152 protein-coding genes and 1 pseudogene are annotated in these 181764 nt (G+C 55.6%); 96 read left to right on the plus strand and 57 right to left on the minus strand.

The window, feature by feature from the left end; genetic code table 11:
- The 3 genes from AC2LB6_RS09970 to AC2LB6_RS09980 form a co-directional block, all read right to left on the minus strand.
- On the minus strand, positions 1-1091 hold a 1091-nt coding region (locus AC2LB6_RS09970), incomplete at its 3' end, for a L,D-transpeptidase family protein (RefSeq protein WP_490093375.1).
- A gap of 214 nt (positions 1092-1305) precedes the next feature.
- The gene (locus AC2LB6_RS09975; protein WP_490093376.1) at positions 1306-3120 is read right to left on the minus strand and encodes a glycoside hydrolase family 15 protein; all 1815 of its coding nucleotides are present in this window, start codon (positions 3118-3120) and stop codon (positions 1306-1308) included.
- 211 nt (positions 3121-3331) lie between these two features.
- Positions 3332-3913, minus strand: a complete 582-nt coding sequence (locus AC2LB6_RS09980) for a DedA family protein (RefSeq protein WP_490093377.1) — start codon at positions 3911-3913, stop codon at positions 3332-3334.
- A gap of 202 nt (positions 3914-4115) precedes the next feature.
- Between AC2LB6_RS09980 and AC2LB6_RS09985 the strand changes: the two genes are divergently transcribed.
- The 3 genes from AC2LB6_RS09985 to AC2LB6_RS09995 all read left to right on the plus strand — a co-directional run bounded on the left by AC2LB6_RS09985 (position 4116) and on the right by AC2LB6_RS09995 (position 8500).
- Positions 4116-4703 (plus strand): Yip1 family protein, encoded by a 588-nt coding sequence (locus tag AC2LB6_RS09985; protein WP_490093378.1) that lies wholly within the window; start codon positions 4116-4118, stop codon positions 4701-4703.
- 178 nt (positions 4704-4881) lie between these two features.
- Entirely contained in the window at positions 4882-5829 is a 948-nt protein-coding gene (gene pbpG / locus AC2LB6_RS09990; protein WP_136198296.1) for a D-alanyl-D-alanine endopeptidase, read from the plus strand.
- Between the two features lie 226 nt (positions 5830-6055).
- On the plus strand, positions 6056-8500 hold the full coding sequence (locus AC2LB6_RS09995; RefSeq protein ID WP_490093379.1) for a DUF3772 domain-containing protein: 2445 nt from the start codon (positions 6056-6058) through the stop codon (positions 8498-8500).
- A 78-nt stretch (positions 8501-8578) separates the two neighbouring features.
- Here AC2LB6_RS09995 and AC2LB6_RS10000 read toward each other — a convergent pair whose 3' ends face one another.
- From AC2LB6_RS10000 to dld, 3 genes are all read right to left on the minus strand, one after another.
- Positions 8579-11230, minus strand: coding sequence for a beta-N-acetylhexosaminidase (locus AC2LB6_RS10000; RefSeq protein ID WP_490093380.1), 2652 nt, complete (start codon positions 11228-11230; stop codon positions 8579-8581).
- A 48-nt stretch (positions 11231-11278) separates the two neighbouring features.
- Positions 11279-12676: a chitoporin ChiP gene (gene chiP, locus AC2LB6_RS10005; protein WP_490093381.1), complete on the minus strand. Its 1398-nt coding sequence runs from the start codon at positions 12674-12676 to the stop codon at positions 11279-11281.
- Positions 12677-12955: 279 nt separating this feature from the next.
- A complete protein-coding gene (gene dld / locus AC2LB6_RS10010; RefSeq protein ID WP_490093382.1) occupies positions 12956-14659 on the minus strand; it encodes a D-lactate dehydrogenase in 1704 nt (567 codons plus the stop codon).
- A 155-nt stretch (positions 14660-14814) separates the two neighbouring features.
- On the opposite strand from dld, the gene bglX reads away from it, so the two are divergent.
- The 8 genes and pseudogenes from bglX to idi all read left to right on the plus strand — a co-directional run bounded on the left by bglX (position 14815) and on the right by idi (position 24101).
- On the plus strand, positions 14815-17112 hold the full coding sequence (bglX, locus tag AC2LB6_RS10015) for a beta-glucosidase BglX (protein WP_490093383.1): 2298 nt from the start codon (positions 14815-14817) through the stop codon (positions 17110-17112).
- A gap of 96 nt (positions 17113-17208) precedes the next feature.
- Positions 17209-18081, plus strand: coding sequence for an oxygenase MpaB family protein (locus AC2LB6_RS10020; protein WP_490093384.1), 873 nt, complete (start codon positions 17209-17211; stop codon positions 18079-18081).
- A 145-nt stretch (positions 18082-18226) separates the two neighbouring features.
- Positions 18227-19072: a YPO3983 family protein gene (locus tag AC2LB6_RS10025; RefSeq protein WP_490093385.1), complete on the plus strand. Its 846-nt coding sequence runs from the start codon at positions 18227-18229 to the stop codon at positions 19070-19072.
- The gene (locus AC2LB6_RS10030; RefSeq protein ID WP_490093386.1) at positions 19062-19526 is read left to right on the plus strand and encodes a DUF943 family protein; all 465 of its coding nucleotides are present in this window, start codon (positions 19062-19064) and stop codon (positions 19524-19526) included. Before AC2LB6_RS10025 ends, AC2LB6_RS10030 begins: the two co-directional genes overlap by 11 nt.
- A 372-nt stretch (positions 19527-19898) precedes the next feature.
- Positions 19899-19991, plus strand: a pseudogene (locus AC2LB6_RS10035) (glutathione peroxidase); the annotation flags it as partial.
- Between the two features lie 224 nt (positions 19992-20215).
- The gene (locus tag AC2LB6_RS10040; protein WP_490093387.1) at positions 20216-21325 is read left to right on the plus strand and encodes a suppressor of fused domain protein; all 1110 of its coding nucleotides are present in this window, start codon (positions 20216-20218) and stop codon (positions 21323-21325) included.
- 191 nt (positions 21326-21516) lie between these two features.
- Positions 21517-23412 (plus strand): methyl-accepting chemotaxis protein, encoded by a 1896-nt coding sequence (locus AC2LB6_RS10045; RefSeq protein WP_490093388.1) that lies wholly within the window; start codon positions 21517-21519, stop codon positions 23410-23412.
- Between the two features lie 146 nt (positions 23413-23558).
- Positions 23559-24101: an isopentenyl-diphosphate Delta-isomerase gene (gene idi, locus AC2LB6_RS10050; RefSeq protein ID WP_490093389.1), complete on the plus strand. Its 543-nt coding sequence runs from the start codon at positions 23559-23561 to the stop codon at positions 24099-24101.
- Between the two features lie 65 nt (positions 24102-24166).
- Here the strand turns inward: idi and AC2LB6_RS10055 are convergent, their stop codons facing one another.
- On the minus strand, positions 24167-25642 hold the full coding sequence (locus tag AC2LB6_RS10055; protein ID WP_490093390.1) for an MFS transporter: 1476 nt from the start codon (positions 25640-25642) through the stop codon (positions 24167-24169).
- A gap of 300 nt (positions 25643-25942) precedes the next feature.
- Between AC2LB6_RS10055 and osmF the strand changes: the two genes are divergently transcribed.
- Genes osmF through AC2LB6_RS10075 form a run of 4 tightly spaced genes read left to right on the plus strand, consistent with a single transcriptional unit; the run spans position 25943 to position 29692 of the window.
- Positions 25943-26854 carry a glycine betaine ABC transporter substrate-binding protein OsmF gene (gene osmF, locus AC2LB6_RS10060; RefSeq protein ID WP_490093391.1) on the plus strand — a complete coding sequence of 304 codons (912 nt, stop codon included), beginning with the start codon at positions 25943-25945 and terminating at the stop codon, positions 26852-26854.
- Positions 26855-26857: 3 nt separating this feature from the next.
- Positions 26858-28033 carry an ABC transporter permease gene (locus tag AC2LB6_RS10065; protein WP_490093392.1) on the plus strand — a complete coding sequence of 392 codons (1176 nt, stop codon included), beginning with the start codon at positions 26858-26860 and terminating at the stop codon, positions 28031-28033.
- The gene (locus AC2LB6_RS10070; protein ID WP_490093393.1) at positions 28026-28973 is read left to right on the plus strand and encodes an ABC transporter ATP-binding protein; all 948 of its coding nucleotides are present in this window, start codon (positions 28026-28028) and stop codon (positions 28971-28973) included. The genes AC2LB6_RS10065 and AC2LB6_RS10070 overlap by 8 nt, the downstream gene beginning before the upstream one ends.
- Positions 28961-29692 (plus strand): ABC transporter permease, encoded by a 732-nt coding sequence (locus tag AC2LB6_RS10075; protein ID WP_490093394.1) that lies wholly within the window; start codon positions 28961-28963, stop codon positions 29690-29692. The genes AC2LB6_RS10070 and AC2LB6_RS10075 overlap by 13 nt, the downstream gene beginning before the upstream one ends.
- Here AC2LB6_RS10075 and AC2LB6_RS10080 read toward each other — a convergent pair.
- Together AC2LB6_RS10080 and AC2LB6_RS10085 are read right to left on the minus strand one after the other, a co-directional pair.
- On the minus strand, positions 29673-29780 hold the full coding sequence (locus AC2LB6_RS10080) for a hypothetical protein (protein WP_242634131.1): 108 nt from the start codon (positions 29778-29780) through the stop codon (positions 29673-29675). The genes AC2LB6_RS10075 and AC2LB6_RS10080 overlap by 20 nt on opposite strands.
- A gap of 87 nt (positions 29781-29867) precedes the next feature.
- Positions 29868-30602, minus strand: a complete 735-nt coding sequence (locus AC2LB6_RS10085; RefSeq protein WP_490093395.1) for a MerR family transcriptional regulator — start codon at positions 30600-30602, stop codon at positions 29868-29870.
- 149 nt (positions 30603-30751) lie between these two features.
- Here AC2LB6_RS10085 and AC2LB6_RS10090 point away from each other — a divergent pair, with 149 nt between their 5' ends.
- The 4 genes from AC2LB6_RS10090 (at position 30752) to ybiB (ending at position 35117) form a co-directional block, all read left to right on the plus strand.
- Complete coding sequence (locus AC2LB6_RS10090; RefSeq protein WP_490093396.1) at positions 30752-31315, plus strand: helix-turn-helix domain-containing protein; 564 nt, start codon at positions 30752-30754, stop codon at positions 31313-31315.
- Entirely contained in the window at positions 31312-31830 is a 519-nt protein-coding gene (locus AC2LB6_RS10095; RefSeq protein ID WP_490093397.1) for a GNAT family N-acetyltransferase, read from the plus strand. Before AC2LB6_RS10090 ends, AC2LB6_RS10095 begins: the two co-directional genes overlap by 4 nt.
- A gap of 123 nt (positions 31831-31953) precedes the next feature.
- Positions 31954-34122 carry an ATP-dependent DNA helicase DinG gene (gene dinG / locus AC2LB6_RS10100; RefSeq protein ID WP_490093398.1) on the plus strand — a complete coding sequence of 723 codons (2169 nt, stop codon included), beginning with the start codon at positions 31954-31956 and terminating at the stop codon, positions 34120-34122.
- A 26-nt stretch (positions 34123-34148) separates the two neighbouring features.
- A complete protein-coding gene (gene ybiB / locus AC2LB6_RS10105; protein ID WP_490093399.1) occupies positions 34149-35117 on the plus strand; it encodes a DNA-binding protein YbiB in 969 nt (322 codons plus the stop codon).
- Position 35118: 1 nt separating this feature from the next.
- Here ybiB and AC2LB6_RS10110 read toward each other — a convergent pair whose 3' ends face one another.
- The 3 genes from AC2LB6_RS10110 to hutH all read right to left on the minus strand — a co-directional run bounded on the left by AC2LB6_RS10110 (position 35119) and on the right by hutH (position 39728).
- Complete coding sequence (locus tag AC2LB6_RS10110; protein WP_490093400.1) at positions 35119-36276, minus strand: M20 aminoacylase family protein; 1158 nt, start codon at positions 36274-36276, stop codon at positions 35119-35121.
- A 200-nt stretch (positions 36277-36476) separates the two neighbouring features.
- Positions 36477-38162 (minus strand): urocanate hydratase, encoded by a 1686-nt coding sequence (gene hutU, locus AC2LB6_RS10115; RefSeq protein WP_490093401.1) that lies wholly within the window; start codon positions 38160-38162, stop codon positions 36477-36479.
- A 15-nt stretch (positions 38163-38177) separates the two neighbouring features.
- The gene (gene hutH, locus AC2LB6_RS10120; RefSeq protein WP_490093402.1) at positions 38178-39728 is read right to left on the minus strand and encodes a histidine ammonia-lyase; all 1551 of its coding nucleotides are present in this window, start codon (positions 39726-39728) and stop codon (positions 38178-38180) included.
- Positions 39729-40054: 326 nt separating this feature from the next.
- On the opposite strand from hutH, the gene hutC reads away from it, so the two are divergent.
- On the plus strand, positions 40055-40810 hold the full coding sequence (gene hutC, locus AC2LB6_RS10125) for a histidine utilization transcriptional repressor HutC (protein WP_490093403.1): 756 nt from the start codon (positions 40055-40057) through the stop codon (positions 40808-40810).
- Here the strand turns inward: hutC and AC2LB6_RS10130 are convergent.
- On the minus strand, positions 40794-41336 hold the full coding sequence (locus AC2LB6_RS10130; RefSeq protein ID WP_490093404.1) for a HutD/Ves family protein: 543 nt from the start codon (positions 41334-41336) through the stop codon (positions 40794-40796). The genes hutC and AC2LB6_RS10130 overlap by 17 nt on opposite strands.
- The gene (locus tag AC2LB6_RS10135; RefSeq protein WP_490093405.1) at positions 41333-42688 is read right to left on the minus strand and encodes a formimidoylglutamate deiminase; all 1356 of its coding nucleotides are present in this window, start codon (positions 42686-42688) and stop codon (positions 41333-41335) included. Before AC2LB6_RS10135 ends, AC2LB6_RS10130 begins: the two co-directional genes overlap by 4 nt.
- Before the next feature lie 81 nt (positions 42689-42769).
- On the opposite strand from AC2LB6_RS10135, the gene hutI reads away from it, so the two are divergent.
- From hutI to AC2LB6_RS10170, 7 genes are all read left to right on the plus strand, one after another.
- The gene (hutI, locus tag AC2LB6_RS10140) at positions 42770-43987 is read left to right on the plus strand and encodes an imidazolonepropionase (protein WP_490093406.1); all 1218 of its coding nucleotides are present in this window, start codon (positions 42770-42772) and stop codon (positions 43985-43987) included.
- The gene (gene hutG / locus AC2LB6_RS10145; RefSeq protein WP_490093407.1) at positions 43984-44775 is read left to right on the plus strand and encodes an N-formylglutamate deformylase; all 792 of its coding nucleotides are present in this window, start codon (positions 43984-43986) and stop codon (positions 44773-44775) included. Before hutI ends, hutG begins: the two co-directional genes overlap by 4 nt.
- 306 nt (positions 44776-45081) lie before the next feature.
- Positions 45082-45930 carry a transporter substrate-binding domain-containing protein gene (locus AC2LB6_RS10150; RefSeq protein WP_490093408.1) on the plus strand — a complete coding sequence of 283 codons (849 nt, stop codon included), beginning with the start codon at positions 45082-45084 and terminating at the stop codon, positions 45928-45930.
- 12 nt (positions 45931-45942) lie between these two features.
- Positions 45943-46662 (plus strand): ABC transporter permease, encoded by a 720-nt coding sequence (locus AC2LB6_RS10155; protein WP_013357242.1) that lies wholly within the window; start codon positions 45943-45945, stop codon positions 46660-46662.
- An 8-nt stretch (positions 46663-46670) separates the two neighbouring features.
- On the plus strand, positions 46671-47411 hold the full coding sequence (locus AC2LB6_RS10160; RefSeq protein ID WP_490093409.1) for an ABC transporter permease: 741 nt from the start codon (positions 46671-46673) through the stop codon (positions 47409-47411).
- Positions 47404-48198, plus strand: coding sequence for an ABC transporter ATP-binding protein (locus AC2LB6_RS10165; RefSeq protein ID WP_003851746.1), 795 nt, complete (start codon positions 47404-47406; stop codon positions 48196-48198). Before AC2LB6_RS10160 ends, AC2LB6_RS10165 begins: the two co-directional genes overlap by 8 nt.
- Positions 48199-48206: 8 nt before the next feature.
- Positions 48207-49712, plus strand: coding sequence for an HAL/PAL/TAL family ammonia-lyase (locus tag AC2LB6_RS10170; RefSeq protein ID WP_490093486.1), 1506 nt, complete (start codon positions 48207-48209; stop codon positions 49710-49712).
- 3 nt (positions 49713-49715) lie between these two features.
- On the opposite strand, the gene AC2LB6_RS10175 is transcribed toward AC2LB6_RS10170, so the two are convergent.
- The gene (locus AC2LB6_RS10175; protein ID WP_490093410.1) at positions 49716-50348 is read right to left on the minus strand and encodes a flavin reductase family protein; all 633 of its coding nucleotides are present in this window, start codon (positions 50346-50348) and stop codon (positions 49716-49718) included.
- A gap of 141 nt (positions 50349-50489) precedes the next feature.
- On the opposite strand from AC2LB6_RS10175, the gene rlmF reads away from it, so the two are divergent.
- Positions 50490-51422, plus strand: coding sequence for a 23S rRNA (adenine(1618)-N(6))-methyltransferase RlmF (rlmF, locus tag AC2LB6_RS10180; RefSeq protein ID WP_490093411.1), 933 nt, complete (start codon positions 50490-50492; stop codon positions 51420-51422).
- 77 nt (positions 51423-51499) lie between these two features.
- Here the strand turns inward: rlmF and glnQ are convergent, their stop codons facing one another.
- The 5 genes from glnQ to rhtA form a co-directional block, all read right to left on the minus strand.
- Complete coding sequence (glnQ, locus tag AC2LB6_RS10185) at positions 51500-52222, minus strand: glutamine ABC transporter ATP-binding protein GlnQ (protein WP_010254327.1); 723 nt, start codon at positions 52220-52222, stop codon at positions 51500-51502.
- Complete coding sequence (glnP, locus tag AC2LB6_RS10190) at positions 52219-52878, minus strand: glutamine ABC transporter permease GlnP (protein ID WP_490093412.1); 660 nt, start codon at positions 52876-52878, stop codon at positions 52219-52221. The genes glnQ and glnP overlap by 4 nt, the downstream gene beginning before the upstream one ends.
- Before the next feature lie 78 nt (positions 52879-52956).
- Positions 52957-53703 (minus strand): glutamine ABC transporter substrate-binding protein GlnH, encoded by a 747-nt coding sequence (glnH, locus tag AC2LB6_RS10195; RefSeq protein ID WP_490093413.1) that lies wholly within the window; start codon positions 53701-53703, stop codon positions 52957-52959.
- A gap of 319 nt (positions 53704-54022) precedes the next feature.
- On the minus strand, positions 54023-54526 hold the full coding sequence (gene dps / locus AC2LB6_RS10200) for a DNA starvation/stationary phase protection protein Dps (protein WP_490093414.1): 504 nt from the start codon (positions 54524-54526) through the stop codon (positions 54023-54025).
- A 325-nt stretch (positions 54527-54851) separates the two neighbouring features.
- Positions 54852-55766, minus strand: a complete 915-nt coding sequence (rhtA, locus tag AC2LB6_RS10205; RefSeq protein WP_136197139.1) for a threonine/homoserine exporter RhtA — start codon at positions 55764-55766, stop codon at positions 54852-54854.
- Between the two features lie 369 nt (positions 55767-56135).
- On the opposite strand from rhtA, the gene ompX reads away from it, so the two are divergent.
- Complete coding sequence (ompX, locus tag AC2LB6_RS10210) at positions 56136-56648, plus strand: outer membrane protein OmpX (RefSeq protein ID WP_490093415.1); 513 nt, start codon at positions 56136-56138, stop codon at positions 56646-56648.
- 241 nt (positions 56649-56889) lie between these two features.
- On the opposite strand, the gene AC2LB6_RS10215 is transcribed toward ompX, so the two are convergent.
- Positions 56890-57081, minus strand: a complete 192-nt coding sequence (locus AC2LB6_RS10215; RefSeq protein ID WP_033782439.1) for a hypothetical protein — start codon at positions 57079-57081, stop codon at positions 56890-56892.
- A 253-nt stretch (positions 57082-57334) separates the two neighbouring features.
- Between AC2LB6_RS10215 and mntR the strand changes: the two genes are divergently transcribed.
- From mntR to AC2LB6_RS10250, 7 genes are all read left to right on the plus strand, one after another.
- A complete protein-coding gene (gene mntR / locus AC2LB6_RS10220; protein ID WP_003850512.1) occupies positions 57335-57793 on the plus strand; it encodes a manganese-binding transcriptional regulator MntR in 459 nt (152 codons plus the stop codon).
- 20 nt (positions 57794-57813) lie between these two features.
- Positions 57814-58923: an SLC13 family permease gene (locus tag AC2LB6_RS10225; protein WP_490093416.1), complete on the plus strand. Its 1110-nt coding sequence runs from the start codon at positions 57814-57816 to the stop codon at positions 58921-58923.
- Between the two features lie 149 nt (positions 58924-59072).
- Positions 59073-60218 (plus strand): HlyD family secretion protein, encoded by a 1146-nt coding sequence (locus AC2LB6_RS10230; protein WP_490093417.1) that lies wholly within the window; start codon positions 59073-59075, stop codon positions 60216-60218.
- A complete protein-coding gene (locus AC2LB6_RS10235; protein WP_136197143.1) occupies positions 60215-61783 on the plus strand; it encodes a DHA2 family efflux MFS transporter permease subunit in 1569 nt (522 codons plus the stop codon). Before AC2LB6_RS10230 ends, AC2LB6_RS10235 begins: the two co-directional genes overlap by 4 nt.
- Position 61784: 1 nt before the next feature.
- Positions 61785-63314 carry an efflux transporter outer membrane subunit gene (locus tag AC2LB6_RS10240; RefSeq protein WP_490093418.1) on the plus strand — a complete coding sequence of 510 codons (1530 nt, stop codon included), beginning with the start codon at positions 61785-61787 and terminating at the stop codon, positions 63312-63314.
- An 832-nt stretch (positions 63315-64146) separates the two neighbouring features.
- Positions 64147-64548 carry an H-NS family histone-like protein gene (locus AC2LB6_RS10245; protein ID WP_003850507.1) on the plus strand — a complete coding sequence of 134 codons (402 nt, stop codon included), beginning with the start codon at positions 64147-64149 and terminating at the stop codon, positions 64546-64548.
- Between the two features lie 178 nt (positions 64549-64726).
- Positions 64727-66319, plus strand: coding sequence for an ABC-F family ATPase (locus AC2LB6_RS10250; protein WP_490093419.1), 1593 nt, complete (start codon positions 64727-64729; stop codon positions 66317-66319).
- A gap of 376 nt (positions 66320-66695) precedes the next feature.
- Here the strand turns inward: AC2LB6_RS10250 and moeB are convergent, their stop codons facing one another.
- Together moeB and moeA are read right to left on the minus strand one after the other, a co-directional pair.
- A complete protein-coding gene (moeB, locus tag AC2LB6_RS10255) occupies positions 66696-67454 on the minus strand; it encodes a molybdopterin-synthase adenylyltransferase MoeB (RefSeq protein ID WP_490093420.1) in 759 nt (252 codons plus the stop codon).
- The gene (gene moeA, locus AC2LB6_RS10260; protein WP_490093421.1) at positions 67455-68690 is read right to left on the minus strand and encodes a molybdopterin molybdotransferase MoeA; all 1236 of its coding nucleotides are present in this window, start codon (positions 68688-68690) and stop codon (positions 67455-67457) included.
- Between the two features lie 256 nt (positions 68691-68946).
- Here moeA and AC2LB6_RS10265 point away from each other — a divergent pair, with 256 nt between their 5' ends.
- From AC2LB6_RS10265 to AC2LB6_RS10305, 9 genes are all read left to right on the plus strand, one after another.
- Positions 68947-69906 (plus strand): isoaspartyl peptidase/L-asparaginase family protein, encoded by a 960-nt coding sequence (locus AC2LB6_RS10265; RefSeq protein ID WP_490093422.1) that lies wholly within the window; start codon positions 68947-68949, stop codon positions 69904-69906.
- A gap of 9 nt (positions 69907-69915) precedes the next feature.
- Positions 69916-71772, plus strand: a complete 1857-nt coding sequence (locus tag AC2LB6_RS10270) for a dipeptide ABC transporter ATP-binding protein (protein WP_490093423.1) — start codon at positions 69916-69918, stop codon at positions 71770-71772.
- 54 nt (positions 71773-71826) lie between these two features.
- Positions 71827-73362 carry a glutathione ABC transporter substrate-binding protein GsiB gene (gsiB, locus tag AC2LB6_RS10275; protein WP_490093424.1) on the plus strand — a complete coding sequence of 512 codons (1536 nt, stop codon included), beginning with the start codon at positions 71827-71829 and terminating at the stop codon, positions 73360-73362.
- 46 nt (positions 73363-73408) lie between these two features.
- Positions 73409-74338 (plus strand): glutathione ABC transporter permease GsiC, encoded by a 930-nt coding sequence (gene gsiC, locus AC2LB6_RS10280; RefSeq protein ID WP_090962694.1) that lies wholly within the window; start codon positions 73409-73411, stop codon positions 74336-74338.
- Positions 74335-75240, plus strand: coding sequence for a glutathione ABC transporter permease GsiD (gene gsiD / locus AC2LB6_RS10285; RefSeq protein ID WP_490093425.1), 906 nt, complete (start codon positions 74335-74337; stop codon positions 75238-75240). Before gsiC ends, gsiD begins: the two co-directional genes overlap by 4 nt.
- Positions 75237-75686, plus strand: a complete 450-nt coding sequence (locus tag AC2LB6_RS10290; protein WP_490093426.1) for a DUF4385 domain-containing protein — start codon at positions 75237-75239, stop codon at positions 75684-75686. Before gsiD ends, AC2LB6_RS10290 begins: the two co-directional genes overlap by 4 nt.
- Positions 75687-76138: 452 nt before the next feature.
- The gene (locus AC2LB6_RS10295) at positions 76139-76774 is read left to right on the plus strand and encodes a carbonic anhydrase (protein ID WP_010254395.1); all 636 of its coding nucleotides are present in this window, start codon (positions 76139-76141) and stop codon (positions 76772-76774) included.
- 139 nt (positions 76775-76913) lie between these two features.
- A complete protein-coding gene (locus AC2LB6_RS10300; protein ID WP_490093487.1) occupies positions 76914-77573 on the plus strand; it encodes a DUF3313 domain-containing protein in 660 nt (219 codons plus the stop codon).
- A 112-nt stretch (positions 77574-77685) separates the two neighbouring features.
- Positions 77686-78822: a PQQ-dependent sugar dehydrogenase gene (locus AC2LB6_RS10305; protein WP_490093427.1), complete on the plus strand. Its 1137-nt coding sequence runs from the start codon at positions 77686-77688 to the stop codon at positions 78820-78822.
- A gap of 206 nt (positions 78823-79028) precedes the next feature.
- Here the strand turns inward: AC2LB6_RS10305 and AC2LB6_RS10310 are convergent, their stop codons facing one another.
- Entirely contained in the window at positions 79029-79685 is a 657-nt protein-coding gene (locus tag AC2LB6_RS10310; protein WP_490093428.1) for an HAD family hydrolase, read from the minus strand.
- Positions 79686-79957: 272 nt separating this feature from the next.
- On the opposite strand from AC2LB6_RS10310, the gene AC2LB6_RS10315 reads away from it, so the two are divergent.
- Positions 79958-81160, plus strand: coding sequence for a serine hydrolase (locus tag AC2LB6_RS10315; protein WP_490093429.1), 1203 nt, complete (start codon positions 79958-79960; stop codon positions 81158-81160).
- A 29-nt stretch (positions 81161-81189) separates the two neighbouring features.
- On the opposite strand, the gene ybjG is transcribed toward AC2LB6_RS10315, so the two are convergent.
- Positions 81190-81795 carry an undecaprenyl-diphosphate phosphatase gene (gene ybjG / locus AC2LB6_RS10320; protein ID WP_490093430.1) on the minus strand — a complete coding sequence of 202 codons (606 nt, stop codon included), beginning with the start codon at positions 81793-81795 and terminating at the stop codon, positions 81190-81192.
- Between the two features lie 303 nt (positions 81796-82098).
- On the minus strand, positions 82099-83787 hold the full coding sequence (locus AC2LB6_RS10325; protein ID WP_490093431.1) for an aspartate:alanine antiporter: 1689 nt from the start codon (positions 83785-83787) through the stop codon (positions 82099-82101).
- A gap of 258 nt (positions 83788-84045) precedes the next feature.
- Here AC2LB6_RS10325 and ybjM point away from each other — a divergent pair, with 258 nt between their 5' ends.
- Positions 84046-84411 carry an inner membrane protein YbjM gene (gene ybjM, locus AC2LB6_RS10330; RefSeq protein WP_090962675.1) on the plus strand — a complete coding sequence of 122 codons (366 nt, stop codon included), beginning with the start codon at positions 84046-84048 and terminating at the stop codon, positions 84409-84411.
- Between the two features lie 88 nt (positions 84412-84499).
- Here ybjM and AC2LB6_RS10335 read toward each other — a convergent pair whose 3' ends face one another.
- The gene (locus AC2LB6_RS10335; protein ID WP_003849263.1) at positions 84500-84763 is read right to left on the minus strand and encodes a GrxA family glutaredoxin; all 264 of its coding nucleotides are present in this window, start codon (positions 84761-84763) and stop codon (positions 84500-84502) included.
- A 255-nt stretch (positions 84764-85018) separates the two neighbouring features.
- Between AC2LB6_RS10335 and AC2LB6_RS10340 the strand changes: the two genes are divergently transcribed.
- The 10 genes from AC2LB6_RS10340 (at position 85019) to rlmC (ending at position 93781) form a co-directional block, all read left to right on the plus strand.
- Complete coding sequence (locus AC2LB6_RS10340; RefSeq protein WP_490093432.1) at positions 85019-85270, plus strand: DUF1418 family protein; 252 nt, start codon at positions 85019-85021, stop codon at positions 85268-85270.
- A 16-nt stretch (positions 85271-85286) separates the two neighbouring features.
- Positions 85287-86009 (plus strand): oxygen-insensitive NADPH nitroreductase, encoded by a 723-nt coding sequence (gene nfsA / locus AC2LB6_RS10345; protein WP_090962671.1) that lies wholly within the window; start codon positions 85287-85289, stop codon positions 86007-86009.
- Positions 86010-86029: 20 nt separating this feature from the next.
- Positions 86030-86932 carry a 30S ribosomal protein S6--L-glutamate ligase gene (rimK, locus tag AC2LB6_RS10350; RefSeq protein WP_490093433.1) on the plus strand — a complete coding sequence of 301 codons (903 nt, stop codon included), beginning with the start codon at positions 86030-86032 and terminating at the stop codon, positions 86930-86932.
- Between the two features lie 87 nt (positions 86933-87019).
- Complete coding sequence (locus AC2LB6_RS10355) at positions 87020-87499, plus strand: YbjN domain-containing protein (RefSeq protein ID WP_022625960.1); 480 nt, start codon at positions 87020-87022, stop codon at positions 87497-87499.
- A 386-nt stretch (positions 87500-87885) separates the two neighbouring features.
- A complete protein-coding gene (gene potF, locus AC2LB6_RS10360) occupies positions 87886-88995 on the plus strand; it encodes a spermidine/putrescine ABC transporter substrate-binding protein PotF (protein WP_010669743.1) in 1110 nt (369 codons plus the stop codon).
- A 123-nt stretch (positions 88996-89118) separates the two neighbouring features.
- Entirely contained in the window at positions 89119-90252 is a 1134-nt protein-coding gene (potG, locus tag AC2LB6_RS10365) for a putrescine ABC transporter ATP-binding subunit PotG (RefSeq protein WP_490093434.1), read from the plus strand.
- Between the two features lie 9 nt (positions 90253-90261).
- On the plus strand, positions 90262-91224 hold the full coding sequence (gene potH, locus AC2LB6_RS10370; protein WP_003849283.1) for a putrescine ABC transporter permease PotH: 963 nt from the start codon (positions 90262-90264) through the stop codon (positions 91222-91224).
- Positions 91221-92066: a putrescine ABC transporter permease PotI gene (potI, locus tag AC2LB6_RS10375; RefSeq protein ID WP_490093435.1), complete on the plus strand. Its 846-nt coding sequence runs from the start codon at positions 91221-91223 to the stop codon at positions 92064-92066. Before potH ends, potI begins: the two co-directional genes overlap by 4 nt.
- 75 nt (positions 92067-92141) lie before the next feature.
- Entirely contained in the window at positions 92142-92609 is a 468-nt protein-coding gene (locus AC2LB6_RS10380) for a YbjO family protein (RefSeq protein WP_490093436.1), read from the plus strand.
- Between the two features lie 41 nt (positions 92610-92650).
- Complete coding sequence (gene rlmC / locus AC2LB6_RS10385) at positions 92651-93781, plus strand: 23S rRNA (uracil(747)-C(5))-methyltransferase RlmC (protein ID WP_490093437.1); 1131 nt, start codon at positions 92651-92653, stop codon at positions 93779-93781.
- Between the two features lie 20 nt (positions 93782-93801).
- Here the strand turns inward: rlmC and AC2LB6_RS10390 are convergent, their stop codons facing one another.
- The 6 genes from AC2LB6_RS10390 to AC2LB6_RS10415 form a co-directional block, all read right to left on the minus strand.
- Entirely contained in the window at positions 93802-94533 is a 732-nt protein-coding gene (locus tag AC2LB6_RS10390) for an arginine ABC transporter substrate-binding protein (RefSeq protein ID WP_490093438.1), read from the minus strand.
- A 115-nt stretch (positions 94534-94648) separates the two neighbouring features.
- Entirely contained in the window at positions 94649-95317 is a 669-nt protein-coding gene (artM, locus tag AC2LB6_RS10395) for an arginine ABC transporter permease ArtM (protein WP_179896261.1), read from the minus strand.
- Positions 95317-96033 (minus strand): arginine ABC transporter permease ArtQ, encoded by a 717-nt coding sequence (artQ, locus tag AC2LB6_RS10400; RefSeq protein ID WP_003849293.1) that lies wholly within the window; start codon positions 96031-96033, stop codon positions 95317-95319. Before artQ ends, artM begins: the two co-directional genes overlap by 1 nt.
- Before the next feature lie 6 nt (positions 96034-96039).
- On the minus strand, positions 96040-96771 hold the full coding sequence (gene artJ, locus AC2LB6_RS10405) for an arginine ABC transporter substrate-binding protein (protein ID WP_490093439.1): 732 nt from the start codon (positions 96769-96771) through the stop codon (positions 96040-96042).
- Between the two features lie 15 nt (positions 96772-96786).
- Positions 96787-97515: an arginine ABC transporter ATP-binding protein ArtP gene (gene artP / locus AC2LB6_RS10410; RefSeq protein ID WP_490093440.1), complete on the minus strand. Its 729-nt coding sequence runs from the start codon at positions 97513-97515 to the stop codon at positions 96787-96789.
- A gap of 225 nt (positions 97516-97740) precedes the next feature.
- Positions 97741-98280 carry a lipoprotein gene (locus AC2LB6_RS10415; protein WP_136197196.1) on the minus strand — a complete coding sequence of 180 codons (540 nt, stop codon included), beginning with the start codon at positions 98278-98280 and terminating at the stop codon, positions 97741-97743.
- A gap of 106 nt (positions 98281-98386) precedes the next feature.
- Between AC2LB6_RS10415 and AC2LB6_RS10420 the strand changes: the two genes are divergently transcribed.
- A complete protein-coding gene (locus tag AC2LB6_RS10420; RefSeq protein WP_003849304.1) occupies positions 98387-98707 on the plus strand; it encodes a heavy metal-binding domain-containing protein in 321 nt (106 codons plus the stop codon).
- On the plus strand, positions 98704-99528 hold the full coding sequence (locus AC2LB6_RS10425) for an N-acetylmuramoyl-L-alanine amidase (protein ID WP_490093441.1): 825 nt from the start codon (positions 98704-98706) through the stop codon (positions 99526-99528). Before AC2LB6_RS10420 ends, AC2LB6_RS10425 begins: the two co-directional genes overlap by 4 nt.
- A gap of 4 nt (positions 99529-99532) precedes the next feature.
- On the opposite strand, the gene ltaE is transcribed toward AC2LB6_RS10425, so the two are convergent.
- From ltaE to AC2LB6_RS10440, 3 genes are all read right to left on the minus strand, one after another.
- Entirely contained in the window at positions 99533-100534 is a 1002-nt protein-coding gene (gene ltaE, locus AC2LB6_RS10430; RefSeq protein WP_490093442.1) for a low-specificity L-threonine aldolase, read from the minus strand.
- Positions 100535-100605: 71 nt separating this feature from the next.
- Complete coding sequence (poxB, locus tag AC2LB6_RS10435) at positions 100606-102327, minus strand: ubiquinone-dependent pyruvate dehydrogenase (RefSeq protein ID WP_490093443.1); 1722 nt, start codon at positions 102325-102327, stop codon at positions 100606-100608.
- A gap of 130 nt (positions 102328-102457) precedes the next feature.
- Positions 102458-103357: a LysO family transporter gene (locus AC2LB6_RS10440; RefSeq protein WP_490093444.1), complete on the minus strand. Its 900-nt coding sequence runs from the start codon at positions 103355-103357 to the stop codon at positions 102458-102460.
- A 129-nt stretch (positions 103358-103486) separates the two neighbouring features.
- On the opposite strand from AC2LB6_RS10440, the gene AC2LB6_RS10445 reads away from it, so the two are divergent.
- A complete protein-coding gene (locus tag AC2LB6_RS10445) occupies positions 103487-105124 on the plus strand; it encodes a DUF2813 domain-containing protein (protein ID WP_490093445.1) in 1638 nt (545 codons plus the stop codon).
- Positions 105125-105197: 73 nt separating this feature from the next.
- On the opposite strand, the gene cspD is transcribed toward AC2LB6_RS10445, so the two are convergent.
- Entirely contained in the window at positions 105198-105422 is a 225-nt protein-coding gene (cspD, locus tag AC2LB6_RS10450) for a cold shock-like protein CspD (RefSeq protein ID WP_003849316.1), read from the minus strand.
- Positions 105423-105738: 316 nt separating this feature from the next.
- Between cspD and clpS the strand changes: the two genes are divergently transcribed.
- Positions 105739-106059 (plus strand): ATP-dependent Clp protease adapter ClpS, encoded by a 321-nt coding sequence (clpS, locus tag AC2LB6_RS10455; protein WP_003849318.1) that lies wholly within the window; start codon positions 105739-105741, stop codon positions 106057-106059.
- Between the two features lie 52 nt (positions 106060-106111).
- Positions 106112-108388, plus strand: a complete 2277-nt coding sequence (clpA, locus tag AC2LB6_RS10460; RefSeq protein ID WP_490093446.1) for an ATP-dependent Clp protease ATP-binding subunit ClpA — start codon at positions 106112-106114, stop codon at positions 108386-108388.
- An 85-nt stretch (positions 108389-108473) separates the two neighbouring features.
- On the opposite strand, the gene infA is transcribed toward clpA, so the two are convergent.
- From infA to trxB, 5 genes are all read right to left on the minus strand, one after another.
- Positions 108474-108692, minus strand: coding sequence for a translation initiation factor IF-1 (gene infA / locus AC2LB6_RS10465; protein WP_002211347.1), 219 nt, complete (start codon positions 108690-108692; stop codon positions 108474-108476).
- Between the two features lie 345 nt (positions 108693-109037).
- A complete protein-coding gene (aat, locus tag AC2LB6_RS10470; protein ID WP_490093447.1) occupies positions 109038-109730 on the minus strand; it encodes a leucyl/phenylalanyl-tRNA--protein transferase in 693 nt (230 codons plus the stop codon).
- Between the two features lie 33 nt (positions 109731-109763).
- Positions 109764-111494: a heme ABC transporter ATP-binding protein/permease CydC gene (gene cydC / locus AC2LB6_RS10475; RefSeq protein ID WP_490093448.1), complete on the minus strand. Its 1731-nt coding sequence runs from the start codon at positions 111492-111494 to the stop codon at positions 109764-109766.
- Positions 111494-113263 carry a heme ABC transporter permease/ATP-binding protein CydD gene (gene cydD / locus AC2LB6_RS10480; protein WP_490093449.1) on the minus strand — a complete coding sequence of 590 codons (1770 nt, stop codon included), beginning with the start codon at positions 113261-113263 and terminating at the stop codon, positions 111494-111496. The genes cydC and cydD overlap by 1 nt, the downstream gene beginning before the upstream one ends.
- A 143-nt stretch (positions 113264-113406) precedes the next feature.
- A complete protein-coding gene (trxB, locus tag AC2LB6_RS10485) occupies positions 113407-114375 on the minus strand; it encodes a thioredoxin-disulfide reductase (protein ID WP_490093450.1) in 969 nt (322 codons plus the stop codon).
- Between the two features lie 520 nt (positions 114376-114895).
- Here trxB and lrp point away from each other — a divergent pair.
- The 6 genes from lrp to AC2LB6_RS10515 all read left to right on the plus strand — a co-directional run bounded on the left by lrp (position 114896) and on the right by AC2LB6_RS10515 (position 123988).
- Positions 114896-115390 (plus strand): leucine-responsive transcriptional regulator Lrp, encoded by a 495-nt coding sequence (lrp, locus tag AC2LB6_RS10490; RefSeq protein ID WP_006118610.1) that lies wholly within the window; start codon positions 114896-114898, stop codon positions 115388-115390.
- Between the two features lie 118 nt (positions 115391-115508).
- Positions 115509-118991: a DNA translocase FtsK 4TM domain-containing protein gene (locus tag AC2LB6_RS10495; RefSeq protein WP_490093451.1), complete on the plus strand. Its 3483-nt coding sequence runs from the start codon at positions 115509-115511 to the stop codon at positions 118989-118991.
- 178 nt (positions 118992-119169) lie between these two features.
- Complete coding sequence (gene lolA / locus AC2LB6_RS10500) at positions 119170-119781, plus strand: outer membrane lipoprotein periplasmic chaperone LolA (protein WP_003849334.1); 612 nt, start codon at positions 119170-119172, stop codon at positions 119779-119781.
- A 7-nt stretch (positions 119782-119788) separates the two neighbouring features.
- On the plus strand, positions 119789-121132 hold the full coding sequence (locus AC2LB6_RS10505; RefSeq protein ID WP_490093452.1) for a replication-associated recombination protein A: 1344 nt from the start codon (positions 119789-119791) through the stop codon (positions 121130-121132).
- A 92-nt stretch (positions 121133-121224) separates the two neighbouring features.
- Positions 121225-122517 carry a serine--tRNA ligase gene (gene serS, locus AC2LB6_RS10510; RefSeq protein WP_490093453.1) on the plus strand — a complete coding sequence of 431 codons (1293 nt, stop codon included), beginning with the start codon at positions 121225-121227 and terminating at the stop codon, positions 122515-122517.
- Positions 122518-122836: 319 nt separating this feature from the next.
- Positions 122837-123988 (plus strand): MFS transporter, encoded by a 1152-nt coding sequence (locus AC2LB6_RS10515; RefSeq protein ID WP_490093454.1) that lies wholly within the window; start codon positions 122837-122839, stop codon positions 123986-123988.
- Between the two features lie 54 nt (positions 123989-124042).
- Here the strand turns inward: AC2LB6_RS10515 and pflA are convergent, their stop codons facing one another.
- The 4 genes from pflA to ycaO all read right to left on the minus strand — a co-directional run bounded on the left by pflA (position 124043) and on the right by ycaO (position 130300).
- A complete protein-coding gene (gene pflA / locus AC2LB6_RS10520; RefSeq protein ID WP_090962597.1) occupies positions 124043-124783 on the minus strand; it encodes a pyruvate formate lyase 1-activating protein in 741 nt (246 codons plus the stop codon).
- 165 nt (positions 124784-124948) lie between these two features.
- Positions 124949-127231: a formate C-acetyltransferase gene (gene pflB, locus AC2LB6_RS10525; RefSeq protein ID WP_179896225.1), complete on the minus strand. Its 2283-nt coding sequence runs from the start codon at positions 127229-127231 to the stop codon at positions 124949-124951.
- 71 nt (positions 127232-127302) lie between these two features.
- Positions 127303-128163, minus strand: coding sequence for a formate transporter FocA (gene focA, locus AC2LB6_RS10530; protein WP_490093455.1), 861 nt, complete (start codon positions 128161-128163; stop codon positions 127303-127305).
- Between the two features lie 373 nt (positions 128164-128536).
- Positions 128537-130300, minus strand: coding sequence for a 30S ribosomal protein S12 methylthiotransferase accessory factor YcaO (ycaO, locus tag AC2LB6_RS10535; RefSeq protein WP_490093456.1), 1764 nt, complete (start codon positions 130298-130300; stop codon positions 128537-128539).
- 313 nt (positions 130301-130613) lie between these two features.
- On the opposite strand from ycaO, the gene serC reads away from it, so the two are divergent.
- The 12 genes from serC (at position 130614) to AC2LB6_RS10595 (ending at position 144621) form a co-directional block, all read left to right on the plus strand.
- A complete protein-coding gene (serC, locus tag AC2LB6_RS10540; RefSeq protein WP_490093457.1) occupies positions 130614-131699 on the plus strand; it encodes a 3-phosphoserine/phosphohydroxythreonine transaminase in 1086 nt (361 codons plus the stop codon).
- Positions 131700-131781: 82 nt separating this feature from the next.
- Complete coding sequence (gene aroA / locus AC2LB6_RS10545) at positions 131782-133068, plus strand: 3-phosphoshikimate 1-carboxyvinyltransferase (protein WP_490093458.1); 1287 nt, start codon at positions 131782-131784, stop codon at positions 133066-133068.
- A 198-nt stretch (positions 133069-133266) separates the two neighbouring features.
- Positions 133267-133953 (plus strand): (d)CMP kinase, encoded by a 687-nt coding sequence (gene cmk / locus AC2LB6_RS10550; protein ID WP_490093459.1) that lies wholly within the window; start codon positions 133267-133269, stop codon positions 133951-133953.
- A gap of 108 nt (positions 133954-134061) precedes the next feature.
- Complete coding sequence (gene rpsA, locus AC2LB6_RS10555) at positions 134062-135735, plus strand: 30S ribosomal protein S1 (protein ID WP_003849352.1); 1674 nt, start codon at positions 134062-134064, stop codon at positions 135733-135735.
- A gap of 82 nt (positions 135736-135817) precedes the next feature.
- On the plus strand, positions 135818-136102 hold the full coding sequence (gene ihfB / locus AC2LB6_RS10560) for an integration host factor subunit beta (protein WP_003849360.1): 285 nt from the start codon (positions 135818-135820) through the stop codon (positions 136100-136102).
- A 204-nt stretch (positions 136103-136306) separates the two neighbouring features.
- Positions 136307-138562 (plus strand): DNA internalization-related competence protein ComEC/Rec2, encoded by a 2256-nt coding sequence (locus AC2LB6_RS10565; RefSeq protein ID WP_490093460.1) that lies wholly within the window; start codon positions 136307-136309, stop codon positions 138560-138562.
- Positions 138563-138596: 34 nt separating this feature from the next.
- Positions 138597-140345 (plus strand): lipid A ABC transporter ATP-binding protein/permease MsbA, encoded by a 1749-nt coding sequence (gene msbA / locus AC2LB6_RS10570; RefSeq protein ID WP_490093461.1) that lies wholly within the window; start codon positions 138597-138599, stop codon positions 140343-140345.
- Complete coding sequence (lpxK, locus tag AC2LB6_RS10575) at positions 140342-141328, plus strand: tetraacyldisaccharide 4'-kinase (RefSeq protein ID WP_490093462.1); 987 nt, start codon at positions 140342-140344, stop codon at positions 141326-141328. Before msbA ends, lpxK begins: the two co-directional genes overlap by 4 nt.
- A 39-nt stretch (positions 141329-141367) precedes the next feature.
- On the plus strand, positions 141368-142582 hold the full coding sequence (locus tag AC2LB6_RS10580; RefSeq protein ID WP_490093463.1) for a winged helix-turn-helix domain-containing protein: 1215 nt from the start codon (positions 141368-141370) through the stop codon (positions 142580-142582).
- A gap of 105 nt (positions 142583-142687) precedes the next feature.
- Positions 142688-142870 carry a Trm112 family protein gene (locus tag AC2LB6_RS10585; RefSeq protein ID WP_090962560.1) on the plus strand — a complete coding sequence of 61 codons (183 nt, stop codon included), beginning with the start codon at positions 142688-142690 and terminating at the stop codon, positions 142868-142870.
- Positions 142867-143616, plus strand: a complete 750-nt coding sequence (kdsB, locus tag AC2LB6_RS10590; RefSeq protein ID WP_490093464.1) for a 3-deoxy-manno-octulosonate cytidylyltransferase — start codon at positions 142867-142869, stop codon at positions 143614-143616. The genes AC2LB6_RS10585 and kdsB overlap by 4 nt, the downstream gene beginning before the upstream one ends.
- A 111-nt stretch (positions 143617-143727) precedes the next feature.
- Entirely contained in the window at positions 143728-144621 is an 894-nt protein-coding gene (locus AC2LB6_RS10595) for a phosphotransferase (RefSeq protein WP_490093465.1), read from the plus strand.
- Here AC2LB6_RS10595 and elyC read toward each other — a convergent pair.
- Positions 144601-145383 carry an envelope biogenesis factor ElyC gene (elyC, locus tag AC2LB6_RS10600; RefSeq protein ID WP_490093466.1) on the minus strand — a complete coding sequence of 261 codons (783 nt, stop codon included), beginning with the start codon at positions 145381-145383 and terminating at the stop codon, positions 144601-144603. The genes AC2LB6_RS10595 and elyC overlap by 21 nt on opposite strands.
- A gap of 125 nt (positions 145384-145508) precedes the next feature.
- On the opposite strand from elyC, the gene cmoM reads away from it, so the two are divergent.
- The 7 genes from cmoM (at position 145509) to AC2LB6_RS10635 (ending at position 156165) form a co-directional block, all read left to right on the plus strand.
- The gene (gene cmoM / locus AC2LB6_RS10605; RefSeq protein WP_490093467.1) at positions 145509-146294 is read left to right on the plus strand and encodes a tRNA uridine 5-oxyacetic acid(34) methyltransferase CmoM; all 786 of its coding nucleotides are present in this window, start codon (positions 145509-145511) and stop codon (positions 146292-146294) included.
- Entirely contained in the window at positions 146291-147613 is a 1323-nt protein-coding gene (mukF, locus tag AC2LB6_RS10610) for a chromosome partition protein MukF (protein ID WP_003849384.1), read from the plus strand. The genes cmoM and mukF overlap by 4 nt, the downstream gene beginning before the upstream one ends.
- Positions 147594-148319, plus strand: a complete 726-nt coding sequence (mukE, locus tag AC2LB6_RS10615; RefSeq protein ID WP_490093468.1) for a chromosome partition protein MukE — start codon at positions 147594-147596, stop codon at positions 148317-148319. Before mukF ends, mukE begins: the two co-directional genes overlap by 20 nt.
- Positions 148316-152803, plus strand: a complete 4488-nt coding sequence (gene mukB, locus AC2LB6_RS10620; RefSeq protein ID WP_490093469.1) for a chromosome partition protein MukB — start codon at positions 148316-148318, stop codon at positions 152801-152803. The genes mukE and mukB overlap by 4 nt, the downstream gene beginning before the upstream one ends.
- A 147-nt stretch (positions 152804-152950) precedes the next feature.
- Positions 152951-154762, plus strand: a complete 1812-nt coding sequence (gene ldtD / locus AC2LB6_RS10625) for a L,D-transpeptidase (RefSeq protein WP_490093470.1) — start codon at positions 152951-152953, stop codon at positions 154760-154762.
- Positions 154763-154947: 185 nt separating this feature from the next.
- A complete protein-coding gene (mepK, locus tag AC2LB6_RS10630; RefSeq protein ID WP_090962535.1) occupies positions 154948-155496 on the plus strand; it encodes a peptidoglycan L,D-endopeptidase MepK in 549 nt (182 codons plus the stop codon).
- A 39-nt stretch (positions 155497-155535) separates the two neighbouring features.
- A complete protein-coding gene (locus tag AC2LB6_RS10635) occupies positions 155536-156165 on the plus strand; it encodes an MBL fold metallo-hydrolase (RefSeq protein WP_490093471.1) in 630 nt (209 codons plus the stop codon).
- 40 nt (positions 156166-156205) lie between these two features.
- Here the strand turns inward: AC2LB6_RS10635 and AC2LB6_RS10640 are convergent, their stop codons facing one another.
- The 4 genes from AC2LB6_RS10640 to pncB form a co-directional block, all read right to left on the minus strand.
- The gene (locus AC2LB6_RS10640) at positions 156206-157396 is read right to left on the minus strand and encodes an amino acid aminotransferase (protein WP_490093472.1); all 1191 of its coding nucleotides are present in this window, start codon (positions 157394-157396) and stop codon (positions 156206-156208) included.
- Between the two features lie 234 nt (positions 157397-157630).
- Positions 157631-158749, minus strand: coding sequence for a porin OmpF (gene ompF / locus AC2LB6_RS10645; protein WP_490093473.1), 1119 nt, complete (start codon positions 158747-158749; stop codon positions 157631-157633).
- 301 nt (positions 158750-159050) lie between these two features.
- Positions 159051-160451, minus strand: coding sequence for an asparagine--tRNA ligase (gene asnS, locus AC2LB6_RS10650; RefSeq protein ID WP_434151494.1), 1401 nt, complete (start codon positions 160449-160451; stop codon positions 159051-159053).
- Between the two features lie 156 nt (positions 160452-160607).
- Positions 160608-161813 (minus strand): nicotinate phosphoribosyltransferase, encoded by a 1206-nt coding sequence (gene pncB, locus AC2LB6_RS10655; protein WP_490093474.1) that lies wholly within the window; start codon positions 161811-161813, stop codon positions 160608-160610.
- A 243-nt stretch (positions 161814-162056) separates the two neighbouring features.
- Here pncB and pepN point away from each other — a divergent pair, with 243 nt between their 5' ends.
- A complete protein-coding gene (pepN, locus tag AC2LB6_RS10660) occupies positions 162057-164672 on the plus strand; it encodes an aminopeptidase N (protein WP_490093475.1) in 2616 nt (871 codons plus the stop codon).
- Between the two features lie 36 nt (positions 164673-164708).
- Here the strand turns inward: pepN and ssuB are convergent, their stop codons facing one another.
- The 5 genes from ssuB to ssuE are packed head-to-tail and all read right to left on the minus strand — an operon-like array spanning position 164709 to position 168970.
- Positions 164709-165497 (minus strand): aliphatic sulfonates ABC transporter ATP-binding protein, encoded by a 789-nt coding sequence (gene ssuB, locus AC2LB6_RS10665; RefSeq protein ID WP_490093476.1) that lies wholly within the window; start codon positions 165495-165497, stop codon positions 164709-164711.
- Positions 165494-166285, minus strand: coding sequence for an aliphatic sulfonate ABC transporter permease SsuC (ssuC, locus tag AC2LB6_RS10670; protein ID WP_490093488.1), 792 nt, complete (start codon positions 166283-166285; stop codon positions 165494-165496). The genes ssuB and ssuC overlap by 4 nt, the downstream gene beginning before the upstream one ends.
- Before the next feature lie 10 nt (positions 166286-166295).
- A complete protein-coding gene (gene ssuD / locus AC2LB6_RS10675) occupies positions 166296-167444 on the minus strand; it encodes an FMNH2-dependent alkanesulfonate monooxygenase (RefSeq protein WP_136198866.1) in 1149 nt (382 codons plus the stop codon).
- A gap of 9 nt (positions 167445-167453) precedes the next feature.
- On the minus strand, positions 167454-168407 hold the full coding sequence (locus tag AC2LB6_RS10680; protein ID WP_490093477.1) for a sulfonate ABC transporter substrate-binding protein: 954 nt from the start codon (positions 168405-168407) through the stop codon (positions 167454-167456).
- Between the two features lie 11 nt (positions 168408-168418).
- Positions 168419-168970: an NADPH-dependent FMN reductase gene (gene ssuE / locus AC2LB6_RS10685; protein WP_490093489.1), complete on the minus strand. Its 552-nt coding sequence runs from the start codon at positions 168968-168970 to the stop codon at positions 168419-168421.
- Between the two features lie 749 nt (positions 168971-169719).
- Between ssuE and AC2LB6_RS10690 the strand changes: the two genes are divergently transcribed.
- The 4 genes from AC2LB6_RS10690 (at position 169720) to AC2LB6_RS10705 (ending at position 173944) form a co-directional block, all read left to right on the plus strand.
- Positions 169720-170700: a glycosyltransferase family 2 protein gene (locus tag AC2LB6_RS10690; RefSeq protein WP_490093478.1), complete on the plus strand. Its 981-nt coding sequence runs from the start codon at positions 169720-169722 to the stop codon at positions 170698-170700.
- Between the two features lie 101 nt (positions 170701-170801).
- The gene (locus AC2LB6_RS10695; RefSeq protein ID WP_490093479.1) at positions 170802-172103 is read left to right on the plus strand and encodes a flippase; all 1302 of its coding nucleotides are present in this window, start codon (positions 170802-170804) and stop codon (positions 172101-172103) included.
- Between the two features lie 134 nt (positions 172104-172237).
- Complete coding sequence (gene pyrD / locus AC2LB6_RS10700; protein WP_490093480.1) at positions 172238-173248, plus strand: quinone-dependent dihydroorotate dehydrogenase; 1011 nt, start codon at positions 172238-172240, stop codon at positions 173246-173248.
- 153 nt (positions 173249-173401) lie between these two features.
- Positions 173402-173944, plus strand: a complete 543-nt coding sequence (locus tag AC2LB6_RS10705) for a cell division protein ZapC (protein ID WP_490093481.1) — start codon at positions 173402-173404, stop codon at positions 173942-173944.
- On the opposite strand, the gene AC2LB6_RS10710 is transcribed toward AC2LB6_RS10705, so the two are convergent.
- Positions 173945-175054 carry a YcbX family protein gene (locus AC2LB6_RS10710; protein ID WP_490093482.1) on the minus strand — a complete coding sequence of 370 codons (1110 nt, stop codon included), beginning with the start codon at positions 175052-175054 and terminating at the stop codon, positions 173945-173947. It lies immediately after the preceding gene.
- Positions 175055-175164: 110 nt separating this feature from the next.
- Between AC2LB6_RS10710 and rlmKL the strand changes: the two genes are divergently transcribed.
- The 4 genes from rlmKL to pqiB all read left to right on the plus strand — a co-directional run.
- Entirely contained in the window at positions 175165-177279 is a 2115-nt protein-coding gene (gene rlmKL / locus AC2LB6_RS10715) for a bifunctional 23S rRNA (guanine(2069)-N(7))-methyltransferase RlmK/23S rRNA (guanine(2445)-N(2))-methyltransferase RlmL (protein WP_033785545.1), read from the plus strand.
- 6 nt (positions 177280-177285) lie between these two features.
- Positions 177286-179202 carry an ABC transporter ATP-binding protein gene (locus AC2LB6_RS10720; protein WP_490093483.1) on the plus strand — a complete coding sequence of 639 codons (1917 nt, stop codon included), beginning with the start codon at positions 177286-177288 and terminating at the stop codon, positions 179200-179202.
- Between the two features lie 14 nt (positions 179203-179216).
- Positions 179217-180485, plus strand: coding sequence for a membrane integrity-associated transporter subunit PqiA (gene pqiA / locus AC2LB6_RS10725; protein WP_490093484.1), 1269 nt, complete (start codon positions 179217-179219; stop codon positions 180483-180485).
- A partial coding sequence (gene pqiB, locus AC2LB6_RS10730; protein ID WP_490093485.1) for an intermembrane transport protein PqiB occupies positions 180472-181764 on the plus strand: 1293 nt, incomplete at its 3' end. The genes pqiA and pqiB, both read left to right, overlap by 14 nt.

Below are 181764 nucleotides of genomic sequence, written 5' to 3' on the forward strand. Positions count from 1 at the left end.
GCTGCTGGCGTTACCGGAGCGGCCGGAGCAGCTGGTTCAGTAGCCGGCTGCTGTGGCTGTGCGGCATCACTGCTTGCACCCTGTGGTGTTACCGGCGTCATTGGCTCTTCCTGAGGAGCAGCCTGGGAGTTTTCCGGCACCGGAACGGGCGCGGTCTGGATGTTATTTTCCACACCGTTCACTTTTACTGGCATACCGGTACGGCTCTGAATCGCGGCGTTAACCTGATCCTGATTCACGCTGGCATCAACCACAATTTTGCTCACGGCCTGAGTCAGTGTAATCGGCACCAGCTCACGTGAGTTGAACTGCTCTTCGGTGGTCGACAGTGGGTTATGCACTTCTACATAACGTGAACCGTCTGGTTCTACGGTCGCTTTCACTGGCTGATCAACGAACTGTACGCGCGTACCAACCGGCACGTTCTGATACAGCCATTTGATATCGTCAGCACGCAGACGCACACAACCGTGGCTCACGCGCAGGCCGATACCAAAGTTGGCGTTGGTGCCATGAATCGCATAGAGGCGACCGATGTAGAGCGCGTAGAGGCCCATCGGGTTATCCGGACCCGCCGGGAACACTGCTGGCAGCGTTTCGCCGCGTGCCGCGTAATCCGCATGCATGCCTTTGGTTGGTGTCCAGGTCGGACCATCTTTTTTACGTTCTACCGCGGTGGTCCAGCTGATCGGGGTGTCTTTACCCAGTTCACCGATACCAATTGGCAGAACCACGACGGTTTTGCTGCCTTTCGGGTAGTAATAAAGACGCATCTCCGCGCTGTTAATCACAATGCCTTCACGCGGTGCGTCAGGCAGGATCAGCTGCTGTGGGATGATCATTTTGCTGCCAGCTTTAGGCAGATAAACGTCAACGCCCGGATTGGCTTCCAGCATGTTGCTGAGGCCCATCTGGTACTGCGCCGCAAAAGCTTCCAGCGGCAGTTTGCTGTCTTCAGGAACAGTAATTTCGATATTTTCCCCGATCAGACGGCTGTTAGCCGGCGGTAACGGGTAAACCACAGCAAAGGCTGACTGGCTGAAGGCCGCCAGAGCCAGTGCGATTGAAGCGAAAGCGCGAATGATTTTCATATTTTACAATTCTTTATCGCCATATTTCAGGCTGTTCAGTGTGTCGAATTCATGCTGGCCAATGTGACCTGCTGCGCATTATATGTTCATTAAACTGACGTTGTGAATCGGGATTTTAACCTGCCTGCAATACTTTACGTAAATTCACCGCGGATGTTAGCGTATTTCCGGAAAGCAGGAGCGTAAAAATGGGGCTTTCCGGGGTTGCCACTGACTAAGGCTGCCACTGCGTCTGTTCGCCGCTGAGTTTACGATTCAGGAAAAAGGCGGCACTGATCAGCGCCAGATGCGTCAGCGCCTGGGGCGTATTGCCCAGCGCATGGCCGTGGCTGTCGAACTCCTCGGCATAGAGACCCAGTGGATTGGCGTAGCTCAGCAGTTTCTCAAATTCAAAATGCGCTTCCTGAATCCGGCCTGCGCGCGCCAGACATTCGACATACCAGAAGGAGCAGGCGCCAAAAGAGCCTTCCGATCCCTTCAGGCCATCGGCGGGCGTTTCATGCGTATTGTAGCGCCGCACCATACCGTCGCTGACGAGGTTGGTTTTGATCGCATCCAGCGTGGCAATCCAGTCCGGGTCGGTGGCGCCGACGAAGCGCACCAGCGGCATCAGCAGCATGGAGGCGTCCAGATGTTCGCCATGCCGTGTTGCAGAGAAATGGCCGCGCTCGCTGTTCCAGAAGTTAGCCCAGATATCTTCGCGGATCTCCCGGCGCGCCCGATCCCAGCGCTCATAAGGCATCGGCAGGGATCGCTTCATGCCAAGACGCAGCGCACGATCCATCGCCACCCAGCACATCAGACGTGAATGCAGGAAATGCTCCGGTTCGCCGCGCATCTCCCAGATACCGGCATCGGGCTGATCCCAGTTCTCACTCAGCCAGTCGATCATTTTGACAACATGTTCCCAGCCGCGCTGGGAGATCGCCTCGCCATATTTATTCGCCAGATAGATCGCATCCATCAGCTCGCCATAGATATCGAGCTGGGTCTGCTCCCAGGCGCCATTGCCGATACGCACCGGGCGGGAGTCGGCGTAGCCGGAGAGATTCAGCAGCTCCATCTCATGCAGCTCAGTGCCGCTGTCGATCCGGTACATCACCTGCAGGCGCATCTCTTCGTGATGGCTGTTTTCAACGCAGCGACCGACCCAGTGGGTAAAGTGTTTGGCTTCATCGATGTAGCCCAGCCGCATCAGGGCATACATGCTGAACGAGGCGTCGCGGATCCAGGAGGCGCGATAGTCCCAGTTGCGCTCGCCGCCCAGCTCTTCAGGCAGGCCAAAGGTTGCCGCCGCCGCAATGGAGCCGTGCTGATGTGAGGTCAGCAGCTTCAGCACCAGCGCAGAGCGCTGAACCATCTCGCGCCAGCGTCCCTGATAGGTACTGTGGGCGCTCCAGCGTCGCCAGTAGTTCACCGTCTCTTCAAAGCAGTGTTCGGTGGCCAGCGCTTCGATATGCGCATCATCCACGCTGCCAAATTCAAACTGCGCATGTTCGCCGGGTTGTAACGTGAAGCGGGCAGTCGCGCTCTCATCCTCCAGCGTCATGACCACGGAAGCGGCGAGGCGCAGCGACGGCTGGCCCTCAGCATGAAAATCGATACAGCCTTTATGCGCTTCGGCATGGGTCTGCGCGCGGGCATAGTCGTGGCGGGGTGAGCAGCGCAGCTGGAAGGTTGCACTGCCACGGACCATTTTGACCCGCCGGATCAGGCGCGGCAGCTTGGTTTTATCATCACAAATCGGCATGTAGTCGGTGATTTCCGCCACGCCTTCATCATCCAGCCAGCGGGTCTGGAGGATGTTGGTATCGGGCAGGTAAAGCTGCTGACGTCGCGCATTGGGCCAGTCGGGGGCCAGGGAGAAAAGGCCCGCTTCATCGCTGTCGAGCAGGGCGGCAAAGACCGACGGGCTGTCGAGTTCGGGCCAGCAGAGATAATCAATGGTGCCGTCATTAGCGACCAGCGCACAGGTACGCAAGTCGCCGATGACGCCGTGGTCTTCAATTTTACGTTTTACCTTACTCATTCTCATCTCCCTGTCAGTGTCCTTGCTAACTATAGCTGAGCTATCTGATACGGCTTCGCTTGGGCACAGATGGTTAACGCACGGTTTAATGAGAAAGAAAAGGGGAGAGCAGCAGGCGGGGCGGGTGAGACTCACCGAATCGTCAGCAGAGTCGCCAGGCTCTGATCAGAGTCTGGCGACCTGCGCGTCAACTGACGAATAGGCTGTTCATTTATTGCTGATCGGCACGACGGTTGTGCCAGCGGCGGATTACCCAGCGCAGCGCAAAGGCAAAGACGACTGCGCCGACCAGCCACAGCAGGTGCTTCAGGTGCTGGTCGAGTTTGTGCAGCCACGGTGCGATGATGCCGCCCGCGAAATAACCCAGCGTCACAAAGATCACCGACCAGATAGCCGCGCCGATGACGTTAAGGATAAAAAACTTCATCGGGTTGAGGCGGCTGGAACCAATGATGATCGGACCAATCAGCCGAAAGCCATACATAAAGCGCACGCCAATAACAAACAGGCTGGGACGGCGTTTAATCAGGCGGTTCGCCTTGACCACTTTATCCTGATGCTTTTTAAAGCGGCGCAGGATCCGCGTGCCCCAGCGGCGGCCGACCCAATAGAGCAGTTGATCGCCGACAATACCGCCGCACATCGCGGCCAGTACTACTCCCACGTAATGCAGCAGTCCCTCATGCGCCGCGACGCCGCCCAGTAACGTAAATGTCTCCCCCTCGGCAATACAGCCAATAAAAAGTGCCAGATAACCGTACTGCGTAATTAATGCGTTGATATCCAGATGCAAAATGACTCTCCCTGTTCGGTGATGGTTCCACAAGTCTATACGCGAATTGGCTTCGCTTCCGCCCGCACATCATGTCTGTTTATTTATGCTGTTTTTTTGTCCGGTCACCACGAAATTTTTACTGCCGCTTATACTTGAAGAGACGCTGCCCCCAAAGACGCATGCAGCACCGGGCGGCCCATCGCATCAGAGGAGTGACTGTATGAACCATGTCTGGGGACTTCTGGCGCATCCGAATCAGGAAATGCGTCATATCAAGCAAGAGAATGAGAGCGTCTCGCACCATTACACCCACCATGTTCTGCTGATGGCGGCGATCCCGGTGATCTGCGCCTTTATCGGTACAACTCAGCTGGGCTGGAATCTGGGCGAGGGGCAATATGTGCAACTTAACCTGGCGACCGGGATCGGGCTGGGCATTGTGTTCTATCTGATTATTCTGGGTGGCGTCGCAGTGATGGGACGCGTGATTCACTGGATGGCACGTGATTATCCGCAACGCCCCGGCGTTCAGCGCTGTACAGTGTTTGCGGGTTATGTGGCCACGCCGCTGTTTCTCAGCGGACTGGTGGCGCTCTATCCGCTGGTTTGGTTCTGCGTGCTGGCAGGCGCGCTGGCGCTGCTCTATACCGGCTATCTGCTCTATATTGGCATTCCACTGTTTCTGAATATTGACCGCGAAGAGAGCCTGCGCTTTTCCGGTTCTACGCTTGCCATCGGCGTGCTGGTTTTTGAAGTGTTACTGGCATTAACTGTGGTGCTGTGGGGATATGGACCGCATCTGTTTTGATCGACCACTGCCGCCGTTCTGGCGGCAGTTCTCTTTTTACGCCCGGAAACAATCTCACCAGGAAATCTCTTAACCTTACGGGTATGATACCGCTGCCAGCCCGCGCTCCGACGTCACTGAAGCGGGCGGCCTGTGTCGGTCTGACACAGTACACCTTCATAACCGGGTTTTTTCTACGATGCCTGCAAAAATTCGTTCCACCCTGCTTTCGCTGGCGCTGCTCGTTTCAGGGCAGATTGTTTCACTTCCGGCGCAGGCGACGACAACGCTGTCGCAACTTGCGCCTATTGCTCAGCCGCAGATTGCCTCTGGCAGTGCGATGATTGTCGATCTCACGACCAATAAAGTGCTCTTTTCCAGCCACCCGGATCGGGTCAGGCCCATTGCGTCGATCACTAAGCTGATGACCGCGATGGTGGTGCTGGATGCGCATCAGCCAATGAATGAGATGATCACCGTCGATGTCAGCCAGACGCCGGAAATGCGTGGCGTCTTCTCGCGCGTGAAGCTCAACAGCCAGATCAGCCGTCGTAATATGATGCTGCTGGCGCTGATGTCCTCAGAAAACCGTGCCGCGGCCAGTCTGGCTCACGCCTATCCGGGCGGTTACAACGCCTTTATCCGGGCGATGAACGCCAAAGCGCGCTCACTCGGTATGAAACAGACCCGCTATGTCGAGCCAACCGGTCTGTCGACGCAAAACGTCTCCAGCGCGCAGGACCTGATTAAGTTGCTCAAAGCGACGCGGGAATATCCGATGCTTGGCGCGCTAAGCACCACGAAAGAAGAAACGGCAGTTTTTGCCCATCCGAGCTATGCGCTGCCGTTCCGCAACACCAATCATCTGGTCTATAAAAATGACTGGCATATTCAGCTAACCAAAACCGGTTACACCGACGAGGCAGGCCACTGCCTGGTGATGCGCACCATGATTAACAATCGTCCGGTGGCGCTGGTGGTGCTGGATGCGTTTGGCAAATATACCCACTTCGCCGACGCCAACCGTCTGCGCAGCTGGATTGAGACCGGCAAAGCGGCTCCGGTGCCTGCCGCCGCGCTGGCTTATAAGAAACAGAAGTCGGGTCAGGTCGCCAGCAATGGTGCCGGCAGTGCCGACGTCGAGTAGAAATTAGCCGGTGTCGCGTGATGCGCGCACGGGTGTTGCCTGCAGGCTGAGCAGGTAGCCGGGAGTACTGGGTCAGAGGCTTAAAATCCTTTTTACGTCTCTGACCCTCCGGAATCAGCCCGAAAAATGCCCGTTATTCCTATATTGCCCTCCCTTGCAAAGCCCTACACTACGCGCGACTGGCGAGGGAAGATCGCCTGATTTAAGCTGCCGGAATCTTACTCATATGTTTATACGATCCTTTTATGCATTGTTTATGCTGGCGCTGGTGGCGTTTGCCCCGACGCTGACTCTGGCCGCGGATAATACGGCCACGCCTGCTCAGGAACAGGATGCGCCACCGAAGCTGAATGCTGCGGTGGAACTGCCGAAAATGCAGAAGATCCTCGATAAAATCAAAAGTCAGGTCTCCGTCGATGCTGGCGAAAACAAGCTGACGCAGCTGAATGAAATGGCGCTGGAACTCTCTGGCAATGCCGATACGCTCGGGCAGGCGCTGGTGCCCGATCGCCAGCAGGTCGATGCACAGCTGGGTGTGCTTGGCCCGGCCCCGAAAGCCGACAGTGGGGTGAAAGAAACCCCGGAAGTGACACGCAAGCGTAACGCGCTTGAGAGCCAGAAAGGAAAACTCGACGACCAGATCAAACAGGCCGAAGGAATTAAAAATGGCGCGCTGATGCTCTCCTCGCAGATTGTTAACCTGCGTCGTGATCAGCTGAAAAGCCAGCTGGCGTTGAACTCCGGCAGCATCCTTGGTGCACGCTTCTGGTCACCGCTGCTCAATAGCCAGGATCTGGATGGTGAGAAGATTGGTGAGTTCCTGCAGGAGTTGCAGGATACCGCGGCACTCTCATGGGAGCCGGGCTGGCGCGTGGGCAGTGTCTTCTGGCTGCTGGCGGCGCTGCTGGTGATGACGGTCGGTCGTCGCTACAGTGAAGAGTTTCTGGCCTGGGTCAGCATTAATAAACTGCCGGAAGGAAAACTGCGCCGCAGTTTTCTTGCGGCAGCGATAGCGCTGACCACGCTGGTGGCAGTCGTCCTCACCTTTAACTTTATCTCCCTGGCCTTTACCCGCCGTGATGAGGTTTCTGAAAACGTTCAGGACTTTGTTGACCGTCTGGTGCAGCTCAGCGTCTTTTGTGGCCTGATTGCCGGACTGGGACGCGCGTTCCTCTCTACCCGCAGACCCAGCTGGCGCTTACCGACTATCTCCAATGAAGTGGCGATGGCACTTAAGCCGTTTCCGCCGATTACCGCTGTGCTGGTGTTTATCTTCCAGACGGTCGAGGCGTTCAACTACAGCGTCGGCACCAGCCTGAATACCACCATTTTTGCCAATGGACTGACAGCACTGCTGATTGGCTGTACCGCGCTGGCCATCAGCATGCGCACCAACCGCGTGCGTCGTCGCATGACTCAGGCGGGTACGCCACCGGAAGCCCGCTCGACACTGGTCGGGCTGATCCAGATGGGCCTGACGCTGACCGCGATTGCCATCCTTGTGTCGCTGCTGATCGGCTACGTTACGCTGGCGCGCTTCCTGAGTTATGAGGTGATCTGGTGCGGCCTGCTGTTCGGTTCGTTCTACTTCCTCAGTCATCTGCTCAAAGATGGTTGTGAGAGTCTCTTCTCAACCAATAACGCAACCGGTCGCCGCATTCAGAGTTCGCTTAACATCAATGAGCGTCACCTGCAGCAAACCGCCACGCTGCTGACGGCCATCGGTAAAACCTTCCTGGTGCTGGTTGTGGCACTGGCGCTGCTCAACGGCACCTTTGCCTCCTCAACGCCGATTGAGCTGCTGCAAAAAGTCATTGAGTTCTGGGGCGGTAAAGGCCTTGAGTCCCTGAACATTGTGCCAGCGCACATGGTGAATGCGATCATCTGCCTGATTGTCGGTATCTATGTGCTGCGCTCGGTGCGACGCTGGCTTGACACAGATTTTCTGCCGAAGACCACCATGGATGTGGGGATGCGGGTGTCGCTGGTAACGCTTTTCAGTAACATCGGTTATGTACTGATCATCCTGCTGACTCTGTCGATTATGGGTCTGCAGTGGAACAAGCTGGCCTGGATCGTCAGTGCGTTGTCGGTCGGTATCGGTTTTGGCTTACAGGAGATAGTGAAGAACTTTATCTCCGGTCTGATTCTGTTGACTGAGCGGCCAGTCAAAGTCGGCGATCTGGTGAGCATCAGCGGCATCGAAGGGGATATTCGCCGGATTAATGTGCGTGCCACGGAGATTCAGCTGGGCGACAAATCCACAGTGATTGTGCCGAACTCGCAGTTTATCTCGCAGAACGTGCGCAACGCTACCATGGGTAATGCGCAGGGTGTGGTCACCATTACGCTGACCTTCCCGCTGGATATCGATCCGGTGAAGGTGCGCGATATTCTGCTGGAGGTCTACAACGAAAACGAACGTATTCTGGAAACGCCGGAGCCGTCGGTGTCGTTTAAAGATCTGACTCAGCAGGGAATTATACTGAGCGTCACCGGTAACGTGGCAGGTCAGCGACAGATCGCGGGTGCGAAAAGCGACCTGCTGTTCGATATTCTGACGCGTCTGCGCAAAGAGGGCATCCTGCTCTCAACACCGCAAACCATGATTATTGAGCGCCGTCAGCAGATGGCAGGTGTGGAGCCTGTACCAGAAGAGAAGCTGGTTTAGGTGTGAAAGGGCCGACTTCTGTCGGCCTTTTTTATGTTCAAACGTTGGCTTCTCAGCCTGTTTTCTCACTCCCACTTACTACAACGTTTCCACGCGGCTGGTGCGCTGGCCGTCGCGGCTGACTGAGCGGATTGCCACGGCACCGCTGACCTCCGGAGGTCTGTTAGCATCGAAGCGCTGCCAGTTCGCGCCCTTGTCCAGACTGTACTCCAGCGTTACGCCAGGCAAGGCCACGTTCATCGATAGGATGCCATCAACGATTTTTGCTCCCGGCACAGGCAGGCGATAATCGATACCCGCCTTATCCAGTTTCGCCAGTTCCCGTTGTCCCAGCAGGTTGGCAAATCGCTGCCAGTCATTCAGTTGTGACTGCTGATCAACCAGATGCGTCTTGCCGCCTGCATACTCCTGACCGGCCTGGTAATCCCGCTCCCAGCTGGCACGGTGCCAGCTTCGTTCTGCGACCGCAAACAGGCGCGGATAGATCATGTGTTCCATCTGGGCATCAGTGCGGACGGTTTCGCTCCACAGTTGGGCCGAAATGCCATGAGCACCACTCCACGGCTTCTCAGATTTAGCGCTGAAAAAGTTGCCGTCGCGATCCACCGAGGTCTCCGCATTCTGCGGCAGGTTGTCAGGTGCGAAGCCGAAGATTTTTCGCTCGTCGTTAAAGCGTGTTCCCCAGTAATAGCCGCGTTCCAGCGGGTTCACTTCATACGGGAAATCCAGATAGAGGTAATCAGGGCTGGAGATCACCACGTCGTAACCTTTCTGTGACCAGTCACTGGCACTGTCAAAACCGCCCCAGTAGAGGGTGTCCCAGAAGTTGACCGCAACGCGCGGGGTGGCGAAGGCTCCGGCATTTTTGGCATGTTTCAGGCCATCCTGCCACGCCTGCATTTTGCCAATGCCGTGCCGGTTAACCATCTCACTGACGGACAGGGCGAAATAGCTCGGCAGGTGCGCCAGATCTTCCACTTTGCCGCTCTTCACCAGCGCCTGACAGACCTGCGATTTTGCCCACGGCAGATCTTCTTTACGCCAGTCGCGCAGACCGGTACCCGGTTCAGGACTGTTTTTGTCAGAGTAGCCTGCACCCAGCCGGATGTTCTTCGCTTCGTCACCGCCAAAATGCCAGATGCTGAGCGGCTGTCCCGCTTCCTTGTGCATCGCCTGAATCTCACCGATCACTTTGTCCACAAAACGCTGTGAACCCTCAATGCAGGGATTGAGATAGCTGGTGCGGTCATAGAGTTGTACGGACGTGGTATTGGAATCATCGGTGGGATCAATCAGGCGATACGCGCTGGCCTGCTCAGATTCTCCCTCCTTCATCAGCCGCTGATAGCGCGCCTCCATTGAGATGACCGCCGCACGGGCATGGGCGGGCATATCGATTTCCGGTATTACCTGGATGTGGCGGGCCTGCGCATATTGCACAATCTCAATGTAATCGGCACGACTAAAATAGCCGCTGCCGTTGTTATCGCTGAAAGGACCGGAACCGAGCTGCGGCAGCAGGCAGCGCTGTTCGGTCAGGTCATGGCAGCGTTTAGCCCCCACGTCAGTCAGTTCCGGTAAGCCGGGAATCTCTATCCGCCAGCCCTCATCGTCACTGAGGTGGAAGTGGAAGCGGTTCATCTTCCAGGCTGCCATCTGATCAAGCAGCCGCATCACCGCCTGCTTACTGTGAAAGTTACGGGCAACGTCAAGAAACGCACCGCGATAGGCAAAGCGCGGCGCATCATGGGCTTCCAGCGAGGCAATACGCGGCGCGCCTTCACCCGGCACCAGCGAGAGAATCGACATCATGCCGTAGAAAGCCCCGGCGGCATCGTAACCCACCACGATGGCGCGGCGGGGAGAAATATCCAGATCGTAAGCGCCCGATTTAGTCATTTTGCCGCTGAAATGCCCCGGTTTGATCTGCGTCGTGATAGCAAATCCATCAGGCGCTTCTTTCAGGCCAGTCTGGATGAGATGCTGTTTCACTGCCTCACCGGTTTCACGGCTTAGTCCGGTCAGCGTCAGCCTGACGCCCCGGCTGAGATCGGCATCGTGCGGGCGGAGCTTCACGTCAAGGGGCGTGGGGGTAATCTGACCCCGCAGCGCAGAGGCGGGCAGGGTGGCAACATCGCGGTTTTTCTCAAACCTGCTGGCGGGCTGCATCAGGAGATTATGGTCATCAGCACTGCGACGCCATTGATCACCCAGCGGCAACACAAACTGAGTGAGATCTTCATGGTCGGTGCTGGCAATAATTTTGGGGGCTGCCTGCCCGGCCGTAACATACCAGCGCGGCATCACATCCGTAATAAACAGCTGCCAGTATTCGTTAATGATGGGAATCTGCACCGATTCACCCGCGGCAATGCCGGTGAACTTCTCTGTGGGCTCCAGCCGGGTTAAATCGCCAATCAGATGCGTCATTTTAAACTGGTCGTTTTCGACCCGCAGCGTCTGGTGGACATTGCTCATGTAGATTGCCCAGTGCTTGTCGGTCAGGGCAGGGCCGTTGTTGGTCAGGGTAATGGTGGCACGATTGCAGGCAGCATAGTCGGCACCCAGCGCGGCGCAGTTGATCCCATTCAGGGCGGCCTGATTATCGTTCACCTGATAAGTGACGCCGAACTGGCTGATTTGATTCACTACCTGCTGCTCTGACGAGCTGGCGTGGCCTGTGGCTGCAACGCCCAGCAGAGTGAGCGCGATAAGGCTTAACTTAAACATATTGATTCATCCTTGCTGCTGAAGAAATATCCGGAAGTCCGCAGGGCGTCATAACAGCGTAAACGGCACGATAACCATAAATTTGATGTCCTTCTCGTCCTGAAAAATGTTGCCGTAGCCGCCGCTATAACTGGGCAGATCGCTATGATTGTCGTAGCGGGTGTAGTGCAATTTGAACAGGGTATCTTTGGCGCGGCCCTGCTGGATTTGATAGATCAGATCAAGGTTCCAGGCGGACTCTTTCAGTCGCTGGCTCTGGTCAACGGTGGGCAGGCTGGCGGGCCTGGCATCCCAGCCCCAGACATAGGAAGCGCCCACTTTCCATCCCGCCAGCTGCCACGGCGTTAAGTCGAGCATCGCACCGGCAAAGACCGCTTTTTCGCCATTGGCGTTCCAGTCGGAACGGGCATCCCACCAGATATCCAGTCGTCCATTGGAACTTGCGTAGCCGGGCGTCATGCGCTGCAGGAAGAAGCCCTGGTTGCCTTCTGCTTTGACCCAGCTGCCTTCAAGGCGCAGATCCACCGGGCCGACGTTATAGCCGACCGTAATCGCCTGAAGCCAGGCCAGGCCATCATAGACATCACGGGGATTAGCGGCACCGCCCTGCACTTTGTCGTGCGCGCCGTAAAACTTATAGCTGGTGGAGAGTGCATTGCCGTAAGGCGTGGCCGACCAGGAGGCTTTGGCAAAATACTGGTCCATATAATCCGCCGCCTGACCAAATGCCGCTTCCAGTACCAGTTTATTTTTGAAGTCATATTTCATGCCGAACGAATGCAGGTAGCTGATATGCGTTTTGCCATCAGCCTGCCGGAAATCATATAAATCACGATACCAGGGTGCCTTATATTTATCACTCCACATCCAGGAGAGCGATAATGCACCCGCGTCCTGAAAATCATACAGTGCACCGACTTCGGCACCGCGATAGGTGCCGGGTAAAAAACTCCAGTGCGGCGCCATGATTGTCTGGCCGGTGGGCTGAATATATCCGGCGCGTAACCAGTAATCGTTATATTTAAATTTCAGCGCGGCTTTATAAACCGAAGCACCGCCGCTGTCGCCATTCCACTTTTCATCCCAGCGGGTGCGTGCCTTACTGAAGCCAATTTCATTGGGGGCGGCGGGGCCGCTGTTGGAGAGTTCGGCTGCGCCAAAAACGGCGAGATCCAGACCAATCCACTCTCCGGCATACCCTGACTGGAAGTCGAGATTACTGTTGAGCGAGGTATGATGTAAATTAGCCTGATACTGCCCCTGATATTCACTGGCGGGATCGGTGTCTCTGCGATCCCGCTGACGCTGCCAGTAAAATACATTGCCTTTTAGCGATGAGTCCTCAATAAATCCACTGGCATAAACTGGCGCTGTACTCATTGCTGATAACATAATGGTTAAAGTGGCTGTTTCTATTAACGCTAACGCATAATTAATATTTCGCATCACTCATCCTCCCTGAATGAAATCCAATTTAATTAAAATATTATTTTTGTAGCGACAATATATTTTTCGCGACGCGAATTATCAATTAGCAGGATGATGATTTGTGAGACGTTGCGCAGAATCCACTGAGAGAAAATAAAGAAGGTGTAATCTGGGAAGGGGAATTAATTTTTTTGATGAAGTTGTTAGTAATAAAATGGGCCGCAACGTGGAGTGCGCGGGTCAACCAGAAGTATGACGGTCAGCCTGCTCAGACAGGCTGGCTGACCGGTAACGTCATTAAACCTGTTTCACTGCCCAGCCTTTTTGCTTGCTGGTTTTGCCAATGCCGGGATTAAAGCTGTTAGTGGGATCGAGCTGGCGATAGAACGCCGCCAGTTGCGGTTTCGCCTGATAGAGATGACCGACGTTATGCTCAGCAGGATATTCTGCGCCGCGCGCCTGAAGGATCTCCAGCATCTGCGCTTTCAGTGCATGCACATCGACGCCTTTTTTGACGATGTAATCCTGATGGAAAACATGACAGAAGAAGTGACCATAGTAGAGGCGATGGCTCAGCGAGGCACGGATCTCCTCGGGCAGGGTTTCGAACCAGTCCGTATCGTTACGACGCAGGGCGATATCCAGCGCCAGAATATCCTCGACCTCATCCGCATGCACCGCGTGATAGCGCACGGCCGCACCTGCCGCCGCGAAGCGATGCAGAAAGGCGTGGGCACCTTCTTTGCCTTCGCACTCGAAGAACTCGCCGCCGCCTTCGCGGAAATAATCGCGCAGATAATTACGCGCTTCCGCCACACCATCGCTCGACATCTTCAGCATCAGATGATGTTCATATTTGTTACGATACTGCTTCATGCGTTCAGGCAGATGCGCCGGGAACAATTTACTCAGGCGCTGCAACAGCCGATCGCTGAAGTGCGGTTTAACGAAGGAGAGTTTGCTCAGCCAGGCATCAACCCGTCCCTTGATCGTGAAAAACAGCGGCATCTTGTCCGTGCCCAGCTTGTCGATCATCAGGAAGGTATCTTTGCCGTAGATTTCCGCAATGTCATAGATGTCGCGGTGCATATATTCACCCGCCACCGGCAGATGAGTGAAATGCGCCAGCATGTGACGACGGATATCGTTGAGCACACCGGGTTCGTTAGTGCCGATGTAAAACACCTGCTGCTGCGGTTCGCTGGGGAAGGTATCGAGTCGCACTGCGAAGACCGCCAGTTTCCCGGCACAGCCGGACGCCTCAAACAGGCGACGCGCATCAGCGTTGTAACGCGCTGGCGTATCCGCATCGACTTCACGGACCCGGTCGGCATATTCATGATCGGAGGCGTGACGGCCATCGTGCTGCACATCTCTGGACTGCCAGCGATCGTCATCCAGCCGCCCCAGAATCTCTTCAGGCGACGTCCCCAGATCGATGCCGAGATGGTTCACCAGCCTCAGTCTTCCCTGCGCATCAATCTGGGCAAACAGGGCCATTTCGCTGTAGGCCGGACCGCGCTTGATCAGCGATCCGCCGGAGTTATTACAGATGCCGCCCAGTACTGAGGCACCAATACAGGAGGAGCCAATCACCGAGTGAGGCTCCCGTCCCAGCGGCTTCAGCGCTTTTTCCAGCTGATAGAGTGTGCTGCCGGGGAACGCCAGCACCTGCTGGCCTTCATCGATCAGCTGAAGCTTATCGAGTCGCAGCGTACTGACGATCACCAGCGGACGATCGTAATCATCGCCATGCGGCGTTGAACCTTCAGTCAGGCCGGTATTCGCCGCCTGCATCAGGATGATGACATCCGCATTCACCAGCGTCTGCAAAACCCGCCACAACTCCAGCAGCGTGCCGGGAAACGCCACGGCCAGCGCCTCACCTTCGCCGGAGCGAAAGCCTTTGCGATAGCGGGCGGTCTGTTCAGGTTCAGTCAGCAGATGGGAGGGGCCGACCAGGCGGCGCAGGTCAGAAAGCAGGGCAGAGGTTTGTGTCATGAGCAATTCCCTTGTCTTATCATTGCGTCCTAACTGTAGCACGTCCACTGACCTCAACGCAGTGTGAGCCTGGCCGCTACCTGCTATTCTCATCTTGTGGCACACTGCCGCCTGTTAATTCGATATTGCGCAGTTACTTAAGAGAACCCAACCTGATGAAATGGATTTACTCTGTTAGTCTCGCTGTCTCCCTCGCGATGCAACCTGCATTGGCTGAGACAGTGCAAGGTAACCACCCGATGACCGAACAGGCGCGGGATGCCTTCGTTAACCAACTGCTTAAAAAAATGACGCTGGACGAGAAAATCGGCCAGCTGCGTTTAATCAGCGTCGGACCTGATAATCCGAAAGAAGTGATTCGCGACATGATTCAGAAGAGTCAGGTTGGCGCGATCTTTAATACCGTGACCCGTCAGGATATCCGCGCGATGCAGGATCAGGCGATGCAGCTCAGCCGCCTGAAGATCCCGCTGTTTTTCGCCTACGACGTTATTCATGGTCAACGCACCATTTTCCCGATTCCTTTAGCCCTGGCGTCGAGCTGGGATCTGGATGCGGTGAAAGAGGTGGGGCGCGTTTCTGCCTATGAAGCGGCCGACGATGGCCTGAACATGACCTGGGCGCCGATGGTGGATGTCAGCCGTGAACCGCGCTGGGGCCGTGGCTCCGAAGGTTTCGGTGAGGATACGTATCTCACCAGCGAAATGGGTCGCAGCATGGTGCAGTCGATGCAGGGCAAAAGCGCGGCCGATCGCTACAGCGTGATGACCAGCGTGAAGCACTTCGCACTTTATGGCGCAGTGGAAGGTGGACGTGATTACAACACCGTGGACATGAGTCCGCAGCGCATGTTCCAGGACTATCTGCCGCCTTATAAAGCCTCACTGGATGCGGGCAGCGGCGGCGTGATGGTCGCGCTGAACTCGATCAATGGCGTGCCCGCTACGGCGGACAGCTGGCTGCTGAAAGATCTGCTGCGCGATAAGTGGAAATTTAAAGGCATCACCATCAGCGATCACGGTGCCATTAAAGAACTGATCAAACATGGCGTCGCCAGCGATCCGCAGGAAGCGGTGCGTATCGCCCTGAAGTCGGGCGTCGATATGAGCATGAGTGACGAATATTACAGCAAGTATCTGCCGGCGCTGGTGAAAAGCGGCGACGTCACCATGGCTGAGATTGATGATGCAGCGCGCCATGTGCTCAACGTCAAATATGACATGGGCTTGTTTAACGATCCCTACAGCCATTTAGGTCCGAAAGAAGGCGACCCGCAGGATACCAATGCGGAAAGCCGTCTGCACCGGGCTGAAGCGCGCGACGTCGCGCGTAAAAGTATCGTATTGCTGAAAAACCGCCTTGAAACACTGCCGCTGAAAAAATCGGGCACCATTGCCCTGATCGGTCCGCTGGCAGACAGTCAGCGTGACATTATGGGCAGCTGGTCCGCGGCAGGCGTGGCGAAGCAATCCGTTTCGCTGCTGCAGGGCATGCGCAATGCTACCGAAGGCAAAGCGACGCTGCTGTATGAGAAGGGGGCGAACGTTACCGACAACAAAGGGATTCAGGACTTCCTGAACCTCTATGAGCAGGCGGTTTCTGTTGATACGCGTTCAGCAGAGCAGATGATTGATGATGCAGTCGCCAAAGCGAAGCAGGCGGATGTGGTGGTTGCCGCCGTGGGCGAAGCGCAGGGTATGGCGCATGAAGCCTCCAGCCGCAGCGACCTGGTGATCCCGCCAAGCCAGCAGAAGCTGTTAGCGGCACTGAAAGCCATCGGTAAGCCGCTGGTAATCGTGTTGATGAATGGACGCCCGCTGTCGGTGGTGAATGAAGATCGGATGGCTGATGCGATGCTGGAGACCTGGTTCAGCGGCACCGAAGGTGGCAACGCCATCGCCGATGTGCTGTTCGGCGACTACAACCCGTCGGGCAAATTGCCGGTTTCCTTCCCGCGTTCAGTGGGTCAGATTCCGATTTACTACAACCATCTGCCAACCGGCCGTCCTTACAACTTTGCTAAGCCGAACAAGTACACCTCGCACTACTACGATGCGGCTAACGGCCCGCTCTATCCGTTTGGTTACGGCCTGAGCTACACCAGTTTCACCGTGTCACCGGTCAAAATGTCGTCGCCGACCATGCCGCGTAACGGCAGCATCGAAGCCAGCGTCACAGTGACTAACAGCGGTAAGCGCGATGGCGCGACGGTGGTGCAGATGTACCTCAATGATCCGGTGGCTTCCATCAGCCGTCCGGTACAGGAACTGCGTGGCTTCAAGCGCATCATGCTGAAAGCCGGCGAGTCGCAAACCGTCACGTTTAAGATCGACGTCGATGCGCTGAAGTTCTGGAACCAACAGATGCAGCACGTTGCAGAGCCCGGCAAATTCAACGTGATGATTGGACTCGATTCCGTGCGTACTCAGGATGCGCAGTTCAACTATCAATAACCGTCAGCCTTTCCCCTGAATGCAGGGGAAGGTGATGCGGCGCGTTGTTAGCGTCCTGCTAGCGCGCGCCGCGTCATATCCACTATCAGAGCCGTTATGATTAATCTGCGTGACCGCATCCAGCAACAGGTCTTCCGCCTTAATGGCCTGTCGATGAATGAATTTGACCTCTCTCAACCGTCTGGCGATCCCGGCCTGTTTGGCCCGGACAGCGTGATCTGGCGCGTCCACGGTGACTTCACCTCTATGATGTGCGGCGGGATCAGCGCGCTGCTGTTGCAGATGCTGCATCCGGCGGCGCTGGCAGGCGTCTGGGATCACTCCAATTTCCGCGAAGATATGATGGGCCGCCTGCGGCGCACCAGTCAGTTTATCGCCGTGACCACCTACGGGAATTCGCAGGATGCACAGACGCTGATCGACCGCGTAAAACGCATTCACCTTAAAGTCAGCGGCGTCGATAGCGAGGGCAAACCCTATGCCGCCAGCGATCCGCATCTTCTGACCTGGGTGCATGTGGCGGAGACCAGCCGTTTTCTGGCGGCTCATCTGCGCTACAAAAATCCACAGCTCAGCCGCGCCGAACAGGATCAGTACTATCAGGAAGCGGCGCAGATCGCCGAAGCGCTGGGGGCGGAGAAAGTGCCGAAAAGCGTTGTTGATGTTGCCGATTACCTGCAACAGATGCGTTCAGAGCTGCGCTTTGATCAGCGTACCGCCGAAGTGACACGATTGCTGATGAATGCCCCCGCACCCAGCTGGCAGGCGAAACCGGTGATGAAGGTGATGCTGAAGTCGGGATTCGGGCTGATGCCCGCGTGGGCGCAGGCAATGTCTGGCCGTGAGATTGGCCGCTTTCAACAGGCGATCATTGACCAGAAGATTAATACGATTGCGGTGGGGTTAAGGTGGTCGATTCAGCGCGGTGCCTGGTATCGGGCAATGGTGCGGATGGGGAGGCTGGGGTGAGGAGTTCAGGTACGTCGATTCGCGCCCTGCACCAGCCAGAACCCGCGTTCCCGGAATTTACAAAAAAATAGGGGTAGGGCGGACGCAAAACCGATACTCTTTCCTGTGAATACAATCAAGGAAATAATACAAGGAATGTATCACAATGGTTGCACTAAAGTTTCCCAGTACGATATTCAAGACCCAAAAAAGGATGGACGATTATAGCAGCGGTGATATGCGCTACGGTGACCTGTCTGAAACAGAGTTAAAATCTAAATACCAGCTGGTGGATGTTTCCACCCGGGCCAATCCGTACACGCTGACGAAAATCACCCCTTTTAATCAACCACATTCTATGTTTTACGGTGCCCGTATCGAAGGTGAGAACATTACCCGCCAGCAGTGCGCGACTATCCTGTTCGACGAATTTCGACATCTTTCACAATTTTTTACCCTGTACAGCCCTTACAAATATATTATTGAGAGAATGATTACCCATATGCAGTGCGGGAAGGGCAAACCCTTCCGGGACATGTCTCTGGATAATGCCTTGAAAGAGCAGGTGCTTAGAGATAATTCTAAGGATAGTAGCACGCGGCTATTCTTGAAAGAAGCGTTCAGGGATAATATAGATTGGGAAAACGGATTTTTTCCGGAAGATAAAAAGGATGAGTTACGTGCGGCTATCCTTAAAGGAAAACTGCCAAAGTTCGATAGATTTCAGGATAATTTTAATGGCATGGGTATTACCATTCATGATATCTGGTCGGCGCATATTACAATTAAATCATTACGGGTAGATAATGAGCGTTATCATGCAGTAGTCCACTATAAAGTACAGGACCACTTTGGACTCGACAGCGGTGATATTTCAGCGTTTAAATTCAGCCAGTTTCGGTTTTTTCGCATCTGGTTTGTGCTCCAGCGATACAATCAGTTTGGTTTCAGACCCTTCATGACGGATATGGAAGCCACAATTGAAATCGCAGGAGAACGGCATGAAATTTAAAAAAAGGGAGATGCTTTTCGCTTTCCTTCTGGCTGCGCCTGGTCTGCTGGTTTATGTTATCTGGATGGAATTACGTCCGGTCGACATCATTGCGGTACATGAAGATCGTCATTTTAGTGATGTTTTAGTTAAAAACTTCCCTTTTAGCGATAAAGGAAAAATAAACTGGTGGCTAAAGAATAAGAATATGCTCAAAGAAAAATATGGCATTCCAAAACCAGAATCTGATGGTTCCTATACTATCGTTTTCTGGTTGTTCGGCGATGGATATAAAGAAACTGATGGTTATGATCGTCTCTGTTTTAACGATATTAAAACAGATATTAATTGTATTGATAAAAATAGAGTTTTTTCTGTTAGTAAAAGCAAAAATAGAGGTATTTCATTTATTGCTCATAATGGAATATATCGTATGCGTGAAGGCGGGACCATAGTAAAAGATAAAAGTGATTAGGTTTACGCTTCTTGCATAGGGGTAGTAACAAAGTCATCAACCTTCCCAACCTGTTATTAGTTAAATTTTATTCATCATCATGGAACATTCGGGTGAGTGAGATTTTTTACCGCTTTTTTAAGTTGTTTTTTTCAATAACGGCGTTGTGAGTGTAGTCCACAAAATATACGCGGAAATGTTAATTGTTGTGTGTTAATAATGTGTTAATAAATAGGGGGAAGAATTGCTTTATCAATAAAGAGCATCACTCTTACAGACCTGCCACGCAATTATGAACAGGCCTTCTCGTCAGGACCAACACTGTGTGCCTCCGCAGCATCGCGCTACGCGGCAATATCGACGTCGAACGGGTTCTGCTTTGAGGATGCCAATATCATCACTTTTCATGAGCTTACCACCACCATTCTGAGTGGCAAGCTTATCTCCAGGGCCGACTACGCCAGCAAGCTGGTTCTGGTGGTGAATAAGTGGGTCCTGAAGCGCTCTACAACAAGATGTACAGTGCAGGGCTAGGGACCTGTTTCCCTGCAACTTCACCGGAAAGGCGTCTTTATGCTCTTCCCCAGACCCGCCTGATTACCCCTCAACTCCCGCACTTTGAGACTATTACCCTTGTCTCAGATCGCCGCAGCCAGGATCCTGCTCTATTCTCGGGGAAAATGGATTCCTCCAGGCTTTGTCGAGGCACTATGACGTACAAATCCCTGATTGCTGAAGTCCACAATCAGCAGCGCACCCTGACCGCCATTGTTGAACAGGATGAGCGCACCGCTTATTTTTACATCTGGCCAACCGATCTGTTCCGCAGCCAGTATGCGGTGCGCGGCTGCTGGCTACGAAACCTGCTGCCGGCACCGGCGCAGGAAGATCGCGAGGCGATGGAGCAGGGCATAGCGCCGCTGCTCAGCGCCGAGTATTGCCGTAATCTGGAAGCGGAACCCGCGCTGGATCCGGCTGGTCTGCAGATCCTGTGGGAGCCGAGTGATGATGGCGCAGCGCTGTGGTACTACGGTCAGCTGCTGGCCGTAATACCCGGCTGGAGCCTCTATCAGGAGAAGCAGGTGAGCTTCTCTGCGGGCTGCATCAAAAAGAACCGGCTGACGGCACCGCTGGGGTCGGCATCGACCAATGACTACTATGCCCGTGCGGAGCATCAGCGTCAGTTCTGGCGCGAATGGCACGACGGTAGCGAGTGGGATAAGGTGCAGAACGATCTGATGGCCTGCTATCAGGCGCGCTTTGGCGAGTCAGTGAAATACTACGCCATCGATCAGGGCAGCTGGCCGCCGATGGCGATCTCCCAGCACTGGCATCAGGGCGTCTGGGTTTTCCTGACGATCGGCATGAGTATCCGGCCGATGCCGCAGGTCGATTATCTGTTTGATGAGCTGGCGCCGCAGTATCGTCGTATCGAACTGGGGATGGCAGTTGACGGTGAGGTCATGACCGAAGGCAACGCCGTGCAGATGGCCAGCGCGCTGGCGGAGTTCGTCCATCTGCCGTGGGCGCGTCTGACCTGGCTGGGCGAAGGCCATACGCTGGCGTCGGAAGTGGCTCCGGTCGGCTTTGAAAGCTTCCTGCTCGCCAATGAGCTGGCAACCGAACAGGCGCAGTTCAAACTGCCAAAACGCGACGGCGATCGTCCGACTCTGCTCTGGACCACGCCGATCACCGAAGCGGAGCGGCAGTTCGCGCAGGCGGATGAACATGGCGGCCAGAAGTTACGGGAATTGTTAACAGCAGAGGGAAACGATCACGTTTTCCGTCCGCGTCAGCAGGTGGTCAGTTCAGAAGAGTAGGCCAGCAATAATGCGCCTGCTCACCCGTTCCCCGGCACCCGCCGGGGATGTGATAGTCACCCTATGAAATTAAATTTTTACAAAAATCAAACATTTCTCAAAAATGTGATCCCGCCCATCTCAAGTTCCTCTGTGCCGCGCCGTTAAACCGGATCAGGCAATCGCGCCGCACCAGGTTCAGGGGAACAAAGATGTTTAAAACAACACAATCCCGCTTCACCGCAACAATGATCGCGTTCTTTGTTGCGCTTTTACTCGTTACAGTTTGGGTTATTAATCAGTTTGTCGCGCCACAGCTGGTCGACAGCGAAAGCCGTCTGGTTCGCTATCAGGTGGATTCGCTGGCTTCCGGTATCGTTGAACAGATGAACCGCGTTCAGGCTCAGCAGCGCGCCATTACCGAAGCCGCATCCGTCATGGACAGCGCCACTATCGATACCCTGTTACCGACGCTGGTTAACCAGTATCAGGACAGCAATGTGTTTGGTGGCGGTATCTGGCCACTGCCTAACCGTCGTGACCCGGCCAAAGAGAAGGACAGCAGCTTCTTTGCCCGTAATGCCAGCAATGAACTGCAGGTGAACACCTACTGGAACTCCGACGCGGCTGACAAATACTGGGAGCAACCCTGGTACAAAGATGGCATGGCCGCTCCGAAAGGCCAGTGTGCCTGGGCAAAAGCCTATCAGGATGCCGCCAGCCCGCAGCCGCGCACCAACTGTGCTATGGCCATCTACAAAAACGGCACCGCCTGGGGTGTCGCCACCATCGACGTGACGCTGGGGTTCTTTAACCAGCTGGCGAAACAGATGGGTGAAACCATTCAGGGCAACGTGCTGATCGTCGAAGCCGACGGTAAAGTCGTGGGCAATGGCGCGCTGGTGAATGCCGCACCGAAGCTTGAGAACCTGGCTGACGTGCAGATACCGATGGCAGGACCGCTGAAAACGCTGCTGAACGGTGTTGGCAATCAGCCGCTGGAAACCACCTACGACAGCAGTGAAGGCGAGCAGACGCTGTTTGTGCAGGCCATTCCTGGCAGCCCGTGGTATCTCGCCAGCAGCCTGCCAACCAGCCTGCTGAAAGCGCAGTCACACAACATGCTGACCCGCCTGGGTCTGGTGCAGATTCCTTTGGCGGTGATCCTGCTGCTGGTGTCGCTGGGCTTTGTCCGCGCCATGATGAAACGTCTTAACGTGCTGAACAGCAATATCGAAGCGCTGTCGACCGGGGGCGCCGATTTGACTCAGCGTCTGCCAGCCAGCAACAGCCCAGAGTTCAACGCCGTTGCACAGAGCTTTAACCAGTTCATCATCTATCTGCAGGGCCTGCTCCAGCAGGTGGGTGACAGCGCACTGGCGATCACCGCCGCGTCGCGGGAAATTGCCAGCGGCAACGCCAATCTCTCGTCCCGTACTGAAGATCAGGCCAGCTCGATTGTCGAAACGGCTGCATCGATGGAACAGCTGACCGGCACCGTCCGTCAGAACGCCGACAACGCGACGCACGCTAACCAGCTGGCGGGCGATGCCTCACAGGTAGCCGCACGTGGCACTGAAGTGGTTCGTCAGGTGGTCACTACGATGGGCGAGATTCATCACTCATCCCGTAAAGTGGTCGATATCATCAGCGTGATCGACAGCATCGCATTCCAGACCAATATCCTGGCACTTAACGCCGCAGTAGAAGCGGCACGTGCCGGTGAACAGGGGCGCGGTTTTGCGGTGGTGGCATCGGAAGTGCGCAACCTGGCGCAGCGTTCAGCTAACTCGGCGCGTGAGATTAAAAAGTTAATTGAAGAGTCAGTGGCGAATATCGATACCGGTAGTGCGCTGGTTGAGCAGGCGGGTCAGACCATGGATGAGCTGATGAAGGGCGTGAGCAGTGTCACCACACTGATGAGTGAAATCATGTCAGCCAGCCGCGAACAGAGTCTGGGTATTGAACAGGTTAACGTGGCTATTACCCAGCTTGATGGCACCACGCAGCAGAACGCCGTGCTGGTGGAGCAGGTTTCTGCTGCCGCACAGGCGATGGAATCGCAGAGCACCCAGCTTGAGCGGGTGGTTCAGAGTTTCCGACTGTAATTCCTCTCCGGGCCAGCGTTGCTGGCCTGATTTCCTCTCTGCTTCATCTGCTTATCGCCGCCTGACTCGGGTAAAAAATCCTCGATGATCCGCCCAAACTGCTCATTCTGTGCCAGAATAGTTGGGAATAATCTCAAGGAAACGCCATGTCTGCTATTGAAGTTATCCTCGTTGACCACCTCGATCGTCCCACCGGCAAAATGGAAAAGCTGGAAGTGCATGAAAAAGGATTACTGCACCGCGCGGTGACGGTCTACGTCTTCAATTCCCGGCAGGAACTGTTACTGCAGCGGCGTGCCAGCGATAAATATCACTGTGGTGGCTTGTGGAGTAATACCTGCTGTGGTCATCCTTACCCCCATGAGTCGACCCGCGACGCCGCCGAGCGCCGTCTGCGTGAAGAGATGGGGATGGTCGTAACGCTGACGCCGGTATTTGAACTGAGCTACAACCTGAAGCTGAGCAATGGCCTGACTGAGCATGAATATGGTCACGTCTTCTTTGCCGTCTGCGACAGTCTGCCGCAGCTGAATCCGCAGGAAGCAGATGCCTTTGATTATCGCCCGATGGCGCTGATTGAGGAGCAGATGCAGCAGCAGCCACAGCAGTTCACACCGTGGTTTTTGCACACTTTCCCGCGCATCCCGGACTATCTCAAAGAATTTCCTTTCCCGGCAGTCACCGCATAAAAAAAACCGCACTGAGGTGCGGTTTGCTCCCTGAGCCGGCGTGCTATCCACGCCCTGACCGTTGTTTATCGCTGCAATTCAAAATCTTCCGCATCCACATCATAACCCGACGGTTCCCAGCGGATCGCCAGCAGCGCCAGCAGGCCGGCCAGCGGGGCCAGGAAGATGACCCAGAACACGCCGGTGCCCAGCGCCGCGACCAGCACTGGAAACAGAAACAGCGAAACGGTCGAACTGCCGCGCATCAGCGTCTGGTTAAAGCCGACCCCCACGCCGCGCAGCGAAGTCGGGTAACTCAGCGACGCAAAAGTCATGGTGTGCGAGCCCGGTCCGAATCCCTGACCAAACAGGAACAGCGCCAGCATGCCGATCGCCAGCGCGGCTTCCTGGCCGCCTTCCGGGCGACCAATCAGCGCCAGCCCGAGCAGCGCCACACACTGACAGCCATAACCCGCCACCGACATCTTCCACGCACCCAGAAGCGGCACCAGTCGCACCGCCAGAATGCCGCCAACAAAGGCGAACAGCAGATTCAGCGCCAGCGACACCAGAATGGTGGTGAGCATTGACTGAGCAAAGAAGCTGGAGATAATCACCGGCAGACCAAACGCCACCGCGTTATAGGCAAACGACGAGGCGATAGAGGTAATGGTCGCCAGCAGCGTACGGCGGCGATATACGCCCTGCAGCAGCGCACCATAGTTTCGCCAGCTCGCCTTGCGCACCGGCGTGGCAGCGGTCAGCCCCGCGTCGGGAGCCACCTGGGCATTGATATTCCACGCACTGCGCAAAATCGCCGCAGCCCCTTTCAGGTCGCCCTGATTGGCTGCCCACACCGGGGATTCACTCATGTAACGGCTGCGGATAGCGATGATGACAATCGCCGGAACGGCGCCAAAACCGAGGATTAGCCGCCATAGCCAGTCGGTATGACTTTCGGGCAACACCGCATAGAGCAGCAGCACCAGCAGATAGGAGATGCTGATCGCCGCGTACCAGGTCGGACACCACATCGCCACGCTGGCCGCTTTATTCCCCTTGCCGCGCAGCTTTGAAAACTCCGCCAGAAACGCCATCGCCACCGGCAGATCGATCCCGACGCCCAGCCCCATCACGAAGCGCGCGCCAGCAAGCACATATTCATTGGGAGCAAATGCACAGGCGATAGCCGCCACCACGAAAAAAAACATATCGGCCATGAAGACCCGATAACGGCCAATTTTGTCGGTGAGATAGCCGCCAATCAGCGCGCCAATAATCGCTCCGAAGGTAATTGCCGAGGCGACCATGCCGGTGCCGGTCGGGGTGAGACTAAACTCGCGCGTGATTTCTTTGATGCCAAAGGCCAGCGCACCCAGGTCATAGGCGTCGAGGAACACGCCTCCCAGCGCAATCGCCACCACGATGCGGGCATTGTTACGGGTGCTGTCGCCGCTGTTCACTAAGCGGGATACGTCAGCTGCGCTGCGAATCCACTGTGTTTCGCCACCGGGCGAACTCCCTGCTGATGCCACATGGGCGGAAGAGATCAGGTCGGACATGATGTTATGCATCTTTTATTATAAAAACAGATTTTCGAGAATAGCCGTTTAGACGCCCAGACGTAAATTCATTTCAGTTATAAATAATAATTTTCTAATCTCAAATCGTTATCATTTTGCGATAAAGTCAACTGCATCACCGCCGCGCCAGGCTACGCTTTTAAGGCAGATTATTTCCGCTGCCCATCCTGCCAGTCTCCCTCTCAGCGGCAGGATCGCAGCCTGAATTACGCCACGCGAAGACATCACGCACTAACGAAACGCAAAAACATCACGCGATAACGCGATAAGGAAAAGGCCATGGTCACAATTCGGGGTTGGATGGGAGTCAGCGCGTTGCTGCTCAGTATGGGGATGGCACAGGCGGCCGATCCGGTGCGGGTCGGCTCAAAAATTGATACCGAAGGATCGCTGCTGGGCAACGTGATCCTTCAGGTGCTGGAAAAGCATGGGGTAAAAACCGTCAATAAAATCCAGCTCGGTACGACCCAGGTGGTGCGTGGTGCCATTACGGCGGGCGAACTCGATATCTACCCGGAATACACCGGCAACGGCGCATTCTTCTTCAACGATGAAAAAGACAGCGCATGGAAGAATGCCGCCGCAGGCTACGAAAAGGTGAAGAAGCTGGATGCGGAGAAAAACCATCTGGTGTGGCTGACGCCTGCTCCGGCCAACAACACCTGGACCATCGCAGTGCGTAAAGATCTGGCTGACAAGGACCAGCTCACTTCGCTGGCCGATCTCAGCGCCTTTCTGAAAAAAGGTGGCACCTTCAAGCTGGCGGCGTCAGCCGAATTTATTGAACGCAGCGATGCTTTACCGGCCTTTGAAAAAGCGTATGGCTTTGACCTCAAGCAGGATCAGCTGCTGTCGCTGGCGGGCGGCGATACCGCTGTCACCATCAGCGCGGCAGCTCAGCAGACCTCTGGCGTGAACGCGGCGATGGCTTACGGCACTGATGGTCCGGTGGCGGCATTGGGTCTGCAGACGCTCAGCGATCCCAAAGGGGTTCAGCCAATTTATGCGCCGGCGCCGGTGATCCGCGAATCGGTACTGAAAGCCTATCCACAAATTGCAGACTGGCTGAAGCCGGTGTTCAGCGCACTTGATGAGAAGACGCTGCAACAGCTCAACGCAAAAATCGCTGTCGACGGTCAGGATGCCAGCAGCGTAGCAACCGAGTGGCTGCAGCAGAAAAAGCTGCTGTAACCGATGCAGATATCGCGGGAAGCGATACGCCGTCCGGCTCAGCAGCCGGTGGCTTTGCTGCTGCTGACGCTGCTGAGTCTGGCGCTGGTGGCGTTGCCATTTCTTAACTTCGCCCCGAACCGGTTGGTGGCGGGCGAAGCGCTGATGGGCTGGCAGATAAGCTACTTCGGGCTATTAATGCTGCCGCTGGCAACGCTGTGGCTGCTGCTGTGGCGTCTGCCTGGACGCAGCACGCTGATTGTGGCTCTGCTGGCGGCCGAACTGCTGCTGGCTGTGATCATCTGGCTCAGCGGTCATCAGGCCACTTTGCTCAGCCAGCAGGGCAGCCGTCTGGCGCGTACCAGCTTTGCCAGCGGTCTGTGGTGCAGCGGTGCGCTGATCCTGCTGCTGATCACCGATCAGGTGCGGCAACTGACTTCCCATCGGCTGGGCCAGCTGCTGCTCAATCTGCAGGTCTGGCTACTGCCGCTGTTGCTGCTGTTCAGCGGCCAGCTCAGCGATCTCTCCCTCCTGAAAGAGTATGCCAACCGCCACGCGGTGTTTGATGCCGCGCTGAGCCGTCATCTGACCTTGCTGGCGGGCACCGTGCTGCCTGCGCTGATCATTGCGCTGCCGCTGGGCGTCACGCTGTTCCGGCGGCCAGGCTGGCAGGGTGGGGTGTTCGGCGTGCTGAATGTGATTCAGACGGTGCCGTCGGTGGCGCTATTTGGACTGCTGATTGCGCCGCTGGCCGGTCTGGCTCTGCAGTTTCCGTGGCTCGGCGACTGGGGTATTAGTGGCATTGGCATGGCGCCAGCGCTGATAGCCCTGGTGCTTTACGCCCTGCTGCCGCTGGTGCGCAGCGTGGTGGTGGGGCTGCAACAGGTGCCGCAGGAGGTGCGCGAAAGCGCGCGCGGCATGGGCATGAGCGGCTGGCAGCAGTTTATTGCGGTGGATGTGCCGCTGGCGCTGCCGGTCTGGCTGACGGGTCTGCGCGTGGTTGTGGTGCAGACGCTGGGCATGGCGGTGGTCGCGGCGCTGATTGGCGCGGGCGGCTTTGGCGCGATTATTTTCCAGGGACTGTTGAGCAGTGCGCTGGATTTGGTGTTGCTGGGGGTGATCCCGGTGATTGCACTGGCAGTTGTCATTGATGCGCTGTTCCGCCTGCTAATCTCACTGCTGGAGAGAAAAGATGATTGAATTTGATGGCGTTTCCCGCGCCTTTAACGGCAAAGCCGCAGTGAAAGATCTCTCCCTGCAGGTGGCAAAAGGGGAGTTCTGCGTGCTGCTCGGCACCTCCGGTTCCGGTAAATCGACCACCCTTAAGATGATCAACCGGCTGGTGGAGTTTGATAGTGGTGAGATTCGCTTTGCCGGTGAGTCGATCCGCCAGCTTGATGCCCGCACGCTGCGGCGGCGCATGGGCTATGCCATTCAGTCGATTGGCCTGTTCCCGCACTGGACGGTGCGGAAGAACATCGCCACGGTACCGGTCCTGCTGGGCTGGCCCAGAGCACAGGTCGATGAGCGCATCGCGGCGCTGCTGGCGCTGCTCAATCTCGACGAGCAACTGCTGAATCGCTATCCGCATCAGCTCTCCGGCGGGCAGCAGCAGCGGGTGGGTGTGGCGCGGGCGCTGGCGGCCGATCCGGAAGTGTTGCTGATGGATGAGCCATTCGGCGCGCTCGACCCAGTGACGCGCGGTGTGCTGCAGCAGGAGATGCTGCGCATTCATCGGCTGTCGGGCCGCACCATCGTGCTGGTGACCCATGATATCGATGAAGCGCTGACACTGGCGGACCGTATCGTGCTGATGGATAACGGTGAGATTGTTCAGCAGGGCAGGCCGGTAGAGCTGCTGACCCAGCCAAAAAACGATTTTGTGCGTGACTTCTTTGGTCGCAGTGAAATGGGCGTGCGGCTGCTGTCGCTGGAACAGGTGGGAAATGCGGTGCGGCGTGGCGAGTGGCTGGCGGGCGAACCGATCGCCGCAGCCCTGACGCTGCGTGACGCCCTGTCGCAGTTTATCGCCCGGCGCACCGATAAACTGCCGGTCATCGACAATCAACAACAGCCGCTGGGCGTGCTCCACTTTGGCGACCTGCTGCAACTGCGCGAGGCGTCAACATGCGCAGGCTAAAGGATCCACTGCTGTGGCTGGTGCTGTTCTACGGCGCGCTGCTGACTCTGATGCCTTACAGCGGGCCGCTGTTTCACCGCTGGTTTCCGGAACTGGCGCGGCCACTCTATCAGCAGGAAAGCTTCTGGCAGCTGACACTGGCGCATCTGTTTCTGGTAGTCACCGCCAGCTTGCTGGCGATTGTGGTGGGTATAGGCAGTGGCGTGCTGGTGACGCGGCGTGCGGGCCGTGCGTTCCGGCCGTTGATGGAGACCATTGTGGCGGCGGGGCAAACTATCCCGCCGGTGGCGGTGCTGGCAATTGCGGTGCCGGTGATGGGATTTGGCGCCTGGCCCGCAGTCGTGGCGCTGCTGCTCTACGGATTGCTGCCAATTTTACAGGGGACGCTGGCGGGTATTGATAGCGTACCGGCCAGCAGCCGGGAGATCGCCATCGGCGTCGGCATGAGCAGCTGGCAACGATTATGGCAGATCGAGCTAGCACTGGCTGCGCCGGTAATTATCGCCGGGATACGCACCTCGGTGATCATCAACATCGGCACAGCGACTATCGCCTCAACGGTGGGCGCGAAAAGTCTGGGATCGCCGGTGATTATCGGCTTAAGCGGATTTAATATAGCCTATGTGATTCAGGGGGCACTGCTGGTGGCGCTGCTGGCGATAGTCAGCGATCGTCTGTTTGAGCGCCTTCAGCGCGGGTTTAGCGTGAGTGAACGATGAGAGAGTATCCGACCAGCATCAGACCGCTGGTGCCACCGGCCGCCATAATAAAAAACAGCGTGGCGAAAAAGGCTTTTTTGACATTCATGGTTAAAACCTGAGCTCGTTAACAGTGAGGCGGGGATAATAGCGCGCGCAAGGCAGAAGGCAAAGTGCCCGGCGTGCGTTTTTGTTATCAGCCGGGTTCATGCAACCGCACGGCATAACCCTGTTCCTGCCAGTGTGACAGCTGTTCCTGCTGGCGACGGGTTAGTTTTTTACCGGTAAAGACAAACATATTCATGCCAGGAAAGAGTTCAGGACGCGGCAGATCCAGCGGTTCAGCCAGCACATCAATGCGCCAGCCATGCTGCGACAGACGCCAGCCCTCCAGCCAGATGCGGGTACGATCGTCGATACCCCAGCCAATAATCAGCGCATCTTTTCCTGATTTTTTCCGGCTGCCAGTCAGGCAGAACGCGACATAGTCGATCAGCAAACCATCAAGCAGACTGCACATCGTGCGGGCGGTGTTCTGGTCCAGACTCAGCTTCTGGCGTACCGGCATGAACACGTGATCGATCAGCGCATCAATCGGATGTTCGCGACCAATCGCGGTAATTTTGTTACGAAGTTTAGCGGGTCTGACGTGACGCAGTACGCTGATCAGCTCATCCTGCAGTGTCGTCCAGCCGTCATGGGCATCAACATCGCCACCTTCAAGCAATGCTTTAACTTTGCCGACCGGCACGCCGCTTTCAATCCAGCGCATGATCTCTTCGATGCGATGAACATCTTCTTCGTCAAACTGACGATGTCCGCCTTCGGTACGTTGCGGCTTCAGTAAGCCATAACGACGCTGCCAGGCGCGCAGAGTGACTGGGTTTATGCCACAGCGCTCGGCAACGTCACCGATACTGTATAAGGTCATAAATTCCTCTTTCGATTGGTCTGAGTGTAATTACCATAACGAAGCCGACTAAGTTGTACAATACATTTCTCGATGTACAACTTGACTGATACGCCGTTTCTCCGTTATATCTCACATAAGAGAATTTTTCCCAAATGTGAGAAATTACTATGTCAGAGCTGAATACGGAGCAACGACTGGCGGTGAGGCTGGCAGAATTACGCCTGCAACGCGGTTGGTCGCTGGATGAACTTTCTGTCGCTACGGGCATCAGTCGTGCGTCATTATCGCGCATTGAGCGAAGCGAGACCAGCCCTACTGCTGCGCTGCTTAACCGTCTGTGTGTTGCCTACGGATTAACGATGTCGCGCCTGCTCAGTGAAGTGGAGGAGGAGTCCAGTCTGCTGATCAGAGATGACCAGCAGCCCGTGTGGCAGGATGAATCCAGCGGATTTATTCGCCGGAATGTTTCACCTCCTGCACTTCATTTTCGATGCGAACTGGTTGAGGGCAAACTACGGCCCGGTGCACGTATAGATTACGATGCGCCACCTATACAGGGGCTGGAGCAGCATATCTGGCTACACGAGGGCGGCCTCACCGTCACGATGGGGGCGCAGCAGTGGGCGCTGAAGCCCGGTGACTGCCTACGTTTTCATCTGGTCGGGAAATCGGCTTTTGAGGCGCACCCGACTGCTGGCGCGCGCTATTTACTGGTGGTGGCGAAACCATGATTAATTACGCAATACTTCGCGCCGACGAAGCGCAACAGCAGTTGGGTGAACTGACGGAGGTGCTGCAGGCTTGTGTGGCAGACGGCGCCAGTGTCGGCTTTATTGATGCCGAAGACGAAGAAGTGATAACGCGATTCTGGCAGCAGCGGATCGCCGGTCTGGCAGACGGCGACAGCGAATTATTCGTCGCGCGGCAGCACGATAGCATCGTGGGCACTGTCATTCTCAGTGGCAGCGCCATGCCAAATGGCCGACACCGGGCAGAGATCAGCAAACTGCTGGTGCATCCCAGGGCGCGCCGTCAGGGTATCGCCCGTGAGCTGATGGAGCTCGCCGGACAGCGGGCGCGTACGCAGGGTAAAACCCTGCTGGTGCTGGATACGCGCAGCGGCGATGTTGCCAGCGAGCTTTATCGTTCACTTGGCTGGCAGGTGGCGGGATCGATTCCGTTTTATGCCGAATCCACTGAAGGTGTGCTGGATGCCACCACCTATATGTACAAAGTACTGGAGTAGAGAGCCGCCGCCGGGCACTCACTGAAATTTACGACGGCGCACGAAAAATTCCGCGCGAAAGCTGACGTCGCCGGGATACTGTGTAAAAATACAGGCCATATTTTCAGTGTGGTAAAGCAAATCATGGCCCTGACAGCCGCAGTAAAAAGCCAGATAGCGCAATGGTATAAAGCGCTTCAGGAGCAGGTGCCTGATTTCATCCCGCGTGCGCCGCAGCGCCAGATGATTGCCGAAGTGGCAAAATGTCTGGCGGGCGACGATTCGCGCCATCTGGCGGTTGAAGCGCCGACCGGCGTGGGCAAAACACTCTCTTATCTGATTCCGGGCATTGCGGCCAGCCGCGCCCAGGAAAAGCAGTTGGTGATCAGCACCGCCAACGTGGCGCTACAGGATCAAATTTTCACCAAAGATTTGCCGCTGCTGAAGAAAATCATCCCCGACCTCACCTTTACTGCTGCCTTTGGCCGCGGGCGCTATGTCTGTCCGCGCAATCTGGCGGCGATGGCGGCCGACGCCGATCAGCAGGGCGATCTGCTGCTCTATCTGGATGATGACGCGGTCAGCAGCACCAAAGAAGAACAGACGCAGTGCGGCCGCTTACAGAAATCGCTGGATCGCTACCAGTGGGATGGCCTGCGCGATCACAGCGAAGAGAACGTCAGCGACAGCCTGTGGCAGCGCCTCTCTACCGACAAAGCAAGCTGCCTCGGTTCGCACTGTCACTGGTATCGTGAATGCCCGTTCTTTGTGGCGCGACGCGAAATAGAGCAGGTAGATGTGGTGGTGGCGAACCATGCGCTGGTGATGGCGGCGATGGAAAACGAGTCGGTGCTGCCACCGGCCAAAAACCTGATGCTGGTGCTGGATGAAGGGCATCATCTGCCGGAAGTGGCCCGCGATGCGCTGGAGATGAGCGCCGACATCACGCCGGGCTGGAGCAGCCTGCAGCTCGACCTCTTTATCAAGCTGGTAGAGAGCATTATGACGCAGATGCGGCCAAAATCGCCGCCGCCGCTGGCTAACCCGGAGCGGCTGAAAGCGCACTGCGATGAGCTGCGCGAACTGCTGACCGTGACCGCGCAGGCGCTGAATCCGCTGCTGCCGCCGCATAACCAGCCGGGCGAATTTCGCTTTGTGCTGGGCGAACTGCCGCAGGAACTGCTGGAACTCTGTGCCCGGCTGTTCAAACTCAGCGACGCCCTGCGCGGCCTGAGTGAAGGCCTGATTAATGCGCTTAGCGAGCAGACCGGCAAAGTCGATCTGGTACGTCTGCATCGCAATCTGCTACAGCTCAATCGCCAGTTTGGCTGGTTTGAATCGGTCAGCAAACTGTGGCGGCTGGCGGCAATGGAAAAAGCCTCTGGTGCGCCAGTGTCGAAGTGGATCACCCGCGAGCTGCGCGAAGGTCAGGCGCATCTGCTGTTTCACTGTGCCGGGATCCGCGTCAGCGATCAGTTGGAGAAAATGCTGTGGCGCAAAATCCCGCATGTGGTGGTCACCTCCGCCACGCTGCGATCGCTCAACAGCTTCAATCGCCTGCAGGAGATGTCGGGACTCAGCGAGAAAGCGGGCGACCGTTTTGTGGCGCTCGACTCGCCGTTTAACCACGTGGAGCAGGGCAAGCTGGTGATCCCGCAGATGCGCTTTGAGCCGCTGATGACACATGAAGCGGAGCACATCGCCGAGATGGCAGGTTTCTTCCGTCAGCAGATGGCTCAGAAAAAGCACAAAGGGGTGCTGGTGCTGTTTGCCAGCAATCGGGCGATGCAGCAGTTTGTCGCCTGTCTTCCCGACCTGCGGCTCTCGATGCTGGTGCAGGGTGATCAGCCGCGCAGCCGCCTGGTGGACCTGCACCGTCAGCGCGTCACCAAAGGGGAAACCAGTGTTCTGATTGGCCTGCAGTCGTTTGCTGAAGGGCTGGATCTGAAAGGCGATCTGCTGAGTCAGGTGCATATTCATAAAATCGCTTTTCCCCCGGTAGACAGTCCGGTAATTTTGACCGAAGGCGAGTGGCTGAAAAGCCTGAAGCGCTATCCGTTTGAGGTGCAGAGTTTACCCAGTGCCTCATTTACCCTGATTCAACAGGTCGGACGCCTGATTCGCAGCCATCAATGTTATGGCGAAATCGTGATTTATGACCGCCGTCTGCTGAGCAAATCCTACGGCAGCCGGTTATTAGCCGCGTTGCCGATCTTCCCGATTGAACAGCCGGAAACGCCAGAGCCGGAAGCGATACCGGCCACCGTGGTGCCCAAAAACACGGTGCGTAAACGACGTCCCACGCGGCGCTGAGCCGCGCACTTAACCGGAAGCGAGTGATGGAACTGAATAAAATTATTAAAGAGATTGGTCGCGGTAAAAATCATGCCCGCGACATCGATTTTGATACTGCGGTGGCGCTCTATGGCGCGATGCTGGCGGGCGAGGTGCCTGACCTTGAGCTGGGTGGCATTCTGATTGCGCTGCGAATTAAAGGCGAAGGCGAAGAAGAGATGCGCGGCTTTTATCAGGCGATGCAGGCGCAGATGATGCAACTGCGTGCGCCAGAAAACCGGCCGATGCCCGTGGTGATCCCCAGCTACAACGGTGCGCGCCGCCAGGGTAATCTGACGCCGTTGCTGGCGTTGCTGCTGGTGAAACTCGGCTTCCCGGTGCTGGTGCATGGCGTCAGCGACGACGCGACGCGCATCACCAGTGAAGCCGTGTTTGCCGCGCTGGGCATTGCTCCTGTCACTACCGCTGAGGCGGCGCAGGCGAGAATCGATCAGGGCGAGCTGGCCTTTATCACCATCGATCACCTCTGTCCGCCAATGGCGAAACAGCTGTCGTTGCGCTGGCGAATGGGCGTGCGTAACAGTGCGCATACGCTGGCAAAACTGGCGACCCCGTTTGCGGAGCGTGCGGCACTGCGTCTGTCGAGCGTGTCGCATCCGGAGTATGTACCGCGCGTGGCGAAATTCTTCAGCGACATCGATGCGCCTGCGATACTCCTCAATGGCACCGAAGGGGAAGTCTATGCCAATCCACAGCGCTGTCCGGCGATCAGCATGATTCAGGGCGCAGACGCGGAAGCGGAAGTGTGGGTTGAGCGTCAGCCCGAAGTCGCCGTTGAACTGCCGGCCGATAAGACGGCAGAGGTAACCGCGCGCTGGATCGAAGAAGTGCTGAATCAGCAGCGTCCGGTGCCTGCGTCACTGCGGTTGCAGCTCGCCTGCTGCCTGCGCGCCAGCGGCCAGTGCGACTCGCTGGCGGCGGCAGAGCAGCAGATCCTCGCCGCCGGTTACTGACTCAGGCGGCTGGCAGCGCCTGTTCAACCAGGTTCTGCCAGAAAGTAATACCGATCGGCAGCAGCGCGTCGTTGAAGTCATAGCGGGCGTTGTGCAGCGGAGCGGAAGGTGTTTCACCGTCCGCGCCCAGCCAGAAGTAAGCGCCGGGGCAGGCTTCCATCATGCAGGCAAAATCTTCTGACGCCATTGACGGATTGACCTGCCAGTGAACCTGTTCAGCCCCCAGCGTCGCCAGCGCGATGTCGCGCACCTGCTCAGCCGGGGCCGCATGGTTGGCGGTCACCGGATAGCCCGGCAGCCAGTCAATCTCACCGCTGACGCCAAACGGACGCGGCAGGGTCGCCACAAACTCATCAATCAGCCCGCGCACTTTTTCACGCACGCTGGTCTGCAGGCAGCGCACCGTGCCGCGCAGCACAATCTGTTCCGGGATTACGTTGATCGCTTCGCCACCGTGGATCTGCGTCACGCTGACCACCGCCGAGGCGAGCGGGGAGAGGCGACGTGACGGAATGGTCTGCAGCGCCAGAATCAGCTCGGCGGCCACCACCATCGGGTCGGCACCGCTTTCCGGCATCGCAGCGTGGCAGCTTTTGCCGTGCAGCGTAATTTCAAACGAATCCAGCGACGCCATCATCGCGCCGGGGTTAACCGCCAGCGAGCCCAGCGGCAGCCCTGGCCAGTTGTGCATGGCGTAAATCGCATCCATCGGAAAGCGCTGGAACAGTCCCTCTTCCACCATTTTGCGCGCACCGCCCAGATTCTCTTCGGCAGGCTGAAAGATGAAATGCACCGTGCCGCTAAACTGGCGCGTGGCGGCCAGCTGTCGGGCAGCGGCCAGCAGAATGGCGCTGTGACCATCGTGTCCGCAGGCATGCATCACCCCAGGCGTCGCCGATCGCCACTCGGCGTCGCCTTTCTCCGTAATCGGCAGCGCATCCATATCCGCACGCAGGCCGATAACCGGGCCGGGACCGTTTTCCAGCGTGCCGATCACGCCGGTGCCCGCCAGACCACGAAACACCTGCAATCCCACCCGCTCTAACTCATCAGCGATAAACTGGCTGGTTTGCTGTTCCTGGTAACCTAATTCGGGGTGGCGATGAAAATCACGGCGCCAGCGCAGGGCATCTTCAAGCAGGGCAGGGGAAAGGGACATGCAGAGTCGCGCTCCATACAGAATGAGAAGATTTCACTTTAGAGGTCGGATGGCGCGGCGTCTATCGCCGACAGGACGAAAGCTGGCTATAGGCTAAATCAAAATGGAATAAGTAATAAGGAAGTGATGTCCGGGCAGAGCTTCAGAATGGAAAAATGCGAAGAAAACGGGGCAAGCCGCTGCTCGCCCCGTTCAACGTATTACTTCTGCATCGGCAGGTTCAGGTCATGCCCTGCCGCGCAGCTTTGTGCCAGCTCATAACCCGCGTCGGCATGACGCATCACCCCGGTGGCCGGGTCATTCCACAAAACCCGACTCAGACGTGCATCGGCCTCTTTGGTGCCGTCACAGACAATCACCATACCGGCGTGCTGCGAGAAGCCCATGCCAACACCGCCGCCATGATGCAGGCTGACCCAGGTCGCGCCGCCTGCAGTATTCAGCAGCGCGTTAAGCAGCGGCCAGTCAGAGACGGCATCCGAACCATCTTTCATCGCTTCGGTCTCACGGTTTGGTGAGGCTACTGAACCGCAGTCGAGATGGTCGCGGCCAATTACCACCGGCGCTTTCAGCTCGCCGTTGCGCACCATTTCGTTGAATGCCAGACCGGCAAGATGTCGCTCACCCAGTCCCAGCCAGCAGATACGTGCCGGCAGGCCCTGGAAGGCAATGCGCTCCTGCGCCATATCAAGCCAGCGATGCAACGTTTTGTGGTGCGGGAAGAGCTCTTTAAGTTTGGCGTCGGTCTTGTAGATATCTTCCGGGTCGCCAGACAGCGCCACCCAGCGGAACGGGCCTTTGCCTTCGCAGAACAGCGGACGGATATAGGCCGGTACAAAGCCAGGGAAGTCGAAGGCGTTGCTGACACCCTCATCCAGCGCCACCTGACGGATGTTGTTGCCGTAATCCACGGTCGGGATGCCCATATGACAGAAATCGAGCATCGCCTGGACGTGAATCGCCATAGAAGCACGCGCTGCTTTCTCAACCGCTTTCGGCTGTGAAACGCGCTCCTGCTGCCAGCGCGCCAGATCCCAGCCAATCGGCAGATAACCATTTATTGGGTCGTGTGCCGAAGTCTGATCGGTCACGATGTCCGGCTTCGGCCCGCCCGCCTGGGCGCGTTTCACCAGCTCCGGCAGGATCTCAGCGGCATTGCCCAGCAGCCCGACCGAAATCGCTTTTTTCGCGGCGGTCGCTTCGCTAATGATAGCCAGCGCTTCGTCCAGCGTGGTGGCTTTGTAGTCTACGTAGCGGGTACGCAGACGGAAATCGATGCGCGACTCCTGGCACTCAATCGCCAGCACACAGGCCCCGGCCAGCACACCTGCCAGCGGTTGCGCGCCGCCCATGCCGCCCAGCCCGGCGGTGAGGATCCAGCGTCCGCTGAGGTCGTTGTTGTAGTGCTGACGTCCTGCTTCAACGAAGGTTTCGTAGGTGCCCTGAACGATGCCCTGCGCGCCGATGTAAATCCACGAACCGGCGGTCATCTGGCCGTACATCATCAGACCCGCTTTATCCAGCTCATGGAAGTGATCCCAGGTCGCCCAGTGCGGCACCAGGTTGGAGTTTGCCAGCAGGACGCGCGGTGCATCCGCGTGGGTGCGGAAAATGCCGACCGGCTTGCCGCTCTGGATCAGCAGCGTTTCATCCGGCTGCAGCGCCCGCAGCGAACGCAGGATCTGCTCAAAGCACTCCCAGTTACGCGCCGCTTTACCAATGCCGCCATAAACCACCAGATCCTCCGGTCGCTCGGCCACATCGGGATCGAGGTTGTTCTGAATCATGCGGTAAGCCGCTTCAATCAGCCAGTTGGCGCAGTGCAGCGTGGTGCCATGCGGTGCACGAATTTCACGTGCCACAGCCTGAGAAAGAGTTTCGCTCATGAAAGATTCCTTAATTCAAGAAGTTGGGCGCATGCTCGGCAGCAGCGCAGTCAATGCCTGAGGCCAGTCAGCGCGACTTGCCCACTGACGCATTGCCTCGATATCGGGTGCCAGCAGGCGATCCTCCTCAAGGAAGGCGACCTGCTCACGAATGGTGTCGATGGCCTGCTCAATCAGCGCGGAGCTTTTCAGCGGCCGGTTGAATTCAATTCCCTGCGCGGCGGCCATCGCTTCGATGCCCACCACGGCGGCGCTGTTGAAGCACATGCTGCCGAGACGGCGGGCGGCGTAGGTCGCCATCGAAACGTGATCCTCCTGGTTAGCAGAGGTCGGCAGACTGTCTACGCTGCCCGGATGAGCCAGCGATTTGTTCTCAGAGGCCAGCGCGGCGGCGGTGACCTGAGCAATCATAAAGCCGGAGTTCACGCCGCCGTCGCGCACCAGGAAGGGCGGCAGACCGGACAGACCGCTATCCAGCAGCAGCGCCATTCGCCGCTCAGAGATGGCCCCGACTTCGGCAATCGCCAGCGCCAGAATGTCAGCGGCAAAGGCCACCGGCTCGGCGTGGAAGTTGCCGCCGGAGATCACATCGCCGCTGTCGCTGAACACCAGCGGGTTGTCCGAGGCTGCGTTCGCTTCGATTTCCAGAATCCGCGCCGCGTGGCTGAAGTTGTCCAGGCAGGCACCCATCACCTGCGGAACGCAGCGGATGGAGTAGGGGTCCTGAACGCGGCCGCAATGCGTATGCGACTGCAGAATTTCACTGCCCTCAATCAGGGTGGTAACGGCGGCGGCAACCGCAATCTGGCCCTGCTGGCCACGCGCTTTATGGATACGGGCGTCGAACGGTTTCAGCGAGCCTTTGATCGCTTCCAGCGACAGCGCACCGGCCATCAGACCGGCGGCAAACAGGTTCTCACCTTCAAACAGGCCACGCAGCGCCAGCGCCGTCGAAACCTGAGTGCCGTTGAGCAGCGCCAGTCCCTCTTTCGGGCCGAGCACAAACGGCGACAGGCCGACGCTTGCCAGTCCTTCTGTTGCCGGGATCAATTCGCCGTTGAGCCGGACCTGACCTTCGCCCAGCAGCATCAGCGACATGTGCGCCAGCGGCGCGAGATCGCCGGAAGCCCCGACCGAGCCTTTTTCCGGAATGCAGGGCATCACGCCCGCGTTGAACAGCGTCAGCAGCGCCTCAACCAGTTCGATACGCACGCCAGAGTGACCGCGCGCCAGGCTGATGATTTTTGTCGCGACCACCAGACGGGTGACATTGTCGGGCAGCAGATCGCCCAACCCGACGCTGTGTGATAGCACCAGATTACGCTGCAGATCCGCCAGCCGGCTGGCCGGGATTTGTGTCTGCGCCAGCTTACCGAAACCGGTATTAATGCCATACACCACGTTGCCGGAGGCGACAATCGCATCCACGGTCTTCTGGGCTGCCGCAATCGCCTGATGCGCACTCTCATCAAGGCTCAGCGTGACGTTACCCTGATAGATAGCGCGTAATGTGGCGAGGTCCACCTCGCCTGGCACCAGGCGCAATGCCTGAAACGAACCTGACATAATCTACTCCTGTCTATACAAGTGTGCTGGCGTGGCTTAACTGCTTTCCTTACCCTGAACCAGCGGAATAATTCGAGTGAAACATAAGCGTTAATTCTTGTCTATTCTTGTCTATACAATCAATGATGAGAAGCAAGCGTCGTGCCAGACCGATCACAAAAATCATATCTCCGCCCGCTGCGGGTTGTGTGCTAAAAGCGACGGACAGGCTGCACCATCAGGATGCGCAGACTGCACCAGTGGGGCACCGCGCGCGCTACTGGATGTATATACATTCTCGCGGCGAGACAGTAAACTTGGGGAACTTTCAGCATAAGGAACAGCAAATGGTCGAGCATACGGCACTGGCACAACTGACGGCGGCAATGAGCGATGAACCTGCCCCGATTTATCAGCGGGTGAAGCAGGCCATCGTCAGCCAGATCCGTGAAGGGTTGTGGAAAGCGAATCAGCGTGTGCCATCAGAAAGTGAACTGGTGAATGAACTGGGCGTCAGCCGCATGACCATTAACCGGGCGCTGCGCGAACTCACCAGCGAAGGCTTCCTGGTGCGGATGCAGGGCGTCGGAACCTTTGTGGCGGAGATGAAAGGCTACACTGCCATGCTGGAGGTGCATAACATCGCCGATGAGATCGCCCAGCGCGGTCATCAGCACAGCAGCAAAATTCTCGCTATTGGCCAGAATAAAGCCGATCCCGAGCAGGCTGCGGTGCTGGGGCTCACCACCGGGCAGACGCTCTTCCATTCGCTGATTGTGCACTACGAAAATGATCTGCCGGTACAGCTCGAGGACCGTCTGGTCAATCCGTTGGTGGCACCTGATTACCTGACGCAGGATTATGAAAAGATGACGCCGTACACCTATCTGATGCGGGTTGCGCCGCTGACGGCGGGCGAGCACATCGTTGAAGCGGTGCTGCCTGATGCACGTCAGCGTAAACATCTGTCGCTGGATGAACACGAACCCTGCCTGCTGATTCGTCGTCAGACCTGGAGCGACACTAAAATCGTGACGTATGCGCGCCTGCTCTATCCCGGCTCACGTTACAAACTGCTGGGCCGCTTCAGGGGACACGGTTAAGCCGGGTAAACAGCAGCCTGGCATTAAAATCGCACGGGCTGAGTTGTACCTCTTCATCGACCCACCATGCGCCCTGCTGCGCGCTCAGCCTTTCTCCGTCAGCCGTCTGCCACGCGCCAGCCAGAACCCAGGCGACGCCATGCAGTGCGCTGACGGGCATCGTAACCACCTCCACCGTTGCCTGCCATTCACCGCGCCGCGTCATGATATTAAAATCTTCGCTGACGCTGCCCTGCAACTGTGCCGTTAAGGCGAGTTCTCCGGCAAACGCCCACGGCTTTTGCAGCGTCAGCCGATGCTGCACATCAGGCGCGGTTAATAATACTGGGTCGCCATGCAGCAGGGTGATCACCCGATCGATGTCCGGAAAGGCAGAGAAGGGACCATCCTGCGCCAGGGTCGCGATACTGGCGCGCCAGCCGAAGCGATCCCCGCCGGGCGGGAAGCTGATGATTTCGCGGGTCTCGCCACCGCCGTTGCGCCAGCGGCTGACCGCCAGATCTGCGTACTCGAACCGGGCGATCATCGCAGCGCCGCCATCGCCTGAGCAAAGCGCACGGCACACGCCGCCTGCTGGGGATGCACGCCATCTTCCACCACGGCCTTACCTGCGACATAAACGTCGCGAATCTGATCGCGCTGCCCGGCAAACAGCCAGCGGTTCAGCACGGCGTGGGACTCAACGCTGCCGAGCCACGCCTCATCGCGCAGCACCAGCCAGTCGGCACGTTGTCCCACCGCCAGTGCGCCCTGCTGAATGCCGCACGCCTGCGCACCACCCGCTGCTGCCTGTTGCCACAGCAGGTCGCCCACCGATGGCTGGCCGGGCAGGGTGATCCGGTTGCGACGCTGGTCGCGCAGCCGCTGCGCATACTCCAGCCAGCGCAGCTCTTCCTGGGCACTCAGCGAGACGTGACTGTCGGAGCCAATGCCCCAGCGTCCGCCCTGCGCGATATACTCCACCGCCGGAAAGATGCCGTCACCGAGGTTGGCCTCGGTGGTCGGACAGAGGCCCGCCACCGCCCTACTGCGGACAAGGCGTGACAGTTCACTCTCATCCAGATGGGTGGCGTGGATCAGGCACCAGCGCGCATCCACCGCAAAGCGGTTCAGCAGCCAGGCCACCGGACGCTCGCCGCTCCACGCCAGCGAGTCATTAACCTCTTTCTGCTGTTCAGCCACATGGATATGCACCGGCAGCGCCGGATCGCTGGCCGCCAGCACGTCGTGCATCTGGCTTTCACTCACCGCCCGCAGCGAATGGAAACAGAGGCCACGGTTCAGCAGTGGCCGCTGCTGCTGCCACGCATCCAGCCGCGCCTGCTGTTGCAGATAGCGATCGGTCTGCTGGATAAAACGTTTCTGACCGGCCGCCGCGGGCTGATTGCCAAAGCCGCTGTAGCTGTAGAGCACCGGCAGCAGCGTCTGGCCGATACCGGCAATCTCCGCCGCTTCAATCAGTTGTTGCAGCATCGCGTCATCACCGTAGGGCGTGCCGCTGGGGTCGTGATGCAGATAGTGAAACTCCGCCACCTGGGTGTAGCCGCCTTTCAGCATCTCGATGTAGAGCAGGGCGGCAATATCGCCCACCTGCTGCGGCGTCAGGCGCTGCACCATGCGGTACATCAGATCCCGCCAGGTCCAGAAGCTGTCCTGAGGATCGCCCGCTACTTCTGCCAGACCCGCCATGGCGCGCTGAAAGGCGTGCGAGTGTAGGTTGGCGACCGCCGGGATCACCTCGCCGTTGAGCCTTATAGCCTCCTCAGCGTGACTGTCCGGGGTAATGGAGTCGATAAAACCGGCCTGATTGACCGTGATACGCACCTGCTGCTGCCAGCCCTCCGCCAGCAGTGCGCGCGGGGCAAAAAACGTTGCCATGGTTGATCCTCATCGGATGTGGTTGTATATACATATACATACTTTGAGGCACAGTGTAAACGGCGGAGGCATGAGGCAGCGATGGCAGAAGAGATGCGCGTAGAGACGGTGTGGACGGGGGCCGACCTGGTCACCATGCGGGACGGAAAGTACCATCTGATACCTGAGGGCGCGCTGATGGTGCGGGCGGGCAAGCTGGTGTGGGTCGGACCGCAGGCGGAGATGCCCGAGTTCATTGCCGATCAGCATCATCATCTGCCAGGCGGCATCGTGACGCCGGGACTGGTGGATTGTCATACTCATCTGGTGTTTGGCGGTGATCGCAGTCAGGAGTTTGAACAGCGCCTGAATGGCGTCAGCTACGCAGAGATTGCCGCGCAGGGCGGAGGCATTCTCTCCACCGTGCGCGCCACCCGCGCGGCCACTGAAGAGGAGCTGGTGGCGTCGGCTCGCTGGCGGCTCAATCGCCTGCTGGCCGAGGGCGTCACCACCGTGGAGATCAAGTCCGGCTATGGCCTGGATGAAGAGAGCGAACTGCGGATGCTGCGGGCGATTCGCCAGCTGGGAGAGAGCGTGGCCGCCGATGTCCGCGCCACCTGTCTGGCGGCCCATGCCTTTCCGCCGGAGTTTAAGCACGATCCGGATGGCTGGGTCGATATCATCTGCGACCGTCTGCTGCCGCAGGTGCAGGCACTGGGGCTGGCGGATGCGGTGGATGCGTTCTGCGAGCATCTTGCCTTTTCCCCTGAGCAGGTGGCGCGGGTGTTTGACCGGGCGGTGGCGTTGGGTATGCCGGTGAAACTGCATGCGGAACAGCTCTCGGCGCTGGGGGGCGCAGCCCTGGCGGCGCGCTACGGCGCACTCTCTGCTGATCATCTTGAATACGCCACCGAAGAGGATGCCAGAGCGATGGCAGAGCATGGCACCGTGGCGGTGCTGCTGCCTGGTGCGTTTTACCTGTTACGTGAGACACAGCGTCCGCCGGTGGAACTCTTCCGGCAACATGGCGTGCCGATGGCGCTGGCCAGCGATGCCAATCCCGGTACGTCGCCTGCGCTGTCGCTGCGTCTGATGCTTAATATGGGCTGCACCCTGTTTGGCATGACGCCGGAAGAGGCGCTGGCAGGCGTTACGCTGTGGGGGGCAAAAGCGCTGGGGCTGGCTGACAGTCACGGCTCGCTGGAGGCGGGAAAAGTAGCGAACTTCGTGCACTGGCCGCTAGCCCGTCCGGCGGAACTGGTTTACTGGCTGGGTGGTGAACTGCCCTGTACCGTTATCTATCGTGGAGAACCGCAATGAACCCTTTCCATTTTACCCAGGGCAGCCTGCCGCTGCTTGTCAGCATTCCTCACGCCGGTACGGAGCTGACGCCTGGCGTGGAAGCCGGATTGAGTGAGGCCGCGCGCGGCCTGCCTGACACTGACTGGCATATTCCGCTGCTGTATGATTTTGTGCGTGATCTCGGGGCCAGCGTGTTAATCGGTCGCTATTCCCGCTTTGTGGTCGATCTTAACCGTCCGCCCGATAACCAGCCACTCTACACGACCGCCACCACCGGCCTGTTCCCGGAAACCCTGTTCGACGGCACCCCGACCTTTGCGCCAGGTAAAACGCCCGATGCTACGGAGCGCCAGGGCTACATCGATCAGATCTGGCAGCCTTATCATCAGAAGATTCAGCAGGAGCTGACGCGGCTTAAAGCGCAGCACGGCTATGCGCTGCTGTTTGATGCACACTCCATCGCCAGTGAAATTCCCCGCCTGTTTAACGGCCGTCTGCCCGATATCAACATCGGCACCAACGACGGCGCAAGCTGCACGCCTGCCATGAGCGCGGTGATTGAGGCGGTGTGCGCGGCCCAGAACGACTACAGCTGGGTGATCAACGGACGCTTCAAAGGCGGCTACATCACCCGCGCTTACGGTCAGCCGCAGCAGCAGATTGAGGCGGTCCAGCTGGAGCTGGCGCAGCTCAACTACATGGATGAAACCCCGCCGTATGCCTGGCAGCAGGCGCGTGCAGCCCAGTTACAAAATGTGCTGAAGGCGATGATTCACGCCATGCTGGCGCAGGCAAAACCGCAATAAATCAGCGCTGCGCCACCCCGGTGCAACGTTGCGCTAATTGGGTGCGGGAGAGGGTGTATTGCCTGCCTGCTCCCTTCCTCCCGCCCCTTTTTCCGTCTCTGCAGAGCTGGCATAACCTTTGCTTGGTTGTATGTACAAGTTCAGCAGCGAACCCCTATACGTCATAAATTCTGCCTGGCTCACCAAGAGAAAAAGCTGGCGATGAACTGCGCAACGTTAACTTGTATATACATGACATATCATCCTGCGAAATTTATGTTAAATCTCGTCAGGGCAATCACCAGGCCGCTACTTCAGGAGAACCGTATGACACACCCTCTGACTCTTCGTCGTTTATGTCTCACTACGCTGGTTTCCAGTCTGCTGCTCTGTGGCGTCAGCGCCCAGGCCAAAGAGTGGAAGTCGATCACCATCGCCACCGAAGGTAGTTATGAACCCTGGAACCTCACGCTGCCGGGCGGCAAGCTGGGCGGTTTCGAACCGGAACTGATGGCGGATCTCTGCCAGCGCATGGCGATCCAGTGCAAGCTGGTGGTGCAGAACTGGGATGGAATGATCGCCGGTCTGAATGCCGGAAAATATGACGTCATCATGGATGCGATTGTGATTACGCCCGACCGCAAAAAAGTGGTGAATTTCACCGTGCCTTACGCCTCAACGCCCGCCACCTTTATCACGGTGAAAGGGTCACTGCTGCCCGCTGACAGCAAGATCATCAAACTCACCGACGATGAGAAAACCATCGAGCCTGCCATCTCCCCCCTGAAAGCGGCGCTGAAGGGCAAATCGATCGGTATCGCCTCCGGTACGGTCTACACGCCGTTTATCGACAAGTACTTCAAAGGGGTGGCAGATGTGCGTGAATATACCAGCTCAGCCGATGCGATCCTCGATCTGCAGGCAGGGCGTATTGACGCGGTGTTTGACGACGTGACCTTTGCCCAGTCGATGCTGGCGCGGCCGGATAACCGTAACCTCAGTTTCAGCGGTCCACAGCTGGGCGGCCCAATCTGGGGTGAGGGCGAGGCGATGGGCGTGCGCATGGCAGACAATGATCTCAAAGCGCGGCTGGATCAGGCGATCGAAGCCGCGCTGGCCGATGGCACAGTGAAAAAGCTGAGCGAGAAGTGGTTCAAAACTGACGTCGCACCCTGAGTGAGGTAACTGATGATAAGCCTGCTGAGTTTTGGCCCGGACGGCTGGGGACGGTTGATTCTGAGTGCCACGCTGACCACGTTGCTGCTGTCATTTGCCGCGCTGCTGGTCGGTGCGGTGGTGGGATCGGGCGTTGCCGCCGCAAAGTTATCTCCACACCGCGCGGTACGCTGGCTGGGGGAAGGCTATTCGGTGATCTTTCGGGGTATCCCTGAGTTGCTGGTGATCTACCTGTTCTACTTCGGCGGCTCGGGACTGATCACACAGATCGGACAACTGTTTGGCGCGGACGGCTTTATCGAAGCGCCGCCGTTTCTGATCGGGGCCCTGGCGATCGGGCTTATTTCTGGCTCTTACCAGGCGGAGGTCTATCGCGCCGCACGGCTGGCACTGGCGAAAGGGGAGATCGAAGCCGCCGTCGCCATTGGTATGCCGCGCTGGCGCATCCGGCAACGCATCCTGCTGCCGCAGGTGGCGCGCTATGCGCTGCCCGGCCTGTCAAACGTCTGGCAGATGAGCCTGAAAGATTCGGCGCTGGTGTCGGTGACCGGCATTGTTGAGCTGATGCGGGCCAGCCAGATTGCGGCCGGTTCAACCCGGGACTACTTCTCCTTTTACCTGGTGGGCGGAGCCTGTTATCTGTTGCTGACGCTGCTGTCGAATCGCGCCTTTCTGCGGGCCGAATCCCGTCTGGGCCGCGCCTGGCAAAGCCGCACCGCTGCACAGCATTAAGGAGATTTATGATCGATTTCGCGTTCCTCTCTGACACCTTTCTGAAACTCAGCGCGGCGCTGCCGGTCACGCTCGGCCTGTTTATCAGCGCCTTTCTCTGCGGTGGCGTGCTGGCGGTGGGCATTCTGGCGCTGCGCATGAGCCGCTGGCGACTGCTGAGTGCATTTGCCCGTGGCTTCATTCTGGTGTTTCGCGGCTCGCCGCTGATGATTCAACTGTTCCTGATCTACTACGGTCTGGGGCAGTTCGGGGTGATCCGGCACAGTATGTTCTGGCCGTTTCTGCGTGAGCCTTTTACCTGCGCAGTACTGGCGCTGTCGCTCTGTACTGCCGCCTACACGGCGGAGATCCTGCGTGGCGCACTGCTGGCCGTCCCGCCCGGTCAGGTGGAAGCGGGGATGGCGTGCGGCATGTCGCGCGGGCTGCTGCTGCGGCGCATTATCGCGCCGGTGATGCTGCGTTACGCGCTGCCCGCGTACTCCACCGAAGCGATTCTGCTGGTGAAATCGACCGCGCTGGCCAGTCTGGTGACGGTGTGGGATGTCACCGGGGTGGCGCAGCAAATTATCCAGCGTACTTACCGCACCATGGAGGTGTTCCTGTGTGCGGCGGCGATCTACCTGATCCTCAACTTCATCATTGTTCAACTGTATGCCCTGCTGGAGCGGCGTCTGACACCGGTTCATAAACCGGAAAAAAAGCCGTTACCGGCCGCTAAGCCGATCCCCGGAGGAGAAAAAAATGTCTGAACTGCCACCCGTCACGCTATCGGCCAGCGATATCCATAAATCCTTTGGCGCCATGGAGGTGCTGAAAGGCATCTCGCTGCAGGCGCACCAGGGCGATGTCATCTCTATTCTCGGTGCCAGCGGCTCGGGCAAAAGTACGCTGCTGCGCTGTATTAATTTGCTGGAGACGCCCGATTCTGGCGTGGTTAGCGTCGGCGGTGAAACCATTGAGATGAAGCGTCATGCGCGCGGGCACCAGCTGGCGGCTAACCCGCGTCAGATTGAGCGGCTGCGTTCCCGGCTCGGGATGGTGTTTCAGAGCTTTAATCTCTGGTCGCATCTCACCGTCCTGCAAAACGTCATTGAAGGGCCGCACTACGTCCTGAAGCGCGATAAAAAAGCCTGCATCGCCCAAGCGGAACAGCTGCTGGATCGGGTCGGCCTGCTGAATCGCAAAGATTTTTATCCCGCCCAGCTTTCGGGCGGTCAGCAGCAGCGGGTGGCGATCGCCCGCGCGCTGGCGATGGACCCGGAGGTGATGTTGTTTGATGAACCAACGTCGGCACTGGACCCGGAACTGGTGGGCGAGGTGCTGAAGGTGATGCGCAGCCTGGCGGAAGAGGGGCGCACCATGCTGGTGGTGACTCACGAGATGGGCTTTGCCCGCAACGTCTCCAACCGGGTGGTGTTTATGCATCAGGGCACAATTGATTGTCAGGGCACGCCAGAGGCGATGTTTGGCGAGGCCGGTTCGGCGCGCTTTAAGCAGTTTATCTCCAGTCATCATCAGGTGGAGCCGGTGGTATGAGCGACGTGATGAGTCAGACGCGGGTCTGGGGCGATGGCCCGCTGACGTGGCAGGCGCTGGTACAGGTCGCCCGGCACGGTGCCACACTGACGCTGAGCGACAGCGGCTGGCAGCGCATCGCGCAGAGCCGTGAAATCGTCGGCAATATCGTGGCGGCGGGGCAGGTGGCCTACGGCATTAATACCGGATTAGGGGCGTTGTGTAACATCATCCTTTCCGAAGATGAACTGAGCCAGCTGTCGCGCAATACCCTGCTGAGTCATGCCTGTGGCGTCGGGCCGGTGCTGAAAAAAGCGGAGGTGCGCGCCATTCTGTGCGCCGCGATCGCCAACTACAGCCACGGTAAATCGGGTGTGTCAGTCGCGCTGGTGCAGCAGTTGCTGGCGCTGCTGAATCTGCAGATCACGCCACAGGTGCCGTCGCAGGGATCGGTGGGCTATCTGACCCACATGGCGCATATCGGTCTGGCGCTGATCGGCATCGGCGATGTGGAGTGGCAGGGCGAAATCATGCCGGCGCAGCAGGCGCTGGCCCAGGCGGGCGTAGCCCCTTATCGGCCAGGAGCCAAAGAGGGGCTGAGTCTGGTCAACGGTACGCCCTGTATGACCGGCTTAGCCTGTCTGGCGCTGGACGATGCCGCGCGTCTGCTGGACTGGGCGGATGTGACGGGCGCAATGAGTTTTGAGGCGCTGCGCGGTCAGCTGGTGGCGTTTGATCCGGAGGTGCTGGCGCTCAAGGCCAGCCCGGGAATACAGCGCAGTGGCGAACGCCTGCGCCAGTTGCTGAGTGACAGCCCGCTGCTGAAAGCGAGCGTCGGCATCCGGACTCAGGATGCGATGAGCCTGCGGTCAATGCCACAGGTACACGGTGCCTGCCGCGATCAGTTTGATCACGCCGCCCGTCAGGTGGAGACTGAACTCAATGCCTGTACCGATAATCCGCTGATTCTGGGAACGCCGCAGGGATGGCGCGTGGTGTCACAGTCACATCCGCATGGCGAATCGGTGGCTATGGCCTGTGACCTTCTGGCAATTGCGCTGGCGGAGCTGGGGAGTATTGCCGAACGACGGCTGGATCGGTTGGTGAACCCGCTGGTCAGCGGTCTGCCGCCGTTTCTGGTGGCTGAGCCGGGCGTCAATTCCGGCATGATGATTGCGCAGTACGTGGCGGCATCGCTCTGTGCAGAAAACCGTCAGCTGGCGCAGCCTGCGGTACTGGACAACTATGTCACGTCAGGATTACAGGAGGATCATCTGAGTCTGGGTACCGGGTCGGCGCTGAAACTGCTGAAGCTGGTCAGCAACGTCGATCACATCATCGCGATTGAATATCTGCTGGCGGCGCAGGCGCTGGAGTTTCACGGTGAATCACTGCTGGCAGCCGGCACGCGGCGCGCCTGGCAGCATCTGCGGCAGGTTGTTGAGTGCTGGCAGCAGGATCGCTGGCTGGCTCCCGACATTGCCCGCGCGGTGGCTCAGATAAAAGCGCACCGGGCCGATGCGCTTATGGGGTGAGGATTAATCGCGGCGTGCGTCCGGACGGACTAAATCAAAGCGCTGCGCTTCACTGATGCCGTAATAGGCGCTCGGACCACCTGCGCGCAGAATCGGTTCGGCTTTCGCGGTCTGATAAATGCCCTCTTCCAGCAGCGACTCATCGATGTGAATCGCCACCGCTTCTCCCATCACCAGCCAGCTGTCGAGCAGGTTGCCGCTGGCATCCTGCAGCTGAATCAGTTGCGTCAGGCGGCACTCGAAGTTGACCGGGCTTTCCGCCACCAGGCTGGCGCTGACCTGGGAAGCCGCCAGCGGGGTTAACCCGGCAAAGGCGAACTCATCCTGATCGGCAGGCAGCGAGGCGGAACTTTCATTCATCGCTTCCGCCAGCGGGCGGGTCGCCAGGTTCCAGACAAACTCTTTGGTCTCTGCAATATTCCGGACGCTGTCTTTCCAGCCGCTGCTGGCAAAACCGATAATCGGCGGATGATAGTTGAAGCAGTTAAAGAAGCTGTAAGGAGCCAGATTGCGCTGGCCGCTCGCGCTGACAGAGCTTATCCAGCCAATCGGGCGCGGCCCGATAATGGCGTTCAGCGGATCGTGCGGCAGACCGTGACCAGCACGGGGTTGATAGGAATAGCGTTTATGGCTCATAACTTCTCCAGCAGGGGATTTTATTTATCTTAGCCCGACAGCATCACCCGACGGAAACGGAAAGAGGTAAGCGGATGGTGCGGGTTTATTTTCCGCCGTCTACAGCGTATTGTACGCGCGCCTGAATAATTGAGAGAACGTATGAAAAAGTCAGCCAGCACGTCGCCCTTTCACGCCCGCAATCGCCATCAGGGCGAATACGATTTTGCCGCGTTAACCGCTGCCCATCCGCCGCTGAAGGCCAAAGTCCGGCCCAATGGTTATGGCGTGAAGTCCGTGGATTTTGCGGACCCGGAGGCGGTGATGCTGCTGAACCAGGCGCTGATCAAACTGTTTTACGACATCGACTGGCAACTGGCTCCCGGCTCACTCTGCCCGCCAGTACCAGGACGCGCCGATTACCTGCACTATCTTGCCGATCTGCTGGCGCTGGATAACAACGGCGTCATCCCGATGGCGGACGTACTCGATGTTGGCTGCGGCGCAAACTGCATCTATCCACTGATTGGTGCGGCAGAATATGGCTGGCGCTTTACCGGCACCGAGATTGATGAAGCCGCCATCAAAGCAGCTAACCGCATCGTCGCGGCCAATCCACGCCTGACGCGTCAGATCCGTCTGCGTCGTCAGAAAAACAACGATGCGGTGCTGGCGGGTGTGGTCAGCAAAACCGAATTCTTCAGCGCGGTAATGTGTAATCCGCCGTTCCACGCATCGCCAGATGAAGCGGTCGCAGGTTCGCAGCGTAAAGTCCGTAATCTTGGACTGGATAAGAGTGCGCCGCTTAACTTTGGCGGGCAGCACAATGAGCTGTGGTATCCCGGTGGCGAGAAAGGCTTTATCGGCAAGATGATCGCCGAGAGCGTGGCGCTGGGTCGTCAGATCGGCTGGTTTACCTCGCTGGTGTCGCGCAAAGAGAACTTACCGGCGCTGGAAAAACAGCTGCAGGCGCTCGACGTCGCTGAGGTGAGGGTGGTCAATATGGCGCAGGGTCAGAAGCAGAGCCGCTTCCTGGCGTGGAGTTTTATGGCTGCCGCCCAGCGCAGCAAACTGCTGAGTCGCCTGGGGAACTAGGATGCTCTTTACGCGGGTAACACGTTTATCTGCGGGATAAGAGAAAAAAGAACGGGCCGCTTAGCGGCCCGTTTTGATCAGGAGACGTGCTGCAGGAATTCGCGCAGACGTTCGCTGGGTGGATTGCTGATCAGGCTGTCGGGATCGCCATCTTCCGCAATCCGGCCTTTGTCGATAAAGATCAGACGCGATGCGACCTTCTGTGCGAAGCCCACTTCATGCGTCACAATCACCATCGTCATGCCTTCTTCCGCCAGATCCTGCATTACTTTCAGTACTTCGTGACGTAACTCCGGGTCCAGCGCTGAAGTGGGTTCATCAAACAGCATCATCTTCGGCTTAACCGCCAGCGCACGGGCAATGGCCACGCGCTGCTGCTGGCCGCCGGACAGCTCAGACGGGAAATGATGCGCCCGCTCGGCAAGGCCCACTTTGCCCAGCAGCTCACGCGCCAGCTGGCGTGCCGCCTCTTTGCTGGCACCACGCACCCGGATCGGACCAAAGGCGACGTTGTCCAGCGCACTCATCTGTGGGAACAGATGAAACTGCTGAAACACCATGCCCGCTTCCTGACGAATCAGGCGGTCGTCGACTTTCGGGTCATTCACGCGCAAGCCATCAACAATCAGCTCGCCGCTGGTGATCTCTTCCAGCTTGTTAATGCAACGCAGCAGGGTCGACTTACCGGAACCAGATGGGCCGATAATCACTACCACTTCGCCCTGGTTAATCTTCAGATCAATATTGTGCAGCACCTGGGTCTGGCCAAAATGCTTGGAGACATCTTTAAATTCAATCACAGGATTTTCACCCTTTTCTCAATGCGGCGCAGCACAAAGCTCAACACCAGCGTAATCACCAGATAGATGATCGCGACTGCGCTCCAGATTTCCAGAGCGCGGAAGTTACCGGCAATAATCTCCTGACCCTGACGTGTCAGTTCAGCCACACCGATAACGATAAACAGCGAAGTATCTTTGATGCTGACAATCCACTGGTTACCCAGCGGTGGCAGCATACGGCGCAGCGCCAGCGGCATAATCACGTAGCGCAGCGTCTCGCGGCTTGACAGACCAAGCGCCAGTCCGGCTTCGCGGAAGCCCTTGTTGATCGACAGCACCGCACCACGGGTAATCTCGGCAATATAAGCGCCAGAGTTAATCATGATGGTCACTACCGCCGCGCTGAAGGGATCAATGCGCAGGTCGGGGAACGCCATCGGCAGAGCAAAGTAGATAAACATCACCTGCACCACGATAGGGGTGCCACGGATGATTTCGATAAACACCAGTGCGATGTTATTAGTGATCCAGCCGCCGTAAGCGCGGGCAAAACCGGCTATCAGCCCGATGAACAGGCCGCCAACCAGTCCAATAATAGAGATAATCAAGGTCAGTTTAGCGCCTTCAAACAGCGCTGGCATGGCGGGCCAGATGACGCTCCAGTCAAAATCCATGGTGTCACTCCAGATATGTTGCGATGGAAAAAAGCAGGGAAAAAGTTTCCCTGCTGAAATCAGATAACGGGCAAATTATTATTTAGGTTCGGTGCCGAACCATTTTTTATAGAGCGTATTGTAGGTGCCGTTCTCTTTCAGGGTTTTCAGTGCGCCGTTTACCTTTTCACGCAAATCGTCGCTGCCTTTCGGGAAGGCGATACCATACTGCTGCGCTTCAATCGAATCGCCTACCGCTTTAAAGCGGCCTTTACCTGCGGTGTGGATGAAGTAAAGGATGTTAGGCGTGTCATGCAGCACGGCGTCCGCACGGTTGGTGCCCAGCTCCATGTAAGCGCTATCGATGTTCGGGAACTGACGCAGATCTTTAGATTTGATGTTGGCTTTTGCATATTCCACAGAGCCGGTGCCGCTTTTCACTGCGACGACTTTACCGTTCAGATCGCTGATACCTTTGATGTCGTTTTCATTGTTACGCACCATCACCTGCAGACCGCTTTTGTAATAGCCATCAGAAAATTCGATCGCTTTTTTACGTTCTTCGGTGATGGTGATACCCGCCAATGCCAGATCAACATTGCGCGTTTGCAGTGCAGGGATAATGCCGCTGAAGTCCATTGGCTTCAGGGTGTAATCGAGTTTCAGCTCTTTCGCAATGGCATCCCACAGATCCACATCAAAGCCGACATACTTGTCACCCTTTTTGAATTCAAACGGAACAAAGGCGGTATCGGTAGCGACGACCAGCTTCTTTTCTGCTGCAGTGGAGGAGAGGGAGAAGGCCAGCGCCAGCGCGGCCACAGAAACTTTTAACAGTGACTTCATCGTTTTTCCTTTTTTTACTACCAGGCGGCAGGGCCTGCGTTTGCGGCTTGTCATATGAAAGAATTATGCCAACATTGCAAAATCTGCGAAATCAGAGAGTTAAATAACATAGCTGACACGATTTTGCAGTTAATTCTGCCTTTGCACCATTTTTGTGCTCAGTTTTGGTGCAGGTGGCTGTTTTGGTGCAAGCGGTAGTGTGCCTCAGATGTTAAGGCTGTGAAGCGAAGGAAGGAAGAATTGTTAACAGGGTCATAAAAATGCGGTAACACAGACGTAAAAAAGGCGGGTTTCCCCGCCTGATTGACTGCATTGAGTCTTATTCAATGTTGGCTTCAATGAACCACAGGAATTTATCCAGATCGCGTGATGCCGCAGTAAAGATGTCAGCGGTATCTTCGTCTTTCACTTCAGAAATGGCTTTACGGGTATCGTTAGCAACAACGCTGTAGCGGTCTGCCAGTGCTTTCAGGTGATCCTGAACGCTATGGATATTCAGCGGATAGCTTTTCAGCGGCGTGGTGTCGTTAACAACCTGAGTAGTACCCAGCGCTACGCCACCCAATTGAACAATACGCTCAGCAATGGTGTCCTGATGATCGGTAATTGCAGTACGGAAGCCGTCCAGCATCTCATGCACACCGATAAAGTTGGCACCGCGCATGTTCCAGTGCGCCTGCTTAGTAATCAATGACAGGTCAATAAACTCGACTACCAGACGGTTCAACACCGCGATGGTGGCTTTCTTTTCATCTTCGGCCACGTCATTGCGGGTATAAATCAGGTCAGAAGATTTAGTTTTAACCAATTTAGCGGTACTCATCGTTTCAGTCCTCTCTTTGATGGTTGTCCTAATCAAGTACCGGATAAGTATAGCAGCGCTTTTCAAGTTTGCAGAAACGACTTTGACGATGGATGAAATAGTGTAGGTCTTAATTAAAAGCGGAACTGCGAGAAGAAGGTTAATACCATGTTAAAATATAAAATTCTTATTATATAGATTAAAATCATAAAGTTATGTGATTTTGTCAATAAGAGGTAAGCGCCTGTTTCAAAATAGTCAGAGCATGAAAGGGCGATGGTTAAGAATAATTCTCATGATGAGCATGATTATTATTTAACACGCCAGCAGCACCGGCTTAACGCGTTTATTTCTGACTATCGTCTGATAATTCAACACTGTTTAACTGACTCTTTTTCGGCCGCATGGTCAGCGTGGACCCGGCTGAGGCAATGATGATTGCCAGCAGCGCCAGCCACTGAAGCCCGGTCAGGGTTTCTCCCAGAAACAGCATGCCGGAAAAGGCGGCCATAGCCGGTTCCAGACTCATCAGCGTACCAAAGATGCGCGCTGGTAAGCGGGTGAGGGCGATCATCTCCAGAGAGTAGGGAATGGCGCTGGAGAGGAGGGCAACCAGCAACGCGATTGGCATCACGGCCCAGGTCCAGATGCCACTCTCTGCGAACGTCAGCCCCAGCGGCACAAAAATTACCGAAGCAATGAGCGAACCGATGGCAACTGTTGCAGGGCCATGCTCTGCGCCTGCCCGCTGTCCCGCCAGAATATAGATCGCCCAGCAGGCACCCGCGCCCACGGCCAGCGCTGCGCCCAGCGGATCAATCGCGGTCATGCCAGTGCCAAAAGGCAGCAGGAACCACAGACCAATCACCGCCAGCAGCACCCAGACAAAATCAAGCGGCCGGCGCGATCCAAACAGTGCCAGTGCAAGCGGGCCGGTGAATTCCAGTCCCACCGCCACGCCCAGCGGTACGGTACGAATCGCCAGATAGAACGTGAAATTCATGGTGCCCAATGCCAGACCGTACATCAGCAGAGGCAGACGTTGCTCCCGACTGAATCGTAAACGCCAGGGTTTGAAGATGACACAGAGGATCAGGGTGCCGAAGCCCAGGCGCAGCGCGGTGATACCGGTGGCACCCACGGCAGGAAACAGGCTTTTTGCCAGTGAAGCACCGCCCTGCAGCGACAGCATCGCAATCAGCAGTACGGCAATCGGCAATACGATCGGGGCAAGGTTTTTAGAAGCGGGAGAGGCAGACATCCTGTGTAATTTTCCTGGTCATCGACGTAATGAGTGAGCCAGTGTAAAGGAAATGGCGGGCAATAAATCAGGGAAATGCGTTTTTTAATTTGCCTTAGCTGAGCAAAATATGGCCAGAATCAGTGCCATTTTGGTAAAGAAATGTCAGGTTTTTTTAGGATTTAACTTAAAGACCGAAATGAGCACAAAATGATTATTGCAGAGAGATGACGGTTTTTATAAGAAAAATGAATGACATAGTATGTCGCATTAACTTCCTGTTACACCAAACTTTCTGTTAGACAACAAAATCCGGGCAGAGTTTCTCGCTATTTTTTGTTATATTTTCAGCGTTGTCAGGAGAGAAGTATTTTCACATTTGAGGTGGTTATGAAAAAAATTGCATGTCTTTCAGCATTAGCCTGTGTACTGGCAGTATCTGCAGGTTCAGCAATGGCACAGAGCACCGTAACTGGTGGCTATGCTCAGAGCGATTATCAGGGCGTTGCTAACAAAGCTAACGGCTTCAACCTGAAATACCGCTACGAAGACGGTTCTAACCCACTGGGTTGGATCGGTTCATTCACCTACACTGAAAAAGATCGTACCGAAGATGGCGTTTACAATAAAGGCCAGTACTACGGTGTGACCGGTGGTCCAGCTTTCCGTCTGAACGACTGGGCTAGCATCTATGGTGTTGTAGGTATCGGCTACGGTAAATTCCAGGGCAACGATACTTCATCACGTGATAAAACTGACACCAGCGACGTAGGTTTCTCTTACGGTGCAGGTCTGCAGTTTAACCCAATGCAGGACATCGCACTTGACGTTGGTTACGAGCAGAGCCGTATCCGTAACGTTGACGTCGGTACCTGGATTGCTGGCGTAGGTTACAGCTTCTAAGTTTAGCTTAGCTGACCTGCCAAAAAACGGCCCCTTGTGGGCCGTTTTTTATTGCGCTGATTTTACCCGCCACTTTCCCGGCTCTACCCGTTTTTCGCCTCTTCCTTAAATCTGAAGCCGATCAACAGCCATGCGACGTTATGCCGCAGGGCATCATGTTCTTTTGGGAATTTTAGAAAAAAGAGATGAGAAGGGGAGAAGTGCGCCTCTCAGCCGCTGGCTGAAAGGCACTAAATCAGGATTAGCCGCGCCAGATTAGATTCTGACAGCGACGATCGGCAGGCTTATGGCCCAGCAGTTTTTCAATCAACATCAGACGCAGTGTGAACGGGGAACGCGTCAGCAGGCACAGCCAGGATTTCATCTCCGTGGTTGTTTTCTTTTCAGCCTGGAAGCATTTGCTGCAATCTAAGCAACATTTCAGGGTGCTCATAGAATCACCTCCCAATCATTGTCGACGCGGTAGTCAGCAACCTGCGGTGAGAAGCGTCATCATCACCGGAGCAGCAAAGGATCAATAAAGATCTTACTTTTGCTGCTTACATTATCATCGAATATAGCACTGGCTATATCGTTTAGCCAAGGCTAATGACGAAAAATTTGAGCTTCTTTGCGGCTGGTTTACAATGAGCGCAGCTAAATCCGTACAGCAGCGTCAGTACGGGCAATAATAATGAGGAAGCTGAATGAGTCGTCGTGCTAAAAGCGTGGTTTCTGCGCCAAAAGGACCACTGAAAGATATTGAAGAGCATGTCGAAGGTTTTCGGCAGGTGCGTGAAGCGCATCGTCGGGAATTAATTGATGACTACGTTGAGTTAATCTCTGATTTGATTGGTGAATTTGGCGAAGCGCGTCAGGTCGATATGGCGGCCCGCCTGGGCGTTTCGCAACCGACAGTGGCTAAAATGCTGAAGCGGCTTGGCAGTGCCGGGCTGGTTGAGCAGGTGCCTTATCGCGGTGTCTTCCTGACCAGTGAGGGTGAGAAGCTGGCAGAGGAGAGTCGCGCCCGTCATCATATAGTTGAAAGTTTTCTGCTGGCATTAGGCATCAGTCCCGAAACGGCCCGACGCGATTCAGAAGGTATTGAGCATCACGTCAGTGATGAAACTCTGGCTGTATTTAAGAAGTTCTCCGAAACCCGTTAACGCTAAGGCGTACTCTCACCATGCCTCAACTGCTTCGATCTTTTTTGCATGACTCTATTTTGCATTTATTAATCGTGATTGGTGTAGTTCTGGCATGTCTGGCGGATTTCCGCTGGGCAGATCTGCCCGGTGCCGTAGACTGGCATACGATTATCACACTCACCGGGTTGTTGATTCTGACCAAAGGGCTGGAAACCAGCGGCTACTTTGACGTGCTGGGGGGACGACTGATTGCCCGTTTCCGGCACGAACGTGCGCTGGCACTGTTTATGGTGCTGGCTGCTGCGTTGCTCTCGACCTTTCTCACCAACGATGTGGCGCTGTTTATTCTGGTGCCGCTGACCTTAACGCTTCGGAAGTTCTCACATTTACCTATCTCGCGCCTGATCATTTTCGAGGCGCTGGCGGTTAATGCCGGATCGCTGCTGACGCCGGTCGGCAACCCGCAAAACATACTGCTGTGGAGTCACGGCAAGCTCAGCGTTATTGGATTCATTGTGCAGATGCTGCCGCTGGCCGCCTGGCTGCTGCTGAGCCTGGTGGTACTAACCTGGTTCAGCTTCTCAAAGCGGTCAATTGATAAGCATGACAATCCGGAACAGCCGGAGTGGCAGAAGCCGCTGTTTATCGTCAGCGTGGTGTTATACCTGCTGTTTATCGCCGGTCTTGAGCTGGAGATCACCGGCTGGATACTGCTGCTGATCCTCGCCACCTTCATGGTGATGGCGCGCCCGGTATTGCAGCGCATCGACTGGAGCCTGCTGGCGGTGTTTATCGCCATGTTTGTTGACGTCTTCCTGCTGACGCGTCTGCCGGTGATGCAGGCTCACTTTGATGCGGTGGCGCATTTCGGTCAGGGGCAGCTTTATCTGCTGGCGATTGGTCTGTCACAGGTGATCAGTAACGTCCCGGCCACGATTCTGCTGCTGCAGAAAGTCCCGCCGACCGATGTGCTTGCCTGGGCGGTTAATATTGGCGGTTTTGGTCTGCTGCCGGGTTCACTGGCTAACCTGATTGCCCTGCGAATGGCAAAAGATCGCGCCGTCTGGTGGCAATTCCATCTCTTTTCCATTCCTTTGCTGGCCTGGTCAATGGCCAGCGGCTGGCTGCTTCTGCGGTTGCTCAATTAGGCCCGACGCATCCTGCTGCCTCTCAGAGGTGGCAGGATGTGCGCCATTCCTCAAGTTTCGTAAAGTTGCACTGGATTTTGTCAGTTTCCGATATAAGGTTAACAGGACCTTTATGCCCGGAATCAGGGCCTTAGCCAGTGATGGGAACTATGAGCGAGAATAATCAACGCGATCCACACCAGCAGGACGCAGAAAACGCGACGGATAAAAACCGTCAGCCAGAGGAAAATCAGGACAACGACAAGCAGCCTGAGCGCAAACGCCCCGGTAAAAAGCCGCTGATTATTCTGGCGGTGGTGGTGGTGATTATGCTGATTGTCGGTCTGTGGTTCTGGTTATCTACCCGCAATATTGAAACCACCGACGACGCCTTTACCGAAGGCGATGCCGTTACCATTGCGCCTAAAGCCTCCGGCTATGTCGTGAAGCTGCTGGTGAAAGATAACCAGCGGGTTAAGAAGGGCGATCTGCTGGTGGAGATCGATCCCAGCGACAACCGTGCCCAGCGCGAGCAGGCTAATGCGCAGCTCGGCTTAGCGGTGGCTCAGCTGCATCAGGCGCAGGCGCAGCTGGCGCTGTCAAAGGTACAGTATCCGGCACAGCGCGATCAGGCTCTGGCCGATCAGGCTAAAGCAGAAGCGAATATGCTGAATGCGCAGGCGGATTATCGTCGCCAGCGTGGCGTTGACCCGCGCGCGACCAGTCAGCGTAATATCGACAGCGCCTCCGCGCAGTTACGTTCGGCGCAGGCGCAGTTACAGAGTGCGAAAGCCCAGGTTGAAGTCGCGTCACAGGTTGCCCTGCAGATTCGCCAGCAGGAAACCAATGTTGAAGCGCGTCAGCAACAGGTTGAGCAGGCGAAAGCGCAGTTAAGCACGGCCGATCTTAATCTCTCTTATACCCAGGTCCGCGCACCTTATGACGGGTTTATCACCAAGCGTAATGTTCAGCTGGGCACACTGGTACAGGCCGGTTCATCGCTGTTCTCGTTGGTCTCGCCTGAAATCTGGGTCACCGCGAACTTTAAAGAGTCTCAGCTGCAACGCATGAATCCGGGCGACAAAGTTGAGATCAGCATCGATGCCTGGCCTGATATGAAGCTGGAAGGGCATGTCGACAGCGTCCAGATGGGCTCTGGCTCGCGCTTCTCGACCTTCCCGTCAGAAAACGCCACCGGTAACTACGTGAAAATCGTTCAGCGCGTGCCGGTGAAAATCGTGATCGACAAGGGCCTGGATCCGAATCATCCACTGCCTCTGGGTCTCTCAGTTGAACCGAAGGTAACGGTGGAATGAGTACGGCGCAGAGCTGGAAACCGGCCAGTAATCCGTGGTTAGTCGCGATCACGGTGACGCTGGCGGTGTTTATGGAGATCCTCGACACCACCATCGTCAACGTGGCGCTGCCGCACATCGCCGGTTCGCTCTCCTCCAGTTACGATGAGTCAACGTGGGTGCTGACCTCCTATCTGGTGGCGAACGGCATTGTGCTGCCTATCTCTGCGTTCTTCAGCCGTCTGTTTGGGCGTAAACAGTTTTTCCTGATCTGCATTGTGATGTTCACCATCTGCTCGTTCCTGTGCGGCATCGCAACGGAACTGTGGCAGATCATTCTGTTCCGCGTGCTGCAGGGCTTTTTTGGCGGCGGATTGCAGCCCGTTCAGCAGTCCGTGCTGCTGGACTACTTCAAGCCGGAAGATCGCGGCAAGGCCTTTGGTCTCTCCTCTATCGCCATTATTGTGGCCCCGGTCATTGGCCCGACATTAGGGGGCTGGATCACCGACAACTACAGCTGGCGCTGGGTGTTCTTTATCAACATTCCGGTGGGCGTCCTGACCGTGCTGGCGATCTATCAGCTGCTGGAAGATCCACCGTGGGAGCGTAAGTGGGCTAAAGGTAAGCTGAAGATCGATTACATCGGTATCAGCCTGATTACCTTAGGGCTGGGTTGTCTGCAGGTGATGCTGGATCGTGGAGAAGATGAGGACTGGTTCGCCTCGCACTTCATCGTGCTGTTCGCCATTCTGGCGCTGATCGGCATTGTCGGGGCCATTTACTGGCTGATGTATGCCCGTAAGCCGGTGGTCGATATTCTGGTGATGAAAGACCGCAACTTCTGGGTGGCCGGGCTGCTAATGGCGGGCATGGCGATGATTCTGTATGGCAGTTCCGTGGTGCTGCCACAACTGGCACAGCAGGATCTGGGTTACACCGCCACCTGGTCAGGGCTGGTTTTATCGCCCGGCGCGGTACTAATCGTGCTAACGATTCCGCTGGTGCTGAAACTGATGCCGATTGTGCAGACGCGATACATCATCGCCTTTGGCTTCAGCTGTCTGGCTGTGGCGTTTTTCTACTCCGCCACCTTAACGCCAAATGTCGATTTCAAAACGCTGGTGATGATGCGCAGCGCGCAGTCAATTGGCCTGGGTTTCCTGTTTGTCCCACTGACGACGATCGCCTTTGTCACCATTCCGCAGCGGCTTAATGCGGACGCTTCGGCACTCTTTACCATGTTCCGTAACGTGGCCGGATCGATTGGCATCTCGCTCTCGACCGCAGCCATCACCGAGCGCGCACAGGCGCGGTCGGCGCACATGGTGCATAACATGACGCCGCTGAACGAGCCGTTCAACATTACGCTTCAGCACTGGGCGCAGGCGATCCGCGACTTTACCTCGGCGGTAGGCGATCCCGTCACGCTGGCAACCGGACAGCTCTATCAGGAGATGATTGCGCAGTCGCGTATTCTCGCTTACATCGATGTCTTCTCAGGCCTGAGTATTGTCGCCCTGATTTTGATCCCATTTTGTTGGCTGCTGTCGCCGATTAAGAGCGAAGGCAGTGCAGGAGCACACTAACATGAAGGTTTTTTACTCTCATCGCCTGAAACCCCTGAGTTTACTGCTGGCCCTTGGGCTGGCGGGCTGCGCCGTCGGGCCTGACTATCAGGCACCGAAACCTGTCATGCCGGGTAGCTATAACACCCTGGATTCGCAGGAGGCGTCGAAGCCGCAAAACGCCGCGATTAATTCCCGCTGGTGGCGCAGCTTTAACGATCCGCAGCTCGACAGCCTGATTGAGCGGGCCATCGCGGGCAACCTGAGCCTGCAGCAGACCGTGCTGCGCATTGCCGGTGCGCGTGAACAGCTGACGCAGGCGCAGGGCAGTCTGTTCCCCAGCCTGAGCGGTTCGGCCAAAGTGACGCGTCAGCAGCTCGGACTTAAAGGCTTGCTGGAATCCAATGGCGCAACCGATCAGCTCGATAGCAATGTGTCCAGCCAGCTTAACGGGCTGACCCAGCCGGTTAACCTCTATCAGGGCAGCTTTGACGCCAGCTGGGAGCTGGACCTGTGGGGCAAAGTGCGCCGTCAGGTTGAGGCCGCCAATGCCCAGCAGCAGGCCGCAATAGAACAACGCAATGATGCGCTGGTTTCGCTGGAAGCCGAAGTGGCGCGAGCCTGGCTGCAGCTGCGAGGCGCGCAGAGCACCATCCAGACGCTACAACAGCAGATTGAGATTGCGCAGCAGACGACTGAGCTGACCCAGAGCCAGCAGCGTAATGGTCTGGCTCCACTGACCGATGTTGAAAATGCCCGTGCCCAGCTCAGCACGCTGCAGGCGCAACTGCCGCAGTATCAGGCGCAGGCGCGGCAGGCGATGAATGGGCTGGCGGTGCTACTCGGTAAGACGCCGGGCGCGCTGGATGCTGAACTCAGTACGCCAAAAACGTTGCCGCCGCTGCCGCAGTTTGTTCAGGTGGGCATTCCTTCCACGCTGGCACGCCGTCGTCCTGATATTCGTCAGGCTGAAGCGACACTGCATGCACAAACCGCTGAGATCGGGGTTTCTGTGGCCCAGCTTTTCCCGAGTCTGTCTCTGACCGGCCAGCTTGGCGTCCGCAACACCGACGTCAGCTATCTGGATAACTGGAGCAGCCATTTCTACAGCTACGGCCCGTCTTTATCGATTCCGATTTTCCAGGGTGGACAGCTGGTGTCAAGCGTGAAGTTAGCAAGGGCGCAGCAGGCCAGCGCCGCGCTGGATTATCGTCAGACGGTGCTGACGGCGTTGCAGGATGTAGAGAATGCGCTGGTCAGCTACCGCGCCGATCAGCAGCGCGTTACCGCACTGGATGAGACGACCGGCGCCCTGCAGCGCGCCTTTGATCTCGCCAGCGACAGTTATCGTCAAGGGCTTTCGACCTTCCTGGAGGTGCTGGATGCGCAGCGTCAGCTGGCGCAGGCACAGGAGCAGGCGACTCAGGCGCGGATGCAGAGCGCACTCGATTTAGTGGCACTTTATAAAGCACTGGGCGGAGGCTGGGAAACGTACCAGAACGTTGATATGCCGGATTACCCGGTATTTGGCCCGGCCACGCAGGCTAATTAGTCCCCAGGCGGTCACTGCCTCTGCGAAGTGACCGCCTTATCTCCCTTCCATCCGCGTTAACACAGAAAGTTTCAACCTCTCAATGTCGTTCACGATGATCTAACCCGTTGAATAAGTGGGTGTCTCAGCAACACCCTGTCCGGTACAGTCAGCAGAAAATAAACCACGGGTAACAGCAGGGATATTATCGGCGCTTCTGGCTGGCGGTTATTTTTATGCTGCTGGTACATCCCGGATCCCGGTTTTTGAGCTGCATCACTTTTCTGAGTTTATTTGTTTGATGCTTTTTTAAAGCACCTTACACCAGGCTGAGCCAGGCAGAGCTGTTATTGCGCAGCGGAGCACTCTGCGATTAATCCGACTCTGCTGCAAATCGCAGCAGTAAAAAAGGATTAACAGGCGGCAAGGGGCATAATAAAAAACCACATAGGGTAATTGTTTTGCGCTATTTAACGGTGTTGCAGGCGGATTTTTAAGCATAATCTGTAAGCTGGTGTGACAGGGATCGCGATTGGAGCACTGTTTTAATCTGTTATTGTCGGGACACTGAGTGTAAATAATAATGCTGTGCACCCCGCTTTCAGCGGAGGGCGTTAACTGCCCGCTACCGGTATAATCTGGTTGAAATCGTTTTCATGAGCTGGGTAAAAGTGCGATTTGTTGTTAATTCAGCGTTAATAAAACGTCAGGTGCTGCCGTTTTTAATAGTGCTATTTTGGCTGAATTAATACTTAAGAATTATCTGTAGCGTAAAAATAATTTATTTTTTTATTTGAATTAGGTAGTCTTGGCGCTACAGTTTTATTAACCCCCCTTAATCAAGGACATTGTGATGAGTGACGCATTTAAGGTACTGAACAATATTCGCACATTACGTGCCCAGGCTCGTGAACTGCCACTGACCGATCTTGAAGAGATCCTGGAAAAATTAACCGTTGTTGTTACTGAGCGCCGCGAAGAAGCAGAAGCGGAAGAGACGCAGAATCGCGAAAAAGAAGAAAAGCTGTCTAAATATCGCGAAATGCTGCTGGCTGACGGCATCGATCCTAATGAATTATTAGGTGCGCTGGAAAGCGGGAAAAAACGTACCAAGCGTGCGCCGCGTCCGGCTAAATATTCTTACACCGACGAGAATGGTGAGCAGAAATCCTGGACTGGCCAGGGCCGTACTCCGGCAGCGATTAAAAAAGCGCTGGATTCCGGTAAAAGCCTGGACAGTTTCCTGATCGATTGATCAACACAATCCTTGTAAGTGGGAGCCGGGGGGCCATTATGGCCCTCCGGCTTTTTTATTTCTGCCGGGATATCAATCACCCCGCCAGGAATCCACGCCTGACGCTGGCGTGCGCTGCGTCACATCTGGCATAATAGCCGCCGTTTTTTCATCCATTCTCTTCACAAAGGTCAATGCCGTGTTAGTTAGCAGCAATATCACCATGCAGTTTGGCAGCAAGCCACTGTTCGAAAATATCTCCGTTAAATTTGGCGGCGGTAATCGTTACGGTTTAATCGGTGCGAACGGCAGCGGAAAATCCACCTTCATGAAGATTTTGGGTGGCGATCTGGTGCCTTCAGGCGGCAACGTCTCTTACGATCCTAATGAGCGCATCGGTAAGCTGCGTCAGGATCAGTTCGCCTTTGAACAATTCAGCGTACTGGACACCGTAATCATGGGTCACCATGAATTATGGGAAGTGAAGCAGGAGCGCGACCGTATTTATTCTTTGCCAGAGATGAGCGAAGAAGAGGGGTATAAGGTCGGCGATCTTGAGGCGCTTTACGGTGAGATGGACGGCTACAGCGCTGAGTCGCGTGCCGGTGAGTTATTACTCGGCGTGGGTATTCCGGTTGAGCAGCATTACGGCCCGATGAGCGAAATTGCGCCGGGCTTTAAATTGCGTGTGTTGCTGGCGCAGGCGCTTTTTTCAAATCCCGATATTTTGTTACTCGACGAACCGACGAACAACCTGGACATCGATACTATTCGCTGGCTGGAGCAGGTGCTGAACGAGCGTGACAGCACCATGATTATCATTTCGCATGACCGTCATTTCCTTAATATGGTCTGCACCCACATGGCCGATTTGGATTATGGCGAGCTGCGGGTTTATTCCGGTAATTATGACGAATATATGACCGCTGCAACGCAGGCACGTGAACGTCTGTTATCGGATAATGCGAAGAAGAAGGCGCAGATTGCTGACTTACAATCGTTCGTCAGTCGTTTTAGTGCCAACGCCTCTAAATCGCGTCAGGCGACATCACGCGCAAAGCAGATGGATAAAATTAAACTGGATGAAGTGAAAGCTTCCAGTCGTCAGAACCCGTTTATCCGCTTTGAGCAGGACAAGAAGTTGTTCCGTAATGCGCTGGAAGTGGAAGGTTTAACAAAAGGCTTTGATAACGGTCCGCTGTTTAAGAATTTAAATCTGCTGCTGGAAGTGGGTGAGAAGCTTGCGGTGATCGGTGCCAACGGTATTGGTAAGTCGACGCTGCTGAAATCGCTGGTGGGTCAGCTTACGCCAGATAATGGCACCGTTAAATGGTCAGAGAACGCGCGTATTGGTTATTACGCTCAGGATCACGCCGATGATTTTGCCAATGACCTGACAGTATTTGACTGGATGAGTCAGTGGAAACAGCCTGGCGATGATGAGCAGACCATTCGCGGTATTCTGGGTCGCCTGCTGTTTTCACAGGATGATATTAAGAAGCCGGCCAAAGTGCTTTCCGGTGGAGAGAAGGGTCGTATGCTGTTCGGTAAGCTGATGATGGAAAAACCGAACATTCTGATTATGGATGAGCCGACCAACCACCTCGATATGGAGTCGATTGAATCGCTCAATATGGCGCTGGAGATGTATGAAGGGACGCTGGTATTTGTTTCACACGACCGTGAATTTGTCAGCTCGCTGGCAACCCGCGTGATAGAGCTGAAAGCAGACCGTGTGGTGGACTTCACCGGTAATTACGAAGATTACCTGCGGAGTCAGGGTATCGTCTGATAAAACCGGGGTGGCTTAGGCCACCCCGGTTTTTATGCCGATAAGTGGGTTATATGCTTTTAGCTTGTTAGCTAGCATGGGCTGAGCAGCATGCCAGGCTCAGGGATTATCTGGCAGCAACGCATGTGCTTAAAGCGCAGGGAACACGGTCAGAGGAGGAAAGCGTCCCGCGCCAGGGACAAAAACGCCGGGAGCGTTTTTGAACAACGCAAAGCGTTGGCGCGGTACGGGCGCACCTCAGGGATGAGGTGCGTAATCGCGCGGGCAGAGCGCCCAGGGATGGTTTAAGCGACGTTCCGATCTGACCGTGTTCACTAAAGCAGGCAAAGCTTCAAAACAGCGCTGGCTTCATGGCGCAGATGTTTTGCTTCTATCGTTAAGCCCCACAGCCACACACTTCACAATGCGCGTCCTGCGCGACCTTCATGCTGCGAAACTCCGCGCTCATCGCATCGTACATCAGCAACCGGCTGGTAGCGGGTGTGCCGAATGCGGTCAGCACTTTAATCGCTTCCATCGCCTGCATCGCACCAATGACGCCAACCAGCGGGGCCATGACGCCCGCTTCCACGCAACTCAGGGTCTGTTCACCAAACAGGCGGCTGATGCAGCGATAACAGGGTGTACCGGGCTGCCAGTTGAATACGCTGATCTGGCCTTCCATCCGAATCGCGGCGCCTGAAACCAGTGGTACCCGCTGCTGCCGACAGAGGCGGTTGAGTTGCTCACGCACTACAACGTTGTCGGTGCAGTCCAGCACCACCTGCTGCCGGGCAATCAGCGCCAGCAGCGCCGCATCATCCAGTTGTCCGTTGACCGGATGCACGTGGCAGTGCGGATTGATGGCGGCCAGGCTTTGCGCGGCGGAGTCCACTTTGGCGCGGCCAATATCCGCGTCATGATGCAGGATCTGCCGTTGCAGGTTGGAGTGCGACACGGTATCGAAGTCGAGCAAAGTCAGATTGCCAACACCCGCCGACGCCAGGTAGGGCGCGGCAGCGCAGCCGAGTCCGCCTAGCCCGACAACCAGCGCATGACTCGCTTTCAGACGTTCCTGACCGTCGAAATCAAAGCCGCGCAGGACAATCTGCCGGTTGTAGCGCAGCATCTCCTCATCGCTTAATTCAGGCAGCATTTACGCCTCCAGCAGGGCGTTGAATGGCTCTACCTCAACCCATTCGCCCGGCTCAACGTTGCCGCGATCCCGTTCCAGCACAATGAAGCAGTTTGCCTGGGCGAAAGAACTGAAGACGTGCGAACCCTGCATTCCGGTGGTCTCCACCTCCAGTTCACCCTGTGCATTCTGGCGCAGGATGCCGCGCTGGAAGTCCAGGCGGCCCGGTGACTTTTTCAGTCGCGAGGTGCAGCGCACTTTCTGACGAGGTGGCAAGGCGGATTTTTGCTGGCCGGTGAGGGTGGCAAGAAGCGGCTGGACGAGCTGATAAAAGGTCACGGCGGCGGAGACCGGATTGCCCGGCAGACCGCAGAACCAGCTGCTGTTGAGGCGGCCAAAGGCAAACGGTTTGCCGGGCTTGATCGCCAGTTTCCAGAAGCTGATAGCGCCCAGCTCTTCCAGCATATTTTTGGTGAAGTCCGCTTCGCCCACCGAGACGCCGCCGGTGCTGATCACCACATCGGCCTGCCGATCGGCTTCCTCAAATGCTGCGCGAAGGGCGGTGGGATCATCTTTGATGATGCCAATGTCAATAACTTCGCAGCCGAGCTTATGCAGCATCAGTGAGACTGCAAAACGGTTGGTGTCGTAAATCTGGCCTTCTGCCAGCGGCTCACCGACCGGCTGGAGTTCATCGCCAGTGGAGAAGATAGCGACCCGCAGTTTTCGCAGCACGCTGACTTGTGCGATACCCAGCGAGGCGAGCAGCGGCAGCTCGGCGGCACCCAGACGGGTTCCTGCTTCCAGCACCACATGGCCTGGCTGAATATCGTCACCGGTCAGACGGATATTTTGTCCCTGGCGCACCGGTGCGGTGATCACAATCGCATCGCCCTGGGTTTCTGTCTGCTCCTGCATCACTACCGCTTCACAGCCTGCGGGCACCGGCGCACCGGTCATGATACGGATCACGCTGCCCTGCGGCCACTCACCGCTGAATGGCGCGCCCGCAAAAGCTTTACCTGCCACGGGGAGCGGCTGTCCGCTGCTGACATCCGCCAGCCTGACGGCGTAGCCATCCATCGCGGAGTTATCAAAGGGCGGCACGGCAATCGGGGAGGTGACTGCTTTTGCCGTAATGCGGCCGACCGCTTCAGCCAGCGACACGCTAAGTGAGTCGGTGACGGGCGTCAGCTGTGACAGCATTTTTTGTTGCGCCTCCTCAAGGGAGATTAAACCTGCAGTAAAACTTTCCATGAACAGTCCAGCCTGGTTAACTCAGATGCTGCCTATTATGGGTCGGATTGGCCGCTGAGTCACATCGGTGTCGGCCTGGCGCGCCGGTTGTTATGGCAAAAAGGAAATAGGGTGGTAAGAAAAGGTTATAACCACAGGAACAGTTTCCGCTTTACAACACTTAGCAGGCTTTCTATAGTCAAAAATCACTCAAATTGGGTGAAAACCATTTTAAATCAGTGTTTTTCGTCCCGATGCAACCACAGGGTAGAGCGTTATGGTCAATGCAGTGATCGCCATTCACGGCGGCGCAGGTGCTATTTCGCGCGCAGCAATGAGCGCCGAAAAGGAACAAGGCTATCGTCAGGCGCTCCACGATATTGTCACTCAGGGTCAGCAGATACTGGCTCAGGGTGGCAGCGCCCTCGATGCGGTGACCGAGGCGGTGCGACTTCTGGAAGAGTGTCCGCTGTTCAACGCCGGTAAAGGTGCAGTGTTCACCCATCAGGGCACCCATGAACTCGATGCCTGCATTATGGATGGCCGTACGCTGGATGCGGGCGCGGTCGCGGGCGTAATGCAGGTTCGCAATCCGGTGCTGGCGGCACGTGCCGTGCTGGAAAAAAGCGAGCATGTGCTCTTTATCGGCGAGGGCGCAGAGCAGTTTGCAGTGGCGAACGGACTGGAAACGGTTGCACCTGATTACTTCTCAACGCCGGAACGCTGGGAGCAGTTGCAGCGCGCACTGAACAGCAATACGGCGGTACTGGACCATGATGGCGCTGCGCACAGCGACGATCCGCTGGACCCGGACCGTAAGTTCGGCACGGTAGGCGCTGTCGCGCTGGATCTGGCGGGCAACCTCGCTGCTGCGACGTCTACGGGCGGTATGACCAACAAACAGGCCGGGCGGGTCGGCGACTCGCCGCTGCCGGGTGCAGGCTGCTACGCCAGCAACGACAGCGTGGCGGTCTCCTGTACCGGCACCGGTGAAGTCTTTATGCGCACGCTGGCGGCTTACGATGTGGCTGCGCAGATGCGCTACGCCGGGCGCTCGCTGCAGCAGGCTTCAGTTAACGTCATCCATGACAGCGTGCTGGAACTGGGCGGCAGCGGCGGGCTGATTGCGGTCGATCGCGCGGGCAACGTGGCGCTGCCGTTTAACAGCGAAGGCATGTACCGGGGCGTTGCGCGTGTCGGCGAAGCGGCGGAAGTCGCTATTTATCGCGAAAGTTAAGGAGCAGTGATGAGCGACAGGCAAATGTTACCGCCGCTGGCCCCTGAGCAAGTACTGGCGGTGCGCGATCTCACTGTGCGTTTTCAGCATGAAGACACCGTCACCGACGCGGTGCGTCATTTGTCTCTCGATCTGTTTCGCGGCGAAACGCTGGCGCTGGTGGGAGAGTCAGGTTCCGGGAAATCGGTCACCTCGCTGGCACTGATGCGGCTGATTGAGCAGGCGGGCGGAATTGTAAGCGGCGAGGTGCAGTTGCGCCGTCGTAATGGTGACGTGATGGATCTGATGCGTGCCTCAAAAGGTCAGATGCGTCGGGTGCGCGGCGCGGATATGGCGATGATCTTTCAGGAGCCGATGACCTCGCTGAATCCGGTCTTCCCGGTGGGCGAGCAGATCGCCGAGTCAATCCGCCTGCATCAGGGCATGAGCCACGCCGGTGCGCTGGCCGAGGCACGCCGGATGCTGGATCTGGTGCGCATCCCCGATGCGCACAATGTCTTGTCCCGCTTTCCGCACCAGTTGTCGGGCGGGATGCGTCAGCGCGTGATGATCGCGATGGCGCTCTGCTGCAAACCCGCGTTACTGATTGCCGATGAGCCGACCACCGCGCTCGACGTCACTATTCAGGCGCAGATTCTGCAGCTCATCCGCGTGCTGCAAAAAGAGATGCAGATGGGGGTAATTTTTATCACTCACGATATGGGCGTGGTCGCCGAAATGGCCGACCGGGTTCAGGTGATGTATCGCGGCGAAGTGGTGGAAAATGCCCCGGTCGCCGAACTGTTCAGCGCACCACAGCAGCCCTATACCCAGGCGCTGCTGGCGGCGGTGCCAAAGCTCGGCTCGATGCAGGGCCAGCCTTTGCCTGCCAAATTCCCCTTGCTGCACAGTGATGCCGTTGATGATGTGCCGCAGGATACGGTACGCCGCCTGCAGCCTCCGATTTTGCAGGTGCGCGACCTGGTCACCCGCTTTGACATTCGCGGCGGCCTGCTGAATCGCGTTAAAAGCCGCGTTCACGCTGTCGAAAAAGTCAGTTTTGATCTCTATGCCGGTGAGACGCTGGCACTGGTGGGGGAGTCTGGCTGTGGTAAATCGACCACCGGGCGCTCGCTGCTGAAGCTGGTGGCCAGTCAGGGCGGCACGCTGACGTTTGACGGACAGCGGATAGACCATCTTTCAGGTGCCGCACTGGCGCATCTGCGCCGCGACATTCAGTTTATTTTTCAGGATCCCTATGCCTCGCTGGATCCCCGGCTGACCGTCGGCTTCTCAATTATGGAGCCGCTGCTGGTCCACAAAGCGATGCCGCGTCGCGAGGCCGAGCAGCGCGTTGCCTGGTTGCTGGATAAAGTGGGACTGCTGCCGGAACATGCTCAGCGTTATCCGCACGAGTTTTCCGGCGGGCAGCGTCAGCGCATCTGTATAGCCCGCGCGCTGGCGCTGAATCCCAAAGTGGTGATTGCCGACGAGTCCGTCTCGGCGCTGGATGTGTCGATTCAGGCGCAGATTATTAATCTGATGCTCGACCTGCAGCGCGAGTTTGGCATCGCTTTCCTGTTTATTTCTCACGATATGGCGGTGGTGGAGCGGATTAGCCACCGCGTGGCGGTGATGTATCTCGGTCAGATTGTCGAGATGGGGCCGCGTCAGGCGGTGTTCGAACAGCCCCAGCATCCCTACACCCGAAAACTCATGGCAGCGGTGCCGGTCGCCGATCCGGCTCACCGGCGTCGCGAACGAGCCTTACTGGTCGATGAGATCCCCAGCCCGATCCATGCGTTAGGGGATGAACCTGAAGTGGCGCCGCTGATGGAGGTGGCTCCGGGCCATTTCGTCGCTCGCCACGTTATCAGCGCGACCTGAACAGTGAAGATGTCGCCCCGGCGACCAACCCGACAGGGATTACAGGAGAACAAGATGCAGATGACGATGCGTAAAGGGTTACTGGCGGCTGGCGTGTTAAGCAGCGCAATAACATTGCCCGCGTGGGCAGCACAGGATGCGGTGATTGCCGTCGCGTCCAACTTCACCACGCTCGATCCCTATGATGCCAACGACACGCTGTCGCAGGCAGTCGCAAAATCTTTTTATCAGGGCCTGTTTGGCTTCGATAAGGATATGAAACTCACCAACGTGCTGGCGGAGAGCTATCAGGCCAGCGCCGACGGTCTGACCTACACCATCAAGCTGCGTCCCGGCGTTAAATTCCAGGATGGCACGGACTTCAATGCGGAAGCGGTCAAGGTCAACCTCGATCGCGCCAGCAACCCGGATAACCATCTCAAGCGCTACAACCTGTTTAAACGCATCGCCAGCACCGAAGTGGTGGATCCAACTACGGTGAAAGTGACGCTGAAAGAGCCGTTCTCTGCCTTTATCAACAACCTGGCCCATCCGGCGGCGGCGATGATTTCGCCCGCCGCGCTGAAAAAATATGGCAAAGAGATCGGTTTCCATCCGGTGGGAACCGGCCCGTTTATCTTTGAAACCTGGAACCAGACCGATTTTGTGAAGGTGAAGAAGTGGGACGGCTACTGGAAGCCGGGCTATCCGAAGCTGGACAGCATCACATGGCGCCCGGTGGTGGACAACAACACCCGAGCGGCGATGCTGCAGACCGGTGAAGCGAACTTTGCATTTCCGGTGCCTTATGAGCAGGTGAAGCTGCTGGAGAAGAACAGCAAGCTGGATGTGGTGACCTCGCCTTCCATTATGCAGCGTTACATCAGCCTCAACGTCACGCAGAAGCCGTTCGACAACCCGAAGGTACGTGAAGCGCTGGAATATGCCATCAACCGTCAGGCGCTGGCAAAAGTGGCCTTCTCCGGTTACGCCACACCCGCTACTGGCATTGTGCCGCCCGCTGTCGACTTTGCGCAGACTTATCCGGCCATTAGCTACGATCCGGCGAAGGCCAGGGCGCTGCTGAAAGAGGCAGGCTACCCGAATGGATTTGAAACTACGCTCTGGTCGTCACATAACCACAGCACCGCACAGAAAGTGTTGCAGTTTACCCAGCAGCAGCTGGCGCAGGTTGGCGTGAAGGTAAAAGTCACGGCAATGGATGCGGGCCAGCGTGCCGCTGAAGTGGAAGGCAAAGGCCAGAAGGAGAGCGGTGTGCGGATGTTCTACACCGGTTGGTCCGCCTCAACGGGTGAAGCAGACTGGGCGCTGACGCCACTGTTTGCTACCGCAGCCTGGCCACCGGCGATCTTCAATACGGCGTTCTACAGCAATCCTAAGGTCGATAAAGATCTGGCCGATGCGCTGAAAACCACTGACCGTGCAGAGAAAGCGCGTCTCTATAAAGATGCACAGGACACCATCTGGCAGGACCATCCGTGGATCCCGCTGGTGGTTGAGCAGCTGGTTTCTGCCAACAGCAAAAACCTCAGCGGTTTTTATGTGATGCCCGATACCTCATTCAATTTTGATGAGGCCACTCTGAAGTAACGGAGCCGGCCAACCCGCGTGGCTGGCCGCAGCTGCAGGATGTTGCATGTTTAACTATTTTCTCAAACGACTCTTTGGGCTGATCCCGACGCTGCTGATTGTGGCGGTGCTGGTGTTCCTGTTTGTTCACCTGCTGCCGGGTGATCCGGCACGCCTGATCGCCGGGCCGGAAGCCGATGCTTCGGTGGTGGCGCTGGTGCGTCAGGAGCTGGGACTGGATCAGCCGCTGCCGCAGCAGTTCTGGCACTTTATACTGAATGCGCTGCAGGGCGATTTCGGCCAGTCGATGGTCTCGAAGCGGCCGGTTGCGGATGAGATCGCCTCGCGCTTTATGCCGACCCTGTGGCTGACGCTGGCCAGCATGATCTGGGCGGTGATTTTTGGCATGACCATCGGCATCGTTTCGGCTGTCTGGCGTAACCGCTGGCCCGATCGGCTGGGCATGACGCTGGCGGTGTCGGGCATTTCGTTTCCCGCCTTTGCGCTGGGTATGCTGCTGATGCAGGTCTTCTCGGTGGAGCTGGGCTGGCTGCCAACCGTCGGTGCCGACAGCTGGAAACATTACATTCTGCCCTCGATCACCTTAGGTGCGGCGGTGGCGGCGGTGATGGCGCGCTTTACCCGCGCCTCATTCGTGGAGGTGATGCAGGAAGATTACATGCGGACCGCCCGGGCTAAAGGGGTGCGCGAGTCGCTGGTGGTGGTGAAACATGGCCTGCGCAACGCGATGATCCCGGTGGTCACGATGATGGGACTGCAGTTTGGTTTTCTGCTGGGGGGATCGATCGTCGTCGAGGTGGTGTTTAACTGGCCGGGGTTAGGTCGTCTGCTGGTCGACTCCGTGGCGATGCGCGACTATCCGGTTATTCAGGCAGAAGTGCTGCTGTTTTCACTGGAGTTTATTCTGATCAATCTGTTTGTCGATATGCTCTATGCGGTGATTAATCCCGCTATTCGCTTTAAGGAGTCGCGATGAAAAACTGGCGACGTGAGGCGGCACTGAAAACAATGCCGCTGATGACGGAAAATCGGGTGCGCACGCCGTGGCGAGAGTTCTGGCGGCGTTTCCGGCTTCAGCCGGTGGCGTTGGTGGCCGGGGCTTTTGTGCTGCTGTTGATTGTACTGGCGGTTATCGCTCCGTGGATTGCGCCGTTCGACGCAGAGAACTACTTCGATTATGAACGGCTCAACGAAGGTCCGTCGCTTCTGCACCTCTTTGGCGTCGATTCGCTGGGGCGCGACATCTTCAGCCGGGTGCTGGTCGGCACGCGTATTTCCCTGATTGCCGGTTTCTTCTCGGTGGTGATCGGCGCACTGATTGGCACCTTCTTTGGTTTGTTAGCCGGTTACTACGAAGGCTGGTGGGATCGCATCACCATGCGCATCTGCGATGTGCTTTTTGCCTTCCCCGGCATTCTGCTGGCGATTGCGGTGGTGGCGATTATGGGCAGCGGCATGAGCAACGTGATTGTGGCGGTCGCTATCTTCAGTATTCCGGCCTTTGCCCGCCTGGTGCGAGGTAATACGCTGGTGCTGAAGCATCAGACCTATATTGAGTCGGCACGCAGCATCGGTGCATCTGACTGGACGATCCTGATGCGGCATATCCTGCCCGGCACAGTTTCGCCGATTGTGGTCTATTTCACTATGCGGGTCGGTACCTCTATCATCACTGCCGCCAGCCTGTCGTTTCTGGGGCTGGGCGCACAGCCGCCAACGCCAGAGTGGGGCGCGATGCTGAATGAAGCCCGGGCCGACATGGTGATTGCCCCTCACGTGGCCCTTTTCCCCAGTCTGGCCATCTTCCTCACGGTTCTGGCATTTAATTTGCTCGGCGACGGACTACGTGACGCGCTTGATCCTAAACTAAAGAGATGAAACCTTTCGATTATGATCAGGACTTCAGCACTATCGACTTCCGCCAGCATCCCGAACTTTATCAGGTCGGGCGAGGCGAGCAGGGTGTGCTGATGGTCGAGCCCTATAAGAGCGAAATTCTGCCGCACTGGCGTTTTCGTACCGTCCCGATTGCTGAAGAGTCCGCTGAGAAAATCATGGCGCTGTTTGAGGATTACCGGCGTCAGGACGATTTTGTCGGCATGGATATGGCGCGCAAATTTATCCAGATGGGATATACCCGCGCGCGCCGTTACAGCAACCACAAAGGCGGACGAAAGTATGACGCGGACGGCAAAGAGCTGCCGCGCGGCGTCAACGAGGAAAAGGCCGCTGCGGCGGCCATTTTCAAAGGTTACTGGGACAAACTGCGTGCAGATGAGGACTATCTGAAACGTAAAAAAGCGCATCAGCAGCAGTATGGTTAAAGGCTTAATCCTTTTCTCCCGGCAGCAGATAAGCCTGCTGCCGTTGATAGGTTGACCCGTCTCTCCTGGCATCTCTCCGGTTCCATTCACAGATTGCAAGACTCGCAACGTTGATCAGCCAACGTCGGACACCCGCAGAAAAGAAAACTTTTCTGCTATCGGGCAGGCGGCGTAAAGTAATGAAAAAACGCGTAAAAGACATTTCAGGCCACCGGCGAAAAAACGGGCTGTTTAAAGCCTGCATTTTCCAGTAACTGACCGTCCTGTAAAAAGAAATGATTTTTCCAGCAAGCGGTCAGTGGATAAGCGAAACGCTGACAGTGGCCGCTGTTTACAGCATCCGGTAAAACGCGGGTTGATATTCACTTGTTTTCATTAATAATAAACGGGCAAACCCCACTGAGGGGGCTATGCCCCTCAGGTAATGAAATGGATAATGTGAGAGCTAAATAATGAAAGAGATCATCAACGGATTTCTGAATTTCCAGCAGAATGTGTTTCCTGAAAGGAAGGATCTTTTCAAAAGCCTGGCATCAAATCAAAATCCGAAAGCGCTGTTCATCTCCTGTTCAGACAGCCGTCTGGTGCCTGAACTGGTGACGCAGCAGGAGCCAGGAGAGCTGTTCGTTATCCGCAATGCGGGCAACATCGTTCCCTCATTCGGCCCGGAGCCAGGCGGTGTCTCCGCCACTATCGAATATGCGGTAGTCGCGCTGGGCGTCTCCGATATCATCATCTGTGGTCACTCTAACTGTGGTGCCATGAACGCCATCGCCTCCTGCGCCTGCATGGATACCATGCCTGCGGTTGAGCACTGGCTGCGCTATGCCGATGCGGCAAAAGCGGTGGTCGAGCAGCGTGAGTATGACTCGCCAGAGAAGAAGCTGAACGAGATGGTCAAAGAGAACGTCATCGCCCAGCTGAACAACATGAAAACCCATCCTTCTGTGTCCGTCGCGCTGCGTAACGGTAAGCTGCGTCTGCACGGCTGGGTTTACGATATCGAAAGCGGCACCATTATGGCGCTGACTCAGGGTGGCAAACAGTTCATCACCCTGTCTGAGAATCCTGATACCTGCTTTGAGTAATATTTTCGCCCGCTGTGCTCTGCAGCGGGTTTCCTGCTACTCACCCTACATAACAGCGTTAAACCGCCACTGTTATTCTGCATTTCCCGTCTGACTTATCTATGCTTGCTTAAACCTTTCTGATACAAGCGAGTTGATGATGCGTAAAACTTCCGTTGCTGCTCTTCTGGCGTTCTCTGCAGTGCTGCTCAGTGGTTGTACTTCTCATGTTGCTGATAAGCACCAGTATTCAGGTTTTCTAAGCGATTACAGCCAGTTGCAACCGACCACGTCAGCCAGTGGTGAACCGACTCTGCGCTGGATTTCACCCGACTATCAAAGCAGCCATTATAAAGATGTGCTTTATACATCGCTGGTCTACTACCCGGCGGCGCGCCCCACGCCACGCGTCACTCAGCAAACGCTGGATCAGGTGCTCAGTTACACAGACATCCAGTTAAAAGGCGCGTTAGCGACCCGCCTGCCGCTGGTGAATCAGGCTACGCCGCATACCCTGAAGGTACGGGCCGCCATTACCGCCGTGTCAGCAGAAAATCAGGGCGTGCAGTTTTATGAAGTGGTACCGGTTGCCGCGGTCGTTGCCAGCACCATGGCGGCGTCAGGGCATCGTACTCAGAACAGCGAACTGTTTCTGGAGATAGAAGCCAGCGATGCGGTGACGGGCAAACCGCTGATCCGGGTGGTTCGCAAGGCCTTTGGCAAAACGGTCAGCAACAGCAATACGCCGATCACCTTTGCCGAGCTGAAGCCTGGTATTGATGCGATGGTGCGTGACACGGTAAGTTTTAACGCGCCCTGACTCTGACGGGCGACAGAGCGGTGTCGCCCTGATTAATCTTTTGTAAATCCTCAACATCATTGCAGAGGGGCTGACTACGCTTAAGGGCATTCTATCCCGTCAGGAGATCGTTATGGCCCGTTTCTCAACAACCTTGTTGCTAAGTGGCGCACTGTTCTGTACCGCCCCCCTGTTTGCCGCTGACGTAAAGGTCGAGGTATTACAGGATAAGTTACAACATCCATGGTCCGTCGCCTTCCTGCCCGACAACAAAACGCTGCTGATTACCGAACGTAGCGGACAACTACGCAGCTGGAGCCCGGAGAAGGGCCTTTCGCAGCCGATCCAGGGGGTGCCAAAGGTCTGGGCAGAACGGCAGAGTGGCCTGCTGGATGTGGTGCTGGCACCCGATTTTGCCACCAGTCGTCGCGTCTGGCTTAGCTATACCGAAGCGAACAGCAGTGGCAAAGCGGGCGCGGTGGTAGGCGTGGGCACACTGAGCAAGGATAACCGGCAACTCAGCGATTTCCGCGAGGTGATTCGGCAGACGCCGATGCTCTCCAGCGGCAACAACATCGGTACCCGGCTGGCGTTTGATACCCAGGGCTATCTCTGGATCGCCTTCGGCGATAACTTTGCCAGCAGCGCTGCGCAGGATCTCGATAAGCTGCAGGGCAAACTGCTGCGGCTCAACGCTGATGGCAGCGTGCCGGACGATAACCCGTTTGCGAAACAGCGCGGCGCACGGCCAGAGATCTGGGCCTATGGTTTGCGTAATCCGCAGGGGCTGGCGCTTAACCCCTGGACCGGTAAGATATGGGAAAATGAGCATGGCCCGCGCGGCGGCGATGAAGTAAATATCATGGAGCAGGGCAAGAATTACGGCTGGCCGCTGGCAACCTACGGCATTGACTATAGCGGTGACAAAGTGCCGGAGTCACAAGGCACACAGGTTGCGGGTACTGAACCGCCGCTTTATCACTGGAAGGATTCTCCGGCCATCAGCGGCATGGCGTTCTACAATAGCGCCCGTTTTCCGCAGTGGAAAAACTCGCTGTTTATCGGCGCTCTGAAAGAGAAAAACCTGATTCGTCTGAGTATCAACGGCGAGAAAGTGGTGGAAGAGCAGCGTCTGCTGGACGATCAGAAGGCGCGCATTCGCGATGTGCGTCAGGGGCCGGATGGCTGGCTCTATGTGCTGACCGATGAGGCCAATGGCAAGCTGCTGAAAGTGGGATTAGCGCAGGACGCTGGCGCGTCCCGCGGTTAAAAGCCTGTCCCAGACTATTTTATTTGTCAGTCTGGACCTGGGCAGTGCTCACACAGGCTGCTTTAGCAACCTGAACGCCCGTCAGGGCAGCCCTGAAGGGGCGAGCGCAGCGAGTAATCCTCACGGACTACGTATACTACGGATTGTTCCGCGCTGTCCGTGTCCAGGCTGCCAGCAACAATACGCCTGATGGACCAGGCGCTGAGTCAGCGCGCCCAGTGATAAACCTGCCAGCCGCGGTTTAACGCTTCCTGGTGCAGCCGTTCGTCAGGGTTGATGACATGGGCATGATCGGCCTGTTCCAGTAGCGGCAGGTCGTTCATCGAATCGCTGTAGGCCCAGGTGCGGTCAAAGCTCTCCGCCTGCTGCAGCGCTTTCCAGTCGCCCAGTCGGGTCACTTTGCCCTCTTTGTAAGTCATGGTGCCGTAAGTGTTGCCGCTGTAGCGCTCGTCCACGATTTCAACGCCAATCGCCAGCGCGCCGCAGGCCCCCAGCTTCTCGGCAATCGGGACGACCAGATGCTCGCCGCTGGCAGATATGATCATGACTCTGTCGCCGCGCGCCCGATGCCACTCAATCCGCTCGCGGGCGGCGGGATAAACGCGTGGCAGGATGTCGCGATGAATGAAGCGGCGCACCCAGCCTTCAACGGTCAGCGTGGCCATGCCTGCCAGCGGGGAGAGCGTTTTATTCATATATTCTTCAATCGACAGCGTACCGGCATAGTACTGATTCATTAATGCCTGTTCCTGATCAATCAGTTCGCTGGGAGCGAATCCCTGTGATACCAGCCAGCGCAGCCACAGGCTGGTGCTGTCTTCACAAATGAGTGTTTCATCAAGATCAAAAAGGGCTAAGTCCATGGTCGGTCTCCTCGGCTGACTGGCGTTCAGGTTAACTGATATTTGTGACGGGCTTAACTCTTCTGCGAAAAATCGGAATTTCACGCAGTTTTAGAGGCGACAGAATCGGGGAAATGCGGCACGCGCGCGGCGCTTATACCAGGGTTACTCTACTAAACTCTATAAAACTTTACGATTCGACGGTTTTTTTCGCTGCCGCCAGGGGTTAGCGTTTGAGTGAGAATTTTCTGCCTCTGGAATTTCGATTTAACAAGGACAATCCGGCCAAGCCCATGACAAACACTCGCTTCTCATCTCGCCTGCGGCACCTTGCTGCCACCTCATTACTGATTCTTGCCCCTATCAGCGTTTTTGCTGAGCAGGCTCCCGCCGCGCCAGGCATCGATGCTAAAGCGTGGATCCTGATCGACTACGCCAGCGGGAAAGTGTTAACCGAATCCAGTGCCGATCAGCGTCTCGATCCTGCCAGTCTGACCAAAATGATGACCAGCTACGTGGTCGGGCAGGCGATCAAAGCGGGCAAAATCAAACCGGATGATCTGGTCACCGTCGGACAGGATGCCTGGGCAACCGGCAATCCTAAGCTGCGCGGCTCTTCGCTGATGTTCCTTAAACCGGGCGATCGCATTCCGGTGCATGAGCTGAATAAAGGTATCGTGATCCAGTCCGGTAATGACGCCTGTATTGCGCTGGCAGATTATGTGGCGGGCAGTCAGGATTCGTTTATCGGCCTGATGAATAACTATGTGAAGGCGCTGGGACTGCAGAACACCCACTTTATGACGGTGCATGGTCTGGATGCAGAAGGGCAGTACAGCACCGCGCGGGATATGGCGCTGATTGCTCAGGCACTGATCCGCGATGTGCCCGAAGAATACGCGCTGAATAAAGAGAAAGAGTTCACCTTCAACAATATCCGCCAGATCAACCGCAACCGTCTGCTGTGGAGCACCAACCTCAAAGTGGATGGCGTTAAAACCGGCCATACCTCAGGCGCGGGCAATAACCTGGTGGCTTCCGCGACGGAAGGCGATATGCGTCTGATCTCGGTGGTACTTGGCACCGCCAGCGATGCGATTCGTTTCCGGGAAAGTGAAAAGCTGCTGACGTGGGGCTTCCGATTCTATGAAACAGTGACGCCAATTAAAGCGGAGGCACCGTTTGCGCAGCAGCGGGTCTGGTTCGGTGACAAGAGTCAGGTGAATCTGGGCGTGGCGAAAGATGCCGCGCTGACCATCCCGAAAGGGCAGATGAAGAACCTGAAGGCGAGTTTTAAACTCAATTCGCCGCAGCTTGAAGCGCCGCTGAAGAAGAATCAGGTGGTCGGCACCATCGACTTCCAGCTGGATGGCAAAACGATTGAGCAGCGTCCGCTGGTGGTGCTGCAGGATGTGCCGGAAGGCGGCTTCTTCAGCCGGATGATTGATTTCGTGATGATAAAGTTCAACGGCTGGTTCGGGAAGTGGTTTTCATAATTGAGCAGGGACGCTAACGCGTCCCTTTTTTAATCCTGCGTCCAGCCCTTACGAATCGGCACGGCAAACAGTGCCCGATAGAGCGGGTTGATCACCGCCAGCATCCGCTCGCCATAGAACTGCCACGCCAGATGAGACGCCAGACAACTCAGCAGACCCACCAGGAACCCACCCAGCATATCCATTGGCCAGTGAACGCCCAGGTAGATCCGCGACCAGGCGATAGCGCAACCCGCCACCATCAGCACCACACCCGACCAGAGGCGATGCCAGAAGATAAAGGCAAGAGCAAAGGTGAAAATCGTGGTGCCGTGATCGCTGGGATAAGAGTCATCGGCAGCGTGATGCAGGAACTGATAGCCGTAATCAATGGCGAAAGGGCGAGGATGCGGTAACAGATGGCCGACACACCAGGAGATTGCCAGCGCATAAATCAATGCCATGCCGGTTTTCAGTACCAGCGCCCGCTGTGAAGAAACCTGATCGCGCGGTCCCCAGAGCCACATCGCCACAATTAACAGCGGCACAATGGCAATCAGGTCTTTGGCAATAAAGGTCGCCAGGTGTATTAACCAGGTGGGGGAAGCCGGTGTGGCATTGATGGCAGTAAACAGTGAGTGGTTCAGCTCTTCCATTTCGGGATAAATTCCTCAGCACAAATAGCTAACTTAACAGTCATCTATCCTGCTTTTTAACGGGCAATTCGTCTACGGAAAGGCTCTGAATCTGATAATGAGTTGCACAACTGTTTAAGTTTTATGACCGTTTCGCGTCTGATTGTGGCGCGGGTGAGTGGCGCAGGGATGAAAAAAAAGCATAAAAAAACCCGCCGGGAAAAAGACCAGCGGGCTCCACAATTTGGGGATTTCAAAGAAAAGCAGTGGCACTTATTATGACTATCACTTAACTATAAAGTTCTGGACGCAGGCAAAAAAATTTTATAAGGGCAATATCGGCCAGATAATGACTATCAGCGTCCCCGCCAGCGTCAGCAAAACGTTGGCGATGGCATAGGTCCCGGCATAGCCCAGCGCCGGAATATTGCTGCGTGCCGTATCACTGATAATCTCCATGGCCGGTGCGCAGGTACGCGCGCCCATGATGGCTCCAAACAGCAGGGCGCGGTTCATCCTCAACACATAGGCCCCAAACAGATAGCAGATGATCACGGGAATCAGGCTCACAAGCAGGCCGCACAGCAGCATCAGCGCGCCGTCACTGCTCAGACCGTGATTAATGCCGCTACCAGCACTCAATCCCACCCCCGCCATAAATACCATCAGCCCGAACTCTTTCACCATGGTCAGCGCGCCCTGCGGAATATAACCAAAGGTCGGGTGGTTGGCACGGAGGAAGCCGAGCATGATACCGGCGAACAGCAGGCCAGCCGCGTTGCCAATACCAAAACTGAAATTACTGAACTGAAAGGTGATCAGACCAATCATCAGACCCACGATAAAGAAGGCGCAGAAGGCTAAGAGATCGGTCATCTGACTGTGAATCGCGATAAAACCAATGCGATCCGCCACGCTTTTGACCCTTCGTGCTTCGCCGCTGACCTGCAGCACATCGCCTTTGTTCAGTATGATGCTGTCGTCAATCGGCATCTCAATCTGACTACGTATCACCCGGTTCAGGAAGCAGCCGTGATCGGTGAGGTTTAACTTGCTCAGGCGTTTATTCACCGCGTTGTGGTTCTTCACCACGATCTCTTCAGTGACGATGCGCATATCCAGCAGGTCGCGGTCAAACACCTCTTTGCCGTTGCGGAAGCTCGGATCGAGTCGGGCGTGTGCGTCGGGATAGCCGACCAGCGAGATATCATCACCGAGTTGGAGTACCGCATCCCCATCGGGACTGGCGAGAATACCGTTGCGGCGAATACGCTCAATGTAGCAGCCGGTCTGACGATAGATACCCAGTTCACGCAGGTTTTTGCCACCGCTCCATGCCACCAGTTCCGCACCCACGCGATAGGCGCGGATCACCGGCAGGAAGACTTTGCGCTGGCTGTCGGCATCCAGACCGCGTTCCCGTGCGATCTGCTGGGCGCAGGTGGGCAGATCCTGATGTTGCAGACGAGGCAGGTAGCGCGCGCCAAAAATCAGACTCACCAGGCCAATCAGATAGGTCACGGCATAGCCGAGACTCAGCTGATCCTGCATCAGTGCGAGCTGCTTTGGATCGGTGATGCTTTGCCGCAGGGTATCGCCTGCGCCGACCAGCACCGGCGTGGAGGTCATCGACCCGGCCAGCATGCCAGCGGTAAGACCAATATCCCAGCCAAAGAGTTTGCCCAGCCCCAGCGCCAGTAACAGCGCACTGACCACCATGACGATGGCGAGCATGAAATAGTTTTTGCCGTCGCGGAAGAAAATGGAAAAAAAGTTGGGACCGGCTTCGACGCCGACACAAAAAATAAACAGCATAAAGCCCAGGCTCAATGCATCGGTATTAATCGTGAAGTGTTGCTGGCCTAATAAGAGCGAAATGACTAATACGCCAATCGAATTTCCCAGCTGAACTGAGCCAAGACGCAACTTACCCAGACAGAGGCCGAGCGCTAAAACGACAAATAATAACAAAATGTCGTTTCCGCTTAACAATCCTGCGACGTTAATATTCACTGTTTAACTTCTTGTTTACATGTAAGCTATTGAAGAGTGGCCTGTTTTTCGCTATCGTGAGCAAGCCGTTGAGGTTCTGTTGTATCAACACTGCAAATGGAACCTTTACTGCGGCGCTATTCTAATCACAAAAATCTTTCACAGCCATTGGCTGTTTTCATTCGTTGCCACAGCGAACTGTTTCTTTTTATTTCCATCTGAACGCATCAGGGATATCAGCAGGTTATTGTCGGGGTTACTTTTAATCAGTGGGGTGGTATGCCGCAGCGTTCTTATCTCTGGACTACCCGCCTGTGCGGCGTGGTGTTGTATAGTCTGGTGTTTGTTTTTACCTGTCATTTCTGGCAGGTCGGTCCCGGCCCGCTTCGGGGTCAGCCCGAATTACTGCTCTTTATGTTGCCCGGTATTGTGATGGCGTTGATGCAGGTGGAAAGCCCGTTAAAAAGCACGCTGCTGATGGGACTCTGGGGAACGTTACTGGCAGCACTACTGTTAAATAACAGCCTGTTTATTCACAGCAGCGGATTCTTTTTAGTCGCCTGGAGCCTTAGTGCGCTGTTCTGGGCAGGTTGCGGGGCGTTGCTGGTGCGGTTGATGCAGATTGTGATGGCATCAATCAACTAAACGGTGCCGGATGATTTGCCTCAGGCAGAAAGCTAAAAAGGCGAGACAGGAAATCCTGGCTCGCCTTTTTTATTCCGGCTATCAGCGCTTACGCGACAAATCCCAGATTCTCTTTGGTCCAGGCAGCAAACTCGGTGTAGCCACCGATGTGTTTTTCGTCCACGAAAATCTGTGGCACGGTGCTGACCGGTTTACCGGCGCTTGCTTCCAGATCGGCTTTAGTAATGCCTTCTGCATTAATATCGACATACTGATAGCTAAAATCATCGCGCTCAGCGGTCAGTTTGTCGGCCAGTTCGTGGGCACGGACACAGTAGGGACAGCCCGGACGACCAAAAATAACAGCAATCATTGAGAACTCCTTGCAGCGACTATTATGTGATGTATATCACATAACTAAACAGAGAATGGCAACCATGATGCCCGCTCGTATCGCTTAAGGAAAGCAGGATTTGCCTGTTAGTCTGATGCCCGCACGCTATTGTCGCCCGTTCAGGAACCCTCTGAAATAAGAGCTTTTTCGCGACGGCAGCCCGTGTATCCCGCGCAATTTTTGGGTTGTTGACCATAATTGACGCTCAGTAAGCTGCTAAGGCAGGAGGATGTGATGCAGAGTGTGGCCAGATTACCCCGGTTTGTAGTGGTGCTGGAGGCGGCAGGTGGCCTGTTGATCCTTGGCGCGCTGCTGCTGATTAACCAGTGGCTTCCGCTGCCCGGTCTGGCTGATGTAAAGAGCCTTGCTACTGTGCTCTTCATCGCTGGCGTAGTGCTGATGCTGCCTGCTGCCTGGCTGTTAATGTGGCGCACCGCGAAAGCGATCGCGCCACAGCTGTTCAATCAGATTGATAAAAAAAGATAATGTTGCTGGAGACTTTATGACACCGACCATTGATTTACTGTGCAGCCACCGTTCGATCCGCGCCTTTACTGACCAGCCGGTCAGCGAAGCCCAGCGTGAAGCGATTATTAATTCGGCCCAATCGGCGTCCACATCCAGCTTTTTACAGTGTTCTTCTATTATCCGTATTACCGACAAAGCGCTGCGTGACAAGCTGGTAACGCTGACGGGCGGACAGACGTGGGTCGCAGATGCGCCCGAGTTCTGGGTTTTCTGCGCTGACTTTAATCGCCACCTGCAGATTTGCCCGGATGCGCAGCTGGGCCGTGCCGAGCAGTTGCTGCTGGGCTGCGTCGACACCGCGCTGATGGGACAGAATGCCATGGTCGCAGCGGAATCGCTGGATCTGGGCGGCGTCTTTATCGGCGGGATTCGTAACAGCATCGCGGAAGTGACTGAACTGCTGGGCCTGCCGAAATTTGTGCTGCCGCTGTTTGGTTTCTGTCTGGGACATCCGGAATCAAAGCCGGACGTCAAACCGCGTATGCCGCATGCGATGCTGGTGCATGAGAATCGCTATCAGCCACTGGATCCGGCGGTGCTGGCAGAATACGATAGCCGCACAGAACTCTATTATCAGCAGCGCGATAGCAACCAGCGTAGCGAAACCTGGAGCGAGCTGATCCAGCGGCTGATCATTAAAGAGACGCGTCCGTTTATGCTCGACTATCTGCATCAGCAGGGCTGGGCCACGCGTTAATTCAGAAAGCGAGAGCAGCGATGAAGATAGCTATCCTGTCACGTGATGAGACGCTCTACTCCAGTTGGCGACTGCGTGACGAGGCCGCAGCACGCGGTCATGTGGTACAAATCATCGATCCGCTCTCCTGCTATATGAATATCAATCCTGCCTCACCGGCGGTTCACTATTGTGGTGAGCCGCTGGGCCATTTCGATGCAGTCATCCCGCGCATCGGCAACGCCATTACCTTCTATGGCACGGCAGTGCTGCGACAGTTTGAGATGTGCGGCAGCTATCCGCTGAATGAGTCTGCCGCCATTACCCGCACCCGTGACAAATTGCGCTCGCTGCAGCTACTGGCACGCGAAGGCATCGACATGCCGGTCACCGGTTTTGCCTCCTCGCCCGATGACACTGACGATCTGATCGCTATGGTGGGCGGCGCGCCGCTGGTGGTTAAGCTGGTAGAAGGCACCCAGGGTATTGGTGTGGTACTGGCGGAAACGCGTCAGGCGGCGGAGAGCGTTATTGATGCTTTTCGTGGCCTGAATGCCCATATTCTGGCGCAGGAGTTTATTAAAGAAGCGCAGGGGCGTGATGTTCGCTGTCTGGTGATCGGTAATCAGGTGGTGGCAGCGATTGAGCGTGTAGCGAAAGAGGGCGATTTCCGTTCCAACCTGCATCGCGGCGGCAAAGCTTATCCGGTAGAGATCACGCCACAGGAGCGGCAGATGGCCGTGAAAGCGGCAGCCACGCTGGGGCTGGAAGTGGCGGGTGTCGATATTCTGCGCGCCCATCGCGGCCCGCTGGTGATGGAAGTGAACGCCTCGCCGGGTCTGGAAGGCATTGAAACCAGCAGTGACCTTAACATCGCCGCGTTAATGATTCAGCGGATTGAGCAGCAGGCCATCCCCGGGCTCCGTCCTAAAACCGCTGGCTGACACGCGCTTTTCAGCAGTTTTCATGGCATCCCCGCCCATTTTTCCGTAAGCTAAGTCGCCTGTTTATCACCCCACTGGGATTTTACGATGGATTCTCTTGTCGTTCCGGATATCGACCTGCTGCGTCGCTGGCTGGATCAGCAAAATATCACCTGGTTCGAATGCGATGCCTGTCAGGCACTTCATCTGCCGCACATGCAAAACTTCGATGGGGTGTTTGACGCCAAAATCGATCTGGTCGACAACGTCATTCTGTTTTCGGCGCTGGCTGAAGTGAAGCCGACGGCGCTGATTCCGCTGGTTGGCGATTTGTCGCAAATCAATGCCAGCTCACTGACGGTGAAAGCATTTATCGACATTCAGGATGATAATCTGCCAAAGCTCATTGTCTGTCAGTCAATGATCACTACCGCCGGATTAACCTTTGGTCAGTTCTCGCACTTTATGAAACAGAGTGAAGAGCAGATCTCGATGGTGATCCTGGAAGCCTTTGCCAACAATCTGTTGATTGTGGGCGAAGAAGAAGAGCACGTTCCGGTGACCAGCGTTCATTCTGTGCTGCACTAGCCAGACATGGTCACACACTAAGCCGTCCCTGAGACGGCTTTTTTATGCCCGCCATCCACTGCCGCGATAATTTTTTATTCTGCATTTTGCCCTTTAACGCCAGATATTTGTCGTGGTTTATGCCATCAAAGCCGAACCTCATAGCTTAAACATGCATAAAATATCGGTTTCAGGCGTTTTTTACGCTGGGGTCTGGTGCAGCCTGACCGGGGGGGCTATGCTTGCGGGGCTGTAACAGGCGCGTAACTGCGCTTCAGCTATAGGTTTTTGCTATTAAACTCCCGCTGAATAATGATTCATTGTGTCACTGACGTTTTGTCCGGAACGCAATGCAGGGATCTCTGGTTTGCAGCGTTGTAATGACCCGCTCAGGAGGATGGAAAAATATGTTCAACTCACGTCAGAAATGGCTGTCAGCTGTTGTAGCTGCTGCGCTGATGGCCGCGTCGGCCAGCAGCATGGCGGAAGATAAAACGCTGCACGTCTACAACTGGTCCGATTATATTTCGCCAGATACCGTGCCGAACTTTGAAAAGCAGTCCGGTATCAAAGTGGTCTACGATGTGTTTGACTCCAATGAAGTGCTGGAAGGCAAATTGATGGCGGGCAGCACCGGCTATGATGTCGTCGTACCCTCTTCCAGCTTCCTGGCGCGTCAGCTGCAATCCGGGGTATTCCAGCCGCTGGATAAGAGCAAACTGCCAAACTACAAAAACCTTGATCCGGCGCTGATGGAGAAAGTGGCGCAGCACGATCCGGGTAACAAATATGCCATTCCGTATCTGTGGGGCACTACCGGTATCGGCTACAACATCGACAAGGTTAAAGCCGCACTGGGCGCTGATGCACCGGTCAACAGCTGGGATCTGGTGCTGAAGCCAGAAAACCTGGAGAAGCTGAAAAGCTGTGGCGTCTCTTTCCTGGATGCACCTGAAGAGATTTTTGCCACGGTCCTCAACTATCTGGGCAAGGATCCGAATACCTCTGATGCCAAAGAGTACTCCGGCGCGGCCACTGACCTGCTGCTGAAACTGCGTCCGAATATCCGCTACTTCCATTCGTCGCAGTACATTAACGATCTGGCTAACGGCAACATCTGCGTCGCCATCGGCTGGTCGGGCGATATTCTGCAGGCAAAAAACCGTGCCGATGCAGCGAAAAACGGCGTGCATCTGGGCTACAGCGTACCGAAAGAGGGCGCACTGGCCTTCTTCGATATGATGGCGATTCCGAAAGATGCGAAAAACCTCGATGGCGCATACGCCTGGCTGAACTACATCATGGATCCGAAAGTGATCGCCGATGTCTCCAACAAAATGAACTACGCCAACGGCAACAAAGCATCGCTGCCGTTGATCAATGCCGACGTCCGCAACAATCCGGGTATCTTCCCGACGCCTGAAGCGATGTCGAAATTGTTCGTGCTGAAAGTCCAGGATCCGAAACTGGATCGTGTGCGTACGCGCGCATGGACTAAAGTAAAAAGTGGTAAGTAGTTCGTCCTTAACAGATTGACCTGTCACGCATCAGCAACAGAGGCGCAACCCCGGCCTCTGTTGTGCCATTTTTAGCGGCAAACTTTGCCGCCATGTTCCGCCTGGCTCCGGAGAGAACCCTTTGTGAACGATGCCATTCCCCGTCCTCAAAATAAAACCGCAAAGGCGTTAACGCCGCTGCTGGAAATTCGCAATCTGACCAAATCTTTTGACGGGCAGCACGCCGTGGATGATGTCAGTCTGACTATTTATAAAGGTGAAATATTTGCCCTGCTGGGCGCATCGGGCTGTGGTAAATCCACGCTGCTGCGCATGCTGGCCGGTTTTGAGCCGCCTACCAGCGGTCAGATTGTGCTGGATGGTCAGGATTTGTCGCACGTTGCTCCCTATCAGCGCCCGATTAACATGATGTTCCAGTCCTACGCGCTGTTTCCGCACATGACGGTGGAGCAGAATATCGCCTTTGGTCTGAAGCAGGATCGGCTGCCAAAAGGGGAGATCAACAGCCGGGTCGCCGAAATGCTGGCACTGGTTCACATGCAGGAGTTTGCGAAACGTAAACCGCATCAGCTCTCCGGTGGTCAGCGTCAGCGCGTGGCGCTGGCTCGCAGCCTGGCGAAACGACCAAAATTACTGCTTCTCGATGAGCCGATGGGCGCACTGGACAAGAAACTGCGCGACAGGATGCAGTTGGAAGTGGTCGATATTCTGGAGCGCGTTGGCGCGACCTGCGTGATGGTGACGCACGACCAGGAAGAGGCGATGACCATGGCAGGCCGTATCGCGATTATGAATCGCGGCAAGTTTGTGCAGATTGGCGAGCCGGAGGAGATTTACGAGCATCCGACCAGCCGCTACAGCGCGGAGTTTATCGGGTCGGTTAACGTCTTTGAAGGCTTACTGCGTGAACGTCAGACAGATGGCCTGGTGATCGACAGTCCTGGTCTGATGCATCCGCTGAAAGTCGACACTGATGTTTCGGTGGTGGATAACGTTCCGGTGCATGTCGCGCTGCGCCCGGAAAAAGTGATGCTGTGTGATGAAGTGCCCGCCGATGGGTATAACTTTGCGGTGGGAGAAGTGGTTCACATCGCCTATCTCGGCGACCTCTCTATTTTCCATGTCCGTCTGCACAGCGGACAGATGATCAGCGCACAGTTACAAAACGCGCATCGCTACCGCAAAGGGTTGCCGACCTGGGGTGATGAAGTCCGCCTCTGCTGGGAAAGCGACAGCTGCGTGGTGTTGACGGTTTAAGGAGCGGTTATGAGCCAGATTTTCCAACGCGCCAAAGCGCCCGCCCGACTGGTAGGCACGCCGCTGCAACGCTGGGCCACGCGGGTAAAAATGCAGCATGGCCGCAAGCTGGTGATCGCACTGCCTTATGTCTGGCTGGTGCTGCTATTCCTGCTGCCGTTTCTGACGGTGCTGAAGATCAGCTTTGCGGACATTGCGCGGGCGATTCCCCCTTACACCGAGCTGGTGAGCTGGGCGGATGACCAGTTCAGTATTGTGCTCAATTTCGGCAATTACCTGACGCTGACCGACGATCCGCTCTACATCGACGCCTATCTGCAGTCGCTGAAAGTGGCGGCGATCTCCACGGTAATCTGTCTGCTGATTGGCTATCCGCTCGCCTGGGCCGTGGCACACAGCAAGCCGTCGATGCGCACCATTCTGCTGCTGCTGGTGATCCTGCCGTCGTGGACCTCGTTTCTGGTGCGCGTCTACGCCTGGATGGGACTGCTGAACAACAACGGCATTCTGAACCGCTTCCTGCTATGGCTGGGCGTGATCGATCATCCGCTGGTAATCCTTTATACCAACACCGCGGTGTATATCGGTATCGTCTACTGCTATCTGCCGTTTATGGTGCTGCCGATCTACACCGCGCTTACCCGTATCGACTACTCGCTGGTGGAAGCCTCACTGGATCTGGGTGCGCGTCCACTGAAGACCTTTTTCAGCGTGATTGTGCCGCTCACCAAAGGCGGCATTATCGCTGGGTCGATGCTGGTGTTTATCCCGGCGGTAGGGGAGTACGTGATTCCTGAACTGCTGGGGGGGCCGGACAGCATCATGATTGGTCGTATCCTGTGGCAGGAGTTCTTTAACAACCGTGACTGGCCGGTGGCCTCCGCGCTGGCGGTGATTATTCTGCTGATCCTGATTCTGCCGATCATCTGGTTCCATAAGCATCAAAACCGTGAAATGGGAGAGAAGGCATGAATAATCTGCCAACCATCCGCTCGCCCTGGCGTACCGGCATTCTGGTCTGCTGCTTCCTGTTCCTCTATGCGCCGATGCTGCTGCTGGTGGTTTACTCCTTCAACAGCTCCCCGCTGGTGACGGTATGGGAGAGCTTCTCGTTCCACTGGTACAGGGTGCTGTTCCAGGACAGCGCGATGATCGACGCGGTGCTCCTGAGCCTGAGCATTGCCGGGCTGTCGGCCACCATGGCGGTGGTGCTGGGCACGCTGGCGGCGGTGATCGTCGTGCGCTTTGGTCGCTTCCGTGGGCACAACGGTTTTGCTTTTATGCTGACCGCGCCGCTGGTGATGCCCGATGTCATCACCGGGCTGTCACTGCTGCTGCTGTTCGTCGCGATGGGCAACGCCTTTGGCTGGCCGAGCGAACGCGGCATGCTGACCATCTGGCTGGCACACGTCACCTTCTGTACCGCCTATGTGGCGGTGGTGATTAACTCGCGTCTGCGTGAGCTGGACCGCTCAATTGAAGAGGCCGCGATGGATTTAGGCGCTACGCCGCTGAAGGTCTTCTTCGTGATTACCGTGCCAATGATTGCGCCGGCTATTGTCACCGGCTGGCTGCTGGCGTTTACCCTGTCGCTAGACGATCTGGTGATCGCCAGCTTTGTGACCGGGCCTGGCGCTACCACGTTGCCGATGGCGATCTTCGCCACCGTGCGACGCGGCGTAAACCCGGAAATCAATGCGCTGGCTTCATTGATCCTGTTTGTGGTCGGTTTAGTCGGTTTTATCGCCTGGCGATTCATGGCGCACGAAGAAAAACAGCGTTTAAGCGATATTCAGAAAGCTAAACGTGGCTGAAATCCTTAACCTTTGCCACTATATGAACGGGCCGGTTTAACCGGCCCGTTTTTCGATCAGGTGGAGTCACGGACTATGTCAGAAATCTTCAAAAGCAGCGCTATGCTCTCAGGCGTTCCGGTTCCGGTGACGGTGGCGGGCATTGCTATTATCGCGACCCGCTGCCTGAGCGTTCTGATGCTGGCAAACGAACTGGGTTATAGCGAACTCGCCAACTTTGTGCATCGCAGCGCCCAGTCCTGGGACTCTACACTCATCTTTATCGCCAGCCAGCTGATCTTCCTGTTTGAACTGCGCTGCGCCTTTACTCTGATGCGCGGCAGTAACCGTGGACGCTGGGGCTATGTGGCGACGCAGGGGGTTGTGCTGATCTATATGCTGTTCGCCTCGCTGGGCGGGATCTACCCGGAAATTTTCAGCATTGATGGCGACAATAACGTCCAGATTATCCACCATACCCTGTCGCAGAAAATCCCCGATCTGGTAGTACTGATGCTGCTGTTTCTGCCGGCCAGCAGTCGCGCTTTTTTCAGGAAGCGATGATACAATCGCGCTCCGCCCGACCCCATTGTTAAGGCTTTACCATGCACTGCGCGCTTTATGACGCTAACCGTTGCCGCTCCTGTCAGTGGCTGGAAAAATCCTATCCCACTCAGCTGAGCGACAAACAATCGATGCTGGAACAGTTACTGGCTGAGCAGGCGGTTGCGTCATGGTTGCCGCCGGTGACATCACCACAGCAGGCATTCCGTAACAAAGCCAAAATGGTGGTCAGCGGCAGTGTGGAGCGTCCGGTTCTGGGTTTAATTCATCGTGATGGCGAGGCTGTCGATCTGTGTGACTGCCCGCTCTATCCCGCCAGCTTCCAGCCAGTGTTTGCGGCCCTTAAGCCCTTTATCGCCCGTGCCGGGCTGACGCCCTATAACGTGGCGCGTAAACGCGGCGAGCTTAAATTCCTGCTGATAACCGAAAGTCAGCAGGGCGGCATCATGCTTCGCTTTGTCCTGCGCTCAACCGCGAAACTGGAACAGCTGCGCGCCGCATTGCCGTGGCTGCAACAACAGTTGCCGCAGCTGGCGGTGATCTCTGCCAATATTCAGCCGGTGCATATGGCGATTCTGGAGGGGGAAGAGGAGATTGCGCTGACGCCCGGGCAGTCGCTGGCAGAGAATTTCAACGGCGTGCCGCTGTGGATTCGCCCGCAAAGCTTCTTCCAGACCAACCCGCAGGTTGCCAGCGCACTCTATGCCACTGCGCGCGACTGGGTCAGAACGCTGCCGGTCAACAGCATGTGGGATCTCTTCTGCGGCGTAGGCGGTTTTGGTCTGCACTGCGCGACAGCGGAGATGGAACTGACCGGCATTGAGATTAGCGCTGAGGCGATTAAATGCGCCCACCGTTCCGCTGAGATGCTGGAGCTGGAGAAAGTACAGTTTGCGGCGCTGGATTCCACGTCGTTTGCGACCGGGCGCGACGCGGTGCCGCAGCTGGTGCTGGTGAATCCGCCGCGCCGTGGGATTGGTGAGGCGTTGTGTGATTATCTCAGTCAGATGGCCCCGGATTATCTGCTCTATTCAAGCTGTAATCCGCAGACCATGGCGCAGGATATTGCCCGGCTGAGTGCGTATGAGATCACAAAAGTGCAGCTGTTCGATATGTTTCCGCATACCGCCCATTTTGAAGTGCTGACGCTGTTAACCCGCCGTCACCATTGAGTCCGGTGAAATCTCCGGAATTACTCCGGGAACCACTTCTGATTAAGCTGCTGCCAGCTGCCGTTAGCTTTCAGTTCGGTCAGCGCCTGATTGAGCTGATCGCGGAGCGCGGTATTGCCTTTACGTACCGCAATGCCCAGGCCGGTGCCAAAGTAGTCTGCATCCGTGACATGTTCACCGACCGTGGCGAGATCCGGATTGGTCTTCAGCCACTGATTCACCACCGCGCTGTCGCCGAACACGCCATCCAGCCGGCCATTCTTCATATCCAGAATCGCATTCTGATAACTGTCATACGCCACTACTTTCACTTCCGGATGCTTATCCTGCAGGTACTTCTGGTGGGTGGTGCCGTTTTCAACGCCGATGCGTTTGTCTTTCAAATCACTGAAGCTGCTGAACTTGCCTTTCTGCGCGATCACAATGGCGGAGTTAGCGTAATAGGGCTGGGTAAAATCGACCTGCTTGCTACGCTCAGCAGTGATATCCATGCCGGAAATGACCGCGTCATAGCGGCGGAACTTTAGTGACGGAATCAGGCTGTCGAAGGCGTTATTGGTAAAGGTGCACTCTGCTTTCATCTGCTGACACAGCGCTTTGGCCAGGTCGATATCAAACCCCACCAGATTATTTTCCCGATCCAGCGTTTCAAACGGCGGATAGGTCGCTGAGGCGGCGAAGCGAATCTTTTCTGCTGCCTGGGCTGTCATTGTGAGTGAAGCCAGCGCAGCGGCAATAATCCATTTTTTCATTTTATGAGTCCTGTGATGTGGTCAGCCAGAGAAGGCGATACCCTGCCATAAAATGAATTTTTATGCAATTATTGTGATTTTTAAGGCGAAAAGGGCGAGGGGCCTCGCCCTGAATTCAGTTACGTCGTTCAAAGGCCAGAGCGCGCTTTTCAATCAGTCGCATCATCAGCGTCAGCAAACCGTTAACGCAGAGATAAATCAGACCTGCTGCGGCGTAGACCGTGATGTCGTAAGTGCGGCCATAGAGCAACTGGCCGTGGCCCATCACTTCCATCAGGGTGATGGTGTAGGCCAGCGAGGTGCCTTTAAACACCAGTACCACTTCATTGGAGTAAGAAGAGAGGGCACGTTTAAATGCATACGGCAGCAGAATGCGCAGGGTGTCTTTGCGACTCATGCCAAGTGCCGCACACGATTGCCACTGTCCGGAAGGAATCGCCCGGACCGCACCATAAAACAGTTGCGTGGTGTAAGCCGCGCTATTCAGCGACAGCGCCAGCATCGCGCAGAGCCAGGGCTGCGACAGTAAATGCCATAGCCAGGGGATCTGCTGGATCGACGGAAACTGTCCCGGACCGTAGTAGATCAGGAAGATCTGCACCAGCAGCGGCGTACCGGTAAACAGCGTGATAAAGCCTTTCACCAGCGGATTAAACACCGGCGTTTTCAGCGACAGCACCACGGTGAAGAGCAGCGCGAGCAGCAGTGCCACCACCAGCGAGGCCGCCGTCAGCGTCAGGCTGGTGTGCAGCCCTTTCAGGAGTTCAGGCAGATAGGCCAGCATTAGCTGTTCCCCCGTTCAAAGCGGGTAGTGCGCAGTTCGATGCGGCGTAACACCGCCTGGCTGAACAGCGTAATCACTAAGTAGATCGCGGCCGCCACCAGGAACCAGGTAAACGGCTCCTGCGTACGGGTGGCGATACTTTTGGTTTGCAGCATCAGGTCATTGACGCTGATTAGTGAGACCAGGGCGGTATCTTTCAGTAGCACCAGCCACTGATTACCCAGACCGGGCAGGGCGTGACGCCACATCTGCGGCATAATCAGCCGCAGAAAAATAGCCGACTTTTTCATGCCCAGCGCCTGTCCCGACTCCCACTGACCGACCGGCACCGCTTTGAGTGCGCCGCGCAGCGTCTGTGAGGCGTAGGCGGCATAGAGCATTGCCAGCGCAATTACACCGCACAGGAAAGGACTGACATCGAAGTTCTCAATCTGCATCTGAACCGGCAGCGTAAACAGCCCGAAGTTCAGCGTGAAACCGTCAGAGAGGGTGAGCAGCAGCTGTGACGCGCCAAAATAGATAAACAGCACCACCAGAATTTCCGGCAGGCCACGGATCAGCGTCACCAGGCCGGTGCCAATCCACGCCAGCGGTCTCAGGCGCAGTGACTCCCAGCCAGCGAAAATCATCGCCAGCACAAGGCCAGCGATGAGAGCACAAACAGCAAGGCCGACGGTCATCCCGGCGGCGCTTGCGAGGGTCATCATTTCATTCATCAGAGATTACTGCTGGAACCATTTGCTGTAGATGGTTTTGTACGTGCCATCCGCTTTGATCTTATCCAGCGCGCCATTGAATCTGGTCTGCAGATCGGTGTTGCCGGTGCGTACCGCAATGCCCAGGCCAGTACCAAAGTAGGCTTTGTCCGTGACTTTGTCGCCCACGGCAGCCAGCGCAGCATTCTGCTTCAGCCACTCGTTGACCACGGCGGTGTCACCGAATACGGCATCAATACGGCCATTTTTCAGATCCAGCACCGCGTTCTGATAGCTGTCGTAAGGAACGATGGTGATGTCGCTGTGTTTATCCGTCAGGTATTTCTGATGAGTGGTGCCGTTCTGAACGCCAACCCGCTTGCCTTTCAGCGCTTCAACGCTGGCGACTTTGCCTTTCTGGGCAACAAACAACGCTGAGTTGTCGTAGTAAGGCTTGGTGAACAGGACCTGTTTTTCACGATCCGGTGTGATATCCATGCCCGCCATCACCGCATCAAAGCGACGGAATTTCAGGCTTGGGATCAGGCTGTCGAACGCCTGGTTGGTGAAGGTACAGTTCGCGTCGATCTCTTTACACAGCGCGTTAGCCAGATCGACGTCAAAGCCCTGAATTTTGTTGTTCGCATCTACAAACTCAAAAGGAGGATAAGAGGCTTCGGTCGCAAAACGAATTGTCTGTGCCGCGGTAGCGCTCAGGCTAAAACCGGCAAGCAGTGCAGCAAGTACCATTTTTTTCATTTTTAGCATCCTGACTTAGTGCGAAAGATAGTGAGCAAACGCCTCGGTTTGCGGCTGTGTAAAGCAGCTGGCATCGCCCTGTTCCACAATACGACCGTTCTCCATGTAAACAACGCGGCTGGCCGTTTTACGTGCCACCTCCACTTCATGGGTTACAATCACCTGGGTAATGCGGGTCTGCGCCAGTTCGCGAATGATACTGACAATCTGTGCGGTAATTTCAGGGTCCAGCGCGGCCGTCGGCTCATCGAACAGCAGCACCTGCGGTTCCATCATCAGCGCACGGGCAATTGCCACACGCTGCTGCTGACCACCGGAGAGGTGCAGCGGAAAGCGATCGCTGTAGGGCGTGAGGCGCAGCCGGTCAAGCAGCTTTTCGGCGCGGGCACGGGCATCGCTTTTGCTGAGGCCCAGAACGCGGCAGGGCGCTTCAATCAGATTCTGCAGCACGGTGAGATGCGGCCAGAGATTATATTGCTGGAACACCATACCGACGTTCTGACGCAGTTCGCGAATCGCGGCATCAGACGGTTTCTGAGTGAAATCGAATTGATTGCCGGCAATCTGCAACTGACCTGAACGAGGCTGCTCCAGCAGGTTAAGCACCCGCAGCAGCGAACTCTTGCCCGCACCGCTGGGACCCAGCAGTACCAGAGTCTCGCCTTGCGGACACTCAAGGTTGATGTCGAACAGCGCCTGATGAGCACCGTAGAAGCAGTTTATTGCGTTTAATTGAATACTCATGCGCCAGATTTGAATAGCTATTAGTATCGCGGATTTTAACGTCACCAGAATAGTTATGCAAATAAGGTGGGTTAAAATTTGTAAAACAGCAGGTAATCAGCCAAAGCTTAGCACAATATCATGCGCAGTCTGGCATCAGCCCGGTGCTGTGGGACGGGACTGCGGCAATAAAAAAAGCGCAGTCACCTGCGGTGGCTGCGCTTTTCATAACCTTCAAACCTGAGGTTATTTTTTTGATTTTTCAAGCATCTGGCTCAGGCTTCCGCCTTCGGCATGCGCAGGGTTAGCCATGTAGCGCACGTCGTCGACCACCCAGCAGGTGCCCTGGTGGATCATCAGCACTTCATCCTGCCATTGCTTACCGTCACGGCTCAGTTCGACCCGCAGCGGAATGTTGCGTGCATCGCGGTTCGGAATCGAGGAAGCATCGGCGACGCTGGCGGCCGTCGGACCCTGTGACAGGCTGGAGAAGAGATCGCCATTACGCCACTGTGCACCGGCGTTGCTGCCGCTGGCCGCCTGCAGGGAGTGATAAAGCGCATCACTCAGATAAGGGCGATATTTTGCCAGGGTATTGCTGTCAGGCAGACCCTGTGTGGGCTGTTCGACACGCAGGTCGTAAAACTTCTGGGCTACCTGGTCAGGACCGCCTGCGATGCAGGGGGCGGTACGCGGGCCATTATCCTTAATAACTGGCTCAACGGTGGTACAGGCGCTGAGCAGCAGGGCCGCTGGGATCATTAGCGCAAACGCGTTGTTTCTCATCTCGATTTCCTTATGGTTCTCTGGCAAGGTGCCCTTTTTAGCATAGAGTATAGCCGTGCTTTTTAGTCGAAAGAGCCTTAGTCCGGTTTTCAACAAGGAGAATGCGATGAAATTTTCAACAACCCCAACGCTTGAAGGTCACAGCATCAGCGAATATTGTGGCGTCGTCACCGGTGAAGCGATTCTGGGTGCCAACATCTTCCGTGATTTTTTCGCGGGCATCCGTGATGTAGTCGGTGGCCGTTCCGGCGCGTATGAGAAAGAGCTGCGCAAAGCGCGCGAGATTGCGTTTGAAGAGCTGGAAGAGCAGGCAAAGGCGCTGGGTGCCAACGCGGTGGTCGGTATCGACATTGATTACGAAACGGTCGGCAAAGATGGCAGCATGCTGATGGTCAGCGTCAGCGGCACGGCGGTAATCATTCGTTGAAACGCGGGCTGTTGCTGATGCTGGCACTGCTGCTGGCGGGCTGCCACTCCGGTATGGAATCCCGTGACGGCTACTGGGCCGATCTGCGGCATCCCGCGCAGGGCGCGCGACCGCGGGTGAAGGTGATTGTGATCCACTACACCGCCGAAGACTTTTCTTCGTCGCTGGCGACACTTACCGATCGGGAAGTCAGCGCCCACTATCTGATCCCCCGCCAGCCGCCTCAGCGCGCCGGTAAAGGCGTTATCTGGCAGCTGGTCCCGGAGCAGCAGCTCGCCTGGCATGCCGGACCCAGTTTCTGGCGTGGAGCCAGCCGCATTAATGACACCTCGATTGGCATTGAACTGGTGAACCGGGGTTATCGCCGGACGCTGACCGGGCTCGAATGGCAGCCCTTTACCGCTGCGCAGATCACCACTCTGGAGGCGCTGGTGCGCGATATTGCACAGCGTTACGGTATTCCACCCGAAAACATTGTCGGGCACAGTGATATCGCGCCACAGCGCAAGCAGGATCCCGGTCCACTGTTCCCGTGGCAACAGCTGGCACAGCGCGGACTCGGTGCCTGGCCGGATGCCGGACAGGTACAGTTTTATTTAGCAGGTCAGGATCCGCACGCGCAGGTGCCCGTGCAGCCACTCATGGAAAGTCTGCAGCGCTTCGGTTATGCGGTGACAGAGGGGATGAGTGCGGGTGATCAGCAGAAGGTGATTGCCGCGTTTCAGATGCACTTCCGGCCTGCGGATTATCGCGGTCAGCCCGATGCCGAAACCGCCGCGATAGCTGCCGCGCTACTGGAGAAGTATGGCGCGGCGGAATAGCGGATTACTGTTGCAGAAACGCTTTCCAGTGGGCGACAACCTGCTCCAGCGCCGCACGATCAGCATCCAGATGGGTGACCAGCCGGGTGCGCGTCCCGACGCTGATTAACACGCCGCGCGCTTTCATCCACTCACCTAATGGTTTGACCAGGGCTTCCGGCACCGCCACAAACAGCATGTTAGTCTGCTGATCAATCACGCTGACGCCCAGCTCATGCAACTGCTGGCCCAGCCAGGCGGCATTGTCATGATCCTCCTGCAGTCGCGCCACGTTGTGTTCTAACGCATAGAGACCCGCCGCCGCCAGAATACCGGTCTGGCGCATGCCGCCGCCGGTCATTTTACGCCAGCGACGGGCGCGCTCAATCAGCGCTGTATCGCCACACAGCAGCGAACCGACGGGCGTGCCCAGACCTTTAGAGAGACAGATGGTGAGGGTATCGCAGTAGCGGGCAATCGCCGCCAGCGTGGTCTTTTGTGCGACCACTGCATTGAAAATACGTGCGCCATCAATGTGCAGCGCCAGCTTATGTTCGCGGGTAAAGGTCCACGCCTGTTCCAGATAGTCTGTCGAAAGCACCTTACCGTGATGGGTGTTCTCCAGACTCAGCAGACGGGTGCGGGCGAAGTGAATATCGTCCGGCTTAATAGCCGCAGCCACCACGTCAAGCGGCAGGGTGCCATCCCCGGCGGCCAATACCGGCTGCGGCTGAATACTGCCCAGCACCGCTGCGCCGCCCGCCTCATATTTGTAGTTATGCGCCTGCTGACCGACGATATATTCATCGCCGCGTTCGCAGTGGCTGAGCAACGCAACCAGGTTCGCCTGGGTGCCAGTGGGGAAAAACAGGGCCGCTGCTTTGCCGCTCAGACGTGCAGCTTCCGCCTCCAGCACATTCACGGTGGGATCGTCACGGTAGACGTCATCACCGGTTTCGGCAGACATCATCGCGCTTAACATGGCGGCGCTGGGCCGGGTCACGGTATCACTGCGTAAATCGATCACCTTATGCTCCTGGATGTGGCGGAAGAGAAAAAAAAGGCGGGCATCGCGCCCGCCTGGATGGAACCTCTGTTTTACCGCAGCCAGTTGGTTTTCGCCAGTTCTACCACCTCATCACCACGACCATTCATGATGGCGCGCAGCATGTAGAGGCTGAAGCCTTTAGCCTGCTCCATTTTAATCTGCGGCGGCATGGCCAGCTCCTCTTTGGCGGTAATGACATCCACCAGCACCGGGCCATCGTGGGCAAACGCCTGCTCCAGCGCGCCATTAAGGTCCGACGCCTTTTCCACCCGTATGCCAAGGATGCCGCAGGCCTGGGCGATAGCGGCGAAGTCAGGATTTTCCAGCTCGGTGCCATCGGTGAGATAGCCACCCGCTTTCATCTCCATCGCCACAAAGCCGAGTACGCTGTTATTGAAGATCACCAGTTTCACCGGCATTTTCAGCTGCGCCAGCGAGATAAAATCACCCATCAGCATGCTGAAGCCGCCGTCGCCGCACAGCGCGACAACCTGACGATTGCGATCAATCGACTGCGCGCCCAGCGCCTGTGGCATCGCGTTCGCCATCGAGCCATGGTTAAACGAACCCAGCAGGCGACGTCGGCCGTTCATCTTCAGATAGCGCGCCGCCCACACGGTCGGGGTTCCGACATCGCAGGTAAAAATAGCGTCATCGCTGGCGTAGTGGCTGATCTGCTGTGCCAGATATTGCGGATGAATTGGCTGCTTGTCGTTGGGCTGCGCCAGTTCGTCGAGACTTTTACGTGCCTCGCCATAGTGTTTAACCGCACTGTCGAGATGTCTGCGATCGCTTTTGGGCGTCAATTGCGGCAGTAGTGCCTGCAGTGTGCTTTTCACATCGCCGACATAGGCCTGATCGACGTGGCAGTGTGAGCCGAGGCTGCCCGGATTGATGTCGATCTGAATGATCTTAGCGTTTTCCGGATAGAAGGCGCGATAAGGAAACTGGGTGCCAAGCAACACCAGCGTCCCGGCATTCATCATGGCGTGGAATCCGGATGAGAACCCAATCAGGCCGGTCATGCCGACGTCATAAGGGTTGTCATACTCTATGTGTTCTTTGCCGCGCAGCGCATGAACGATAGGGGCTTTCAGCGCTTCTGCCAGCGCCACCACTTCCTGATGCGCACCTGCACAGCCACTGCCGCACAACAGCGTAATGTCAGTGGCTTCGTTCAGCGTCTGTGCCAGCCGGGCCAGTTCGTCAGTCTGCGGCAGGACCTGCGGCAACTGCGGCGGATACCACTCTGTGCTGGCGCTTTCTGGCGCCAGTTTCAGCGCGACATCACCTGGCAGTACGACCACCGAGACGCCACGATTCAGAATCGCTTTACGCATTGCGATGCCCAGCACCTGCGGTAACTGCTCAGGATTCGAGACCAGCTCACAGTAGTGGCTGCATTCGCGGAACAGCTCCTGCGGATGGGTTTCCTGGAAATATCCGCTGCCGATTTCACTGGAGGGAATATGCGCTGCAATCGCCAGAACCGGGACGCGGTTGCGATGGCAATCGAACAAACCGTTGATGAGATGTAAATTGCCTGGTCCGCAGGAGCCGGCGCAGACCGCCAGTTCACCGCTAATATGGGCTTCAGCACCCGCCGCAAAGGCGGCGACTTCTTCGTGGCGCGTCGGCATCCATTCGATAGTGCCCATGCGATTAAGGCTATCGCTCAGGCCATTAAGGGAATCCCCGGTGACGCCCCAGATGCGTTTAACGCCCGCGCTTTCCAGCGTTTTGGCGACCAGCGCCGCCACGGTTTGTTTCATGCTCTTCTCCTATGTCGGCCCGCCCTGAAGAGTGACGTGACCAGAACCGAAAAAAGAAGCGTAGACGAAACGGCAGAAAAGCAGGCGTGAAAAAATGCGCTGGCAGAGCTCAGCGCATCTCAGACCGGATTCAGGCAGAGAAGAGGGCAATCAGAATCGGAGCCAGCAGGCTCATGACAAAACCATGCACAATGGCAGCCGGGACAATCTCGTTGCCGCCCGCCCGCTGCAGCACCGGCAGGGTAAAGTCCATCGAGGTGGCACCGCACAGCCCCAGAGCGCTGGAGCGATGGCGGCCAATCAGCGCCGGGATCAGCATGATTGCGACCAGTTCACGCACCAGATCGTTGAAGAAGGCGGCGCTGCCGATGACCGGACCAAAAGCTTCGGTCATCAGAATGCCGGAGAGCGAGTACCAGCCAAAGCCACTTGCCAACGCCAGACCGGTTTTCAGCGGTAAGCCCAGCAGTAACGCGGCTATCATGCCGCCGATCAGCGCGCTGACCAGCACGACGCTGGCGACCAGCATGCCGCGTCGGTTCAGGATAATCTGCCGCAACGTCATGCCACTGCCGCGCAGCTGAATGCCCACCAGAAACAGCAGGAAGATCAGCGCATATTCGCTGGCCGTCGAAGCGTGGTGCAGCAGGGGCCACTGAGTCAGGCCAAGCACAAAACCGATGACGACAACGCCACAAAGCTTCAGGGAGTCCAGCGCCATATGCAGCCGCGACGGCAGTTTCTCCTGTCGATGCGCATGCTGCCAGGGTGCATATTTTTCCAGCCCGCGCAGCGCCAGCAGGTTGCATAGCAGAATGCAGAACGCCGCCACCAGCGCGGTGTGAAAGACCGCCAGGAGATTGCTGCTCAGATTGTCGAGAAAGGCCAGGCTGATGCCCATAAAGAACAGAATGACGTAAACCATCCAGCCCAGCAGCTGATTCACGCGTCGCAGGGTGGCGGTTTTACGGAACGGTAACAGCCAGCCAGCAATCAGCGGCAGCAGAATAATCAGGAGTCCGGAATACATATCATTGCCATCCATGCGATAAAGAGGCCACAAGCTAGCGAAAAAGCGTAACGGAGTAAACCCTGAGAAAGTGGCTTGACCGGCTGGCTGGCGGCAACCATGCTGTTTATAAACTGAGGATGGACGCCTATGATTCTGGAACATATCGACATTCGCGGTTTCCGCGGCATCAATAAGCTCTCACTGCCTTTAACCCAGACCAATCTGCTGATTGGTGAGAATGCCTGGGGCAAATCCAGCCTGCTGGATGCCCTGAGCCTGCTGCTTTCGCCCTGTGAGCCGGCCTATGTTTTTAACCAGGCTGATTTCCATTTTACGCCGGGCGATGTGACCGATTCGATGCGCCGTCTTTCGGTGGTGTTCCACTTTCGCGATGACGGCAGCGACCCGGATGCGGTGCTCTCGACCTTCTGGCAGCGTGATGCGCAGGGCCAGCGTCGGCTCTATTACAGTGTCAGTGCCACCTGGCGGGACAGCGGCATCGAAACCCGTCGTCGCTTTGTTGATGTGAATGCTCAGCTGTTGCCTGAGCAGAACTGCGTGGCGGCAATCGACCTGTTGCTGAAACGCTATCCGGTGCTGCGGCTGCGCGATGCACGTTTCAGTAAGCGGACGCGGAGCAGCGTGCCAGTGTCACCCCCGCATCCTGAACTGCTGGTTGGTATGGAGACGCTGGCACGCGATCTGGAGCGACATCCGCAGCAGCTCAGCGATGAGGTACTGCGACAGGGGCTGAAGACCATGCAGCAACTGATGCAGCACTACTTTCTGGTGCAGCCGCCCGGTGCGGGTGGCGAGGCCCGCTCGCGGGATCTGCAGACGCGCGACGGGGGGGAGGGATGGCGGGCGCTGGATCACCTGAATCAGCTTATTGCCGGAACCGACTCCCGCAGCCGTCAGCTGATCCTGCTGCAGATGTTTACCCTGCTGATTGAGGCACGGGGTGATGTTCCACTGGCCGCCGGTGCGCGGCCGCTGCTGCTGATTGAAGATCCGGAAACCCGGCTGCATCCGATTATGCTGTCCGTGGCGTGGAACCTGCTGAAGCTGCTGCCGCTGCAAAAAATCGCCACCACCAACTCTTCTGAGCTGCTCTCGCAGGTGCCGGTGGAAAACGTCTGTCGTCTGGTGCGTGAATCCTCGCGCGTGGCGGCCTGGCGAATCGGTCCGGAAGGACTGAGTGCCGAAGAGAGTCGTCGCATCGGTTTCCATATTCGTGTTAACCGGCCTGCGGCGCTGTTCGCCCGCTGCTGGCTGCTGGTAGAGGGAGAAACGGAAGTCTGGATCATGAATGAGCTGGCGCAGCAATGCGGTTATAACTTCGCGGCGGAAGGGGTGAAGGTGATTGAGTTTGCTCAATCGGGCTTAAAGCCGCTGCTGAAATTTGCCCGGCGCATGGGCATCGCCTGGCATGTGCTGACCGACGGCGATCAGGCGGGTAATAAATATGCCAGTACGGTACGCACGCAGTTACAGCCGGGCGATCCTGAGCCGCGTTTTCTGACGCAGTTACCGGCTCTGGATATGGAGAATTTTCTTTATCAGCATGGTTTTCAGGATGTCTATCATCAGATGGCGCACCTGCCGTTAAACGTTCCGATGAGTTCCAGGCGTATTATTACCAAAGCGATTCATCAGAGTTCCAAGCCAGAACTGGCGATCGCCGTGGCTACGTCGGCGGCGGAACGCGGGCCGGAGGCCATCCCGCCGTTGATGCGGCAGATGTTTGCCCGGGTGATTGGACTGGCGCAGGGCCAGGCGGACTGAGGCGTGTCAGAGATGAAAATGCCAGCGGCACTGGCTGGCATTTTTGGGTCACTGTTCAGAGGTGGGTTCAGGATCAGGCCACGGCCTGTACCTCAACAACCGGCACGATGAGGCTGGCGTGATTGCCTTTTGGACCTTCATGGACATCGAACTGTACCTGCTGGCCTGCCTTTAGCGTTCGGTAGCCTTCCATCTGAATGGTGGAGTAGTGCGCAAAAATATCTTCGCCACCGCCAACCGGACAGATAAAGCCAAAGCCTTTGGAATTATTGAACCATTTAACTGTGCCCGTCTCCATGCTTTTACTTCCCTCGCAAGACATTTTATAAGTAGGTGAGGTCTTTTAAGCTGTGAGTCGGATTTGATTAAAACTCAATCAGCCTGTGCAGGTAGAATGTAGAGAAAGCGCCGCTGGCGTCAAGCAAACCACCGGGCCAGGTGGGGAAAAAATCATCAAAATTTGAGGCAGTTAACGCTATTGCAAATTTTGTGATGCAGGTCGCGCAAGGGAATTGTTGAATAAATTTTCAGCAGCGGCCAGCAGCTTGACAGGCATGTTAAACTCTCAATATGTAGCTACTTAAAGGCTAAAAGCAAAATCTCAACGGAACACTATGGCAAACACAAACGACTGGCTTAACTTTGAACATCTGGCCGAAGATAAAGTACGCGAAGGGTTAAAGCCGCCTTCTATGTATAAAGTCATTCTGAATAATGACGATTATACACCTATGGAATTTGTTATTGACGTCGTACAAAAGTTCTTTTCTTATGATGTTGAACGTGCAACGCAGCTGATGTTGAAAGTTCACTATCACGGCAAGGCGATCTGTGGTGTATTTACTGCAGAAGTCGCCGAAACAAAAGCGGCCCAGGTGAACAATTATGCGCGGGAAAATCATCATCCGTTGCTGTGTACGCTGGAAAAGGCCTGAACCCGTCTCCATATAGGAAACTGGTAAGGGCGATAATTGGGGGAGGTGCCTAATGCTCAATCAAGAACTGGAACTCAGTTTAAATATGGCTTTCGCCAGAGCGCGTGAGCACCGTCATGAGTTTATGACCGTCGAGCATCTGTTACTGGCGTTGCTCAGTAACCCGTCGGCCAGAGAGGCACTGGAAGCCTGTACGGTGGATCTTGTGGCTCTGCGGCAGGAACTCGAAGCCTTCATCGAACAAACCACGCCGGTGCTGCCCGCCAGCGAAGAGGAGCGCGATACACAACCGACGCTCAGCTTCCAGCGCGTTCTGCAGCGTGCGGTTTTCCATGTTCAGTCATCCGGTCGCAGTGAAGTCACCGGAGCGAATGTGCTGGTCGCCATCTTCAGCGAGCAGGAGTCGCAGGCGGCTTATCTGTTACGCAAACATGAAGTCAGCCGCCTTGATGTGGTGAATTTCATCTCTCACGGTACGCGCAAAGACGAGCCTGGCCAGGCGCCAGGCGCTGAAAATCCGGTTAACGAAGAGCAAGCAGGCGGGGAGGAGCGTATGGAAAACTTCACCACCAATCTAAATCAGCTTGCTCGCGTCGGTGGTATCGATCCACTGATTGGTCGCGATAAAGAGCTGGAACGAACCATTCAGGTGCTGTGCCGTCGCCGTAAAAACAACCCGCTGCTGGTGGGTGAATCGGGTGTGGGTAAAACCGCTATTGCAGAAGGTCTCGCCTGGCGTATCGAGCAGGGTGACGTACCGGAAGTGATGAAAGATTGCACGATTTACTCGCTGGATATTGGTTCCTTGCTGGCGGGCACCAAATACCGTGGTGACTTTGAAAAACGTTTCAAAGCGCTGCTGAAACAGCTGGAGTCAGACGAACACAGCATTCTGTTTATCGATGAGATCCATACTATCATCGGTGCAGGTGCCGCGTCGGGAGGCCAGGTTGATGCGGCTAACCTGATTAAACCGCTGCTCTCTGGCGGCAGGATCCGCGTCATGGGTTCTACTACCTATCAGGAATTCAGCAATATCTTCGAAAAAGATCGTGCTCTGGCACGTCGCTTCCAGAAGATCGATATCACGGAGCCTTCTGTTGAGGAGACCGTGCAGATCGTGAATGGTCTGAAAACCAAATACGAAGCACATCATGATGTGCGTTATACCGCGAAAGCAGTGCGTGCAGCCGTGGAACTGGCGGTGAAATATATCAACGATCGTCATCTGCCTGACAAGGCGATTGACGTGATTGATGAAGCGGGTGCGCGTGCGCGCCTGATGCCGGCCAGCAAGCGTAAGAAAACTATCAATGTTTCTGACATTGAAACCGTAGTGGCCCGCATTGCCCGTATTCCGGAGCAGAGCGTGTCAGCAACCGATCGCGATACGCTGAGAAATCTGGGTGATCGTCTGAAGATGCTGGTATTTGGGCAGGACAAAGCCATTGAGGTGCTGACTGAAGCAATCAAAATGAGCCGCGCTGGTCTGGGTCAGGATCGCAAGCCGGTTGGTTCCTTCCTGTTTGCCGGACCAACGGGTGTCGGTAAAACAGAAGTTACCGTGCAGCTGGCGAAAGCGCTGGGTATTGAGCTGCTGCGTTTTGATATGTCCGAGTATATGGAACGTCACACCGTCAGTCGTCTGATTGGTGCACCTCCGGGTTATGTCGGCTTTGATCAGGGCGGCCTGCTGACGGATGCGGTGATTAAGCATCCTCATGCTGTGGTGTTGCTGGATGAGATTGAGAAAGCACACCCGGATGTCTTCAACCTGCTGTTGCAGGTAATGGACAACGGCATGCTGACCGACAACAACGGTCGTAAAGCGGATTTCCGCAACGTGGTGCTGGTGATGACTACCAACGCCGGTGTGCGTGAGACTGAACGTAAGTCGATTGGCCTGATTCATCAGGACAACAGCACCGATGCGATGGAAGAGATCAAAAAGCTCTTTACGCCAGAGTTTCGTAACCGTCTCGACAACATCATCTGGTTCAACCATCTGTCACCTGAGGTGATCCATCAGGTGGTCGACAAGTTTATTGTCGAGTTGCAGGCGCAGCTGGATGCGAAAGGCGTGTCGTTGGAAGTCAGTGATGAAGCGCGCGACTGGCTGGCTGAGAAGGGCTATGACAAAGCGATGGGTGCTCGTCCGATGGCGCGCACCGTGCAGGACAGCCTCAAGAAACCGTTAGCCAATGAACTGCTGTTTGGTTCGCTGGTAGATGGCGGCTCGGTGTCAGTGGCGCTGGATCGTGAGAAAGGTGAACTGACCTATCACTTCCTGAGTGCTGAAAAACGCAAAACCGAAGGCACTGTGCATTAATTACTTGCTGCAGATGTGAAAAAGGCCGGATTTTAATCCGGCCTTTTTTTCGCTTCAAAATGCAGGGTGATGAGATTACTGCAAATTAGCGACTACGGAAGACAATGCGGCCTTTGCTCAGGTCGTACGGGGTCAGCTCAACGGTCACTTTGTCACCCGTCAGGATGCGGATGTAGTTTTTGCGCATTTTACCGGAGATGTGAGCAGTAACCACGTGTCCGTTCTCAAGTTCTACGCGGAACATGGTGTTAGGTAACGTATCCAGTACGGTACCTTGCATTTCAATATTGTCTTCTTTGGCCATCGAATCCTCTGGGTGTACTACCTTTCAGTTGAACCGGCAAGATAATGCCCAATTCAACGATTTATGTAAAGAACCGTCGGCGATTTTGCCAACGCTTTGCCGGGGTGCACGTCAGTTTCGCGCATCCGGTAAAATTAGGGTGTTTATGGTGACGTCTGCGGGGGATTAGCGGGCTAAGAATCTGTATCAACCGGTTACACGCGCACGATTGAAAACAGTTCCGAGAGTGCGTTGAGATTCCCAGCCTGGCAATTCCGGCTCGTTATTGCGAAGCGCGGACGACATACCAAACTCGACTATTATACCACTTATGCGCCTTTATGTGTGCAAAACATCTCTGTGCAGCTAAAAAAGCGTCTGTGTCTGCCAGCAGCCATCGCTGACCGGCTGGCTCGCAAGGCTTTGTACATATTGCAGATAGTCCGCGCGAGGGATCTCCTGCGCCCCTAAGGAAGCAGTATGGGGGTTAAGTACCTGACAATCCACCAGACGGCCCTGATGCCGGATGAAATGCTGACAAAACACCCAAAGTGCGGTTTTAGACGCGTTCTGCTGACGGCTGAACATCGATTCGCCGCAGAAGATTTGTCCCATCGCCAGCCCATACATGCCACCCACCAGCTGATGCCCGTCCCACACCTCGATAGAGTGGGCGTGGCCAAGCTCATAAAGTCGCAACCAGGCGCGTTTCATCTCAAAAGTAATCCAGGTGCCTTCCTCGCGACCAGCGGCGCAGCCCTCAATAACCTCATCAAACGACTCGTTCATCGTCACCCGATAGGGCGAGCGGTTATGGAAACGCTTCATGCTGCGGCTGAGATGAAACTGCTCGGGTAACAGAACTGCACGGGGATCGGGCGACCACCAGAGAATCGGATCGCCAGGCGAAAACCAGGGGAAGATGCCGCGCTGATAGGCGTTAAGCAGCCGGGCAGGGGAGAGATCCCCCCCCATCGCCAGCAGGCCGTTTGGCTCGCGCAGCGCCATCTCAGGTGGGGGAAATTGCAGAGATTCCCGTGACAGTTGTACCAGTCTCATCGCGTTAAGTTACCCAGCAGCATTTCGCTAAGACTATAACGCAATACGCTGCCGGAAACGCCAGTAGCGACCCGCTTTTGAGATTAATTCCGCATGGCTACCCTGTTCAACAATGGCACCATTATCCATTACGCAGATGCGATCCATCTGCTCCAGGCCGCTGAAGCGATGGGTGACCATTAACATCGTCTTTCCGACAGACAGGCGCTGCAGCAGGACAAGAATGTGCTGCTCGGTGGTGGCATCCAGCCCTTCGGTGGGTTCATCCAGCAGCCAGAGATCGCCGTCATGCAGTAATGCACGTGCCAGCGCCAGGCGACGCAGTTCGCCACCTGAAAGCGGGCGACCGCCTTCTCCCATCCAGGCGTTTAAACCTTCCTGGTTTTCAAGCAGATGCTGCAGCCCAACGTCGTTCAGTGCGCGGGCCAGTTGATCATCGCTGGCATCAGGGCAGGCCAGCAGTAAGTTATCGCGCAGGCTCTGGCTGAAGAGGTGAACCCGCTGCGTTACCACGCTGATGCGCTGGCGCAACGCTGGCTCTGACCAGGCATTAATCGGCAGGTAATTTAAAGTGATAACGCCATGTTGGCTCTCCCAGCCACGGGTTAACAGCGCCAGCAACGTTGATTTTCCGCAGCCGGTCGGACCCAGCAATGCAATGTGCTCACCGGCAGCCACCTTAAGGGTACAGCGGTTCAGCACCTTATACGGACGGTTGGGATAGCTGAAGTCGAGCTGGTCGATATCGACCGCAAGCGGGCCTGGTCGGGCATCTGAATGCGCTGGAAAGATGATCGCGGGTGACTGTTCAATAATGTCATTGACCCGCTGAGCGGCGTTTATCACCTGCGACATGGGCAGGAAGGCCCCGGCTACCGGTGCCAGCGCCTCGAAGGCGGCCAGGGCGCAAAACACGACCAATGCTATCAGCGAGCCGGGTAGCTGCTGTTCGCTGATGGTCGCGGCACTGAGCCAGAGCAGCAGTGTGACCGTTACGCCGCTGATCAGCAGCAGCAGACTCTGGGCTGCGGCCTGCAAACGCTGTTGCTGACTTTGCGCCTGCTGCCAGTGCTGTTCATCCTGATCAAGTTGCTGACGCCAGCTCTGTGAGGCCCCGTACAGCGTCAGTTCAGCCTGAGCTGCCAGCCACTGCATCAGCTGTAAGCGCCAGCGGGCGCGACCCTGGGCAATGGCGACGCCAGCCGGTGATCCCAGACGATAAAACAGCGCGGGCATCAGGACCAACGTACTCAGCATGATACCGCCCAGCATCAGTGCCAGCTGAACATCAATAAAGCTCATCCCGACAGTCACCACGATACTCACCACGAATGCGCCGAGCAGCGGCGAGATAACGCGCAGATAGAGATGATCCAGCGTATCGACATCGGCCACAAAGCGGTTGAGCAGATCCGCCTGCCGGAACCGCGAAAGCTGGCCCGGGGAAAGGGCCATCAGGCGGCTGAACGTGTGGACGCGCAGATGCTGAAGCACCCTGAACGTCGCATCGTGGCTGACCAGCCGTTCAGCATAGCGTGCGGCGGTGCGAATAATGGCTGCGCCACGAACGCCTGCAGCAGGCAGCATGTAGTTAAAGGTGTAGAGACCAGCAACACCTGCCACTGAGGAGGCGGCCAGGAACCAGCCTGACAGCGTCAGCAGGCCAATGCTGGCCAGCAGGGTAACAATCGCCAGCACGATGCCCAGCGCCAGACGAAACGGGTGGCGCAGCCAGAGACGAAGAAAAGGACGTAAGGCGGACATCAGCGGATCTCCTGTTGGCGATGCTTCAGCATCTCACTGAAAGCACCCGGCTGCTGAGACAGTTGCTGCCAGTTACCCTGTTGCACCAGCTTACCCGCCTCCATCACCCAGAGGGTCTGCCAGCGACTCAACGTATCGATCTGATGAGTAATCATCAGCGTGGTCTGCCGGACTGCCGCCTCGTTAAGCGCCAGCATCACATGACGTTCGCTGAGTGCATCCAGGCTGGCTGCCGGTTCATCGAGCAGCAAAAAATGTGAGGATTGATAGAGTGCGCGTGCAACCGCGACCCGCTGCGCCTGGCCCACCGACAGCTGATTACCGCCATCGCCAGGCTGGGTCTCAATACCCTGAGGCAGACGCGGCAGGAACTCGTTGATGCCGCATGATTCCAGCAGCGCCGCAAAGCGATCGCCATCCCAGGCCGCATTCATCACAATATTGTCGCGCAATGTGGCGGCCGGTAACTGAGGATTCTGTCCTACCCAGCTCAGTTGCTGATGCCAGTCGCTCCGTCGTATATCACGCAGTTCAACCCCATTCGCCTTCAGCGAGCCCTGATAAGGCAGAAAGCCGAGCAGAGCGTTCATCAGGGCCGTTTTACCCGCCCCGCTTTGACCGACCAGCGCAATCTGCTCACCAGCGGCAATGGTAAAGGTGAGCGGACCGCACAACACCTGGCCATCGGGCGCGCAGACACACAGATCATCAGCGACGAGCGCGATTGCGCGATCGGCAGTGAAAGGCTGCTGGCCATCCTGCGGTGCAACGTCGGGCGTCGCCTGCATAAAAGCTTCAAGTGCATCGGCACCGCCCACCGCCTGGGCTTTGGCGTGATAGAACGCGCCGAGATCGCGCAACGGTTGAAAAAACTCCGGGGCAAGGATCAGCACCAGGAACCCGGCAAACAGCGATACACCCTGACCGTAGTCACCGAAATGCAATTCGCCCAGATAGGAGAAACCAAAATAGACCGCCACCACAGCAATCGCTAACGAGGCAAAAAACTCCAGAACGGCGGAGGAGAGAAAGGCTAAACGCAGCACGTCCATCGTGCGCTGGCGAAAATCGGTGGTGGCGGCGGCAACGGCCTGCTGCTCTGCTTCACCGCGATGAAACAGCCGCAGCGTCTCTCTGCCGCGCAGACGGTCGAGAAAGTTACCGCTCAGGCGAGCCAGCACCAGGAAGTTGCGGCGGTTGGCCTCGGCCGCACCCATTCCGACCAGCGCCATAAACAGCGGAATCAACGGCGCGGTGGCAAACAGGATCAGACCTGCCGTCCAGTTCAACGGAAAAATAGTCAGCAGAATGCAGCAGGGGATCAGCACCGCCAGCGTCATCTGCGGCAGATAGCGGGCGTAGTACTCCTGCATATCTTCGATCTGCTCCAGCAGCAGGGTTGCCCAGCTTCCGGCTGGCTTACCCTGAATCCAGGCCGGGCCCAGATCAGATAACCGATCCAGGACCTGCTGACGTAAGGCCTGGCGGATAGCCTGCCCGGCACGATAGCCGGTCAGTTCACGGGCATAATTAATCAGGGCACGGAGCACAAAGCAGATTAGTAACAGCAGGATGCTGACCGTTAGGGTTTCACGTGGCTGCTGATCAATAATCAGTGCCTGAAGCAGCGTGGCCAGTAAACCCGCCTGAGCAATGAGCAGCAGTGCACTCGCCATACCCAGCAGCGTGTTGAGTCGCAACCAGCGACCGGCGAAACGACGTTGCTGACGAAGCCAGCGGGTAAGATGCTGCTGCCGCGATTTGTCCATGCGAGACCATGATAAATGTCGATGACGGGGGGAAATGGAATGATATTTCCATCTCTTCAGGCGCAAGAATCTAGCATGAGAGCAATAAAAAAGGCGACGGAAAAACCGTCGCCTGGAACATTTGAGATCAGAGGGTTAACAACTTACTGATCGTTTTTAACCAACCCGTCAAGAAAACGCTCAGCGTCTAACGCGGCCATGCAGCCAGTGCCCGCAGAGGTGATCGCCTGACGATAGATATGGTCCATCACATCGCCTGCCGCAAAGACGCCAGGGATGCTGGTCTGAGTGGCGTTGCCATGCAGACCGGACTGAACTTTGATGTATCCGTTCTCCAGCGCCAGCTGACCTTCAAAGATGGCCGTATTCGGACTGTGCCCGATAGCGACAAACAGACCTGCGACTTCCAGCGCTTCTGTCTCATCACTGTTCTGGGTAGATCGCAGCGTCAGACCGGTCACGCCCATCTGATCCCCCACCACTTCTTCCAGCGTACGATGGGTGTGCAGCACGATATTGCCATTGCGCACTTTCTCCATCAGGCGGTCGATCAGGATCTTCTCAGCGCGGAAGCTATCACGACGATGAATCAGGTGCACTTCAGCCGCAATATTTGCCAGATAGAGCGCTTCTTCCACGGCCGTGTTGCCACCGCCAATCACCGCGACTTTCTGGTTGCGATAGAAGAAGCCGTCACAGGTTGCGCAGGCGGAGACACCTTTGCCTTTGAACGCCTCTTCAGAGGGCAGACCCAGATAGCGCGCTGACGCACCGGTAGCGATGATCAGGGCATCTGCCGTGTATACACCGCTGTCACCAGTGAGGCGGAACGGACGGTTCTGCAGATCCACGGTGTGAATGTGATCGAAAATGATCTCAGTATTAAATTTTTCGGCATGCTCGTGCATGCGCTCCATCAGCGATGGACCTGTCAGATCGTGCGGGTCGCCCGGCCAGTTCTCCACTTCAGTAGTAGTGGTCAGCTGTCCGCCCTTTTCCAGACCGGTGATCAGCACCGGGTTGAGGTTGGCGCGTGCAGCATAAACGGCTGCGGTATAACCCGCTGGGCCGGAGCCCAGAATGAGTAACTTACTGTGTTTGGCCGTACTCATGCGTTCCTCAGTTTCATTCGGCTGACATAAACTGCGATTGTAGGGAATATCCGGCGACAATGACAAGGCTTAGCCAATTTTGTTAACGATAGCTGCAAACGGCGTAGACGATGAGCGGCGGTTTTGCCTGGTCATTGCGCCAAAAGGGGGCAAAACTCGGGCTGAACGGGTGCAATAGTGCAAAAATACTCATTTAAAAACAGATACCCAGCGGTCTGTCTGGCATCTTGTCCTGAATTTGGTGATTTTACTTTGACAATCGCCTGCGCTTTTGCGAAAACATTATCAGAAGCGAATAACATTTATCGGAACAAAACAGGTTTTCCTCGCTTGTTTTGCACTTAACGCCGAATAAAAGCAGCCTGATATGGATAATGACGCATGATGTGGACAGACAACATGCGTCATATCGATAGGTGTCAGAACACAGGCTCTGTTAGCTCACTTCAGAAATGCCCCGAACAATGAGCGTTTTCAGGGCGTGGCAGGTAAAGGGAAGGAATTAAGAGAGACAATAATAATGGTAGACAATAAGAAACGCCCCGGGAAAGACCTCGACAGAATTGACAGGAACATTCTGAATGAACTTCAGAAAGATGGTCGCATTTCAAACGTAGAGCTTTCTAAACGCGTAGGCTTATCGCCTACGCCATGTCTTGAGCGCGTGCGTCGTCTCGAACGTCAGGGATTTATTCTTGGCTACACCGCGCAGTTGAACCCGCACTATCTGGATGCGTCGCTGCTGGTGTTCGTTGAGATTACTCTGAATCGTGGTGCACCGGATGTGTTTGAGCAATTTAACGCCGCTGTGCAAAAACTTGAGGAAACTCAAGAGTGTCACCTCGTTTCCGGCGATTTCGACTACCTGCTGAAAACGCGCGTACCTGATATGTCTGCCTACCGTAAGCTGCTGGGTGAAACCCTGTTGCGCCTGCCGGGCGTAAACGACACGCGAACTTATGTGGTGATGGAAGAGGTCAAACAGAGCAATCGACTTGTGATCAAAACTCGCTGATGCGGGGCAGGTGCAAAACCTGTGAGATTTCGGTACACTCCTGTGAATTCATACAGGATCAGCGTCGGGCTTGCCCGACGCTGTTGCTTCTTACTTTACAGGCACCTGGAGAGTCCTCTTGAGCCAGGAATATACAGAAGATAAAGATGTTTCGTTACAATCGCTGAGCAGTGGACGTCGTCTGCTGGAAGCGTTGCTTATTCTGGTGGCGCTGTTTGCCATCTACCTGATGGTTTCACTGGTCAGTTTTAACCCTTCCGATCCAAGCTGGTCGCAAACTGCCTGGCATGAACCTATCCATAATATCGGCGGCAGCGTCGGTGCCTGGCTGGCTGACACCTTACTCTTCATCTTTGGTGTGATGGCGTACGCCATTCCTCCCGTCATCCTGGGTCTGTGCTGGATTGCTTTCCGTCAGCGCGACAGCCAGGACTACTTTGACTACTTTGCCGTCGGGCTGCGCTTAATTGGCGTTCTTGCGCTGGTGGTGACAACCTGTGGTATGGCGGCGCTGAACGCCGATGATATTTGGTACTTCGCCTCGGGCGGCGTGATTGGCAGCCTGGTGAGTAATGCGATTGCCCCGTGGTTCAGTCCGGCTGGCGGCACGCTGATGCTGCTTTGCGTCTGGGCGGCGGGCATTACCCTTTACACCGGCTGGTCATGGCTCACCATCGCAGAAAGAATTGGTGGCGTTGTGATGGGCGTGCTGACGTTTGCCAGCAACCGCTCACGTCACGATGAACCCTGGCAGGAAGAGGATGACGAGCAGGACGCGCATGAATACGCGGATGTGCCTGAACTGCATGCCGCCGATCAGGATGATGATGTGCTGCTTTCTGCTCCACGTGCAGCCGCCGAGCCTGCGGCCTCACAGCCGGATCCTCTGCTGGCTAAAGCGGCAGCAGCAACCAGCGCGGCGGTAGCGGCGACGACGGAAGCCGCTGAGGTGACCCTCGCACCGGCCGCTCCGGTAACGCCTGCGCCTGCCGCTGTTGCAGCACCTTCTGCTGCGGCATTTACGGCATCTGCTCCTGCCACTATGCCTGCATCCCCGACGACACAACCTGCGCCTGCGGCCGTACAGAGCGCGCCTGTATCCTATGGTGCAGCGACTGCTCCGACTCCGGCGCAGAGTGCTTCTGCACCTGCGACCTCACCACCGCTTTATCATTTTGAAATGCCGGACGAAGCCCCGGCTACGCCGTCGTTCAGTGCTTACGACGATGACGAACCTAAAATGGGGAACTGGCGCGACACACCAGCGATCCCTGCGGCTCCTGCAGCTGCGGCCGCCGTCGCTGCCACTGCGACTCAGGCAACCACGCGTGCTGCCCCTGTTTTCGATTTAGCCCCTGAAACCAATCTCAACCCGCAGGTTAAACAGGGTATCGGACCGGCGCTACCGCGTCCTAATCCGGTAAAACTGCCAACCCGTCGTGAGCTGGCCTCTTATGGCATTAAATTGCCTTCTCAGCGCATGGCTGAAGAGAAAGCCAGAACGGAAGAGAGCGAAACGGCCCCGGTTGGATCGATTTCTACTGCACCTGATGCTGAAGAGGCGCTGCAGCAGGCTGAACTGCGTCAGGCCTTCCAGTCTGAACAGCAGCAGCGCTATGGAACCAACTGGCAGCAGGATGAGGAAGATGAGCAGGATGCCCAGCAGCAGGATGCACTGGCACGTCAGTTCGCCGAGCAGCAGCAACAGCGCTATGAACCTGAAGTGAAAAAAGAGCCGGTATTTAATATTGATACCGCCTCAGCGTTTGATTTTTCACCGATGAAAGATCTGGTGGATGACGGTCCATCAGAACCGCTGTTTACCATTGCCGCGACGCCGGAACCGGAAGCCCCTGCAGTGTCACACGAACCCTGGCAGCAGGTGAGTGAGGTCTCAAGACCTCAGGCACCGGCTCAGGTTCCAGCTCCTGCCAGTTTTGCTCCGGCAGCGCCTGCCTACAGTGCGTCTTCAGCACCAGCTGAACCGGGTTATGCTGCGCCTGCTTATGGCTCGCCAGCTACAGCTCCGGTTCAGCCGGTTGAAGAAACGAAACCTTCACTGCACGATAGCCTGATTCATCCGTTCCTGATGCGCCATGAGCAGCCGATGGAGAAACCGTCCACGCCACTGCCTTCGCTGGATCTGCTGACCGCTCCACCTGTAGAGGAAGAGCCGGTTGATATGTTCTCGCTGGAGCAGACTGCCCGACTGGTGGAGTCGCGCTTAGGCGATTATCGCGTCAAAGCTGAAGTGGTTGGCATCTCACCTGGTCCGGTTATCACCCGTTTCGAACTTGACCTGGCTCCGGGTGTGAAAGCAGCGCGCATTTCCAACCTGTCGCGCGATTTAGCGCGTTCACTGTCGACCGTCGCGGTTCGCGTGGTAGAAGTGATTCCAGGCAAGCCTTACGTGGGTCTGGAACTGCCAAACAAACATCGCCAGACCGTCTATCTGCGTGAAGTGCTGGACTGCCCTAAATTCCGCGACAATCCATCACCGCTGGCTGTGGTGCTGGGTAAAGACATTGCCGGTCAGCCGGTTGTGGCCGATCTGGCGAAAATGCCACACTTACTGGTTGCCGGTACCACCGGTTCTGGTAAATCCGTGGGCGTGAACGCCATGATTATCAGCATGCTCTATAAGGCGACGCCTGAAGAAGTTCGCTTCATCATGATCGACCCGAAAATGCTGGAGCTGTCGGTCTATGAAGGCATTCCACACCTGCTGACCGAAGTCGTCACAGACATGAAAGATGCCGCCAATGCGCTGCGCTGGAGCGTCGGTGAAATGGAACGTCGCTATAAGCTGATGTCGGCGCTGGGCGTGCGTAATCTGGCGGGTTACAACGAGAAAGTGGAGCAGGCCGAAGCGATGGGTCGTCCGATTCCTGATCCGTTCTGGAAGCCGGGCGACAGCATGGATATGACGCCGCCGGTTCTGGAAAAACTGCCTTATATCGTGGTAATGGTCGATGAGTTTGCTGACCTGATCATGGCAGTGGGTAAAAAGGTTGAAGAGCTGATTGCGCGCCTGGCACAGAAAGCCCGTGCCGCGGGTATTCATCTGGTGCTGGCAACACAGCGTCCATCAGTGGATGTGATTACTGGCCTGATCAAAGCGAACATCCCGACACGTATCGCCTTTACTGTTTCGAGCAAGATTGACTCACGTACCATTCTCGATCAGGGCGGCGCGGAGTCACTTCTGGGTATGGGTGACATGCTCTACATGCCACCAAACTCCTCGCTGCCGATTCGTGTTCACGGTGCCTTTGTTCGTGATCAGGAAGTCCATGCCGTGGTTCAGGACTGGAAAGCGCGTGGTCGTCCGCAATATATCGACAACATTACTGCGGGCGAAGAGAGCGAAAGTGCCGGTGGCATCGACAGTGATGAAGAGCTCGATCCGCTGTTCGATCAGGCAGTCGGCTTTGTGGTTGATAAACGTCGTGCGTCGATTTCAGGCGTTCAGCGTCAGTTCCGCATCGGTTATAACCGTGCGGCACGTATCATTGAGCAGATGGAAGCGCAGGGCATCGTCTCTGCACCAGGCCACAATGGTAACCGTGAAGTGCTGTCGCCGCCGCCACACGATATGTAGCGTTTAAATGTTTTGAAACACGACTCAATGAGCCAGTTCCGACTGGCTCATTGTTTTTTATACGGTTAAGCCCCATATCTGAATCAGCTTTCGGTTTTTTCCTCTGTTCTGATGGTGGAATGGCGACCAGGCTTAATGCAGTTATCGATGGGATCGTTTAAATAAGGAATTGAAGCAGATGAAATTACGCGTAATCGCTCTGGGCCTGTTGGCCACCTTTTCTTCAGCCAGCGTATTGGCTGATGCTTCCAGTGATCTGCAACAGCGCCTGAACAAGGTCAGCAGCTTCCACGCCAGCTTCACACAAAAAGTGACCGACAGCAGCGGCGCAAATGTGCAGGACGGCGAAGGCGAATTGTGGGTAAAACGTCCCAGCCTGTTTAACTGGCACATGACCGCCCCGGACGAAAGTATCATCATCTCTGACGGTAAATCGCTGTGGTTCTATAACCCGTTTGTTGAGCAGGCGACTGTAAGCCTGTTGCAGAATGCGACCAGCAACACGCCGTTTATGCTGATTGCCCGCAATCAGTCAAATGACTGGAAGCAGTACAACATCAAACAGCAGGGTGACAATTTCGAACTGACACCGAAAAACAGCGACGGCAACCTGAAGCAGTTCACCATTCAGGTGACGTCCAGCGGAACCATTAACCGCTTCAGCGCGATTGAGCAGGATGGTCAGCGCAGTGATTACCAGCTGAAAAGCCAGCAGAATGGCGCTATCAGCCCGGATAAATTCACGTTCACACCGCCAAAAGGCGTGACGGTGGACGACCAACGTCAGTGAGGTCACGGTGAGTAACCTGTCCCTGGATTTTTCCACCGAGAATTTCAAACCTCTGGCCGCGCGTATGCGGCCAGAAACATTGAAACAGTACATTGGTCAGCAGCATTTGCTGGGCGCGGGCAAACCTCTGCCACGCGCGATTGAAGCAGGACACCTGCATTCAATGATCCTGTGGGGACCGCCCGGGACCGGCAAAACTACGCTGGCTGAGATTATCGCGCATTACGGCAATGCCGATGTGGAGCGTATATCGGCAGTGACCTCCGGCGTCAAAGAGATCCGTGAGGCGATTGAGCGCGCCCGACAGAATAAAAACGCTGGGCGGCGGACGATCCTGTTTGTGGATGAGGTCCATCGGTTCAACAAGAGCCAGCAGGATGCTTTTCTGCCCCATATTGAAGATGGCACCATTACCTTTATTGGTGCGACCACCGAAAATCCCTCTTTTGAACTTAACTCCGCATTGCTGTCACGCGCCCGCGTTTACCTGTTGAAATCACTCACGCTCGAAGATATTGAGCAGGTACTGGATCAGGCGATGCAGGATAAAGCGCGAGGTTATGGCGACAGTGACATCGTGCTGCCGGATAACACCCGCAGGATGATTGCTGAACTGGTTAATGGTGATGCACGCCGGGCACTGAATACGCTGGAAATGATGGCGGATATGGCCGAAATCACCGCCTCGGGTCAGCGTGAACTGACGCCGCAGTTACTTAACGAAGTGTCAGGTGAGCGATCCGCCCGTTTTGATAATAAAGGCGATCGTTTTTACGATCTGATTTCAGCTCTGCACAAATCGGTACGTGGCTCCGCGCCCGATGCGGCGCTCTACTGGTATGCACGCATCATTACGGCGGGCGGCGATCCGCTCTATGTGGCACGCCGGTTGCTGGCTATCGCCTCGGAAGATGTCGGCAATGCGGATCCGCGCGGTATGCAGGTGGCGCTTGCGGCCTGGGATTGCTTCACACGCGTCGGCCCGGCAGAAGGGGAGCGCGCGATTGCCCAGGCCATTGTTTATCTGGCCTGTGCGCCTAAAAGTAACGCGGTCTACAACGCGTTTAAAGCCGCTATGCGAGATGCACGCGACCATCCCGATTACGATGTGCCGGAACATCTGCGCAATGCCCCGACTAAGCTGATGAAAGAGATGGGGCTGGGCAAAGAGTACCGTTATGCTCATGACGAAACCAACGCCTATGCCGCCGGTGAAGTCTATTTTCCAAAGGAACTGGCCAGCACGCGCTATTACACGCCAACCCAGCGCGGGCTTGAGGGTAAGATTGGTGAAAAGCTAAGCTGGCTGGCTGAGCAGGATCAAAATAGCCCGACAAAACGCTACCGCTGAAACAGACCTTACGGTAATGTGGGCAATGTTTTCAACGCATTCCGCAGGAATGCGTCCCTTCTTTCAACCAACTTTTTATACACAGGATAAGCATGCTCGATCCCAATCTGCTGCGTAACGAGCCAGACGCAGTCGCAGAAAAACTGGCACGCCGGGGATACAAACTGGATGTGGAAACGCTGCGTTCGCTTGAAGAGCGTCGCAAAGTATTGCAGGTAGAAACAGAAAATCTGCAGGCAGAGCGTAATTCCCGATCCAAATCCATCGGTCAGGCCAAAGCACGTGGGGAAGACATCGAGCCGCTGCGTCAGGAAGTGAACGCGCTGGGCGAACGCCTGGATGCCGCAAAAGCAGAACTGGATGAACTGCAGAATCAAATCCGTGACTTCGCGCTGGCACTGCCAAACATTCCGGCAGACGAAGTGCCGCTGGGCAAAGATGACAGCGAAAATCAGGAAGTGAGCCGCTGGGGCACTCCACGCGAGTTCAGTTTCCAGGTTAAAGATCACGTTGAGCTGGGTGAAGCGGCGAAAGGCCTGGATTTTGCGGCTGCCGTGAAACTGACCGGTTCGCGCTTTGTGGTCATGCAGGGGCAAATTGCACGCCTGCACCGTGCACTGAGTCAGTTTATGATTGATCTGCACACGGAGCAGCATGGCTACCTTGAAACCTACGTGCCTTACCTGGTTAACCACGAAACGCTTTACGGTACCGGACAGTTGCCTAAGTTTGGCGAAGACCTGTTCCACACCCGTCCGCTGGAAGAAGAGTCAGACAGCAGTAACTATGCACTGATTCCTACCGCGGAAGTACCGCTGACTAACCTGGTGCGTGACGAGATCCTCGAAGAGGATACCCTGCCGGTTAAACTCACCGCACATACACCGTGCTTCCGTTCTGAAGCGGGTTCCTATGGTCGTGACACACGCGGCCTGATCCGTATGCACCAGTTCGACAAAGTTGAGATGGTGCAGATCGTTACCCCGGAACAGTCAATGGATGCGCTGGAAGAGCTGACAGGTCACGCTGAAAAAGTTCTGCAGCTGCTGAACCTGCCATACCGCAAGGTTTTACTCTGTACCGGCGATATGGGCTTCGGATCGACTAAAACCTACGATCTGGAAGTCTGGTTACCGGCGCAGAATACCTATCGCGAGATCTCATCCTGTTCCAACATGGGTGATTTCCAGGCGCGTCGTATGCAGGCGCGTTGCCGTAACAAACAGGATAAGAAGCCGCGTCTGGTTCATACCCTGAATGGCTCAGGTCTGGCCGTCGGCCGTACCCTGGTGGCGGTGCTGGAAAACTATCAGCAGGAAGATGGGCGTATCGCCGTGCCGGAAGTTTTACGTCCATATATGAATGGCGTGGAAATTATTGGCTAAGCGATTCTGAATCTTTGAACCCGGCCAGGGCCGGGTTTTTTTATGCCTTGCATCTGCAAAAAGGTATGGATTACATCCGAATTTAATCACAAATAAACGTTATCGATAATAGTTGTGCTGGAATGCTTAAAAACCTATTTTTTCATAGAGATAGCATTTAGCAGCCTGCTGCTTCACACGATTGTAACCCACTGAAGATTAGTAAATTAAATTGTCCGACAGCAAAATGTGCTGCTGTCAAATTACGCCCATTGACTTTAAAAAAGCCAGTGGCAAACTGCGCGCAATTTCCTTCATTTTGCTCTGGTTTCTATCCCCTATGTCAACCTGGTCACGCCCCGTGATACTGCTGCTTTGCGGCCTGATGTTAATGACTGTCGCAATTGCGGTGCTGAATACGCTTGTTCCACTGTGGCTGACACATGACTTACTGACAACCTGGCAGGTGGGCATCGTAAGCTCCTCCTATTACACCGGTAACCTCGCAGGTACGCTGCTGGCTGGCTGGTTAATTCGGCAGTACGGCTTCAATCGCAGCTATTACCTGGCTACCATGATGTTTGCCGTTGCGACCCTGTGCCTGGCGATGATGTCGGGTTTCTGGGCATGGAGTTCAATGCGTTTCATCGCCGGTGTCGGCTGTGCGCTAATGTGGGTGGTGGTTGAGAGCGCACTCCTGTGCAGCGGAACGGTACGTAATCGGGGACAGTTGCTGGCGGCCTACATGGTTGTCTATTACATCGGCACCGTGACCGGCCAGTTACTTGTCAGCAAACTCTCTACGGAATTACTCAGCGTGATTCCGTGGGTGACGTCGCTGGTCTTCTGCGCCGTGCTGCCGCTGGTCTTCACCCGCGTATCCAGCAACGGTGAAGCGACAGAAGCGGCTCCGGCCCGCATCTGGCCAATGCTGCGTCGGCGTAGCTCACGTCTGGGTATCAATGGCTGCATCATCTCTGGCATCCTTCTGGGCTCGCTTTATGGCCTGATGCCGCTTTACCTGTCACATCAGGGAATGAGTGATGCCAATGTCGGTTACTGGATGGCGTTGCTGGTCAGCGCAGGCATTGTGGGCCAATGGCCCGTCGGCCGTCTGGCCGATCGTTTCGGTCGCATGCTGGTGCTGCGGGTCCAGGTCTTTGTGGTTATCCTGGGTGCGATGGCTATGTTAACCAATGCCGCGATGGCTCCGGCGCTGTTTGTGCTGGGGCTGGCGGGCTTCACACTCTATCCGGTGGCTATGTCCTGGGCTTGTGAAACGGTTGCACATCATGAACTGGTTGCGATGAATCAGGCGCTGCTGATGAGTTATACCCTGGGCAGTCTGGCTGGACCGGCAATGACCTCTGTTCTGATGCAGAATTATTCTGACCAGCTGTTGTTCGTGATGATCGCGGCTGTGGCGCTGGTTTATCTGGTTATGCTGCTGCGCAAAGCGAATCATCAGGCTACGCCAGTGGCACATGCCTGATCGCGCTGAACAGCAAAAAGGGAGCGTTAAGCTCCCTTTTTTGTGGCCGATTCTCTAGTACATCACTTCGTGGCCGTAGCTGGCGAGAATGTTTTTCACGCGCTCCATCGTCTCTTTACTCGGCGGTTTCACCCCATCCAGCTTGTACTCTTCACCCATCGCAATCCATTTATGCTTACCCAGCTCGTGATAGGGCAGCAATTCAATCTTCTCAACGTTCTCCATGTCACGCGTGAATTCGCCCAGGCGATGCGCGGTGTCATCGTCGTCGGAATAGCCCGGTACGACAACGAAACGGATCCAGGTTCTCTTGCCTTTTTTCTGCAGATAACGGGCAAAGTCCAGGGTACGGTGATTAGAGACCCCCACCAGAATCTGATGCACATCGTCATTCATCTGTTTCAGGTCGAGCATCACTAAGTCAGTAACGTCGAGCAGTTCATCGATCACCGGATCATAGCGGCGTACGAAGCCGTTGGTGTCGAGACAGGTATGAATGCCTTCCGCTTTGCAGGCGCGGAACCAGTCGCGCACAAACTCAGCCTGAAGAATGGCTTCACCGCCTGAGGCAGTGACACCGCCGCCAGAGGCATTCATAAAATGGCGATAGGAAAGCACATCCGCCATCAGCGCTTCGACGGTGATCTCTTTGCCACCATGGGTATCCCAGGTGTCGCGGTTGTGACAGTAGAGGCAGCGCATCAGGCAGCCCTGGAAGAAGGTGATGAAACGGATGCCGGGACCATCGACGGTGCCGCAGGATTCAAATGAGTGGATACGACCGTTAACTGACATTGCGATGTTTTCTCCAGTGAGTCTGCCGGGACAGACGGCGCAATCTCTGTTGCGCTCAGGGCAGGAAATCGATTCTGGTGGGAACCTTGATGGAGATGACCACCAGAACAGACTTTTGAGAAAAAGGCTCCGCGAGGAGCCTTTTCATATTGGGTTTAGCCGTGATTACAGTGACTGTGTGAAGGTACGGGTAATCACATCCTGCTGTTGCTCTTTAGTCAGTGAGTTAAAGCGCACAGCATAACCGGAAACACGAATGGTCAGCTGCGGATACTTCTCTGGATGCTCCATCGCGTCCAGCAGCATTTCACGGTTCATGACGTTGACGTTAAGGTGCTGGCCGCCTTCGATGCTGGCCTCATGATGGAAGTAACCATCCATCAGACCGGCAAGGTTGGTTTTACGCACGTTATCATCTTTACCCAGCGCGTTTGGCACGATTGAGAAGGTATAGGAGATACCATCTTTCGCATAGGCAAACGGCAGTTTCGCGACGGAAGTCAGGGAGGCAACAGCACCTTTCTGGTCACGACCATGCATTGGGTTAGCACCTGGTCCAAACGGTGCACCAGCGCGACGTCCATCCGGTGTGTTACCGGTTTTCTTACCATACACCACGTTTGAGGTGATGGTCAGAACAGACTGGGTCGGCACGGCATTACGATAGGTGGTCAGCTGCTGAATTTTCTTCATGAAGCGTTCAACCAGATCGCAGGCCAGGTCATCAACGCGGGAGTCATTGTTACCGAACTGTGGGTATTCGCCTTCGATGTCGAAGTCGATCGCCAGACCATCTTCATCACGTATTGGTTTCACTTTGGCGTATTTAATCGCAGACAGTGAATCCGCAGCAACGGAGAGACCGGCGATACCACACGCCATGGTGCGATAGACATCACGGTCATGCAGGGCCATCAGTGCTGCTTCGTAGCTGTACTTATCATGCATGTAGTGGATGATGTTCAGCGAAGTCACATACTGTTTTGCCAGCCAGTCCATGAAGTGATCCATACGCTCCATGACGGTGTCGAAGTCCAGCACGGCGTCACTGATTTTGTCGCCTTTCGGTCCAACCTGCATTTTCAGTTTTTCATCCACGCCGCCGTTGATTGCGTAGAGCAGGGTTTTCGCCAGGTTAGCACGTGCGCCAAAGAACTGCATTTGTTTGCCGACAATCATCGGGCTGACGCAGCAGGCGATGGCGTAGTCATCATTGTCGAAATCAGGACGCATCAGGTCATCGTTCTCATACTGCAGAGATGAGGTATCGATTGAGACTTTAGCGGCATATTTTTTGAAATTAATCGGCAGTTTTTCTGACCACAGAATGGTCATGTTCGGCTCAGGTGAAGGACCCATGGTGTAGAGGGTATTCAGGAAGCGGAAGGTACTTTTTGAAACCAGCGTACGGCCATCAACGCCCATACCTGCCAGTGATTCCGTTGCCCAGATTGGGTCACCTGAGAACAGCTCATCATATTCAGGGGTACGCAGGAAGCGAACCATACGCAGTTTCATGACCAGATGGTCAATCAGTTCCTGTGCCTGTTCTTCAGTCAGTTTACCGGCTTTAAGGTCACGCTCGATATAAACATCCAGGAAGGTTGAGACGCGGCCAAAGGACATGGCAGCACCGTTTTGTGATTTAACCGCAGCCAGGTAGCCATAGTAAGTCCACTGCACGGCTTCAACGGCATTGGTTGCCGGGCCCGAAATGTCGTGGCCATATTTTGCGGCCATCTCTTTGATCTGCGCCAGCGCACGATGCTGATCTGAGATCTCTTCACGCAGACGAATAGTCGCTTCCAGATTCACGCCATTCTCTAAATCGTTCTGCAAAGACGCGAACTGAGAGAATTTATCCGCCATCAGGAAATCGATGCCGTAAAGAGCCACGCGACGATAGTCACCGATGATGCGGCCACGGCCATAGGCATCTGGCAAACCGGTCAGGATACCTGATTTACGGCAGCGCATGATGTCCGGGGTGTAAACGTCGAACACACCCTGGTTATGCGTTTTACGGTATTCAGTGAAGATTTTTTTCAGTGAAGGATCGAGTTCACGGCCATAAACTTTGCATGAACCTTCAACCATTTTGATGCCGCCAAAAGGAATCAGCGCGCGTTTTAATGGGGCTTCAGTCTGCAGGCCAACAATTTTTTCCAGTGGCTTGATGATGTAACCCGCATCGTGCGAGGTAATGGTTGAGGCGAGATCGGTGTCGAAGTCAACTGGCGCGTGGGTGCGGTTTTCAATTTTGATGCCTTCCAGCACGCTTTCCCACAGTTTAGTGGTCGCTTCAGTTGCGCCTGCCAGGAAGGACTCATCACCTTCATAAGGGGTGTAGTTTTTCTGAATGAAGTCGCGCACATTGACGCTATTCTGCCATTCGCCTTCAGCAAATCCTTCCCATGCTGAAGCCAGTTTTGCATTAAGTTCGGTCATAATATACCTGCCTTATATGAAGAGACTTTACGGTCAGGCACAGTCAACGTCCTGTGCCGTCAAAAATGTGTTTAATGAACCTGGTCACCTTTACGGAGATAGATGACCCAGTAGGTCAACCCAACCAGAATGCCGCCGCCAATGATGTTGCCGATGGTCACAGGAATCAGATTATCGAGAATAAAGTTACTGACGGTAAGCGAGTGAAACTGTGCAGCCGTGGTACCTGCAGCCTGCCAGAATTCAGGTGCCGCGAAGTCGCGGATGACAATGGCATAAGGAATCAGGAACATATTGGCGATGCTGTGCTCGAAACCGCTGGCGACGAACATCCCAACAGGAAGAATCATCACCACCAGCTTATCGGTCAGGGTACGGCCGGAGTAACTCATCCAGACGGCGAGGCAGACCAGCAAATTCGCCAGGGTACCCAGACAAACCGCTTCGATGAATGTGTGATGCATCTTGTGATCGGCGGTTTCCAGGACATTCAATCCCCAGGCACCATTCGCGACCATATGCTGTCCGGCAAACCACATCAGGGCAACGAAGAAGAGTGCACCTGCAAGGTTACCGGCGTAGACGTTAATCCAGTTGCGTGCCAGCTGTCCCCAGCTGATGCGACCACTGGCTTTGGCAACGACGATTAACACAGTAGAAGTAAAGAGGTCAGCGCCACACACCACGACCAGCATTAAGCCGAGTGAGAAACAGACACCGCCAATCAGTTTGGCTATGCCATAGGGCATGGCACCGCTACCGGTGGTCGCTGTAATATAAAAAACGAATGCTATGGAGATAAATACGCCAGCGTTTATCGCCAGAAAAAAGGTGGTGAAGGGATGTTTGGTAGCTTTATAGATACCGGCGTCTTCGGCGACTTTCGCCATTGCGGCTGGTAATAAAAGATTAAAAGGGTTGTCAGTTTTCACACTAACTTACTCCAGAAGTTGTCTGAAAAAATACTAACAAAGGAGTATAGGTCAGTAATTGATGTGGATCATGTTTGCCGAAGCGGTAGCAAGCCGTTCACAAAAAAACAAGAGGATTTTAATTTAACTTATTGAATTATATCCATTAAATAAATTTTAAAAATAAAAAATTATTTTAACGTTAAGGGCTAAGCCACAATTCCGGCCTGGGACTTGTTATTTATTAATGGCTTAAATGTTAATAAAAATGATGTGATGTAATTTGAAGGGAATTAAATGCAGCTAATGTTTCATGGAAAAAGTGGAGAATAATGGCACCCAATAAATGCAGTGCCATTTTTAACCCTCTCTTTCTGGTCTGACGCGTTATGACTTACGCATTTTTCCAGTAGAGACGCTTAGCCGTTTGCAGTTTTTCGTAAGCTGCAAGCAGGGACTGATGTGCCGGGAATGCCTGCAGCTCATCATCAATAGCCTGAAGACCATTGAATGGATGTTCGCCACTGATGGCGGCTGAGGCCGCTTCCATCGCGCTCTCACCGTACATACGCAGGAAAGCGTGGTGATACTGCAGCGGATCGCGCTCATCTTCCATTGCCAGTAACAGCAGAGTCTGCAGGCAACGATAGTAGTTAGCCCGCTCTGGCGTGAAGATTGAGCTATTGAACTCCATGGTCCACTCCGTCCAGATCAATGCCTGATCCAGATCGCCACCTGCCAGCGCCAGCATCGCTTTTAATTCGCCAACACGTAGTGTGTACCAGCCGTTGTCTTTACCGGTTGCCAGACCCAGCAGCTCACGAACGCGGGTGAAGTCATCAAAACCTTCATCATCAAGCTGTCCAATCAGATCCAGATACTCTTCAGGATTCCAGTTGCTGTCAGGCAGGGCCAGCAGGGTTTCACGCATGCCAGCGCCCATGCTGTTATTCGCCAGGAAGAGATCTTCCGCCGGATAGATATCAGACATGCCAGGTACGATGATGCGGCAGGCATAGACACCCAGATGCTCGTAGTCAGCAATATAAACTTCCTGATCTTCCGAGGCGAAGATCGCCATCAGCGTGGCAAACTCCTGCTCGGTGCTGCCTGCGAATGACCAGTCGACAAAGGGATAATCCGCTGTCTCTTTGAACAAATCCCAGGAGATCAGGCCGCTTGAATCGATGAAGTGCGTTTCAAGGTTGGCATGCTCAGCCACTTCTTCGTCATCAAAAGTCGGTGGGGTAAAGACATCCAGATCTTTAAGGCTGCGGCCCTGCAGCAACTCGGTGACGGTACGCTCCAGTGCCACACCGAAATCAGGATGCGCACCAAATGAAGCAAAACAGGTTCCGTTGGTCGGGTTAAACAGCACCACACAGATAACCGGATATTTGCCACCCAGCGAGGCGTCGTAAGCGAAAATCGGGAAACCTTCCGCTTCAAGGCGGGCAATCGCCTCGATTACTTCAGGATAACGCTGCATCACCTCATCAGGAATCGCAGGAAGGCTGATTGCTTCCGCAATGATGCGGTTCTTAATGTAGCGCTCAAACACTTCGGACAGTCCCTGAACACGCGCTTCATTCGCGGTGTTACCTGCGGACATGCCATTTGAGACATAGAGGTTGCCGATAATGTTCATCGGGATATAAACAGTTTGCTGATCGGACTGGCGGGTAAATGGCAGAGCGCAGATACCACGCTCAGCATTGCCAGACTGCAGATCAATCAGTCCGGAAGCCGTCAGAGCATTGTCAGGATCGTAAAACGCGTTCAGGCGCGCATCCAGAATGCCTTCAGGTAAGGAATCATCCTCAGGTAACGCAAACCATTTTTCATTCGGATAGTGAACAAAGTCGCCGTTTGCGATCTTTTTTCCCAACCAGAAGTCAGCAAAGAAGTAGTTAGTTGAGAGACGCTCAAAATACTCGCCCAGTGCAGAGGCCAGTGCCGCTTTTTTACTGGCGCCCTTGCCGTTGGTAAAGCAGAGCGGGCAATCGCGGTCGCGGATATGCACTGACCAGACGTGGGGAACAGGATTCAGCCAGGAAGCTTCTTCAATATTAAAGCCAAGATCCTGCAGCTTGGTCTGGAAACGCGCAATGGAGTCTTCCAGTGCGGCATCTTTGCCCGGGATAAATGTTTGCGTCATAGTGCCGCTCTCTCAGTTGTCATAGGGTGCGTAAAGCGCGCAATGATACGGATTTTGGTAACAGACCGCTATCAGGGCAGGACTTTTTTACCGGCTTAGTTTTTATTACATCGGCTATCAGGCCAAACGCAGATGAATAGTGCTGGATGAGGCCTCACAAAATTCCGTGCTGGTTAGCATTGGTAACATAACCTTCGGCGAGCCGGATTCAGAAAATGTGACCGCGCCCTGATTTATGATTGCAGCTATCAGAATGCAGTGATAAAACCGGATGGTTATTCATAACCGTTCGATATGACAGTGGTGAGGGGAAATGACGCAAGTTTATAATTTTAGCTCTGGCCCGGCGATGCTACCGGTTGAAGTGCTTCGTCGAGCAGAACAGGAACTGACGAACTGGCGCGGTCTGGGAACCTCTGTAATGGAGATCAGTCACCGCAGTAAAGAGTTTATTCAGGTGGCTGAGGAAGCTGAGCAGGACTTCCGTGATCTGCTAAAAATACCGTCTAATTACAAAGTTTTATTCTGTCATGGCGGAGCGCGTGCGCAATTCGCTGCTGTGCCGGGTAATCTGCTGGGTCAGGCGACCAGCGCCGACTATGTCGATGGCGGCTACTGGGCGCATAGCGCAATTAAAGAAGCAGAAAAGTATTGTTCCCCTCGCACGCTGGATGTCAAAACCACACGCGACGGTAAACGTGCCATCCTGCCGATGAGCGAATGGCAGGTGAGTGACGCGTCCGCCTACCTGCATTTCTGCCCGAATGAAACGATTGATGGCATCGCTATTGATGAACAGCCCGACTTCGGCAGTAAAACTGTTGTTGCTGATTTCTCATCCACCATTCTGTCTCGCCCGATCGATGTCAGTCGCTATGGTGTGATTTATGCGGGTGCGCAGAAAAATGTGGGCCCGGCTGGATTAACTCTGGTCGTCGTCCGCGAAGATCTGCTGGGTCAGGCGCATGCGTCCGTGCCTTCTATCCTCGATTACAAAGTGCTCGCCGATAACGATTCGATGTTTAACACTCCGCCGACGTTTGCGTGGTACCTCTCAGGGCTGGTGTTTAAATGGCTGAAAGAGAAGGGCGGTGTGGCTGAGATTGATCGTATCAATCAGGCAAAATCTGATCTGCTTTATGGCGTCATCGATCACAGTGGCTTCTATCGCAATGATGTGGCGACAGAAAACCGCTCACGCATGAATATTCCTTTCCAGCTGACGGATGCGTCACTTGATGCGCTGTTCCTGGAAGAGTCATTTAAGGCGGGATTACATGCGCTCAAAGGACATCGTGTAGTAGGCGGTATGCGCGCCTCTATTTATAATGCGATGCCGCTGGAAGGTGTGAAGGTGCTGACCGATTTCATGCTCGATTTTGAACGCCGTCACGGCTGATTACTAAGATATCAGCATTGATGCTGATGCCAGACCTCGCCACATGGCGAGGTCTCTGTATTTTTTGAGGATTTCGTTTCACATGCAGGACTCCCTGACTCTCCAACCGATTGCACGCGTCGATGGCACCGTAAATCTGCCTGGCTCAAAGAGCGTTTCTAATCGCGCATTGTTGCTGGCTGCGCTAGCTAAAGGCACCACCCGTCTCACTAACCTGCTCGACAGCGATGATGTGAAGTACATGCTGAATGCGCTGACCGCGCTGGGCGTAAGCTACACGCTTTCCAGCGATCGTACCGTGTGTGAAGTAACGGGAAATGCCGGACCTCTGCATACATCTCAACCGCTGTCACTGTTTCTGGGCAATGCTGGCACCGCAATGCGTCCGTTGGCCGCCGCACTTTGTCTTGGTGAGCATGATATCGAACTGACCGGTGAACCCCGCATGAAAGAGCGTCCAATCGGTCATCTGGTTGACGCGCTTCGTCAGGGTGGAGCAACCATCGAGTACCTGGAAAACGAAAATTATCCCCCGCTGCGTTTACGCGGTGGTTTTACCGGCGGTGAAGTCAGTGTGGATGGCAGCGTCTCCAGCCAGTTCCTGACGGCACTGCTGATGACCGCGCCGCTGGCGCAGCAGGATACCTGCATCACTATCAAAGGTGATTTGGTTTCAAAACCTTATATCGATATCACCCTGAATCTGATGCAGTGCTTTGGCGTCGAAGTTGAGAATCAGAACTATCAGCGCTTCCTGATCAAAGGACAGCAACAGTATCAGTCACCGGGCGATTACCTGGTTGAAGGCGATGCCTCTTCCGCCTCATATTTCCTGGCTGCTGCCGCCATAAAAGGTGGAACGGTTCGGGTCACCGGAATCGGACGTCAGAGTGTGCAGGGTGATATTCGTTTTGCTGACGTGCTGGAAAAGATGGGTGCGACGATTGAGTGGGGCGATGATTATATTGCCTGCACGGTCGGAAAACTGCAGGCCATTGATATGGATATGAACCATATACCGGATGCCGCAATGACCATCGCAACCACCGCGCTGTTTGCTGAAGGCACTACCCAGTTACGCAATATTTATAACTGGCGGGTAAAAGAGACCGATCGACTGAGCGCAATGGCTACAGAGCTGCGTAAAGTGGGTGCGGAAGTCGAAGAAGGTCATGACTACATCCGTATTACACCGCCAGCGACGCTGATTCATGCTGACATTGGTACTTACAACGACCACCGCATGGCGATGTGTTTTTCTTTAGTGGCCCTTTCCGATACGCCAGTGACCATTCTTGATCCTGGCTGTACGGCAAAAACCTTCCCGAACTATTTCGTTCAGCTGGCTAAAATCAGCCAGAATGCCTGATATCTCCTTTTCCGGTGCGATTCCGCACCGGACTCCCCTGATTTACTCTGGCTGTAACGGCCCAGAGTTCCTCTGAATTAACTAACATTACTAACCTGGGAAGTGCGAAAGGGTAACCAAGCCGCGCTATGCAGCGTATAATGCTAGTCATTAATGGTGACCGAAAGGTCAGGAAGCACGCAGCAACAGGAGGGAATAATGACAGTAACTGCCCCGGTCATAACTATTGATGGGCCAAGTGGAGCGGGAAAGGGAACCCTGTGCAAAGCGATGGCGGAATCGCTGCAGTGGCATCTGCTGGACTCCGGTGCTATTTATCGCGTGCTGGCGTTAGCCGCATTGCATCATCAGGTGGACATTGAATCTGAAGAGGCTCTGGTGCCGATTGCTGCACACCTCGATGTGCGCTTTGTGTCACAAAACGGTGAATTGCAGGTCATACTTGAAGGTGAAGATGTTACCGGTGAAATTCGCACTCAGGAGGTCAGTAACACCGCTTCACGTGTCGCCGCTTTTCCCCGGGTACGCGAAGCCCTATTGCGCCGCCAGCGCGGTTTCCGCGAGATGCCGGGCCTGATTGCTGATGGTCGTGATATGGGCACTGTGGTTTTTCCGGATGCGCCAGTGAAAATTTTCCTTGATGCCAGCCCGGAGGAGCGTGCTCAGCGCCGTATGCTACAGTTGCAGGACAATGGCTTTAATGTTAACTTTGACCGCCTTTTAGCCGAGATAAAAGAACGCGACGACCGCGATCGTAACCGCGCAATCGCACCTTTAGTAGCCGCTGGCGATGCATTGGTTCTGGACTCTACTGAGATGTCTATCGAACAAGTCATTGAAAAAGCGCTACAATATGCCCGCGAGAAGTTGGGCATTCCGTCTTAACTGAATTTATCACCCTGTACCATGGATTAGGTGCCGGGCATGTGAAACAACCCCATCCGACATGAAGTCAGATGGACGTTAAATTGAAGAATCCTGAAGATTATCAATATGACTGAATCTTTTGCTCAACTATTTGAAGAATCCTTAAAAACAATCGAAACCCGCCCGGGTTCTATCGTTCGTGGCATCGTCGTTTCTATCGACAAAGATGTCGTTCTGGTTGATGCGGGTCTGAAATCTGAATCTGCAATTCCTGCAGAGCAGTTCAAGAACGCAGCCGGCGAACTGGAAATCCAGGTAGGCGACGAAGTTGATGTTGCTCTGGATGCAGTGGAAGACGGCTTCGGTGAAACCCTGCTGTCCCGTGAGAAAGCTAAGCGCCATGAAGCATGGATCACGCTGGAGAAAGCTTACGAAGACGCTGAAACTGTTACCGGTGTTATCAACGGCAAAGTTAAAGGCGGCTTCACAGTTGAGCTGAACGGTATCCGTGCGTTCCTGCCAGGTTCACTGGTAGATGTGCGTCCGGTGCGCGATACGCTGCACCTGGAAGGCAAAGAGCTTGAATTCAAAGTGATCAAGCTGGATCAGAAGCGCAACAACGTCGTGGTTTCACGTCGTGCGGTTATCGAATCCGAAAACAGCGCAGAGCGCGATCAGCTGCTGGAAAACCTGCAGGAAGGCATGGAAGTTAAAGGTATCGTTAAGAACCTCACTGACTACGGTGCATTCGTTGATCTGGGCGGCGTTGATGGCCTGCTGCATATCACTGACATGGCGTGGAAGCGTGTTAAGCATCCTAGCGAAATCGTCAACGTGGGCGACGAAATCACCGTTAAGGTGCTGAAGTTCGACCGCGAGCGTACCCGTGTTTCTCTGGGTCTGAAGCAGCTGGGCGAAGATCCATGGGTTGCTATCGCTAAACGCTATCCGGAAGGCACCCGCCTGACCGGTCGTGTTACCAACCTGACTGATTATGGCTGCTTCGTGGAAATCGAAGAAGGCGTTGAAGGTCTGGTACACGTGTCTGAAATGGACTGGACCAACAAAAACATCCATCCGTCTAAAGTTGTTAACGTAGGCGATGTTGTTGAAGTTATGGTTCTGGACATTGATGAAGAGCGTCGTCGTATCTCCCTGGGTCTGAAGCAGTGTAAATCTAACCCATGGCAGCTGTTCGCTGAGACGCACAACAAAGGCGATCGTGTTGAAGGTAAAATCAAGTCAATCACTGACTTCGGTATCTTCATCGGCCTGGACGGCGGCATCGACGGTCTGGTTCACCTGTCTGATATCTCATGGAACGCGACTGGCGAAGAAGCCGTTCGTGAGTACAAAAAAGGCGACGAAATCGCTGCCGTTGTACTGCAGGTTGATGCAGAGCGCGAGCGTATCTCACTGGGCGTTAAACAGCTGGCAGAAGATCCGTTCAACAACTACATCACTTTGAACAAGAAAGGTGCCATCGTCACCGGTAAAGTGACTGCAGTTGATGCTAAAGGTGCTACAGTTGAATTAGCAGACGGCGTTGAGGGTTACCTGCGCGCTTCTGAAGCTTCACTGGACCGCATTGAAGATGCAACTCTGGTTCTGAACGTTGGCGACGACGTTGAAGCTAAGTTCACTGGCGTTGATCGTAAAAACCGTGTCGTAAGCCTGTCTGTCCGTGCGAAAGACCAGGCTGATGAGAAAGAAGCTATCAATACTGTTAACACCAAACAGGAAGAAGGCAATTTCTCTAGCGCTATGGCTGAAGCGTTCAAAGCGGCTAAAGGCGAGTAATCGACCTGAAGCACCGGGTGGGCAACCACCCGGTTTCGGTAAAAGCTGTCATACATTCCTATAGGGATAAACCGGAGGTTACATGACCAAGTCAGAACTGATCGAAAGACTGGCGGGACAGCATACTCATATACCGGCGAAAGTCGTTGAGGATGCAGTAAAAGAGATGCTGGAGCACATGGCCACTACGCTGGCACAGGGCGAACGCATCGAAATCCGGGGATTCGGCAGCTTTTCTTTGCATTATCGTGCTCCGCGTACTGGACGTAACCCGAAAACGGGTGACAAAGTGGATCTGGAAGGTAAATACGTTCCCCACTTTAAGCCAGGCAAAGAGCTTCGCGATCGCGCAAATATCTACGGCTAAGCCGATACCGAACCAGATAAACGACATCTCCGGATGTCGTTTTTTTTTGCCTGTTATTCAGGTTGAGACCTGACATCCAGATTGCGGTAATCAACACTGCAATGCCGTGCTCTCCTTGCGAGACAGCTCCAGCTTCACTCATCGTCCACTGTTACTTTCTCCCCAATTAGCCAGAATAATCGAACTGAATCAATGGATACGATTATGCTGACATGGACCGTTCTGGCGCGACTGGCGATCGTTGCAACGTTACCGCTACTGCTGATAGCGCGGCTGCCATCAGGTGAGACGATTCTGCTCCTGCTCCTCGTGGGTCTGGCTCTGCTGCAGTGCGCTTATCCACCCCTTCGTCTGACTGGTATCACTCTGCTGTTTCTGGCATGGGCCTGTAACGACGCGCGCGTGATGGTGCGGGATATCGAACAGCTTTCCGCACGGCCCGCCACCTTCACCCTTCAGATTGATGAACTGCGAAAAGAGCGCAAGCAAATCCGGGTTCGTCTGCTGGAAGCGCAGGGCAGGATGATATTTCCGCCTCGCTTTGCCTGGCTCTGGTTCGATGCTGAACCGGAAATTTACTGTCCGGGCCAACGCTGGACCATGCAACTCCGTTTGCGACCCGTACATGCCCGCCTTAATGAAGGTGGCTTCGATGCGCAGCGTTTTGCACTGGCTAATAATACGCCGCTGCAGGGCCGGATCCTTAAACAGGTTGCCGTCAGCGAACGCTGTGATGGCCGCTGGCGATTTATTGTATGGCATCGTGACAGAACCCATGAAATGCCTTTTCGTGCCACGCTGGAAGCACTGGCTTTTGGCATCAGGGATGAGATGAGCCAGCAGACACGTCAGCTACTGCGGGATACCGGCACCGCGCATCTGATGGCGATATCGGGCATGCATATCGCACTGGCAGCCAGCTCTGGCTGGTTGATTGCGCGTGGGGTGCAATTTATCCTGCCAGCCCGTTATATCGGCTATCTTTTCCCCCTCATCGTAAGTTGGCTGTTTGCTGCAGTCTATACCTGGCTTTCCGGGGCTCAGCCTCCTGCGGCCCGTTCACTGCTAGCCCTGACGTTATGGGCAATAACCCGGTTTGCGGGTGTTCAGCTGAATAGCTGGCAGGTCTGGATGTTCTGTATTGCATTGCTGCTGGTGACCGATCCGATGACTGTGCTCTCTGACAGCTTCTGGCTCTCAGTTCTTGCTGTCGGGATGCTACTGGTCTGGTACCACTGGTTCCCACTACCTGCACGGTTCCGTCATCAACGACGCTGGATTCCGGTGCAACTACTACATTTGCAGGCGGGCATGATGATTTTGATGGTGCCGTTGCAGGTGGCGATATTCAACGGTATTAGCCTGACCGCGCTGGTGGCCAATGTTGTCGCTATCCCAGTCGTCTCGTTTATCACCATGCCGTTAGTGACACTCGCCATGCTGCTACCGGTGGCGCAGGTATCGGGTTTCTTCTGGGGGGCGGCTGATCTCTCGTTGCGAGGCCTGTTTAACTGCCTGACGTTGCTGCCGCCGGGCTGGTGGCCGCTGAGTGGCACAACCTGGTTTACGGTAATGGTATGGGGCGGTCTGATTCTCTGGCGTGCACAGTTCTTCTTCTCTCTGCCATTTAGCAGCTGCGCCTTAGCGCTGGCGATGATACTGAGTCGCCAGCCAGAACAAGAGCAGGGCTGGCGCATCGATATGCTGGATATCGGGCATGGACTGAGCCTGGTTATCAGTCAGGGCGACGAGGCAGTGATGTATGACACAGGACCGCGCTGGCAGAATGATAATGCGGGTAGTCGGGTGATCATTCCATGGCTGGAGCGCAGACAGCTGCGATTAAAACAGGTCATCCTCAGTCATAACCATCTGGATCATACGGGCGGGCTGGAGGCGATCACGCAACGCTGGCCCGCGGTTGAAGTCAGAAGCGCGCTGGCAGATAAGGCGCATTTACCCTGTGTACGTGGTACGCAATGGCGCTGGCGCCGACTCCACTTTCGGGTTGTCTGGCCGCTGACGGCACCTTTACCGGGTGGAAATAATGACTCCTGTGTGGTGATCGTCGATGATGGCCAGGTCCGGCTGATGTTAACCGGTGATATTGAGGCTAAAGCGGAACGCCAGCTGGTGGCACTGGAGAAGCAGGGTCTGAAGGTCGATATCCTGCAGGTACCACACCATGGTAGCCGGACTTCGTCGACCTCTCTGCTGCTGCGCAAAACAGAAGGGCACACCGCTATCGCCTCTCTGGCACGCTACAATGCCTGGCGCATGCCTGCGAAAAATGTGCTGGAAAACTATCGAACGGCCGGTTTTCAGTGGCTGGATACGGGCCAGTCAGGACAGATCAGTATCAGGATAGAGCAGGGCAGAGTGCAGGTTTCTACCCTGCGGGAACAATTAATGCCTCGTTGGTATCATCAGTGGTTTGGCGTCAAACGCGAATCCAGGTAGAATGGCCGGCTATTTCCAACAGCGTGAATAAATAATGCATCAAGATAAAGATCTCTCTACGTGGCAGACGTTTCGCCGACTCTGGCCGATGATCGCGCCTAATAAAGCGGGATTAATCGTGGCCTCTGTCGCCCTGATTATTAATGCTGCGGGCGACGCCTTAATGCTCTCCCTGTTGAAACCGTTACTGGATGATGGCTTTGGTAAAGCTGACAGGTCGGTGATGCTATGGATGCCATTGGTGGTTATTGGCCTGATGGTGGTACGCGGAATAACCAGTTATATCTCCAGCTACTGCATCTCCTGGGTCTCTGGCAACGTCGTGATGAATATCCGCCGTCGGCTATTTAGTCATATGATGGGCATGCCGGTTTCCTTTTTTGACCAGCAGTCCACCGGTACCCTGTTGTCGCGCATTACCTACGATTCTGAGCAGGTCGCCTCCTCTTCTTCGGGCGCGCTGGTCACCGTAGTGCGTGAAGGGGCTTCCATTATTGGCCTGTTTATCATGATGTTCTACTACAGCTGGCAGCTGTCACTGATCCTGATTGTACTGGCACCTATCGTCTCATTTGCTATCCGCACCGTCTCTAAGCGCTTCCGCACCATCAGCAAAAGTATGCAGAACACCATGGGGCAGGTGACAACCAGCGCCGAGCAGATGCTGAAGGGTCACAAAGAAGTGCTGATTTTTGGCGGTCAGGAAATTGAATCGGAGCGTTTTTCCCGCGTCAGTAACCGCATGCGTCAGCAGGGAATGAAACTGGTTTCAGCCTCTTCCATTTCCGATCCGATTATTCAGCTGATCGCGTCGCTGGCCCTGGCTTTTGTCCTCTATGCCGCCAGCTTCCCAAGCGTAATGGATACGCTGACAGCCGGTACGATCACCGTCGTCTTCTCGTCGATGATTGCTCTGATGCGCCCGCTTAAGTCTCTGACCAACGTCAATGCCCAGTTCCAGCGTGGCATGGCAGCCTGTCAGACCCTGTTCTCGATTCTGGATAGCGAGCAGGAAGTGGACAATGGCACACGCGAGATCACCCGCGCTAAAGGGGATATCGAATTCCGTGATGTGACCTTTACCTACCCGGGCCGTGATATTCCGGCACTGCGTAATATCAATCTGTCGCTGCCGGCAGGTAAAACAGTGGCGCTGGTGGGCCGTTCAGGTTCCGGTAAGTCTACGATGGCGAGCCTGCTGACCCGCTTTTATGACATTCAGCAGGGCGAAATCCTGCTGGACGGACATGACCTGCGTGAGTACAGCCTGCGCTCGCTGCGTAATCAGGTAGCGCTGGTCTCGCAGAATGTGCATCTCTTCAACGACACTATTGCCAATAACATCGCTTATGCCCGCAGTGAGCAATATAGCCGCACAGAGATCGAGCAGGCAGCCACCATGGCGCATGCCATGGACTTTATCAATAAAATGGATAAAGGCCTGGATACGGTGATTGGCGAGAATGGCGTGCTGTTATCTGGCGGCCAGCGTCAGCGTATCGCCATTGCCCGTGCATTGCTGCGCGATTGCCCGATTCTGATTCTCGATGAAGCGACCTCTGCACTGGATACCGAGTCAGAACGCGCCATTCAGTCGGCACTGGATGAATTGCAGAAGAACCGTACCTCGCTGGTGATTGCGCATCGCCTCTCTACCATCGAGAAAGCGGATGAAATCGTGGTCATTGAAGATGGTCAGATTGTTGAACGCGGAACGCATCAGGTGTTGTTAGCAGAACGCGGCGCCTATGCCCAGCTGCACAAGATGCAATTCGGCCAATGATTGAACGTATCTGGAGTGGTCGCTCACCGCTATGGCTACTGCTATGGCCATTCAGTCTGCTTTATGGTGCGATCACGGCCCTGATACGCTTCAGTTACAGGCGCGGCTGGCGTAAAAGCTGGCGTGCGCCTCTGCCGGTCGTGGTCGTGGGTAACCTGACTGCCGGCGGCAACGGAAAGACGCCGGTTGTCATCTGGCTGGTCGAGGCGTTGCAGCAGCGCGGCCTGCGCGCTGGCGTGGTCTCCAGAGGGTATGGCGGCAAGGCGGATCACTACCCCTTGCTCGTCACCGCACAGACCAGCACGGAACAGGCCGGTGATGAGCCGGTTTTAATCGCCCAGCGCACCGGGGCCCCGGTCGCAGTGGCTCCCAAAAGGCGACAGGCGATTGAGGCATTACTGCAACAGGATTCGCTGGATGTGATCATCACTGATGATGGCCTGCAACATTACGCCCTGCAGCGCGATCGCGAGATCGTGGTGGTTGATGGCGTACGTCGCTTTGGGAATGGCTGGTGGTTACCCGCGGGTCCGATGCGCGAACGAGCCGATCGTCTGAGACAGGTCGATGCCGTCATCATTAACGGCGGTGAAGCGCAGCGCGAAGAGATTGCCATGCAACTTCAGCCCGGGCTTGCCACCAATCTGCTGACCGGTGAAACCCGCCCGCCTGAGCAACTGGGTGCGGTAGTCGCCATGGCCGGTATTGGTCATCCTCCTCGTTTTTTCACCACGCTGAAACAGCAGGGCATCATGCCGGTCGCAGAGATCGCCTTTGCCGATCATCACGCCTACAGCGAGGATGAGCTCACCCGATTACTCCAGCCGGGTCAGCAACTGCTGATGACCGAAAAGGACGCGGTGAAATGCCGTCACTTTGCCCGGCAGGACTGGTGGTATTTGCCGGTCGATGCCCATTTAAGCGGTAAGGCCGTAACGCCATTACTGGAAGATATCGAACAACTCTGCCGCCGCACACTCTGATACCCGCAGCCATTCAGGTAAAGCCTGATAAGGAAGAGGATGAACAGCCCGCATTCACTTTCGTTACAGCAAGCTCGTCATCTTCATCTCGCCGCGCAGGGCCTGCTGCGTGCGCCGGCAAAACGCGCTGTTTATCCGGATCTGATTAATTGCATCTCCCGCATGTCGCTACTGCAAATCGACACCATCCATGTCGTGGCCCGCAGTCCTTATCTGGTGCTGTTCAGCCGGCTGGGAAACTATCCTCAGGCATGGCTGGAACAGGCGCTGGCCCAGGGCGAACTCTTTGAGTACTGGGCACACGAAGCCTGCTTCATTCCCCGCGCCGATTACAGACTTCTTCGTCATCGCATGTTGTCGCCGGAACGTCTGGGCTGGAAATATAACGCGCAGTGGGTCGCTGAACACCAGCAGGCGATTGCTGAACTACTGCAGCAGATCAGGGAAAATGGCCCGGTGCGCGCCGCCGATTTTACGCATGCCGATAACCCGAAGTCAGGCTGGTGGGACTGGAAACCGCACAAACGCCATCTGGAGAATCTCTTCAGCGCCGGTGAGTTGATGGTCACCGAACGCCGTAATTTTCAGCGCGTCTACGATTTGCGCAGCCGCGTGATGCCTGACTGGCAGGATGAGGTACATGGCATCAGCGAAGCGGAGGCAATCTACCAGATGCTGATGAACAGTGCCCGCAGCTTAGGGATTTTTCGCGCAGCCTGGCTGCCGGATTACTATCGCCTGAAGCGGGCACCCCTGAACGACTTTATCTCTGATGCCCAGGCGGCGGGCGATCTGTTCGCCGTCAATACAGAGGGACTGGGCGCAATGTGGCTACATCGCGACTATTTGCCGTTGCTGGAGACGCCGCTGCAGGCAACGCACAGCGCGCTGTTGTCGCCGTTTGATCCGGTGGTATGGGATCGCAAACGTGCCCTGGAGCTGTTCAACTTTGACTATCGTATTGAGTGCTATACCCCGGAGGAAAAACGCAAATTTGGCTATTTTGTTTTGCCCATCCTCCATCGCGGCCAGATAAAAGGGCGACTGGATGCCCGCATGCTGCGTCAGGCAAAACAGCTGGAGATTAAAAAACTCTGGCTGGAGGAGAAGACGCGCGTGACGGCACGCTTTGTCGCGGATATCCGGTGTGCGATTGAACGCTTCGCGACGTGGCAGGGGGCAGAAAGCGTTACTATTCTGCAGGTACCCGATGCGCTTAAAGATCACTGGCCAGCGCTATGGACGCTGGATTAATCAATTTTGCGGCAGCCGCAGCGGGATGGCGCTTTACCTCATCCCGCAGGCGCCGCGCTATGGTATGCTTGACTCCTTAAGCATTCGGTCCCTGATGGAGGACATATGGATCATCGTTTACTCGAAATCGTTGCCTGCCCGGTGTGCAATGGCAAACTTTACTTCAACAATGCTCAGCAGGAGCTGATCTGCAAACCTGATGGCCTGGCTTTCCCGGTTCGTGACGGCATTCCGGTGCTGCTGGAAACGGAAGCCCGCACGCTGTCAGTTGACGAGATTCATCCATGAGTTTCACTGCCATCATTCCTGCGCGCTATGCGTCAACCCGCTTACCCGGCAAGCCGCTGCTTGATATTCATGGTAAACCCATGGTCGTGCATGTGATGGAGCGCGCCCGTGAGTCGGGTGCCAGCCGTGTCATTGTTGCCACCGATCATCCCGACGTGGCTCAGGCAGTGGAAGCGGCAGGCGGCGAAGTCTGCATGACGCGCGTCGATCACCAGTCTGGCACGGAGCGGCTGGCGGAAGTAATCGAAAAATATCAGTTTGCTGATGACGAAATCATCGTCAACGTGCAGGGTGACGAGCCGATGATTCCGGCTGAGATTGTGCGTCAGGTAGCGACCAATCTGGCGGGCTCGGCGGCCGGAATGGCGACCCTGGCAGTGCCGATCACGGATGCGGAAGAAGCCTTTAATCCGAACGCGGTGAAAGTCGTCATGGATGTAAATGGTTACGCGCTCTATTTCTCACGGGCCACCATTCCGTGGGATCGTGAACGTTATGCCGCCTCGCGCGAGCAGATCGGTGACACGCTGCTGCGCCACATTGGCATCTACGCCTATCGTGCCGGTTTTATTCGCCGCTATGTTGCCTGGGCGCCTTGTCCTCTGGAACAGATTGAGCTGCTCGAGCAGCTACGTGTTTTGTGGTACGGCGAAAAAATTCATGTCGCCGTGGCGAAAACCATCCCCAGCGTGGGCGTGGATACGCCAGACGATCTGCAACGCGTTCGTATTGCCATGCAGGCCTGAAAAACGGGGAGCCTGTCTCCCCGTTTCAGCATCACGTTATTGATCCGCCGCTAAACTTATCGCCAACACTTCCTTCAGGATATTACGATACTCATCTGAGGAGGATGCCGCATGGAACAGCTTAAATCGGAACTCACGCTGGCGCTGGGTGAAACCATCAGCCGCCTCGAAATCATCAGTGAACATCCACCCACCCGTCTTTATGCGTTATACGATCGGAAAGGCCTCCCCATGCCGGTGGTGGCGAAATATTTTCGTCATCAGGGCCGGGCGGCAATGGAAGCCAGAAAGCTGGCGTTGCTGGGGCAGGCCGGGCTGGTTACCGTGCCAGCAGTTTATGGTCTGGTGCTGAGCCAGCAGCCGCCGGTGCATGAAATGCTCTTAATGGCGCGACTGAATGGCGTGACGGCGGAAGCCCCAGCGCGGGATGCTCAGCGCTGGCAACAGTTTTGCGAACAGGTGGCCGAGGGACTGCTGGCCTGGCACCGGCTCGATAGCCATGGCCTGGTCGGAACGGTAGACAGCACGCAGCAGAACCGCTGGCCCGCCTGGTATGCACAGCGGGTTGAGGTGTTGTGGGCGACCCTGAGCTATCTGCGTCCGCCTGCCTTTACGCTGGAAGATCGCCAGATTCTGTTCCGCTGCCGTGCGCGACTGGCGCATCTGTTTCGTGGCTTCGATGATCCCTGCGTGATGGTTCACGGCAATGTGCGGCTACAGAGCATGCTGAAAAACAGCCGCAGTGACCAGTTAATCGCGATGACACAGCCCGGTACGATTCTCTGGGCACCCCGTGAATATGACCTTATCCATCTGGATGCGTCGCCCGCCGAAACGGCGCTGCTGCACCATTACCTGCAACGGGCACCGGTTTCAGAAGGCTTTATCTGGCGTCGGTGGGTTTATCAACTGTGGGACTGCATCGAAAATCTGATTCAGACCGGGAATTTTAATCGTCCGCGCTTTGATCATGCACGCGCACAATTACTTCCCTGGCTCGGCTGAGCCTTCCCCGCCTTTCAGTCGCTGCAGTAATGTGCCCAGCGTTTCGTACACGGCACGTTCGCTGTGACTCAGCCAGATCGATGACGGTATCGCCCGTTCCCAGCCATTCAGTGGTGAGGTAATTGCCAGCTGATTGGCAGGTGCAGCAATCGGCTCCAACCCGACCGCGTGGAAAAAGCGAATTGCCCGTGGCATATGATTCGCTGAGGTGACCAGCAGCAACGGATGCTCGCCCACCACGGTTTTGACCGCCTGCGCTTCATCCGCCGTGTCTCGTGGCTGGTCGAGAATCTGAATATGTTCACGCGGCACGCCCAGACTCTCTGCTACCTGTGCCGCCACCCAGGCACTACTCTTCGGATTGGTGCCGCCCGCTGCACCGGTAAAAATCAGCGTCGACTGCGGATTTCGCTGCCACTGACGAACGCCTTCTGCCACGCGCGGCAGACTGTTATTCAGCAGGTTCGAGCTGGGTGCCCATGCCGGATTAAAGGTGTAGCCTCCACCCAACACCACAATGTAGTCCACCTTCTCTGAGCCGTTCCAGGTCGGATAGCGGCTATCCAGCGGTAAAAGCAGACGATCGGCCAGCGGTTGCAGGCTCAGCAGTAGCAGTAATAGCCAACTGACGGAGATCACGGTTTTGCCGCTTTTCTGCCAGCCAGTAAACCAAAGCAGTAAAATGCCAAGCGCCATCAGCAAAAGCAGAAACGGCAGGGGTAAAAGCAGCCCGCCAATGACTTTTTTTAGGGTAAATAGCATCAAAAAAGAGTCCTGTTGTCCGAAAATAGAGCACCCGGAAGGGAAGATAGGGATGAAAGGTTCATTCTTCTGGTGCCTGTGACAAAATAGCACAAGTCTCACCGCAGCATACCGGAGCGCACGCCATGCAGGATCGTAACTTTGACGATCTCGCGGATAAATTTTCGCAAAATATTTACGGCACTACCAAAGGGAAGATACGCCAGGCCATCCTCTGGGATGAGCTGGAGAAGATACTGCCCGGACTGTCGTCACACCCGTTGTCGGTGCTGGACGCTGGCGGCGGTGTTGGCCAGGTCTCCAGCGGGCTTGCTGCACAGGGCCATCAGGTTCTGCTGTGCGATCTCTCTGGTGAGATGCTGCGCCGCGCAGAGGAGAATGCGGCAGCGCAGGGTGTGAGCAACAACATGCAATTCAGACAAATTAGCGCTCAGCAGGTGGGCGAACATTTGGATAAACCGGTGGATCTGGTATTGTTCCACGCTGTGCTTGAGTGGGTCGCTGAACCGGAGAAAGTGCTGAAAGCGCTGTTCGATCTGCTGCGTCCGGGAGGCGTCATGTCGCTGATGTTTTACAATCTGCACGGCCTGACATTGCGCACCTTAACGCTGGGTAACTTCGGCTATCTGCGCACCAACCTGACCAAACGCAAAAAGCGAACGCTGTCGCCTGACTATCCGCGCGATCCCGAGCAGGTTTATCGCTGGCTGGAAGAGTGTGGTTTTGTGATTGAGCAGCGGGCCGGGATCCGGGTGTTCAGTGACTACATGAAGCCGCCTAAGGGCGAGCCGAAAAGCGACGACGAAATTATTGAGATGGAGCGGCGTTACTGCCGTCAGGAACCCTTTTTGAGCTTAGGGCGTTACATCCACGTGACCGCGCGTAAACCCGGGCAGAAGGACGAATTATGAGTGAATTTTCCCAGACGGTACCTGAACTGGTCTCCTGGGCGCGCAAAAATGACTTTTCCCTTGCGCTGCCAGTGGAACGTCTGGCCTTTTTGCTGGCTATCGCCACCCTTAACGGTGAGCGGATGGATGGCGAAATGAGCGAAGGCGATCTGATTGATGCATTCCGTCACGTCAGTAAAGCTTTCGAACAAACCCATGAAACCGTGTTGGTTCGCGCCAACAACGCCATCAACGATATGGTGCGACAGCGCCTGCTTAATCGCTTTACCAGCGAACTTACTGAAGGCAACGCCATCTATCGCCTGACGCCGCTGGCGATTGGCATCACCGACTATTACATCCGTCAGCGTGAGTTTTCGACGCTGCGCCTGTCGATGCAGTTGTCGATTGTGGCCAATGAACTGAAGCGGGCAGCCGATGCCGCGCAGGAAAACGGCGATGAGTTCCACTGGCATCGCAATGTTTTCGCGCCGCTGAAATATTCGGTGGCGGAGATCTTCGACAGCATCGATATGACCCAGCGTCTGATGGATGAACAGCAGCAGGCGGTTAAAAACGATATCGCCGAACTGCTGAACAAAGACTGGCGCGCGGCCATCTCCAGCTGTGAAATGCTGCTCTCCGAAACCTCCGGGACGCTACGTGAACTGCAGGATACGCTGGAAGCCGCGGGCGACAAGCTTCAGGAAAACCTGCTGCGCATTCAGGATGCCACGCTGGACAGCCCGGACCTGGGCTTCGTCGATAAGCTGGTGTTTGATCTGCAAAGCAAACTCGACCGTATTACCAGCTGGGGCCAGCAGGCGATCGACCTGTGGATCGGCTATGACCGCCACGTCCATAAATTCATTCGTACCGCCATCGACATGGATAAAAACCGCGTCTTTGCGCAGCGCCTGCGGGTTTCGGTACAGAATTACTTCGACGCGCCCTGGGCGCTGACCTACGCCAACGCCGACCGTCTGTACGACATGCGTGATGAAGCGCTGACGCTGCGGAATGACGAAGTGATGGGCGAACTGCCGCCGGAGATGGAATACGAAGAGATCAACGAAATTCGCGAACAGCTGGCAGCGATGATTGAAGAAGCGCTGCAGGTCTACAAATCGCAACAAAAACCGCTCAACCTCGCGTCAGTGATGCGCGACTACCTGGCCCAGTATCCCCGCGCACGCCATTTCGATCTGGCGCGCATTGTGGTGGATCAGGCGGTGCGCCTTGGCGTAGCGGAAGCTGATTTAGCCGGTTTGCCTGTGGAATGGCAAGCCATCAATGATTACGGAGCCAAGGTGCAGGCACATGTCATCGACAAATATTGAACAAGTGATGCCGGTTAAGCTGGCACAGGCACTGGCCAACCCGATTTTTCCCGCGCTGGACAGCCATTTACGCGCCGGACGCCATATCGGTATCGAAGAGCTGGATAATCACGCTTTTCTGATGGACTACCAGTCATTTCTCGAAGAGTTCTACAGCCGCTATAACGTTGAGTTAATTCGTGCGCCGGAAGGCTTTTTCTATCTGCGTCCACGTTCAACCACGCTGATCCCACGTTCCGTGCTCTCTGAGCTGGACATGATGGTCGGAAAGATCCTCTGTTATCTCTATCTCAGCCCGGAACGTCTGGCCAATGAAGGGATCTTCACCCAGCAGGAGCTGTATGACGAGCTGCTCTCGCTGGCCGATGAGAACCGTCTGCTGAAGCTGGTTAACCAGCGTTCAACCGGTTCGGATCTGGATCGCACCAAACTGCAGGAGAAAGTGCGCGCCTCCCTGAGCCGCCTGCGCCGTCTTGGCATGGTGTGGTTTTTCGGCAACGACAGCAGCAAATTCCGCATTACGGAGTCGGTGTTCCGCTTTGGTGCCGACGTGCGCAGCGGTGATGATGCCCGTGAAGCGCAGCTTCGCCTGATTCGTGATGGCGAAGCCATGCTACTGGAAAACGCGACAGCCCCGGTCGACACAGATGAAGGTGAAGGGCTGGAAGGCGACGCGAGTGAGAACGCAGAGGAAGAACAGGCATGATTGAGCGCGGAAAATTTCGTTCGCTTACGCTGATCAACTGGAACGGCTTTTTTGCCCGTACCTTTGATCTCGATGAATTAGTGACCACGCTGTCAGGCGGTAACGGTGCGGGTAAGTCCACCACCATGGCGGCATTTGTCACCGCGCTGATTCCCGATTTAACGCTGCTGCACTTCCGTAACACCACCGAAGCGGGCGCGACGTCGGGATCACGTGACAAAGGTCTGCACGGTAAACTGCGGGCTGGCGTCTGCTACTCCATGCTGGATGTGGTGAACTCACGTCATCAGCGTGTGGTGGTCGGTGTGCGTCTGCAACAGGTCGCCGGACGCGATAAAAAGGTCGATATCAAGCCTTTCAGTATCCATGGCCTGCCCACCGACACCAACCCGACCGATATGCTGACGGAAGTGCTTAACAGCCGTCAGGCACGCGTCCTGCCGCTGAATGAGGTTAAAGAGCGGGTTGAGGCCCAGGAAGGCGTGCAGTTCCGCGCCTATAACTCGGTGACCGATTATCACGCCATGTTGTTTGATCTGGGCGTGGTGCCGCGTCGTCTGCGCTCTGCCAGCGATCGCAGCAAGTTTTACCGTCTGATTGAAGCCTCGCTGTATGGCGGTATATCGAGCGCTATCACCCGATCGCTGCGTGATTACCTGTTGCCTGAAAACAGTGGCGTGCGCAAAGCATTCCAGGACATGGAAGCCGCGCTGCGCGAGAACCGCATGACGCTGGAGGCGATCCGCGTTACCCAGTCTGACCGCGACCTCTTTAAGCACCTGATCTCCGAGGCGACCAGCTACGTTTCGGCTGACTATATGCGCCACGCCAACGAGCGTCGGGGGCATCTCGACAGTGCCTTACAGCTGCGCAGTGAGCTGTTCAGCAGCCGTAAGCAGCTCGCCACCGAGCAGTATCGTCATGTGGAGATGGCGCGCGAACTGGCTGAACACAGTGGCGCAGAGAACGATCTCGAAGTTGATTATCAGGCCGCCAGCGATCACCTGAACCTGGTGCAGACGGCGATGCGTCAGCAGGAGAAGATTGAGCGCTACGACGCGGATATCGAAGATCTGACGCTGCGTCTGGAAGAGCAGACCGAAGTGGTCGCCGAAGCGCGTGAAATTCAGGAAGAGAATGAAGCGCGGGCCGAAGCGGCTGAGCTGGAAGTGGATGAGCTGAAAAGTCAGCTGGCCGATTTCCAGCAGGCACTCGACGTGCAGCAAACCCGCGCGATCCAGTATCAGCAGGCATTGCAGGCGCTGGAACGCGCACGCACGCTCTGTCAGCTGCCCGATCTGAGCATCGACAATGCCGCCGAATGGCAGGAAAGTTTCCAGGCGAAAGAAGAAGAGGCGACAGAACGCCTGCTGCGTCTGGAGCAGAAGCTGAGCGTGGCGAAAGCGGCACACAGTCAGTTCGAACAGGCGCTGGCGCTGGTGACCAGCATTGCCGGTGACGTGACCCGTCAGGATGCCTGGCAAACCGGTCGCGAATTGCTGCGTGATGCCAGCAATCAGCGTCATCACGCCGACCAGCTCTCGTCACTGCGTCTGCGTCTGAATGAGCTGGAACAGCGTCTGCGCGAGCAGCATGAGGCGGAGCGTCTGCTGGCCGAGTTCTGCAAGCGTCAGGGACAGCATTACGAAGCGGATGCGCTGGCTGGCCTGCAGCAGGAGCTTGAAGCACAAATTGAACAGCTGAACAGCAGCGTCTCGGACGCCGGTGAGCAGCGCATGATGATGCGTCAGGAGCTGGAACAGCTGCGCGAACGCATCACCAGCCTGACCGCTCGTGCGCCACACTGGCTGGCAGCGCAGGAGATCCTGACGCAGCTCAGCGAACAGACCGGCCAGGCGCTGAACAGCAGCCAGGACGTCACCGAATATATGCAGCAGCTGCTGGAGCGTGAGCGTGAAACCACCGTCGAGCGCGACGAAGTGGCCGCTCAAAAACGTGATATCGAGCGGCAGATTGAACGTCTCAGCCAGCCAGGCGGTGCGGAAGATGCGCGCCTGACCCAGCTGGCGGAACGTTTTGGCGGCGTATTACTCTCTGAAATTTATGATGATGTGACGCTGGATGATGCGCCGTACTTCTCGGCGCTCTATGGTCCGTCACGTCATGCCATCGTGGTGCCGGATCTCTCCCGCGTTCGTGAGTTGCTGGATGGACTGGAAGATTGTCCGGAAGATCTCTACCTGATCGAGGGTGATCCGCAGTCTTTCGATGACAGCGTCTTCGGCGTGGATGAGCTGCAGAATGCGGTGGTAGTGAAGGTCGCTGAGCGTCAGTGGCGCTACTCCCGCTTCCCGAAAATCCCGCTGTTTGGTCGCGCAGCACGTGAGAATCAGCTGGAGCAACTGCACCTTGAGCGCGACAAGCTGGCCGAACGTTACGCCACGCTGTCGTTCGACGTGCAGAAAACTCAGCGTCTGCATCAGTCATTCAGCCGCTTTATCGGCAGTCATCTGGCCGTGGCCTTTGACGCCGACCCGGAAGCCCAGATCCGTCAGCTGGGCGCGCGCCGGGGTGAACTGGAGCGGGCGCTTAATCAGCATGAAAGCAATAACCAGCAGCAGCGTCAGCAGTATGAGTTGGCGAAAGAGGGCGTGTCACAGCTAAACCGACTGCTGCCACGCGTTAACCTGCTGCTGGACGATACGCTGGGCGATCGCTGCGAAGAGATCCGTGAGCAGGTTGATGCGGCACAGGAAGCGGCGCGCTTCCTGCATCAGCATGGCACTAAGCTGGCGAAACTGGAACCGATCATCGCTGTATTGCAGAGCGATCCGGAACAGCACGAGCAGCTTCAGGCGGATTATCAGCAGGCGCAGCAGCAGCAGCGTAATGCGCGTCAGCAGGCCTTTGCCCTGACAGAAGTGGTGCAGCGTCGCGCCCACTTCAGTTATGACGACTCGGCCAGCATGCTCAACGGTAACAACGACCTCAGCGATAAGCTGCGTCAGCGTCTTGAGCAGGCTGAAGGTGAACGCAGCCGCAGCCGTGATCGCCTGCGTGAACATCAGGCGCAGCTGACGCAATACTCACAGGTGCTGGCTTCGCTGAAAAGTGCCTATGACGCCAAGCGCGACATGCTGAAAGAGCTGCAGCAGGAGATGCAGGACATTGGTGTCCAGGCTGACAGCAGCGCAGAAGCGCGCGCACGTGTTCGCCGTGACGAGCTTTACACTGCACTGAGCCACAACCGCGCACGCCGCAATCAGCTGGAGAAACAGCTCACCTTCTGCGAAGCGGAGATGGATAACCTGCAGAAGCGACTGCGTCAACTGGAGCGTAACTATCATCAGGTGCGTGAGCAGGTGGTCAGCGCCAAAGCGGGCTGGTGTACCGTCCTGCGCCTGGTGAAAGAGAATGGCGTTGAGCGTCGTCTGCATCGTCGTGAACTGGCCTATCTGAGCGGCGACGAACTGCGTTCTATGTCGGATAAAGCGCTGGGCGCGCTGCGTCTGGCGGTGGCGGACAACGAACATCTGCGCGACGTGCTGCGGTTGTCGGAAGATCCAAAACGTCCGGAACGTAAAATTCAGTTCTTTATTGCGGTCTATCAGCATCTACGCGAGCGTATTCGTCAGGATATTATTCGTACCGACGATCCGGTCGAAGCGATTGAGCAGATGGAAATCGAACTGAACCGTCTGACCGAAGAGCTGACGGCGCGTGAGCAGATGCTGGCGATCAGTTCGCGCAGTGCAGCGAACATCATCCGTAAAACTATCCAGCGCGAACAGAACCGTATCCGCCAGCTCAACCAGGGCCTGCAGACCGTCAGCTTTGGCCAGGTGCGCAGCGTGCGGCTCAACGTGAACGTGCGTGAAACGCATGCCATGCTGCTGGATACGCTGTCGGAAGAGCACGAGCAGCATCAGGATCTGTTTAACAGCAATCGCCTGACCTTCTCGGAGGCGCTGGCGAAACTCTATCAGCGTCTTAATCCGCATATCGACATGGGGCAGCGCACGCCGCAGACCATCGGTGAGGAGCTGCTGGACTACCGCAACTATCTGGAAATGGAAGTGGAAGTTAACCGCGGTTCCGATGGCTGGCTGCGCGCAGAGAGCGGTGCACTTTCAACCGGTGAAGCGATCGGTACCGGTATGTCCATTCTGGTGATGGTGGTGCAGAGCTGGGAAGAGGAATCCCGTCGTCTGCGCGGCAAAGATATTTCGCCATGCCGACTGCTGTTCCTTGATGAAGCGGCCCGTCTGGATGCCCGCTCCATCGCCACGCTGTTTGAACTGTGTGAGCGACTGGAGATGCAGCTGGTGATAGCCGCGCCGGAGAATATCAGTCCGGAGAAAGGCACGACTTATAAACTGGTGCGTAAGGTGTTCAATAACACCGAGCATGTTCATGTGGTTGGCCTGCGTGGTTTTGCTGCCGATCCTTCGCCGGTGAGAGCGGGAAGCGAAGCGGATGCGCTGCCCGATTTAGCCGCTGAAAAATCGCAGGCGGAAACGTAGTCAAAAACTGAACCATTCGTTAATCTGGTTACGGCATTTGTCGCATGAGGCAAATGCCGTTTTTGTTTGTATACTCACACTATGAGTCACGGCGCGGTCGCAGCGGATACAGGGAACGCTGCGAAGTTGAAAAACAAGGGGGCAGGGATGTTGCTGGTAAAAAAATTAAATCATCATCGCGTTGTATCATTGTTAGCGCTGGCGCTAACCGTTGTTCCATTTACGCTACCGCAGGCCGCTGTCATCGCCGCTTTGCCTGGAACAACGCAGGCGGCCATCTCCGTATCTGAAAGTCAGCAACGTATCCGACAGGCTTTTTCCAGCGCCGATCAGCCTTTCTATCTTGGGCCGCTGGCGACGCTCTACGCATCCCGTCATATGCAGCCGCTCTGGCAGGATGCTCAGGCGGTACAGAAGTTTCAGCAGCAGCTAGCTGAGGTGGCACTTTCTGGCGTCCAGCCACAGTTCACGCGCTGGATTGAGCGTCTGACCAATCCGGCCATTACCGGCTTTGCCAGGGATGTGGCGCTGTCCGATGCGATGCTGGGCTATCTGCAATTTGTTTCGAATGTGCCGACTCAGGGTGAAACCTGGCTCTACAGCAATGTTCCCTACCGGCTGACTCAGCCATCGGTGGCGGTAGTGAATCAGTGGCAGAACGCGGTGAATGCGGGATCGGATGAGACCTTTATTGCGTCACTGCAGCCGCAGCACCCGCAGTATCAGCCGATGCACGCCGCGCTGAAAACCCTGCTGAGCGATAAGCAGCCCTGGCCGCAGCTGAAAAGCAGTGAAACACTGCGTCCGGGACAGGTCAGTGACGATGTTCCGGCGTTGCGTGAAATTTTGCAGCGCAGCGGCATGCTCACGGCGCAGGTTAACGCGCCTGCACCGGATGACGATGCGGTGCCGGTGGCCGCCTCGCCAGTGACCCACAGCGACCAGCCGGTTGCGGTCAGTCCTTCCGCCGCGCCAGTCGGCGATCTGTCTGCGCCATCACTGCAATCACCGGGTAATGTTCAGAGTCAGACGCTGGAAGGGAATTCCGCCAATGTCTATGATGAGACGCTGGTGGCAGGGGTGAAGCGTTTCCAGCAGTGGCAGGGACTGGATGGCGATGGGGCTATCGGTGCCAGAACACGTCAGTGGCTTAACGTCTCGCCACAGATGCGCGCTTCGCTGCTGGCGCTGAACATTCAGCGACTGCGCCTGCTGCCGGATGATATGCACAACGGCATTATGGTGAACATCGCCAACTACTCGCTGATTTACTACAACAACGGCAACAAGATCCTCTCATCCAGGGTCATTGTCGGTCGTCCTGACCGTAAAACGCCGTTGATGCGCAGCGCGCTGAACAATGTGGTGCTGAACCCGCCGTGGAATGTGCCAACAACGCTGGTGCGCAAAGATATCATTCCTAAAGTGAAGCAGGACCCGACCTATCTCTACAAACATGGTTATACCCTGCTGTCGGGCTGGAGTGCTGACGCTGAAGTGATTGATCCCAGCATGATCGACTGGCGCATGGTCACCGCCTCATCATTCCCTTACCGCCTGATTCAGGCTCCAGGGGTGGCGAATGCGCTGGGCCGCTATAAATTTAATATGCCAAGCTCAGATGCGATCTACCTGCATGACACGCCAAACCACAACCTGTTCCAGCGTGATATCCGCGCGCTCAGCTCAGGCTGTGTGCGCGTGAATAAAGCGTCTGAACTGGCCGGTTTGTTACTGCAGGATGCGGGCTGGAACGACTCCCGCATCTCCAGCACGCTGAAAGAGGGTGACACTCGCTATGTGCCGATTCGCCATCGCATCCCGGTCAATCTCTATTACCTGACGGCGTGGGTGGCGGAAGATGGCAAGCCACAGTTCCGCACAGATATTTACAATTATGATGACACTGCCCGTTCAGGCAGCCAGGCTTTGAGTCGGGCTGAGCAATTGTTGCTCTAGTGATTGATTTTAAATCGTTAGCGACGTGACGGTAAGTAACAAATATCTTATCAAATGGCGATCCCTGCGGGGATCGCCTCGCAAACTATGGGCAGATGGGTTGACGCTTCTCTGAGAGAAAGTTATGGTTCGGCCTGTGCGCTTTTTGCACATTTCTATGGCTTCACTCTCAGGTAAATCGTTACATGTCTACTATTGATTCTTCTCGTCGCAAACTACTGCTGTGCGGTAGTGCCGCCGCCGGACTGGCACTGTTGCCAGCTTCTGCAAGGGCCTCGCTTTCTACGTCTCGCCCGCGTGTATTGATGCTTAATAATCTTCACACCGGTGAAACCCTTAAAACTGAATTTTTTAATGGTAAGAGTTACGACAAGGATGAGTTGTCACGATTAAATCACTTTTTCCGGGACTATCGTGCCAATAAAGTGAAAAGCATCGATCCGCACCTGTTTGACCAAATCTTCCGCCTGCAGGCGCTGCTGGGCATGCGTAAACCGATTCAGCTGGTTTCCGGCTACCGTTCTCTGGCAACCAACAATATGCTCCGTGAGAGCGGTCCTGGTGTGGCAAAGCACAGCTATCACACCAAAGGCCAGGCGATGGATTTTCATATCGAAGGCATTTCATTAGCCAATGTACGCAAAGCGGCGTTATCTCTGCGTGCGGGTGGTGTAGGATATTATCCCCGCAGTAACTTTGTACATATTGATACCGGGCCGATCAGGCACTGGTAACGACACCGGCAACGCTGCGTGAGCCGGTCATGGAGCGTTATGAAATACCACATTATTCCTGTTACCGCGTTTGCCCAGAATTGTTCAGTGATCTGGTGCGAATCCACTCGTGAAGCCGCACTGGTTGATCCAGGCGGCGATGCCGATCTGATTAAACAAACGCTGGAACAGCTCAGACTTAAACCCGCTCATATCCTGCTGACGCATGGACACCTTGATCACGTCGGCGCTGCCGTTGAACTGGCTGACTTCTATCAGATTCCGATTGTCGGCCCGCAAAAGCGTGATGCCTTCTGGCTGGAAGCTCTGCCGACTCAAAGCCGGATGTTCGGACTTGAAGAGTGCGCGCCTTTTACCCCCGATTGCTGGCTGGAAGAGGGGGAGCGCGTGCAGGTAGGATTGACCACGCTGGAGGTGCTGCACTGTCCGGGACATTCACCGGGACATGTGGTGTTCTTTGATCGTCCAGGACAGTTATTAATTTCAGGCGACGTGATTTTTAATGGCGGCGTGGGACGCACAGACTTCCCGCAGGGCGATCATCAGCAGCTCATCGATGCTATCCGCACGAAATTGCTGCCGCTAGGCGATGATGTCACTTTTCTGCCCGGTCACGGCCCGATTTCCACGCTGGGGCGTGAACGTGTCAGTAATCCTTTCCTGCAATAAAAAATGGGCCATCAGGCCCATTTTTGTTTTGTCGTCTGCGTTATAGCACGGCGACAATCGCTTCGCACAGCGCCGACATATTGTCTGGTGTCATGCCCGCAACGTTAACCCGACCTGAGTTCACCGCGTAGACGCCAAACTCTTCACGCAGGCGAATCACCTGGTCTTTGGTTAAGCCACTAAACGAGAACATGCCGTTCTGCTTAATAATAAAGCTGAAGTCACGCTGTGCGCCTTTCTCTGCCAGGGTGTTCACAAACAGCTGACGCATGCGCTGAATGCGCTGACGCATGTCCGACAGCTCCTGCTCCCAGATCGTACGCAGCGTATTGTTGCCCAGAATGGTGGCGACGATCGCCGCACCATGCGCTGGCGGATTGGAGTAGTTGGCGCGAATGGTGTACTTCACCTGGCTGAAGGCGGTATCTGCCACGCTGGCCTCAGCAGCCACCAGGGTGATTGCACCGACACGCTCGTTATACAGACCAAAGTTCTTGGAATAAGAGCTGGCGACAATCAGTTCCTGATGCGAGGCGGCAAAAATACGCAGGCCTTCTGCATCTTCCTCCAGACCACGGGCAAAACCCTGATAAGCGAAGTCGAACAACGGCAGCCAGCCATTGGCCTGTGACAGCTGCGCCAGCTGTTGCCACTGCTCGGCGGTTGGGTCGATACCGGTCGGGTTATGGCAGCAGCCGTGGAACAGCACCACGTCACCAGGCTGAACCTGCTGCAGCGAGGCCAGCATACCTTCAAAATCGAGCGTATGGTTGGCCGCGTCATAATAGTGGTATTCACAGACTTCAAGACCGGCAGCATTGAATACATTGTTGTGATTCGGCCAGCTAGGATTGCTGATCCAGACCCGCTTCACGGAAGTTTTCGTGGCGAGGAAATCAGCCGCTACGCGCAGCGCGCCTGTGCCACCTGGTGTCTGAGCCGTACGCGCGCGGCCTGCCGTGATCAGCGGGCTCTCAGTGCCGAACAGCAGGGCCTGGGTGCAGCGGGCGAAATCAGCCAGACCATCAATGCTGAGATAGTTTTTAGTGGTTTCGTTTTCCAGCAGGTATTGCTCAGCTTTTTTAACACTGGTCAGCACCGGGGTCTTGCCGGTTTCGTCTTTGTAGACGCCGATACCCAGATTGATTTTTTCAGGGCGGTCATCAGCACGAAACAGATCGGCCAGCCCAAGAATAGGATCGGCGGGTGCAGCAGAGATCGATTCAAACATGTGTCAGGTCCATTAGCGTGAACTTTAGCGGAAAGAGCTGTCAGGTTAACGCCCGGCCAGGTAAATGCCAACCGTTTGCGAGACAAATTCATACATTTTGCGGTGGTGATTGCGAGACGAAGGATTGCAGAGGTTAAAGCGGGGTAACAGGGCGGGAAGAAACGCAGTTAATGGGAATAACAGCCATAAAAAAACGGGGCCGAGGCCCCGTTTTTCAACATGTTTTAAGCGGAATCAGAACTGGTAAGTCAGGCCAACACCAACCACGTCGTCTGTGTTCAGAGCCAGTGGGTTGTTGTCATCCAGCTGGTTGATTTTGTAATCAACATAGGTAGACATGTTTTTGTTGAAGTAGTAAGTCGCGCCAACATCGACATATTTGTACAGGTCAGCATCGCCGATACCTTCGATATCTTTGCCTTTCTGCTGCACGTATGCAATGGATGGACGCAGACCGAAGTCAAACTGGTACTGAGCAACTAACTCAATAGTCTGGCTCTTATTGGCATAAGCAGTCGCTGTGTTGGTAGTGTTAGCTACAGGGATGCCGATAACGGTAGAGTTACGGCCTTCACCGTACAGCGCTGCCAGGTAAACGTTGTTCGCATCATATTTCAGCGCGGTTGCCCAGTTCTCAGCACGTTTGCCCTCACCGACTACGTTACCATTAACAGCAACACCCGCTGACTGCAGATCAGTACGATCGCTGTTGCTGTACGCACCAACGATACCTACACCAATTGGTGAGGTGTATGAAGTTGAGAACGCGTAGCCGTCACCGTTTGAACGACGCACACCATCGGTGTTACCGTCGCGATCGTTTTTGCCCTGATACTGAGCAGCAAAGTCCCAGCCATCAACCAGGCCGAAGAAGTTGGTGTTGCGGTAAGTCAGAACGCCGCCGCTTCGACCAGTCAGGAAGTTATCTGAGTTGCCTGAGTCGCCACCAAATACTGGCAGCATATCGGTCCAGCCGATTGCATCGTAAACCAGACCGTAGTTACGGCCATAGTCGATTGAGCCTGCATCACCGAATTTCAGACCGGCAAAGCCCAGACGGGTCTTGTTGTCGTCCTGTGCGTCTGAACCTTCAGAGTTGTTCGCCTGAATGTTGTATTCCCACTGGCCGTAACCGGTCAGCTGGTCATTAATCTGGGTTTCGCCTTTAAAGCCGAAGCGAACATAAGACTCATCGCCATCGCTGCCATCGTTATCAGAGAACTGGTGACGTGCATCGACTTTACCGTACAGGTCCAGTTTGTTGCCGTCTTTGTTATAGATTTCTGCAGCGTTTGCTGCGCCAGCTACTAACAGAGCAGGGATAACCACTGCAAGAATATTGCGCTTCATCATTATTCATTACCCTCATTGGAGTTATTTGTACACCTGCCACTGCCGTCAGGAAATCTTTACGGGAACCCTGAACGAAGTTTGGTGTCTTCCTGTGTCTGCACGCATCTTTCCATCCCCCCCGCCGTAATTCTAGCGCTTAAATGCTACTAAACTCGTAATCTTGTTTCAGGAGGAAAATATGTATTACAAAATGTAAAAAACACGGAACTTTGTGAGAGAACTCAAAATTTACAAAAATAAAAAAAGGCCGGCAGTGCCGACCTCGTTATATATATGAATTTCTTATATTTAATGCCGAATATCAGAAACTCGCGTTGCGTGGCGTGCGTGGGAAGGGGATAACATCTCTTACATTTTGTACGCCAGTCACATAGGCGATTAAACGTTCAAAGCCCAGGCCGAAGCCAGAATGAGGCACGGTACCGTAGCGACGCAGGTCACGATACCACCAGTAATCTTCTTTATTCAGACCCATCTCTTCCAGACGCGCATCCAGCACATCCAGACGCTCTTCACGCTGTGAACCACCAATGATCTCACCAATGCCTGGTGCCAGAACATCCATCGCCGCCACGGTTTTGCCATCTTCGTTCAGGCGCATATAGAACGCTTTGATGTCTTTCGGATAGTTTTTCACGACCACCGGCGCTTTAAAATGTTTCTCCGCCAGGTAACGCTCATGCTCAGACGAGAGGTCAATACCCCAGGAGACCGGGTTCTCGAACGTCTGTCCGCAGTTCATCAGAATTTCAACCGCGTCGGTATAGTCGACCTGAGCAAAATCGGTGGTGATGAAACGCTGCAGGCGTTCTACGGCCTCTTTATCCACGCGCTCAGCAAAGAAGGCCATGTCATCGGCGCGCTCTTCCAGCACCGCGTTGAAGACATACTTCAGCATGGATTCGGCCAGTGCTGCGGCATCATCCAGTGAGGCAAACGCAATTTCCGGCTCCAGCATCCAGAATTCCGCCAGATGGCGACTGGTGTTGGAGTTCTCAGCGCGGAACGTCGGACCGAAGGTGTAGATCTTCGACAGGGCGCTGGCATAGGTTTCGCCATTCAGCTGACCTGAAACAGTCAGGAAGGCTTCTTTACCAAAGAAGTCTTCGCTGAAGTCGACTTTACCCTGATCGTTACGCGGCAGGTTTTCCATATCCAGCGTAGAGACACGGAACATTTCCCCGGCACCTTCGGTATCGGAGGCGGTAATCAGCGGCGTCGAGACCCAGAAATAGCCATTCTCATGGAAGAAGCGATGCAGTGCCTGAGCCAGGGTGTGGCGAACGCGGGCGACCGCGCCAATCAGGTTGGTGCGCGGACGCAGGTGCGCCACTTCACGCAGATACTCGATGCTGTGGCGTTTCGCCGCCATTGGGTAGCTGTCCGGATCTTCGACCCAGCCCACCACTTCCAGGCTGGTTGCCTGAATCTCAAACGCCTGGCCCTGACCCGGCGACGCCACCACTTTACCGGTGACGATAACGGAACAGCCCGTGGTCAGACGCAGCACTTCATCCTGATAATTATTCAGAGAATTATTGACGACAGCCTGAACGGGATTAAAGCAGGAGCCGTCATAGACAGCGATGAAGGAAAGACCGGCTTTGGAATCTCTTCGGGTACGCACCCAACCACGTACGGTGACTTCACTGTCAACCGCGACGCGACCGTGCAGTACGTCCGCTACAGGCACTACGCTCATAAATATCTCTCTATATAGAAGAAGTGAGTTAAAAGTTGCCCCATCCGGGGTTTTGCTATGTTACTTGCGAGTCTTCAGGAAACAAGCAAAATTCAGGGGGAATGCAGATTTATTACAGCAGAGGCGGGGCGCATCAACGCCCCGATAAGAAGAGGATTAACTCGCTTTTTTCACCAGCGGCAAATCAAAGGCTTTACGCAGGGCTCTGACAAAGGCTTTATCCTGGCAGATGGTTTTTCCCGGGCTGTCTGAGAGTTTCGCTACCGGCTTGCCATTGCACTGCACCAGTTTGATGACGATGTTCAGGGGGGTTACGCCCGGAATATCGCAGGTCAGGCGGGTACCGATGCCGAACACGACATTCGTCCGCTGGCCAAAGTGGCGATACAGCGCCAGCGCTTTGTCGAGATTCAGGTTGTCAGAAAAGACCAGGTGTTTGCTTTGCGTATCAATACCCAGCTTTTGATAATGAGCCAGTGCTTTCTCGCCCCATTCAACCGGATCGCCGGAGTCGTGGCGCAGTCCCTGGTAGCGGCGGGCAAAGACCGGCCCGAAATCGCGCAGGAACGCATCCATAGCGATGCAATCGGTGAGGGCGATGCCAAGCTGATCGTCATACTCGTCCAGCCAGGCCTGCAGCGCAGCGCGCTGGCTGTTGGCAAGGACCGGGCTGATCTGCTGGAAGGCCTGGAACCACTCATGCGCCTGGGTACCGACCGGCGTCAGTGACAGACGGCGCGCCAGATCATAGTTACTGGTACCAATCAGCCACGGGAAGTCCTGTTTCAGCGTTGATACGATCGACTGCTGCACATCCTGCGAATAGCGACGACGGGTGCCGAAATCCATCAGGCGGAACCGTGACATATCAAGGTCAGCCACCTGTGTTTTAAAGTCGCCAAGTTTGTGATGTAAATGGTCAACAGCCTGTTCAGTGGTGACCTGCGGCGTGCGATGACGATGCACAATCTCGCTGATCAGCGCCAGCAGCGGCACCTCCCACATGATCACCTCACGCCATGGCCCCTGAATACGAAGTTCCAGCTTGCCGTGATGATTGCGCACCTCAACCTGATCCGGGTTATAGCGGAACTGGCGTAACCAGCTGAGGTAATCCTGCTTAAAAAAGGGAAGGCGAGACAACCAGGTCGCTTCATCATCAGTCAGCGCCAGGTGTTGCATTGCGGTTATCGCGTCACGAATTTCGTCAGCGTAGAGACCCAGCAGTTCGTCGCCGCGGCAGCGAAACTCCGCCGCCACCGTTATGTCATGATAGCGGTGGAAAACGGCCTGCTGCATATGGAGTTTATAGGCATCCGTATCCAGCAGCGAGGTCAGTATCGGGGAAGCATGTCCTGTCATGGCGCGTTTCAGCATCCTGTTCGGTGGCGCAGAGCCCGGTGTTGTACACAGTCATAAAGACGCGAAAGTATAATTCACTATCTGAACCCGATCACAGCATATTTCAGTCGGGTGGGTCGAGACCAATCTGTGCCTTTGTTAACAAACTGTAGCCATTTCACCCTTTAGGTGCATTGTGCGTGGCAAGCTTGTTGTAACAAGCTTAGACTTTGCCGGTAAACTTATAACAACGCGAGACGCAATATGACGCAACAGCCCCAAATTAAGTATCGCCACGACTACCGTGCGCCCGATTACACCATCACCGATATCGATTTAACTTTTGAACTGGATGCGTCCACTACCCGCGTTACGGCCATCAGCCAGGTTAAACGACTGGGCGACAGCCAGGCTGAGCTGCGACTGGACGGCGAAGCGTTAACGCTGATTGCGCTGGAGGTCGACGGGCAACCCTGGACGGCCTACCGTGAAGATGGAGGCGCACTGGTGATCAGCCAGTTGCCGGACAGCTTCACCCTGAAAATCATCAACGATATTCACCCGGATCAGAACACCGCGCTGGAAGGGCTATACAAATCGGGCGAGGCGCTCTGCACCCAATGTGAGGCTGAAGGCTTCCGTCATATTACCTGGTATCTCGATCGCCCTGACGTGCTGGCGCGCTTTACCACCACTATTTATGCTGATGGTGAGCGCTATCCGTTCCTGCTCTCCAACGGTAACCGGATTGACAGCGGCCGGGATGAGCAGGGTCGCAGCTGGGTGAAGTGGGAAGATCCGTTCCCGAAACCCTGCTACCTGTTTGCGCTGGTCGCGGGCGATTTCGACGTGCTGCGTGATAGCTTCACTACCCGTTCAGGACGTGATGTCGCGCTGGAGATCTTCGTCGATCGCGGCAACCTCGACCGTGCCGACTGGGCGATGACCTCGCTGAAAAACAGCATGAAGTGGGATGAAGAGCGTTTCGGTCTGGAGTATGACCTCGACATCTTTATGATCGTGGCGGTGGACTTTTTCAACATGGGCGCCATGGAGAACAAAGGCCTTAACGTCTTCAATGCCAAATATGTGCTGGCGAAAGCGGAAACGGCAACCGACAAAGATTACCTCGGCATTGAAGCCGTCATCGGCCACGAATATTTCCACAACTGGACCGGTAACCGTGTGACCTGCCGCGACTGGTTCCAGCTCAGCCTGAAAGAGGGACTGACGGTGTTCCGCGATCAGGAGTTCAGCTCCGATCTGGGTTCACGTGCGGTGAACCGCATTGATAATGTGCGTATTGTGCGCGGTGCACAGTTCGCCGAAGATGCCAGCCCGATGGCACACCCGATCCGCCCGGATCAGGTCATCGAGATGAACAACTTCTACACCCTGACGGTGTATGAAAAAGGGTCAGAAGTGATCCGCATGATGCACACCCTGCTGGGTGAAGAGAATTTCCAGAAGGGCATGAAGCTTTACTTTGATCGCCATGACGGCAGCGCCGCCACCTGTGATGACTTTGTTCAGGCGATGGAAGATGCCTCAAACGTCGATCTGTCGCAGTTCCGCCGCTGGTACAGCCAGTCAGGTACGCCAGTGCTGACGGTGCGCGACGATTACAATCCGGAACTGGAGCAGTATACGCTGCACGTCACACAGCACACGCCCGCTACCGCCGATCAGAAAGAGAAGCTGCCACTGCATATCCCGCTGGATATCGAACTCTATGACGGTGAAGGTAAGGTGATCCCGCTGCAGAATAACGGTCATCCGGTGCATCATGTGCTGAATGTCACCGAGGAGTTCCAGACCTTTATTTTCGATAATGTCTACTTCCAACCGGTGCCGTCGCTGCTGCGTGAATTTTCAGCTCCCGTGAAGCTCGATTACAAATGGAGTGATGCTCAGCTCACCTTCCTGATGCGCCATGCACGTAACGACTTCTCTCGCTGGGATGCGGCTCAGAGCCTGCTGGCGACCTACATCCGTCTGAACGTCGCCCGCTACCAACAGAGCCAGCATCTGTCGCTGCCGCTGCATGTCGCTGACGCCTTCCGCGCGGTGCTGCTCGATACCGACTGCGACCCGGCCCTGACGGCGCTAATCCTGACGCTGCCGTCAGAAAATGAGATTGCCGAGCTGTTCGATACTATCGATCCGCAGGCGATTGCGCTGGTGCGTGACGCTCTGCAACGCACGCTGGCACGCGAACTGGCCGATGAGTTTTTTGCCATCTACAATGCCAATCAGCAGCCTGAATACCGCGTGGAGCATGATGCGATTGGTCAGCGCAGCCTGAAAAATACCTGCCTGACCTATCTTGCCTTCAGCGATGCGCAGCTGGCAGACAAACTGGTGCAGACGCAGTACCACCAGGCGACCAACATGACTGATGCACTGGCGGCGCTTTCCGCAGCTGTGGCGGCACAGTTGCCGTGCCGTGATGCGCTGCTGGCGGCGTACGATGAGCGCTGGCATCATGATGGTCTGGTGATGGACAAATGGTTTGTGCTGCAGGCGACGAGTCCGGCCGCCAATGTGATGCGCAATGTGCGTCAGCTTCTGACTCATCGCTCCTTCACCATGAGTAATCCGAACCGCGTTCGCTCGCTGGTGGGGGCTTTTGCCTCAGCTAACCCGGCCGCATTCCATGCTAAGGATGGCAGCGGTTATAAGTTCCTGGTGGAGATGCTCACCGACCTTAACACCCGTAATCCGCAGGTTGCAGCACGGATGGTGGAGCCGCTGATTCGTCTGAAACGTTATGACGAAGGCCGTCAGACGATGATGCGCCAGGCGCTGGAACAACTGCTGGAGCTGGATAAACTCTCTGGCGATCTCTACGAGAAAATCACCCGGGCACTTAACGCCTGATAATAAAAAAGGGAGCGTTTAAGACGCTCCCTTTTTTCAGCGCTGCTGCGCGTAACGAACCGGCTGTGTTCGTTCAGTGCGCTGCATCACCCGATCCAGTACCTCCGCTTCCAGTTCGGCCAGCCGCGCAGAACCACGACGCCGCGGACGTGGCAGATCCACAAGTAGATCCAGACCGATTTCACCCTCTTCGATCAACAGTACGCGATCCGCCATTGCCACCGCTTCACTGACATCATGCGTAACCAGCAGCACGGTAAAGTGATGCTGCTGCCACAGTGACTCAATTAATCCCTGCATTTCAATGCGGGTGAGGGCATCCAGCGCGCCCAGCGGTTCATCCAGCAGCAACAGACCTGGCCGATGGATCAGCGCTCGGGCCAGTGCCACACGCTGTTTCTGACCGCCAGAGAGTGCGGCTGGCCACTCATCAGCCCGATCGGCCAGTCCTACCGCCGCCAGGGCATCCATAGCCGCGCTGCGCCATTCGCGCCCGCGCAGGCCCAGACCGACGTTATCGATCACTTTTTTCCACGGCAGCAGTCGCGCATCCTGAAACATCAGGCGGGTATCTTCTCGCGCCGACTTCAGCGGCGCATTGCCCGCCAGCAGCTCACCGCTGGAACTCTGTTCAAGTCCGGCCAGCAGACGCAGCAGGGTGCTTTTGCCACAGCCGCTGCGACCCACCACCGCCACAAACTGACCTGAAGGAATATGCAGGTCGATCTTATTGAGTATGGTGCGACTGCCATATTGTTTGCTGACGCCGTTGACGCCAACCGGAGTACCGGTGTTGAGGCGGGCCGGTGAGAAAGTCTGGCTCATGCGTTCTCCTCCTTCAGTTGGTAAGCGGGATGCCAGCGCAGCCAGACACGTTCCAGTAACAACGCGGCGACATCCGCCAGTTTGCCGAGCAGGGCGTAGAGAATAATGGCCACGACCACCACATCGGTCTGCAGGAATTCACGTGCATTCATTGCCAGATAGCCGATGCCAGAACTGGCCGAGATGGTCTCGGCGACAATCAGCGTCAGCCACATCAGACCCAGCGCGAAACGCACGCCGACCATGATGTTTGGCAGCGCGCCAGGCAGAATCACTTGTATAAACAGGCTCCAGCCGGAGAGGCCATAGCTGCGGGCCATCTCAATCAGCCCGCGATCAATGTTGCGGATGCCGTGATAGGTATTCAGATAGATCGGGAACATCGTTCCCAGCGCCACCAGAAAGATTTTGGCGGACTCATCAATGCCGAACCAGAGGATCACCAGCGGGATCAGCGCCAGATGCGGCACATTACGTAGCATCTGAAGTGAGGTATCCAGCAACCGCTCACCAGTTTTTGAAGTGCCGGTGATCAAGCCCAGCAGCAGGCCGATAGAACCGCCGATGCTGAAGCCGATCAGCGCCCGCCAGCTGCTGATCGCCAGGTGCTGCCAGAGTTCACCGCTGGCGGTCAGCTGCCAGAAGGTGGTCACAATTTTCTCTGGCGCGGGCAGAATGCGGTTCGATAACCAGCCAGTCTGCGAGGCAATCTGCCACACCACGACCAGCAGCGTCGGCAGCAGCCACGGCACCAGCGTATCAGCAAGGCGTTTTCGGGTTCTGGCCATCATCCTCTCCTCAGCCCCGGGCGACTTTTTTCTCAGGGGTAAAATCGTTGGCGACCGCTTCACCATGCGCCTGAACCACGCGCGGCTGAGGCACCAGGGGAACCTGCAGATCCAGATGCGGGAACAGCAGTTCGCCGACGCGATACGCCTCTTCCAGATGCGGATAACCTGACAGGATAAAGGTCTCGATACCCAGTGCCTCATACTCTTTGATGCGTGCGGCAACAGTCGGACCATCGCCGACCAGTGCGGTACCGGCTCCGCTGCGCACCAGGCCGACACCTGCCCACAGGTTCGGGCTGATTTCGAGCTTGTCGCGGCGGCCGCCGTGCAGTGCGGCCATCCGGCGCTGACCCACAGAATCTGCTCGCTGGAACGCTGCCTGTGCTTTCGCGATAGTGGCGTCATCGACATTGGCAATCAGCCGGTCGGCGGCCTGCCACGCCTCTTCATTGGTTTCGCGCACAATCACATGCAGACGAATGCCGAAGCGCACGGTGCGTCCCTGAGCGGCGGCTTTCGCGCGCACCTGCTCAATCTTCTCTTTGACCTGTGCAGGTGGCTCACCCCAGGTGAGATAAACATCGACCTGTTCTGCCGCCAGCTCCTGGGCCGGTTCAGAAGAACCACCGAACCAGAGTGGAGGACGAGGCTGCTGCACCGGTTTAAACATCAGACGCGCGCCGCGTACCTTCACGTGCTTACCCTCATAATCGACGGTTTCGCCTTCCAGCACCCGCCGCCAGACGCGGGTAAACTCGGCGGATTCCGCGTAGCGCTCACGGTGATCGAGAAACACGCCGTCGCCCGCCAGCTCTTCCGGATCGCCGCCGGTCACCAGATTAAACAGCGCGCGTCCGTTAGAAAGACGGTCCAGCGTGGCGGCCTGACGCGCTGCCTGGGTCGGTGAAATCACCCCAGGACGCAGCGCCACCAGAAACCGCAGGCGCTGCGTCACCGGAATCAGCGAGGCGGCAACCAGCCAGGCATCTTCACAGGAGCGGCCGGTCGGGATAAGTACGCCGCCAAAACCGAGGCGGTCAGCGGCCTGCGCCACCTGTTGCAGGTAGGCGTGATCAACCGGTCGCGCCCCTTCGGCAGTACCAAGATAGTGGCCGTCGCCATGCGTCGGCAGGAACCAGAAAATGGATACGCTCATTGTTGCTCCTTATTGCGTCACGGTATGCGGATGCCAGATGCGATCCTGAATCGTCACTTTTACTGGCAGGAGATGATTGGCATAGAACAGATCAGCGGTGCGCTGCTGGGCGGCCGCAGTTTCGGCACTGACCGGCGAAATCCGGGTGGGTGGCCGATGGCTGAGATAGCTGGCGATGACCGGTTCGGGCAAGCCCATCGCCTGCGCCAGAAGCGTGGTGCTCTGCTGACGCTGGCTGAGGGTCAGCGCGTCGGCCGTGCTGAAGGTGTCGAGCACCTGCTGGATAAACGCGCCGTGGGCTTCGGCATAGCTGCGGGTCGCCAAATAGAACGAGCCGGTCAGATTCAGTGAGCTGCCATCAATCAGCAGGCGCGAATTACCCTGCAGCAGCACTGAGGAGTAATAGGGATCCCAGATTGCCCAGGCATCAACGTCACCCTGCTGGAAGGCGGCGCGCGCATCGGCGGGTGTCAGATAGACCGGCGTAATATCTTTAAAGCTCAGACCCGCCTGTTGTAAGGCGCGCAGCAGTAAGTTGTGAGAGCTGGAGCCTTTCTGGAAAGCGACCTTTTTTCCTTTCAGGTCCGCGACCTGTTTCAGAGTGCTGCTTTTTGGCACCAGAATCACTTCTGATTTGGGTTTTGGCGGCTCCGCGCCGACATAAAGCAAATCCGCGCCTGCAGCCTGGGCAAACAGCGGGGGAAGGTCACCGGTACTGCCCAGGTCGATACTGTTGATGTTCAGCGCTTCCAGCATTTGTGGACCTGCAGGGAACTCGATCCACTTAATCCGGGTATGGGGGAACCGTTTTTCCAGTAACTGATGTGACTTCGCCAGCACCATGCTGACCGAACCTTTCTGATAGCCGATGCGAATCTCAGCCGGATCGGATTCGGCCGCCTGTACCTGAAGGCCGGCCAGCAGAAGTCCGGCTACCAGCCACTTTCCTAATCTCTGCTTCATCAATCCCTTCCTTATACCGCTTGCACAACAGGGTGGTGGTGACGGGTCAGCGCCAGCCAGAAGGCGGAGACGGCTTCATCGAGGCGCTGTGACAGTGAATCCTGCAGTTCGGGTTGACGGTCGTAATGACTGATCTGATGATCCTCGGCATAAACACCATGCAGGATCTCCTGCGCCTTTAAGGCGTTGAGCACTGGCTTCAGGGCGTAGTCCAGCGCCAGCATATGACCGGCACTGCCGCCGCTGGCCAGCGGTAACACGACTTTGTGTTCCAGCGCGCGCTCAGGCAAGAGATCGAGCAGCGTCTTCAGCGCACCCGAAAACGACGCTTTATAGACAGGTGTCGCCACAATCAGGCCATCGGCCGAGGCCAGGTCTTCACGCAGTGCCAGTAGCGCGGGCGCATCAAAACGCGCATTGATCAGATCGTCAGGCTGAAAGTTGTGAATATTCCACGGAATGACTTCAATGCCACGTGCCTCCAGCTTGTGCTGACACAGCGTCAGCAATGATGTTGAGCGGGAGGGAAATCGTGGGCTGCCTGCCAGCGTAATAACTCGCATCATCACTCCTTATAACTAAAAGTTATTGATTATCAAATGTTGAGAACTTATGCCTTAATACTGTCAGAGCAGGGGAGTGGGCTTAAATGATTTATCCGGCAAAGTAAGGGTGAAAACTGCAAATAGAAGCCACAGCGGCAGAAGGCAACCTGGCCTCTTCCGATAATTCTTAAATTAGGTGCTGGCAGCAGAACAATTCATTAAGATGCGTAATGCGAGATCGTCAAAACAGGCTGGTTGAGCGGAAAAAATATCTTTTGTCTGATTGCTTAATCATTTTTCCTGAGAGCGGCACGGCCATAAAGCGAAACGGCTGACAAAACAGCGCGGCAAAGCAGCACAGAATCAGCTTATCTGCGACAAAATCGGCCAAAGGTTAGGAGTAGTTGCAGAAAGCAGACTGTAATAAAAATGAAGTAATGCTGAACTTATTCATCGTTTCAGATGTTCGCTTACAGATTACTGAATCTGGTTACGTCTGCTTTACCGGGCTATTTTAAATCGATCATCAACGGTTTTAACATTCAGGCGGGCTATAGATGCACTTTCGTTAACAGTGATTCTCACGTAAAACGTTAAGATAATTTTTACGACTGGTCTTTTTTCGCCTTACCGGTCTAAGATAATCAGGCTAAATGAAAGCCATCATAATATTAGCGCATTACTCTTTTCGACGTTTCGCCTCTGGTCATGTCCTGCATCTGGCGGGTGAATCGTATTGTCTTTTTTCTAACAGCAGAGAATTGCCTATGTCTGACACTTTATTATCAGTGATTATTCCAACTTACAATGTTGAAAAATATATTGTGGAGTGCGTCGATTCATTATTACGTCAGGTTAAAGCGCCCAATGAAATACTCATTGTGAATGATGGCTCCACCGATGGAACATTAGCCTTACTTGAACAGAATTATGCGCATCTTTCTCAGGTGAAAATAATTACCACTGAAAATGGCGGTGCCGGTCATGCACGGGATGTGGGCATTGAGCAGGCGAAGGGCCAGTTCCTCTTTTTCTGTGACCCGGATGACGTCGTAGCGGATGGGCTGGTCGCTGAACTGGCCATGGTGGCGGAAAAGCACCCGGAAACTAACCTGTTCTGTTTTAACTCCTGCGTTTACCGCGATGGTCAGATAGAGAGCACATCGCCAAAAGTCAGACACGAACAGTTCGGCCCGCAGAAATCGCAGGAAGTCTTATTGGGCCTGCTGCGTAACGGCAGCTATACCTCTGCGGCCTGGAGCTATGTCATCAGCAAACGCGTTATTGAGCAGCATAAATTACGCTTTGTTAAACGCGTTCATGAAGATCACAATTTTACGCTCTCCTGCTTTATGAAAAGTCAGCAGGCCTGGGTCAGTCATCAGGTCTATTATAAACAGCGTATTCGCAACGGCTCACTGACCAACAGTACCAAAAGCAATGAGTTTTTCTATCAGCGCTATGATGCCTTTATGAACGCCTATAACACCTTAACCAGTTCTCAGGTTAAATCAGCGTGGCGCGATACGCTGGAAAAGGCCTATTTAGTGCACTCGTTTCGCCTGATGATCTATTTATCACTCTATAACCGTACTCCTGTGCCGGAATATGTGCTTAATGCTATTCGCTTTATGGGCCGTAATGTGAAAGCTGAGAGCTTTAAAGAGTGGTTGTTGTTTAATCGCCCTGAGCTGTTTATTGCGTTGCAGCATTACAAAGTGAAAAAAGAGCTGAAAAACGCAGCCTGATTCTGAAAAACAGCCTGATTCTGAAAAATGTTTAGCGATATTGTTTATGCCTTTACGAAATGAGAAGGTGAGACATGCAATGTGTATAAGGTTGTTGCGTCATGGCAAAAGTACTCGATAAAAGTCTGGTTATTAATATTTTTTCGCTGCTGGCATACCGCGGCGCGTCGTTTTTGTTCCCGCTGGCCACGCTGCCCTACCTTGCCCGTGTTCTGGGCGTAGAGCAGATGGGGACGTTGGCGCTGGCGATCGCCTGCGTGCTCTATTGCAGCACCATCTCCGACTGGGGATTCAACGTCTTTACCACCAAAGATATTGCTCACCATCGTGATGACAAAGAACGCGTTAGTCAGCTTTTCTGGTCAACGTTCAACGCCAAGCTGATGCTGCTGGTGGTGACCAGCGGTACGCTGCTGACGGCGACCTGGTTCAATCCCGCCTGGCATCCGTTGTTCTTTATCATCCTGGCGAACTGCACCACGCTGATCGGCTCGCTGTTTTCATTCGGCTGGCTGATGCAGGGCTTTGAGAAGCTGGGTAAGACGGCGATGATCGCCACCTTCGGTAACTTCTGTGCGATTCCACTGACCTTTTTGCTGGTGAAATCCCCGCAGGATACCTGGCTGGCTGCCCTGATCCCCGGCACTGTCTCCATTATCAGCGCGGCGATTACGCTGAAGTTCGTGCTGGAGATGAAAGTCATTGGCCGCTACCGCTTTGAACCGCGTGAAATCAAACAGCGCATCACCGACAGCATGGATGTCTTTATCGCCATCGCCGGTGCCAATCTGTTTAACAGCGTCAACGTCGTGATCCTCGCCTCCTTCACCTCCACCTATATGGTCGGGATCTATAACGGCGCAGATCGCCTGCGTAAAGCGGCTAACTCAGTGCCAGAACAGATTGGCAGCGCCTTCTTCCCGCGCGTCAGTCACCTGTTTAGCCGGGATAAACGGGCTGCGATTGCGGCAACGCGCAAAAGCCTGCTGCTGTCGTTTTCCCTGAGTCTGTCGATTGTAATCTTCACCTGGTTCTTTGCTGATCTGGTGGTTTCTATCCTGCTGGGTAAAGACTTTATCCCGTCAGCGGATGTGCTGCGTGTGTTTGTGCTCTGCTTCCTGTTTGGCAACATTGCCTATCCGGCTGGATTACAGATTCTGATCCCACATGGTTTAGCGCGTCAGCGTATGTGGGTGATGATGGCCGCGGGTGTGATTAACGTGCCGCTGTGCTGTTTCCTGGCGTGGAAGTTTGGTGCGATCGGTGCCGCATGGTCGATGGTCGGGGCTGAAGCGTTCGTCTGCATCGGTATTTTTGGCATCATGCAGCGTCACGGCATCCTGCGGGATTATCTGTTCCCGTCCCGGGTGGAAAATCATCCCGTAAACGATTCCGCGGCGTAAGATCAAAGCAATTTCAGTTAACTTCATGCATCCCCGCAGTTCGATTTACTTTTGCGCCAGAGCACTTTACCATTCTGGCGCACATTTTCCCGTGCACCGACTTCCACGATCGCTTCCGTCCTTCAGGAGAGTGCATGTTTTATCCTATCGTCCGACCGGCGCTGTTTAAACTCGATCCCGAACGCGCGCACGAACTCACCTTTCAACAACTGCGTTTTATGAATGGCACACCGCTGGAGATGTTTTATCGCCAGAATCTGCCGTCGCGTCCGGTCACCTGTATGGGACTGACCTTTAAGAATGCCCTGGGCCTGGCTGCGGGTCTGGATAAGAATGCAGAGTGCATTGATGCGTTTGCGGCAATGGGCTTTGGTTTTGTTGAAGTCGGTACCGTCACACCACGCGCTCAGGCAGGTAATGATAAGCCGCGCATGTTTCGTCTGGTAGAAGCGGGCGGCATTATCAATCGGATGGGATTTAATAATCTGGGTGTTGATCACCTGGTTGAGAACGTGAAGAAAGCGCGTTTTAACGGCGTGCTTGGGATCAATATTGGTAAAAATAAAGATACGCCAGTCGAGCAGGGCAAAGATGATTATCTGATCTGCATGGAGAAGGTCTATGCCCACGCCGGTTATATTGCCATCAATATTTCTTCACCTAACACCCCTGGTTTGCGTTCGCTGCAATATGGTGAGGCGCTGGATGATCTGCTCTCTTCAATCAAACAGAAACAAAAAGAGCTGGAACAGCGTCATCTTAAATATGTTCCGCTGGCCGTAAAAATTGCACCCGACCTCTCTGAAGAAGAGTTAATTCAGGTTGCAGATAGTTTAATTCGTCATCAGATTGATGGCGTCATTGCCAGTAATACCACGCTTGATCGTTCGCTGGTGAGTGGCCTTAAGCATGCTGAGGAAACGGGCGGATTAAGTGGCCGGCCAGTGCAGTCTCGCAGCACGGCGGTTATCCAGCGCCTCTCCCAGGAACTGCAGGGGCGCCTGCCAATTATTGGTGTTGGCGGCATCGATTCTCTGACGGCAGCGCGTGAAAAGATTGCCGCAGGGGCAACACTGGTTCAGATTTATTCAGGCTTTATTTATCAGGGGCCAGGATTAATTAAAGATATCGTTACGCATCTCTAAGACAATTCTCACAATGATTGGCCGGGGGGTTTATTTATCCTCTCGGCTCGTTTATATTTTGTCCTGTTGCACGTTTTTTCAGCTTTTCCTTATGTTTCTTTTTTCGCTGAATTCTGCGCGATTTTTGGCGCAGCGGTAAATACAGGGCACACGATGAAAATTAAACCCGATGATAACTGGCGTTGGTATTTTGACAGCAGCCACGACCGAATGATGCTCGATCTGGCAGACGGTATGCTTTTTCGTTCCCGTTATTCCCGCAAAATGCTCACGCCGGATGCTTTCACTGAATCGGGTTTTTGTGTCGACGATGCCGCCCTTTATTACACCTTTGAAGAGACCTGCCGTCATTGCAAACTCAGTGGCAGCCATCGTGCTGAGCTGGTGTTAAACGCGCTGGTCGCTGCCCGTTTCCTTAAGCCTCTGATGCCGAAAAGCTGGCATTTCACCTCGTATGCTCCGGCAATGCAGCCCCGTCCTGGCGAAATGGTACAGGTCACGCTGGCCGAAGAGGGAACGCTGGCACGTCTGCTGGTGGTTGAGAGTGGTAATAATGCGGCGCTCTGCCTGCTGGCACAGCCAGGGTTAACGCTGGCCGGAAAAAATATGGTGCTCGGCGATGCCATCAAGGTGATGAATGATCGCCTTCAGCCCTGGCATCAGGACGTCGCGCCGCGTTACGCACGCGCCGTCTGATCAGCTCAGTTCGATATCCCCTGCAGGAATACAGCTACAGCTTAACAGTGTGCCGTCCTGACGCAGGGCACTCTGTTTCAGCGCCTTTACCTCACCCGCGACCAGATTAAGCTTGCAGCTGCCACACAGACCCGCCCGGCAGGAGTAAGGAATGCGGAAGCCCTGCATCTCCAGTTGATCCAGTAACACCTGCTGATTATCCCCGGTAAACGTCTGACCCTGGTAAGTAATGGTCACGGCATCAGGCGCCTGCTGCGCGGGTTTCAACGTTTCAACCACTTCACCGCCACCATAGCTGCGCGGTGCATGACGTTTCAGAACAACCATTTCATCGCCGGCACGCACCACGCCACTGTTGCGCGCCACTAAGTTCAGACCGAAATCGATATCACCACTGCCATCCTCGGCGGTGCGGAAAGTCTGCAGCGTCGCCAGCGGATGACCAGTGGGATGCTTAACGCCGGTCTCGGTGCTGACCGTGGTGAGCACGCAGCGACTGCATGGCTTAGGCACCTCAAATATCACGTCGCCAATCTGAATCTCTGCCCAGCTATCTTCATCCCACGCGGCAGCGCCACTGACGATCAGATTCGGGCGAAACTGTTCGGCTCGGACGCTAGCCGGGCAGCGCTGTTGCAGATCATGCAGCGACGCGTTGTTGATCAGTAAAAACGGAAAGCCATCGGCAAAGCTCAGCGGAATATTCTCAAACGCTTTGACGCGGCGGCTGGACTGCGGCCCGACCCAGCGCAGCTGAACGTCGCGCGGGAAGAACTGGCTCAGCCATTGATTAATCGCAAGCGGCGCTATGCGCGCGGTAAAATGATTGCCCCAGACCTCGGTAGGGTGTTCCTGCTCATCGAAATCGCTGAAGCGGATCAGGGAGTGACTGCCATCCGGGGCCGTCAGCAGCAGGCCATCCGGTAAAATAGCGGGTGTGAAGCGTACCATCTCAGGGTGCTGCCGGGCAGTAATAAAGGTGCCATCAGGTTCGGTCACCATAAACAGACGATCAAATGCCAGTCCGCTGTCAGTGACCAGCGCGTGTGACAGCGCTAATCCCCGCATCGACTTCACAGGATGAATAAATAAGCGGGAAAGCGTGATCATGGTGTTCTCCTTGAACCCGACGCGCGACACAAAAGAAGCTAACTTTATGACATAGGTCTCCGATTCGCTATAATGCGCGACAATTTTCTCAAGAGTTAAAAAGTGACGATATGAATTCTCTGTTTGCCAGCACGGCGCGTGGGCTCGAAGAGCTGTTAAAAAGTGAGCTGGACGCGCTGGGCGCGCAGGATTTGCAAGTGGTGCAGGGAGGCGTTCACTACGAAGCCGACGATCGCACCATGTACCAAAGCCTGATGTGGAGTCGTTTAGCATCACGCATCCTGTTGCCGCTGGGAGAGTTTGGCGTCTACAGCGATCTGGATCTCTATCTGGGTGTGCAGAGCGTGGACTGGCCGACGATGTTCGGCAGCGACAAAACCTTTGTCGTCCATTTCAGCGGCACCAACGATTCGATTCGTAACAGCCAGTTCGGCGCGCTGAAAGTTAAAGATGCCATCGTGGACAGCTTTACCCGTCAGAACCTCGAACGACCCAACGTCGATCGTGAGCAGGCAGATATCCGTGTCAACGTCTGGCTGAATGACGATCGCGCCAGCATTGCGCTGGATCTCAGCGGCAGCTCGCTGCATCAGCGTGGTTATCGCCAGCAGACCGGTCAGGCACCGTTAAAAGAGACCCTGGCGGCGGCCATCGTGCTGCGTTCTGGCTGGGAGCCGACGACACCGCTGATCGATCCGATGTGTGGTTCCGGTACGCTGCTGATTGAAGCCGCGCTAATCGCCTGCGATCGTGCGCCTGGCCTGCTGCGCAAGCACTGGGGCTTCACCGCCTGGAGCCAGTTTAACGCTGCGTTGTGGCAGGACGTTAAAACCGAGGCGCAGAACCGTGCCCGCACTGGCACGGCTGCCACCCAGGCGCGCTTCTTTGGCTACGACAATAATGGTCGGGTGCTGGAGTGGGCGCAGGCGAATGCCCGCCGCGCTGGGGTCTTTGAACTTTTCACCTTCGGCCAGCAGGATCTGCTGAAGCTGACTAATCCGGTCGACCCGGCGGTTCACGGTACGGTGCTGAGTAATCCTCCTTACGGTGAACGTCTGGAGAGCGAGCCAGCCCTGATTGCGCTGCACAGCCAGCTCGGACGTCTGATGAAGCAGCATTTTGGCGGCTGGAACCTGTCGCTGTTCAGCGCCTCGCCTGAACTGCTGAGCTGCTTGCAGCTGCGTGCCGATCGCCAGTTTAAAGCGAAGAACGGTCCGCTGGATTGCGTGCAGAAAAACTATAAGCTGGCGGTTAACAGTCATGAAAGCGCCGGACAGATTGCGGAAGATTACGCTAACCGCCTGCGTAAAAACGTGAAGAAACTGGAGAAGTGGGCGCGTCAGGAAGGCATTGAATGCTACCGTATTTACGATGCCGATCTGCCAGACTACAACGTTGCTGTTGATCGCTATGGCGACTGGGTGATTATCCAGGAGTACGCGCCACCAAAAACCATCGATCCTGATAAAGCGCGTCAGCGTCTGTTCGATGTCATCAGCGCGACGCTGAGCGTGCTGCAACTGCCTGCTGACCGTCTGATTATGAAAACGCGTGAACGCCAGAAAGGCAAAGCGCAGTATCAGAAGCTCAGCGAGAAGGGCGACTATTTCGAAGTTAAAGAGTTTAATGCGCGTTTCTGGGTGAATCTGACCGACTATCTCGATACCGGCCTGTTCCTCGATCACCGCATTGCCCGTAAAATGCTGGGCCAGATGAGTCAGGGCAAAGATTTCCTGAACCTGTTTGCCTATACCGGTACCGCCAGTGTGCATGCCGGTCTGGGTGGCGCGCGTTCAACCACCACGGTAGATATGTCGCGTACCTATCTGGAGTGGGCGGAGCGCAACCTGCGTCTCAACGGACTGACCGGGCGTCAGCACCGTCTGATGCAGGCGGACTGCCTGAGCTGGCTGAATGAGAGTGATGAGAACTTTGACCTGATCTTTATCGATCCGCCAACTTTCTCCAACTCAAAACGTATGGAAGAGAGCTTCGACGTTCAGCGCGATCATATGATGCTGATGCGTAACCTGAAGCGCCTGCTGCGTCGCGGCGGCACCATCATGTTCTCCAATAACAAACGCGGTTTCAAAATGGACATGGATGGCCTGAAATCACTGGGCCTGCAGGCGCAGGATATTACCCAGAAAACGCAGTCGCAGGACTTCGCGCGTAACCGTCAAATTCACAACTGCTGGCTGATCACTCACGCCGGTAAGGAATAAGCTTACATGTCATTAATCAGTATCCACGGCGCTTATCTCTCCTTCAGCGATGCGCCGCTGTTAGACAACACCGAACTGCACATCGAAGAGAACGAACGCGTCTGTCTGGTGGGCCGTAACGGTGCGGGTAAATCCACGCTGATGAAAATCATCAATGGCGAACAGCCACTGGATGATGGCCGCATTATTTATGAAACCGATCTGGTCGTGGCGCGTCTGCAACAGGATCCGCCGCGCAATATTACCGGTTCGGTGTATGACTTCGTGGCCGAGGGCGTTGAAGAGCAGGCTGAGCATCTGAAAGCCTATCACGCCATTTCCCATGTGGTGATGGAAGATCCCAGCGATAAAAACCTCAATGAGATGGCGCGTCTGCAGAGCATTCTCGACCACCAGAATCTGTGGCAGCTGGAGAGCCGCATCCATGACGTGCTGGAGCAGATTGGTCTGCAGCCCGATACCGAGCTGTCGTCGCTCTCGGGCGGCTGGCTGCGTAAAGCGGCGCTGGGCCGGGCGCTGGTGAGTAACCCGCGCGTCCTGATGCTGGATGAGCCAACCAACCACCTCGATATCGAAACCATCGACTGGCTGGAAACGTTCCTGAAGAACTTTACCGGCAGTATCATCTTTATTTCCCATGACCGTTCGTTTATCCGCAACATGGCGACGCGCATTGTCGATCTGGACCGTGGCAAGCTGGTCTCCTGGCCGGGCAACTACGATCTCTATCTGGAAGGTAAAGAGGAAGCGCTGCGCGTTGAAGAGATGCAGAACGCCGAATTCGACCGCAAACTGGCGCAGGAAGAGGTATGGATCCGTCAGGGCATCAAAGCTCGTCGTACCCGCAACGAAGGCCGTGTGCGTGCGCTGAAAGCGCTGCGTCGTGAACATTCAGAACGCCGCGAAGTGATGGGCAAAGCCAATATGCAGGTGGGCGAAGCGTCCCGTTCCGGCAAGATTGTGTTTGAGCTGGAAAATGTCGACTATGCGGTCGATGGCAAAGTGCTGGTGAAGGATTTCTCAACCCAGGTGCAGCGTGGCGACAAAATTGCGCTGATCGGACCGAACGGCTGCGGGAAAACCACCTTACTGCGCCTGATGCTGCAGCAGCTTAAAGCCGATCATGGCCGCGTGCATTCCGGCACCAAACTGGAAGTGGCCTACTTTGACCAGCATCGCGCTGAACTGGATCCGGACCGCACCGTGATGGACAACCTGGCCGAAGGCAAGCAGGAAGTGCTGGTCAACGGCAAACCGCGCCACGTGCTGGGCTATCTGCAGGACTTCCTGTTCCATCCAAAACGTGCCATGACGCCGGTGCGTGCGCTTTCAGGTGGTGAACGTAACCGCCTGCTGCTGGCGCGCCTGTTCCTGCGTCCCAGCAACCTGATGATTCTGGATGAACCGACCAACGACCTCGACGTCGAAACGCTGGAACTGCTGGAAGAACTGATTGATGGTTATCAGGGCACCGTCTTACTGGTGAGCCACGATCGTCAGTTCGTCGACAATACCGTCACCGAGTGCTGGATTTTTGAAGGCAACGGCGAAATCGGTACCTTTGTTGGCGGTTATCACGATGCGCAGCAGCAGCGTGCCGCCTACCGGCAGCACAGAGCTGTGGCCCCCGCGAAAGCGGCGGGAAACACTGCTAAGCCAGCCGCAGAGAAGGGTGATGCTAAGCGTAACGTGAATAAACTCAGCTACAATCTGGCGCGTGAGCTGGAACAGCTGCCGCAAAAACTGGAGCAGCTGGAAGCGCGTATCGGAGAGCTGCAGGCGAAGATGAGTCATCCCGACTTCTTCAGTCAGGCACACGATCAGACGCAACCGGTGCTGGATAATCTGGCTCAGACTGAGCAGGAGCTGGAAACCGCTTTTGCGCGCTGGGAAGAGCTAGAGTCATTGAAAAACGGCGCGTAGGGCAGGGCTAACGGATGTGTTCAGCAGTGAAAAGTAACGCGTGGATGCTTTGTCCACAATGCGATTTAATGATTAAGCTGCCGGACATTCCAGTGGGCAGCCGTGCATCATGCCCGCGCTGCCACACCTCTCTGACGGCCAACTGGCACGAACCGCGTAAACGGCCGACGGGCTATGCGCTGGCAGCGCTTTTTATGCTGCTGCTGGCGAATCTGTTTCCTTTTGTCTCAATGAAGGTGGCGGGGCTGACCAGCCAGATCACGCTGGCGCAGATACCTCAGGTGATGGTGACGGAAGATTACAGCAGTCTGGCGACGCTGTTCCTGCTGTTTGTGCAGGCGGTGCCGGCCTTCTGCATGATCACTATTATCCTGCTGATCAATCCGGTTCCTTTACCGACCCATCTCAAAGTCGTTCTGGCACGCATCCTGTTTCAGCTGCGTAACTGGGGCATGGCAGAAATCTTTATGGCTGGCGTCCTGGTCAGCTTCGTCAAGCTGATGGCCTATGGCGAGATCGGCCTCGAGACCAGCTTCTGGCCGTGGGTGCTGTTCTGCCTGCTGCAGTTGCGGGCATTTCAGTGCGTTGATCGGCGTGGCTTGTGGGACAGTCTGTCACCCCGACCCGCGATGCCCCATCCGCCCAAAGTGGGCATTAGTGGTTTAGAGCAGGGCCTGCGATCCTGCCCCTGCTGTACGGCCATTCTGCCGGAAGCTGAGCATAAGTGTCCCCGCTGCGGCGTCACAGCCGAAGCACGGCGTAAACACAGCCTGCAGTGGACGCTGGCGCTGTTGTTCACCTCAATACTGCTTTATATCCCGGCCAACCTGTTGCCAATCATGGTGACGGAAACCCTCGGCACAGCCTATCCTTCCAATATTATGGCGGGGGTGATTGTGCTGTGGGGTGATGGTTCTTATCCGGTGGCGCTGGTGATCTTTATCGCCAGTATCATGGTGCCGACGCTGAAAATGCTGGCGATTGGCTGGCTTTGCTGGGATGCCAGCGGACGCGGACAGCGTGACAGCCACAGGATGCACAAAATTTATGAAGTGGTCGAATTTGTTGGCCGCTGGTCAATGATCGACGTATTTGTGATTGCCGTGCTCTCTGCGCTGGTGCGCATGGGGCAATTAATGAATGTTTATCCCGCGTGGGGGGCAGTATTGTTTGCAATGGTGGTGATTATCACCATGATTGCTGCCATGACCTTTGACCCGCGATTAACCTGGGATCGTGTACGCGAAAACAATATGAAGGAGTCGCGCCTTGACGGAAACTAACCACGGCCATGCAAAGGTTGAACAGATTAAGCGCTGGTCGCCGGTCTGGATTGTCCCCATCGTTACGCTGTTAATCGGCGGATGGATCCTTTTCTACCATTTCAGCCATCAGGGGCCGGAAGTCACCTTAATCACCGAAAACGCCGAAGGCATTGTTGCGGGTAAAACCACGATTAAAAGCCGCAGCGTGGATGTCGGCGTGGTGGAAAGCGCGGTGTTAAGCGATGATCTTCATCATGTGGAAATCAAAGCGCGCCTCAATTCAGGCATGGAAAAACTCCTGCACAGCGACAGCGTTTTCTGGGTTGTGAAACCACAGATTGGTCGTGAAGGGATAAGCGGTCTGGGCACGCTGTTGTCAGGTGCCTATATCGAACTGCAGCCCGGGGACAAAAAACAGCCACCCGACCAGTTTCAGCTGCTGGATGCTCCGCCATTAGCGCCGCCCGATGCCAAAGGTATTCGCATCGTGCTGGACAGCAAGAAAGCGGGTCAGCTTAATCCGGGCGATCCGGTGCTGTTCCGTGGTTATCGCGTTGGTACGGTCGAGACCAGTGTTTTTGATACTGACAAACGTATGATGACCTATCAGCTGTTTGTCGCTGCGCCTTACGATCGCCTGGTGACCACCAACGTGCGCTTCTGGAAGGACAGCGGCATCGCCGTGGATATGTCTTCCTCCGGCATGCGGGTAGAAATGGGCTCGCTCACCACGCTATTCAGTGGCGGCGTCAGTTTTGACGTGCCGGATGGCTGGGAGCTGGGTCAGCCTGCGCAGAACAAGTCTGACTATCATCTGTTTGACGATCAGCGCAGCATTCAGGACTCGCTCTACACTAACCATATTGATTACCTGATGTTCTTCACCGACTCCATTCGTGGGCTGCAGGCGGGTGCGCCGGTTGAGTTCCGCGGCATTCGCCTGGGTACCGTATCGGAAGCACCATTAATGAAAGCCGGTCTGGATCAGGCGCTGAATAATGATTACCGCGTGCCGGTGCTGATTCGTATTGAGCCGGATCGCTTTATCAGCCGACTGGGTGAGAACTTCAACCTTGAGCAGCACTTGCAGGATGGTAAAAAGCGTGGCCTGCGTGCAACGCTGAAAACCGGAAACCTGCTGTCCGGTGCACTCTATGTCGATCTCGACTTCTATGACAATGCACCGCCTTACAAAGGTCCGCAGAAAGTCTCTGGCTATGAAGTGATCCCAACGGTCAGCGGTGGCCTGAGCCAGATTCAGCAGAAGCTGATGGCGGCACTGGATAAGATCAACAGC

The sequence above is a fragment of the Pantoea sp. RCC30.1 genome, assembly GCF_058148845.1.

Coding starts and splice junctions, on each gene's coding strand:
- AC2LB6_RS10305 (WP_490093427.1), top strand. CDS start 77,686: ATGGCCCGTTTCTCAACAACCTTGTTGCTAAGTGGCGCACTGTTCTGT.
- potF (WP_010669743.1), top strand. CDS start 87,886: ATGTTCAACTCACGTCAGAAATGGCTGTCAGCTGTTGTAGCTGCTGCG.
- ybjG (WP_490093430.1), bottom strand. CDS start 81,795: ATGGAAGAGCTGAACCACTCACTGTTTACTGCCATCAATGCCACACCG.
- AC2LB6_RS10695 (WP_490093479.1), top strand. CDS start 170,802: ATGGCAAAAGTACTCGATAAAAGTCTGGTTATTAATATTTTTTCGCTG.
- ssuD (WP_136198866.1), bottom strand. CDS start 167,444: ATGAGCGTATCCATTTTCTGGTTCCTGCCGACGCATGGCGACGGCCAC.
- rhtA (WP_136197139.1), bottom strand. CDS start 55,766: ATGTCTGCCTCTCCCGCTTCTAAAAACCTTGCCCCGATCGTATTGCCG.
- AC2LB6_RS10580 (WP_490093463.1), top strand. CDS start 141,368: ATGAACAGCCCGCATTCACTTTCGTTACAGCAAGCTCGTCATCTTCAT.
- potH (WP_003849283.1), top strand. CDS start 90,262: ATGAGCCAGATTTTCCAACGCGCCAAAGCGCCCGCCCGACTGGTAGGC.
- lolA (WP_003849334.1), top strand. CDS start 119,170: ATGAAATTACGCGTAATCGCTCTGGGCCTGTTGGCCACCTTTTCTTCA.
- AC2LB6_RS10290 (WP_490093426.1), top strand. CDS start 75,237: ATGAAACCTTTCGATTATGATCAGGACTTCAGCACTATCGACTTCCGC.
- AC2LB6_RS10080 (WP_242634131.1), bottom strand. CDS start 29,780: ATGAATGTCAAAAAAGCCTTTTTCGCCACGCTGTTTTTTATTATGGCG.
- AC2LB6_RS10380 (WP_490093436.1), top strand. CDS start 92,142: ATGTCAGAAATCTTCAAAAGCAGCGCTATGCTCTCAGGCGTTCCGGTT.
- dps (WP_490093414.1), bottom strand. CDS start 54,526: ATGAGTACCGCTAAATTGGTTAAAACTAAATCTTCTGACCTGATTTAT.
- kdsB (WP_490093464.1), top strand. CDS start 142,867: ATGAGTTTCACTGCCATCATTCCTGCGCGCTATGCGTCAACCCGCTTA.
- clpA (WP_490093446.1), top strand. CDS start 106,112: ATGCTCAATCAAGAACTGGAACTCAGTTTAAATATGGCTTTCGCCAGA.
- ycaO (WP_490093456.1), bottom strand. CDS start 130,300: ATGACGCAAACATTTATCCCGGGCAAAGATGCCGCACTGGAAGACTCC.
- moeB (WP_490093420.1), bottom strand. CDS start 67,454: ATGCTGCCTGAATTAAGCGATGAGGAGATGCTGCGCTACAACCGGCAG.
- cspD (WP_003849316.1), bottom strand. CDS start 105,422: ATGGAGACGGGCACAGTTAAATGGTTCAATAATTCCAAAGGCTTTGGC.
- AC2LB6_RS10030 (WP_490093386.1), top strand. CDS start 19,062: ATGAAATTTAAAAAAAGGGAGATGCTTTTCGCTTTCCTTCTGGCTGCG.
- clpS (WP_003849318.1), top strand. CDS start 105,739: ATGGCAAACACAAACGACTGGCTTAACTTTGAACATCTGGCCGAAGAT.
- AC2LB6_RS10340 (WP_490093432.1), top strand. CDS start 85,019: ATGCAGAGTGTGGCCAGATTACCCCGGTTTGTAGTGGTGCTGGAGGCG.
- glnH (WP_490093413.1), bottom strand. CDS start 53,703: ATGAAGTCACTGTTAAAAGTTTCTGTGGCCGCGCTGGCGCTGGCCTTC.
- AC2LB6_RS10565 (WP_490093460.1), top strand. CDS start 136,307: ATGCTGACATGGACCGTTCTGGCGCGACTGGCGATCGTTGCAACGTTA.
- infA (WP_002211347.1), bottom strand. CDS start 108,692: ATGGCCAAAGAAGACAATATTGAAATGCAAGGTACCGTACTGGATACG.
- hutH (WP_490093402.1), bottom strand. CDS start 39,728: ATGTCAGGTTCGTTTCAGGCATTGCGCCTGGTGCCAGGCGAGGTGGAC.
- mepK (WP_090962535.1), top strand. CDS start 154,948: ATGTCTACTATTGATTCTTCTCGTCGCAAACTACTGCTGTGCGGTAGT.
- aat (WP_490093447.1), bottom strand. CDS start 109,730: ATGAGACTGGTACAACTGTCACGGGAATCTCTGCAATTTCCCCCACCT.
- potI (WP_490093435.1), top strand. CDS start 91,221: ATGAATAATCTGCCAACCATCCGCTCGCCCTGGCGTACCGGCATTCTG.
- gsiC (WP_090962694.1), top strand. CDS start 73,409: ATGTTTAACTATTTTCTCAAACGACTCTTTGGGCTGATCCCGACGCTG.
- chiP (WP_490093381.1), bottom strand. CDS start 12,676: ATGCGAAATATTAATTATGCGTTAGCGTTAATAGAAACAGCCACTTTA.
- lpxK (WP_490093462.1), top strand. CDS start 140,342: ATGATTGAACGTATCTGGAGTGGTCGCTCACCGCTATGGCTACTGCTA.
- mntR (WP_003850512.1), top strand. CDS start 57,335: ATGAGTCGTCGTGCTAAAAGCGTGGTTTCTGCGCCAAAAGGACCACTG.
- ybiB (WP_490093399.1), top strand. CDS start 34,149: ATGGAACTGAATAAAATTATTAAAGAGATTGGTCGCGGTAAAAATCAT.
- osmF (WP_490093391.1), top strand. CDS start 25,943: ATGGTCACAATTCGGGGTTGGATGGGAGTCAGCGCGTTGCTGCTCAGT.
- AC2LB6_RS10415 (WP_136197196.1), bottom strand. CDS start 98,280: ATGAGAAACAACGCGTTTGCGCTAATGATCCCAGCGGCCCTGCTGCTC.
- nfsA (WP_090962671.1), top strand. CDS start 85,287: ATGACACCGACCATTGATTTACTGTGCAGCCACCGTTCGATCCGCGCC.
- AC2LB6_RS10150 (WP_490093408.1), top strand. CDS start 45,082: ATGACACACCCTCTGACTCTTCGTCGTTTATGTCTCACTACGCTGGTT.
- poxB (WP_490093443.1), bottom strand. CDS start 102,327: ATGAAACAAACCGTGGCGGCGCTGGTCGCCAAAACGCTGGAAAGCGCG.
- AC2LB6_RS10705 (WP_490093481.1), top strand. CDS start 173,402: ATGAAAATTAAACCCGATGATAACTGGCGTTGGTATTTTGACAGCAGC.
- pbpG (WP_136198296.1), top strand. CDS start 4,882: ATGCCTGCAAAAATTCGTTCCACCCTGCTTTCGCTGGCGCTGCTCGTT.
- AC2LB6_RS10065 (WP_490093392.1), top strand. CDS start 26,858: ATGCAGATATCGCGGGAAGCGATACGCCGTCCGGCTCAGCAGCCGGTG.
- trxB (WP_490093450.1), bottom strand. CDS start 114,375: ATGAGTACGGCCAAACACAGTAAGTTACTCATTCTGGGCTCCGGCCCA.
- AC2LB6_RS10165 (WP_003851746.1), top strand. CDS start 47,404: ATGTCTGAACTGCCACCCGTCACGCTATCGGCCAGCGATATCCATAAA.
- asnS (WP_434151494.1), bottom strand. CDS start 160,451: ATGAGCGTAGTGCCTGTAGCGGACGTACTGCACGGTCGCGTCGCGGTT.
- AC2LB6_RS10070 (WP_490093393.1), top strand. CDS start 28,026: ATGATTGAATTTGATGGCGTTTCCCGCGCCTTTAACGGCAAAGCCGCA.
- AC2LB6_RS10710 (WP_490093482.1), bottom strand. CDS start 175,054: ATGATCACGCTTTCCCGCTTATTTATTCATCCTGTGAAGTCGATGCGG.
- dld (WP_490093382.1), bottom strand. CDS start 14,659: ATGACACAAACCTCTGCCCTGCTTTCTGACCTGCGCCGCCTGGTCGGC.
- hutG (WP_490093407.1), top strand. CDS start 43,984: ATGAACCCTTTCCATTTTACCCAGGGCAGCCTGCCGCTGCTTGTCAGC.
- artJ (WP_490093439.1), bottom strand. CDS start 96,771: ATGAAAAAAATGGTACTTGCTGCACTGCTTGCCGGTTTTAGCCTGAGC.
- AC2LB6_RS10215 (WP_033782439.1), bottom strand. CDS start 57,081: ATGAGCACCCTGAAATGTTGCTTAGATTGCAGCAAATGCTTCCAGGCT.
- AC2LB6_RS10335 (WP_003849263.1), bottom strand. CDS start 84,763: ATGATTGCTGTTATTTTTGGTCGTCCGGGCTGTCCCTACTGTGTCCGT.
- AC2LB6_RS10720 (WP_490093483.1), top strand. CDS start 177,286: ATGTCATTAATCAGTATCCACGGCGCTTATCTCTCCTTCAGCGATGCG.
- AC2LB6_RS10640 (WP_490093472.1), bottom strand. CDS start 157,396: ATGTTTGAATCGATCTCTGCTGCACCCGCCGATCCTATTCTTGGGCTG.
- gsiD (WP_490093425.1), top strand. CDS start 74,335: ATGAAAAACTGGCGACGTGAGGCGGCACTGAAAACAATGCCGCTGATG.
- hutI (WP_490093406.1), top strand. CDS start 42,770: ATGGCAGAAGAGATGCGCGTAGAGACGGTGTGGACGGGGGCCGACCTG.
- AC2LB6_RS10170 (WP_490093486.1), top strand. CDS start 48,207: ATGAGTCAGACGCGGGTCTGGGGCGATGGCCCGCTGACGTGGCAGGCG.
- msbA (WP_490093461.1), top strand. CDS start 138,597: ATGCATCAAGATAAAGATCTCTCTACGTGGCAGACGTTTCGCCGACTC.
- AC2LB6_RS10040 (WP_490093387.1), top strand. CDS start 20,216: ATGACGTACAAATCCCTGATTGCTGAAGTCCACAATCAGCAGCGCACC.
- AC2LB6_RS10635 (WP_490093471.1), top strand. CDS start 155,536: ATGAAATACCACATTATTCCTGTTACCGCGTTTGCCCAGAATTGTTCA.
- pyrD (WP_490093480.1), top strand. CDS start 172,238: ATGTTTTATCCTATCGTCCGACCGGCGCTGTTTAAACTCGATCCCGAA.
- pncB (WP_490093474.1), bottom strand. CDS start 161,813: ATGACAGGACATGCTTCCCCGATACTGACCTCGCTGCTGGATACGGAT.
- moeA (WP_490093421.1), bottom strand. CDS start 68,690: ATGGAAAGTTTTACTGCAGGTTTAATCTCCCTTGAGGAGGCGCAACAA.
- artP (WP_490093440.1), bottom strand. CDS start 97,515: ATGAGTATTCAATTAAACGCAATAAACTGCTTCTACGGTGCTCATCAG.
- AC2LB6_RS10315 (WP_490093429.1), top strand. CDS start 79,958: ATGACAAACACTCGCTTCTCATCTCGCCTGCGGCACCTTGCTGCCACC.
- mukB (WP_490093469.1), top strand. CDS start 148,316: ATGATTGAGCGCGGAAAATTTCGTTCGCTTACGCTGATCAACTGGAAC.
- artQ (WP_003849293.1), bottom strand. CDS start 96,033: ATGAATGAAATGATGACCCTCGCAAGCGCCGCCGGGATGACCGTCGGC.
- ssuB (WP_490093476.1), bottom strand. CDS start 165,497: ATGAGCCAGACTTTCTCACCGGCCCGCCTCAACACCGGTACTCCGGTT.
- artM (WP_179896261.1), bottom strand. CDS start 95,317: ATGCTGGCCTATCTGCCTGAACTCCTGAAAGGGCTGCACACCAGCCTG.
- AC2LB6_RS10155 (WP_013357242.1), top strand. CDS start 45,943: ATGATAAGCCTGCTGAGTTTTGGCCCGGACGGCTGGGGACGGTTGATT.
- AC2LB6_RS10020 (WP_490093384.1), top strand. CDS start 17,209: ATGATTAATCTGCGTGACCGCATCCAGCAACAGGTCTTCCGCCTTAAT.
- AC2LB6_RS10265 (WP_490093422.1), top strand. CDS start 68,947: ATGGTCAATGCAGTGATCGCCATTCACGGCGGCGCAGGTGCTATTTCG.
- cydC (WP_490093448.1), bottom strand. CDS start 111,494: ATGTCCGCCTTACGTCCTTTTCTTCGTCTCTGGCTGCGCCACCCGTTT.
- AC2LB6_RS10680 (WP_490093477.1), bottom strand. CDS start 168,407: ATGAAGCAGAGATTAGGAAAGTGGCTGGTAGCCGGACTTCTGCTGGCC.
- AC2LB6_RS10310 (WP_490093428.1), bottom strand. CDS start 79,685: ATGGACTTAGCCCTTTTTGATCTTGATGAAACACTCATTTGTGAAGAC.
- AC2LB6_RS10085 (WP_490093395.1), bottom strand. CDS start 30,602: ATGACCTTATACAGTATCGGTGACGTTGCCGAGCGCTGTGGCATAAAC.
- AC2LB6_RS10095 (WP_490093397.1), top strand. CDS start 31,312: ATGATTAATTACGCAATACTTCGCGCCGACGAAGCGCAACAGCAGTTG.
- AC2LB6_RS10110 (WP_490093400.1), bottom strand. CDS start 36,276: ATGTCCCTTTCCCCTGCCCTGCTTGAAGATGCCCTGCGCTGGCGCCGT.
- rimK (WP_490093433.1), top strand. CDS start 86,030: ATGAAGATAGCTATCCTGTCACGTGATGAGACGCTCTACTCCAGTTGG.
- AC2LB6_RS10390 (WP_490093438.1), bottom strand. CDS start 94,533: ATGAAAAAATGGATTATTGCCGCTGCGCTGGCTTCACTCACAATGACA.
- AC2LB6_RS10445 (WP_490093445.1), top strand. CDS start 103,487: ATGATTCTGGAACATATCGACATTCGCGGTTTCCGCGGCATCAATAAG.
- ybjM (WP_090962675.1), top strand. CDS start 84,046: ATGCCGCAGCGTTCTTATCTCTGGACTACCCGCCTGTGCGGCGTGGTG.
- ssuE (WP_490093489.1), bottom strand. CDS start 168,970: ATGCGAGTTATTACGCTGGCAGGCAGCCCACGATTTCCCTCCCGCTCA.
- AC2LB6_RS10585 (WP_090962560.1), top strand. CDS start 142,688: ATGGATCATCGTTTACTCGAAATCGTTGCCTGCCCGGTGTGCAATGGC.
- AC2LB6_RS10440 (WP_490093444.1), bottom strand. CDS start 103,357: ATGTATTCCGGACTCCTGATTATTCTGCTGCCGCTGATTGCTGGCTGG.
- gsiB (WP_490093424.1), top strand. CDS start 71,827: ATGCAGATGACGATGCGTAAAGGGTTACTGGCGGCTGGCGTGTTAAGC.
- pflA (WP_090962597.1), bottom strand. CDS start 124,783: ATGTCAGTTAACGGTCGTATCCACTCATTTGAATCCTGCGGCACCGTC.
- ssuC (WP_490093488.1), bottom strand. CDS start 166,285: ATGGCCAGAACCCGAAAACGCCTTGCTGATACGCTGGTGCCGTGGCTG.
- AC2LB6_RS09975 (WP_490093376.1), bottom strand. CDS start 3,120: ATGAGTAAGGTAAAACGTAAAATTGAAGACCACGGCGTCATCGGCGAC.
- AC2LB6_RS10690 (WP_490093478.1), top strand. CDS start 169,720: ATGTCTGACACTTTATTATCAGTGATTATTCCAACTTACAATGTTGAA.
- serS (WP_490093453.1), top strand. CDS start 121,225: ATGCTCGATCCCAATCTGCTGCGTAACGAGCCAGACGCAGTCGCAGAA.
- ldtD (WP_490093470.1), top strand. CDS start 152,951: ATGTTGCTGGTAAAAAAATTAAATCATCATCGCGTTGTATCATTGTTA.
- AC2LB6_RS10240 (WP_490093418.1), top strand. CDS start 61,785: ATGAAGGTTTTTTACTCTCATCGCCTGAAACCCCTGAGTTTACTGCTG.
- cmoM (WP_490093467.1), top strand. CDS start 145,509: ATGCAGGATCGTAACTTTGACGATCTCGCGGATAAATTTTCGCAAAAT.
- aroA (WP_490093458.1), top strand. CDS start 131,782: ATGCAGGACTCCCTGACTCTCCAACCGATTGCACGCGTCGATGGCACC.
- AC2LB6_RS10230 (WP_490093417.1), top strand. CDS start 59,073: ATGAGCGAGAATAATCAACGCGATCCACACCAGCAGGACGCAGAAAAC.
- cydD (WP_490093449.1), bottom strand. CDS start 113,263: ATGGACAAATCGCGGCAGCAGCATCTTACCCGCTGGCTTCGTCAGCAA.
- rlmF (WP_490093411.1), top strand. CDS start 50,490: ATGAAAAAGTCAGCCAGCACGTCGCCCTTTCACGCCCGCAATCGCCAT.
- AC2LB6_RS10135 (WP_490093405.1), bottom strand. CDS start 42,688: ATGGCAACGTTTTTTGCCCCGCGCGCACTGCTGGCGGAGGGCTGGCAG.
- AC2LB6_RS10270 (WP_490093423.1), top strand. CDS start 69,916: ATGAGCGACAGGCAAATGTTACCGCCGCTGGCCCCTGAGCAAGTACTG.
- AC2LB6_RS10130 (WP_490093404.1), bottom strand. CDS start 41,336: ATGATCGCCCGGTTCGAGTACGCAGATCTGGCGGTCAGCCGCTGGCGC.
- AC2LB6_RS10300 (WP_490093487.1), top strand. CDS start 76,914: ATGCGTAAAACTTCCGTTGCTGCTCTTCTGGCGTTCTCTGCAGTGCTG.
- AC2LB6_RS10175 (WP_490093410.1), bottom strand. CDS start 50,348: ATGAGCCATAAACGCTATTCCTATCAACCCCGTGCTGGTCACGGTCTG.
- AC2LB6_RS10515 (WP_490093454.1), top strand. CDS start 122,837: ATGTCAACCTGGTCACGCCCCGTGATACTGCTGCTTTGCGGCCTGATG.
- cmk (WP_490093459.1), top strand. CDS start 133,267: ATGACAGTAACTGCCCCGGTCATAACTATTGATGGGCCAAGTGGAGCG.
- AC2LB6_RS09995 (WP_490093379.1), top strand. CDS start 6,056: ATGTTTATACGATCCTTTTATGCATTGTTTATGCTGGCGCTGGTGGCG.
- idi (WP_490093389.1), top strand. CDS start 23,559: ATGTCTGCTATTGAAGTTATCCTCGTTGACCACCTCGATCGTCCCACC.
- ompF (WP_490093473.1), bottom strand. CDS start 158,749: ATGATGAAGCGCAATATTCTTGCAGTGGTTATCCCTGCTCTGTTAGTA.
- lrp (WP_006118610.1), top strand. CDS start 114,896: ATGGTAGACAATAAGAAACGCCCCGGGAAAGACCTCGACAGAATTGAC.
- rpsA (WP_003849352.1), top strand. CDS start 134,062: ATGACTGAATCTTTTGCTCAACTATTTGAAGAATCCTTAAAAACAATC.
- AC2LB6_RS10355 (WP_022625960.1), top strand. CDS start 87,020: ATGGATTCTCTTGTCGTTCCGGATATCGACCTGCTGCGTCGCTGGCTG.
- mukF (WP_003849384.1), top strand. CDS start 146,291: ATGAGTGAATTTTCCCAGACGGTACCTGAACTGGTCTCCTGGGCGCGC.
- serC (WP_490093457.1), top strand. CDS start 130,614: ATGACGCAAGTTTATAATTTTAGCTCTGGCCCGGCGATGCTACCGGTT.
- pepN (WP_490093475.1), top strand. CDS start 162,057: ATGACGCAACAGCCCCAAATTAAGTATCGCCACGACTACCGTGCGCCC.
- AC2LB6_RS10045 (WP_490093388.1), top strand. CDS start 21,517: ATGTTTAAAACAACACAATCCCGCTTCACCGCAACAATGATCGCGTTC.
- AC2LB6_RS09985 (WP_490093378.1), top strand. CDS start 4,116: ATGAACCATGTCTGGGGACTTCTGGCGCATCCGAATCAGGAAATGCGT.
- ihfB (WP_003849360.1), top strand. CDS start 135,818: ATGACCAAGTCAGAACTGATCGAAAGACTGGCGGGACAGCATACTCAT.
- AC2LB6_RS10235 (WP_136197143.1), top strand. CDS start 60,215: ATGAGTACGGCGCAGAGCTGGAAACCGGCCAGTAATCCGTGGTTAGTC.
- AC2LB6_RS10000 (WP_490093380.1), bottom strand. CDS start 11,230: ATGTTTAAGTTAAGCCTTATCGCGCTCACTCTGCTGGGCGTTGCAGCC.
- bglX (WP_490093383.1), top strand. CDS start 14,815: ATGAAATGGATTTACTCTGTTAGTCTCGCTGTCTCCCTCGCGATGCAA.
- AC2LB6_RS10420 (WP_003849304.1), top strand. CDS start 98,387: ATGAAATTTTCAACAACCCCAACGCTTGAAGGTCACAGCATCAGCGAA.
- AC2LB6_RS10090 (WP_490093396.1), top strand. CDS start 30,752: ATGTCAGAGCTGAATACGGAGCAACGACTGGCGGTGAGGCTGGCAGAA.
- glnP (WP_490093412.1), bottom strand. CDS start 52,878: ATGGATTTTGACTGGAGCGTCATCTGGCCCGCCATGCCAGCGCTGTTT.
- pqiA (WP_490093484.1), top strand. CDS start 179,217: ATGTGTTCAGCAGTGAAAAGTAACGCGTGGATGCTTTGTCCACAATGC.
- AC2LB6_RS10075 (WP_490093394.1), top strand. CDS start 28,961: ATGCGCAGGCTAAAGGATCCACTGCTGTGGCTGGTGCTGTTCTACGGC.
- AC2LB6_RS10160 (WP_490093409.1), top strand. CDS start 46,671: ATGATCGATTTCGCGTTCCTCTCTGACACCTTTCTGAAACTCAGCGCG.
- hutU (WP_490093401.1), bottom strand. CDS start 38,162: ATGAGCGAAACTCTTTCTCAGGCTGTGGCACGTGAAATTCGTGCACCG.
- elyC (WP_490093466.1), bottom strand. CDS start 145,383: ATGCTATTTACCCTAAAAAAAGTCATTGGCGGGCTGCTTTTACCCCTG.
- AC2LB6_RS10595 (WP_490093465.1), top strand. CDS start 143,728: ATGGAACAGCTTAAATCGGAACTCACGCTGGCGCTGGGTGAAACCATC.
- AC2LB6_RS10055 (WP_490093390.1), bottom strand. CDS start 25,642: ATGTCCGACCTGATCTCTTCCGCCCATGTGGCATCAGCAGGGAGTTCG.
- ompX (WP_490093415.1), top strand. CDS start 56,136: ATGAAAAAAATTGCATGTCTTTCAGCATTAGCCTGTGTACTGGCAGTA.
- mukE (WP_490093468.1), top strand. CDS start 147,594: ATGTCATCGACAAATATTGAACAAGTGATGCCGGTTAAGCTGGCACAG.
- hutC (WP_490093403.1), top strand. CDS start 40,055: ATGGTCGAGCATACGGCACTGGCACAACTGACGGCGGCAATGAGCGAT.
- AC2LB6_RS10295 (WP_010254395.1), top strand. CDS start 76,139: ATGAAAGAGATCATCAACGGATTTCTGAATTTCCAGCAGAATGTGTTT.
- rlmKL (WP_033785545.1), top strand. CDS start 175,165: ATGAATTCTCTGTTTGCCAGCACGGCGCGTGGGCTCGAAGAGCTGTTA.
- dinG (WP_490093398.1), top strand. CDS start 31,954: ATGGCCCTGACAGCCGCAGTAAAAAGCCAGATAGCGCAATGGTATAAA.
- AC2LB6_RS10245 (WP_003850507.1), top strand. CDS start 64,147: ATGAGTGACGCATTTAAGGTACTGAACAATATTCGCACATTACGTGCC.
- AC2LB6_RS10025 (WP_490093385.1), top strand. CDS start 18,227: ATGGTTGCACTAAAGTTTCCCAGTACGATATTCAAGACCCAAAAAAGG.
- pflB (WP_179896225.1), bottom strand. CDS start 127,231: ATGACCGAACTTAATGCAAAACTGGCTTCAGCATGGGAAGGATTTGCT.
- rlmC (WP_490093437.1), top strand. CDS start 92,651: ATGCACTGCGCGCTTTATGACGCTAACCGTTGCCGCTCCTGTCAGTGG.
- AC2LB6_RS10225 (WP_490093416.1), top strand. CDS start 57,814: ATGCCTCAACTGCTTCGATCTTTTTTGCATGACTCTATTTTGCATTTA.